The following is a 183075-nucleotide window of genomic DNA, read 5'->3' on the forward strand; positions in this document are numbered from 1 at the left end:
GGGTACGTCTGCCGTATCCCGTCGAGGGCACCTGTAACACCGTCAAGCTCCTGGTCAACGGCCACAGTTACGAGTTTCGGGTCCGGTCGAGTAACAGCAACGGTGAGGCGGGCTACTCCAACTCCGCCACCACCGTGGCAGGCTCCTAGCGCCCCAGGGACCTGCCGATCGACTACGAGGGAAGCCCTGGCGGCCACCGGAACCGAGCCTGCCTCTACGCCGACCCGTCAGCTCCCATCAGTCGAACAGGGCGCTGACGGATTCGCCGTTGTGGATGTGGCGGATGGCGTCGGCGAGCGCCGGGGCGACGGACAGCACGGTGAGCTTGGAGAACTGGTCGGCCGCCGGCACGGGGACCGTGTTGGTGCAGACGATCTCCGTGACGTCGGGTTGGTCGCCGATGCGCTTGAGCGCGCCGTTCGCGAAGAGACCGTGCGTGCAGGCGACCCGGATGGACCCGACGCCGATCTCGCGCAGGCGCTCCAGCAGTTCGAGCACGGTGCTGCCCTGGGCGATCTCGTCGTCCAGGATGATGATGTCGCGGCCCGCGACGTCGCCGATGACGGCGCTGATCGCGACGCGGTCGTCGGCGAAGCGCTGCTTGGCGCCGGCCGCGACCGGCACGCCGAGGCGCCGGGCGAACCGCGCCGCCTCCTTGGCGTTGCCGAGGTCGGGGGAGACGACGGTCGTGTTCGACAGGTCGTTTCGCTGGAAGTGCTGGGCGAGCTCGCGCAGCGCGTGCAGGTGGTCGACCGGGACGCTGAAGAAGCCGTGCACCTGCGGTGAGTGCAGGGTCATCGCGAGGATGCGGCTGGCGCCGGCGGTGACCAGCAGGTCGGCGACGAGCCGGCCGCCGATCGAGATCCGCGGTGTGTCCTTCTTGTCGGACCGCGCGTAGGAGTAGTGCGGCATGACGACGGTGATCCGGGCGGCGGAGGCGCCGCGGGCCGCGTCGAGCATGAGCAGCAGCTCGACCAGGTTCTCCTGAACGGGCTTGATCAGCGGCTGGATGATGAAGATGTCCCGCTCACGGCAGTTCGCCTGCAGCTGTACTTCGAGGCAGTCGTTGGCGAAACGGTCGACGCGGACCGGCGAGAGCGGAACATCGAGATGGCCGCAGACTTCCTCCGCGAGCTGGTGGTGCGCACTTCCGCTGAACACGGCGATCTCTCGCACAGGGCACTCCCGTCGGCTCCGGCTACGGCGGATCTTCGCTGCCGGCGTCATCCTATGAGGGCGATCCCGGCGACCTGATCCGCCGCGGGCCTGCGGGCCTGCGTGCCCGTGTGCCCGCGGGCTCCGGTTCCACCGCCGGCCCACCGCATGTGCGGCCCACCACTGGTGGCTTCAGCTGGTGAGGCCGGATTCGTACGCGAAGATCACCAGCTGGGTGCGGTCCCGCGAGCTGGTCTTGGCCAGCAGGTTGGTCATATGGGTCTTGATCGTGCTGGTGGCCAGGACCAGGTCGGCGGCTATCTCGGCGTTGGACATTCCCCTGGCGACCCGGGTGAGGACGTCCCGTTCGCGATCGGTGAGCGTGTTCAGGAGCAGACGGGACGGGCTGGGCTCGGGGGCGTTCCCGTCGGCCGGGGGCGTGGCGGTGAACCGGTCGATGAGACGGCGGGTGGCCGCCGGGCTGAGCAGGGCGTCGCCGGCCGCCACAACGCGGATCGCGGTCAGCAGGTCCTCGGGCGGGGCGTCCTTCAGGAGGAAGCCGCTGGCACCCGCCCGCAGCCCGGCGAAGACGTACTCGTCCAGGTCGAACGAGGTCAGGATGATGACGCGGGTCGCCGGCCGCGCGGTGATCCTGCGGGTGGCGTCGATGCCGTTGACCCCGGGCATGCGGACGTCCATGAGGACGACGTCGGGATGGATCTCGGCGGCCATGCGCACGGCCTCGGCGCCGTTGCTCGCGGCGCCGACGACCTGCATCCCCGGTTCCGTGTTCAGCAGCGCCGCCAGCGACACCCGTAGAAGGGCCTGGTCGTCGGCGAGCATGACCCGGATCATCGACGGGACCCGCCTGGCACGGCCGGATAGGGGAGCCAGGCTTCCACCCGCCAGGTGTCCTGGGGCTCGGGCCGGGCCGTCAGCGTGCCGCCGTGGAGGTGCGCCCGATCTCGCATGCCGGGAATGCCCTGGCCTTCGGCGCCCGCGCCGTCGGCGGCGGCGGGGCCCGGATTGGTGACGCGCATGCGGACACCGTCGGCCTCGTGGGCGATCTCGACGGTTGCCGATCTCGTGGCGGCGTGCTTGACCGCGTTCGTCAGCGCTTCCTGGACGATGCGGTAGGCAGCCACGTCGGCACCTGCGGCGAGCGCGACCGGGGACCCGTGGATCATCAGCTCGGTGCGCAGGCCGGCGGCCGAGGCGGCGGCCACCAGATCACCCAGGTCGGCCAGGCCGGGCTGAGGTGCCAGACCGTCGGTGTCGTCCCCGCGCAGGACGCTCATCAGGCGACGCATCTCCTCGAGAGAGAGGCGGCCGGTCTGCTCGATCGTGTTCATCACCTCGTGCAGGGGATCGTCGGGCGCTGACCGGAGGCGGGCTATGCCGGCCTGGACGGTCATCAGGGTCACCCCGTGGGCGACGACGTCGTGGAGCTCGCGGGCGATGGTGAGGCGTTCGGCGACGAGCCGGCCCTCGGCCTCGGCTTCCGCCCGACGGCGTTGCTGCTCGGCGAAGGCGGTCATCCACACCCGGCGCTGGCGGACGGTCTCGGCGAGCACACACGGCGGCACCGCGACGATCAGCGGGACCGCCACGAGCTGGAGCGGGGTCATGCCGTCCTGGGTGAGCACGATCGCCTGGGCGAGCAGCCAGGTGGCGAACCCGGTGACGACGGCCGCGCGCCTCGACCGGACGGCTGCCGAATACGAGGCCAGCATCCAGGCGGCGGCCTGCATGGTGGTGTCCAGTTCGAGCACGTACAGGTAGGTGACGGCGTTCGTCCAGATCAGGACGGGTACCGGGTACCTGCGGCGCAGCAGAATCGGCGCCGTGACCAGGAGCAGGGCCGGGATCAGAGCGGGCTCGTGGTCGCCATCGGCAGCGATCACCGCGAGCAGCACGATGGCGACCGCGTCCAGGGCCACCCAGTGCCACGGCCGCAGCTCGATCACACCGCGACGGTAGCTGCTCCGAGCGCGGAACACCTCCTACCACGGTCGGAACCGTGATCGGCACCGTGGGCGGAAGCGGGCCGGGTGCCGGATCGGCGACCGTGCTGGCAAGGAGGTAGAACATGATCGAAGTAACCGGACTGGTGAAGCGCTACGGCGCGGTCGCGGCCGTCGACGGGCTCACCTTCACCGTCCAGCCAGGTCGCGTCACCGGGTTCCTCGGGCCGAACGGCGCGGGCAAGTCCACCACGTTGCGTCTGATCCTCGGCCTCGACCGGGCCACCGCGGGCCGGGCACTGATCGCCGGCCTGCCGCTGCGCGAGCTCGCGCGGCCGATCACCCGGGTCGGCGTTCTGCTGGATGCCTCGGCGGTGCACGCGGGTCGTTCGGCCCGATCGCACCTGCGGGCGATCGCGGCGGCGGGCGGCATCGGTGATCGCAGGGTCGACGCCTGCCTGGAGCTGGCGGGCCTGAGCGCGGTGGCCGGCCGCCGGATTCGCGGGTTCAGCCTGGGCATGCGACAGCGACTCGGCATCGCCGCGGCCCTGCTCGGGGATCCCGACGTGCTGCTGTTCGACGAGCCGGTCAACGGGCTCGACGCGGAGGGCGTCCAGTGGGCGCGCACGCTGATGCGCGACCTGGCCGCGCAGGGGCGGACGGTCTTCGTCTCGTCTCATCTGATGGCCGAGATGCAGAACACCGCCGATCACCTCGTCGTGATCGGCCGTGGCCGGCTGCTCGCCGACGTTCCCATCGGCGAGCTGATCGCCACGGGCCTGCTCGAACTGCGCGTGCCCGAGCCGGACACCGGCACGGTGGTGGGCCTGCTCGCCGAAGCCGGCGGTGACGTCGCCGCCGACCAGAGCGGGCTGGTCGTCCGGGGCCTCGACGCCGATCAGGCGGGTGAGCTGCTGCGTGCGGCCGGTGTCCGGGTCACGCATCTGGCCCAGCGCCGGTCCTCCCTGGAGGAGGCCTACCTGGCACTCACCGGTGAGTCCGTCGACTACCGCGCGCCTCGTGCGCGGGAGGAGGCTCGATCGTGATCAGGTTCGTGCTGCGATCAGAGTGGATCAAGCTGGTGTCGGTGCGGTCGACCTGGTGGTGCCTCGGTGCCGCGGCGCTGCTGGTGCCGGTGTTCGGGCTGCTGACGGCGATGGCGACCGACCCGGCCGACGCCGCGGCGAGGCCCAGGGCCTGGCAGGTTGCCGAGGGCGGCTTCGATCCGCTCCAGCCGCTGAGCGGTGTGCTGCTGGCCCAGTTCGCCTTCGGCGTGCTGGGGGCGCTGACGATCACTTCGGAGTACTCGACCGGTCAGATCCGCGGCTCCCTCGTGACCGTCCCGCACCGGCGCCGTCTGCTGGCGGCGAAGCTCGCCGTCCTGCTCGCGGTGGTCGTGACCGTGGCCATGGTGCTCACCGTCGGAACGTTCTTCCTGACCCAGGCTGCCTACCCGGACGGGCTCTCGATCGGGCTGGGTGACGGCGGCGCCTGGAAGGCTCTGCTCGGCATCGTCGCCTACACGACGTTCATCTCGGTGTTCGGTTTCGCGGTCGGCGCAGCGGTACGCAGGACGGGGGCGGCGATCTCGGTGTTCATGTTCGTGACCTTCGTGGTGATGAGCGCGCTGCCCGCGGTGTTCCCGAGCTCGCTGCGGGAGGACGCCGGCCGCTACACCTTCCTCGGCCTGGCCGACTCGTTGACGACCCTGCAGCCGGATCCCCATCCGGGAATGCTCGCCTCCGCCGTGCTCCTCGCCGGTTACGCCACGGTCGCGCTGGCCCCGGCCCTGCTCCTGGCAGAGCGCCGGGACGCCTGACGCCGGAGCCGGACCGGCTCTTGCAGGCTGGCGCTGTCGTCGCCAGGACAGGCCTGGGTTCATCGCCCTGGGAGATACTTCCGCGTGGGTCATCCCTACGATCGCGGATGTCGGTCCAGATTCTCCGGAGGGCGTGCGGGTGGCGCGCCGAGACGAGGAGGCGCAGGGTGGCCCTCGGCGCGCGTCTGGACCGTGCGCAGCAGAGCCGGCCGAGTGTCGCGTTCCCGCTCGCGGTCGTCTACAAGTTCACCGAGGACCAGGGTGGGTACCTGGCCGCGCTGATCGCCTTCTACGGCTTCCTCTCCCTGTTCCCGCTGCTCCTGCTGCTCACCACCTGCCTCGGTTTCGTGCTGGCGGGGCACCCGGACCTGCAGGAGCAGGTGGTCAGCTCCGCGCTCAGCCAGTTCCCGATCATCGGTGACCAGCTGCGCAACGACGTCCACGCGCTGCGGGGGAGTGCCGCCGCGGTGGCGATCGGCGTCTTCGGCAGCATCTGGGGCAGCCTCGGTGTGGCCCGTGCGGTCGGCAACGCGCTGGACACGGTGTGGGCGGTCCCGCGCCGGTCCCGACCGAACCCGTTCTTCGCACGGGTGCGCAGCTTCGGCCTGATCGGTCTGCTCGGCCTCGGTGTGCTTCTGACGACCGTGCTCTCGGCGATCACGACTCGGGCGAGCGACCTGGGGACCGGCCTCGGGGTCGGCCTGCAGGTGCTGGCCGTGGTGCTCGGTCTCATCGGGAACACGGGCCTGGTCCTCGTGGCGTTTCAGCTGCTCACCGTCAAGGATGTGTCGTTCCGCCAGGTCCTGCCGGGGGCGGCGATCGCCGCCGTGGGCTGGCAGCTGCTCCAGTCTGCCGGTACCTATCTCCTGCAGTACCAGCTGCAGGGCCGGACCCAGGTGTACGGGCTGTTCGCCCTGGTGCTCGGCCTGGTGACCTGGCTGTACCTGCTCGCCGTGGTGATCGTGTTCGCGATGGAGATCAACACCGTGCGGGTCGGGCGGCTGTACCCGCGCGCGCTGCTGACGCCGTTCACGGACGACGTCGTCCTGACCGACTCGGACCGGCGCGTCTACACCGCGTACGCGCAGGCCGAGCAGTTCAAGAGCTTCCAGAAGGTGGACGTCTCCTTCGACCAGGATCCGCCCATGGAGCTGACCCACGCGATGCGCACCACGGGGACCTGCCGCCGATTCCGGCCGGACCCGGTGCCTGACGACGTCCTGGTCGAGGCGTTCGACGCGGCCCGGTTCGGGCCGCAGGGCGGGAACCGGCAGCCGGTGCGGTTCGTCGTCGTGCGCGATCCGGAGCGCCGCGCGGCGCTGGCGGGCCTGTACCGGGCCCGCTGGCAGCTCTACCTGGCGGCGTTGCGGGAGCGTGGGCTCACCCCGCCGCCCGACACGGATCACTTCGTGCAACACCTCGGCGAGGTGCCGGTGCTCATCGTGGTCTGCGTGGAGCTGGCGGCGCTGCATCCGACCGACACCGACCTCGGCCGGCTCAGCATCGTCGGCGGGGCGTCGGTCTACCCGATCGTGCAGAACCTCTGCCTCGCGCTGCGCGGCCAGGGTGTCGCCAGCGCCCTGACCACGCTGTTGGTCGCGGACGAGCCCGCGGTGGCCGAGCTGCTCGCGATCCCGCCCGGGTACGTCACCGCGGCGCACCTGGCGGTCGGCTACCCGGAGGCGGACTTCCCGCGCCGGCTGAGCCGCCGCCCCGTCGCCGAGCTGGTCTTCGAGGACACCTTCGGACACCCGATGGGCGACAGCCAGTAGCCCGACGGGCGACGGTCAGTGGTCTGAGTGACACTCGGGAAATGACGGCACGAGAGCATGTCAGGGTCGACGTGACCGGAATCGTGCAGGGGGTCGGCTTCCGTCCCTTTCGTTCACGGGCTGGCCACCCGGCTGGGGCTGCGCGGCGAGGTCGGTAACGACAGCGAGGGCGTCCACATCGAGCTGGACGGTGACGGCGCCGACGTCGCCGCGTTCCTGACCGCGCTGCGGGAGGAGGCCCCGCCGCTCGCGGAGATCGAAACCGTGGACGTCACGGAGTGCGTCGACCACACCGACCACCACCTCGGCGGCTCGGCCGGCCCCGGTTCCGCGGAACCGGGGGGTGGCTTCCGCATCGTCGCCAGCGATCCGGCGCGCGACGGGGGCGGGCCGCGGACGCAGGTCTGCGCCGACAGCGCCACCTGCGCGGACTGCCTGCGCGAGCTGGCCGACCCGGCCGACCGGCGCTACCAGTACCCGTTCATCAACTGCACGAACTGCGGGCCGCGTTTCACGATCATCGTGGACGTCCCCTACGACCGGCCCGCCACGACGATGGCGCCGTTCCGGATGTGTTACCGCTGCCGGGCCGAGTACGAGGACCCGGCCGATCGGCGTTTCCACGCCCAGCCGGTGTGCTGCCCGGACTGCGGGCCCTCGCTGGAGTTCCGGCCGGCGCACGGCTTCTGGCTGACCCCCGACTTCCGCCTCGGGCCGGGGTTCCGCCTCGGGGCCGGGATCCGTCCCACCACCCGCCCGGGCCAGGGGCCGTCCGACAACGCCCTGAACCAGGCAGCGGCGCTGCTGCGGGCCGGCGGGATCCTGGCGGTCAAAGGCCTCGGCGGGTACCACCTGGCCGTGCTCGCCGCCGACGAGGCGGCGGTCGCCCAGCTGCGCCGCCGCAAGCGCCGCGACGGCAAGCCGTTCGCCCTGATGGCCCGGGATCTGGCCGATGTGGAGCGGCTCTGCGTCGTCGACGAGACCGCCCGCCGGCTGCTCACCGGCCGGCGCCGCCCGATCGTGCTGCTCGACCGCCGGCCCGCACCGCCCAACGCACCCGACGGTGCCGGGACGTCCTCGTGCGTCGCGCCGTCGGTGGCCCCCGGGGTCCGGACGCTCGGGATCATGCTGCCCTACACGCCGCTGCACCACCTGCTGCTCGGGCGCCTGCCCGGTCCGATCGTGCTCACCAGCGGCAACATCTCCGACGAGCCGATCCTGTTCCGTGACGACGAGGCCCTCGCCGGGCTCGGCCGGGTCGCGGACGGATTCCTCCTGCACGACCGGGCCATCCACACCCGCCTGGACGACTCGGTCACCCGGTCGGTCCGCGGCCGCGAGGCGGTGGTGCGCAGGTCCCGCGGCTATGCGCCGGAGCCGGTGCCGCTGGCCTGGGACGTCGCCCGGCCCGTGCTCGCGTGCGGAGCGGAGCTGAAGAACACCGTCTGCCTGGCGGCGGGGCGGCGCGCGTACCTGTCCGGGCACCTCGGTGACCTGGAGAACCCGGCGACCCTGCGGTCGTTCGCCGGTGCCATCGAGCATCTGGGCAGGCTGTTCGACATCCGGCCGGAGCTGGTGGCGCACGACCTGCATCCGGAGTACCTGTCCACCAAGTGGGCGCTGGAGCAGGAACTGCCCGTCGTCGGCGTCCAGCACCACCATGCGCACATCGCCTCCTGCCTGGCCGACAACGGGCAGCGGGGGCCCGTGCTGGGGGTGGCGTTCGACGGTCTGGGCTTCGGCCTCGACGGCACCCTGTGGGGTGGGGAGTTCCTGTGGGCCGACCTCACCGGCTTCACCCGGGTGGCCCACTTCGAGCCGGTGGCGCTGCCCGGCGGGGCGGCGGCGATCCGCGCACCCTGGCGGATGGCGGCTGCCTACCTGCAGGCCGCCGGGGTGGACGACGCGGAGCGGCTCGGGGTGGCGCGGCGCAACGAGGCGTGGTGGGACGCGGTGACCAGCCTGGCCCGCGCGTGCTCGGCCACCTCGCCGGCGACGCCGTCGACGCTGGCAACGCCGGACACACCGCCCACGCCGACTCCGCTGGCGCCGCGGACCAGCAGCGTGGGGCGGCTGTTCGACGCGGTCGCCGCGCTGGTCGGCGTCCGCGACACGATCCGCTACGAGGGGCAGGCCGCCATCGAGCTGGAACAGCTGGCCGCACCCGGTGACCACGGCGCCTACCCGTCCGGGGCAGGCCGGGGAGCACTGGCCCGGGGCGCACGAGTCGGGGGAGCACCGGGCACCGACGCCCTGATCCTGTCGGGTGCCGGGCTGGTCCGGGACGTCGTGGCGGACCTGCGCGCCGGGACCACCTCGGAGGTCATCGCGGCGCGTTTCCACACCACCCTGGCCAGGCTCACCGTCGACACCTGTGTGGCGCTGCGGGAGCGGCTGTTCGGAACGGAGCCCGGCACCGTGGCCCTGTCGGGCGGCGTGTTCGCCAACGTGCGGCTCGCCGGGGAGATCGAGGACGGCCTGGCCCGATCGGGCTTCACCGTGCTGACCCATGCGCGGGTGCCCTGCAACGACGGCGGGATCAGCCTCGGTCAGGCGGCCGTCGCCAGTGCGCGCAGCCAGGAGAACCAGTCGGAAAGCCCGGCCCCGTCGTTCGCGGACACCGCCAGCACCCGGACGGACGGGTTGACCTGCCGCACCGCGTCGGTGAACTGATCCCCGTCGAAGGCCAGCCAGGGCAGCAGATCGACCTTGGTCAGCAGGATCAGATCCGCGGCCCGGTACATGTGCGGGTACTTGGTCGGTTTGTCCTCGCCCTCGGTGACCGAGGTGAGCACCACCCGGGCCGTCTCACCGAGATCGAACAGTCCGGGGCAGACCAGGTTCCCCACGTTCTCGATGAGCACCACGGAGCCCCGGTGCGGATCGAGGGCGCCGCGCCGCGGGTCGAGACGGCCGGGGCCGGGCAGCGGGTCGAGCTCGCGCAGCGCCCGGCCGACGGAAGCGGCGTCCAGATGGCAGCCGGTGCCCGTGTTCACCTGGACCGCCGGCGCTCCGGTCGCGCGGATGCGCTCGGCGTCCAGCCGTGTCTCCTGGTCGCCTTCGATCACCGCGCACTCGACGGCCCCGGTGAGACCGGGGATCGTGTGCTCCAGCAGCGTCGTCTTCCCCGAGCCCGGAGAGCTCATCAGGTTGACGGCGGCTGTCCGCCGCGCCGCCAGCCAGGCCCGGTTCTCCCGGGCGGTCTCGTCGTTTCGGGCCAGCACGTCCAGCTCCAGCCGCAGCATCCGCGTCGCGGCGCCGGCGCCGGGGCCGGTCTCGTGTGCCGACTCGTCGGTGCGGTCACACCCGCAGGTGCCACACATCAGCCCACCTCCTCATCGGCCACCTCGACCTCATCGGCCACCTCGACCTCATCGGCCGCCTCGACGTCCGCCACCTCGACCGCGACGATCCGGACCTGCTCACCGCCGGTCAGGTCGATCTCGTGGCTGCCGCACCGGCACGGCGTGAGCAGGTCGGGCAGGTCGACGTCGCGCCCGCATCGTCGGCAGTGACCCCGCCCGACCGGCTCGGTGAGCTCCAGCCGCGCGCCGGCCAGCGGTGTGCCGGCGGCGACCAGATCGAAGCAGAACCGCACCGGCTCGGTCATCACCCCGGACAATCGGCCGATCTCCAGCGCCACCCTGGTGACCCGGACGTCCGCGGGCAGCCGGTCGACGACCATGTCGACCAGGCCGACGGTGACGGAGAGCTCGTGCACCGCGCGACCGCCCGGTCAGCAGATCCGCGGCAGCGGGTCGCCCACCAGCAGGTCGACGATGCGGGTGCCGCCGAACGCCGTGTTGAGCAGCACCGTTCCCGGCGGGTCGTCGACGATCCGGCCGATCACCGTGCTCTGCGCGCCGAGCGGGTCCGCACGCAGGGCCGCGAGCGCGGCGTCGACCGCCTCCGGGGCGACGATCACCACCATCCTGCCCTCGCACGCGACGTACAGCGGGTCGAGCCCGAGCAGCTCGCAGGCACCGCGCACCTCGGTGCGGACGGGCACCGCGGCCTCGTCGACGACGACCCCGACACCGGACGCCTTCGCGACCTCGTTGAGGATCGTCGCGACGCCACCGCGGGTCGCGTCCCGCATCGCCCGCACGCCGCCACCTGCTGCGCCGCCACCTGCTGCGCCGCCGCCCGGTGCGCCGCCACCGTCCCGCGTGCCGTCACCGCCCTGCGCGTTGACGGCTGCCAGCAGGCGTGCGGTGAGGGCTGACAGCGGGGCGGTGTCGGAGCGGAGGTCGGCGCTGAGGTCAAGCTCCCCGCGGGCCAGCAGCACCGTGATCCCGTGGTCGCCGATCGGCCCCGTGACCACGACGACATCCCCCGGCCGGGCCAGTGACGCCCCGAGGTGCAGCCCCGGATCGACCAGTCCGACGCCCGTTGTGGTGATGTAGCAGCCGTCGGCCCGGCCACGCTGGACGACCTTCGTGTCCCCGGTGACGATCGACACGCCCGCGCGCGTCGCCGCCTCGGCCATCGACGCCACGATCCGGCGCAGGTCCGCGATGTCCATGCCCTCCTCGAGGATGACCGCGCAGGCCAGGTGCAACGGGCGGGCCCCGGCCACCGCCAGGTCGTTGACCGTGCCGTTCACCGCGAGATCCCCGATGTTGCCGCCGGGGAAGAACAGCGGCGTGACGACGAACGAGTCCGTCGTCAGGGCGAGGCGCTCGGTGCCGGCGGCGAACACCGCCGCGTCCTCCAGCGGTTCGAGCAGCGGGTTGCGCAGTGCCTCAAGGAAGACCGCGTCGACCAGGGTCGCCGTGGCCTTGCCGCCGGCGCCGTGCGCCGAGGTGATGTGGGTGTCGCGCAGCTTGGGGCGCCGGCGCCGAGCGGCCTCGACCCGGTCGAGGACTCCGGACGCGCCCCGGTCTACCGCCGTCATACCCGGGCCACCGCCTTCCTGGGGTCATCCTTCCTGGGGTGATCGGAGCCGACGTCATCCCCACACTGGGGGGTGGTGCCGCGGTGGCGCAGGCGCCCGAAGTTGTAGTAGGCCGCGCAGGCCCCTTCGGGGGAGACCATGCATGCCCCGATCGGGGTCTCCGGGGTGCAGCCGGTGCCGAAGACCCGGCATTCCCACGGCTTGATCACACCGGTCAGGACCTCGCCGCACTGGCAGGCCTTCGGGTCGGCGACCCGGGCACCTGGTGGCGCGAAGATCCGCTCGGCGTCGAAGGCCGCGAACCGCTCCCGTACCTGCATGGCCGACCAGGGAATGCGTCCCAGCCCGCGCCACTCGAAGTCCGGCCGCGGTTCGAGGACCTCGTCGATGGCGGCGAGCGCCACCGGGTTGCCCTCGGCCGCGACCACCCGGGTGTACTGGTTCTCGACCTCGCACCGACCGTCGCGGAGCTGACGGAGCAGCTGGTAGATGGACTGCAGGATGTCCAGCGGCTCGAAGCCGGAGACGACCAGCGGCTTGCCGTAGTCGCGCGGGATGAACTCGTACGGCCGGCAGCCGATGACCGTCGAGACGTGCCCGGGGCCGACGAATCCGTCCAGGCGCACGTCGGGGGAGTCGAGGATCGCCCGCAGAGCCGGCACGATCGTGATGTGGTTGCAGAAGACGGAGAAGTTCTCCAGGCCTTCCGCGGCCGCCCGCAGCACCGTCAGCGCGGTGGACGGTGTCGTCGTCTCGAAGCCGATCGCCATGAACACGACCCGCCGGTCCGGGTTCGCCCGCGCGATCTTCAGCGAGTCGAGCGGGGAGTAGACCATCCGGATGTCGGTGCCCTCGGCGTTCGCGTCGAAGAACGAGCCGTGACTGCCCGGAACCCGCATCATGTCGCCGAACGACGTCATGATGACGCCGTCCTGACGGGCGATGTGCATGGCATCGTCGACCCGGCCCATCGGGATGACACACACCGGGCAGCCCGGGCCATGCACCAGGCTGACCTCCGGCGGGAGATGGTCCTCCAGACCGTGTTTGTAGATCGTGTGGGTATGCCCGCCGCACACCTCCATGAAGGCGTAGGCCTGCCCGGGCTCGCACAGGTCGGCCATCCGGGCCGACAGCGCCCGCGCGGTGTCGGCGTCTCGGTACTCGTCGACGAAGCGCATCAGCTTCCCCTCCTTCCTCGCTGGTCGGCCGACGTTCAGTGCGCCTGAGAAGGCTCAGTCGATGGCCGATGCGCGCAGCGCCGCCAGCTCGTCGTCGTAGGCCCGCCCGATGCCGGTGAGGAACTCCAGCGCCGCCCGGGCCTCGGCCTCGTCGATCAGGGACAACGCGAAGCCGACATGGATGAGGACCCAGTCACCCGGCCGGGGCGGGGTGGCGTCGAGCAGGCCGATGTTGATCGCCCGCCGCACGCCGCTGACATCCACCGTCGCGATGTCCGGGCGGTCCGGGCGGATCTCCACGACCTCGCCTGGGATGCCAAGGCACATGCCGGATCACATCCGGCTGAAATCTAGGTAGCGCCGCAGGTCAGGGGTCACTGTGACGGCCACGGCGCCGAGGCCGGCCGTCGCGGCGGCGAGCAGTATCCAGTGCGACATGATCAGCTCCTTCGCGAGTTCGAGTTCGAGTTCGAGTGCGAGTACGAATGCGCGGGTGTTTCCGGGGCCTCCTCCGACGCCGCCACATCCTCGACCACGGAGCGGACGAGCCGGGCCGCGGGCTCCACGGCGGCTGCCACCTGCGCGGACAGCCCGATCTGGGGATGCACGATGGCCGGTTCGCAGCCGACCAACAGGGCGCGGTCGAGGTGGCCGCCGAGCGTGGCGACCAGGTCGAGGACGGCGTCCGGCCGCATCCCGTGCGCGTCGAAGCCGACCGGTTCCCGCGCGCCGCCCAGATCCAGCAGCGAGACCGTCCCCGGCGGGTGCCCGCGCCCGAGCGCGTCGACGAGCACCACAGCTCCGTACCCGGAACACAGGTCGAGGGCGAGCTGCATGCCGCTGATCCCGTAGTCGGCGACCGTGACGCCCGGCGGTGGGCCGACGTCGAGCAGACGGCGCACCACCTCGACGCCGAAACCGTCATCGGCGAGCAGGACGTTGCCCACTCCGGCGACCAGCGTGGGCGGGTTCATCTCGGTTCCAGTTCGTCCGGGCTGAAATACAGGAAGCGGCCGAACTCCCGGCGCAGGTCGGCGCCCGGATCCTCGTCCAGGGTGACCGCGATGTGGGTTCGTCCGTCGAGGTCGTGCAGCACCGCGGCGACGGTGGCGGCGGCGCCGTCGACGAACATGTCCTGCGCGTCGGTCCGCCCGCGGCGGGGCCGGACCCACACCGCGGCGCCCTCCACCAGCTGCGGGGACGGGGCCCGCGGCGGGGACGGGGTGGCACGAGCCGGGTCGGAGCCGGCGATCCGGGTGCGGCCGTGGAGTTTCTCGACCATCGCCGGCGCAAGCTCCGCGACGGCGTCCAGGAGCTCGGCCGCCCGCGGGTCACCCGCCCGGGCGTCGCGTTGCTCGGTCTCGGTCAGGGTCGCCGTGCGCAGGGCGAGCATCTCGTCGATCTCGGTGGCGTCGCAGAAGGAGGTCGGGCTCTCCGCGGCGAGATGAGGGTCGTCCGGGAGGATGATCGGTGCCGCCAGCAGCGTGTCGCTGCGGCCGGGCCGGCCCAGCAGAGCGGGCCACAGCCGCTCGTTGGCACAGTCAGCCGCGGCCCGCGCCGCCCATTCGGGCGGGTCCGCCAGCGACAGGAACTCCCCCGGGGCGACGTGGGCCACCAGCTGCAGCCCGATGAACGCGGCCCCCAACGCCGCGTCCCGCGCTCCGGCGGCGGCGTCCGGCGCGCCCGGCGGCTCGCCGGCGGAGATGTTGCGGACGGTCGCGCGGATTCGGAACCCCCCGTAGGGGCCAGGAAGCCGCTGGGCGTCCAGCAGCAGCTCGCCGCGCGCCGCGGGCGTCGACGGCGTCGGCTGCGGTGGCGTGTAGGTGAGTTCTCGGCGTGCCGGCTCATCAAGCATGTCGGCGAGGCGCATCCGCAGGGCGGTGGCCGCCTCGCCGCGGGCTCCGTCGTGCTCCCACAGCCATCGGATCGCGACTGTCAGCCGGGCGTCCGGGCCGCCGTCGAGGAGGAACTCGGTGTGCGCGTTGCTGTGCTCGCCGCTGCCGGCGCCGGCGCCGGCGAACGACGGGGGCATCAGCACCCCGAACTGCCAGTGCTGCTGGTTCTTCAGCGCATCGGCCCGGTAGGGGTAGAGCAGGTAGCCCTCGTACAGGACGGTGTCCGACAGCGCCCGCGCCGCGGCGGACAGGAAGCCGAGCGCATCATCGTCGCCGGGCACGGGTGCGGACGTCCCACCACCGGCATGGTCACTGATGGCCGCATCGGTGCTGGTCCGGTCCGGCGGTCTCATCGGTCCTCCCCGGCCAGCAGCGAGATGATCGCGGCGTCGGCGGTCGCGATGGCATGGTCGCGGCGGTAGCGCGCGAGCGCGTCGACGGTGCTGCGATCCAGGCGAAGCCAGCCCGAGCCGGGGAAGTAGGCGTCGATCAGCTCGCGCCAGGTGGCCACCGGCAGGCGGCAGGTGGTCTCCAGACGCCAGGGCACCTGCTCAACGCGCAGCCCGTGCGGGCCCACCCCGAAGACGGTTCCGCTGAACATCAGACGCAGCGGGATCACCCCGCCTCGCAGCGACTGGAAGTAGTTGCCGGAGGCGACCTCAAGATCGTAGCTGCAGGGCACGGCGAGCTCGACGTCCGCGCTCCCGGTGAAGCCGGGAACCATCGTGGACACCATCGCGAACTGGATCGGATGCGGCGGGCCGGCTCCGAACAGCCCGGTCAGCGCCTGCGCCTCCGCGTCGTCGTAGCGACGCGCGCCGGGCTCGATGCGGATCTGGCAGCGGAGCGCCAGCGCGTGCATCCGCTCACCGCTGTGCTCCTCGACCCGCAGGACGAACCGGAGCGTCGGCGCCGCGGCATGCCGCAGCGGCGTGACCTCGACACAGGTGAAGGTCAGGTCGGCCATCGTGCGCCTCCCACAGCCGAAGTCATGGGAGCAGCCGCAGCGCTGGCCGCATCCGCAGCGCTGGCCGCAGCTGCGGGCGCGGCCCCGGCCCGGTGCCGGGCGTCGGCGAGGAAGGCCGCGAGGTGGGCGCGGGCGTCGGCGCCGCCGTCGAATCCCCGCCAGTGCAGCCGCAGGTCGCCGACGAGCCGGTAGCAGGCGTCGATCGGCAGCAGGTACCCCGCCTGGCCGTCGCGGGTGACGTGGACGAGTACCGCCTCGACCTCGGGCTCAGGCCGCCACACCGGTCCGCCTGTTGCGCGGTCGGTGCCGGTGCCGGGGCCGCCGGGGTCGTCGAGGTTGAGGTCCTGTGGTGTCAGGGTGGCGGGCAGCTCGCAGTGCGTCGCCCCCGCGGGGCTCGGGTAGAAGGCGTTGACCGTTCCGTCGTGGATCACGAAGAACGCCAGCCCCACCGGGATCCCCGCCGCGGCCAGCAGCCGCGGGCCGGCAGCGAAACTGGGGGCGAAGTGGTATCGGGTCGGTATCGCGCGGTAGCGCCCGCCGCCGGCTCCGGTGGGGGTGAACAGCAGCCGGCAGCCGGGGCAGGCGCACAGGATGGACCTGGAGGCCAGATCCGCGACGTGACCGTGACCGTGTTCGTCGGTGACCGCCTCACCGCAGAACTCGCACCGGGTCATGGCGCGGCCCAGGTTCCCGGCGAGGAAGCGGCGCAGGGTGCGGGCCGTCATGGCGTGCCCGCCCGACCCGCCCTGCTGGCACGGTCAGCCGTGCCCGCCGCGCTCACGCCGACGACGGGCAGCAGGGGACGTCCTGCGGCGAGGTCGCCGGCGAGATGCTCCCCCTCGACGGCGACGCCGACCTCGGGTGCGAGCGCGGCGACGGCGCCTTCGACGGCGGCGATCACCGTGGGGCTGGTCGGCTGACCGTCGGCCCGGACGGTGACCACTCGGTCGTCGGCCGGGCCGGTCACCGCCAGCACGGGGGTCCGGTCGCCGAGCCGCGCCCGGATCTGGTCGAGCGCCTGCTCCACCCGGTCGTTGGTGCTGACGGGGTGCAGGCCGTGCATCGCCAGCATGGGACCCAGATGAGGGTCCGCCGCGAGCCGCCGGACGGTGTCCGCGTCGGCGATCCGGGTGACGCGGGCGAGGCCGGCGCCGTAGAACTCCATCAGTGCTCTGACGATCTCTTCCGCGAGCACCCGCGTCCGGCTGTCTCCCAGCTGCTCCATCCTGGCGAGCAGAGCGTCGACACGGGCCGCGGTGTCACGCGGGTCCGTGCTGTCGTGCGGGTTCAGGTCGTGCGGGTTCACGGGGTCGCGAGGGTCCGCGGTGGTCGCTGTCGCTGTCATCACGTGCTCATCCGGCCGGGGTGAAGGCGTGCGGGGTGTGCAGCACCTCCAGGGTTCGTCCGGTGCCGGTGTGCATGTGCACACCGCATGGCAGGCACGGGTCGAAGCTGCGGACCGTGCGCATGATGTCGATCCCCTTGAACGACTCCGGCGGGTTCTTCTCGAAGATCGGCGTGTTCTGCACCGCGTCCTCGTACGGGCCGGGGGTGCCGAACACGTCGCGCACGCTGGCGTTCCACGGCGTCGGCGGGTACGGGTGGTAGTTCGCGATGCGCCCGTCCCGGATGACCATGTGATGGGAGAGCACCCCGCGCACTGCCTCGGTGAAACCGCAGCTCACGGCGTCCTGCGGGACGTCGAACGGCTCCCAGGTCCGGGTGTGGCCCGCGCGGACCTCGGCGAGGGCCTGCTCGACGAAGTAGACCGCGCAGGCCGCCGCGTAGGCCTGGAAGTAGGTGCGTGCCCGGTTGCGTTCCAGGGCGTTGCTCCACCGGGGGATCATCCACTCGAAGGTCCGCTCACCGACCGTCGCCGACTTCGGCAGGGTGATCTGGACGCTGCTGCCGGTGGCCCGTACGTAGCCGATGTCGACCAGCCCGGACAGCGCCGTGCTCCACAGCCGGGCGATCGGGCCACCGCCGGTGTCGAGGGGGAGGTGGTCCATACCGTCGAACCAGCGCGGCGACATGACCCACGAGTACTTGTCGTCGAAGTCGCGCCGGCCCGGATGGGGGATGGTGTGCTGGTTCCAGGGGTGGTGGCGGTCCACCGGGTTTCCCAGCGGGTCGTTGGTGACGAACATCGGCTGGTCGGCCCAGTCGTCGTAGTACGAGCTGCCCAGCAGGATGCGGATGCCGAGGTTGATGTCGACCAGGTCGTTGGTGACCAGCCTGCCGTCGACGATCACGCCCGGGGTGACGAACATGTGCCGGCCCCAGTCGGCCATGTTCCGGTAGGTGAAGTCGCAGTGTGCCGGGTCGTTGAACGAGCCCCAGCAGCCGAGCAGCACCCGCCGCCGGCCGACCTCCTCATAGCCCGGCAGGGCCTTGTAGAAGAAGTCGAACAGGTCGTCGTGCATGGGGACGACGCGCTTGAGGAACTCGATATAGCGCATCAGCCGGGTGAGGTAGTCGGTGAACAGCTGCACGGACGCGACGGTTCCCACCCCGCCCGGATAAAGCGTGGACGGGTGAACATGGCGCCCCTCCATCAGGCAGAACATCTCCCGGGTCACCCGGCTCATCGCCAGGGCCTCCCGGTAGAACTCGCCCTCGATGGGATTGAGCGCGTGCATGATGTCGCCGATGGTGCGGTACCCGTGCTGGTCCGCGTTGGGTGACTCGGTGCGCCGGGCCTGTTCCAGAACCTCGGGATTCGTCTCGCCGACCATCTTCTCGCAGTAGTCCACACCGACCAGGTTCTCCTGGTAGATGTTGTGGTCGAACATGTACTCGGCGGCCTCGCCGAGATTGATGATCCATTCTCCGAGGTGTGGTGGCTTCACTCCGTAGGCCATGTTCTGTGCGTAAACGGAGCAGGTGGCGTGGTTGTCACCGCAGATACCGCAGATCCGGCTGGTGATGAAGTGCGCGTCCCGTGGGTCCTTGTCCTTCATGAAGATGCTGTAGCCGCGGAAGATCGATGACGTGCTGTGGCATTCGACGACCCGCCGGGCCGGCCAGTCGATCTTCGTGTAGACGCCGAGGCTCCCCACGATGCGGGTGATCGGGTCCCATGACATCTCCAGCAGATGGGAGTCAGAGCCTCGGGCTTCGGTTTCCCTGTGCTCCGAGGTGGTTGTCATGCCAGCACCTTCTCCCGCGAGTCCTCGGCGTGCTGGGGCGCGTGGCCATCCCGGCGCCGCCAGTGCGGTTCGATGTCGGCCTTGCGCGCCGTGATGGCGCGGAGCCTGCGGATGACCGCGCCGTACACGCTGCTGGCCGCTGCCGACACATGGGCGCCGGGTGGTTCGTCCATGAACGGCATGAAACGGTCGGGGAAACCGGGCATGGTGCAGGCGATGCAGATGCCGCCGACGTTCGGGCAGCCGCCCACCCCGTTGATCCAGCCCCGCTTCGGGACGTTGCACTTCACCACCGGCCCCCAGCAGCCGAGCTTCACCAGGCACTGCGGGGTTCCGTATTCGGTGGTGAACTGGCCCTCCTCGTAGTAGCCGGCGCGGTCACAACCCTGGTGCACGGTCGCCTCGAACAGCCAGCGTGGTCGGAGCTGCTCGTCCAGCGGAATCATCGGAGCCTGGCCGCTGGCCTGGTAAAGCAGATAGGTGATCGTCTCCGAGAGGTTGTCCGGCTGCACCGGGCAGCCCGGTACGCACACGATCGGAATCTGCGCCTTCGATTTCCAGTCCCAGCCCAGATAGTCCGGGACCCCCATCGCGCCGGTCGGATTCCCCGCCATGGCGTGGATGCCGCCGTAGGTCGCGCAGGTTCCCGCCGCGAGCACGGCGAGTGCCTTGGGCGCAAGGCGGTCCAGCCAGGTGCTGGTGGGTACCGGCTGGTGGGTCTGCGGATCGTTGCCGAAACCGCACCAGTAGCCCTCGCCGGTGATGAGGTCCTCGTTCGGGATGGAGCCCTCGACCACCAGCACGAACGGGTCCAGCTCGCCGTGATCGGCCTTGCGGAACCATTCGATGAAGGTGTCGGCGCCCTGCTCGGGTCCGGATTCGAAGTCGATGAGCGGCCAGTGCACGCTGACCTTCGGCAGACCCGGCAGGGCGCCGAGCACGATGTCCTCGATGCTCGGCTGCGTCGCCGCGGTGAGCGAGACGGAGTCCCCGTCGCAGCTCAGACCGGCGTTGATCCAGAGTATGTGGATCGGTTCCTCGACTGTGGACACGAATCTCCACCCCTTCCGTCGTCGACCGATCACTGATCTCAGACGACGGCGATCGCCTCCCCGGCGTGCACCAGGACGGTGTCGCCCGCCTGCGCCTCGACCAGCGCGATGCTGATCTCCTCCACCCCCGCAGAGGCCCTCGCGACGGCCAGTCCGCCCTCCTCCAGTCGGACGATCTCCATCTCGATCGCGTCGTCCGAACAGGTGATGCAGTGGCCCGTCTCGCCGGTGAGTTCGCCGGCGGGGTGGCAGGGTGGAGCGCTTGGGCCAGCTATATCGGCATGGTCCTTGCGGTGCGTGTTCACGGCCTAACGGTACGTCTGTGATGTGAGCGGCACCACCCGACACGTGACGACCTGCGCCGCGGCGGGACGGTGGCGCCGTGGTGAGCATGACCACCCAGACCGGGCCTGATGTCCGCCCGGCGCGCCCTACGCTCGGAGACATGGCCTTCGCCTCCTTGCGGGATCTCGTCGCGGCCGGCGGCGTCGCCGTGCTCACCGGCGCGGGGATCTCGACGGGTTCCGGCATCCCGGACTACCGCGGCCCGAACGGGTCGCTGCGCCGGCACACCCCGATGACCTACCAGCAGTTCACCGGGGACGCCGAGTCCCGGCGCCGGTACTGGGCCCGCAGCCACGTCGGCTGGCGGCACGTCGCGCTGGCCCGCCCCAACCCGGGCCATCACGCCGTCGCGGCGCTGGAGGGGGCCGGACTGGTGGACGGCGTCATCACCCAGAACGTCGACGGCCTGCACAGCGCCGCCGGCTCACGGCGGGTGATCGACCTGCACGGCAGCCTCGCGCGGGTCCGCTGCCGCGGCTGCGGGGTCCTCAGCGACCGGGCCGATCTCGACCGCCGACTGCGGCTGCGCAACCCCGGTTTCGGCAACCACGGTTTCGACAGCAGAGCCGTCGCGGGCTCGCCGTTGGGCGCCGAGGTCAACCCGGACGGCGACGCCACGCTCGCCGAGGCCGAGATCGACGGTTTCGCCGTGGTCGGCTGCGCTGACTGCGACGGTGACCTCGAGCCCGACGTCGTGTTCTTCGGCGCGACCGTGCCGCCGGCCCGGCTCGCCGCGGCTGTCGACCTGCTCACGCAGTCCCGTGCGCTGCTGGTGCTCGGATCCTCGCTGGCGGTCATGTCGGGCTACCGGTTCGTGCTGCGGGCCGGGGAGCTGGGCATCCCGGTCGGAATCGTGAACCAGGGCCCCACCCGCGGCGACGCCCGGGCGGCTTTCACACTGGACGCGCAGCTCAGCACGGTCCTGCCGCGGCTGGCCACCGAGCTCGCCGGCGCGGCGGCACGATGACCGCCGCCGGTGATATCACCGTGCGTGTCGCCGACAGCCAGGACGCGGCCGCGCTGGTCGAGCTGATCGAGTCGGCGTATCGCGGCGAGGGCAGCCGGGTCGGCTGGACCACCGAAGCCGACCTTCTCGACGGCCAGCGCACGGATCTGGAGATGGTTCTGGCGGCGATCGCGCGGCCGGATCTGCGGCTGCTGGCCGCGGTCGACCCGGCGGGCACCATCGTCGCGTGCTGTGAGCTGGAACGCCGACCCGACGGCGCGTACTTCGGGATGTTCGCCGTGCGCCCGGATCTGCAGGGCAGGGGCGTCGGCGACCGGCTGCTCGCCACCGCCGAGGAGTTCGCACGCCGGCAGTGGCATGCGGCCCGGATGGAGATGCTCGTGATCTCACTGCGGGACGAGCTGATCGCCTGGTATGAGCGGCGTGGCTATCGGCGCACCTCCCGCCGGGAGCCGTTCCCCTACGGGGACGAGCGGTTCGGCCTGCCACGCCGGACGGATCTCGTCTTCGTCGTCCTCGACAAGGATCTCGCGCGCGGCGCCTGAGCTCGTGTGGGCCCGGCCTGCCGGCGACGGTGCTGCCGGCGACGGTGCTGCGGGTGGCGGTGCTGCGGGTGACGGCGAGATGGGCGGTGATGCCCGATCGGTACTGGATCTGTCGGCCAGTCGGATTCTCCGTGAACTGGGAGTGTCTGTGTACTGATCGGGATACTGATCAGGTGTCGCCAGAGGCTGCCCGAGGCGGTGATACAACCCGCCTCACGACGAGCGGCCGTTCAATGGAGAATGAGGACGTGAGCGTTGCTGATGATCCTCATCTGTCGATGATCCGGCCGGTTGTACCGACAACACCAGATGGCTGCACCGAGTGTCTGCGGGTCGGCTCGTCCTGGGTGCATCTGAGGCTGTGTCTCACCTGTGGCAATGTGGGTTGTTGTGACTCCTCGCCGCTGCGCCATGCCCGCGCACACGCGCATACGGAGGGCCATCCGGTCGTTCGTTCGTTCCAGCCCGGCGAGCACTGGCGTTGGTGCTACGTGGACGAGGCCTATGTATAGCTGTGTCCGATAGCGTGCCCAAAAGCAGGGCGTCCGATGTTTGGGCATCCGAAATGAGCCGGCGGGTGTCCGGTGGTTCGTGGAGCCTCCGCCGGGTCGCCGTGGGCCGAGGTGCGTGTGCCGCCCCGGGGCCGCGGGCACCGGTGGGTGCCGTCGGCCCCGGGGCGGGTCGCCGTGCTGGCCACGCAGCACCTCGCGTGGCCTGGCGGGGCGGCCTAGTGGTGCGCGGTGTAGCGGTCACGGTCGCCGCGTGCGTGCGCCTTGGCGCGGTTGGCCCACAGCGGGGCGGCGACGGCGACCAGGGCGACCGCGACGCCGATCTGAAGAACATGGCGAATCCAGTCGATACCCGACGTGTTGCGCACCCCGATCGCGCTCGCTATGACATTTCCGACGAGGGCGCCGACGATACCGATGGCCACGGTGAGCCAGAGCGGGATGTCGTACCGGCCGTGCCCGGCCGCGCGTGCGATGAAGCGCGCGATGAGCCCGATGACGAGACCTGCCACTACTATCCACAGAATTTGAAACACGACGGATGGCCCCCTGGGTCGGGTGATGGATACCCCGGGTTTCCCCTCCGTTCCAGCGTCGTAAACGAGTCGTCGACCAGACGGGATGAATACGGATGTCGTTGATGGCGGAACGCGGTGAGAACGCAACGCCGTTTGACGAGGGCGTTCGGCTGCTGGCACCGGACGGGTCGCTCGTCGATGATCCGCGGTTCGCGGTGCGCGCGGATTCTCGCCAGACGGAGTCGTTTTACCGGGAGATGGTGCGGGCCCGGCGGCTGGACGAGGAGGCGACAGCCCTGCAGCGGCAGGGGGAGCTGGTCCTGTGGATTCCGCTGCGTGGCCAGGAGGCCGCGCAGGTGGGCTCGGCCGCGGCCGCCCGCCTGGGCGACTTCCTGTTCCCCAGCTACCGGGAACACGCGGTGGCCTGGCATCGGGGTATCCCGCCGGTGGAGGTCCTGCGGCTACTGCGTGGCGTGACGCACGGCGGCTGGGATCCGGAGCTGTACAAGGTGGCCAACTACGTGCTGGTGCTGGCCTCGCAGACGTTGCACGCGGTCGGCTACGGCCTCGGCGTGCGAATCGACGAAGGCGCCGCTCGAGATGGCGACCCGCAGGTGGTGATGGTCTATCTCGGCGACGGTGCGATGAGTCAGGGCGACGCCAACGAGGCCTTCGTCTGGGCGGCCAGTTTCGCGGCACCCGTGGTGTTCTTCTGCCAGAACAACCAGTGGGCGATCTCCACGCCGAGCCGTCGCCAGTCGCCCGTGCCCCTCGCGCGGCGCGCGGAGGGGTTCGGCTTTCCCGGGGTCCGGGTCGACGGCAACGATGTGCTCGCCGTGCATGCGGTGACCGGCTGGGCGCTTGAGCACGCCCGTTCCGGCCAGGGCCCCGTGCTCGTCGAGGCCAACACCTACCGGATGGCACCGCACACGACGTCCGACGACGCGACCAGGTACCAGGAGCCGGCCGAGGTCGCCTGGTGGGGCGCGCGGGACCCGATCGACCGGCTGGAGCGGCTGCTGGCACACACCCACGAGCCGGCCTGGTTCGCGCAGGTGCGTGCCGAGGCCGACGCCGACGCCGCGGCGCTGCGCCGACAGTGCCTGGCGCTGCCGGATCCGAGCCCGTGGTCGCTGGTCGATCACGTGCTTGTTGGTGGCTCCTCACTACTGCGGGAGCAGCGAGGGCAGATCTGGGAGGGTTGACGCCGTGATAGATGTCGAAATCCACGCCGGATCCGAATCGTCCGCCGACGCCGAGAGTCCCGCCGGAACCGGCCACAAGATCGCGATTGTGCGCATCGACCGGCCGGATCGGCGCAACGCCCTGGACATCGACCACTGCCAGGGCCTGCGCGACGGCGTGGGGCAGGCGGTGGACGCCGGCGCGCGCGCCATCGTCCTCACCGGTGTCGGCACCAGCTTCTGCGCCGGCGCGGACCTCGACCAGGTGTACGGCGAGGCGTTCACCGAGGCGCTCTACGCGGCACTGCACGCCATCACCGATGCCGCCGTTCCGGTGATCGCGGCCGTCAACGGCCCGGCGATCGGCGCCGGTCTGCAGCTCGCCCTCGCCGCCGACCTGCGGGTGGCCGCCGAACGCGCCTCGTTCGCGATTCCGACGGCCCGGCTGGGCCTCGCGGTCGACCCGTGGACGCTCAGTCGCCTCGCCGCGCTCGCCGGTGGCGGGACGGCACGCGCGGTCGTGATCGGCTGCGAGACCGTGGCGGCGCAGCGGGCGATCGACCTCGGCCTGGTGCAGCGCTCCGGTGAGCTCGACGTCGCCGTCGCCTGGGCCCAGGAGCTGGCCGGGCTCGCGCCGTTGACGCTCGCGTACTCGAAGCGGGCGTTCAACGAGGCCGTCGACGCGGCCGCCCGACCGTCGGCGGCCGTGACCGCCGCCTATGAGGCATGCTGGGCCAGCGACGACGCCCAGGAAGGCCGCCGGGCGCGAGCTGAGAAGCGCCCCCCGATCTTCCAGGGCAAATAGGGCCCGCGGCCCGACGGCGAGGCGGGTGCGTCCGGACGCAGGGGACATCGGACGCGGGGACGAAGGCGGAACGTCATGGCAGCGCAGGCAGCGGAAGCGAAGTTCGAGTCACGTAACCCGGCGACCGACGAGGTCGTCGGAACCTTCGCGGTGATGTCCGCCGACGAGGTGGCCGCCGCCGTGCGGTCGGCGCGGTCCGCGCGGTCCGCGTGGCAGGCGGCCGGCTTCGCCGGCCGGCGGGCCGCCCTGCTGCGCTGGGCGGCCTGGCTGGCCGCCCATGAGCATGAGATCGTCGACCTCGTCCACGCCGAGAACGGCAAGCCGGCGATCGCCGCCCGCCTCGAGCTCCTGCTGACCTGCGAACACATCCGCTGGGCGGCGCGCAACGCCCGCCCGGTGCTGCGCGAGCGCCGGGTCCGCACCACCGCGTTGATGATCGACTACGCCGCGCGGGTCGGCTACCTGCCCTACGGCGTGGTCGGGGTGATCGGGCCGTGGAACTACCCGCTGCTGACCCCGACCGGTTCCCTCGCCTACGCGCTCGCCGCGGGCAACACGGTCGTGTTCAAGCCCAGTGAGCTGACCTCCGCGCTTGGCCTGCTCCTCGTCGAGGGCTTCACCGCGGCGAACCCGGAGCTGCCCGACGGCGTCCTCGTCGGGGTGACCGGTGGTGGCGAGACCGGGACGGCCCTGTGCCGGGCGGGTGTTGACAAGATCGCCTTCACCGGGTCGGGCGCGACAGCCAGGAAGGTGCTCGCGACCTGCGCTGCCACGCTCACCCCGGTGGTCGCCGAGTGCGGAGGCAAGGACGCGGCGATCGTCGCCGAGGACGCCGACATCGCCGCCGCGGCGAGGATGGTGGCCTGGGGTGCGGCCTCGAACGCCGGTCAGACCTGCGCCGGGGTCGAACGCGTCTACGTCGTGGCCGGTGTGCGCGACGCCTTCCTCACCGAGCTGGGCCGCCAGCTCGCCGACGTCCGGCCCGGGTCTGATCCGCAGGCCGCCTACGGCCCGATGACGATGCCGGGCCAGGCCGACGTCGTCCGCCGCCATGTCGCGGATGCGCTCGCCCGCGGCGGGTCGGCCCTGCTCGGCGGGCCGCAGGCGGTGCGCGGCCGGTTCGTCGATCCGATCGTGCTGGTCGACGTGCCAGAGGACAGCGCGGCGGTCCAGGAGGAGACGTTCGGCCCGACCATGACCGTGCGGACCGTCGCCGACGTCGACGAGGCGGTTGCCCTGGCCAACGACAGCCGCTACGGACTGGGCGCGGCCGTCTTCTCCCGGGCCCGGGGCGGGGAGATCGCCGGGCGCCTCGATGCGGGCATGGTGTCGGTGAACTCGGTGTTGTCCTTCGCCGCGATCCCCGCCCTCCCGTTCGGCGGGCGCGGGGAGAGCGGGTTCGGGCGGATCCACGGGGCTGACGGCCTGCGCGAGTTCGCCCGGCCCCGATCGGTCGCCGCCCGACGCCCGGGCGTCCGGGGCCTCGACGTCACCCGGTTCGACCCGTATCCGGGGACGTCCGCCGTGCTGAGGGCGGCATTGCGGGTGCGTCACCGCGGCGCGCCCACGACCGGCAGCACTACAGGGACGACGATGGACGGTGCGACCGGGACCACGGCCGGAAGCGTGACCGGGACTACGGCCGGAAGCCCGGCTGGGACGATGGCCGGCGGTGCGGCGGGCCGGCTGCTCAGGCGGGTGCGAGCAGCCAGGCGATGAGCTCGGCGGCGACCGGGCCCGCGGTGCCGCCGAGGGCGGGCGGGAACCCGAGCGTGCCGCGCAGCCCCGCCAGGATCGGCTCGCTGACCGCCTTCCCCTGCACCGCGAGCACCAGCGCGGCGCGCTGACGGTCATCCAGCACGGCGAGCGCCGGTGCGACACCGGGCCGGCTCAGCAGTTGGCGGGCCACGTCGTTGTCGACGACCACCTCGCCTGCCGACAGCCGCGTCAGCACCGACCGCAGCTGGTCGCGGTCCGTGATCGTCGACTTCAGGACGTAGCCGACGCCGCCTGGTGAGTCGCGCAGCAGGTCTGCCGCGTACGGCGCCTCGTCGTCGGCGGAGAAGACCAGGACCGCCGTGGCCGGGCGCAGCGCCTTGATCTGCCGCGCGGCACGCAGGCCCTCGTCGGTGAGGGTCGGCGGCATCCGCATGTCGACCAGGGCGACATCCACCGGCTCGGTGACGGGGGCGTCCGTGACGACGTCGACGAGGTCGTGACCGCGGCCGACGACCGCGACGACCTGCGCGCCGACACTGGCCACGAGCGCACGCAGCCCCGCGCGCAGATGTGGGCTGTCATCCGCGATCGCTACCCGCATCGGTCAGGTGTACCGGACTCGTCCCGGTGCGGCTACCGGCCCTACCCGGGAACGTCCGGGGGTTATCCCGGTGTGATCGGGACAGTGAGCCTCTTCCATCTCACGGTGCACCGTCGGGGTGCCGCAGGTCGGAGTCGACGATGGAAAAGGCTCAGTGAGCACCGGCGTGAGAAGATCCGGTGTGCGTGTTGCGATCGCGGAGGACAGTGGGCTCATCAGAGAGGCACTCGGTGTTCTGCTCACGACGATCGGCGTCCAGGTCACGGCGTCGGTGCCGACCGGCACCGAACTGCTCGCGGCCGTGCGCGAGGCTCCTCCCGACGTCGCGATCGTGGACATGCGGATGCCGCCCACCCGGACCAACGAGGGGCTGCTGACCGCCCGCGCGTTGCGCGACGCGCACCCGTCGATGGGCATTCTCGTCGTCACCGCCCACGACGACGACCCGTTCGCGGCCGACCTTTTCGCCGGCGGTGCCGACGGGATCGGCTACATGCGCAAGGACAACATCACCAACCGGCAGGCGCTGCGGGACGCGCTTGAGCGACTGCGGGACGGGCAGCCCGTCATCGACTCGCACATCGCCGCGCGCCTGCTCGCCGGCTACCCGCAGTCGCACCGCCTGCTCGGGCTGTCCGACCGCGAACGGCGAATCCTCGAACTGATGGCGCAGGGGCTGTCGAACAGCGGGATCTCCCAACAGGTGCACCTGAGCCCGAAGACGGTCGAGTCCCACATCGCCAGCATCTTCGCCAAGCTCGGCCTGCGGATGGAGCCCACCGAGAACAGGCGCGTGCTCGCGGTGCTCGCCTGGCTGGAGGCCGCACGGCACAGCTGAGCGGCACAGCTGGGTGCGGCACCCGGCCGGGTGCCGGCCGCACCCGGCTGTGGTTGCCTGGGGTCAAGTAGCGTCTGTCTGGCGCCGGATGGCGTCCGGGTGGTGGCGAGCAGCGCCCGGGCGGCGTCTGGCCTGCGCCGGGGAGCGCCTGCCGGGCACCTTGTCACGACAATGTGATGGTGTTCGGAACGCCCCGGCTCGACGGGCCCGACGGCTTACACTTCAGATGATCTTCTGTTTGCCGTGTCAGCGGGGAGGTGCTGTGAGCGGTTCGGAAGCCTTGAGTCGCGTCATCACGTTCTGTGGCAAGTGCAGCTGTGGCTGCCCGGAGCTCTACATCGATCATGAGGCTGAGGCCACCCGGCGGGTTGTGCTCACGGACGACTTCGGCCAGCGGATCCAGATGAGCATCGAGCAGCTCGAAGTCATCGTCGACGAGGCCCGCGCGGGCCGGATCACCTCCCTGGTGGCGGCCGAAATCGCCGCTGGAGGGTGACCGGTCATCCTCATTCCGTAGCGGCCGAGCTCGGTCCGCTACCGGGGCCGGTCACCGCCGTGGCTGCCGCGGCGGCCGCGGTGGTGGCGGCGGTTCACCTCGTGCGGCTGTACGGGCTGCTTCGCTCCACCCCGGCCGGGCGCCTGACGCTCGGTCATCCGGTGGCCGGTCATCCGGCGGAGGGCCATCCGGTGGCCGGTCATACGGTCGCCGATGGCTGGATCGAGGTCGCCCACGTGCTGGTCGCGGCGGGGATGGCGGTGATGTTCGTCGGCCCGCCGCGGCTCATCGGAGCGTGGCCGTTCTTCGCCGTGTACCTGGCACTCGCGCTCGTCATGCTGGCGATGGTGGTGCTGCATCCACACTGTGGGACGCCCGGAGTCTGGTCATGCTGCGCCATGGTCGTCGTCGAGTCGGCGGCGATGGCGTGCATGTCGGGCGCGGTCGGTTTCGCGGGCTGGCCGCTGCGCACCGACGGCGCCCTCGGCGCCTGGTGCGTCGCCGTCTTCGCCGGAGCCTGCCTGGTGGCCCTGGTGGGCCTGCCCGCCCGCTGGGCGGCGCGGACATCCGCCCGCAGGATCACCGCCTGGCTGGTCAGGGCGTTTCCGGATCCGGTCGTTCCGCGGGGCACCAGGCTGGTCATGTCGGGCGGGATGGTGCTGATGTTTCTCGGGCACGTCTGACCGCGATGTTCTGATCCGCGCTGTTCCGATAGCGCGCGAATCGCCTTCCTGGCGGGCGGAGCGCGCCACGGGCGCCTATGGTCACCCGGTTGGCGGAAACGAGGCCAAGGGGGCGACCCATGCGGCGCATCGTGCTCATCTTCGTGCTGACCTTCACCGCAGTGCTGACCGTGACGGCTTCGGCGAGTTTCGCCGCACCGGCGAGCACACCGGCTGTCACACCAGGCACCGCGACACCTGCGGCCCCGGCCGGTGCGTTGACACCCGCGCAGGCGGTGCAACTGGTGCGGGAACGCGGCTACACGCCGATGGGGAGCAGCAGCTACGAACCCGCCTGGGCGCTGAGCGCGATCGTGGGGCGGTTGACGTCATCCGTGGACGGACATCCGCAGCAGGCGTTCTTCTTCAACCACGGCCGGTTCGTCGGAACCGACAGCGTCGCGAGTGCGAACGTGCGGTGGGTGTGGTCCACGAGTGACACCGTGGCGCTTCAGTACGACCTGTACCGCCCTGATGATCCGATGTGCTGCCCGTCGGCGGGGGCGGCCACGGTGCGCTTCCGGTGGAACGGCACCGCGGTGCAGGCGCTCGACCCGATCCCGACCAACGACTGGTCGGCTCCGACGAGCCGCCGCTGAACCGGCCATGTTCTACGTCCTGTAGAAAAGACGTCATGGGCGTGGTCTACAACATCGTTGTTGTGTTTCACCTGGTCGGGATGGCCATGATTGTCGGAGGGTGGCTCGCGCAGATCCGCTCGCCGCATCCGGTCATCACGCCCGGCATCCTGCACGGCGCCCTCGTCCAGATCGTCACGGGCATGATCCTGGTGGGGCTTGCGTCCAGCGGGGCCGTGGACCGGGACGTGGACAACGCCAAGATCGCGGTCAAGCTCGTCGTCGCGGCGGCAGTCGCCGGCGTCGCCGTCGTGGGCAACGCCCGCGGCCGCGAGGCGCCGGCGGCCCTGGCTCACGCCGCAGGTGGGCTCGGGGTGGCCAACGTGGCGATCGCGGTGCTGTGGTGACGATGGCAGCCGGGTGGGCCTTCACGGCCCACGGGTGATCGCGGGCTGCGGGCTGCGGGCTGGGGACTGCGGGCTGTGGGGCACCGGGCGTCGGCGGGATGGCCGACGCCCGGTGCCTTGTGTGGGAGCCGGTGCGGGGGCGCCGAGTCAGTGCCCTTCCGGTGCCTCGACCAGCTCGGTGAGCACACCGCCGACACCCTTCGGGTGCATGAAGGCGATGCGGCTGCCGGCCGTGCCATGCACGGGCGTCTTGTTGACCAGGTCGAAGCCGGCGACGGTGAGCGCGGCCAGCGCGGAGTCGATGTCACCCACGCCGTAGGCGATGTGGTGGATGCCCGGCCCCTTCTTGGCCAGGAACTTGCCGACCGGGGTGTCCTCGCGGATCGGCTCCAGCAGCTGGACGTAGGAACCGCCGGTGTCGCCCTTGTGGACCAGCAGCATGGCCTCGCGCACGCCCTGCGCCTCGTTGGTCTCCTGATGCGCGACCGTCAGGCCGAATGCGGCCTCGTAGCGAGGAATGGCCTCCTCCAGCGAGGCCACGGCGATCCCGACATGGTCGATCCTGGTCAGCACAACATCGCTCCTGGTCGTAGGACGGTCGGCCCGTGGCGGCGTCCGGCCCGGGCCCAGCCTCCGAGAGTGCCCGGATACGGCGTTGCGGTCCACTGAATCCAGTACGCCGTGTCCCGGTCACCACCGACCTGTGGCGCGCGTCACCCCGGGCTTCGTCGAAGTTTCATCACGAGTGGTGCGGGAAGGGTCCCAGTCACCGCAGTCGGTATGAAATCCCCGCTCGGATCCACAAGAAGATCCGCGTTGCCTGTAGTGATTAATGGAAGGCGTGTAACGGTGCCTGGAGCTCGGCTTGATCGCATTTCTGCCGAGTCTATGCCGGGGGTGCGGGTTATCACCGGAAAACGCGGCGTCCCCGCCGTGACGCCTCTGGATGTCCAGGGGCCCGCGGCGGGGACGGTGCGTCGAGTCGATCGGTGATTCCGATCAGCTGACCAGGGTCAGCTGATCGACCGGTCGCTCGCTCAGGTATTCGGTTGTGCGGCCGATCAGCCGAACAGGGCCTTGTGGGTGAGCGGGCCGATGACGCCGTCGGGCACCAGGCCGTGCTTCTTCTGGAAGTCGATGACCATGTGGTTGGTCTGCGGTCCGAAGTAGCCGTCGACGACGATCGGGTAGCCGAGCTTACGCAGCTGGTCCTGCACCAGGGAGACATCCCAGCGGGGGCCGGACACGCCCAGCCGCATGTAGCCCGAGTCGACGGCGCGGTTGGCGCTGGCGGACGGCGCGGTGGACACCGTGGTGCTCACCGAGTTGCCCACGGCCGCGGCTGCCGCGGCTCCACGAGCCAGGTACTTCGTGTGCATGCCGTTGGTGTAGGCGCTCCACGCGGTGATGCCCTGGCTCTGGCAGACCTGCCGTGCGGCCCAGGCGTTGACGTTCGGGTCGTAGAGGTCGCGGTTTCCGACCCAGCTGGCATGCGCGCGCATGTTGATCTGCCACAGGCCGCGGGAGTCCTCACCGACGGTCGCGTGGGCGGTGGTGTTGCCGCCCGACTCGGCGAGCGCGACGGCGACCCAGGTGCTCAGCGGAATTCCGCGGCAGGAGTTCAGGCCGGCGTTCTTCGCCGCCTGCGCGATGCTGGTGTCCGAGATTACCGCCGCGCTGGCGGGGCTCGCGGTGAGGAACAGGCCGGCGGATGCCCCGATAACGCTTGCCGCGGCAACAGCAGCGGAGCGACCACGGCCTCGGCGGCGGACGCTGGGGGACTTGCGGTGCTTTCCGGTCGACATCAAGATATCTCGTTTCTACGTTGAAGAGCAGGCGGGTAGGGCGTCTTCAGGCGCCAACGATCCGTACACGGATCAATGAGTCGCGACGAAATTGGGTCGCGAAAGGCGCGCGAATGGACGCGCGTTCTGCTATCGGCGTGAAATTTGTCCGGGCCCGAGCGGGCCCCAGATCTCCGGTGTCAACCCCGGGTTACGGGCGCGGCATTACCGCGGCGGCGTTCCGAGGGACGGATGCAGTCCCGGCTGCTATTCGAAGCATGCGTACACGCAGATCCTTCCCGTACGCCTGCGAGGTTAGCTGTCGGGTTCGGGCCGGGAAGCCCGGTCGGCGCGCGTTGCGCGGCGACTTCACCCCGAGGACGGCCGCCCTGGGTGCGGTGGCCATCCGGAGGAACCTGGTTCCCCCGCTTCTGCCCTGGTGGTCACTAGGAGGGGACGACGGGCCTAGGGCAGAACTCGGCGTACGACCCGTCGCTTGTTTGGTGCCAGCACACCGTAACGAACTACTAAGGGTAGTCGCAAGTACTAGTTTTTGCCCTTTTGTGGCGCTACCTGGTCACGATGCGTACAACAGGTTGGTGTATGCGCACTGTACGCGACGAAGGGGGGAGAGGGTCCGCCGAGTACCGCCGGTGCCGCCGATGTGGTGTATGCGGCGTTCTGTCGGCTGCTTGAGCTGCGTGTGGTGACCGGGTCGTCCGGGAGAGTGGTGACCGATCCGCAGTGATCTCTGGCGGGCCTGTCGGCTCACGATCGCCGAGTCGGCTGTGATGTGCGTAGCATCTCCGGCGACAGTGGAATACCGGACCCCTGCCCCGTACCCGTGGGCCCTCGCCGACGTCCTACGGTGACTGGCGGGGCGGTTCCGCGGAACCGCCCCATACGTCGCGGGCAAGCTGGCGGTGTGGGCGCTCTCCCGTCGACCGCGCCGTCGTCAGGAACAGGCTCGCCCGGCCAGTGGACCGGGCGAGCCCGAGCGGATATGCGATGTGATCAGACCCAGCCGGACATCGGGTAGGCCGTCATCAGGTCTCGCACCTCGCCGGCGATGCGGCTGATGGTGGTCTCGTCGTCGTCGCCCGCGGCCTTCACGGCCTCGTCGATCCAGCCCGCCAGCGTCGGCATCTGCTCCGGCTGCAGTCCGCGGGTGGTGATCGCGGCCGTTCCCAGCCGGACGCCGGACGGGTCGAACGGCTTGCGCGGATCGAACGGAACGGTGTTGTAGTTGAGCTCGATACCGGCCCGGTCCAGCGCCTTCGCGGCCGGCTTGCCGGCGACGCCACGGCTGGTCAGGTCGATCAGGATCAGATGGTTGTCGGTGCCGCCGGTGACGAGGTCGAAACCGCGGGCGGACAGCGCCTCGGCGAGCGCCTTCGCGTTCGCGACGACGCGGTGGGCGTACTCGCGGAAGTCCGGGGTGGTGGCTTCGCGCAGCGCGACCGCGATGGCGGCGGTCGTGTGGTTGTGCGGGCCGCCCTGCAGGCCTGGGAACACCGCCTTGTCGAGGGCGGACGCGTGCGCCGCGTCCGACATGATCATCGCGCCGCGGGGCCCGCGCAGGGTCTTGTGCGTGGTGGTGGTGATGACCGGTGCGTGGCCCACGGGCGAGGGGTGGGCGCCACCGGCGATCAGGCCGGCGATGTGGGAGATGTCCGCCACGAGCACGGCGTCGATCTCGCCCGCGATCGCCGCGAAGGCGGGGAAGTCGATGGTGCGGGGGATCGCGGTCCCACCACAGAAGATCACCTTTGGCCGGTGCTGGAGCGCGAGGTCACGCACCTCGTCGAGGTCGACCCGCCCGGTGTCCTGGCGTACTCCGTACCGGACCCCCTGGAACCAGCGGCCGGTGGCCGACACCGTCCAGCCGTGGGTCAGGTGGCCACCCGAGGGCAGGCCCATGCCCATCACGGCGTCGCCCGGCTGCAGGAACGCCAGGTAGACGGCCAGGTTGGCGGGCGAGCCCGAATACGGCTGGACGTTCGCGTGCTCGACGCCGAACACCGCCTTCGCCCGGTCGATCGCCAGGGTCTCGACCGGGTCGATGAACTGCTGGCCCTCGTAGTAGCGCTTGCCGGCGTAGCCCTCGGAGTACTTGTTCGTCAGGACGGAGCCGGAGGCCTCGAGGACGGCGGTGGAGACGTAGTTCTCGGAGGCGATCAGCCGGATCTTCTCGAACTGGCGCTGGGCCTCGGACTCGACCAGGCCGGCGATCTCGGGGTCGCTGGCCGCCAGGTGCGTCATCGCGGGCTCGTGCATGTGGACCTCCAACGGGCATGCGGCGGACGTCGGAGTGCCCAGGCGCGCGGCACCGCCAGCAGATTCGTCGCTCCCCGGTGGTCACTTCCACCCGAGCACGCCAGTCACGACTGTTGCTCTGCATCGTAGTGGGCACGGCCCTGACGCCCCGGAGGCCTGGACAGTGGACCGCCGTCACCAGGCGCCCGAGGCTCGTCGTGCTCCGCGGCGCACTGACCGCTCAGCGCCTGTCGGGCCTGGTCAGGTCGAAGCGGTGGCTCGGGCAGCGGGTGGGCGGCCTCGGCGCGCAGGCCGTCCAGCATGATCGCGAGATGGCGTCGCCAGGCGCGGGGCGCGACGGCCGCGGTCGCCTCGACGGTGCGCGCGTGGCCCCACAGGACGAAGGCCATGTCCTCCAGGGTGATGTCCGCGCGCAGGACCGCGGCCTCCTGGGCCCGCACGATGACCTGCCGCATCAGCTCATAGCCGCGGGCCCGGGCCTGCTCGGCGGCGCCGCGCAGCGGCAGTGCCCGGGAGACGACGTCGTTGTAGCCGAGGTCGGCGGCCTGCAGCTCGCAGGTCTGTTCGAGCAGGAGGACGAGCGCCTGCCACGGGTCGTCCATGTCGAGCGCCGCTTCGGCGATGCGCACACTCGCCGCGACCCGGTCGGCGAACACGGCGTCGACGAGGTGGCCACGGGTCGGGAACCGGTTGTACAGCGTGCCGATGCTCACCCGGGCGCGGCGGGCGATCTCCTCCAGGGGGACGTCGACGCCGCGCTCGGCGAACAGCTCGCGCGCGGCGGTGATCAGCTGCTCGCGGTTGCGGCGTGCGTCTCTGCGCAGGCCGGGCTCGTCTTCTGTCGGGGTCAATGTCCTCACCTGGGGAAGTTGACGGTGCCCTCAAGTTACCCTAGCCTCGGCCGAACTTGAGGGTCTCCTCAAGTTCAGGGCGACGGGGCGCCGGCCGCAGGGGAGAGATCGGTGGACGTGGGCAGATTCGTCATCTCGGGGGGAACTGACGGCATCGGGCGGGCCCTGGCCCTGCACTACCTGCGGGCAGGTGCCGACGTCGTGGTCATCGGCCGCAGCGAGGAGAAGTTCCGCCGCCTGGTCGCCGAGGCCGGCGGCGGCGTCAGTGGCGTCAGTGGCGCCGGGGTGGCCCATTTCGTCGAGGCGGACCTGGCGCTCGCCGCGGAGAACCGCCGTGTCGTCGTCGAGGTCGCCGAGAGGTTCCCCGAGATCGACGCACTCATCCTCTGCGCGGCCTACCTGCGCACCACCCGCACCGTCACGGCGGAGGGTCTCGAGCACACCTTCGCCCTCTACTACCTGAGCCGCTACCTGCTCAGTCACGGCCTGGCCGACCGCCTTGAGGCCGCCGACCGGCCGGTGGTTCTGAACACCTCGGTGCCAGGTGCGTCCCGCGACGCGGTGAGGTGGGGAGACCTGCAGCTTGACCGCCGGTTCACCGCCCGGCGCGCCAACCAGCAGAGCCGGCGCGCCAACGAGCTGCTCGGCCTGATGTTGCGTGCGCGCCCGGCGGGTCGAATCCGTCACGTGCTCTACAACCCCGGCTTCGTGCGCACCAGCCATGCGGGCGCGCTGAGCCGGCCGGCACGGGCGCTGGTGTCGGCGCTGGCCGCGGTCGCCGCCACCCCGGTCGACCGGGCGGTCGAACCGATCGTCGAGCTGATCGATCAGCCTCCGGAGTGCCAGGTGTCGGCCTACCGGCGCCGGCATCGGCTGCGGCTGAGCGCGGCAGCCGCCGACATCGCCGAGGCGGAGCGCTTGCGGAGCGTAACCGGTCGACTGTGATTACTCCCCGTCGCGTATAGAGATTCTCTGTTGGTTGTTGTGACTGCCTGTCGACAGGGTTGACAAGGTTTCAGCGGCAGATCTCTACGGTGCGTGGTGAGATGGATGCGTACGGGTGGCTCGGAGCTTGTGAAATAGATCGCTCAGTTGTAGTGATTGACGTTTTACCTGGTCATCGGGCATTCTTCACCTATGCGGTGGACATACACCGGCGTGGCGCGCCGCTACGTCGACCTCGTGCGGATCGCCAGCGCCCTCTGTCGCTAGTCGTCGACGGCGTCCGGTGCCACGCTCCGTGGCACCCCGCCAGGTGTGCCTGGTCCTCTCCACCGGGTCCGGGTTGATGTAGGTAGCCACCGTCCGTCACCGGTGGACAGGTCGGGCACCCGCGCCCGTGCCAGCTGTACAGCCGGTCCCGAGATGCCTGCTGCCGGCATTTCGTATGCCGCTGGCATTGTCGTCCGCCTCCCGTCGGTGGACGTCGCTCCACCGCCCCCGTTCCGTGTTCCTCGTCCGCCGCGGCGTCATCAGACGCCTGCGCGGCCCTGCCCGCGCCCTGCCTGAGAACGTCCCGTGCCCTGCCACCGCCGGGTCGTGTCTTCGGCGCGCCCGTAACCGACCGGCATCCGTGCCGGTCGGCACCCTGCCATGCCTGACTTCCGCCTGACTTCTTCGCCGCACGCCTGACGTTTCTCATGCCTGAGAGGACCAACCCGTGAGTACCCCGAGGACGACCTTCCTGAGTTCCGCCTCGTCACCTGAGCCGGCGGCGCCGGTGATGGGGCGACGTGGGTTCCTGCGCCTGGGGGCGCTGGCCGGAGGCTCGATCCTGCTGGCGGCGTGCGGGGGCGGCGGTGACTCGGCCTCGGGTGGCAGCACCAGCGGGGGCACCCTGCGCTGGGGATGGGCGCTGGTCACCTCCTGGGACCCGATCACGTCGTCGGCCGGGTGGGACGTCCACGCCCTCTCGCTGGTCTACGCGGGCCTGACGAAGCTGGACGAGAAGGCGAACCCGGTGCCCGCGCTCGCCAGCTCCTGGGAGTACAGCGCTGACGGCACGTCGGTCACCTTCCACCTGCGTTCCGGGCTCACGTTCAGCGACGGCACCGCGGTGGACGCCGCCGCCGTCAAGAAGAGCCTCGAGCGTGGCCGGGACGCGAAGAACTCGTTGGTGGCCGCCCAGCTCGCCAGCCTCAAGGAGGTCGTGGCGGTCGACGCGACGACCGTCCGCATCGACCTGAAGAACACCGACTACCAGCTGCCCGCCATTCTCGCCGGCAAGACCGGGATGATCGTCAGCCCGAAGGCCATCGACACCGACGAGAAGGGGCTGGCGACCAGGCCGGTCGGCGCCGGGCCGTTCCAGCTGAACTCCTACGTGCCCAACGACAGCGCGAAGCTGACGCGCTTCGCCGGCTACTGGGACGCCGCCAACATCAAGCCGGACAACTTCGAGCTCTACCCGGCGCCCGAGGCCGCCACCGCCCTCGCGTCGCTCCAGTCGGGCCGCCTCGACGTCGCCATGATCCCCGCGTCGCAGCTCACCGCGGTCAAGGCCGCCGGGTTCGAGGTGCAGGTCATCTCATCGCTGGTCATCAGCGTGCTCGACGTCAACAACACGGTGGCTCCGTTCGACAACCCCAAGGTCGTCCAGGCGATCAAGCACGCGGTCGACCGGAAGGCACTGGTGGACACCGTCAACTTCGGTGTCGGCGAGGTCAACTACCAGCCGTTCCCGAAGGGGCACGCCGGGCACAACGCCGCCCTGGAGAACGCCTACCCGTACGACGTGGCCAAGGCCAAGAAGCTGCTCGCCGAGGCCGGGCACCCGGACGGCATCGACGTCACGCTCACCACCACGGTCGCCGAGGGGCTGCCCGAGCAGGTCCAGGCGCAGCTCGCCAAGGCCGGGATCCGGGTCAAGCTGGAGGTCATCCCGCAGGCCCAGGCGACCCAGCAGGTCTACATCCAGCGGGCGAAGCCGTTCTTCACCGACCAGTTCGCCGGGCGGGAGAGCCCCGTGCAGGCGTTCCAGGTGCTCTTCGGCGACCAGGGCCTGATGAACCCGGGCCGGACCAACCCGCCGGCGCTCAAGGAGGCGGTCGCGAAGATCACCGCGACGCCGCTGGACGACCCGAACTACGCGTCCGTCGTGCAGGCGGCGACGAAGGTCGCCGTGGAGAACATGCCCAACGTCTTCCTCTTCAGCAACCCGCGGATCCTGGCCCGTCGCTCGAACGTGTCGCCGGTCGGCAGCTACCTGATGGCGCAGCGGTTCGAGGGCGTCACCGTGACCGGGAACAGCTGACCATGACCACCCTCGACGTCGTCGGCTCCGGAGGACGGGGCCAACCGGAGCCGTCGCAGCCGTCGCAGCCGTCGCGGCCGTCGCGGCTTCCGGGGGGCGCGGGCCTGCTGCGCCGCTGGCGCCCATCGGGCCTGTCCGGGCTGGCCCGTGGCCTCGGGCAACTGCTGGCGGTGGGGGTGCCGGTGACACTGCTGGCCACCTTCATCACCTACGGCATGACCGCACTCACCGACAGCAACCCGGCTGCGACCGTGCTCGGGGATCTCGCCACGCCGCAGGACATCGAGCGGATGAACCACCAGTTCGGGCTGGACCGGCCGTTCCTCGTCCAGTACGTGAGCTGGCTCGGCAACGCGCTCACCGGGGATCTCGGCTACTCCTACTTCACCACCCTGCCGGTGCGGGACAGCGTCGCGCAGGCCCTGCCGGTCGACCTGTCGATCACGCTGGTGGCCGCGGTGGTCGCCATCCTCGTCGGCGGGGTGACCGGGATCGCGGCGGCGCTGAACAACGGCGGGCGGCTCGACCGCGCGGTCACGGCGGTGTGCGCAGTGGCGTCGACCATCCCGCCGTTCGTCGTCGGGATCGGTCTGATCATCCTGTTCGCGGTGACGGTGCCCGTGCTGCCCTCCGGCGGCTACGTGCCGTTCACCGAGGACCCCGGTCAGTGGCTGAAGTTCGTGATCCTGCCGGGGATCGCCCTCAGCGTGGAGTTCGGTGCGGAGCTCACGCGCCAGATCCGCACCTCCCTGGTGGGCACCCTGCGGGAGAACTTCGTGACCGGTGCCACCGTGCGGGGGCTGTCGGTGCGCAGGGTCGTGTTCGGCCATGCGCTGCGCAACGCCGTCGGACCGGCGCTGACCGTTGTCGGCCTGTACGTGCCGCGGCTGATCGGCGGTGCGGTTGTCGCCGAGGCGGTCTTCAACCTGCCCGGTCTGGGGCAGCAGGCGCTGCAGGCCGCCGAGCGCGGTGACATTCCCGTCATCCAGGGCGTTCTCGTCACCTCGATCGCACTGGTTCTGGTCTGCAACGTCGCGGTCAACGTGGCGCTGGTGCGGCTCCGCCCCGCCGCGGAGCGGCGATCATGAGCGTGCTGCGCCGGATGATCCGGCTGCGTTCGGTGCGCCTCGCCCTGCTGGTCCTCGCCGTCGTCGCCGTCCTCGCGGTCGCCGGCGGCTCGCTCGCGCCGCAGGACCCGATCGCCCAGGACCCGAAGGCGATCCTGCAGAACCCGAGCGGCGCCCACTGGCTGGGCACCGACTACCTGGGCCGCGACGTGCTGAGCCGGCTGATGGACGCCACCGGCCGCTCGGTGGTCGGCGCGGCCGAGGCGGTCGGCGTCGGGCTCCTGCTCGGTGCGCCCGCGGGGCTGGCGTCGGTGGTGTTCGGCCGGGCCTTCGAATGGCTCGCGCTGCGGATCAGCGACGCGCTGCTCACCCTGCCCTACATCATCTTCGCGATCGCGGTCACCGGGATCATCGGCAACGGCATCCACCAGGCGATGCTCGCGATCGGCCTGGTGCTCGCCCCGAACTACTTCCGGATCACCCGGGCCGCGACGCTCGGCCTGGCCTCCTCCCAGTACGTCGAGATCGCCGAGCTGGTCGGGGCGTCCCGCTGGTGGATCCTGCGGACGCACATCTGGAACAAGGTGCTGCCCACCATCGTGGTGACCGCGGCGAGCGGGGCGGCGGCGTCGCTGCTGGTGGTCTCGTCGCTGTCGTTCCTCGGCATCGGGACGAAGCCTCCCGCGCCCACCTGGGGCGGAATGCTCTCGTCGGACCTGAACTACCTCGCCCAGCGGCCCTGGGCACCGCTCGCGCCCTCACTGGTGATCATCATCACGGTGGCTGCGCTGAACGCGCTCGCGGACGCGCTCCGTGACACCACCGGCATCGTCACCGGCGATCCCGGTGGCAGCGGCCGTGCCCGCGGCGGCGACTCCGCCGACACAGCCCAGACCAGCTCCGCCGCGACGGCCACGGCCACCGGGCCCGTCGAGACCACCGCGGTGGCGACGTCCTCCATACCCCGGCAGAACCGGGAGGTGCGCGATGCCTGACGACCTGCTTCGGGTCGAGGACCTGAACATCACCGTCGGCGGCGCGCCGTTCGGGCGGCGCCGGCGCGCCCGCGACGTCGGCGGAGTCCCCGCAGTGCAGGGAGTCTCGTTCACCGTCCGGCGCGGCGAGGCGGTGGGGTTCGTCGGCGAGTCCGGCAGCGGCAAGACCCTGACCTGCCGGGCCGCCCTCGGCGTTCTCGCGCCCGGCTGCACGGTCAGCTCCGGTGAGATCGACTTCGACGGGACGTCTCTCGTCGACCTGCCCCGGCGCCGCTGGGACGGGCTGCGCGGCACCCGCATCGGTGCGGTCTTCCAGGATCCCGGCTCGTACCTCAACCCATCCCACACGGTGGGCCGCCAGCTCGCCGAGCAGTTCCGGATCAAGGTCGGGCATCGCCGCCGCGAAGCCCGCCAGGCCGCGATCGCGCTGCTCGGCACGCTCGGCCTGCACCAGCCCGAGCTGGTCTACCACCAGTACCCGCACGAGCTGTCCGGCGGCATGCTGCAACGGGTCGTGCTCGCGATCGCCGTCGCCGGTGAGCCGGACCTGCTCGTCGCCGACGAGGCGACGACCGCGCTCGACGTCACCGTGCAGGCGGAGGTGCTGGAGGCGCTGGACCTGCTGCGCGCCGAGCGCGGCCTGGCGATCCTCGCCGTCTCCCACGACCTTGCCGTGATCGCGCAGCTCTGCGACCGGATCCTGGTCTTCTACGCCGGCGAGATCGTCGAGGCCGGGCCCACGGCGGACGTCCTGGCGAACCCGCGCCACCCCTACACGGCGGCGCTGCTGCGAGTCGCCTCCGTCGGTGACTGGCGGCGCCGTGAGCTGGACGTCATCGACGGTGCCGCGCCACCGGTGGGCGCGCGGATCACCGGCTGCCGGTTCGCCGACCGCTGCGCCTTCGTCACCGACGCCTGCCGCGCGGCGCCGGTGGAGCTGCGGGCGGTGCCGGACGCGCCGGCCGGTACGCCCGGGGGAGAGCGGTTCGCGCGGTGCGCCCGGCTGGGCGAGATCGAACTGACGCCCCGTGTCCCCGAGCGAGCAGGAGCACCCGCATGAACGCCACCAGGACCGCCGTTGTCACGGAGCCGTTCCCGGATGGTTCCGCGGAACCGCATCCGGACGGTTCCGCGGAACCGGTTCCGGTGGCTGCCGCGGCGCCGCTGCTGGACGTCCGTGGCCTGACCGTCTCCTTCCGGGCCCGTAGCGGGCCGGGACGGCGCACGACCGTCCTGCGGGACGTCTCGCTGGCCGTCCGTCCCGGCGAGATCGTCGGCGTCATCGGCGAGACCGGATCGGGCAAGACCACCCTCGCCCGCGCAATCGCCGGTCTGACCCGGACCGACGCCGGTGAGGTCGAGGTCGACGGCCGGGACGTCCGCGGCCTGCGCCGCCGTGCCCGCCGGGACTTCCGCCGCAGCGGTGCCATCCGCTTCGTCTTCCAGGACCCGCTACGCGCCCTCGATCCCGATCTCACGATCGGCACCAGCATCGCCGAGGGGCTGGCCGTCGCCGGCCGCGGCAGCCGCGACGACCGCCGCGCGGCCGTCTCCGACGCGCTGCGCAGGGTCGGCCTCGACCCCGCGGTGGCGGACCGCCTGCCCGGGGCGATCTCCGGGGGCCAGCGGCAGCGGGCGTCCATCGCCCGCGCGATCGTCGACGACCCGCGGCTGCTCATCTGTGACGAGCCCGTCAGCGCGCTGGACGGATCGAACCGCAACCTCATCCTTCGGCTGCTGGACGGGCTGCGCCGTCAGCCCGCCGATCTCGCCCATCCTGCCGTTTCCGCCGGCGTAGCCGATGCGGACCCTGGCCGTGGCCGGCTGGGGATCATCATCATCTCGCACGACCTGAGCTCGCTCGCCGGCATCGCGGACCGGGTCGTCGTCCTCTACCGCGGCCGCGTAGTCGAGGACGGCCCGATCGCCGAGGTGTTCGACCGGCCGCGGCATCCCTACACCGCGCTGCTGATCGCCTCGGCACCGAGCATCCGCGACGAGGACGGCCCGACCCCGCCGCAGCTGCGGCGGCCCGCCGGCGGACCGGGTGCCGAGCGGCGGCCCGCCGACGCCTGCGGCTTCGCGCACCGGTGCCCCTTCGCCACCGACGCCTGCGACCACACCCCTGCCGCGCTGCCCGCCGCGGCGGGCTGGACCGTCGCCTGCCATCACACCGAGACCTGGCGGTCCTCGCTACCAGCAGCATCGCTGCCGGTGACATCGCCACCGGCGGTCGCGCCACCGGCGGCCTCGCTGCTGGCGGCGCGACCGCCGGCGGCTTCACTGCCGGCGGACCTCGACCTGCCGGTCCGGCGCCGCGACGCCGCCAGGCCGTCGATCTCCGCCGCCGCGGGGCCGGGAGCGACTGCCACTTCCACCGCACCTGCCAGCGCACCCGCCGCGGCATCCTCCACCGCACCTGCCCCCGCGCGCGCCGCGGTCGACGCGGTCGACGCGGGTGCGGCGCTGACCGCCCTGTCCACAAAGGAGTGAACAACGATGTCCGTTGAGTTCATCGGGATGGTTTCCACCTCGGCCGGGAGCGAGTCCCAGGGCTCGACCGGCCCCGTTGTCGACCCGGACTACCTGGACGGGTTCGTCCGCGCCCATGAGGAAGCCGGCTTCGACCGGGTGCTGGTCGCGCACGCCTCCTTCATGCCGGACGGTTTCGTCGTCGCCGACCAGATCCTCGCCCGCTCGAAGAAGCTCGGCGTCCTGCTCGCGCACCGGCCCGGTTTCGTCGCCCCGACCATCGCCGCGCGCAAGTACGCCACCATCGACGCGTTCAACCCCGGCCGCATCGCCCTGCACGTCATCACCGGTGGGGACGACGCCGACCAGGCCCGCGACGGCGACCTCACCGACAAGGCCACCCGCTACCGGCGCACCGACGAGTTCCTCGACATCCTGCGGCGCGAGTGGGAGTCGGCCGCCCCGTTCGACTACGACGGCGACTTCTACCAGATCCGCGGCGCCTGGTCGGCGGTGCGCCCGCCCGCCGGACGCATCCCGATCTACTTCGGTGGCGCCTCCGACGACGCGGTACGGGTCGGCGGGAAGCACGCCGACGTCTACGCGTTCTGGGGCGAGCCGCTGGCCGGGATCGTCGAGCGCATCCGGCAGGTCCGGGCCGCCGCCGCCCCGTACGGGCGTGACCCGCGGTTCAGTGTCAGCCTGCGGCCCATCCCCGCCGACACCGAGCAGGCCGCCTGGGACCGTGCCGCCGAGATCCTGGAGCTCACCCGGGAACGCAGCGCCGACATCCAGAAGTTCCTGAAGGGCTCCGAGCAGGTCGGCAGCCAGCGGCTGCTGAAGTACGCCGACGAGGGCGACGTCCACGACAAGCGGCTGTGGACCGCCATCGCCAAGGTGACCGGCGCCGTCGGCAACTCCACCGCGCTGGTCGGCAGCTACGAGCAGGTCGCAGAGGCGCTCGTCGACTACGTGAACGTCGGCGTCTCAACGCTGCTCATCCGCGGCTTCGACCCGGTCGCCGACGCCCGGGACTACGGCAGCCTGGTGAAGCTCGTCCACGAGCGGACCGCCGACCGTGACCCCGTCACCGGCTCCGGCTCCGGCACACCGGCTGTGACCGCGCCCGCCGCGGCCCCGGCGTCCGTCTGACCTGAATCTCACTGGAAGCCGACGAAGGCGAGCAGGAGCTGACATGGCCATCGAGATCCTCGGCATGGTGGGAACCAAGGAGGTGTCGGAGACCCGCGGCTCGTACTTCGACGGCCCCGCGGTCGACGCCGCCTACCTGACCCGGTTCGCGCAGGCGCATGACGAGGCCGGCTTCGACCGTGTCCTCATCGGCTACGGGGCGACGGCACCCGACGGGTTCGCCGTCGCCGGCCACGTGCTGGCGCACACCCGGCGCCTCGGCGTGCTCATCGCGCACCGGCCCGGCTTCGTCGCGCCGACCCTGGCCGCCCGCAAGCTCGCCACCCTCGACCAGCTCAGCGGTGGTGGACGGGTCGCCATCCACCACATCTCCGGCGGCAACGACGCCGACCAGCGCCGCGACGGCGACTTCGCCGACCACGACACCCGCTACGCGCGCACCGCGGAGTTCATGGACGTCCTGCGGCGCACGCTCACCTCCGACGCGCCGTTCGACCACGAGGGGCCGTTCTACCGGTTCGAAGGCGCCTACAGCTCGGTGAAGCCGGCGACCGCCGCCGGCATCCCGCTGTTCTTCGGCGGGCAGTCCGAGGCGGCCGTCGAGGTGGGTGCCCGGCACGCGGACGTCTACATGCTGTTCGGTGAGCCGCTCGAACAGACCGCGGAGCGCATCGCCCTGCTGCGCGCCCAGGCGGCGAAGCACGGCCGCACGCTGCGCTTCAGCCTCTCCACCCGGCCGATCGTCGCCGCGACGGAGGAAGCCGCCTGGGCCCGTGCCGAGACGATCGCCGCCGAGACCCGCCGCCGCGCCGAGGCCGCGCGGGTGAGCGCGGCACTGGTCGCCGGGCCAGCCGGGTCATCGGGGCCAGCGGGGTCGGCGGGGTCGGCTGCGGCGGGCAGGGCGCTGTTCGCGACGTCCGGCTCTGTGGCGTCCGCCCGGCTGCAGGAGGTGGCGGCCCGCCAGCAGGTGTACGACGAGCGCCTCTGGTTCGGCGTCACCGCGCTGACCGGCCCCGGCGGCAACTCCTCCGGCCATGTCGGCACCCCACAGCAGGTCGCCGACGCGCTGCTGCGCTACCACGAGATCGGCGTCGACACGTTCCTCATCCGCGGCTTCGACCCCTACGACGACGTCGTCGACTGGGGCAGGGAGCTGATTCCCGCCCTGCGGGCCGGCGCCTCCCGCGCACGCGAGGTGGTCCACTCCTGACTGGGGTCGATGACACGGCAGGCGGCTGACCTCCTGAACGCGCAAGCGCAGGTCAGCCCGCCTCCGCCTCCGTAACCACCGGCCGATGTGGCTGACAGCTGACGATCGAGCCTCGTGGGGCCCCGTCGCGATGGCTATTCCTCGTCGAGCACCGTGATGCCCAGGGCGCCGGCCAGGGAGTAGGCCAGCGCCACCATGTCGCGGCTGGCGACCCCGGCGCCGGCCATGCTCGTCACCCCGTTCACCCCCACCAGCACACAGTCGAGGAGCCGGGCGCCGTCCATCTTCGCGCCGGAGAACTGCGCGCTGGTCAGGTCGCAGTCCTCGAACGTCACGCCACGCAGGTCGGCATCCTGAAAATCGGCCTGCTTCAGATTGCAACCCTCAAACAGCACGTTCGCCGCGGTGGTCGACCGGAAACGGGTGAGATCAAGCCGGCAGTCCCGGAAGATGACATCGCGCAGCCGCCCATTCGTCCAGGCAACCCCCGTCATCCTGTTCGTCGTCACTGCAACCCGGATCAGCGACGAGTTCATCGCCCGGAGATTCGACAGGTTCGATCGCTCGATGACGGTGTTCGTCACCATGGCTCGGGTGAGCCGTGTGCCACTCAGGTCGACACCCGTAAGACGGCAGGTGTCGATTTCCACCGCCTCAGCCCTCTGGTCGGCCAGATCGGAACCGTCGAAAAGAAAGTTCGTGTAGACGCCGTCGTCGGTAATCGCCGAGTCCGTGGCCGTGAGTGAAGCCGGAACGGCGGGTGCGGCAGGTCGCCGCTCGGATGCCCCGCGTGGAACTCTGCTGGGAGGCGTGTAAGGCATGAGGCGCAGTGTATTCCCGGCGCGCCCGATCCTCGTGGGCAGGATCCGCGGTGGATCACGCTGTGTTCGACCGCTATCGAATTCCGCCTGCCGGGTCTCCGTTCGGTGGAATCGGATCCCTCGGGTGCGTGCGTGGCGCTAGCATTGAGCCTGCACCACAGTGGATGCGGACACTGCACGCGACCGCGTCGGTACGCCAGCCATCCTGCGCGGTCCCCATCCGCCGGTCATCGGACAGCAGGCAGGGCCAAAAGGGGGAAAGGGTGGCTGGCCTACCAGTGCAACCTCACGGTGCCCGCCTGATCCGCCTGGCCCGTCCATGTCGCTGCTGCCGTTTTCGCCGAGCAAGAAGTATGGATTGTAACTGCCGGGGAGCCGGTCACGGATTGGTGCCGATCAAGATCGATAGTCGGTGGGCGGGGAGGTTCGCCCCCCATGAACGTGGCCCGACTTCCGGGAGCCCGGCAGCCCGGCAGCCCGGTAGCCCGGTTTGGCGAGTCGCAAAAGTGAAGAATTTTGGTTGTTCCCGCGACCGAAATCCTTCTTTCTTGCGACTCGCCAGGCAATTCTGCAGCCTCTTTTGCCCCTTTTGGGGTGAACTGCTGGTGCTGTGCGGCGGTGCGGGCACCTCGATGGAGATGGTTGGCGGTGCGGGTGCGGTTCGCCTTCCGTCGGCACGGGCCGCGGATCCGCGACTTCTCGGGATTTCGCTACACGTGCTCTCGGGCGACCGCAATCCTCAGGTTCTCGCCCGATGGGGGCAGGGAAGCGGGCGGGCTCGCGTTCCGATTCCGGTCAGCACTCCGTGCCAGGGGTGCCATGGGTGCCGGGCGTGCCCGGGGCGTCGAGGCGGACCTCGGACCAGCCGAGGTCGCCGAGGTTGACGACGATCGCCTCCTGGGTGGTGCGGGCGATGACGACGACCGCCTCGGCGTCGGGGTCGGGGTTCTCCTCGCGGTGCGGCACATAGGGCGGGACGAAGATGTAGTCGCCGGGGGAGGTCTCGACGCGGGTCTCGACCGGTTCGTCGCCGTCGACGTCGAGGAACACGAAGGCCGGGTTGCCGGAGACGATGTAGATCGCGGTCTCCGACGCGCCGTGGTGGTGGTTGCCGGACGCCGTCGACGCCGGGACGTGTGTCTGCCCCATCCAGAGGCTGCGGGCGCCGACGGTCTTGCCGCTGACCGCTTCCAGCCGCCGCATGCCCGAGGTCTGCGTGGTGTCGCCGACGAGGGCTGAGGGGGCGATGTGGAACAGGCGGCGGTGGAACGGGTCGATGTCGGCGGGCAGCATGACGCCGCTGGGCGTGCGGACGAACTCCCCGCCGGTGCTGCCGGCGGGGACGTGGATGGCGGGCATCAGACTCCCTTGCTGGTGCTGGGTTCGAGGTGCGCATCCACCGGTGCGGCCAGGGGTGCGGGCGGCAGGTCCGAGGGTGCGAGGTCCGCGGGTGCCAGGAGCAGCTGACACAACGCCTCGGCGACGCGCCGTGAGATCTCGGTGGGCAGGCTCTGCCGGGCCCACAGCGCGATCGGCAGGGGGGCCGGCTGGGGCAGGTCGTCGCGGGCGACGAGTCCTTCCGGGGTCTGGCCCAGGGTAGCCATCAGCCCGACGCCGAGGCCGGCCCGGACGGCGGCCTGCACACCGGCGAGCTGGACGGCCTCCGCTCCGATCACGGTCGGGATCGCGTGGAAGGACAGCGCCTCCAGCGCGCGGTTGCGCAGCGAGCAGGGCTGGTCGAAGACGACCAGCGGGACGGGCTGGGACAGGGACGGCCGTTCCCAGGTGGGTGCGGAGTACCAGGTCAGTTCGAGCTGGCCGACCGGCCAGGCGCGGGGGTCGTCGGCCGGCCCGAGCAGCAGGGCCAGGTCCACCTGGCCGGTGTCGAGGCCTTCCCGCAGCCGGTTGCCCCGGTCGATGCGGAAGCGCATGACCTGGTCGGGCAGCTCCTGCTCCAGGACCCCGTTGAGGGGCGGCAACAGCTGCGCCGCGGCGTGTTCCGTCGACCCGATGATCACCGGTTCCGCGGCCTGGGGGACGAAGCTGTGCAGGGTTTCGTCGTGCAGGCGGAGGATCCGCCGGGCCTGGCGGAGGAGGTGCTCGCCGTCGCGGGTGAGCCGGGAGCCGCGCCCCTGCCGTTCGACCAGGATGCGGCCCGTCGCGGCCTCCAGGCGGCGCACATGCTGGCTGACCGCCGCCTGGCTGAGGTGCAGTGCGGACGCCGCGCGCTGGAAGCCGCCGCAGTCCGCGACAGCGACGAAGCTGCGCAGCGGGGCGATGTCCAGGGTGCGTCCCACCAGGTCAGGCTACCTAGCGGCCACACTATCTACACCGAAATGGTAAAAATAATCGCGGAACGCTATAGATCATCATTGCGAAGCGTAGTTGGACACCGCCGGCCAAACGGACGCATGCTGGGCCCATGAACCGGTCGGAGATCGTAGCGGCGGGCGTCGGCTGGCATCTGATCGACCTCACCTGTCGCGGTGCCGCCGTGTGTCGCGGTGCCGCAGTGCGCTGCCGCTGACTGTGTCCCGCCCGCTGTCAGCCCTCTGATCAGGCGTTCTGCCGGCCGGGCTGCACCGGTTCGCCGCGCGGTCGGTCCAGGGGCCGGTCGCCGCACTGAGTACATGGCCCGCTCGGGCCGCTGAGGTCGCTGGTCCGCCCGGCTGTGGATCGTCGCCGATTCGGGGTGTCGGTCCGGCATGCCCGGCGCAAGATCGTCACTTTGGGTGTTGGATCACCCGGCCTGAGGGCGGTCCAGCGCGTGTTGCCGACCAGGAAAGGTCCACCGATGTCTGCTCGCACGCTGAAGCCTCGCACGTTGAAGCTCGGTGCCGTCCTGTTCGGGGTCGGCGGGCCAGGGCAGCACAACACCTGGCTCAGCCCTGAGATCCCGGGCGATGCCAGTGTGGACGTCCACTGGTACATCGCCCGCGCGCAGGCCGCCGAGGCCGCGAAGTTCGACCTCGTCTTCATCGTGGACAGCCAGTTCATCACCCCGGACTCGCCGCACCACTACCTCAGCCGGCTCGAGCCGCTCACGCTGCTGTCCGCGATCGCCGTGCACACCAGCCACATCGGCCTGGTGGGGACGATCACGACGTCCTACAACGAGCCGTTCAACGTCGCGCGCCGGCTGGCGTCCCTCGACCACATCAGCGGTGGGCGGGCCGGCTGGAACGTGGTCACCAGCGGCGACGCGGGCACAGCGGGCAACTACAGCCGGGACGAGCACTACGACTACGCGACCCGCTACGGCCGGGCGCTGGAGCACGTCCAGGTCGCGCGGGCGCTGTGGGACTCCTACGAGGCCGGCGCCTTCCCCCGGGACAAGGAACGCGGCGTGTTCTTCGACCGCGACCGCCAGCATGCGCTGAACCACCGCGGCGAGTACTTCTCGGTGGTCGGCCCGCTCAACCTGGAGCGCACCCCCCAGGGGCAGCCGGTGATCTTCCAGGCGGGGGACTCCGAGGAGGGCCGTGACCTCGGCGCCAGCGTCGCCGAGGCGATCTTCACCCACGCCGAGACGCTGGAGCAGGCACAGGCGTTCCGCACCGAGCTGCGGGCACGGGCGGCCGCCAAGGGGCGCGACCCCGACCAGGTGCTCGTGTTCCCGGGCATCTCGCCGATCATCGCCGACACCGACGAGCAGGCCCGCGAGATCCAGCGGGCGACCCTGGGCGCGAAGAGCTTCGCCCGGGCACTGGCCGAGCTCGGCCGGCCGTTCGGCTGGCACGACTTCTCGCAGTACGACCTGGACGCACCGTTCCCCGAGGTCGGTGACGCCGGTGCGCTCAGCTTCCGGACCCAGGCGGAGGCGATCAAGAAGCATGCCCGGGAGAACGACCTCACCCTGCGCCAGGTCGTCGAGCACCAGCTCAGCGCGCAGTACGCACCCTTCGTCGGCTCGGCGCGCACCGTGGCCGACGAGATCGAGCGCTGGTTCCGCGCCGGCGCGTTCGACGGCATCAACATCATCGTGACGGTGCCCAGCGAGTTCGCGCGTTTCGTCGACGAGGTCCTGCCGATCCTGCGCGAGCGCGGCGTCGTGCGGGACGAGTACGAGTCCACGACGCTGCGCGGCAACCTCGGGCTGCCCATCCCCGAGAACCGCCACACGGCGGCCCGCCAGCAGACGCTGCAGCCCGCCGGTGTGTGACCTGACCTATCACCTCACACTCATCACCCAGTTTCCTGCCGTGGCGGCGCACCGTCGTACCGCGGCCCACCGCACAGCCCGAACCGGCGGGAGCCCGACACCATGACCGACCACCTCGACCACCTCGACTTCGAAGCCACCGGCGGCCTGCGCACCCGCGGGACCGTTCTGATCGTGCCGGGCCGCGGTGAGAGCCCGGCCGTCTACCGCCGCTTCGGCGCCCGCGTGGCGTCGGACACCTATCGGGTGCGGGTGACCGAAGCACCGGTGCTCGATCCGGCCGACCCGGTAGCCTCCCTCGAGGTGATCGCGAAGCAGCTGGCCGAAGCCGCCGCCGGCGTGGGAGACGAGCCGACCCGGCCGCTCGTCGCGGTCGGTTCGGACACCGGCTCGGTGGCGCTGGCAGCGCTCGCCGCGCTCGCCGCCGGTGGTCAGCGCGGCGTCTCCGACGTCTGGCGGCCGGACGCCCTCGTCCTCGCCGGGCTGCCCGGCTACGGCGCCCACGCCACCGGCGGGTGGGACGACGAGCTGAACGCCCGCACCCACTGCCCGGTGCATCGTGGTGTGCTCAGCGACGACCCGGCTGTACAGCGGGGCAGCCTCGGTGACGTCGTCCCCGACGCGCTGCTCGACCTCGCCTACGGCAGCACCGCCGCGCTGCCGCAGCTGCTGCTCGTCGGCGACATCGACCCCGTCGCGGACCGTGAGGCGCTCAGCCGCGCAGCGAAGGCGCTGCCGAACGCGCGGCTGACCGTGGTCCGCGGCGCGCACCACGACGTGCTCAACGACGTCCACCACCGGTCGGTCTCCGCCGAGGTCGTCACGTTCCTGGAGGCGCTGCGCAACGAGCCCTCACTGAGCCCGATCATCGTCACGGAGGCGAGCAGATGGTGACAGCCCTGCCGGCGCTCGACCCCAGGCGGCTGCGGCACGTCTTCGGTGCCTTCCCGTCCGGGGTCGCCGCGGTGGCCGCCCTGGTCGACGGCGCACCCGTGGGAATCGCGGCGAGCTCCTTCACCTCCGTCTCCCTCGAGCCGCCGCTGGTGTCGCTGTGCGTCGCGCACACGTCCAACACCTGGCCGGTGCTGCGCAGCGCGGCCCGCATCGGGGTGAGCATTCTCAGTGCGGACCAGGACCGGGCGGCCCGCCAGCTCGCGGGGCGCGGTGGTGACCGCTTCGCCGAGCTTCGCTGGCGCGTGAGCGAGCACGGCGCCGTCCTGCTCGACGGGGCGAGCGGCTGGATCGAGACCAGCATCGAGCAGGAGGTGCGCGCGGGTGACCACGACGTCATCCTGCTGCGGGTGCACGACCTCGACGCCGACCACGGCATCAGCCCACTGGTGTTCCACGCCAGCCAGTTCCGCCGCCTCGAGCCCTGACCGCCGCGCGGCGCCGCTCAGGGTGGCGATGCGATCAGCTATCAGATCAGCGATCAGCGTCCAGCGCCGTCCGCGGCACTGGACGCGGGGTGGAGCTGTGAGCGCAGCTCGTGGGCGCCGTCGGGGCGGGCGATCTCGTAGTACGTCCGGTAGCCGCCGCCGGGCAGCTCGACCACGGAGAGGTAACGCAGCGCGTGATCGGCATCCAGTGACTGGGCGGCCGGTTCCACCCCGACCGCCTCGAAGTGGCCGGGGCCCGTGCCGAACGCGACACCGGTGCGCTCGGCCCAGTTCTCGGCGGCGCTGGCCCGGCCGTCGTAGAACGCCACCGCCCGGTCACCGTCGAGAAGGACCGAACTGATCCGGACCCCGCGGGCGTCCCAGTGCCCCGGGCGCGGCGCCAGCGCGACGCCGTGCCAGGTCCAGGTCAGACCGTCCGGGCTGGTGGCGTAACGGCTGTCCATCCGGTCGGTGGCGGTGTCGTCCTCCAGCGGGTGGCACGACGCCCACAGATGCCAGCGGCTGCCGTCGTACCTGATCACCGGGTCCTTCACCGCGGTGCGCGCGTCGCCGGGCAGCACGGTCTGGCGGCGGGTGGCGTCGAAGCCGGCGGGGGAGTCGGCCTCCAGGACGTCGACCCACCAGTGGTAGCTGTCGGGGGTGGCGCAGCTGACGTAGAGCCGCCAGGTGCCCTGCGGGGTGACGGCCAGCGCCGCGCGTTCGAGGGACTCGGCGCCGAACGGGCCGCGGGTGATCGTGGCCAGCTGGGTGAAGTTCTCGCCGTCGGTGGACGAGGCGACGATCACCGCGTAGCCGCGCCCGCGCCCGATGGGCCGGCGCAGCCGATAGGTGAGGTAGTAGACGCCGTCCACCAGGATCGCGCTGGGCGCGCCGGCCCAGTAGCCCGGGCCGTCGCCGGGTGGGCCCACCACGATCGTCCCTGTGTCGGGCAGGGGGAGGGGAAGGTGCTCGGCCCGTTCGGCGTGTCCGGTTGTCACGAGGCAATCCTACTTAGCCGGTAAACATGGTCGGAGATGCGGGGGGCTCACCGGCGTTCCGCCGGTGTCGGGTTGTCGCCGTGCGGCCTCGCTCACCTCGGACTCCTTTCCACTATTTCTATCGAACTTATCGGTTATGCTCCGGATGACGACGCGGCGCCGGGTCGTCACCTGCCGTTACGGCAGATTCTGTGTCGTGTCGCCCCACCAGGAGCGTGTCGAGATGCCCCTGCCCGACTTCCTCGTCATCGGCGTCCCCAAGGCCGGTACGACCGCCATCCACGCGGCACTCAGTCGGCACCCGCAACTGTTCCTGTCCCAGGTCAAGGAGCCGAAGTACTTCCTCTCGGACGGGCCGCCGCCCGCCTGGCGCGGGCCCGGTGACGTCCAGACCAGCCAGGAACACGTGTGGCGGCCCGCGGACTACGAGGCGCTGTTCGACCAGGCGCCACCCGGAGCGCTGCGCGGCGAGGCGACCCCGTTCTATCTCTACGACCTCGACGCGCAGAACCGGATCCGTCGGCTGCTGCCGAAGGCGCGGCTGGTGGTGCTGCTGCGCAACCCGGTCGACCGGGCCCACTCGAACTGGACGCATCTGTGGGCCGCCGGGCTCGAGCCGGAGCGGGACTTCGTCCGCGCCTGCGCGCTGGAGGAGAGCCGTCGAGCCGCCGGCTGGGCACATTTCTGGCATTACGTCTCGCAGGGCCTCTACGGGGAACAGCTCGCCCACCTATTCGAGCTGTTCCCGCGCGAGCAGGTGCTCCTGCTGCGCTACCGCGACCTGCGCGACGATCCGGTGGCCACCCTCGACCGGGTCTGCGAGTTCCTCGAGGTCGAGACCGGGCTGCTGGACGTCGTGCCCGCACAGAACGTCACCCCGTTCGTGGCGGACACCCGGCCGAACGCCGTGCTGCGGGCGGTGCTGCGCACGGGCGGGCGGTTCGGCCAGCACTTCCCGGTGCCGGCGCGCCGGGCTGTGCGGGGTCCGCTGCTCACGCTTCTGCAGCGTGAGCGGGGCGGGCGCGCGAAGCTGACCCCGGCCGAGCGGGCCGCGGTGCTGCCGTACTTCACCTCCGACATCGCCCGCCTGGAGGAGGTGACCGGTCTGTCCTACGCGGACTGGCTCACCGTCGGCCTCGAACCGGACGTGATCGACTAGCGCGGCGTGTGCCCCGAGGCCGCTGCTGGAAGATCATGGGATTTTGGTTGTCCTGGCGACCGCGATCCTCAACTCTTGTCTGGCAGCAATGGGTTCTTGGGGTGTGCCCCGAGGCCGCGCCAGTCGCGCCAGTCGCGCCAGTCGCGGCCCGGCGCCGGGCCGCGACTCGAAGAGCTCTGGGCCCCGGGGGCTCCGGAGTCTGAGGTGCTGCGCTAGACGGCTGCGGCACCTGGGGCCGCTGCGGTGTCTGCGGTGGCCGCGGCGCCTTCGGGAGCTGCGCCGTTCACCACGCCCGCGGTGTCCGCGATGCTCGTTGCATCCGTGATGTCTGTGATGGCCGCCGGGTCTGGCAGTACCTTGCCCCGGTTGAGGATTCCGCGCGGGTCGAAGACAGCGCGAAGCCGCCGCTGCAGGTCGACGGAGCCGTCGCCGAGCTCGGCCGCCACCCAGCGGCGTTTGAGCAGGCCGACGCCATGCTCACCGGTGAGCGTGCCGCCCATCTCCAACGCCGTGGTGAACACTTCGTCGGCGGCGCGCCACACCGCCTCGGGTACCTGCGGTGCGCCCGGGTCCAGAGCGGCCCCACCCAGCTCTGCCCCACCCTGGCCGGCTCCGGCACCGGCACCGGCGGCCTCGGCAGGGTCGACGACGAAGATCGGGTGGAGGTTGCCGTCGGCGGCGTGGGCGAGGGTGGCGACCACCACGTTGTGCCGCTCGCCGATGCGGGCGATCGCCTCGACCATTTCGGCGAGGCGTGAGCGGGGCACGGCGACGTCCTCGATCAGGGGCCGGCCGAGACGTTCGATCGCCGGCAGCGCCAGCCGGCGGGCGGCGAGCAGCTCGTCGGCGCTCGCCGGATCGGTGCTGATCTCCACGACGGTGGCGTGCTCGCGTATCGCGGCCGCCAGCCGGTCGGCGTCCGCCTCGGCGCCCGAGCCGTCGGTCTGCGCGAGCAGCAGGGCCTGCCCGCGTGCCCGCAGGTCCGTCCCGCGCCAGGCGTCGAGCGCGGCGAGGAAACGGGCGTCGAGCAGTTCCAGCAGCGCCGGCGTCACACCGGCGGCGAGGACGGCGCCGGCGGCGGCCGCGGCGGCGTGCGCGTCGCGGAAGTAGGCCGCGACGGTGGCCGGCTGGCCGGGCGGAATCGGCTGCAGCCGCAGCGCGGCCGCGACGACCACGCCGAGGGTGCCTTCCGAGCCGACGAGCAGCGCGGTGAGGTCGTAGCCGGTGACGCCCTTGACGGTGCGCCGGCCGGTGCGCAGCAGCTCCCCGCCCGGCAGCACCACGTCGAGCCCCAGCACGGCCTCGCGGGTGACGCCGTACTTCGCGCAGCGCAGGCCACCGGCGTTGGTCGCGATGTTCCCGCCGAGGGTGGAGATGTCGTGGCTGGCCGGGTCGGGTGCGTAGCGCAGGCCGTGCGCGGCCGCGGCCTGGTCCAGCTCGGCGGCCCGCACGCCCGGCTCGACGACGGCGATCATGTCGGCGGGGGAGAGCTCGCGGATGCGGTTCATCCGCTCCAGGCTCAGGACCAGCTCGCCGGGGCCGGCGACCGCGCCGCCGGCGAGCCCCGTCCCGGCGCCGCGTGGCACGACCGGGACGCGGTACTCGTGCGCCAGGCGCAGCACCGCGCGCACGTCGTCGACGCCGACGGCCCGGACGACGACCGCCGGCGGTGCCGGTGACGGCCATCCGGACCGGTCTGCCCGGGCCGCGGTCAGGTCTGCGGGGTCCTGGCTGACGCTGCCGGCGCTGGTGGCGGCCCGCAACGCGGGCAGAAAGCCTTCCGGCAGGCCGGCTCCGCCACCGGCACCACCGGCGCCACCACCGCTGGCGCCGGTGGCGGCAGCAGTGGCGGCGTTCGACGGCGTCAGGCTGACCTGCCCGCGGCGGCGCGCAGCTCCTCCACGCGGTTGGTGCGCTCCCAGGTGAAGTTCGGCTCGTCGCGGCCGAAGTGGCCGTAGGCGGCGGTCGGGCGGTAGATCGGCCGAAGCAGGTCGAGGTCGCGGATGATCGCGGCCGGCCGCAGGTCGAAGACCTCGGTCACGGCGTGCTCGATCCGGGTGACCGGCACCGTCTCGGTACCGAACGTCTCCACGAACAGCCCGACCGGCTCGGCCTTCCCGATCGCATACGCGACCTGCAGCTCCGCCCGGTGCGCCAGCCCGGCCGCGACCACGTTCTTGGCCGCCCACCGCAGGGCGTACGCGGCGGACCGGTCAACCTTGGACGGGTCCTTGCCCGAGAACGCGCCACCGCCGTGGCGTGCCGACCCGCCGTAGGTGTCGATGATGATCTTTCGTCCGGTCAGGCCGGCGTCACCCTGCGGCCCGCCGACCTCGAACCGGCCGGTGGGGTTGACCAGCAGCCGGTAGCCGTCGACCTCCAGGTTGAGGTTCTCCTCGGCGAGCCGCTTGAGTTCCGGCTCGACGACCTGGGCGCGGATGTCGGCGCTGAGCGTGAGGTCGAGGTCGACCCCGGGCGCGTGGTGCGCGGAGACCACGACGGTGTCGAGCCGGACCGGACCGTGCTCGTCGTACTCGATCGTGACCTGGGTCTTGCCGTCCGGGCGCAGGTAGTCCAGCAGGCCGTCGTGACGTACCCGGGCGAGGCGGGCGGACAGCCGGTGCGCCAGGGTGATCGGCAAAGGCAGCAGGGCCGGGGTCTCGTCGGTGGCGTAGCCGAACATGATGCCCTGGTCGCCGGCACCCTGCTGGGCCAGCGCGTCGTCGGCACCCTCGACCCGGGCCTCGTGGGCGCGGTCGACACCCTGGGCGATGTCGGGCGACTGCGATCCGATCGAGACCAGCACACCGACGGTGGCGCCGTCGAAGCCCGTCGCGGCGTCGTACCCGATCTCGGTCAGGGTGCGGCGGACGACGCTGGTGACGTCGACGTGGGCCGCGGTGGTGACCTCCCCGGCGACGTGCACATGCCCGGTGGTCAGCAAGGTCTCCACGGCCACCCGCGAGCGCGGGTCGCCGGCCAGGAAGGCGTCGAGCAGCGCGTCGCTGATCTGGTCGGCGAGCTTGTCGGGATGCCCTTCGGTGACTGATTCGGAGGTGAACAGGCGACGCGGCATTGGCATGACCTCGATGTCGTGACGGCGCTCCCGCGGCGACGGGTGCGCATACGGCGAAGACGGAGGAAACCGGGAGGAACGATGCGGGACAGGGAGGTGGGACCTCAGCCGGGCTGCGCCCCGGTGGCGGCGGGCCGGGCGGGGTCGGCGGACCATTCGGACCAGGAACCCGGGTAGAGCACCGCCTCCACGCCGACCGTGGCCAGGGCGGCGGCGAGGAAGGACGCCGTGACACCGGAGCCGCAGTACACGCCGACGGCGGGCGCGTCCTCGCCTGGCCCGGGCTGCGTGACGCCCACTGCCGCCAGCGCGGCGTTCAGCTCCGCCGGCGGCAGGACGCGACCGGCGGCCCCGAGCAGCGAGGCCGCGGGCAGGCTGCGCGCACCTGGGATGTGGCCGGCGCGCGGGTCAATCGGTTCGGTCTCGCCACGGTAACGCTCGCCTGCCCGGGCGTCGAGCAGCACGCCGTCGCGCGCGAGCCGGGCGGCTTCGTCCGCATCGAGCGCCGGTAGCTGGCCGGGGGAGAGCACCACGTCACCCACAGGTGCGGTCACCTCACCGGTCTGCACCGGCAGCCCGGCCTCGAGCCAGGCGGCGAGGCCGCCGTCGAGCAGCCGCACCTGCCGGTGGCCGGCCCAGCGCAGCAACCACCAGGCCCGGGCGGCGGCGAGACCGCCACTGTTGTCGTAGACGACGACCTCGTCGCCGGCACGCAGGCCCCACCGCCGGGCTGCGGCCTGCAGGCGTTCGGCTGCGGGCAGCGGATGGCGGCCGGTGCCCGGGCCGGGCTTGTCGGAAAGCTCGGTCTCGAGATCGACGAACACCGCGCCGGGGAGATGACCGGCCAGGTAGTGCTCGTGGCCGTGGTCGTCGCCGAGGGCCCAGCGCACGTCGAGCAGGACGATGCGTTCGCCTGCGTCCAGCCGGCCGGCGAGGTCGGTCGGGTCGACGACGCCGACCGCCGCCGGGTGGGCCTGGTCGCTCCCGGGGAGGCCGGGAGTCTTGGTGCCGCTCACAGGGCGACCTTCCGTCGGATGAATACGCGGATTCGCGGAGACAGGTGGATACGAGGGGACAGCTGTGAAGCGCGCAGGCGCCGGGGCGCGGCGGTGCGTGGGCCCGCAGGTCCGCGAGCCCGCAGGCTCACGGGATTGCGGGATTGCGGGATCAGGCGGCCGGGCGGCTGCCGTTGAGCGGGGCGGTCGGTGGTGCCAGTGCCGTCAGGACTGCGCGCAGCACCCGCAGGTGAGCGCTGAGCCAGCGCTCGCCATGTGCCTCGACCTCGCCGAGGGCAGCCTCCACCAGGGTGAACGAACGAACCGGCAGCGCCGCGCCCAGTTCGGCGAGCACCGCGCGCAGCGCGACGTCGGTCGTGACGCGGTGTTCCGGTGCGTTCGCCACGACCACCGGCACCACCAGCGTGCCGGCGAGCGCTCCCGGGGGGAGCAGATCCAGGAACGCCTTGAGCAGGCCGGTGTACTGGCCCTTGTAGGCCGGTGTCGCCACGACGAGGACCTCGGCGTCACGCACCTCGGCCAGCCTGGCCCGGACCAGGCCGTGGGTGTCGGTGAACAGGTCGCCGGCGAGCCGGGCCAGCTCCACCGTGCCGCTGCCCGCGCCCGATGTTCCCGAAGTGCCGGGCGGGCCGAGTCCTTCGGCCGCGGCGGTGCCCTCCGGGCCGAAGGCGGCCGGTGGGCGCGCGGGCAGCGACGTCGCCAGCCGGTGCGCCAGGAACCGCGCGACCGTCAGCGTGCGGGACGCCGGCTGCGGACTTCCGTCCAGAACGACCAGTGAGGGTCGCGGCGCGAGAGTGCCGCGGGGGCCGGGCGGGGCGCTCATCGTTGGCTCGCTCTCTGGAGTCGCGGTCTGCCTGGTGGCCATGGCCACGGCCACAGGACCGGACCGCCGGGACCCGCCGCGGGCTCGCCCCGGCCGGTCAGGCGGGTGACAAGCCCGACCTGCGGTGGGGTGGCTGCGCCGGGCGCGCCGGTCCGTGCCTGCCCGCGGACGTCAGGCGACCGCGGTGACCAGGTGCCGACACGGCGCGGCATAGCCTGCCGTGCACGGCCACGGTCGCGCTGCCGGCCCGGCGAGACGGGGCCGTCGTCCATCGCGATGCTGTCGTCCATCGCGATCACCAGGTGGCTCCACCTTCGCTGACCGACATTGTTCAGTCAAGTGATGAACAAGTGGCCCACGTCACGTCAGGACCGCAGGGTGTGCAGCAGTGCGAGTGCCTCGTCCGCGACGGAGATGCCAGCCGCGCCCGGCGCGGCCAGGGCGTCGGAAGCGCCCGCCAGGGCGCCGGGAGCGCCGGCGAGGGCCCGGCTGCGCGGCCCGCCGAACGTGCCGAGCCGCGGCGCCTGCAGATACAGCTGGATGGCGGTCACCCCGGGCTGGACGTACTCGGCGATCCGGCGGCGGCATTCCTCCGGCGTGCCGTGGACGAACAGGCCGTCGACGACCTCGTCGGGCAGCTCCCGCTCGGCGCCGGCCGCGTCCCCGGCCAGGTAGCGCTGGTAGCTGGCGGCGAGAAGATCACCGTTGCCGAGCCATTCGTGGAACGCGTGATAGGGCTCCTGGTTGAGGATCCAGGCGAGGAACGGCCGGGTCAGCCGCCGAGCCAGCACCGGATCCTCGACCGGGCAGACGAACACCTTGACCACCAGCTCCTTGCCGGCCGGCTGGGGACCCACCGCCCCGAGCACAGTGGGGACGTCTCGGGCGAACAGCATGTTCGTCACCACGCCATCCCCCTCGGCGAAGCCCAGGCGCAGCATCCGCGGGCGCAGTGCGCCAAGGATGACCTTCGGGCGGATCCTGGGCGCGTCGCGAAGCGCGAACCCCCGGATGGCGAACGTGTCGAACGCGCCGCTGACGACCTCGCCGTCGAACACCCGGGTCAGGAAACGCAGGACGTCCCTGGTCCGCTTGAACGGCTCGGTGAACTCGATGCCGTTGATGTCGGTGACATGCGCGGCCACCGAGGATCCGATGCCGAGCACCAGCCCCCCGGAGGTCAGGTCGGCGAGCGTCGCCGCGGTCTGGGCGATGACGGCCGGACCGCGGGTGTGGACCGGCACGATCGCGCTGGCCAGCCGCAGCTGCGGGGCCCAGGCGGCAGCGACCGCCAGCGGGGTGAAGGCATCGAGGCCACCGCCCTCGGCGGTCCAGACGTCGGTGTAGCCGGCCGCGGCCAGACCGGTCACGATCGGCTGGTGCTCACGCAGCGGCACCCCCGCCAACGGCAGCGTGATCCCCCAGCGCACCGGCACCGGCACCGCCGGCGCGGACGGAGCCGCCAACCCGGCGCGAACGGCGGCCCCGGGGTCGTGACGGTCGGGAACGGGAAGCGGATGCGAGGCGTCGTGGCTCATGGTTCCTCTCGCGGTGGGCTCCGGCGCAGGGATGCGCCATCCTCACGGGACGGGGCGCGATGATCGACCGGGCGCGGGAGCGCGAGGGCGCTGAAACGAGGTGCTGGTCCGACGTTGAGTCAGAGCCCGCACGCGTCAACGCGGCGCCCGACCAGCCGAAACAGCACAGACGCTGCCGTGAAGCCGGACGAAGTCGAGCCACCGACGGCGCGTCAACGCCGGCGCGGGCGGCGCCCCGGTCTGGCTTGCAGCGAACACGGACCCATGGTGGCATTCCTGTCACCCCGACGGGTGGAGTTTCGGAGGCCGTCCGTCCGATCGCGACGACCATCATTTCTTCTCAGCCTCGTCGGGCCGTCGAGATGCCGGATGGGTCATCGACATGGGGATCGACACCCGCGGCCCAGATGCACCGGTGGGTGCAGGCCATCTCGGCTGGCATGCGCGGGACGGACCGCTGGGGCAGCAGGAGATCCTTCATCGTCACGCGCGACCGAGCATCGTGACATCGATCGCGCAGGCGCGGTTGCCACAGGACTTGCCTGAGCGGGAACAGGCGAGCCTCCGGCATACCACTTTTCAGCCGCACCGGCGCCCGCCAGTCGACTCCCGTGATGCGCGAAACAAGTCCGCAGGAAAGTCGTTGTGGGAGCGCGAGATACCGGTTAACCTCTGGGCAGGATTCGGTGAACGGGGGCGGGTTGCGGGCGGACCACATCACTCAGGTCATCTTTCCGAACTTCGTCAACGGCATTATCTTGTCGCGCCCGATCGCGAGCCTTGGTAACTCCCTGAATGCCGCATCCCTGCGGATGGGATGGTATGCCCGGCCGGGGGACACCATCATCCTGCCGACGAAGATGCCGCAGGCGTTCTGGTCTTACGTCTCTTCGTTGATGGAAATCCGACCGGAATCGGTCGAGATAATCGAAGCCCCCAGTGACGGGTTGACGGAACTTTCGCGTGCGGTGGACGACCACCGTCTGATGGGCAGGATACGGCAGGTTCTGCGGCGGTCATCGGATGTAAAACTGCTGCCGTACGCGCTGGATGAGTCCGCCTTGCAGTTTTCTGCGACGATCGGTGCCGGGATCTCTCCCTATCAAGGTCGAGTGCCTCCTGGAGCTCTGGACGTCGCGCGCAGGTTGAACACGAAGAACGGCTATCGCGAAGTTGCGGATCGACTGCATATTCCCATGGCAGATGGCGTCGTCTGTGAGTCATGGGAAGAACTTGAAGAAGCGGTGGTCGATGTTGTGGCACGGGCCGGTGGAGCTGTGGTCAAGCCGACGCGCTCCTGTCTCGGTCATGGCCTCACCTTCGTCACGCGCCGCGATCTGCGGAGCATGCCGAACTTTCTCGCAGAGTATCGAGACGGGTCGTATCATCCTGACGGCTGGGTTGTCGAAGAGAAAGTGGCCTTCACCGAGGTTGTGACAGCGGAGATGGTGGTCGAGGCGGACGGTCCCCGGGTTGCCCATCTTGGCGAGATGAGAACTCCAGGAGGTATCTTCAACGGCCAGGTTACTCCGATGAGGCGTAGCTCCGCCCATGCGCCCCAGCTGGAATCCATTGCTCTGAGGCTGGGTGACTATCTCGCCGAGAGCGGGTACCGGGGACCGTTCGACATAGATGGAGGGATCTCGCCCGATGGCCATCTTCTGACGACGGAGTGTAACATCAGGCAGACCGGTGCGACGTATGCCGATTTCATCATCCGACACTTTTTCGGCCCCGAGGCCTCGGGTATGTCGTGGGTCCTGGGTGCGGAAAAGGGGCTCGCTGTCGGTTTTGCCGCCGGACTGGACCGACTTGTTGACGCGGGCATCGCCTGGCGGCCGGGCGATGAAGAGGGCGTAATCCTGGTCAACGACACATTAGCGTACGACCGGACCTGGCGGTATCTCGTGGTCGCGCGCTCCGACGATCGTGCGGACGAAATCGAGTCTGCGGTCGCTCGTACTCTCAAATTCACCTCGGTGATTTCTCGAAAGTAGAAGACCCAGAGATCCAGCTGGCGGCAAAAATGCTTGCGTCAGAGGCTCCCTCCGCGTGGCCGAGCTGAAATTCGGGGAGACGATGCACGAACCTGTCCTCGGAGTCAACGCCCCCGAGCGGGCGAAGACGACGATCTGTCAGCCTTACGAGTATTCTCGGCGAGAATTGGTCGAACCGGACTGGCGACGCTTCCCCGGCTGGCAGAACGTCACCAGAACGGAATGGCGTGACCCGGCGTGGCAGCGTGCACGCAGCGTCAGGAACCTGCGCCAACTGCGAGAAGTCTGCGGTGGCGGTCTCAGTGAGGAGTTCTTCGCCGATCTGGCAGCGGACCAGGAGCGGTATGCCACAATGCCGCTCCGGTTGACTCCTCAACTGATGAACACTATCAGTCCACGGGTGGAGCCCAGCACAGCCGGCTGGTACATGGATCCAGTGCGACGCTATATGCTCCCGGCGGCGTCGGACCGGCAGTCGGAATGGCCGAGCCACCCGCTCGCCACTCGCGATTCACTTGGCGAGCGTGCGATGTGGATGGTCGAAGGGCTGGTGCACCGTTACCCTACGAAGGTGCTGGTCGAGTTAACTTCGACCTGCCCCCAGTACTGCGGACATTGTACACGGATGGATCTGGTCGGTACCTCGGTTCCCGGGTTCACGAAGAATCGATTCAGTATGCGTACCGCCGATCGGGCGGACGCCATGGTGGAATACCTGAGGGGCAGGCCCGTGGTCCGGGACGTGGTGGTTTCCGGCGGCGATGTGGCGAACGTTCCATGGCCGCGACTCCAAATGTTTGTTGAGCAACTCCTGGAGATCGGTTCCATTCGGGATATCCGGCTGGCCACCAAGGGGCTGATCGGTCTGCCGCAACACTGGCTTGCGTACGAGGTCCGTAAGGGAATGGCCGAACTGGCGAACGTGGCCTCTGCGCGCAATGTAAACTTTTCGGTGCACACGCACGTGAACGCGGTTCAACAGCTGACTCCGCTGGTCGCCGAGGCCTCCCGGGGACTGCTGGAGGCCGGGGTTGGCGAGCTACGCAACCAGAGTGTGCTACTGGAGGGGGTGAACGCGACGGTAAACGATATTCTCGATCTCTGTTTTGCGCTGCGCGATGAGACAAGTATACTGCCGTATTATTTCTATCTCTGCGATATGGTGCCGGGGGTTGAGCACTGGCGGATTCCGCTCGGGCGAGCCCAGACTCTTCAGGATTCCATCATGGGCTACCTGCCAGGATTCGCAACGCCCCGGATCGTATGTGACGTCCCATTCGTCGGAAAGCGCTGGGTCCATCAGGCGGTAGCATATGATCGAGAAAAGGGGATCTCCTCATGGCGTAAGAACTATAGGACTCCGCTCGACCGTGACGATTCGGAAAGCCTTACGGACCTGCATAGTTACTATGATCCGATAAACACCTTGCCGGAGGCCGGTCGGCAGTGGTGGAGGGAAATGGGCAGGTCTCCTGCGTGACCGGTATTCGTTCCGAAGGTGTCGGCTCGGAGTCCCTGTTGCCCGTACAGCGCCCAGGTGACGTAGGCCGCGATGGCCGGGCGTTCGCCCCGCCCCGGCACCCGCGGAGACCCGGCCTCCCGCCGCTCCGGAGCCGACCTCGGCACCTGCCACCACGAACCCGGTAGCGCCGCGACAGCTCGCGGTCTGATCGGCGGCACCGCGGAGCCGACGTCCGCGCTGACCGGCCGGTCATGTGCGGCCAGTTGCCACCGCCGCGGCTGCGGCGAGAGAGCTGGCGAACACGTGGATCCGACGCGAGTTCAGATCTCGCCGAGGGACTGCGGTGCCCAACCGGCCCGGGCGGCGCCTCGGCCGAGCTCGCGACGTGAGCGGACACCAGCCGAAGGTCGCATTCTCTCCCGGTGTTGGACAGACCGCGCGCGAGTGCGTCGAGACATGCGAGTGGCGCCGAGAACGGACCCGGGACCGGAAGCGCGTGCCGCCGGTTGCGGACGAGAAGCAGTTCTCGGCGCGGCCTCCCACGTCGACCGTGAGATCTGTATCATACCGGATACCAAATATATTGGATGTAAGGGGCTGGTGATGGCGGCCGCGGTTGCAGGTGCCCGGTTCTCCGGCTCAGACCGGCGGGCGTGGGCGTGGGGGTGTGACCGGGTGCGGTCGCCACATGCCGAGTTTGGCGAGGTGGTTGATCAGGCGGTCGGCGCCGTCGGTGAAGTGGCGGACGGTGATGGCGCGGGCTTCTTCGGTGTTCTTGTTCTCGAGTGCGGTGAGCAGGGCGTCGTGGCGTTGGAGCATGTCTGCCCGCCAGGCCTCGTCGGTGGAGTAGAAGCGTCCCGGCGTGTAGCGGTTGGCGGTGTGGAGGAACCAGGAGAGCTTGCGGGCGTGGGCGAGCCGGTTGATGACCCGGTGGAACTCGAACTCCAGCCTTTTCACCTGGTCGATGTCCTCGGCGTGTACGGCGTTGCGGAGCGATTGTTGGATGTCGCGGAGCAGGGTGAGGTGCGGGCGGTCGATGGTGCTGGCCGCGCGGGCGGCGAGTTCGCCGGCGACGTGGCCCTGGAGGTCGAACAGGTCACGGACGTCCTGTTGGGACAGGGCGTTGACGACGTAGCCGCGGCGGGGTTCGAGTTCGACCATGTCCTCGCTGCGCAGGCGTACGAGGGCCTCGCGCACGGGGGTGACGCTGACGCCGAGTTCGCGGGCGACGTCGTCGAGGCGGATGTACTGGCCGGGCCAGATCTCGCCGGACATGATGAGGTCGCGCAGATGTGCGGCGACCTCGTCGGCGAGCTGGGGCGCCCGGGTCAGTGGGGTGCCACGGGCGCGTCGTGTTCCGGCTGGCCTGGTCATGTGCCGCCTTTCCGGGGTGTCTGCCGTGAGGTGCCCAAGCGGCCGGTCAGGCTGACCGTAGCTCTGGCGGGTGGTCATGGCCAAAGTCGCCTATCAAATATATGAAATGGATGGCGGTGGGCGTGGGATCTCGCGGATGCTCGGCCCGCACGGCGGCGCGAGCGGCGCCGCAGGCGCGGCGCCCCGTGCAGTCGGGCCAGCCGGGCGGTGTAGGCGACGGGACGGATGGGAGGCAGGCGGCAGGGACGCGCTGACGCGGGCCCGCGGGCCCACGGGTTCCCAGGTTCTCGGGGGCGGCGTGGACCGGGACGGGACCGGTCGAAGGGAAGTCGCCGTATGACCACGGCGATCCGAAGGACGGCATGAGGTGGGCTGAATGTTTACCGACCGCGACAGGTGGAAGCGCCGGATTCTCGAGCTCGATCCGGTGGCCGACCATCACGAGATCTACGTGATCTCCTCTGGCCACGAGTTTCCATGGGACTATCGCCGGGCGCTCGAGTTCGCATTGTTCCGGACCTACTGCGTCCCCACGATCTCGGCCCTGCTCGAGGCGACGGGCGAGTTCCGGGACCGGCCACAGAAGCGCTATGACGACACCGCCGTGTTGATGGGGGAGCTCACCGCCGTCGGCTACGACTCGCCGCGAGGCCGCGAGGCCCTGCAGGTGATCAACCGGATGCACGGGCGTTACGCGATCGACAACGACGACATGCTCTACGTGCTGACCACGTTCATCTACGAGCCGATCGACTGGATCAACGCCCACGGCTGGCGCCGGCTGACCGAGCACGAGACCCTCGCCGCTTTCCACTTCTACCGCGAGGTCGGGATCCGGATGGGAATTCGCGACATTCCCACCGGCTTCGACGAGTTCCTGAGCTTCAAGCGGGCCTACGAGCGCGAGACCTTCCGCTTCGCCGAGAGCAACCGCAAGATCGGTACGTACACGACGGAGATGTTCGCCAACTGGTTCCCCGGGCCGCTGCGGCCGGCGGTCCGGCTCGGGGTGCGTGCGCTGCTCGACGAGACGATGCTGACGGCCTTCGGTTTCGATCCGGCACCGGCGTGGATGAGCCGGGCTGCGGGCTGCTCGCTGCGTGCCCGCTCGGCTGTGGTGCGTCAGCTGCCGCCGCGGAAGAAGGTCAAGTTCGCCTGGAATCCCAGGGTCCGGACCTATCCCGGCTACCCGGAGGGCTACCAGCCGCGGGACCTTGGCGCCCCGCCGCCGGAGAACCTCGACGAGAGGTGGCGGAACCCCTCACGCACGCGCGCGTAGCACGCCACGGCCCCCGGGCCGGTCGGGCCGGGGCGATCCGGTGGCCGGCCGCCGGCGGCACTAATATCAGTGCGAATCGTCGCCACCGAGTTCCTGCTCCACATCGGTTTTCGTTCCTCGCGCTGACACGTCGGCGAACATCAATAGTCCCGCGGAAGACCTTGCGTGCGGCCGGGAAAATGCCTGCGAATACCTGCTTTGGCGCATTGGAATGGCTGGCGTATAGTCGTATCTCGGCAACCTGGTGTCGCCCAGCGTGTGCGGGAGGTGTGGGTCGTGGGCTCGTCATCGGTTCTCAATGTTCATCCGGACCCCGCGGAGGGCGTGAGTGATGGCCTGCGTGACCCATCGGGCACTCCGCGCATTCAGTTGGCTCCGGTGCGGGGTTCCGCGGTGTGGCGTTACTTCGGTGATGCGAGAAACTCGCTTATGGGGCCGCAGCTGCTCGTGCTCCAGGTGGCGCACCCGGTTGTCGGGGCGGGTGTTCTGGAGCATTCGAGCTTCCGGGAGGATCCCTGGGGTCGCCTGCTGCGTACCCTGCTCTCCTTGTCCACCGTGATCTACGGCGGCGAGCGCGGCGCCGCGCTGGAGGGCGAGCGTCTGTTCGAGCTTCACAAGGCCATCGGTGGGGTCGACGAAAAAGGGCGGCGTTATCACGCGCTGAACCCCGAGGCATATGCCTGGGTGCATGCCACCCTCGTCCAGGGCGCTCTCGACGGCCATCGTGTCTTCGGCCCGGGCCTGCCGGCCGCCGAGCTGGACGGCTACTACCAGGGGATGCGTGACGTCGGCCGGATGCTCGGAATACCCGAGCAGCACCTGCCCGTGGACTATCCGAGCTTTCGGACCTACTACGAGGAGAAGATCGCTGCCAGGCTCGAGGCCAACCAGGCGGTCTGGGATGTCCTCGAGAGCATGCGGGTACCGAAGAAGCCGTTTCGGCTCATCCCCGCCCGGCTGTGGCGGCCCGCCGGAGCCGGCCTGGGCCGGCTCTTTTACCTCGTCACCGTGGGGACCCTGCCCCCGATGCTGCGTGAGCGGCTGGGCCTGACCTGGTCGAAACGCCAGCAGCGCTGGCTGGGGCGGTTCGCCCGGCTGGTGCGTGTGCTGATGATGTTCCTGATCCCGCCGCTGCGGATCGTCGGCGGTATCGTCGCCGCGACCTGGAACGTGCGGCAGCTGGAGGCCGCCCGCCCGGCGTCCGCCCGGCGAGACGGTGCCTGTTGAACGCTGCGGTACGGTAGAGGCCTCATGATCTTTGCTGGAGATCCCCGCCCTCAGGCAGGGGGCCGCTCTCCCGGAGAAGCACTGCCGGCCGAAGGCCCGCGGTCTGGCGGGGAACCATTGTTGGAACGCGCGCTCGGGGCCTCCCTCGACGGTGCTGGCTCCGGTGACGAGATACGTGACCGTGTGCTCGACGCCGCGGCCGAGCTTTTCGGGCGGTCCGGAATCCGGCGCACGAGCATCGAGGACGTGGCGCGCCGTGCCGGCGTCTCCCGCATCACCGTGTATCGCCGGTTCCCGACGAAGAACGTGCTCGTCGAGGAGGTTCTGCTACGTGACCTGCGTGCCTTCCTCGTCAGCTTCCGGGCTGTCGTGGGCAGGGCCGAGTCCGCCGCTGAAAGGCTGGTCGAGGGATTCTGCCTGGCGCTGCGGACCGCTCGCGTGAACCCGCTCTTCGGCGGCCTCATCGAGGTCGAGCCCGAGGTCATCCTGCCCTTCCTCACGACGGATGGAGGTGCTTTTCTGCGGGCTGTGTCCGACTTCATCGCGATGCAGCTTCGCCGTGAGCAGGAGGCCGGGGAGATATCGGGGGAGGTTGATATAAACATCGTCGCCGAGGTGCTCGCCCGCATGACGCTGTCCTTCTGCCTGACTCCCGAAAGTCAGCTGGATCTCGACGACCCGGAGCAGGCCCGTACCTTTGCGCGCTGTTTTCTCGCGCCACTGGTCACCGGCGTGGGGTCCGCCGGTGACCAGTGAGTCTTTTCCGTCTCACGTTTGTCGAGCGCCGTAACCGCAGGCCGGAGCCGATGACGGAAGAGGTTCGGTGAGCCTCCTCCGCTGGCCGGGAGATGTCAGGAGTAGAGGTCGTCGATCTCGGTGGCGTACTTCTCGTTGATGATCCGGCGGCGCAGCTTGAGCGTCGGGGTGAGCTCGCCGCTCTCCGGTGTCCAGCCGACGGGTAGTACCCGGAACTTCTTCACCTGCTCGGCCCGGGCGAGCCGGCTGTTCGCCGCGTCGACCGCGCCCTGAAGCTCCGCCAGGACAGCGGGGTGAGCGGCGAGCCGAGCCGAGGCGCCCGAGGCGCCCGAGGCGTCCGGGGCGTCCGCGTCGAGGCCGGCAGCCTTGGCCCAGGCCGGTGCGACCTCGTCGTCGAGTACGAGCAACGCCGTCACATACGGGCGCCGGTCGCCGATCGCGACGGCCTGACCGATCAGTGGATGTGCCCGAAGCAGGTTCTCGATCTGCGCCGGCGCGACGTTCTTGCCGGTCGAGGTGATGATGAGTTCCTTCTTGCGGTCGGTGATCGTGAGGTACCCGGCGTCGTCCAGGGTGCCGATGTCGCCGGTGGCGAGCCAGCCGTCGGCATCGGTGATCGTCTCGATCGTCCCGTCGGCCCGCAGATAGCCCAGGCACACCAGCGGCCCGCGGATGAGGATCTCCCCGTCGTCGGCCAGCCGCAGCCGCATGCCGAGGTGCGGTCGGCCCACCGTGCCGGTGCGGAAGACGTCCAGGGTGTTGATCGTCGCGGTGCCGGTGGTCTCGCTCAGGCCCCAGACCTCGCGAACCTCGATGCCCAGGCCGGCCAGTGTGCGCAGCACCGCCGCCGGGATCGGGGCGGCGCCGCTGCACGCCCAGATCATCCTGTCCAGCCCGAGCGTGCCGAGCAGCGGCCGCAGCACCGACAGCTGCGCGTCGTCGAAGTGCCGGGCAAGCTCCTCGGGGACCGGGGCGTGGGCCTCCGTCAGGTTGTGCACCTCCAACGCGACGGCCTGCGCGGCGGCAAGGGCGCCGCGGCGTTCGTCGTCCGCCAGGGCGATCATGGTCTGCAGGCCGGCGGCGAGCTTCTCCCACACCCGCGGAACGCCGAAGAACGACAGGGGGTGGATCGCGGCGAGCGCGCTGACGACCGCGGCGGTGTCCGCGCAGATATGCACATGGCCGGCGCGGTAGATCGGCGCGTAGATGCCCAGGACCCGCTCGGCGATGTGGGCGAGCGGAAGGTAGGCGACCGTCACCGGATGCGCGGGAAGGTCGACCTGCGCCTCCAGGGCGACGGACTGGTACAGGACGTTGTGATGGCTGAGCACCACACCCTTGGGGGTGCCGGTGGTGCCGGAGGTGTAAAGGAGGGCGACGGGCTGGTGGGGACGCACCGCGCGCCACAGCCGGTCGACGACGCCCGGGTCCGCGATGTGCCGGGCGGCGCCGTCACGCTCGACCTCGGCGAGGGTGTGGAAGCGGGGGCGGAGGCGGGCCTCGTCGGCGGAGAGCGGGCCGGCCGGGAGCGCGTCGGCGTCCACGATGACGACCGAGTGGATGGACGTCTGCCCGGCGAGGACCGGTGCCCACCGTTCCAGCTGCTCGGCGCCCTCCAGGATCAGCACCTGTGCCTGGCTGTGCTCGGCCGCGTACTGCAGCTGTGGAGTGCTGAGCGTGGCGTAGACGGTGGAGGGGATCGCGCCGAGGTGCACGGCGCCGAGGTCGACCAGCCAGTGCTCAGGCCGGCTCGACATCGCGATCAGCATCCGTTCGCCTGGCCGCAGGCCCAGCTCGTACAGACCCCGGGCGAGGGCGAGGGAGCGCGTGCGCACTGTCGCCCAGGTCAGTGGAGCGTCCTCGGAACCGATCACGCTGATGGCGGGAAGATCGCCGAACTCGAGCGCGTTGCGCTCCAGCAGCGCGGGCACTGTCAGGTCGGCGGCGCGGCGAGCGCACTCGGCCTCAAGCTCGGTGAGCGGATGGTTGGCCGCGGCGGCGGAGCTGTCGCCGGAGACGGCTGTGACGGCGGGGCTGGTCATGATTCGCGCCGCTGCCTGTTCAGGCCGCCGCGGGGGCGCGGAAGCCGGCCTGCTGCGGCCTGGCGTACCGGTCGGCGGCTAAGAGGGCTCGCATCGGTACCACACGACGGATCACGGCCGGCTCGTCGAACAGTCCCTCGCTCATGGCCGGAACTGTAGAACCATCGTTAACTTCTGTGCAAGGTCTTCCGCTCGGATGTGCTTCGCTATCCCGAGCTTCGGGCTCCCGCTCCCGCTCTCGCCGCTGTGGCTGTGGCTGTTTCCGAGCAAGAGGAAATGCTAGCGCCGTGTAGCGCTGCGAGATCGTCGATGGGCCGCCAGGAGGTGGGTGGACGCGGACCGCCAGGTCGATATCGGTGCCTCGGAGCCGCCACTTCTTGCGGTTCGCCACATGTCCTCTCGGTGTTGCGAACGACCGTTAACTTGAGGTAGGTTCGTGGGGATGTCCGGTCGGCCGGCCCGAAGTGGCCGAGGTGTCCGGGGCGCGTGCTCCGTCCAGTAGCAGGCCACAGTGTGGCGTGATCGGGTTGACATCCTCCCCGGCCTTGAAGGCCCGGGATTCCCGCCCTCGCGGGCAGGTTTTCCTGCTTCGCCGACAGACGCCTCCCCGTTCTAGGAACGGGATGGTCTCACTCCGTCTTCACAGGCTGACACCGTGAGCCCCACGGCCAGAAGGTTCCGCGCCGTGTTCACATCCCGGTCGTGCACCACACCGCAGCGGCAGGCCCACTCCCGGACGTTCAACGGCAGAACCTCGACCCGCGCCCCGCAGGACGAACAGGTCTTCGAGCTTGGATACCAGCGGTCGACGGCGATGACTTCCCGGCCGTACCAGTCGGCCTTGTACTCCAGCATTCGCCGCAGCTCCGACCACGACGCGTCCGAGATCGCCCGGGCCAGCGAACGGTTCCGGACCATGTTCCGGACCGCCAGGTCCTCGATGACCACCGTTTGGTTCTCGCGGATGATCCTCGTGGACAGCTTGTGCAGATGATCCCGACGCCGGTCGGCGATCCGCCCATGGACCCGGGCAACCCGCAGCCGGGCCTTCGCCCGGTTCGCCGAGCCCTTCGCCTTGCGGGACAGCGTCCGCTGCGCCCGGGCGAGCCGTTCCCGATCCCGCCTCTCGTGCCCCGGGTTGGCCACCTTCTCCCCGGTCGACAACGTGACCAGCGACGTCACGCCGGCGTCGACACCCACCCGCCCCGCCGACGCCGGCAGGGCGGAGACCGACTCCTCGACCAGGATCGACACGTGGTACTGGCCACGGCTGTTCCGGGACACCGTGACCTGCGACGGCACCGCACCAGCCGGCAACGGACGAGACCACACGATGTCCAACGGGCTGGTCTGCTTCGCCAACGCGATCTGACCATCCCGGAAGGTGAAACAGCCCCGGAAGTAGGTCGCCGAGTCGGTGGTCTTCCCTTTTCTCTTGAATGTCGGGTAGCCGGCCCGTTTCGCCCAGAAGTTCACATACGCGGTCTGCAGGTGCCGAAGCGTTGCCTGCAGTGGCCCCTTCGACGGTTCGGCGAGCCACCGCGCATCCGGCTCGCGTTTCCACGCCGTGAGCATCCTGTCGGTCTCGGCATGACCGACCCGGCGCTTTTCCTGGGTCCAGACGCGGTGTCTTTCGGCCAGCGCACGACTGTACACATAGCGCACACATCCAAAAGTTCTCGCGAGATTATCCACCTGTTCCGGATTCGGATAGAAACGGTACCTGTATGCCCGCTTGCTCACCCGACTCCCCATAACCGGGAGAATACAACACGCGATTGTCATCTTTACGGCCGAGTTGATGCGCCGACACCGCCCTGAAGGACGGGGCCTGCGCGCTGTCTCTTTTGGTCACGTGGGAAGGCTTCGGCTCGATCGTGCGGGCCGGTGATGCGGCCTGGCGGCGCTGGCCGGTCGGCGCCGGTCAGGGCACGAGCATGCGCAGGGCGAGGAACCGCACCAGCTGTTCCGACCCGTCGGACCGGTTGAAGCTGGTGGTCCGCCCCAGATCCATGACCAGGTTCAACGCGGCATGTGCCAGCAGCCGGGCTTCGCTCGCGGCGAGCTCCGGCCGGATCGTGACCAGCAGCCGGACCCACTCCTCGACATGCTCCCGCTGAAGGCGGCGCAGCTCGTGCCGGTCTGGGGTCGGCAGGTTGTTGTTCTCGGCCAGGTAGACCGAGACCAGATCGTTGTGTGCGAACGTCAGGTCCACATAGGCGTCGATCAGCCGCCGCAGCGCGTCCGCCGGGCTGCTCGCGGTGGCCAGCGCGCTGGTCGTGCTCGTGCTCAGGCGCTCGGCGGCACGGTAGTACACGGCCGCGAGCAGATCGGCCTTGCCGGGGAAGTACCGGTAGACCCCGGAGGCGTTGATACCCGCGGCCCGCCCGATGTCGTCGATGCTGACGGCGTGGTACCCGAGGCGGTCGAACAGACGGACGGCCTCGGTCAGCAGCGCCTCCCGCCGGGAGCCAGGCCGCATCGACGCGGAACCACCGCCGGCGGGTTCGCTGCCACCGGCCGTCGCGTGCCGCACCGCCGCGGGCAGGTCCGTCGTCAGCAGGGTCCACGCGGCGGAGCGCAGGATCTGCTCGGCGCGGCTGTCGGCGATCGCGGCGCGGTGCGTCGAGATGCTGCCGATCGCGCTGAGCGCCGCCCGGCTGAGCAGCACGGCGGATGGCGGCGGCAGATCGGGGCGGAGCTCCAGGAGCAGATCGCTGATCCGACGCACCAGAGCGGTCAGCCCGGCCCGGACCTCGCCCTGGTGCGCCGGCTCCAGGTACCGGGCCTGCCACTGGTAGAGCGCGCCCACCCGGCGACGCTGGACGCTCACCCGCGCCGTCGCCGCGAGCAGCCTGGCCATCTGCTCGGCGGGTTCTTCCGGTACCGCCAGTGCCTCGTCGGCCGCGGTGACCAGCGTGTCGATCAGCTCCCGGGATGCGTGCAGGAGGATCGCGTACTTGTTCGGAAAGTGCCGGTAGACGGCCGGGCCGCTGATGCCGACCACGGCGGCGATCTCGTCGATGCCGACCCCGTGGTAGCCGCGCTCGCAGAACAGCTCCGCCGCGGCGAGGGCGATCTGTGCCTTTCGGTTCCTCGGCCGCCGCCGCCCCGGCGTGGTCTGAGCTGTCGACGTCGCCTGCACCTACGTCCCCTCGCCGCCGCACGGCTCCGCTCGTCGCCGACCGGGCCGGCCGGCTCGCCCAGCCCGCCCACCCCCATCGGTCGCGGGTCCGTCCCATGGTGACATCACCGAGGCGGGTGCCGGTGCGCTCCAGTCCGCCCCGGCCGAGGAACGTCTCGCTTTCAGACCCGTTGCCGCAGGTAGATGGCGATCATTGCGGTGAGTTCCTCGACGATTTCCGCCCGCGGGATGGGCGGCTGATCGAGGACGTAGCGAACTGTCACGTGCTCGACCGTGCGCACCAGGATCCAGGCGACGGTTCCCACGGTGCGGGCACTGCCGTCCGCTGCGACGTCCCTGCCTGTCTCAGGCGTCCCGGCGGGCTCGGGCGTCCCGGCTACCTCGGATGTCCCGGCTGTTCCGCGGGTGGGTTCTGGGGCGGCACCCTCGCCGGGCAGGCGCGGCAGCAGCGTCGCCAGTGTCGCCGTCACCAGCTCGTCGATGTGCCGCTCGAAGCCGGCCCGCTGGACGTCGACCGTCTCGGGTAGCTGGTACAGGACCCGGAGCAGCCCGGAGTCCTCCTCGAGGGCGTCGAGCAGTGCGACGATGTTCGCGCGGACCATCTCGGGCACCGAGGTGCCGAGGTTCGCGACGAAGGCGTGTGAAATGCGAGCACGCAGCTGCTCGGCGTAAACCTCGACGACCCGGTCGAGAATCGACTCCTTGTTCGGGAAGTACTGGTAGAGCGATCCGGGGCTGATGCCGGCGCGGGCGGCGATGCGGCTCGTGCTGGTGCGCTCGTAGCCGCGTTCCAGCAGGATCTCGCGCCCGGCGGTGACGATGCGTTCGACCATGGCGCGGGACCGGTCCTGGCGTGGTGCCCGGCGCATCGGCTCCTTGCGGGTGGGCACCCACGGCTTGCCGGTCACTGGGTGACGCCGGCCCGCGGGCCGGTCCGTGGCGGTGAGGGGGAGGGCACGGACGCGAATTGAACACGAATAGTTAGTCGTGTCAACATCCGTCCATGATCCCTCGCGCGACCGCGTGCAACACCGCCGTCCTGCCCGCGGCGCAGGCCACCACACCGCAGGCTGTCGTCGTCGCGGTGCCGGGCACGACAGCGCGGACACCCACCCAGACCACGACCGCGACCGAGATGTCGCCATCGGGCAGCGTGCCGGGCGACTACCCGGCACGCTTCCGGTCCGCACCCGAGCGGTCGCGCCGCATCGCGCGCCCGCTGCGGAGGGTGGCCCGGGTGAAGACGGACGACGAGGAGCTCCTGCACGAGATCGGCCGGCGCCTGCGCACCCGGGACGAGCTGGGGGCGCAGCTCGCCGGGGCGATGCGCATCCGGGACCGGGACGATCCGGAGCGGGTGACCTTCGCCCAGCTGCGCCAGGCCCTGAACCACGGGATCGGGGCCGTCGACGACCCGCCGCCCGCACTGGCCCGCTTCTTCGCCGTGGTCGACGCGGTACCGGAGTGGGTCGACTTCGACCAGGTCGAGCGCGGTGCACGGATCATGCGGGAGATGGGGCGCTCGGTCGACGACGTGATGCTGCAACTGGCGCTGATCGGCGGCTACCGGTTCGGCGGGCCCCCCGACCTGTTGGTCGCCACCGGCGGACTGGTCGGCGCGACGGCCATGCGCCGGCTCGGGGAGACCCAGAAATGGGCGCTGTCGGTGCTGGAGCCGAACGGGATGCGCCGCACGGGGGCGGGCTTCGTGGCCACCGTCCACGTGCGGGTCATGCATGCGCTGGTGAACCACGAGTTCGAGACGAACGGCCGCTGGGACGTCGACCGCTGGGGCCTGCCCATCAACCAGACCGACGCGTCGGCGACTCTCGGGCTGTTCAACAGCACACTGCTGCTCGGAATCCGGGCGCTCGGCTGGATCGTGACCGCGGACCAGTCGCGTGCGGTCATGCACCTGTGGAAGTACGTGGGCTGGTTGATGGGCGTCGACGAGGACTGGCTGTTCGACACCGAACAGGAGCAGAACCGGCACAACTACCACCTTGTGCTGGTGCAGGCCGAGCCCACCTCGGCAGGCCCGGCGTTGGCCCGCGCGCTCGTCGAAGGCCAGCTCACCCGCGACCGGGGCAGACTGACGGCACTGCGCAACCGCTATGAGCGGGCCCGTCTGCTCAGCATGCTGCGGTATTTCCTCGGCGCGCAGGGGCTGCGTGATCTCGGCCTGCCCTCGGCCGTGCCCTGGGCGGTGCCGCCGATCGTCGCCGCGAACCTGGTGCGCTCCGGTCTGCTGGTGCGCGCCGCCGCCGGGCGGCGGTACCTCGAACGGGCCAGCGGCCGATTCGCGCGCCGAAACCAGCGGGCGATGTTCGGCGCGGCCACGCCGGAGGTCGGCGCCCTGCCGTCATGAGTGGGTTTCTGGGCGACCGTCATGAGTGTTGGCCAGACGCCGTTCCCGCTGTCTGGCCAACACTCATGACGTCTTTTTCTCAGGTCACGGCCATGGCCGGGAGAAACGGTTTCCTGGGAAGAAGTGGTCGGGTTCTCAGGTCTCCGGGCGGAGCATGCGCGCGCGGCGTGCCGCGGGCATAAGGGGCGTCTGGATATACGCGTTGCCGACCGGCAGCTGCTCCAGCTCCTCCGAGAGGTCCTTGCCGGTACGGGTGCGCAGGAATCCGGCGGCCTTGCGGGACTGCGGGTAGTTGACCCGGTAGAGAACCTTGGTACCCGCGTTGGCGAGGACGTCCGGGTGGAAGTCGTCGAGGCCCTGGCTCGCCACGACGACGACGACGCCGAACTTCCGGCCCTCCTTCATCAGCTTGGGCAGGGTCGCGTCCTTCGCGAGGCGATGCGCCTCGTCCAGGACGATGGCGAGCCGCAGCTGCCCGGTCTGCTCCCAGGAGAACATGTCCTTGTAGACCTTGCGGAGCAGGAACGCGCCCGCGGCGACCTGCGCCTGCTCGACCTCCGCGAAGCCGTGCAGGTCGACGACCAGACCTTCGCGGATCAGATCCTGCACGCTCGTCCCGGTGCTGTCGGTGAACAGCCCGTACTCCAGCAGCGGTCGGCACCGGGCCAGCACGTTCGCTACCCCGCGCTCCTTCTCCAGGGCGGCGATCTGCTCCCGGACCTCGTCCAGGGTCGGAATTCCGCGCGGTGGGGTGAGCTGGCCCCAGCCGTGCGCCTCATAGCGGTTGATCAGTGCCTGGTACACGACGTCGCGTTGGATGTCGCCCAGCCCGCAGACGTAGGCGAAGATCTCCGAGATCGACAGCGCGTTCATCTTGTACGCATGCCGGCCGCCGTCCGCGGCGAGCTCGAAGGGGGAAAACGGCAAACCGGCGGCCGCGTCGTGCACGCGCAGCGACGCCGGGCGGCGCGGATCGGAACCGAACTGGCCGTGGAAGTCGATGACCAGCGCGGGCAGGCCTTCACCGACGGCGCCCTGAAGCAGCCGGATCGTCGTCTCCGACTTGCCCTGGCCGGGGATTCCCAGAATGAACAGGTGCGGGCTGCCGGTCGTGCTGGCCTCCCAGAGCACCGCCTCCTCCGGCGGAAGCGTCGTCCCGAGCCGCACCCGCACGACCTCCAACGCGCCCGTCGAGCCGTGGGACGCCGCCGAGTCGTCGGGCTCGGCCGAGTCGTCGAAACGGTCCGTAGCCGGGGCAGCGGAGGTGCCGGACACGCCGGAGGTGCCGGTGGCGGCGGTGGCAGTCGGGTCACCCGACGCCGCAGGGACCTCCGCGTTGGCCGAGGAGGCTGAACTCACTGGGCTCTCAGCTGCCGGGGCGTCCGCCCGCGGCAGGGGAGCGACGGGGACGTCCGGTGGGAGCGCAGGCACCCGTGGTGCCCCGGTCGGCGACGCCTGCGGCACAGCGGCTGGCGCCGGCGGCTGTTCGGCCACGGGTAGGTGTGGGCGCACCGACGGGTGCCCGGCCTGGTCCAACCTGTCGGGCGTGCTGTCGGTCCCCGGACCGGTGCCGGGGGCGAAGCGGTCGCCGTCCGCCGCCGTGGCCGTCAGCGTGCGGATGCGGGTCTCGCCCATGACGAACTCGTCCACACCGTCTCCCTGCTGGACGACGATGTAGCCGCTGCGCCCGTAGGTCACCGACGGCTCGACGGTGTCGAGCCGGTCGATGCCCTCCTGCATCCGGCTGAACGTCACCGCGTCGGTGATCAGCCCGCGCCGGGCCGCGCGCCGCAGGTAGTAGCGCAGCAGGGTGGCGAGCCGGGCCCGCTGCAGTGGCTGGTCGATCCGGGCTGGGTCGGCGAAGAAGAGCCGTTGGACGACCCCGATGGTCGCCTTGACCTGATCGTCGATCCCGCGGGCGAGATCCTCGCTTTCCAGCAGCCCGCGCGACTTCACCTCGACCGCCTCGATGTGCAGCCGACGTCCTGGGAAGCGCACCAGCAGCAGGTCACATCGCCGGGCCTTCTTGCCCGGCGAGAGACCACGGCGGGCCCGTGGCCCGAACAGGTCGAGATGCGCGTCGACTGGAATCACGATCGTGTTGGCGAGCTCGCCGCGCCGACGGAGCTCGGAGACGACCGCGGCGAGCGCGACGGCCTCCTTGGCGCGCTTGTCGTTGCCGGTCGCGGCGAGAATCAGCCGACCGGAGACGAGTAGCAGCTCCTCCACCACCGACGAGACCGATTCGCCGGGCCGCTCGAATCCGAGCTCGCTCATCGCCTGCAGGAACATCTTCTCGACGTCGGCACGGTGGGCGGTCGTGATGGCCATCTGATGGCCGAGGCCGTCGAGGAACTCGGGCGCGTAGTCGAGGATGTAGCGCCGCCCGCCGGCGGGCCGCCGGGCCGGGTCGTCGAACAGGTCCAGGCCCAGGAAGCGGTCCAGGACGACGACCCAGTCGCACCGGTCGTGGGCGAGGTCGAGCACCCGCCTGGTGTCGCTGTCGACCCGGATTCGGATACGGGCCACCCCCGCGGCACCAGTGACGTCCGCGGCATCGGTCGCGAACACGCTGGAGACGCCCTCGGCGAACCGGCGATGCAGGTCGGTGACCGGCGCGGAGTCCGTCCCGCGAGTGGCGGGGAACTCGATGCCCGAATACCAGACCGGTCGGTCCGGGTCCGGCCTGGTGACCAGCTGGGTGATGAGCCCACGGAAGGAGACGCTGGCGCCGCCGGCCTCGGCGCCATCCAAGTGAAGCTCGGGGTGGCTGACGTCGGCGAGCACCGCCAGGTGCGCGGCGCGGGCTGTCTCGATCGCGTCCAGCGGCGCGGCGGAGATCTCCAATGCCGGGTCCAGGAAGCCGCGGCCGGGCCGGGACCGGTTGTCGCTTATGTCGTGCTGCAGCTCGCGCAGCCCGGGCAGCGGGTTCGTCTCCGACGCTCCCTCGCCGAACGCCTCGATCCAGACATGCGGCGCCGCATCCTCGTCCTCGCCCAGCTCACGGCCGCTTCCGCCGAGGTCGGCGCCGGCGCCGGCCTCGGGGTCGGCGGTGACGGCCCGTAGGGCCCCGCCGAGGAACGCGCCGCTGCCCGGGTTCGTCGCCAGGATGCGCAGGCGCTCCGGCCAGCGGTGGGTCTCCCGGTAGAGCCGGATGCGGTCCGCGAGCCGCGCCGGTGGTACCTCCCCGACGCTGACGTCCGCGCCGGGCAGCCCGAGCGCGTTCACCGCCTCGCTGGCCGCCGTCGCCGGGTCGGACTCGTGGACGGGCAGGTACAGCCCGTACAGCAGCCGCAGGTTCTGCGCGAACACGTACGGAGTGCCGTCGGGGCCGGCGAGCAGGAAGGGCACCCGCGCGGGGGAGAGCCGGGCGAGCAGATCGACGTCGATCTCGTCGCGGCGATCCTTGGGGGGCACCGCCCGCAGGTTGGTGCGCCATGTCTCCAGCTCGGCGTGGTAGCCGAGGTACCAGGCGACCCGCAGCGGATGCGTGGGCAGGAGGACCAGCGCGTCCACCGGGTGCCGCCGCCCCAGGTGGATCCGCAGCCGGAGGGTGTCGATCGAGGTGAGTGCACGCAGGTCGGCGGTACCGGAGTCACGGCGCAGGATCCGCCCGTAGGCGGCGGTGTACTTCGCGCCCAGCGCGGCCAGCTCCTCGGTGACGGTGGCGACCTCTAGCAGGCCGCGGCCCGGCTGGTTGCGGACCGCTTCGAAGAACTCCCGCCGGGCGGCGAGGAAGGCCCGGCCCGCACCGGAGGGCCAGGCTGACCCGGCCACGGTGGCGGCGCCCGCCGCGAAGGACGCCCCGGCGCCCACCTCGGCCTCGTACCGACCGAGGTTGTCCAGCTCGGTCAGCGCGCGAGCGGAAAGCTCCCGCAGCGGGGCACTGACCCCGAGCCGTGTGACGTGGGTCCGGCCACCCCGGCCGAAGCGCAGCTGGAGATAGGCCAGGTCGGCGCTCTGCCAGCCCTCGGAGGTCTCCACGTCCGAGTCCGCGCCCGCCTGCTCGGCGGCGAGGCGCGCAAGCGGCAGGGAGACGGCGGTGTCCCGCCGTACGGCGGTGCTCTCCGGCGGCGGCGCGTCGTCCTCGAGCGCGAACTCCTTGCTCGTCGCCTGGGCGAGGGAGCCGTCGCGCAGGCGCAGCACCTGGCTGTTGCGGTCCAGCGCGCTGACCCGGACAGCCACCACGGTCGGGATCCGCTCGGCGCCCTCGAGGTCGAGGTTCACCGTCAGCCGGTGACTGTGCCGGCTGCCCGCGACCTTCGCGGAGGGCAGGGTCACGTCGAATTCGGTCTCGTCGCCGTAGTACTCCTCCGACGGGACGATCTCCACCTGCCAGCGTGCGACATCCTTGGGCCTGGTTGGCTCCGTCGACCAGCTGACCTTCACGAAGCCACCGCGGGACGAACAGGTCGGCAGCGCGCCGTCCGCACCCAGACGCAGGCCGGTGCTGGCGGCGATGATGCCCGCCTCGTTGGCGAACGGCTCGACCTGCAGTGTCACCAGATCGCTGTCGACCGGAAGGTCCAGCGGCCAGCGGTTGAACGCCAGGTCCGTGGTGTCGTCGGCCAGGTCGCGCAGCCAGCCGCGCTCGGACAGTCGTGGCACCGCGACGAGGAACCGTTCGATCGCCCGGTACCGCTCGTCGTCCTTGCGTAGCGGGCATTCGGCGAGCCGGCTGCGCGCGTCCGTCTGCGAGCGGCCCGGCTTGACCAGTTCGCCGACGCATTGGGCGTTCGCGTCGAGCCGGGCCGCGAACGAGGCGCCGCCGCTGTCCGGGATCAGGCCGAGCAGGTGCAGGTGCGTGCCGGCGGCGTGGGTCGCGGCCGTGGCCCCGCCCGCGACCGGGTCGGCCGCGGCGGCGCCGACCGCGAGCAGGTACTCGGCGCGGGCCTGCCGCGAGCGCGGGAACGCGCCGCGGCGCACCGTCGCCTGAACCTGGCTGACCAGGTCGCGCAACGGCCGGTCCAGCCGGTACAGGGCGTCCCGGGCGATGCGGGCGAACAGGTCCTGGATGTCGATCGACTCGAACGAGTTCTCCAGGCTGCTCGCCGCGGGGCTGTCGACGCCCGCGGGCACGAGCAGCAGCAACGCGGCTGACTTGCGGTTGCGCAGCTCGATGGCGCGTTCCGGCGGGATGATCGCGTCGCTGTCGTCGCTGTCGTCGCTGTCGTCGCTGTCGTCGCTGTCGTGGCTGCCACTGCGGCCTGCGCCGTCCCGGCTGGCGGCGCCGAGAACCGCGACAACGACGGAGCCGCCCGCCGTGGTCTCGGCGAGCGTACTGGTCACCGCGTCGCGTACCGCGTGGCAGTCGCGGGTGCCCAGATGGTCGAGCCGCAGGCAGCGGCCCGGCGCGGCCGTGCGCAGGTAGTCGGCCACCAGCCGGTCGGCGACCCGGGTGGCGAGCAGGGGGCTCAGATCAGTCATCGCCGCGCTCCGGCAAGAGGGTTGATCACATACTGGGCGTTGAAGTCGTCGGCGAGGTCCGCGAAGAACCCCATCTGATGCAGGCGGCCGGTAAACGCGGCGAGGTTCCCGCTCGCGACCGCGCGGGACGATGCGTCGTCCCGCGCGCCCGGCGGGCGGTGGACCAGCAGGCCCCAGCGATGCTCCAGCACGTCGAGCAGGTCGGCGAGCCGCATCCGCGGCGCCGGGGCTCCCTTCGCCGGGTCCATCAGGGTGGCCAGCAGCAGGGTGGTGAGCAGCTCGTCGGTCATCGCGTAGCGCCAAGCCCGCCGGCCTCGCAGGTTCCCGCGCAGCAGCCCGGCCTGTTTGCGCAGGCCGCCGGTGTTCCAGAGCCAGCTTCCGGCGCTGGTCACGGCCTTGGACGCCTGCGACTGGCGGATCGCCGCGAGGACGAGGTCGAGCTGCGAGCCGTCGGGCGCCAGTGCGGCGAGCTCGGCCCTGGCGTCGGCCTCGGGCACCCGCAGCTCGGTGCTGGTGGTCTCGACGATCCGGCCCAGGTCGAGGCCGGCCCGCCATTCGACGTACTCCAGCCCGCGGATGCCGACCAGCGCGGCGAGCCAGTCCGGGCCCGACTTGCCCTCCACGTACGTCCGCAGCCGCTGCTCGTTGACCGCGTATCGGTCAAGGGTCTTGAGCAGGATCATGTTCTCGAAGTAGGCCGGCAGCCGCTCCAGGTCACGCGCGACGCACTCGCCGGCGAGCCGGTCGGAGTCGCCGCCCGTCTGCCGGGTGAAGTCGACGTAGAGCTCGGTGCGGGCGGGATGCAGGTCGCGACTGAGGTCGACTGGCGGCGGCTGCCCCACGCCACCCCGGCACAGCTCGCCGACCACGGTGAACAGCCGCAGGGTCATGGTGAACAGACCGATGTTCAGCAACGCCGCGAGATGCCGTGCCAGGGCGATCGTGGGCAGCCGGGTGCGGTAGACGGTCAGGAAGTCGAGCAGCAGGTCACCGAGGGCGATCATCACCCCGGGCATGACGGGGCTCCAGTCCAGGTCGGCCCGGGTCGCCATGACCTTCCCCGGCTGGAAGCCCTCCAGGTAGTAGAGGCTGAGCAGCACGTTCGCGTCGAGGTCGTCGGTCTTCCCGTCGAAGGCAGGGACGCCGAACGCGTCGATGGCGACACCGCGGCCGAACGCCTCCCGGAACAGCCGTTGCAGTGTCTGCTCCGGGTTGGGCGCGCCCCGGCGCAGCAGCGCCTCCTTCAGCAGCCGGTACACGACCACGTGGACCTTGCGGTGGCGGGCGCCCTCGGTCGGCAGGCCGGCTCGGTACGCACCGATGTGGATCGGCTGCACCGCGGCGAGCTGGACGTCCCGATGACCGCGGCCGCTGTGGCCGAGCCGGACGACGCTGCTGTTGACCCACTGCTCGAGCACCGCCAGGCCATGCTCGTCGTCGAACCCGCGCAGCTGCGGATGGGCGGCGAGCGTCTCGACGTAGCGGCGAGGGTTCGCCGGGTCGGCGTTCGAGCGCGAGAGCCGGCGGCCCTTCGTCTCCACCATCTCGAACAGCACGGGCAGGAACCGGTCGACGTCGAAGTCGTTCAGCTCCAGGCCGGTCAACTTCTCGAACTGGTAGGAGCGCAGCTCTTTGGGCAGGCGTAGCGTCATCGGGCATCCCGCAGCAGTTCGATGGTCGTGCCGGTCACGTTGATGATGTTCCGCCGCCCGTTGGGTTCGATGATGATCACTCGGCTCGCGGGCTGGAGGGTGAGACCGGCCCGGAACAGGCCCAGTTCCTCGCGCAGCGGCGCTACCTCGGGGTTGGTGGGCAGGAAGCCGGCGTTCGCACGCATCAGCAGCTCGAACAGGTCGACGTCGACGGGCAGGTCTACCTGGCCGGAGCGGTGCCGCAGCATGACGACGTCCGGCGCTGTCTCCACGAACCGGTCGTCCACGGGCTCCACGACGACCTCGAACTCGTCGAGCGGCAGTACCTTGACGACCTCGCCGCCGTTCTCCGTCGGCTCGCCCACCGAGACCGCGACCCCGTCGCCGTCGTAGCCGACCGGCCCGACACAGCGGGAAAGACCGCGCAGCAACCTGGGCACCATCGCATCGGCCACACCGTCGGGTGCGGCGCCGTTCGCGGAGTGGGTGCCGGCGAGCAGCGCGCGGAACTCGTCGAGGTGCCGGTACGGGCCGAGATGGTCGACGGCGGCGAGCTCCGCGTCGGTCGCGGTGAAGTAACGCAGCCGCTTGGCGCGGACGACCTCCGCCGCCGACCGGGTGCCGGGCGCGAGCGAACGCTCCACCTGAGGTGCCGGCACCGCCGCCGGGTCGAGGGCGCGCCACTCGTCGAGCAGCCGGTCGTGCCCGGCCGCCGCGTCGAACGCAGCCATGCTGAAGTGCCGTTCCGGCCGGGCCGGGTTCCCGAGGCCGTCGCCGAACTCGGCGTGGATCTCGGCGCAGCCCAGGTCCACGGTCACCAGGTAGGCGAGCGCGGAGCGCAGGTCGCGGATCGTGGGGCGCCGGCCGCGGCGCAGGTGCGAGGTGAGGACCAGCCGGTGCAGCCGGTCCTGGGCGCGCTCGTCGCCCAGGCCGCGGGCGTTCGCCCGGATCGGGCAGCGCTGCTCGACCGCGCAGCTCCCGCACGGTGCCCACAGGTCGTCGGTGAGCAGCCCGTTGAGCATCCGCACCGTCAGCGACCCGGTGGCCTGGCCCGCCGACGCCATCGAGCGGCCCTTGAGGTCGATACGCAGCACCCCGGCGGTGTCGGTACCCGGGCCGGCGACGCCGTCCCCCAGCACCGCCGCGATCTGCGGGTAGCGGTGGGCCTCGTGGTCGAGGAAGTCGAGTAGGCGACCGTCGTTGGCGGCGATCAGCGCGGTGTAACGACCGGCCCTGGAAGTCTCGTTCAGCGGGTCGAGCGCCCGGCGTAGCAGCTCGTCCGCGGACACGCCCTCATGTGACTCGCTGGCGTCGTAGACCGACGCGAACTCGTGCCCGTCGAGGGCCATCCGCCAGCCTGCGGCATCACTTTCCAGGACGTGTGCGCCGCGTTCGCGCAGCGCGACGCCGAGCCGTTCCAGGAACGCCGTCTTGCCGTCGCCTGGGTTGCCGCTGAAGACGACCAGCGTGGGCCGGCCGTCGATGATGCGTGGCGCCAGCCGCTCGTCGAGCCGGGTCTCGATGTAGGTCTGGTCGGCGAACTCCGAGTCCAGGCCGCGGTTGCCGCGGTTGCCGAGCCTGCTGTTGCGGAACAGCTGGCGGATCTCGTCGACCGCGGGATTGACCACGAGGCCACGCGGGACCGGGTTGGCGGGCGGCTTCGGCCGCGGTGCCGGATCAGGCCGCATGACGACGATCGGGTCCACCACCGGTGGGTCTGGTGGGGGCGGCGGAGGTGCGAACACGACGTCGATCGCGTCGCGGAGTTCGGCGGCGGACGGGAAGCGGTTCGCCGGGTCCGGGTCGCTGGCCCTGGCCAGCACCTCGAGGAACCTGGTCCCGCCGACGCCCGCCTCCGTCGCTTCCTGGGGCGTCGGCGGGACGAGCTGGAACTTGTTGCGCTGCTGGCCGTCGACCGCGTACGGCGGGCGGCCGACCAGCGCCTCGAAGACCAGGACCGCCAGCGAGTACAGGTCCGCGGCCGGCGACCAGGCGCCGTCGGCGACGATTTCCGGTGCCAGGTAGGGCAGGGTGCCGACCATGCTGTGCGCATCGGTGTCGGCCCGAGACGCCACCCCGAAGTCGATCAGCGTCGCGCGGTCGTCCTCGTCGACGATGATGTTGCCCGGGGACAGGTCGCGGTGCAGGACGCCGTGCCCGTGGGCGTACTCGAGGGCGTCGAGGATGTCGGCGAGAATCCGTCGCGCCGCGGCCGGGTTGCCGCGCAGCCGCTCCGCGAGCTGGCCGACGGTCCTGCCCTCGACGTACTCGGAGATCAGCGCCGGCCCGGGCGGCTCGAGTAGGTAGTCGTGGATCCGGACGATCCGGTCGTGCTTGAGCTTGTGCAGCAGAGTGAACTCGCCGCGCAGGTTGTCCATCAGCTCGGCCGACTTCATGATCTTGAGCGTGTGCTGCACGTCGAAGGCGCGGTCGATCATGAGCCAGGTGGTGGCGGTGGCGCCGTCGCCCAGCTGGCGCACCAGCTCGTACTTGCCGACCCGCACACCCGGTGCCAGGCGTACCGCACGCTTGCGCTCCTCGGCCAGGTGCGCCCCCAGCCGGTCGGCGACCTCGCGGGCCGACGGGCGGTCCTGGGGCGCCGACGCGAAGCAGGCGTCGAGCACGTCACGGACCCGGTCCGGCAGCGACGGCGGTGCCTGCGGCTCGCGCGGCGGGTCCGCCTGGCGCAGCTCCCACCAGTCGAGCAGGCAGAGCGCCAGCGAGTAGACGTCCGACGGGTTGATCGCCAGGTGCGCGGTGCGGCGGCATTCCGGCGCCCGGTAGGGGCCGCCGTCGTGATCGACCTCGTCGGCGTCATGCACCGTCCGCGCATCCGCGATCTTCGCGATCAGGAAGTCGGAGAACATCACCCCGTTCGTCTCCGGTGTCACCCAGACGCGGCTCGGGTGCAGCGCACGATGGGTGATGCCCTCGTCATGGATGTCCGCGAGCCCGGCGAAGGCGTCCGCGGCGACCGCGGCGAAGGTGGCCGCCGACGGCTGCCTGCCGGCCCGGATCCGCCTGCGCAGCGTCTCCTGCCGCGGGCCGGGCGGGTGCATCGGGGCGACCCACATCTGGTCGTCGTTGACCCCGAAGTACGGGTCGACGGCGAACACCCGGCGCAGGTGCGCCAGGCGCTGCAGCGCGTCGAACTCCCGCAGGATCAGCTGGTCGCTCGCCTTGAGCTCGGCCTCGGTGAGGCCCTGGCGCTCATAGGTGAGCAGCACCCGCACCGCGCCGGCGGAGTGCCGGCCGACATAACGTCGGCCGCGTGGGGTCGGCTCGATGTTGCCGATGATCGTATAGGCGCCGAGCGTCGTGGGTGTCTGTGGCCGCGGCCGCAGGCCGGTGACAGCGGACAGCACCGCGGCGCGGAAAGGGGCGAGGTCGAAACGCGCGCCGACCGCACGGTCGATCTCCAGCAGGCGCTGCTCGCAGCCGGCCAGCCGCACGACGTGGCTCGCCGCCCGCGGGTCCTCGATCTGGAAGGTGACCTCGGGGGAGGACAGCACGACCAGCGGGTGGACGAGATGAAGCTGCTTCTGACCGGGGGGTGCGGCGTGGCGCAGCGCCGAGGCGAGCGGCTTGTTGAACCGGGTGAGGCTGCCAGCGAGGATCCGCGCGACGCCGACCGCCTGGTTGATCGGGTTACCGCGTTCCAGCCCGGTCCTACGCTCGTACCAGCGCTCCTCGGTACCGATCAGGTCGACCCGCCAGGACTTCTCCTCCACGACGATGACGCTGTTCGGCCCGACCAGGATGAAGTCGGAGTCGCGGGTGCCCGAGCCGGCGACGAGCTGACGGCCGCAGACGAGCGTCCACCCGTCGTCCAGGTGGTCTCGCAGGTAGACGGCGGTCTCCTGCTCACCCGGGCCACTCCACGGACCATGGACAACGATCTTCGCCACCATCGTCCCCCGCGCTCCTTCCGCCTGTACGCGACGTCCCGCAAGCCAGGGCGGAAGCGGAGGCGGAGGCGGGGCGGCGGCGACCCCTGCCGCCCAGGCATGGCTCACCCCGACGACGCCTCGGCGTCGTCGTCCCCCGCGTCGCCCCGTCGTCCCCCCGACAGGCAACAGCCCTCGGAACTCTATGCGAAGGGTGGGAAAAACCTCACAGCTGGTAGGGAATGTCGCGAACGCGCAGGTAATGAGGCGTGAGGGGGCGTGGCGGGTCGGAACGCGCTGGAGGGTGTCCGGTTGTGAGCGTGGTCCTTGCCGGGTTCGTCGCTGGGCTTGTGCTGGCGACGCTCACCGCTCCGGTCGGTGTCTCGGGCGCGATGTTCCTCCTGCCGGTGCAGCTTGATCTGCTGTCCGTGCCGAACCCGGCCGTCACGCCCACGAACCTGCTGTTCAACGTCATCGCGACGCCGGGATCGCTGCTTCGCTATCGGCAGCAGAAGCAGCTCGGTGGTCCGCTGACCCGCCGGCTCGTCGCGGGCACCCTGCCCGCGGTGGTGCTCGGGGCTGTCGTACGGGTCGTCTTCGCCCCGGGGGCGGCGGTGTTCCGCCTGCTGCTCGCCTGCCTGCTGCTGCCGCTCGGGACCTGGCTGTGCGTGCGCACCCTGCGCCCGCCCCGACCCCGCGGCGCGCACGCCGCCGCGCCGGGACTGCGCGCGGTCAGGCCACTCGCGGCCGTCGTCGGTTTCGTCGGCGGCCTCTACGGCATCGGCGGCGGCTCCATCCTCGGACCGATCCTCGTCGGGCGCGGCCTACCGATCGCGCAGGTCGCTCCCGCCACGCTCGCCTCCACGCTCCTCACCTCGATCGCCGGCGCGGTGACGTACGCGCTGCTGGCCCTGGCCGCGCCCGGCAGCATCGCCCCGCACTGGGCACTCGGCTTCGCCTGCGGCTTCGGCGGCCTGCTCGGCGGCTATCTCGGGGCCCGGCTGCAGCCGCGGCTTCCCAACACCGCCCTGCGGCTGCTCCTCGGCGCCCTGGCGATCATGCTGGCGATCCTCTACTTCGCCCGGGCAACCTGACTGGCGGAGGTCCGGGCCGCGTCGACGCCCAGTAGGCAGTGAGCCCGTCGACGGCGCGGTTCACGATCTCGTCCACTGGGAGTGACCCGTCGACGGCCATGCCCGCCTCGCCGGGGCGCAGCGGTTCCAGCGCGGCGAACTGGGAGTCGACGAGGGATACCGGCATGAAGTGGTCCCGCCGGCCGGAGACGCGCGCGACGATCAGCTCGCGGGGCGTGTCCAGGTGCAGGAACCACGTGCCCGGGCCGCCCTGGCCGAGAACGTCGCGGTAGCGGGCCCGCAGCGCCGAGCAGGACGCGACGCCGCCGTCGCCGGCGGCCAGCCGGTCGGTGATCCACACGGCGATGGAGGCGAGCCAGGGCAGCCGGTCCTCGTCGTTCAGTGGCTGCCCCGAGCTCATCTTGGCGATGTTCTCCGGCGGATGGAACGCGTCCGCCTCCGCGTAGTCGACACCGAGCCGCTCCGCGAGCAGCTGGCCGACCGTGGTCTTGCCACTGCCGCTCACCCCCATCACCACGACGATGGTCCTTCGCGCGCGTCCAGACAGGGTCACGTCTCTCCTCACCGGCGGAACTCGTTGCGCCAAGGGGCCCGGTCCCGGTGGCCAGTGCGACAGTCTGCCGTCCGCACGGGTCGGCGAGGAGGGGCGAGTTCCGGATTCACCCCGCCTCGATCGCTCCTGATCATCCCGGGTGATGGTCGGATGCGCCCGCTGGGCCCCCGTCAGACGCCGATCATCGGGCGGGCCGCGTCGACGTCGGCGGGAAGGTGGGTCAGCTCGTCGCGCAGCCGCTCCAGCGTCTGGCGCATGGCGACGGGCGTGCTGACGTCCCGGCCGCTGAGCCGTTCGAAACGCAGCACCAGCGCGGAGGGCGACAGCTCGAAGGTCTGGGTGAGGTGGGTTCCGCCGTCATGCGCGCGGAGCTGGAAGCGCCAGAGCGTGCTGTCGGGCTTGCTCCTGGTCCGCCGGGTGCGGTAGGCGAACTCCCGCCCCGGTTCGGCGGTCACCACCTCGCATTCGCGTGACCAGCGCATCCCGCGTGAACGGTTCCAGCCGCGGAAGCGGGCGCCGACGGCGGGCCCGGACGCGCCGTCGAGCCAGACGCACCGGTAGCACTCGGGGCTGTGGTGGGCCATGCCCACGACGTCGGCCACCGCCGCGTACACCTGGTCGGTCGGCGCGGGCACGAAGATCTCGGCGGAGCCGCGCAGAAGCACCGGGCCCGGGTCGACCACGAGGTCTCCGTAGGCGGTGGCCAGGCGGCGCTGGTAGCCGGAACGGCTCGCGGCGAGCAGGAGCGGCAGGACGGGCCCGAGACCGGCGGCGACGTCCGCCGCGCGCTGGGGGTTCGCCGCGGCGAGCCACGGCAGCACGAACGACAGCCGCATCTTCGCGCCCCGGCTCACCCGCTTCTCGAGCTGGGTCAGTTCGTCGTCGGAGACCCGGTCCTCGATGGCCGGCACGACCAGTGCCTCCTCGGTGGCGAGGTGCTCGGCCATGAGGTTGTGCAGGCTGGCGGTCACCGCGGCGAGAGCCGACACGCTCGAACCGTCGTTCCCGTCGTTCCCGTTGTTTCCGTCGTTCCCGGTGGGGCCGGCGGGTCGGTTGGGTCTGGCACGTCCGGTGCTCTCGGCCGGCCCGGCGAGGTCGGCCAGTGTCGCGCGCAGGCGCTGGATCAGCAGATCGAGCCGGTCGTGGTCGGCGCTGAGGGCATCGAGGGTATCGAGGTCGCCGGAGCCGAGGCCGCGCTGGCGCAGCAGGGGCCACAGGTGGTCGTCCTCGGCGACGTGATGGTGGTGGAGGGCGTCGAGGGCCTCGTCCACGTGGGCCCGCAGCGCGGTGAGCTGCGCCGGGCCGGCGACGCGGCGGCCGGCGGCGAGCGATGCAGCGAAGTCGGCGATGCGACGCAGCTCCAGGCGGATGCCGTCGTGCATCAGAAGATAGGCGTTCGGATTGGCCATGGGAACGTCCTCCCTGAGATCGTTGTAGGGTGACGGTATTGAACCCAGGTCGACTGGAGTGAAATTGGTCGTGAAGCCGACCCGCGCCTACCGCTCGCCGCACCGCGCCGCGCAGGCCCAGGCCACCCGCGCCGCGATCCTCGACGCCGCCGTCGAGCTCTTCTGCGCCGACGGCTATGCCCGCACGACGATGCAGGCGATCGCCGCGAAGGCGGGTGTGGCCGTCGAGTCCGTCTACGGGCTGGCGCCCAAGGCCAGGCTGCTGGAGCTGGCGCTGGAGCGGACCGTCGTCGCGGGTGAGAACACCCCACTGGCCCAGGAGGAGTCCTTCCGCGCCGCGCTCGACGCCGAGGACCAGCGCGACCAGTTGCGACTGTTCGGCGTCATGGCCGGGCGCCGGGCGAGGAGCTACGCCGCCATCAGCCGCGCCTACGTCCAGGCCGCGGCCCAGGACGAGGCCATCGCGGCCGCCTGGCACGAGCAGGAGCGGCGCCGGCTGCAGGACATGCGCCTGTTCGTCGAGGCGGTGGCAGCGCGCGGTGATCTACGCCCCGAGCTCACGGTCGAGTGCGCGGCCACCCGCCTGTGGGCCGCGTGTAACTGGTACACGGCCTGGCTGCTGTACGAGGCGGAACCCGACCGCGACGAGGCCTCGGTCGCCGGGTGGTTCGAGGTGACGGCCGCCGCGCTGCTGTTGCCGTGAGCCCAGGCCCACAGCACCCGATCGGCACCCGATCGGCACCCGATCGGCACCCGATCTGTATCTGATCGGCGGTGCGCCGCGGCTCCCCGGGTGGTCCCGGGTCAGGCCGCCTTCACCTGGTTACGCCCGCCGTTCTTCGCCCGGTACAGGGCGGCATCCGCGGCGTTGGTCAGGGTGGCCACGCCGTCGCCTGGTGTCTCGCCATCGTCGTCGGCGGGGGTTGCCGCGGTGACCCCGATGCTGACGGTGATGATCGACTCGGCCGTCAGCGGGTGTGGTTCGGCGAGGTCCTCCACCGCGTGGCAGAGGCGCCGGCCGAGACGAGCCGCGGTGACCAGGTCGGTGTCGGGCATCACGACGGTGAACTCCTCCCCGCCGTAGCGCGCGGTGAGCAGCGCGTCGCCGACGTTCCTCTCGAGGCAGGCGGCGACGCGCTGCAGGCATCGGTCACCGGCGGCGTGCCCGAAGTGGTCGTTGTAGAGCTTGAAGTGGTCGATGTCGATCATCGCCAGCGCGATGGGTGTGCCGTGTTGCCGGGCGCGCTGCCATTCGGCCTTCAGGACCTCCCCGAGGCGCCGCCGGTTGGCGAGCCCGGTCAGCGGGTCGGTGACCGACAGTTGTTCCAGCTGGCGGTTCGCGGCGGCGAGCTGCCTGTTCGTCGCGGCCAGCTCCTTGGTCCGGTCGGCCACCTTGCGTTCCATCGACGCGTAGACCCGGGCGTTGTCGAGCGAGACCGCGAGCTGCCCGGCGATGAGCATGATGCCCTCGAGGCGCTCGGCGGAGAACGCACCACGGATCATCCGGTTCTCCAGCAGCAGCATCGCCCGCAGGGTGCGTCGGATGGTGATCGGAATGGTGAGCAGCGAGCAGTGCTCGAGGCCGGCGAAATAGGCGTCACGCTGAAAGCGGTCGTCCCGTGCGGCGTTGGCGACGACGACGGGCTCGTGGGTACGGGCCGCGTAGCGGACGACGGAGGACGGCAGCACGCGCCGCCGGCCGGCCTCGCAGAGCGTGACGGTGTCGCCGGAGTCGGTCGGCACCAGCCATGTGTCCTGCTCCTGGTCGTACAGCAGCAGATGGACGCTGGTGGCGCCGGTCATCTCGGAGAGAATTCCCGCGACCTTCGTCTGGAGACCGGCGACGCTGGTCTCGGAGCTGAGGGCCTGGGAGGCGGCGACGACGGCGAGCAGGTCCACGGTGCCGATCGCCACCGCCGAGCGGCGGCCGGGCCGCTCCGCCGCCAAGGCGACGGTCGGCTCCTGGGTCGCGGGCGTGATCCCGGCCAGGGTGCTGCTCCGCAGCCCCGGGTAGGCCCAGTCGAGCTGGCTGACCTTCGCGGTCGCGCCCCACTCGAGGTACTGGCGGCGGGCGGTCGCCAGGAGCGCATGGCCGGCCTCCTCCATGGCATGTGCCAGGTAGAAGCGTGCGGCGCGTTCCAGGACGAGGGCCCGGTGCCACGGGCGCGTCCGGACGGAGACCTCCCTGAGCGCCACGTCAAACGCGTACGCCGCCTCATGGAAGTTCCCGACGGCCCACGCCCGCTCCGCCTCCACCAGGCGCAGCAGAGGCAGGAAGTTGGATGGTGCGTCGGCCGCGCGCGCGGCCAGCCATTCGATCGACGTGTCGAGTTCGCGCAGCGGGGTGTCGTGCTGCTCCGCATCCTGCGCACCCGCATCCTGCGCACCTGCATCCTGCGCACCCGCGGCCCGTACCTGGGCCGCCAGCGCGATCGCGAGCGTCAGCCGCGCGACCGCCGCGGAATAGTTCGTCTCGATCGCGAACCTGCAGGGCACCACGGCCGCGGCGTGGCGTGCCGCGTCGGCCGGGCGGTCCAGAATCGTGGCCAGGAGAGCCCGGGCCCCATGCAGGTTGGCCACGGAGAACGGGTCGTCGGCCAACAGGCTCAGCTCGGCCGCCTCGTCACCGGCCGATTCGGTGGCCTCGCCGCGCAGCGCCTGTACCAGCCGCAGGTATTCCCGGAACGCTCCCTCGGCGTGTCTGTTGCCGGTGCGCGCGGCGAACGCTAGCGCCTCGTCGACCGCCGCGGCGACGACATCCAGTGATGGCGCGCTGTCCAACAGCGCACCGATCAGGGCCTGGTGGACCCAGCACGCGTTCTGCAGGTCGCCGCCCCGCACGAGGCCCTCCAGCGCCTGACGGCCCTGGGGCGGAATGTCCTCCAGCGGCGCGAACCAGTGGCTGCTGGTGATCACATAGATGAACTGTGCCTGCCAGATCTCGGGCTTATAGCCCAGGGTTTTCCCGACAGCAAGTATCCGTTGCAGGATGCGGTGCCCGGTGCGGTAGTCACCTCTGCGGACAATGGACACGATGGAGAGGTGGCTGACCGGGCCGATCAGGGTGCGATCCGGGCCGCGCTGCGCCCAGATCTCGAGCATCTTGATGCTCAGCCAGGCCATCAGCGTCTGGTCGCAGAAGAACGTCGCGACCATGAGCCGGTTGACGAGCCGGATGACAGCGAGCTCGTTCTGGTCGGTGACACCCGGCTTGCGAAGGTCATCTGCCTCGCTGGTCGTGTCGAGCCACCGCGGGAGCTCGTCGAGGCCCCGGTCGGTCTCGGCGCTGACCGCGCCCTCGCCCGGGACGGAGACGCCGAGGCGCCGCAGCTGGCCGAGGCCGAGCCGCGTCGCCTCGCTGGCGCGTCCCCGGTTGGTGAGACTGATGACCTGCACCACCGTGGCGGAGGTGAGCTGCGTCGGCCGGGTGCACAGCCGACAGATGGTCCGGTAGGTGTCGTCTGCGTCCTCCAGCCGGCCGAGGCTGTACAGCGCGGCCTGCCGCTCGGTGAGGACCGCGATCAGGTGGTCGGTGTCGGCGGGGTCGACGAGTTCGACCGCCGCCGCCAGGAACCGCTCCACCAGCGGGTAGTTGCTCAGCAGCTTCGCCTGCTCGGCGGCGCGGAGGAAGAGCGCGCCCACCGCCCGTCGTTCCTCGGTTCCCTGTACGGCGTCGACCACCGGCAGGTACTGCTCGGCTGCCGCGGCGAAGAGCTCCGGCCGGGCCGCCAGCCGACGCGCCAGGCGCAGCCGCCGCGTGGCCTGTTCCCGCGCGGGACGGCCGCCCAGCACGGACTCCCGCGTCCGGTCATGGTGAAAACGGACGCTCGGATGGCCGTCGGACTCCCGCACCAGCAGACCGTCGGCCAGCGCGGGCGTGAGCAGCCGCTCGACCTCCTCCGCTGGCAGCCCCGCCGCGGCCGCCAGGACGTCCAGTTCCACCTGGCCCCCCAGGCACGCCATCGCCGCCAGGAGCTCGGCGGTGTCCGGTGGCAGCGTCGCGACCCGGGCGGCCAGCAGCGCGGTCACCTCCACCCGGTCGAGGCGGCGGCGCAGTACCGCCGCATCCCATCGCCATCCGCCCGGACCCGGAGTCACGATGCCGTCGCGCCGCAACGAGTTGAGCAGCTCCACGACGTCGTACGGATTGCCGCCGGTCGACGGCGCGACCGCCCGGGCAAGCCGCGCGGCGGGTTCCGGAGCCAGGTGCAGCATGTCGGCGACCATGGACGTCTGGTCCGCGGGCGACAGGGCGCGCAGTCGCAGGCGCTGCGGGCCGGTCCGCTGGCCGCACCAGCGGGCGAGCATCGGCGCCAGGGGATGAGCGGCGTCGATGTCACTCTCCCGGTACGCGGCGACCAGCAACAGCCCGGCGATCCGCTCCTCACCGCTGAACACCAGGTCGATGAAGCTCAGCGGCGTACGCTCGGCCCACTGCAGGTCGTCGATGAAGAACACCACCGGCCGCGTGGCTGAGACGACGGCGCGCAGCACCTCGACCGGCGTACGAGACAGCCGCACCGGCGCCGTCATCGGGTCCCCGGGTTCGGGGGGAACCCTCAGCAGCGCTGCCAGCTCCGGCACGGTGGCCGTGATCAGGCCGGCGTTGGAACCCAACCCCCGCAGCATCCGCTCCCGCACCTGCGCCAGGAAGTCCTCGGGCTCGGCCAGCAACAGCCGGCCCAGCGCGCGCAGCCCCTGCCGGACCCCGTCGTAGTCCTGGCCACGGCGGTACTGGTCGAACTTGCCCGCCACGAACCAGCCGTTGTCGCCGGCCACGATCGGTCGCAGCGCATTGACCAGGGACGTCTTGCCGACGCCCGGCGCGCCTGTGACGAGGACCCCGTGCGAGCCCCCGGTGATGGCCTTGGCGAACGCCGCGTCCAGCTCGTCGACCTCCCGGTCGCGGCCGACCAGCCGGGAGGGCGCCAGCGGGCGCATCGGGAGATCGTGCTCGCCGGGGCGCACCGCCATCGCGCCGTGACGCACCAGCGCGAGATCGTGCGCGAGCCCGTCGGCCGACTGGTAGCGGTCGTCGGGTTCCTTCTCCAGCAGGTGCATGATGATGACGGAAAGGCCGGCGGGCACGGACGGATTGACTGTTCCCGGCCGCGTCGGGACCCGAGTGAGATGATCATGAATGATCCGGAACGGGTTCCCGGTGCCGAACGGCGGTGCCCCGGTGGCCAGCTCGTACAGGGTGGCCCCGAGCGCGTACAGGTCGGCTCGCTGGTCGACCGGGCGGCCGGTCCGCCCGATCAGCTCCGGTGCCAGGTAGGGCAGGGTCCCGACGGTCGCGCCGTGGTAGCCGGACTCCGGGCGGACCACCGGGCACGTCGTGGCGAGCGCGAAGTCGATCAGGTAGGGCGCCCCGCTTTCCGCGGCCACCACGATGTTTGCCGGGCAGATATCCCGATGCATCACACCCCGGTGGTGCATCCCCGCGACCGCGTGGGCCAGCGATTCGGCGAGAGCGATCAGCGGGTCCGGCTCCAGCGGGGTGTCCTGTGGGCACAGCGCGGTGCCGTCGACATCGGCCAGCAGGATCGATCCCGTGTACTCCGCCGGCCCGGCGGCGAGCTGAACGACACCCTCGACTCCCGCCAGCCGTTCGAGGATCTCTGTTTCGTGACGCAACCGCTGCTGTGCATCCGGGCCCAGCGGCTCCTTCTGGATCACTGGTCCCTTCGGCAGCACGACCCGGCTGATCCGGGTCCGGTCCGAGGCGTGCAACAGCACTGATCGCGCCGTCACCGTCGGCGGATCCCTGCCCGGGGTCATCCGCCTGGCAGCCATGTGTTCGCCCTTACGCCGCACCACGACCAGCTCACCTGTCTAACCTGCCCGCAAACACAACGGAACCAACGGGCGCGGTCGCCGGCCAGCGCCGGGGGTGTGGGTCGGGGGGTGTGCGTCGGGGCGTGTGTCGCTTCAGGCGCAGGTGATGCGGGCCCGGCGGGGATCTCCCGCCGGATCCTCGCCGAGGCTGCGCGCTGGGCTCAGCTCATGCCGAGGTGGCCTGGGTCGAGGCCGGTGATGTCCCGCGCTCGGGGAGCCCGAGTGACCGCTCCCAGATCTTGTTGATCGTGTCGAGCAGGATCTCGCGGTCGTAGTCGGCGCCCTCGTAGGTCCAGGCCATGACCATCCGCTCGACCATGAGGGTCAGCGCATGCGCGGTGTGTCGTGGATCCAGGTCGGGATAGGCCAGCCCGGCCGCCTGCCATCTGCTGATCGCCCTGGTCACCCTGCCCTGGAAGTGCTCGGCGACCTCGTGCCACTGGGCCTTGAGCCGGTCGTCGTCATCCCGGGCCTGGTAGACCGCGCGCAGCACGTGGACGTTGCGCTGGAAGGCGTCGATGTAGGCCCGGTTGACCTCCTCGACGCTGCCGGCCGGGTCCAGCTGGGTGCTGACGTGATCGGGCGCCAGGGTGGTCAGCTCGGCGGAGACGTCCTTCATGACCTCGTGCAACAGGTCGTGCTTGGACCGGTAGTAGTTGTACAGCGTTCCGGAGGCCACCTTCGCCTCGGCGCTGATGTCGGAAAGCCGGGCGTTGTAGAACCCGTCCCGCTCGAAGACGACCCGCGCCGCCTCGGCGAGCCGCCGAGGCGTGGTCTCGCGCCGAGGGTCGTTGCGGGTTCGCCGGGGGCTCTCCGGAGTGTTCCCACGTTTCCGGCCAGCGGTAGGCGTCGGCACAACCACTCCTCGTTCGTCGTCATGGATCTGGCGCGGGCGGGTCTCCACGCCTCCGCAAGCTGCAGCGATGGTACGAGCCCGGATGTCGCGGCGGGGCAGCCCGCCCAGTCAAGCGTGTTCGGCCGCTCCCAATCAAGAGGTTGACGTCATCCTCAGTTTTGGTCTAACTTCCTGGCCGGTGACGCGCTTCACACCGAGGGGCCGAGGGTGGGGCCGGGTGCGGGGGCGCCGCGTCACACGAGCTGGCATCGAGAAGCGGGGCACTTCATGCGATTAATCGCGCGGAAGCGATCAAGGGTTGCCGTCGGTCTGGCACTGGGCCTCGTGCTCACGGTGACAGCGGCCTGCGGCGGCGATTCGAAGGATTCGGACGAGGCGTCGACGGGCCAGAACACCGCGACCGGCACACCGATCAAGGTGGGTTTCTTCAGCCCGGAAGGCGGTGTGAACACACTCCCCGGCGCCGTCGCTGGCATGAAGGCCGGTGTCTCGTATGTCAACACCGAGCTCGGCGGGGTCGACGGTCACCCGCTTGAGGTCGTCAGCTGCCCGATCGACGGCACGCCCGAGAAGACGATCTCGTGTGCCAACAAGTTCGTGCAGGACAAGGTCGTCGCGGCGTTCGACGGCTTCAACTACAGCTCGAGCGCGGGTGTCGACATTCTCGTCGACGCCAAGATTCCGCTGGTCGGCCAGATCGCGTTCGACCAGATCACGGGCAGCAAGGCCGACGGCCGGGTCTTCTTCGGCGCGCCGCAGGCCTCGTTCCTCGTGGGCGCGCTGCAGGGCTTCAAGGCCCAGGGCATGACCGCGGTGACCATGACCCTGGTGGACACGCCGTCCGGTCACAACACCGTGGACAACCAGCTCAAGCCGCTGGCGACCGCCCTGGGGCTGAAGGCGGAGGGGGTCTACTTCTCGGCCACCAACCCGAACTTCAGCGCGCTGGCCTCGACGATCGTCTCGACCAAGCCTGACGTCGCCGGGCTCGTCGCCTCGCCCAACGAGTCGGTCTGCACCCAGCTGGTCAGGAACCTGCGGTCGCTCGGGTACAAGGGCGGGGTCTTCCTCGCGGCCTGCACCGGCTTCATCGACGCGGCGCCCAAGGACGCTCCTGGCGCGATGATGTACGCCCCCGGATGGCTGCCGGGCTCGGAGAAGTACGCCCCGGCGGAGGCCGGCAAGCAGCTGGAGACGGCGGCGAAGGAAATCAAGGCGGCCGGCGGGTCGAAGGACTTCTTCGCCTACGGCCAGTTCGCGACCGTGGTGGACTTCGCCACGGGCCTCGCGACCGCGCCGTCAGCCGACGGGCTCACCGGTGAGGGCGTGCTGACCACGCTCAAGGGCCTGAAGGACTTCCCGACCTTCCTCGGTTCGCCGGCCACCTGCGGCAAGCCGACCAGCCCGAACTGCACCACCCAGATGCTGCTGTTCAGCGTTCAGGACGACCTGACGCTGAAGCCGGTGGGCGATACCTGGATCGTTCCGTCCCCGCAGATCCTCTCCGCGATTCCGGGCGCGAGCTGAAGCTGAACGGAAGGAGCAAGACGTCCGCACCGCACCGGAAAGTGCGGTGCGGACGTCGGTTCGGCCGATGACCATTGTGACGCCGCATTCATGAGCGACATCCTGCAGTTCGCCGTTCTCGGGTTCTCGACCGGCGCCGTCTACGCGGTGCTCGGGTCCTCGCTGGTCAGCATCTACGTCGCGACCGGCATCATCAACTTCGCGCAGGGCTCGCTCGCGCTGTGGGGCGTCTGGCAGACGGCGGCCCTGCAGGCCAACGGGACGCTGGTCCTGCCCATCGGGAGTTTCAAGCTCACCGACGGCCCGACGGACACCGTGCCCGCCCTCCTGATCGGCGCGGCCAGCTGCCTGGTCTGGGCGGTTCTCGCGCACTTCCTGGTGTTCCGCCCGCTGCGCCGGGCGCCCGTCCTCGGGCAGGTGGTCGCGTCGGTGGGCATGATGCTGCTCCTGCAGGCACTGGTGACCCTGCGGTTCGACGCCGACACCCTGGGGCTCGACCCGACCGTCCTGATCCCGATGCCGATCCTGCCGTCCGACACCTTCACCCTCGCCGGTGCCACCATCGCGGTGAGCAACCTGATTCTCGCCGGCATCGCCATCGCGATCGCCGCGGGCATGTGGGCCTACCTGCGGTTCACGAAGATCGGGACGGCAACCCGGGCCGGTGCCGAGGACGAGCGCGCGCTGCGCCTGCTGGGCTACTCACCGGACCGCCTCGCCGCGCTCGTGTGGGGCGCGACCGGGTTCGTCTCCGGGCTGATCGTGGTGCTCGCGGCGCCGGCCATCGGCGGCCTGGACCCGACAAGCTACATGTTCTACGTCGTCCCGGCGCTGTCAGTCGCCCTCGTGGGCCGCCTCACCTCCATCGGCACCGTCTGCGCGGCGGGCCTGGGCCTCGGCGCGCTCCAGCAGATCCTGCTGTTCGCAACCACCAAGGACTGGTGGCCGTCCTGGGCGCAGGCCGGGGTCGGCGACGCCATTCCGTTCGTCATCGTCGTCATCGCCCTCTTCGCGCTCGGCCGCAGCATCCCCGAGCGCGGCAGCGCCGGCGTGGGGCGCCTGCCCCGGGTTTCGGTGCCGCGGCTGCGGCCCCTGCCGGTGACAGGGGCCGTCGTGGCCGCGGGGCTGGTCATCGCGCTGACGTCCGGCACCTGGCGGTTCAGCCTGGTGATGTCGGCGATCTTCGCCCTGATCGCGGTCTCCGTGGTGCTGCTGACCGGGTACCTCGGCCAGATCTCACTGGCCACGATGGCCTTCGCCGGTGCCGCCGGGTTCGCGCTGTCGAAACTGACGACGAACGCGGGGGTGCCGTTCCCGTTCTCGCTGTTCCTCGCGGCGGTCGTGTCGACCCTGCTGGGGGTCGTCGTCGGTGTTCCCGCGCTGCGGATCCGCGGCGCGCAGCTCGCCGTCGCCACCGTCGCGGCGGCGCTCGCCATCGAGGCCTTCGTCTTCAACAACCCGTCGCTCACCCCGTACTCGGGCGCGCTGATCAAGGATCCGTCCCTGTTCGGCTACTCGCTGGCGGTGCGCGAGGGGACGAACATCATCACGCTGCGCTTCTCCTACCTGGTGCTCGCGGTCGTGGTGCTGCTGCTGATCGCGGTGGCACGGCTGTTCGGCGGAGCCACCGGGCGGGCCTTCCTGGCCGTGCGCTCCAACGAACGGGCGGCTTCTAGCGCCGGCGTCGACGTGGCCGCGACGAAGCTGCTCGGGTTCGCGATCGCGTCGTTCCTCGCCGGCATCGGTGGTGGGCTGATCGGTTACAGCAGCGGTCAGCTGTCCGCGGCGTCGTTCACCGTGCTGGTCGGGCTCACCGTGCTGGCGATGACGTACGTCGGCGGGATCACCACCATCACCGGCGCCGTCATCGCCGGGCTCGCCGGGCCGCTCGGCGTCCTCTATCTCTTCCTGAACCAGAGTCTCGACCTCAGCAAGTACTACACACTCATCGCCGCGCTCGGCATGCTGCTGCGCGCGGTGGTGTTCCCGCCGGACGGCGGCCCCCTCCAGGAATGGCTCGCCGCCAGGCTCCCACGCCGAACGCCTGCCCTGGCCACCGGCGCCGGCTCGGTCACCGCGGGCTCGGTCACGGCTGGCACCGCCGCCACCTCGGCTGGTGCGGCCGCCGCCAGCACTGCGGCCGCGACCAGCACCGCCTCCACCGCCTCCACCGCCTCCACCGCCTCCGCCGGCCCCGCCGGCCCCGACAACTCCACCGACTCCGACACCGTGACGGCGGGCGACGCGGCGCCGTCCATAGCATCGAGGTCCGCCGATGCCCGCTGAACCCGAATCGAAGCAGCGCCTGCTCGCGACCGCGGGTGTCTCGGTCCACTACGGCGGCGTGCGGGCCAACGACGAGATCACACTCGCCGTGGACGCCGGGGAGATCGTCGGCCTCATCGGGCCGAACGGCGCCGGCAAGACGACCTTCGTCGACGCCATCACCGGCTTCACCCGGTACACGGGCACCGTCGAGCTGGGCGGCACCAGCCTGGATGACGCCGGCCCGCACCGGCGCCGCCGGGCCGGCCTGGCCCGTACCTGGCAGGCCGGGGAGCTCTTCGGCGATCTCACCGTCGCCGAGAACCTGATCGTCGCGGTCGAGGGTGGCGGTGTCCGCGGCGCGCTCACCGACGTGTTCGGCCGCCGTCGGCGCACCGACCAGGCGGTGTGGAACGCGCTGGAGCTGGTCGGGCTCTCGGAGCTGGCGGAGCACCGGCCCGACCAGCTCACGCTGGGCCAGCAGAAGCTGGTCGGGGTGGCCCGCGCGATCGTCGGAGCCACCCAGATCCTGCTGCTGGACGAACCGGCGGCGGGCCTGGACACCGAGGAGAGCGTGGCGTTCGGCGGCGAGCTGCGCCGGCTGTCCGCGAGCGGCCTCGGCGTGCTGCTCATCGACCACGACATGACCCTCGTTCTGGACGTCTGCGACCGCGTCTACGTCATGGACTTCGGCCGGATCATCGCGACGGGGACACCCGCCGAGGTCAGCGCCGACGAGCGCGTCGTGGCCGCCTACCTCGGGAGCGCGGTGACCTCATGACCACCCCTACCCCGGCCGACACCGAGACCTCGGTGGAGACCGCGACCGCAACCGTGACAGCAGCGGCCACAGCCACCGGCACGGCAGCCGAGCCGGCGCTGGTGATCGAGAACCTCATTGCCGGCTACCGCGGCGTGCCCGCCATCCGCGGGGTGAACCTGCGGGTCGACCCGGGCAACATCCTGGCGCTGCTCGGCCCGAACGGCGCCGGCAAGACGACCACCCTGCTCGCCGCCGCCGGCCTGCTGACCCCGCTGAGCGGCACCGTCACCGCGCTCGGGGCCCCTGTCAGCGGCCGGGTCGAACGGACCGCGCGGGCCGGTGTCAGCCTGATCCCCGACGACCGGGGCCTGTTCCACCGCCTGACCGTGACCGAGAACCTCCGTCTCGCCGGCGGCCGCGACGAGCTGGACCAGGCGCTCGAGCGGTTCCCGCAGCTGCGGCCGCTGCTCAGGCGCCGGTGCGGCCTGCTGTCGGGCGGTGAGCAGCAGAGCCTGGCGATCGCGCGCACGCTCATGCGCAAGCCCCGGGTGCTGCTCATCGACGAGCTGAGCATGGGTCTCTCCCCGATCGCGATCCAGGCGATCCTGCCCACGCTGCGCCAGCTCGCCGACGAGACGAACCTGGCGATCGTGCTGGTCGAGCAGCACATCGACCAGGCGCTGTCGATCGCGGACAGCGCGGTGGTCCTCCACCACGGGTCGGTCGCCCTGAGCGGCCCGGCGGCGGCGCTGCGCGAGGACCGTCAACAGATCCAGCGCGCCTACTTCGGCCGCTGACGCCGCCGGCCGACGACACCAATGACACCTCCGGGACCGGGCCAATGACACTGAGACCCAGACAGCGCGCAGCGCTCGCCGCCATCTGCGACACGTTCGCGCCCGGCGACGGCGCGGGCCTCCCGTCGGCCAGCGCCCTCGGTGCGGTCGACATCGCCGAGGCGGTGGCGGCAGGCCTGCCCCGGGCCGCGGGCCGTCGGCAGCTCGCGACGCTGCTGTCGGTGTGGGACACCCGCCTCGGTGGCCTCCTGCTCGGCGCGGGGCCGAGGCGGTTCTCCACCCTCGACCCCGCCGCCCGGCAGGACGTCCTGCTGCGGCTGGGGGAGTCGCCGGCGGAGCAGAAGCGGGTGCTGTTCCAGGCCCTGCGGATGCTCGCCACCTCGTCGTACTACTTCGCTCCGGGGCCGACCGGTTCGTCGCCGGCGTGGGAGGCGATCGGCTACCCCGGCCCGCTGGGCCCGCGCGACGGTGCCCCGCGCCCCCCGCTGGCGCCGCTGGCGCCCACCGCGGACACCACCCTCGACTGTGACGTGGTGGTCGTCGGGTCGGGCGCGGGCGGCGGCACCGCGGCCGGGGTGCTCGCCGGTGCCGGCCTCGACGTCGTCGTCCTCGAACGCGGCGGGTACTACGACGACGCGGATTTCGACGGCGGTGAGCTGTCGGGCCTGAGCCGGATGTACGCGGCGGGGCCGGCGACGACGGCGGAGGGCCAGGTCGCCCTGGTCGCGGGTTCCTGCCTGGGCGGGGGAACGGTCGTCAACTGGTCCACGTCGCTGCCGACCCCGCCGCGCATCCGTGCCGAATGGGCGGGGCTGGGCGCCAAGCAGTTCGACGAGGACGAGTTCACGCAGGCGCTGGACGCGGTGAACCAGCGGCTGTCGGTCAACACCGACCACAGCATCCCCTCGGCGCGGGACGCGGTGCTCGAACGCGGGCTCACCGCGCTCGGCTGGCACGTCGACGCGCTGCCGCGCAACGTCACCGGCTGTGACATGGCCGTCGAATGCGGGCGGTGTGGCCTCGGCTGTCGCCTCGGTGCCAAGCAGTCGGTCACGAAGACCTGGCTCGCGGACGCGCAGGCGCACGGTGCCCGCCTGGTCGTCAACGTCGACGTCCGCCGTATCGACGTGCGGGGCGGCCGCGCCGTCGGTGTCGAGGGCGTCACCTCGGACGGCCACGCGGTGAAGGTGCGGGCCCGGGCGGTCGTCGCCGCCGCCGGCGCCATCCAGACACCGGCGCTGCTGCGCCGGTCGGGCCTGTCCAACCCGAACATCGGCCGGTACCTGCGGCTGCACCCGGCGACCGCCGTCTGGGGCGTGTTCGACGAGCCGATCCGCCCCTGGGAGGGCGGTATGCAGACGCGCTACTCCCTGGAGCATGGCGACCTCGACGGCGACGGGTACGGCGTGATCTACGAGACGGGCCCGGGTAACCCGGGCGCCCTGCAGGGCTTCATGAACTGGCGGGGCGGCGGGGCACACCTCGCCGCGATGAAGGACCTCGCGCACACCGCGGGAGTCGGCGTCATCACCCGTGACCGCGATCCCGGTGAGGTCCGGGTCGGGCGGGACGGTGAACCCGTGCCGCACTATCGGCTTTCGGCCCACGACACCGCGCACGTGAAGGCGGGAATCGAGGGCGCCGCCCGCATTCTGGAGGCCGCGGGAGCACGCCGGATATACTCGGCTCATCAGGCCGGTCCATCCTATGAACCGGGCCGGCGCGGATCACACGGTGAATTCGTTGCCGCCTGCCACAATGCGGGTTATGGTCCGGGTGAATGCTCGATCGCGGCGTTGCACATCATGGGTACGGCGCGAATGGGTGACGCCCCGGACATGAGCGCGACCAACCCGGATGGCTGCATCTGGGAGCTGCCGAATGTCGTGGTGGCGGATGCGTCCTGTTTTCCCACCTCGCCTGGAGTGAATCCCATGGTCTCCATCGAGGCGATCGCCTACATGAATGCCCGACGACTGGCCGCCAGGCTTGCGTGACGGGCGGCACTGCCTGACGGACCCGCGTCTTCATCTCAGATCATCGGTGCTGGGTAAGGGCAAGGGGCCGGAACGAGTCCGTGATTGGTGGCCTTACCGGCGGCCGATGGATCCCAGGAGGAGCGAAGAGATGACCGACATCGCGTTACAGCGCGCAGCGATCGACGCCGAGATCGAAGGCCTGACCCTCGTCGGGGTCCTCGAACGCACGGTGCGCGAGCGCGGCACCGAGCCCGCCTACTCCGACCGGCGCCTCGCCGAGGGGGCGGATGACGGCCGCGGCTGGCGGACCGTCACCTGGGCCGAGCTGGTCGACCGTGCCCGTGAGCTGGCCGCGGGCTTCCTGGACGCGGGCCTCGCACCCGGCGAGGCGGTGGCCGTCATGGCCTCCAACCGGATCGAGCACGTCGTGGCGGACATCGCCACCGTGCTCGCCGGCGGCATCCCCGTGTCGGTCTACAACACGCTCTCGCCCGAACAGGTCGCCTACGTCGCCGGGCATGTCGAGCCGCGGATCGTCGTGCTCGAGACCGCCGACCACGCCGCTCGCTGGTCCGCGGTGCTCGCGGAGAAGTCCACGGTGAGCCAGGTCATCGCGTTCGGCACCGCCTTCGACGCACTGACCGCGAGCGACGCCGACGCCGAGGCCGCCGCCGATGCCGCCGCCGCGGACGCCGACGACGCCAGGTCCGTGGCGGTGGCCGCCGACGTGCGGGTCGTCACCTGGGACCAGGCGGCGGCCGACGGTGCGATGGCGCTGACGCGCCGAGACGCGGAGCTGGCGATCCGAGGCGAGGCCATCAAGCCGGACGACCCGATCACGATCCTGTACACGTCCGGTACGACGGGCCGGCCCAAGGGCGTCGTCCTCACCCATCGCAACATCTGGTTCGAGGCGGCCGTCTCGGCCCGCAAGGCGCACCTGGACGGGCCGGGCATCTCGGTGTCCTACCTGCCTTTCGCGCACATCGCCGAACGAATCCTCGGCCTGTACATCCCGCAGCTGCAGGGCGGTCACGTCCACCTCATCGACGATCCGGCGGCGCTCGCCCCCGCCCTCGCCGAGATCCGTCCCACCCGTTTCTTCGGGGTTCCGCGGGTCTGGGAGAAGATCCGAGCGGGGATCGGGGCGAAGCTCGCGGCCGAGCCGAACGCGGCGAAGCGCGAGGCCGTCGCGCAGGCCCTCGCCATCGGGCAGGCCTATGTCGAGTCCACGCAGACGGGCCGGACGACGCCGCCGGAGCTGCGGGCGCGGTTCGAGGCGGTCGACGGGCCGATCCTGCGGCCGTTGCGCGCCGCCCTCGGCCTCGACCGGATCGAGTGGGCGTCCAGTGCCGCCGCGCCGATGCCGGTGGAGATCGCCCGGTTCCTGGCCGGCCTGGGCCTGAGCGTCTACGACGTGTACGGCATGACCGAGACGACCGCCTCGGCGACGGCCGGCGGCCCGGACGCGTTCCGGCTCGGCACTGTCGGCACCGCCCAGGACGGCATCGAGGTACGCATCGCCGACGACGGCGAGATCCTGGTACGCGGGCCGATCACGACACCCGGCTACCACAAGGAGCCCACGGCGACCGCCGAGCTGATCGACCCCGACGGCTGGGTGCACACCGGGGACGTGGGCGAGCTCGACGCGGACGGCTTCCTGCGGGTGGTCGACCGCAAGAAGGACATCATCATCACCTCGTCGGGCAAGAACATCGCCCCGTCCAACATCGAGAACGCGCTCAAGGAGAGCCCGCTGATCGGGCAGGCGCTGGTGGTCGGTGAAGGCCGCCCGTACCTCGTGGCGATCCTGACCCTCGACGGCGAGACGGCGCCGATCATCGCGCGGCGGCTCGGCGTCGAGGGAACGACGGTGGCCGAGCTCGCGGTCGACCCGGCGATCCTGGACGCGGTCGCCGCGGTCGTCGCGGCGACGAACGCGCGGCTGTCACGGCCCGAGCAGATCAAGGCCTACGAGCTGCTCACCGAGGAGTGGACCATCGGCGGCGAGCAGCTCACACCCACGCTGAAGCTGAAGCGCAAGGTCGTGATCAGCCGATACGAGGACGTCATCGCCGACCTCTACCAGAGCGGGCGCATGGCATGACCGATCTTTCCCAGACCGACCCGGCGGAGCGGACCGACCCCGCTGCGCGGACCGAACTGGTCCGGCGCTGGACGGCGCTGCGGCAGTCCGCCGGGCCGATCGAGCCCACCGAGCTGGACGACCTGTGGGCCGCGCTCGCCCCCGTCGACGCGGGCGGCATCCTGGGCCAGTGGCGTGGCTTCGCCTTCCCCACCGGGCATCGGATGGGCAGGCTGCTGGTCCGCAGCCGCTGGTACGGCAAGCGGTTCGTCGCCCTGGACGACGCGGTGCCGCTGCTGTGCGTCGGCCCGGACGGCGAGCTGTTCTCCGACGTCGAGTCCGGCAAGGGCCTGGCGAGCCTGTGGAACGTGGAGTTCCGTGGCGAGGTGACAGCGACGATGGTCTACGACGGAATGGCCGTTCTCGACCATTTCAAGAAGGTCGACGACCGCACCCTGATGGGCATCATGAACGGCAGGCCAGGCCTGGTGCTGGACAACGGCCGGCATTTCTATTTCGGGTTGGAACGGGACTGAGTCGTCCGCGGCCCGGACCACGAGACGACATCGCTGAACGGAGAATTCGATGAGTGGCGTCTACGCGACCCGTCGCCCCCTGTACGAGGACGAGCACGAGGAGTTCCGCTCCACTGTCCGTGCTTTTGTCGACAAGTACGCCAGGCCGAACGCCGAGCGCTGGCAGGCGGAGGGCAAGGTCGACCGCTGGCTGTTCCAGGAGGCCGGGAACGCGGGCGTCCTCGGGTTCAACATCCCGGAGGAGTACGGCGGCGGCGGGACAAAGGACTTCCGCTTCAACGCGATCGTCGCCGAGGAGCTCGGCCGCAACCCGGTCTCCGACGGCATGGCCGGAGTCGGCCTGTCCAACGACATCGTCATCCCGTACTTCATCGACCTCACCAACGACGAGCAGAAGGCCCGCTGGCTGCCCGGCATCGCGAAGGGCGACCTGATCGTCGCCGTCGCCATGACCGAGCCGGGCACCGGCAGCGACCTCGCCGGCATCCGCACCAGCGCGGTGCGCGACGGCGACCACTACATCGTCAACGGCAGCAAGACGTTCATCTCGAACGGGCAGAACGCCGACCTGGTCGTCACGGCGGTGCGTACCAGCGATGACCCGCACAAGGGCCTGAGCCTGATGGTCATCGAGGCGGACAGCCCCGGCTTCGGGCGGGGGCGCAACCTGGAGAAGATCGGCCTGCACGCGCAGGACACCAGCGAGCTGTTCTTCAGCGACGTGCGGGTGCCGGCGGAGAACCTGCTCGGCGCGGAGGGCAGCGGTTTCCTCGGGCTGATGAAGAACCTCCCGCAGGAACGCCTCTCGATCGCGGCCGGTGCCATCGCGGCGACCGAGGGCGTGCTCGAGCGCACGCTGTCCTACGTCACCGACCGCAAGGCGTTCGGCCAGCCCATCGGCACCTTCCAGAACACCCGGTTCCAGCTCGCGGAGATGGTGACCGCGGCCCGGGTCAGCCGTATCTACATCGACGACCTGATCACCCGGCACACGGCCGGCGAGGTGACCGCGGTGGAGGCCGCCGCCGCGAAGTTCTGGACCACCGAGCAGCTCGTCGACATCGTCGGGCGCTGCCTGCAGCTGCACGGCGGCTACGGCTACATGCTCGAGTACCGCATCGCGCAGGACTACCTCGACTCGCGCATCACCACCATCTACGGCGGCACGACGGAGATCATGAAGGAGATCGTCGGCCGCGACCTCGGTCTGTGACGCGATAGACCTGCTGAGAAAGGAAACCTCGTGTCCGAGGCGTTCATCTACGATGCCGTGCGCACCCCCCGCGGAAAGAACCGCGGCGGGGCGCTGCACGGCACCAAGCCGGTCGACCTCGTGGTGGGCCTGATCCAGGCGCTGCTCGAGCGCAACCCCGGCCTGGACCCCACCCAGATCGACGACATCGTCCTCGGCGTCGTCTCCCCGGTCGGCGAGCAGGGCGGCGACATCGCCCGCACCGCGGTGCTGGTCTCGGGCCTGCCCGAGGTCGTCGCCGGCGTACAGGTCAACCGGTTCTGCGCGTCCGGCCTGGAGGCGGTCAACCTGGCGGCGCAGAAGGTCGGCTCCGGCTTCGAGAGCCTGGTGCTCGCCGGCGGCGTCGAGTCGATGTCGCGGGTGCCGCTGGGATCCGACGGCGGTGCCTACGTGCAGGACCCGACCACGGCGTACGACTCGTACTTCGTCCCGCAGGGTGTCAGCGCCGACCTCATCGCGACCCTGGAGGGCTTCACCCGCGAGGACGTCGACGCGTTCGCCGTCCGCTCCCAGGAACGCGCCGACGCCGCCTGGCGTGAGGGGCGTTTCGCCCGGTCGATCGTTCCCGTCACCGACCTCAACGGCGTGCTCCTGCTCGACACCGACGAGCACCGCCGGGCCGGCACCACCGTCGAGAGCCTCGGCAAGCTCAGGCCGTCCTTCGCCGCCCTCGGCGACCAGGCCGGCTTCGACGCGGTCGCGCTGCAGAAATACCACCAGCTCGAGCGGATCGAGCATGTGCACCACGCGGGCAACAGCTCCGGCATCGTCGACGGCGCGTCGCTGGTCGTCATCGGTGACGCGGCGGTCGGTGAGCGCCTGGGTCTGACCCCGCGCGCCCGCATCGTCGCGACGGCCGTCACCGGCTCCGAGCCGACGATCATGCTCACCGGGCCGACCCCGGCGACCGAGAAGGTGCTCGTCAAGGCCGGCCTCACCGTCGACGACATCGACCTGTTCGAGCTCAACGAGGCCTTCGCCGCCGTCGTCCTGAAGTGGCAGCGGGACCTCAAGATCCCGGCCGAGAAGGTCAACGTCAACGGCGGCGCCATCGCGCTCGGCCATCCCCTCGGCGCGACCGGCGCCATGATCCTCGGCACCGTGCTCGACGAGCTCGAACGCACCGGCGGCCGCCGGGGCCTGGCGACGCTGTGCGTCGGCGCGGGCATGGGCATCGCCACCGTCATCGAGCGCGTCTAAGCGCGTCCCAGCGCGGATCAGCGGGTCTAGGAGAGACACAGATGGTCAGCTCAGGCATCAGGTACAGCCATGGCGCGGACGGCATCGTGACCCTGACGATGGACGATCCCGACGCGCCGGTGAACACCATGAACGACAACTTCATGCTCGGGCTGCGTGAGGCGGTCGACCGCCTCGAGTCCACCCGCGAGGACGTCGTCGGCGTGCTGCTCACCTCGGCGAAGAAGAGCTTCTTCGCGGGCGGCGACCTCAACCGGCTGCGCGCGGGCTCCGCGGAGCAGGCCGCCGAGGAGACCGACTACATCAACAGCATGAAGGCCGACATGCGCCGGCTGGAGAAGCTCGGCAGGCCGGTCGTCGCGCTCATCGGCGGCGCCGCGCTCGGCGGCGGGCTCGAGGTCGCGCTCTGCGCCCACCACCGGATCGCCGCGGACGTCCCCGCCACCCTGATCGGCCTGCCCGAGGTCTCCCTCGGGCTGCTCCCCGGCGGGGGCGGGATCTCCCGCACCGTGCGGATGATGGGCCTGCTCAAGGCGCTGCAGAAGGTGATCCTGCCGGCCACGAAGTTCGGCCCGATCGCGGCCGCCGAGGTCGGGCTCGTCGACGAGGTCGTCGCCGACCCGTCGGAGCTGGAGCCCCGCGCCCGCGCCTGGATCGCCGCGAACCCGGCGCCGGTCAAGCCGTGGGACGTCAAGGGCTTCACGCTGCCCGGCGGCGACGTCCGCAGCCCGCAGGTCGCCACGACGCTGCAGACGCTCGCCTCCCTGCTGCGCAGGCAGTCGCGGGGAGCGCCGGCCCCGGCGCCGCGGGCGGCGCTGGCGGCGGCGGTCGAAGGCGCGTACGTCGACTTCGACACCTCGTCCCTCATCGAGACGCGCTACCTGGTCCACCTCACCACCGGTCAGATCGCCAAGAACATGATCAAGGCGTTCTTCTTCGACCTGCAGCACATCAACTCCGGGGGCAGCCGGCCCGCGGGCCACCCGAAGTACACGACCCGCAAGGTCGGCGTCGTCGGTGCCGGCATGATGGGCGCCGGCATCGCGTACGTGAGCGCCAAGGCCGGCATCGAGGTCGTCCTCAAGGACGTCACCGTGGACGCGGCCGAGAAGGGCAAGGACTACGCCCGCGGCCTGGAGGCCAAGGCGCTGGCCCGCGGGCGGACCAGCCAGGAGAAGTCGGACGCCCTGCTGGCGCGGATCACGACCACCGACAGCCCGGCCGACTTCGCCGGCGTCGACCTCGTCATCGAGGCGGTCTTCGAGTCGATGCCGCTCAAGCAGGAGGTGTTCCGCGAGATCCAGGAGATCGTGGAGCCCGACGCGGTGCTCGGCTCGAACACCTCCACCCTGCCGATCACCCTCATCGCCGGCGGGGTCAAGCGCGAGAACGCGTTCATCGGCATCCACTTCTTCAGCCCCGTCGACAAGATGCCGCTCGTCGAGATCGTCCGCGGTGAGCAGACCAGCGACGAGACGCTCGCCCGGGTCTTCGACTACGTGCGGCAGATCCGCAAGACGCCCATCGTGGTCAACGACTCGCGGGGCTTCTTCACCTCACGGGTGATCGGCAAGTTCATCGCCGAGGCCATCGCCGCCGTCGGCGAGGGTGTCGACCCGGCGAGCATCGAGCAGGCGGCCACCCAGGCCGGCTACCCGGTCGGCGCGCTGCAGCTGCAGGACGAGCTGACCCTCACCCTCACCCAGAAGATCCGCATCGAGACCCGTGAGGCGGAGGAGGCCGCGGGCCGCGTCTGGGACCTGCATCCGTCCGAGCCGGTCATCGACTGGATGGTCGAGCAGGGGCGGGCCGGGCGCCGCCAGGGCTCCGGCTGGTACGACTACGACGACTCCGGACGGCGCCTGGGCATCTGGGCCGGCGTGCGCCAGCAGTTCGGCTCCGGCCGGACCGTCCTGCCACTGAAGGACCTGCAGGAGCGGATGCTGTTCGCCGAAGCGCTCGACACGATCGACTGCCTCGACAACGGCGTGCTCACCAGCGTCCCCGACGCCAACATCGGTTCCCTCTACGGCATCGGGTTCCCCGCCTGGACCGGCGGTGTGCTGCAGTACGTCAACCAGTACGACGGCGGGCTGGCCGGCTTCGTCGCCCGGGCCCGCGAGCTCGCCGCCGCCTACGGCGACCGCTTCGAACCGCCGGCGTCGCTGGTCGAGCGGGCCGAGCGCGGGGACGAGTACCGGTGACCGCGGTGCCCGCACCGGTGAAGGCGATGCCGCTGCCGGTGCCCGGAACGCCGGAGTCGGTGGCCCCGACGCCCCGGCTGCGCACCCGCATCACGGAGCTGCTCTGCATCGAGCATCCCGTGGTGCAGGGCGGGATGATGTGGGTCGGCCGGGCCGAGCTCGCCGCGGCCGTGTCCGAGGCCGGTGGCCTCGGCATCGTCACCGCGCTCACCCAGCCGACGCCGGCCGATCTCGCCGCCGAGATCGCGCGGACCCGCAGGCTCACCGACAAGCCGTTCGGCGTCAACCTGACGATCCTGCCGTCGATCAACCCGCCGCCCTACGACGAGTACCGGCGCGCGATCGTCGACTCCGGCGTCACGATCGTCGAGACGGCGGGGTCCAGCCCCGAGCCGCACATGGACTTCTTCCACGAGCACGGCGTCCGGGTGATCCACAAGTGCACCAGCGTGCGGCACGCGGTGAAGGCCGAGCGGGTCGGTGTCGCCGCGGTGTCGATCGACGGCTTCGAATGCGCCGGCCACCCGGGCGAGGACGACATCCCCGGCCTCATCCTGGTGCCGGCCGCCGCCGACGCGCTGACCATCCCGTTCCTCGCCTCCGGCGGATTCGCCGACGGGCGGGGGCTCGCCGCCGCGCTGGCCCTCGGCGCCGACGGCATCAACATGGGCACCAGGTTCATGTGCAGCGAGGAGTCGCCCATCGCCGAGGCGGTCAAGCGCCGCATCGTCGAGGCGACCGAGCTCGACACCGAGCTGATCTTCCGCTCGCTGCGCAACACCGCGCGGGTCGCCCGCAACTCGGTCAGCGTCGAGGTCGTGCGGATCCTCGCCGACGGCGGGACGTTCCCGGATGTCCAGGGGCTCGTCGCGGGCTCCCGTGGCCGCAGGGTGTTCGACGACGGGGACCTGGAGGCCGGCATCTGGACCGCCGGCCTCGTCCAGGGCCTCATCCACGACGTGCCACCGGCGGGGGAGATCGTCACCCGCATCGTCCGTGAGGCGTACGAGACCCTCCACGCGACCGTGGCGAAGTTCCGCGCCTGACCGGCCCGTCACCGGCTGCCCGCGAACCGCGGGGCTCCGCGGGGATCCGCCACCCGCGGAGCCCCGCACCCTCGCGCGGACGCGCGCTCATCCAGTTACAGAAGGGAACCTGCCGATGCGTGCGGCGGTGCTTCGTGACGCGGGCCGGCTCGAGGTCGAGGATCTCGACGTCCCCGAGCCCGGGCCGGGCGAGGTCCGGGTCCAGGTCCGGGCCACCGGGGTCTGCCACACCGACCTCACGGTCGTCGAGGGGAAGATGCCCGTCCCGCGGCCGGTCGTGCTCGGCCACGAGGGCGCCGGGGTGGTCGACGCCGTCGGCCCGGGTGTCGCCGACCTCAGCGTCGGTGACCACGTCGTCCTGACGATCACGCCTGGGTGCGGGGTGTGCCGGCAGTGCCAGCTCGGTGCGCTCGGCCTGTGCGAGGTCGCCGCCCCGCACATGATCGACGGCCGGCTGTCGCACGGCCAGCAACGGCTCACCAAGGGCGCCGAGCGGATCAACCACTTCGCGCTGCAGTCGTCGTTCGCGGAATACGCGGTCGTCGACCGCCGGGCCGCGGTGAAGGTGCCCGACGACGTGCCGTTCGACATCGCCTGCCTCACCGCCTGTGGCGTCTCCACCGGCTTCGGCGCGGCGGTGGTGCGGGCCGGCGTCGAGGCCGGCGAGACGGTGCTGGTCATCGGCGCCGGCGGGGTGGGCCTGGCCACCGTGCTCGGCGCGGTCACCGCCGGCGCCGGCCGGGTGATCGTGGCCGACCGCAGCGCGGCGGCCTGCCAGCTCGCCGAGGACCTCGGCGCCACGGACAGCATCGTGGTGGAGGAGGACACCAACCTCGTCTCCCGGGTCCGCGCGCTTACCCGCGGCGGCGGTGGCGTCGGCAGTGGTGGCGGCGGTGGCGTCGACGTCGCGATCGACGCCGTGGGCACCGGGAGGACCGCCGCGGCGGCGTTCAACGCGCTGCGCCGGGGCGGACGGGCGGTCGTCGTCGGCGTCGCGGATCCCCGGGCGACGGTGTCCGTCCCGCTGTACCACCTGATCGACCAGCGGGTGCTCACCGGAAGCACGAACGGAAGCATTCGCCCGCAGGTCGACATCCCGCGGATCCTCGACCTCTACCGGGCCGGCCGGCTGCCCCTCGACCGCCTCGTCACCCGCCGCTACCCCCTGGAGGACATCGGCCAGGCGATGGCCGAGCTCGGCGTGAAACCCGGCCGGGCGGTGATCACCTTCTGAACGGCGCCCCGAAAAGTGGAAGGTCGGCGGTTCGACCCCGCCCCTGCCCACCACCTCTGATCAGGGGTTTCTCTTCGCAACTCGGCTCCTAGCGGTAATGATCCTCCGGTCAGTTGAAGTCCTCCCCGCGCGAGCACGGGGGATACCGACCAGTAGACGTACTGCCCGGTTCGCAGGCGTGGGTACGCCTGTTGCTATCGACGTGCCACCGCCACCCGGTTACGGCCGCGGTGCTTGGCCTTGTAGAGCGCGGCGTCGGCGACCTCGAAGAACGCATTGAGATCGCCGTCCACGGGGGGAACGGCCGCCGCGACGCCGATGCTCACGGTGACGACTCCCCTTTCGACCAGCGGGTGCGGTTCGGCCAGCTCCTCGACCGCCGAACGGCTCCGATGAGCGAGCCGGGCGGCCGCTCCCAGACCTGTCCTTGGCATGACTACGGCGAACTCCTCGCCGCCATAGCGAGCGACCAGATGGGTGTCACGGATGTTCTTGGCGAGGCATGCGGCGACCTTTTTGAGACACTGGTCGCCCGCGCTGTGCCCAAAATGGTCGTTGTAAAGCTTGAAATAGTCGATGTCGACTATCGTGAGCGCGATAGGCGTAGAATTGCGTCCCGCGCGGTTCCATTCCACATCGAGGACCTCGCTGAGACGCCGGCGGTTGGCCAGCCCGGTCAGCGGATCAGTCGTCGACAGCTGTAGCAGCCGGCGGTTCACGACGGAGAGCTGCTGGGTTCGTTCGGCGACCTTGCGTTCCAGCGACGCATAGACCTGGGCGTTGTCGAGTGAGACGGCCAGCTGTCCGGCGACCAGCATTATTCCTTCCAGGCGTTCAATAGTAAACGCGCTACGGATCATCCGGTTCTCGAGGAGAAGCATTGCGCCCTGCGTGCCGCGTATTGTGATAGGCAGGGCAAGCAGGGAGCAACGGTCGAGGTCGGCGAAGTACAGATCGCGGCGAAACCGCTCGTCGTGGGTCGCGTCGTCGATAGCAAGGGGTTGGTGGGTGCGATCGACATACCAGATGACCGAAGCCGGCAGCATGCGCCGCCGACCGGCTTCGTCGAGTGAGATGGTGTCGCCGTCGCCTACCGGCACGGACCAGCCAACTTCATTCTGCTCATGCAGCAACAGGTGGACGCTGGTGGCGCCAGTCATTTCCGACAGGATTCCCGCGACCCTTGCTCGTAGACCGTCGATGGTGGTCTCGGAGCCGAGCGCCTGAGACGCGGCCGCGATACCGAACAGGTCAATGGTCCGGGTCGTGGCGGCGGGCTTGCACCCGGCGGGCTCCGCCAGCCGGCGCGCATCCGGCTCCATGGCCGTGAACTCGATGCCCTGCACCGGGTGAACCCAGTCGAGCTGGCTGACCTTCGCCGTCGCGCCCCAGGCCAGATACTGACGGCGGGCAGCCGCGAGCGGAGCGTTTCCAGCCTCCAACATGCCGTGGGAGAGGTAGAACCGGGCGGTGCGTTCGAGGATCAGCGCTCGGTGCCATGGGCGATCCCGCGTGGACGCCTCGCGCTGCGCGACGTCGAACATGTACGCCGCCTTGTGGAAATCACCGACAGCCCAGGCCTGTTCCGCCTCCACCAGACGCAGCAGGTGGAGGAAGTTGACCGGCGCGTCGGCCGCACGCGCGGACAACCATGCGACCAACTCGTCCAGCTCAGCCAGCGAGGCTTCACGCTGACTCGCTTCGGTGGCCCGTGCCTGCGCGGCGAGCGACATGGCCCGCAGCAGTCGTGCCGTCGTCGTCACATACATCGGCTCGATCACCGGCAGCAGCCGCATCGACGCCGCGGTGTGGCGGGCCAGCCTGGCCGGATGATCGAAGATCGCCGCGGCGAGCGCCAAGGCGATGTGCAGATGGGCGCGGGCGATCGGATTGGCCGCGAGTCTGCTCAGGGCAGACACCTCGTCGGCTTCCGATTCGACGGTCTCGCCACGCAGAATCCTGATCAGCTGGCGGCACGGCTGGACGTTCTCCACAAGATGCGCATTACCGGTGCCTGCCCCGGCCGCGAGCGCCGCGTCGACCTCAGGGGCAAGGGCGTCAAGAGTTGGTGCACAGTCCAGCAGATTGTGCACCAACATGTAGCGTGTATACGACGCATTCTGCAGGTCACCGCTGCGGACAAGCACCTCCAGCGCGCGACGGGCCCCCGAAATATTCTCCTCGAGGGAATCGAACCAGTGCCCGACACCAGCCGCGTAAAGGTACTGAGCACGACCGATCTCAAGGTCATAACCGAGTGACCTGCTCACCGAGAGGAGCCGCTGCACCACGCGGTACCCGGTGCGATAGTCGCCGCGGCTGCCGATAGTCCACGCGGCACCGGCGGCCGGGCCGAGAAAGGTGGCATGCGGGCCGTTCTGCACCCACATCTCCAGTACCTTCACGGTCAGCCAGCCCAGCATCGGCTGATCGCAGAAGTAGGCCGCGGGCAGGAGCCGGTCGATGATCCTGCAGGCGTCGAGTCGGGAGTGGTCGATGCCGCCTGCCAACCGAAGATCATCTGACTCATCGGTCCGATCGATCCACTGGCGGACCTCCTTCAGCCCGCGGTCGATGTCCGAGTCCAGATGATCCCGGTCCGGGACGGCGAAACCCAGGTGCCTCAGCTGGTCGAGGCCGAGCCGCATCGCCTCCCGAGCCAGGCCCCGGTTGGTCAGGCTGACAACCTGCGCCTCGACAGCCGCGGTGCGTTGAGTCGGGTGCGTGCAAAGCCGACAGACGGTTTCGTAGGCCTCATCGGCCTCCTCCAGCAGGCCAAGCCGGTGAAGGGCGGCGTGCCGCTCGGTGCCGACCGCGATCAGCTGGTCGGTGTCAGCCGGATCGATGAGCGGCATCGCCGCGGTCAGGAACCGTTCTTCCAGCGGGTAGTTGCTGAGTATCCGGGCCTGGCCGGCGGCCCGCCGGAAGAGCGCCGCCATGAGCTGCCGTTCCTGCGTGGCGTGAACCGCGTCGGCGACCAGCAGATACTGCTCCGCGGCGACAGCGAAGTACTCGTCCCGTTCGGACAGACACCGGGCCAGCCGCAGCCGAACAGCGCGCTGTTCGGTCGCTGTGATCCTGTCCAGGAGAGACTTCTGCGTCCGGTCGTGGTGGAACCGGATCGTCGACCGGTCGTCGAGCTCCCGCACCAGCAAGGCGGCCGCGTAGGCGGGCGCCAGCCGTCGCTCGACCTCCTGCGCCGCGAGCCCGGTCGCCGTGGCCAGGAGATCCAGCTCCACCCGCCCCGCCAGGCAGGCCATCGCCATGAGCACTTCTCGCGTGCCCGAAGGCAACGACGCCACGCGCGCGGCCAGCAGCTTCTTGATGTCCAGGCCGGCCAGCCGGCGACGCAGCGCGGACTGATCCACGTGCCAACGGCTCTCACCGGGAGCGATCAGACCCTCGTGACGCAGCGCATTGAACAGTTCCACCGTGTCGTACGGACTGCCCTCGGTGATGGACTCGATCATCCGTGCCAACTCGCTGGCCGACTGAGGGGCGATATGCAGGATGTCAGCGACCAGGCTGGCCTGCCCCGCGGGCACGAGGTTACCCAACCGCTGGTGGTGAGGTCCGGTCGGCTGGCGACTCCAGCGGTCGAGCATCGGCGCCAGCGGGTGAGCGATATCCACGTCGCTGTCCCGGTAGGCGCCGACCAGGAGCAGTCCCTCGGTCTGCTCCTCACTACCGAGGATCAGGTCGATGAAACCGAGCGGTGTCCGTCCAGCCCACTGCAGGTCGTCGACGACGAAAACAAGCGGCCTTCGCCAGGACGTAATGGTGCGCAGTACCGCGACTGAAGCGTGCTGTAGTCGTACCCGGGCCGTCATCGGATCGCCCGGATCGGGAGCGACCTTCAACAGCGCGGCGAGCTCCGGGAGGGCGGCGGCGACGAGTTCGGCGTTGGGCCCCAAAGCATCCAGAAGCTGCTCCCTGACCTTGGCCAGCCGGCCTTCCGGCTCGGCCAGCAACAACCGACCCAGCGCACGGAACGCCTGCCGGACTCCGTCATACTCCTCGTCTCGGCGAAACTGGTCGAACTTGCCGGTGACGAACCAGCCGTTGCGACCGGCCACCATCGGCCGGAGCTCGTTGACCAGGGATGTCTTGCCCACTCCCGCCGCACCGCTGACGAGGAGACCGCGGCAGTGGCCCGCCATCGCCTCCGCGAACGCCGCGCCCAGGTCCCGGATCTCCTCGTCCCGCCCGGCCAGCCGGGACGGTGCAAGGGGTCGCAGCGGCGAGTCGTGTGCGCCGGGATCACTTATCCGCGCGCCGCGGCGAAGCAGAACGAGATCACGCACCAGTCCATCGGCGGTCTGGTAGCGATCGTCCGGCTCCTTCTTCAACAGATGCATGATGATCGCCGAGAGCTCCGCCGGCAGTAGCGGGTTCACCGCGGCAGGTGGCACCGGAATCCTCACCAGGTGATCCTGGATGATCCGTGCCGGGTCGCTCGAACCGAAGGGCGGCGCGCCGGTTGCCAGCTCGTACAAGGTGGCCCCGAGCGCGTACAGGTCGGCCCGCTGGTCGACCAGGCGCGCGGTCCGGCCAGTCTGCTCGGGCGCCAGGTAAGGCACCGTTCCCACGATCTCCCTGTGATGGAGGAATCCCGGCCGGAGATCGGCGATGCTGGCGGCCAGCGCGAAATCGACCAGATACGGGATGTTTCGGTTCCCGCCCACCACGATGTTCGCGGGATTGATGTTCTGGTGCGCCACGCCCCGGCGGTGCATCTCCGCTACCGCGCGCGCAAGCGACTCAGCCAGCTCGACCAGGGTCACCGGAGCCAACGGCATGGCGAGCTCGCACAGAGCGATACCTCCGACATCGGCCAGCAGGATCGATCCCGGGCAGGACGGACTGCCATCCGCCAGCTGTGCCACACCATCAACACCGGACAACCGCTTCAGAATCTCGGTCTCATGAAGTAGCCGCCAATCCGCGCCAGGTCCCAGCGGTTCCTTCCGGATCAGGCTCCCGGCCGCGGACATAATGCGGGTAACCCGAGTCCGTTCTGTCTCATGCAGCACGTCCACCCGCACCGCGGTTGGCAGATCTCGACTCGGCTCCGTCCCCTCCGATCCATCCACACCCCCGCACCTCACGCTCTGTCTCGACTCACGTTCAGCTCATCTATCCAGTCTGCCGCCGGTCAGATCGATGGCAACAGTGCTGTCTCATAGGTGAATGTTTACGGCGGTTCCGGCGGCTTGGTGATTGGATAGCGGGATTTTTCGATCACTGTTCGATTCCGAACGGGAGTGCCCGACGTTCATCGGACACTCCCGTTCGTGTCCGGGCAGCTGCCACGTGCGGCGGCCTGCCCGTTGCACCCCTTGTCCTTCCGGGTTATCGGGTCGGGATCGCCACGATCACGCTCGTGCCGGTGTGCTGCACCGTCGGCTGTACCTGCGGTCCGGGCGCGGACTGGCGCAGACCGACGAAGTAGGTGACAACGCCCTCGAAGTCGCCACCCGACCGCACCTGGACAACATTGGTGGTCGCGCGGATCGGGAACAGGTTGCGCGGAGCCGTGGCCCTGCCCTGCTCGTCATGGGCCGCCGCATTGTGGAAGACCACCTTGACGAAGGACCGGCCCCGCACGGCGACGGGAAGGCCGGAGCCGTCCTGTATCAGTTCCGAGGTCGGCACGTACCGGGCGGTGACCTCGGAGGGGGCTGCCAGCTGGAAGTGGAACCGGACGAGGTCCGCGCGGGCACTGGCCGCATGTGCCGCGCTGATGCCCGTCAGGACCGGCGTGACGGGCATGACGGGCGCGGCCGGAGACACCGGTGTAACCGGAGTTGCCGTTGGCCCTCCGGCTCGCGCCGGAACCGCCATGAACAGCAGGCCCAGGACCAGTGGGACTATCGCACCAGAAATCCCGTGCGCCTTCCTCATGATGCACCACCCATTCCTTTCTCCCGGAGAAGGGAGTCCGGCGTGCGGACGTGCTGACTGGATTCCGGGCCGCCGGCTGATCCTGATTGCCGCGAGAATGCCCCTGGCGACAAGGCCGGTCGGATCGGACGAAGTCGGTGTCAGCTCGCTGGTCGGAAGTCGGATGGATGGTGAGTGGTGATGGATGTCGACATGGGCCCACCCCCATTCGTTGTCGGCCAAGCCTGTGCGAGCGCCGGGTGGCCCGCCACCGTGCGCATCGCTCCGAATACCCCGGAGTCGAGCGTCCACAACATGCCCTTCGAGGAGAGACGCTCGTGGGATGGCGAAGGAGCGACCAGGCTGTGATCCTCACCCGCCAGGCCACCGCGGCGCCAGGCAGGACGAGCCGGGCCGGCGAGGGCGCACCCTGGCCGTCAGTGCACCGCCGGCTGGACCGTCCTCGGCGCCGGGCAGGTCCAGCGAGAACACCCCGACCGCGTCGCTGCTGTCCGACGACCCCGAATGCGTCGTATGGCATGCCCCTACGGACACCGGGCGGCAGGCGCCGGCTGAGCAGGTTCCGGCTACTTCGAATTGCCCGATGTCCAGTCGGCGGGAACTGGCGCTCGTAGAGGTGATTTTGCGTCATCAGGTGCAGATCGATCCCGATTACCTCGGTGCTGTACCCGACGCCTGCCGACCGGAGCGACGCTGGTCGAACTCGCCGGGAGCGACCTGAACGACTACCGTGACCATGCCGGAGAGGCGTTAGGTGGATTCGCGGCGATGGCAGAAGACCGCGGGGCGCTCTACGCGTTCTGGAGGTCGGCGGCTCACGGCGGCCTGGCCTGCCGGCATTGGTGGGGAACCCCGGCATGGCCCACGCTGGTCGACCGCTTCATCCAAGCTCTCGACACACCGGATCATCCGCACTGGTCGTCCGGCGGGGAAGGGCAGGCGGCAGCGGAGACGGCGCCACACCAGGCCACCGGGCGTGCCGGTCTCCGTCGGCTGCTGATGAGCCGGCCATGGGATCTCGATTCCGATACGGCGCAATGGGTAGTCGATGCGGCCGGAACCGCTCCACCGACCCCGCGACGCGCTACCGGGATGTCTGATCATCACGGGGAGGACGAGCCGTGCCGCCGGCGTCGCCGACGCGCCCCCCGGGCGCCTGCCTCTGCGCAGGCCTGTCGGCGCCGGGCCTGTCGCGCTCCCCGGGGCCGGGCTCGTCGCAGGGGTCAGGCTTGTCGCGCCATTCACCAGCGGCGTCGCGCGCCGCCTGATCGGTGAGCTCCCGAGCGGTACGCGCGCCGGGGTCCGCCTCGTCGGGCGAGGAACACGCCTCGCCCGACAGGAGCCGGTTGACCTGGCCCGCCAACCGCCGTGCGCGTTGCTCGCCCGCACGGCGGCCGCCCTTGTCAGCTTTCGCTTCGTCGTCCGTTGCCATTTCTTCCCTGCTCGTTACCGCTCCATCAGCTTCCGGCTGATGTACTCGTCGAGGAACTTCGCGCGCTTTGCCGAGATCTGGTCGCTGGACTGCTTGGTCGTGACCGCTTCCTGCAGCCTCGGTGTGCCGGAATCGAGATTCGACTGGCGCTGGATCTCGGCGTACTCGCGGCGGGTGTTGGCGTCGATCGCCTCGCGGATGCTCCGGCCGTCCCGAGTGAACTTTCCAAGATCTCGGAGCTCCAGCTTCGGGCCGAAGAACGTGTGCTGGTACCAGTGGTCGTCATCGGGGTTGTGCCAGCTCAGATAGCCGCCCTCGCGTACCTGGCGCGGCTCGGTGATCGCGCCGGTGAAGCTGTACTGGACGCCGCTGGCCGCGACCGGGTCGAAGTATCTCGACGTGTAGAAGTCCGACACCACGATGTCGTTCACGGTGTAGGACCACCGAATGTCCTCGGACGGATCGGCGATCTCGACCAGGAACTGGACCCGCCCCTGGCTGGCCACCGGCGACTGGCCCGCGACGAGGCGGTTCCCGAAGGGGTCCGCGAGCATCTCCAGCACCTCGTGGCTGGCGGTCAGCGACCAACTGCTGCCGACCTCGACCAGTGAGAACGGCTGGCCGTCCTCGTCAAGGTGAACGCCGGCGGCCCCGCGTACGTCCTCCACCAGCAGCACCGGCCAGTAGCCCAGTGGGACATCGGAGAGCTTGGCGAAGGCGTCCACGGTTGCCGAAACACCCCAGATCGGGGCGAAGTCGCGCGTCACCTGCTTCTGCAGCGCCGCCGTGACCTCCATCACCTGGTGATGCCTCAGGTTGTCGAACTCGACGTTCTCCCCGCTCTCGCCGTCCGGGTCGTAGGGCACAAGCGCAATCTCACGTACCAGCATGAAACCTCCCGAAAGACTGACTTGACGATGCTCCGGCCGGGTCGTCTCAGGGTCCGCACGCCAGGCATCACGGCGGCGCGCCCGACATCACGGCAGCACGCCGGACATCGCGGCGCTGGAAGCATTCCGCAGCGGGAGAGCCTGTGCCCTCACCGTCTCCGCCGCACCAGTTCGCTGCCCGCCCCGGTGCCGATAAATCGCGGGTCCGGCCCATTCCGCACCAGCTCGACGGAAACGACTGCGCATCCGGGACGAGCCGCGGCCGAGATCGGAATCTCTATGATCCGGGGGTCAGCGCCGAGAAGCCACCACCGCGAACGGAGCGAGCCGATGAGCCGTCACGTCCAGGTCACATTCGACGCGCACGATCCGCGGGCGTTGTCGATCTTCTGGCGCGAGGTGCTGGGCTACGTCCACCCGGGCCCGCCGGGGGCCGACCTGCCGGCGGGCGCGGATCCGCTGGCCGCGTGGGACGAGTTCCTCGCGCGGATCGGCGTACCTGCGGAGCAGCGTAACTCCCGGTCGGCCATCGAGGACCCGGCCGGGCACGGCCCACGGCTGTTCTTCCAGCGGGTGCCGGAGGGCAAGGTCGCCAAGAACCGTGTGCACCTCGACGTCCGGGCCGCTCCCGGGCTGTCGGGCGAGGAGCGGATGGCGGCACTGGAGGCCGAGTGCGATCGGCTGGTCGTGCTGGGTGCGTCGCGGGTGCGTCGCCACGAGCCGGCACCTCCGATGGAGAACGGCTTCATCGTGATGGCGGATCCCGAAGGCAACGAGTTCTGCCTGGACTGACGGGGTTCGGAGGGGGCGGGCCCGAACGCGGTGCGCGCTTCCACTGGACGAGCCGGCACTTCGCTTCTAATCTTCACTAATCAGATGAACAAAGTGGCGTTGCATGCCTTGTCACCCGCGGTGATCGAAGGGGCGGTGGCCCGTTGTCCTCACCTGGAGCTGTTCCACTTTCCGTGCTGGATCTTGCGCCGGTTACAGCCGGGTCGTCCGCGGCCGACGCGCTTCGCAACACGATCGACCTGGCCCGCCGGGCCGAGAGCTTCGGCTACAGCCGGTACTGGCTCGCCGAGCACCATCTGACCCCGGGGGTCGCCTCCGCCGCACCGGCGGTGCTGATCGGGCTGGTGGCCTCGGCGACGGAACGGATCAGGGTCGGCTCGGGAGCGGTGCAGACCGGTCACCACACCGCGGTCGTCATCGCCGAGGAGTTCGGCACCCTCGCGCACCTGCATCCCGGCCGGATCGACCTCGGCCTCGGCCGGTCCAGCGTCGGGCGACTGCTCGAGCGGGCTGGTCAGGCCCCCGCACCCCCCGCACCGGTTGCAGCCGCCGCACCGGCGCCGGTTCCGGTGCCCACACCGGAACCGGCGCGGGCCTCGTCGTCGCCGGTGGCGTCCTCGCGGGTGGTCGGCGGCCTGCTGGTCCCGGCGCAGCCGGCGCTCAGCTTCGACCTGCAGCGGCTCGGCCGGCTGCTTCGGCTCGTCGGCTTCCGGGACGATCCCGACGACGACTACGCTGGGCTCGTCCGCGACATCCAGGCGCTGTTCGCCGGAACGCTGCGGGCCGAGGACGGCACCGAACTGTCCGCGCCCGCCGCGCAGGGGGCGGACGCCCAGATCTGGATCCTGGCGTCGACCGCGGGCGAGAGCGCCCGGACGGCGGGGGAGCTCGGGCTGCCGCTGGCGGCGAACTACCACATCACCCCGGCGGGGGTGCTCGACACGATCGACGCCTACCGGGCGTCGTTCCGCCCGGGCGTGCTCACGCGGCCCCGGGTGATGGTCTCCGCGGATGTCGTCGTGGCCCCCGACGACGAGACCGCACGGCACCTCGCCAGCGGCTACGGGCCGTGGGTGGCGAGCATCCGGGCGGGCGGGGGAGCGATCCCGTACCCGAGCCCACCGGAGGCGGCGCAGGCCGCGGCGGCCCTGAGTGACGAGCAGCGTGCGCTGATCGCGGACCGCCTCGACACCCAGTTCGTCGGCTCGCCGCAGACCGTGGTGCGCGGCCTGCAGGTGCTGCGGGACGTCACCGGAGCCGACGAACTGCTCATCACCACCATCACCCACTCCCACGCCGACCGGGTGCGCTCCTACCAACTGCTCGCCGACGCCTGGAACAACCAGTGACCGCGCCTGGGACGACGCCGCGTTCGGCGCCTGGGACGACGCCGCGTCCGACGCCGCAGCCGGCGGAACAGCGGGAGCCGGTACCCGGCGGGCGTGGGCTGGGCCTGGCCGTGGCGCTGGACGGCTGCGGATGGCATCCCGCCGCCTGGCGTGAGGCCGAGGCCCGGCCGGGGGAGCTGTTCTCCGGCCGTTACTGGACGGACCTCGCCCAGGAGGCCGAGCACGGCCGGCTCGATTTCGTGACGATCGAGGACACCCTCGCGCTGCAGTCGTCCCGGTTCGACGGGCCCGACGAGCGCGTCGACGAGGTGCGGGGCCGGCTCGACGCGGTCCTCGTCGCGGCACGGGTGGCCCCGCGCACCCGCGGGATCGGCATCGTGCCGACGGCCGTGGTCACGCACACCGAGCCGTTCCACCTCTCGAAGGCCATCGCCACCCTCGACCATGTCAGCTCCGGGCGGGCCGGGGTTCGGGTGCGGGTCGCCGGGTCACCGGCCGACGCCGCCCATTTCGGCCGGCGTGACGTCCCCGTCCCGCCGGCTTCCCCGGGGGCGTGGCCGGCGGAGTTCGTCGCCGACCTGTTCGACGAGGCCGGCGACTACGTGGAGGTGGTGCGCCGGCTGTGGGACAGCTGGGAGGACGACGCGGAGATCCGCGACGTGGCCACCGGCCGGTTCATCGACCGGGAGAAGCTGCACCACATCGACTTCGAGGGCCGCTGGTTCAGCGTGCGCGGCCCGTCGATCGTCCCGCGACCGCCGCAGGGGCAGCCGCTGGTCACCGCGCTGGCGCATGCGGACCTGCCGTACCGGTTCGCCGCCCGGTCGGCCGACCTCGTCCATGTGACCCCGCGTGACGCGGCGGACGCCGCACGGATCGTCGCCGAGGTGCGGGCCGCCTGGCAGGCCGCCGGGCGCCCGGCCGCCGACGTCAGGGTGTTCGCCGATCTCGTGGTGTTTCTCGACGACGCCCCCGGCCGGGCCGTGGCGCGCCGGGAGCGCCTCGACGAGCGCTCCGGCCGGGGGCGGCCCTACCGTTCGGACGCGCGGATCTTCGTCGGCTCGCCGGCGGGCCTGGCCGACCTGATCGAGCAGTGGAGCGGCCTCGGCATCGACGGTTTCCAGCTGCGCCCGGCGGTGCTGCCCACCGACCTCGTCGCGATCACCCGCGGGCTGGCACCGGAGCTGCGCCGCCGCGGCCTGTTCCGGGCCGAGTACGGCGCCGGCACACTGCGCGGGACGCTGGGCCTGGGCCTGCCGGCCAACCGCTACGCGGAAGCGGCCACGTGACGGGCCACGTGAGCGGCCAGCCGAGCGGTCCGGCGCGCGGCCAGCCCAGGCAGGTCCATCTCGCGGCGCACTTCCCGGGGGTCAACAACACCACCGTCTGGTCCGATCCCAGATCGGGCAGTCATATCGACTTCGCGTCGTTCGTCCACTTCGCGCGCACCGCGGAGCGTGCCCGGTTCGACTTCCTCTTCCTCGCCGAAGGCCTGCGGCTGCGCGAGCAACGGGGACGGATCCACGACCTCGACGTGGTCGGGCGCCCCGACACCTTCACCGTGCTGGCCGCCCTGGCCGCGGTGACCGACCGGCTGGGGCTGGCCGGCACGATCAACTCGACGTTCAACGAGCCGTTCGAGGTGGCCCGCCAGTTCGCCAGCCTCGACCATCTCTCGGACGGCCGCGCCGCGTGGAACGTCGTCACGTCCTGGGACGCGTTCACCGGTGAGAACTTCCGCCGCGGCGGGTTCCTGCCGGAGGCACAGCGCTACGAACGTGCCGAGACGTTCCTGCGGACGGCTCTGGAGCTGTTCGACTCCTGGGCGCCCGGCGACATCCTGGCGGACAAGGAGTCGGGTGTATTCCTGCGGGATCCCGCCGCGGGCTCGTTCAAGCACACCGACGCCCACTTCGACATCCGCGGGCGTTTCACCGTGCCCCGCTCGCCGCAGGGCCGGCCGGTGATCTTCCAGGCGGGTGACTCGGACGCGGGCCGGGAGTTCGCCGCCTCGTCCGCGGACGCCATCTTCAGCCGGCACGGCGAGTTCCACGCCGGGCGGGCGTTCTACGCGGACGTCAAACGCCGCCTCGCCCGGTACGGACGGGCGCCGCAGGACCTGCTGGTGCTGCCGGCGGCGACGTTCGTCCTCGGGGACACCGACGCGCAGGCCCGGGAACGGGCTGCGGAGGTCCGCCGCCAGCAGGTCAGCGGTGCCACCGCGATCGGACTGCTCGAGCAGCTGTGGAACCGGGACCTGAGCGGCCACGACCCGGACGGGCCGCTGCCCACCGAGGATCCGCTGCCCGGGGAGCACACGATCGCCCGGGGGCGGGCCAGCGTGCGGATGTTCGACGACCGGCTGGCCACCGCCCGGCGGTGGCGGGAGCTGGCCGAGCAGCACAAGCTCACCACCCGGGAGGTCATCATCGAGGTGACCGCGCGGCAGACCTTCGTCGGCAGCCCGGCGACGGTCGCCGAGACGATCAACCGCTTCGTGCAGGAGCAGGCGGCGGACGGGTTCATCCTCGCCCCGCACATCACCCCTGCCGGCCTGGACGAGTTCGCCGACACGGTCGTCCCGCTGCTGCAGGAGCGCGGCGTGTTCCGCACCGACTACGAGGGCACCACGTTGCGTGAGCATCTGGGGATCGGCCAGCCGGTCGCCTGACTCCGGGGGAGGACATCCAGGGCATGGCCGCCGGCTTCGGGGCTGTGCCCATGGGTTCTGCCGGGGCAGCCCAGGAGGCGGAGCACTTCGGTGCCCCCCTACCCGTTGGTGACCGGTGTGTCTGCCCGCCTGTCGGCTTCTTCTCCCTCCGGACCGGTGCGGCGGGCGGCTGTGCGCAGGCCGTGCCGGACTGTCGTTGCGGGTAGGCGGCACGGCTGCCGGGGCCGACCGCGGCCGATGGCCGGTACCGGTACTTCTACACCGTGCGAAGCGCCGCCGGTTCAATCGCCCGGCGTGGTGGTCACCTCCTTTCCGGGACGGCCGTGGCCTGGGCGGTGACTTGTACAGTGCTGGCACTCAGCTAGGTCGAGTGCCAGCCGCCGATGTGACGGGTGCCCCCTGGGCGCGACCCCTCGTCTTTGTTCTTCATGGCGGGTTTCCCGCCATGCACCCGCGTCGGCGCCGGGCACTGCTTCCTGCAGCTTCGCCCCAGGAGGATTCACCACGCATGTCGAAGATGATCGCGTTTGACGAGGCGGCGCGGCGCGGCCTGGAGCGCGGCATGAACCAGCTGGCCGACGCGGTGAAGGTCACGCTCGGCCCCAAGGGGCGCAACGTCGTCCTGGACAACAAGTTCGGCGTTCCCACCGTCACGAACGACGGTGTGAGTATCGCCCGTGAGATCGAGCTCGAGAACCCGTACGAGAAGATCGGCGCGGAGCTCGTCAAGGAAGTGGCGAAGAAGACCAACGACGTCGCGGGTGACGGCACCACCACCGCGACGATCCTGGCGCAGGCGCTGGTGCGCGAGGGTCTGCGCAACGTCGCGGCCGGCGCGAACCCGCTCGCGCTGAAGAAGGGCATCGAGGCCGCCGCCGAGTGCGTGGCTCAGGAGCTCGGGCGCATGGCGAAGGACGTCGAGACCAAGGAGCAGATCGCCTCCACCGCCTCCATCTCCGCCGGTGACCCGGCCATCGGCAGCATGATCGCCGAGGCGATGGACAAGGTCGGCAAGGAAGGCGTCATCACCGTCGAGGAGAGCAACACCTTCGGCCTGGAGCTTGAGCTCACCGAGGGCATGCGCTTCGACAAGGGCTACATCTCGCCGTACTTCGTCACGGACACCGACCGCATGGAGACCGTCTACGACGACCCGTACATCCTGCTCACCAGCGCCCGGATCGCGGCGGTCAAGGAGCTGCTGCCGATCCTGGAGAAGGTCTCACAGGCCGGCCGGCCGCTGGTCATCATCGCCGACGACGTCGAGGGCGAGGCGCTGGCGACCCTGGTCGTGAACAAGATCCGCGGCACGTTCAAGAGCGTCGCGGTGAAGGCGCCGGGCTTCGCCGAGCGCCGCAAGGCCCAGGTGGCGGACATCGCGATCCTCACCGGCGGTCAGGTCGTCACCGAGGACCTCGGCCTGAAGCTGGAGAGTGCCACGCTGGACGTGCTGGGCCGGGCCCGCCGGGTCGTCGTCACCGCCGACGAGACCACCATCGTGGACGGAGCCGGCGACCCGGAGCAGATCGCGGGGCGGGTCAACCAGATCCGCAACGAGATCGAGCTGGCCGACCGCGACTTCGACCGGGAGAAGCTGCAGGAGCGGCTGGCGAAGCTCGCCGGCGGTGTCGCGGTCATCAAGGTCGGCGCGGCCACCGAGGTCGAGCTCAAGGAGAAGAAGCACCGCATCGAGGACGCCGTCTCGAACGCGAAGGCCGCGGTCGAGGAGGGCATCGTCGCCGGCGGTGGCGTCGCTCTCCTGCAGGCGTCCACCAGCGCCTTCGAGAAGCTCGAGCTCACCGGCGACGAGGCGACCGGGGCGGGCATCGTCCGGCTCGCGCTGGAGGCGCCGATCAAGCAGATCGCGTTCAACAGCGGCTTCGAGGGTGGCGTCGTGGTCGAGAAGGTGCGCAACCTCCCGACCGGCCACGGGCTGAACGCGGCCACCGGCGACTACGTCGACATGGTCGCCGCCGGCATCATCGACCCGGTCAAGGTCACCCGCTCGGCGCTGCAGAACGCCGCGTCGATCACGGGCCTTTTCCTCACCGTCGAGGTCGTCGTGGCGATCACTCCGGAGGACGCGGCGGCCGACGCGGCCGCCGTCGACGCGGCCGCCATGGGCCAGATGGGCGGGATGGGCTTCTGAGCCCACGGCTGCTGGCAGCCGACGTCATCTGCTGAGGGGAACCACCGAGCCGTGCGGGCCCGGTGGTTCCCCTCAGTCGTTACCGCGTCGGTCGCGGATGGGTCAGTCGCGGGTGAGCGGGTGGGTCAGTCGCGGGTGAGGTGGAAGAAGAAGTCGGTGGGGCGGCCCTTGGTGTCCGTGACGCCCAGCACCACGTTCTCGGAGATCTTCCGGAAGACATCGATCATCGGCTGGTCGTCGTAGATCATCGCCGCGGAGACCTTGCCGCGGAAGCTCAGTTCCCGCAGGCGGGCCAGGCCCAGCCCGGCGAACGAGTAGAGGGTGCCGTCGCTGCGGCGGCATAACAGCGGGTCGGCGTGCTCCGCGTCAGTGAAATGTCGGCCGTACCACTTCATCCGGGTAAGCAGTACGCCCAGCTCGCGATCCGCGGTGAGCAGGCCGCCGCGCCAGCGGCCATACATGAACGTCGCTGGTACCGGATCGAGTTCGTCGAACAACGCCAGCAGCGGTTCCGCCGACTCGTTCGCGCCTGTCCTGATGAGCTCCAGGATGGCTGCCGCACTGCTCGTCAGTTTCATCTCATTCTCCCGGCACGGTGGCTGTGACTGTCGACGTCTCCCGGCCGCGCGAATTCGTGGGATCAGTGCGTGCTGCCGTCTCCCGCGTTGGCCTCATGGCCTGTATCGTGCCGGATACCAAATATATTGGATGTCTGCCCAGGGGTGTTGACGATGACCACCACGGCCGATCAGCCTGCTGTCTTAGTGACGCATCATCCGGCCACCGGTGCGGATGCCGCGTCCTATCCGGTCGCGGCGCCCGCCGACGTGCGCGCCGCGGTGGAGGCCGCCCGCGGCGCGGGCGAATGGTGGCGTTCCATCGGCTGGAAGCGCCGCCGCGCGCACCTGTCGGCGCTGCGCCTGGCGATGGTCCGTGAGGTCGACACCCTGGCCGGGATCATCCGCGCCGAGACCGGCAAGCCGTTCGACGACGCGGTGCTCGAGATCATGCTGGCCGTCGAGCACCTGGACTGGGCCGCCCGCAACGCCCGCGCGGTGCTGCGTCCCCGCAAGGTGCGCACGGGGCTGCTGGCCGCCAACCAGAAGGCCATCCTCGAATACGCGCCGTTCGGGGTCGTCGGGGTCATCGGTCCCTGGAACTACCCGCTCTACACGCCGATGGGCTCGATCTCCTACGCCCTGGCGGCGGGTAACGCGGTGGTCTTCAAGCCCAGCGAGTACACCCCGGGTGTCGGGCGCTGGCTCGCCGACACGTGGGCGAAGCTGCTGCCCGCGCAGCCGGTGCTGCAGGTTGTCACCGGGTTCGGCGAGACGGGCGCCGCGCTGTGCGAGGCCGGCGTCGACAAGATCGCCTTCACCGGCTCGACGGCCACCGGCAAGCGGGTCATGGCCGCCTGCGCGCGCACCCTCACCCCGGTGGTGATCGAGGCGGGCGGCAAGGACGCGCTGATCGTCGCGGCCGACGCCGACCTCGACGCCGCGGCGAAGGCGGCGATCTTCGGCGGGATGGGCAACTCCGGCCAGACCTGCGCCGGAGTCGAGCGGGTCTTCGTCGTCGACACCGTGTACGACGACTTCGTCTCCCGGGTCACCGCCCTCGCCTCCCGGGTGCGCCCCGGCGACGGCGAGGGTGACCACTACGGACCGATCACGATGCCCGCCCAGGTGGACATCATCCGCTCCCACATCTCCGACGCGCTGGGGCGCGGGGGGCGGGCCCTGGTCGGCGGGCTGGACGCGGTGAACGCGCCGTTCGTGGCGCCGGTGGTGCTTGTCGACGTGCCGTCCGACAGCCTCGCCGCGCGGGAGGAGACGTTCGGGCCGACCCTGGTCATCGACAAGGTCGCGGACCTCGACGAGGCCGTCCGCCGGGCGAACGACTCCCGCTTCGGGCTTGCCGCCTCGGTGTTCACCCGCAACCGCCGCAGTGGGCTCGACGTGGCGCGCCGGCTGCGCACCGGGGCCGCCTCCGTCAACAGCGTGCTCGGGTTCGCCTCGATCCCGGCGCTGCCCTTCGGTGGTGTCGGCGACTCCGGGTTCGGCCGCATCCACGGTGCGGACGGCCTGCGGGAGTTCAGCCGGCCGAAGGCGATCACGAGCGTTCGCTTCGCGAGCCCCGTGGATCTGATGACACTGGAGCGTTCACCGAAGGCGGTGCCGAGCGCGCTGCGGATGTTCCGGCTGCGGCACGGGCGCCGGTGAACGGGCAGCGGGCCCGCTCCAGCGAGCGGGCACGGCTCCGGGCCCGGGCTCGGGCTCGTGGCCGGGCGCCCGTGCGGTTATCACCGTCACCACATGCCGAGTTTGGCGAGGTGGTTGATGAGGCGGTCGGCGCCGTCGGTGAAGTGGCGGACGGTGATGGCGCGGGCTTCTTCGGTGTTCTTGTTCTCGAGTGCGGTGAGCAGGGCGTCGTGGCGTTGGAGCATGTCGGCGCGCCAGGCCTGGTCGGTGGAGTAGAAGCGGGCGGGTGTGTAGCGGTTGGCGGTGTGGAGGAACCAGGAGAGTTTGCGGGCGTGGGCGAGCCGGTTGATGACGCGGTGGAACTCGAACTCGAGTTGTTCTATCTGGTCGACGTTCTCGGTTTCCACGGCGTTGCGGAGTGCTTGTTGGATGTCGCGGAGCTGGGTGAGGTGTGGGGGGTCGATGGTGGTGGCCGCGCGGGCGGCGAGTTCGCCGGCGATGTGGCCCTGGAGGTTGAACAGGTCGCGGACGTCCTGTTGGGACAGGGGGGTGACGACGTAGCCGCGGCGGGGTTCGAGTTCGACCATGTCCTCGCTGCGCAGGCGTACGAGGGCTTCGCGGACGGGGGTGACGCTGACGCCGAGTTCGCGGGCGACGTCGTCGAGGCGGATGTACTGGCCGGGCCAGATCTCGCCGGACATGATGAGGTCGCGCAGGTGGGCGGCGACCTCGTCGGCGAGTTGGGGTGCTCGCGGCAGCGGGGTGCCGCGGCGGGTGCGTGGTGTTCCGGCTGGCCTGGTCATGTGCCGCCCTTCCTGGTCGCCCGCCGCGGGATGTGTGAGCGGCCGGTCGCAGCGCTGCCTATCAAACATATGAGATATGAGACGGGTTGTGGTGGAACTGGGCGCCCACCTGCCGCGCGGCGCGATCATCACTGCCACCACGAGGGCCGAGCTCGGCCGCGGGCGCTGGCCAAGCCACTCGGGAGAACCAGGATTTCCGAGTCGACCAGGCCGTCTGAGCCGACCGGGCTTCGCGGGACCGCCGGCCCGGCCGGGCCGACCCGGTCGGCCGCGCACATGTCGCGAACCGAGAGGGGGCCGGGTGTCGGCAGACCGGTGAGGGCTGATTCGGGTGACCTTTTCAGGCGGATGCGATGAGCCTTTTCTGTCCCGCGCTGCCAGGTAGGGGATGTCGCGATCCTGAGGTGACGGTGGAAAGGGCTCGGTGTTCACTGATTGCCATGGAAGGTGATGGAATGCGTTAGGTAATGTTCGCCTTCGTTGAAAATGGGCCTGAACCTCTGGCGTCTGCCGTGGTGGCGTACTAGATTCGCCTGGGATCCCAGAACCAGCTCCGACCGCCAGCCCAATGGAAATCGGCCGTGGCGCCGCGGTACCACGGTACGAAAGGCCGCCGGCTGACCGGTCTCGGAAGCGCTCATCCTCACCTGACCAGTGTCTTCTTCTGCCTGGCCGGGCGGGAACGCGCTTTTCGGATTCGATTCATCGACCATGCCCGCCGCCATCCCCGGTAAGTTCTGTCGCGCACGAAAACCCGTCCAGAAACAAGCCTTGCGCAATGCCCGGAACGTCGAATAACGTACTGGCAGTCGCCGCTCGTCAAACGAGTGGCCCTCCCCATTTGTTGGCGTGCTGCGTCGCTGTGATGCAGCAGGATTCCCTCGTGCTGTCGCTCTCGGGAAGCAGGTAAAAAATGAGCAATCTCCATCGGCGAGGTGTCCTGACCTTAGGCGCCGCGCTCGGTCTGGTCGGCGTCGCGGACGTGCTTCCGGCCTGGAGCGCCGTCGGCGGCGCGACCAGTTCCGGCACTCCTGCCAACTGGGTCTGGGACCCCGAGATCGACCAGATCATGGCCAACGTGTTCGACAACGGCCAGGTGGCCGCGGTCAACACGGCCATCCGTCCGTGGGTGGACAACAACGACCCACTGCCGACCGGTCTGCCGGCGCCCCTCGCCACCTGGCTGCAGAACCACAACAAGCTGCCGGCGTGGGCCGACATGACCAAGCTGAAGCGGGCCGCCGACTTCAACCGGCGCAAGGACACCTACCTGTTCATGCTGTACGGGCTCGGCAGCGGCATCATGAGCACGGTCATCCCGCGCGAGGCGAAGTCGGTGTACTGGTCCAAGGGCGGCGCCGACATGAAGGACCGCGCGGCGAAGACCTTCACCTTCGGGTACGACCTGAGCCAGCTGGCCGCGTTCGAACCGAGCGGCCAGTTCATCGTCACCGCCAACAAGACGCGGCTGGTGCACGCCACCGTCCGTCACATCCTGCCGACGCTGCCGAACTGGCTGGCGGTGGCTGACGAGCCGAACAAGATCCCGATCAGCAACGCGGACATCCTCGTCACCTTCCACAGCCTGGGCACCTTCGTGCACTCCAAGCTGAAGGAGTGGAAGGTCCCGATGTCGGCCGCCGACGAGGAGGCCTTCCTCCACTCGTGGCAGGTCGCCATCTCGTTGCTCGGCGTGCGGGACGAGTACATCCCGGCGACGTGGAACGACGCGCACGCCCAGGCTGCGCAGGTGCTCACGCCGATCCTCACGCACACCTTCGAGGGCCAGGAGCTCGCCGAGGTTCTGCTCGGTCTCGTCTCCGAGGTCGACCTGGGCCTCACCCGCGGCTTCCTCAACGAGTTCACCCGTTACGTGCTCGGCGACCAGATCGCCAACTGGCTCAGCCTGCCCCGCGACTACATCTCGGCCGGCATCATCAAGATCGGCTGGCCGTCGTACATCGCCTTCCGTGAGGGGCTGCTGCCGCTCATGCCGGCCAACTTCTACCTGTTCGACCAGCTCATCCGCGCCATCGCCATGGCGTTCCTCAACGGGGGCACCTCGACCCAGACCACTCCGATCGAGATCCCCGACATGAACCGCCCGACCTCCTGACCTCAGGCACCGATTCACGGCAGATGCCCCGCAGCCCGGCGCCGCGGGGCATCTGCGCTGTCGGCAACAGCCGACGCGGCGACATCCAGCCTGACTCGCACTATGGTCGAGGATCATGCGGAACGCGTATTGCTCCCACTGCGGTACGAAATACCAGGCCGACGCGGGCTGGCCACGGCTGTGCGCCGACTGCGGTGAGACCACGTGGCGCAACCCGTCTCCGGTCGGGGTGGCGCTGGTGCCCGTCGTCGAGCCTGACGGCGGGCACGGCCTGGTGGTGATCCGCCGTGACATCGACCCGGGTCGCGGCGAGCTGGCGCTGCCCGGCGGCTTCATGGATGTCGGCGAGAGCTGGCAGGAGGCTGTCGTACGGGAGCTCCGTGAGGAGACGGGAATCCTCGCGGACGCCGCAGACGTCAGCCTGTTCGACGCGCACAGCGCCACCGACGGCTCGGTGCTGCTGCTCTTCGGCCTCCTGCCCGAGCGGCCCTGGGCCGACCTGCCGCCGGTGACGGCGACGGATGAGACGACGGAGTGGCTGGTCGTCACCCAGCCGCAGCCGCTGGTGTTCCCGACCCACACCGACGCGCTGGCGTCCTACTTCGCCCGCCTCGCCGGCCAGGTGTCAGCCTCCACCACCTGACCGGCGAATCCGGGGGACCCGCGGGCTGCGTCAGCTGTCCGCTGTCAGCTGTCGGAGGCGGGCCCGCGGCCCTGCGCGGCCTCGCGCTCGTAGTTGCGCCACCGGCCCAGGATGTCGCTCTGCGCGAGCTCCTCCAGCCGGCCGGCCTCCGCCGGGTTGGCCCGGCTGAGGCGGGTGAACCGGGACTCGGCCGCCGCGAACTCGCTGAACGGGATCGACGGCGCCCGGGAGTCCAGCGAGAACGGCTGCTCCTCCTCGCGCGGGTCGAACCGGTACAGCGGCCAGTACCCGGACCGCACCGCCCGCTTCTGGTGCTCCATCCCGGCGGTCATGTTGATGCCGTGGGCGATGCAGTGGCTGTAGGCGATGATCAACGACGGGCCGTTCCAGCTCGCCGCGTCGTTGAACGCCTTCACGGTGTGCGCGTCGTTGGCGCCGAGGGCCACCTGCGCGACGTACACGTCGCCGTAGGCCGCCGCGACCAGGCCGAGGTCCTTCTTGCGGGTCCGCTTGCCGCCGACCGCGAACTTCGCGACCGCTGCCCGCGGCGTCGACTTCGACGCCTGCCCGCCGGTGTTCGAATACCCCTCGGTGTCGAGGACGAGCACGTTGACGTCACGCCCGGAGGCGAGCACGTGGTCGAGGCCGCCGAAGCCGATGTCGTACGCCCACCCGTCGCCGCCGACGATCCACACGCTCTTCTCGACCAGGTCGTCGAGCAGGGCGTCCAGCCGCCCGGCGTGCTCCATGCCCGCCAGCCGGCGCCGCAGCTCGGCCACCCGGGCGCGCTGGTCGGCGATGCCGGCCTCGGTCGACTGGTCGGCGTCCAGGATCGCCCCGATGAGCTGGTCGCCGACCAGGGCGCCCTCGGCGCGCAGCAGCCGGCGGGCCTCCCGGGCCCGGGCGTCGAGCGCGAGCCGCATCCCCAATCCGAACTCGGCGTTATCTTCAAACAAGGAGTTAGCCCATGCCGGCCCTCGGCCCTCGGCGTTGGTCGTCCACGGTGTCGTCGGCAGGTTGCCGCCGTAGATCGACGAGCAGCCGGTGGCGTTCGCGACCATGATGCGGTCACCGAACAGCTGGGTGAGCAGCTTCAGGTAGGGCGACTCGCCGCAGCCGGCGCAGGCCCCGGAGAACTCGAACAGCGGCTCCCGCAGCTGCGACCCGCGCACGGTCGTCGCCGAAGCCAGCGCCGGCTCCACTGCGGGCAGCGTCTCGTGGAACGCCCAGCTGGCCCGCTCCTCGACGAAGCGTGACGCCGCGTCGACCATGTCGAGGGCACGATGGTCGGGCATCTCGCGGCTCTTCGCCGGGCACGCCTCGACGCAGACCCCGCAGCCGGTGCAGTCGTCCGGCGCGACCTGGATGGTGAGGCGGTAGTCGCCCAGGCGCGGGTCCTTCGGCCGGGTGTGGCGGAACGTCGCCGGCGCGTCGGCGAGCCGTGCCGGGTCGAACAGCGTCATCCGGATCGCCGCGTGCGGGCAGACGATCGCGCACTTGCCGCAGCTGACGCACAGCTCGGCGTCCCACACCGGCAGTTCCCGGGCGATACCGCGCTTCTCGTACCGGGCCGTCCCCACCGGGAAGGTGCCGTCGGCGGGCAGCGCGCTGACCGGCAGCTGGTCGCCCTCACCGGCCATGATCCGCGCGGTGACCGTCCGGACGAACTCGGGCACGTTCCCGGTCAGCCGCGGGCGCGGCTGCCCGCTGACCACGCGGCCGCGCAGATCCACCTCGTGCAGCGCGCCCAGCGCACCGTCGATCGCCGCCATGTTGCGCCGCAGGACGTCCTCACCCCGCTTGTACTGCGCGGCGCGCACGCCCTCCTTGACCGCCTCGACCGCCGCCTCGGCCTCGAACAGCCCGGACAGCCGCAGGTAGCAGGTCTGCAGCACCGGGCTGACGATGCCGGGAATGCCCGCCGCCGCCGCCACCTGGTCGGCGTCGACGACGAACAGCCGCGCATCCTTCTCCAGCAGATGCCGCTGCGCCTCGGCGGGCAGCCGGTCCCACACCCGGTCCGGCGGGTAGGCGGTGTTGAGCAGCACCGTGGCACCGCGCCCGGCCACCGTCAGGACGTCGACCCGTTCCAGCAACGACGACTGATGGCAGGCGACGTACTGGGCGTCGCGGATCAGCCAGGGCGCGTCCACCGGCCGCGGCGCCAGCCGCAGGTGCGACACCGTCATCGAACCGGACTTCTTCGAGTCGAAGACGAAGTACGCCTGCGCGTGCAGCGGCGTGTGGTCGCCGACGATGCCGGCCGTGGTCCGGGTCGCGCCGACGGTGCCGTCGCTGCCCAGTCCGTAGAAGACGGCGCGCAGGACGTCGTCGGCCTCCGCCGGGAAGCCGGCCTCGTCCACCGGCAGCGAAAGATGGGTGACGTCGTCGTCGATGCCGACCGTCGCCTCGCGCCGCGGGTTCTCCCGGGTCAGCTCGTCGAACACGGCCGCCGCCATCGCGGGCGTGAACTCCTTGGAGGCGAGCCCGTAGCGGGCGCCGATGACCCGCGGCATCCGCTCCGGCCGCTCCGCGAGGGCCGCGATGACATCGAGGCGCAGCGGCTCGCCGGCGGCACCCGGCTCCTTCGTCCGGTCGAGGACGGCGATCGTGCGCACCGTCGGCGGCAGGCAGGCGAGGAACGCCCCGGTGTCGAACGGCCGGTACAGCCGGACCTGGACGAACCCGACCCGCTCACCGCGGTCGACCAGCCGGCTGACGGCGTCCCGCACCGCCGACCGGCCCGAACCCATGATCACCACGACCCGCTCGGCCTGCGGGTGCCCGTGGTACTCGAACAGCCGGTAGGCCCGGCCGGTTGCCGCGGCCAGCTGGTCCATGGCCTGCTGGACCGCGCCCGGGACCGCGGCGTAGTACGCGTTCGCCGCCTCCCGGGACTGGAAGAACGTGTCCGGGTCCTGGGTGGTGCCGCGGATCACCGGCCGGTCCGGGGACAGCGCCCGGAGCCGGTGCGCCTCGACGTGCCCGTCGGCCAGCAGCCCGGCCAGTGTCGGGTCGTCGATCAGCGTGACCTCGTTCAGCTCGTGCGAGGTACGGAAACCGTCGAAGAAGTGCAGGAACGGAACACGGGTCTGCATGGTCGCGGCATGCGCGACCGCGGCGAGGTCGTGCGCCTCCTGCGGGGAGGCCGACGACAGCATGGCGAAGCCGGTCGACCGGGCCGCCATCACGTCGCTGTGGTCGCCGAAGATCGACAGTGCCTGTGTGGCCAGCGTCCGGGCGGCGACATGCAGAACCATCGGCGTCAGCTCGCCGGCGATCTTGAACATGTTCGGCAGCATCAGCAGGAGCCCCTGCGACGCGGTGAAGGTGGTGGACAGCGCACCCGCCTGCAGCGCACCGTGCACGGCGCCGGCGGCACCACCCTCACTCTGCAGCTGCACCACCTCGGGCACCCCGCCCCACAGGTTCGGGCGTCCCGCCGCGGCCCACACGTCGGCGAGCTCGCCCATCCCCGAGGCCGGAGTGATCGGGTAGATGGCGATGACCTCGCTCGCCCGGTAGGCAACGGACGTGGCCGCCTCGTTGCCGTCGATCGTCTTCTGCCCCATGGAGCCAGAGTGCATGGACCGGGGCCGCGTCAGCCGAGGACATCGGCCCTCATTCCCGGGACTGATCTCCCAGGGCCCGCCCGACGGACCGCGCTCCGCGCCGGGACGGAGATCACGGCTCGTCACCTGCCGGATGGCCTCGCGTCCTGCTCAGGCCCGCTCACCGTCCTGCTCGGCCCGGCTCGGTGTACCGCCGCGTCCGCCGGAATCCGCCAGCGCATCTGCACAGGAATATGCGAAAGCATCGTATGGTGATCCGGATAAGGGGATCTGGCCGGCGAGGAGAAGACGAACCGGGAGAACTCCGAATTTCTGGTCGGGTAGGTGGTCCGTATCGGTCGGGCAGCGAGGTATGCGGACCCCTATAAGGTCCCTGTAGGGGCACCGGACCCGCCGGTCGGCCCGGTGGGGTGTCGGATTGGCCAGGTGGGCGGGGGGTTTCCGGGCAGGATGGTCCGGATGTCGATCTAGGCCCTCTGATTAGGGGTCGTCGGTCGCCGCAGGGGTGCGTCGGTTTAGGGGTTCCGAGCGGTCGACGACGATTCCTATCGTCTGCCGGGTGACGACACGCGTGCCCGGCCGGGGCGGGTTATCGGGATCGGAGAACCCCTTGGCCGGGCCCCGTCGCTCATCCGCCGACGGCTCCGGTGTCGCTGCCGCCGTCCCTGACCGTCCCGGTGTCGGTGGCGCGGATGTCGGCGGCGGCGCGGGGGCGACGCCTGGTTCGGGCGTGCCGGCGGACCGGGCGCTCCCGAGGAACCCATGGATTCATCGCGGCCGCGTCACGGGTGCGCGGATACGGCTGTACTGCTTTCCCTTCGCGGGTGGCAGCGCCGCGTCCTATCTCGGCTGGCAGGCGGAACTCGGTGCGCAGGTGCAGGTCTGCGCGGTGGAACCGCCCGGCCGTCGGCAGCGCCGCCGGGAGCCGGCGATCCGCCGGATGGACGCCATGGTGGACGCGGTTGTCGCCGGCCTGCGGCCCGGCCTGGACGAGCCGTTCGCCTTCTTCGGCCACAGCCTGGGGGCGCTCGTCGCCTACGAGGTCGCCCGTCGGCTGCGAGCCGAGGGCGGGCCCGAACCGGCCCTGCTCTTCCTCAGCGCCGCCGCCGCGCCGCACCTGCCCCGTCGGCGCAGGGAGATCGCGGCCCTGCCCGACACCGAGTTCATCGACGAACTGCGGGGCCACGGGGGTACGCCGGAGCTCCTGCTGGCCGACCACGAGACAATGCGCCTCTTTCTGCCGGCACTGCGGGCAGATTTCGAGCTTTTCGAGACGTATCGACATCGCCCGGGAGATCCTCCGGGATGCCCCGTCCATATCTACGGCGGTCGGACGGACACCAGCGTTAATACCACGCAGCTGCGGGCCTGGCGGGCTCTGCTGCCCACGACCGTCGAGGTCCGTACCTTTCCCGGTGACCATTTTTACCTGAATGCTGACCGGCCGGCACTGCTCGCCGCGGTGGCCGAGTGCCTGGCCGGCAGGTGGGAGTGACCGTGGTGTCCAGTTCGCCCAGGGGAATACCCGGTTCGTCCATGGGAAGGTTCGGCTCGCCCAGGAGAAACGGGACCCGCGATGGCGCGCTGCCGCCGGACGGCATCGCCGTGATCGGCGTGGCCTGCCGGCTTCCTGGCGCGGCGACGCCGGACGCCTTCTGGCGACTGCTGCGCGACGGTGTCAGCGGCGTCGGTGAGATGCCGGCGTGGCGTTGGGCCGGAACCAGCCCCGACGATCGGGCTGGGGCTGGGGCTGGGGCTGGGGTTGGGGCCGGCTCCGACGGGCAGTTCCTGCCGCCCGCGGGCAGCCCGCTGCGTCACGGGGCGTTCCTGACCGATGTCGACCGCTTCGACGCGTCCTTCTTCGGGATCTCCCCGCGCGAGGCCGCTGTGCTGGATCCGCAACAGCGGCTGGCCCTGGAGCTGGCGTGGGAGGCCATCGAGGACGCCGCCATCGTGCCCGCCACGCTGCGCGGAAGCGCGACCTGCGTGCTCGCCGGGGCGGTCGGCGCCGACTTCGCCTGGACACTGGCCGCCCACGGACCAGAGGGGATCACCCCACACACCTTCACCGGCGTGCAGCCGGCCGTCATCGCCAACCGGGTCTCCTACCTGCTGGGCCTGCGCGGGCCGAGCCTCACCGTGGACGCGGCGCAGGCATCGTCCCTGGTGGCCGTGCACATGGCTGCCGAGAACCTGCGCCGTGGCGAGTCCACCTGTGCGCTCGTCCTCGGGGTGCATCTCAACCTCGCGCGGGAGCGTGCACTGGCCACCGCCGCGTTCGGCGGCCTGTCGCCGACCGGTCGCTGCCAGGTCTTCGACGCCGGCGCCGACGGCTTCGTGCGCGGCGAGGGCGGGGTGGCCGTCCTGCTCAAACCCCTGGCCCAGGCGATGGCCGACGGCGATCCGATCCGCGGCGTGATCCTGGGCAGTGCCGTCAACAACGACGGTGGCGGGCCGTCGCTGGCGCACCCGAGCGCCGCGGCGCAGGCGGAGCTGCTGCGCGGGGCCTACCAGCAGGCGGCGGTGGACCCGGCGGACGTCCAGTACGTCGAGTTGCACGGGACGGGCACCCCGGCGGGCGACCCGGTGGAGGCCGCAGCGCTCGGCGCCGCGTTCGGATCGTCGCCGCGTCCCGGCCGACCGCTGCTCGTCGGTTCGGCCAAGACCAACGTCGGCCACCTGGAGGGCGCGGCCGGTCTCGTCGGCCTGCTGAAGGTGATCCTGAGTATCGAAGCGCGGCAGCTGCCGCCAAGCCTGAACCACCGCAGCCCCCATCCGCGGATCCCGCTCGACGAGCTGAACCTGCGGGTACACACCGAGCTCGGACGGTGGCCCCGCCCCCAGGAACCGCTGCTGGCCGGGGTGAGCTCGTTCGGGGTGGGTGGCACGAACTGCCACGTCGTGGTGGGCGAGGCGCCCGTCGCCCCGCCCGATCAGTACGACGGGCTCGAGGACGACTCCGAGATCATCGAGCTGGGGAGCGCCCGCGACGCCCGCGACGCTGCCGCGGCCGGCGTGGAACTCGCGGAGGATACGGAACACGCGGACGGGTCGGAAGACGCGGAGGGCGCCGCGGACCGTCCGATGCCCTGGGTGCTGTCGGCCCGGGATGAGGCGGCGTTGGCGGCGCAGGCCACCCGGCTGCGGGAGCACCTCGCGGGCCAGCCGGACTGGTCGATGCGGGATGTCGGTCATTCCCTGGCCACCACTCGGTCGTTGTTCGAGTACCGGGCGGTCCTGCTCGGTGGCGGCCGTGCCCAGCTGCTGCGCGAGCTCGACGCGCTGGCACGACACGACCCTGGGCCCGCGACCGTCGTCGGGCGGGCGACCGCCGTCCGGCAGCCGGGCGAGGCCCGGCCGTCGGACGGCGTCGCGTGGGCGGGCGGGGACGCCGGTGGGGAGCCGTCCGGGACGTCCGGCGGGACCGTGTTCGTCTTTCCCGGGCAGGGCTCGCAGTGGGCCGGGATGCTCGCCGGCCTGCTGGACACGTCCGAGGTCTTCCGCCGTCAGCTGGCCGCGTGCGGCGACGCGCTCGAACCGCATCTCGACTGGCTGCCCGCGCGGGTCCTCCGTGGCCGGGACGAGCTCCCCGACCTGGAACGGGTCGATGTCGTCCAGCCGCTGCTGTTCGCCGTGATGGTTTCCCTGGCCCAGGTGTGGCGGTCCTACGGGGTGCGCCCCGCCGCTGTCGTCGGGCACTCCCAGGGCGAGATCGCCGCGGCCTGCGTTGCCGGCGTGCTCTCCCTGCGGCAGGCCGCGCGGATCGTGGCGGTGCGCGCCCGTGCCCTGCGTGCGCTGACCGGCCGGGGCGGGATGGTCGCGGTCGCGCTGGGCTCCGAGGCCGTCGAGGCCTGGCTGGCCGAAGCGCGGTCCGGCGGCCTGGCCGGAGAGTTCGACGGCCTGCACGTCGCCGCCGCGAACGGTGCCGCGTCAAGTGTGGTCGCGGGGGAGCCCGTGGCGCTCACCCGGCTCGTCGCGGCCTGCGAGGCCGACGGCATCCGCGCGCAGCGGCTGCCGGTGACCTACGCCTCGCACTCTCCGCAGGTCGAGCAGCTGCGGGACCGCCTCCTCGCCGATCTCGGCGATCTCGGTGCGGCCCGTCCCACCGGGCGTGCGGGGCGCGTCGCGTTCTACTCGTCGGTGAGCGGCGGCCGGCTCGACGCCGCCGGCATCACGACCGCCTACTGGTACCGAAACCTGCGCGAGCCCGTTCGCTTCGAGGCCGCCACACGGGCGTTGCTCGCCGCGGGGCATCGCGTGTTCATCGAGGTCAGCCCGCATCCGGTGCTGGCCGCCAGCGTGCGGGACACCGCCGACGACGAGGCGGAGCGCTCCGAACTCGGTCCGGTGACGGTCATCGGGTCGCTCCGCCGGGACGACGGTGGCCCCCGGCGGATGCTGACCTCGGTGGCCGAGGCGCTGGTCGCGGGGGTGGATGTCGATCTGGGTGGCTGCTTCGGCCCGGGCACCGCGCGGCGGGTCGCCCTGCCGACCTATCCGTTCCAGCGCACGCGTCACTGGCCCGGCGTGGCCGCCTCCGCCTCCCGGAATGTGCCGGGGGCAGCGGACCGCTCGGATCCAGTGGGCGTCCAGGATCTTTCCGCGGGCCCGGTCCTGCCGCATGCCGCGGACGCACCGGATGTTTCCGGGTCGCCGGCCGTCCCTGCTGTCCCTGCTGTTTCGGGTGTCCCGGCTGTTCCAAATGCGCGGGGTGCCGGGCCGGGGACGGGAGCCGAGGCGCTTCGCGACCGGCTGGGCGGCCTCACCCCCTCGGCGGCGGACGCGGCCCTCCTCGATCTGGTGCGGGAGCAGACAGCGCGGGTCCTCGGGCACGCCGATCCGTCCACCGTCGACCCGGACCGCCCGTTCGACGACCTGGGCCTCGACTCGCTGACGGCCGTCCGCCTGCGTGATCGGCTGGCTGCCGCCACCGGCCTGAGGCTGCCGAGCGGGCTGCTGTTCAACCAGCCCACGGCGCGCCGGCTCGCCCGTCACCTGAGGTTGACGCTGCGTCCTGAGTCGACGTCGCGCCGGGCACCGGGCGCTGCGGGCGACGGGGCCCACCGACCTGAGATCACGTACCGGGACGAGACGGCGGGTCGCGACGAGGGCCGGCGCCGGAACGAGGACGAGAACGAGACGCTGTCGCGCGATCCGATCGCCATCGTGTCGATGGGTTGCCGCTACCCCGGGGGTGTCCGCTCGCCCGAGGACCTGTGGCGCCTGGTCGTCGACCGCGTGGACGCCACCGGGGAGGTCCCGCGGGTCCGCGGCTGGGACGGGCTCGACTGGTATCACCCCGGGCCCGAGCCGCGGCCGGGCAGGTCCTACACCCGGCGCGGCGGGTTCCTCGCCGACGCGGACATGTTCGACCCCGAGTTCTTCGGCATCAGTCCACGGGAGGCGCTGGCGCTTGACCCGCAGCAGCGGGTGCTGCTGGAGGTCGCCTGGGAGACCCTGGAACGAGCGGCGATCGTGCCCGCCAGTCTGCGTGGCTCGGCGACCGGGGTGTTCGTCGGTGCCATGGCGGCCGACTACGGCCCACGTCTGCATGAGGCCCGCGGGGACGTCGCCGGCTACGTCCTGACCGGGACGACGGGCAGTGTCGTGTCCGGCCGGCTGGCGTATGTGCTGGGCCTCGAGGGGCCGGCGGTGACCGTGGACACCGCCTGCTCGTCGTCGCTGGTCGCGATGCATCAGGCCTGCGCGGCGCTGCGGGCCGGTGAATGTGATCTGGCGCTTGCCGGCGGGGTGGCCGTCCTGGCCACCCCGGGCCTGCTCATCGAGTTCAGCCGGCACCGTGGGCTGTCGCCCGCCGGCCGCGTCCGGCCGTTCGCGGCCGCCGCCGACGGCACGGCCTGGGCGGAAGGCGCGGGCCTGCTGCTGCTGGAGCGGCTGAGCGATGCCCGCCGCAACGGTCGCACGGTGCTGGCCGTCCTGCGGGGCAGCGCGATGAACCAGGACGGCGCGAGCAACGGGCTGACCGCCCCGAACGGCCCGTCGCAGGAGCGGGTGATCCGTCGCGCCCTGGGCGACGCCGGGCTCGCCCCGGCGGATGTCGACGCGGTGGAGGCGCACGGCACGGGGACGACGCTCGGGGACCCGATCGAGGCCGACGCGATCATCGCGACCTACGGTGCGCGAGACGGTGGACGTCCGCTGTGGCTGGGGTCGCTCAAGTCGAACCTCGGCCACCCGCAGGCCGCGGCGGGTGTCGGCGGGGTCATCAAGATGGTGCAGGCGCTGCGCCATGAGCTGCTGCCGGCAACGTTGGGCGTGGACGAGCCGACCCCGCACGTCGACTGGTCCGCGGGCACGGTCCGGCTGCTGACGGAACCAGTCGCCTGGCCGGTGCGGGCCGGTCGCCCCCGGCGCGCCGGTGTGTCGTCGTTCGGCATCAGCGGCACGAACGCGCATGTCATCGTGGAACAGGGCGATCCGCTCCCGGACGTGGCCGCGCAGCCAGCCGGCGCCGCCGGGGCCGGGGCCGGAGCGGCCGGGGCCGGGGCCGGGGCTGTTGGTTCGTCCGCCGTGACCACGGCGATGCCGTTCGTGCTCTCCGCGGCCCGTCCGGATGATCTGGCCGGCCAGGCTGCCCGCCTCGTCGACCAGCTGCGCCGGGAGGAACAGACGCCGCTGGCGGCGCTCGCTCATGCGCTGGTCACGACCCGCACGGCGCACCCCAGCCGGGCCGCGGTCGTCGCCCGCACCCGGGAGGAGCTCCTCGCCGGGCTGGCGGGGCTCGTGCCCGCGGACCTGGCGGACGTGTCGGACGTGTCGGGCGGGGCGTCGGGCGATGGCTCCAGCGATGCGGTCACCGAGATCTCCGGCCGGCTGCCGCGGGTCGTGCGAGGTCAGGCGCTGGCGGGCCGGATCGCGTTCGTCTTCCCCGGGCAGGGTGCGCAGTGGGAGGGCATGGCCGCGGGGCTGCTCGACTCCTCGGCGGTCTTCCGTGACCGGATGCGGGCCTGTGACGACGCGCTGCGGCCGCATGTTGGCTGGAACCTGCTCGACGTGATCACCGGTTCGGCGGACGCGCCACCGCTGGACCGGGCGGAGGTGCTACAGCCCGCGCTGTTCGCGGTGATGACGTCGCTCGCGGCCCTGTGGCGGGCGCACGGGGTCGAGCCGGACGCGGTGGTGGGGCACTCCCAGGGCGAGATCGCCGCCGCGGCCGTCGCCGACGTGCTGAGCCTCGCCGACGCGGCGCGCGTCGTCGCGCTGCGGGCCTGGGTGCTGGGCCGGCTGCGCGGCCGGGGCGGCATGGTCGCTCTGCAGGTCGGGGCGGCACGAACCACCGAGCTGCTCGCGGACTGGCCGGACCGGCTGTCGATCGCCGCGGTCAACGGCCCGGACAGCACCGTCGTCTCCGGTGCCGACGAGGCGCTCGACGCGCTGCTCGCCGCCTGCGAGCGGGCGAAGGTGCACGCGCGCCGGGTGCCGGTCGACTACCCCTCGCACAGCCCGTACGTGGCGGAGGTCCGCGCCGAGCTGCTCGCCGCGCTGGAAGGCCTCACACCGTCCACCGGTTCGGTGCCCTTCTACTCCACGCTGACCGGGGCGCGTGCGGACGGCCGCGGGCTCGACGCCGAGTACTGGTATCGCAACCTGCGCGAACCGGTGCGGTACGAGCAGGCCTGCCGCGCGCTGCTCGACGCCGGGCACCGGTTGCTCATCGAGATCAGCCCGCACCCGGTCCTGACCGTCAGCAGCACACAGACGTCCGAGGCGCACGGGGTCACCGCGGCGGCCGTCGGAACCCTGCGCCGGGGCGAGGGCGACCTCGACCGGTTCATGGTCTCCCTCGCCGAGGCCCACACCCACGGTGTCATGCCCGACTGGTCGGCGGTGCTGCCCCGGCCGTCCGGGCGCGCGACGCCGCTGCCGACCTACGCGTTCGCCCGGACGTCCTACTGGCTGCCGCCGGTCGCTCCCGCCGCGGTGGCCGTGGCCGACAGCGGGCTCGACGCGGCCGGGCATGGGCTGCTCACCGCGGTGGTGCGCCTCCCCGACGGTCGGCGGATCCTGACCGGCCGCCTCTCGCCGGCCGCCCAGCCCTGGCTCGGGGAGCACCAGGTGCACGGCACGGTGGTGCTGCCCGCGGCTGCGGTCCTCGACCTCGCCCTGCACGCGGGGCGAGCCGCCGGCACACCGTGGCTGGACGAACTGACGCTGACCGCACCCCTGACCCTGCCAGCTCCGGCGCCCGGTGGATCCGGCGTCGCCGTCCAGCTGCATCTGGCGGCGGCGGACGAGTCCGGGCGGCGCGGCTTCGCCTTCTACTCCCACCCGGGCGGCGCTGACGCCGCCGTGGCCGGCGGGCTCGGCGCCACCGGGACCGCCCCGGCGAACGGCGCGGGGGACGAGCCGGACGGCGAGGGCGGGTGGGTGTGCCACGCCACCGGCTGGCTGGCCCGCGAACCCGCCGACGCGCTGTCGGTGGACGTCGCGGGGGACTGGCCGCCGGCCGGGGCGGTGCCGGTCGACATCGCCGACGGATACGAACTGCTGGCCGACCGGGGCCACGGCTATGGCCCGTCCTTCCGGGGGCTCACCGCGCTGTGGGCGGACGGCGACGAACTGTACGCCGAGGTGGAGCTGCCCCCGGGGGATGAGCGGGGCACTCCCGAACCATCGGGAGCGGGGTTCGCGCTGCACCCGGTGCTGCTGGACGCCGCCCTGCACCCGTTGTTGCTCGCGGCGTTCGGCGCCGCATCCGGCCCCGGCGACGCGCCGGCGGCTCCTGGTCCCGCGGAGCCCGGCCCTGGTCCCACGGGGCCCGGCCCTGGTTCCGCGGTGCCGTCGGCCGCGCCGACGGCGGCTGACGGCCCGCTGCTCCCGTTCTCCTGGCGAGGCGTGGGCCTGCACGCCGTCGGCGTGACCAGGCTGCGGGTACGGCTGACTCGAACCGGCCCCCATCGAGCCGAGCTGCGGCTCCACGATGCCGACGGCCGGCTGGTGCTGCGGGTCGGCGAACTCAGCCTGCGCCCCGCACCCGCCCAGCCGGGATCCGCAGGCCCGGGCTCCTACCGGCTCGGCTGGGTCCGCGGCCGGGAGCGGCCCGGCTCCCCGGCCGCGGCCGCGGACTGGGCTCTGGTCGGCGACCTGCCGCCGTCCTTCGCCGAGCGGGCGGACGGCATCGTGCGTGGCACGGGGCACGCGGGCGCGGACGACGGTGGCGCCGTCCCCCGCTATCGCGACCTGACCGAGCTACGCGCGGCTGTGGCGGCCGGCGCCGGTGCGCCGAGCGTGGTGTTCCACCCCGCGCCGGTCGCGGAGCCGGACCGCGTACCGGATCCGGCGGCGCCGGTGGAAGCGGTCCACCGTGCCACCGGCGCCGCCGTCGATCTGCTCCAGCAGTGGTTGCTGGACGAGACCTTCGCGGACAGCCGGCTGGTACTGGTCACCCGGGGCGCCGTCCAGGCCGGTGACGCCGACCGGCCCGCCAGCCTGGCCGGCGCGGCGGTGTGGGGGCTCGTCCGGTCGGCGCAGACGGAGAACCCGCGCCGGCTCGCCCTGCTCGACCTGGATGTCGGTGACCGGCCTCCGCCCGCGGAGGCGTTGACCGCCGCTGGTGGCGGGGCCGAGCCACAGCTGGCCGTCCGGGCCGGCGAGATGGTCGTCCCCCGCCTGGCCGGGCCGACCGCCAACGGTTCCGTCGGCAACGGTTCCGTCGGCAACGGTTCCTCCGGCGGTGCGCCGGAGGCTGGCGGGTCTGCTGACGGCTGGTCTGCGGGCGGCGGGCTCGTGCTGCCGCCCGGGGACGGCTGGCGGGTGGATCTGACCAGCCGGGGAAGCCTGGACAACCTGTCCGTGGTCGCCGGTCACGCGGACCGCCGGCCGCTCGCGGCCGGGGAGGTGCGCATCGCGGTGCGCGCCGCCGGCGTCAACTTCCACGACCTGGTCCTCGCGCTGGCCATGGTGGACGACCCGGGCGGAATCGGGCTGGAAGGCGCCGGTGTCGTGACGCAGGTCGGCTCCGGCGTACCGGGAATCCGCCCGGGTGACCGCGTGATGGGCCTCTTCCCGGACGCGTTCGGGCCGGTGGCGGTGGCGGATCACCGGCTGCTGACGGCGGTGCCGGACTCGTGGACCTTCACCGAGGCGGCCACCGTGCCGGCCGCCTTCCTCACCGCCTACTACGGGCTGCGGGAACTCGCCGGGCTGCGCGCCGGGCAGCGGGTGCTCATCCACGCCGCCACCGGCGGGGTCGGCCTGGCGGCGATGCAGCTGGCACGCCTGGCCGGCGCCGAGGTCTTCGCCACGGCGAGCCGGGCGAAGTGGGATGTCCTGCACGCGGCGGGCCTCGACGAACGGCATGTGGCGGACTCCCGCGGTACCGACTTCGACCAGCAGGTGCTCGCGGCGACCGACGGGCAGGGCGTCGACGTCGTACTGAACTCGCTGGCCCGGCAGCGGGTCGACGCGGGCCTGCGCCTGCTGCCGCGCGGTGGCTGGTTCGTGGAGCTCGGCAAGACCGACCTGCGGGATCCCGCCCAGATCGCGCGGGAGTACCCCGGTGTCTCCTACCAGGCCTTCGACGTCACCACCGACCCGGGCCCGGACCACACGGCGCGCATGCTCGCCGCACTGGCGGCCTCGTTCGCGGACGGATCGTTGCGGCCGCTGGCGCTGACCGCCTATCCGATGTCGCGTGCCGGCGAGGCCTTCCGAACGCTCTCGCTGGCCCGGCATGTCGGCAAGCTCGTCCTCGTCCCGCCCCGCCGGCTGGACCCCGACGGCACCGTGCTGATCACGGGCGGCACCGGGCGACTGGGCGGCCTGGTCGCGCGTCGCCTCGTCACCGGGCACGGCGCGCGGCACCTGCTGCTGGCGAGCCGCCGCGGAACGACGAGCGCCGACGGCGTGACGGGTGTGGACGGCGTGACGGGTGTGGACGGTGCGACGCTCGCCGACGGTGCGGCCGGGACGGGCGGTCTGGTCGACGAGCTGCGCGGGTTGGGCGCCCAGGTGACGGTGGTCGCCGCGGACGTCTCCGACCGGGCCGGCGTGGCCGCCGTCCTGTCGGCGATCCCGCCCGAGCGGCCACTCACAGCCGTGGTGCACGCCGCGGGGGTGCTGTCGGACGCACCCGTGTCGGCACTCACCTCGGAGCAGCTCGAGGCGGTGCTGCGCCCGAAGATCGACGCCGCCTGGCACCTGCACGAACTCACCCGCGACCGTGACCCGGCGGCCTTCGTGCTCTTCTCCTCGATCGCCGGCCTGCTCGGCAACGCCGGCCAGGGCAACTACGCCGCGGCCAACGCCGCGCTCGACGCGCTGGCCGGGAACCGGCGACATGCTGGCCTGCCGGCTGTCTCCCTCGCCTGGGGGCTGTGGGAGACGTCCAGCGGCATGACCGGGCAGCTACGCCAGGCCGACCTGGACCGGATGGCGCGCACCGGCCTGGTGCCCCTGCCGACGGACCAGGCGCTGCGCCTGTTCGACGAGGCCCTGACCACCGACCGCGCCGTCGTCGTCCCGGCACGGCTGGACCAGGCGGCCCTGCGCCGCACCACCGCCGCGGCCCTGCCCGCGGTGCTGCGCGACCTCGCCCGCGTGACGGAGCCGCCGCGCGTCGTGGCAGACCAGGCCGCGGCTGGTGGTGCCGGCGCCCGCGGTGGGCCCGATGGGCCCGGCAGCCTGGGCGGTTCGCGGGACTCGATCCGCGGGCGGCTGGCTGCCCTGCCCGAACCACTGCGCAGGCGGCAGCTGCTTGATCTGGTGCGTACCCACGGAGCCGCGATTCTCAGCCTGCCTGGTCCTGGTGCGATCGGGTCCGACCGCACCTTCCGGGAGCTCGGCGTGGACTCGCTCACGGCGGTGGAGCTGCGAAACCGGATGTCGGAAGCCATCGGGCTGCCGCTGCCGGCGACGCTCGTCTTCGACCATCCGACGCCGGCCGCGCTGGCGGACCGCCTGCTCGCGGACCTGTTCCCCCCGTCGGACCGATCCCCGCGACCCGCCGACCCGGCCCCTGACCCGGCCGACCAGGCAGACCGAGCAGACCAGGCCGACCCGGCAGACCTGGCGCTCCCCGTGGACCCGGACATCGGCGGCGTGGACCCCACGGCGCCGGACGCGGAGGACGTCGAGCGGCGCCTGGCACTCGCCTCCGCCGAGGAGCTGTTCTCCATCATCGACCAGGAACTGCGCGTGCCCGGAGGGTGACGACCGCGGCCTGGCGCCGCCCCCCACGTTCCCCGTCGAGACGTCCGGATCGTCGGACGTCGCACACCCTCGAGACCTTCGAATCCGTCGAGCACAGTGCGGTGAGGCCCCGGTATGGAAACGCAGGAGCGCACACGACTGCTGGACTACCTCCGTCGGGTGACGACGGAGCTGCACAACACCCGTGCCCGGCTGGAGCGGGCCGAGTCCGGCCTGCGGGAGCCGGTCGCCGTGGTCGGAATCGGCTGCCGCTACCCCGGTGGCGTCCGCTCCCCGCAGGACCTGTGGCGGATCGCGGCGCAGGGGCGCGACGTCGTCTCCGAGATCCCCGCCGACCGCGGCTGGGACCTGACTCAGCTCGGTTCCGCGCGGCCGGGCGGGAGCGGGAGCTGTCCGGAGACGGGCGGGTTCCTCGACGGAGTCGCCGACTTCGACGCGGAGTTCTTCGGCATCAGCCCGCGTGAGGCGGCCGCCATGGATCCCCAGCAGCGGCTGGTGCTGGAGACCGTGTGGGAGGCGGTGGAACGTGCCGGAACGGACCCGACCTCGCTGCGCGGCACGTCCACCGGGGTCGTTCTCGGCGTCATCCACCAGGGCTTCGACAGCCGGGTCACCGACGCCGGAGCCGGCGGCGAGCTGGCGGGATACGTGCTCACCGGCAGCACGCTGAGCGTCGCCTCCGGTCGGGTCGCCTACACCCTCGGTCTTGAGGGGCCGGCGATCACCGTCGACACGGCGTGCTCGTCCTCGCTGGTGGCCCTGCACCTGGCCTGCCAGTCACTGCGGCGCGGTGAGAGCGACCTGATGCTGGCCGGTGGGGCGCTGGTGATGGCGACGCCGACCTCGTTCGTGGAGTTCAGCCGGCAGCAGGCACTGTCGCCCGACGGCCGCTGCCGCGCGTTCGGCGCCGCGGCCGACGGGTTCGGGCTCGGTGAGGGTGTCGGCGTCCTGGTTCTGGAGCGGTTGTCGGACGCACGCCGCAACAACCATCAGGTGCTGGCGCTCATCCGGGGCAGCGCGGTCAACCAGGACGGCGCGAGCAACGGCCTGACCGCGCCGAGCGCCCCGGCCCAGGAACGGGTGATCCGCCAGGCCCTGGCGGACGCCGGGCTGAGCCCCGGTGACGTCGACGCCGTCGAGGCGCACGGAACCGGCACGGCGCTCGGCGATCCGATCGAGGCCCAGGCGCTGCTGGCTGCCTACGGCCGGGACCGGCCGGCCGACCAGCCGCTCTGGCTTGGCTCACTCAAGTCGAACATCGGGCACGCGCAGGCGGCCGCGGGGGTCGCCGGCGTCATAAAGATGATCATGTCGATGCGGTCGGGGGTGTTGGCGCCGACCCTGCACGCCGACCCGCCGAGCCCGCACATCGACTGGGCCAGCGGTCCGCTGGCTCTGCTCACCGACAGCACGCCCTGGCCACGGCGCCCCGACCAGCCCAGGCGGGCCGGAGTGTCCTCCTTCGGGATCAGCGGCACCAACGCCCACCTGATTCTGGAACAGGCACCCGAGCCGGAGCCGGTGATCACCGGCGAGGCACCCGTGCCCGGCGACGCACCCGTGCCCGGCGGCATGCCCGCGCCCGGGGTCGTTCCCTGGCTGCTGTCGGCACGCTCGCCGGCGGCCCTGCGTGACCAGGCCGCCCGGCTCGCCGACCACCTGGACACCGGTGTGGGGGCGTCGGCCAGCCCGGGCGCGATCGCGCACGCACTGGCCGTCAGCCGCGCGCCGCTGGAGCATCGCGCGGTCGTGCTCGGCCGGGACGCGACCGAGCTCCGCGAGGGCCTCGACGCGCTCGCCGCGGGTCACCCCGCACCCGGCCTCGTGACGGGCCCGGCGGGGACGGGAACCGGTACGGGGGCGACCAGCCTGGCCGGCTCCGGCGGGGCGGCGGGTGTGGTGACGTCCCGGGCCGGCACGGTGTTCGTCTTCCCCGGGCAGGGGACACAGTGGGCCGGCATGGCCGGCGGGCTGCTCGGCGTCTCGGAACCGTTCACCCGGCGGATCGAGCAGTGCGCCGCCGCACTCGCGCCGCACACCGGATGGGAGCTGCTCGACGTCCTGCGCGGCCGGCCGCAGGCGCCCGACCTGGATCGGGTGGACGTCGTCCAGCCCGCTCTGTTCGCGGTCATGGTCGCCCTCGCCGAGGTGTGGCGGGCCCACGGGGTCACACCGGACGCCGTCGTCGGCCACAGCCAGGGCGAGATCGCCGCCGCCTGTGTCGCGGGGGTCCTCAGCCTGGAGGACGCGGCGCGGGTGGTGGCGTGCCGGGCCCGCGCGTTGTCGGCGCTGTCCGGGCAGGGTGGCATGCTCTCGATCGCCGCGCCGCGCGAGGACGTCGAACGCCTCCTCGCGCCCTGGGCGGACGAGCTGGCGGTGGCGGCCGTCAACGGGCCCGCGGCCACCGTCGTGTCGGGCGGGTCCGAGGCGCTCGCACGGCTGGCCGCCGCCTGCGACGGGCGGGACGTCCGCAACCGCCTGCTGCCCGTGGACTACGCCTCGCATTCGCCGCAGGTCGAGCGGATCCGCGCGCGGCTGCTCACCGACCTGGCGGGGCTTCGCCCGCAGTCGGGCGAGATCCCCGTCTACTCCACGGTCACGGGCCAGCCGTGCGACGGGACGGAGATGGACGCCGGGTACTGGTTCCGCAACCTGCGCGGCCTGGTCGACCTGCACGGGGCGACCAGGCGGCTGCTTGCCGACGGCCACGACGTGTTCGTCGAGGTGAGCCCGCATCCGGTGCTCACCGCCGGGCTCGCGGCGACGGGCGAGGCCGAGGGCTACCAGGACCAGGTGGTGCTGGCCACCCTGTGGCGGGACGACGGCGGGCCGCACCGCCTGGCGCGCTCCCTGGCCGAGGCGCATGTCAGCGGCGTCCCGGTGAGCTGGCCGCCGTTCGTTCCCGCGGGTGCCGAGCCGCCGGTCGAGCTGCCGACCTACGCCTTCCAACACCGCCGCTACTGGCCTGCGCCGCAGGCGCGCCGGACGGTTCCCGACCCGGCCGGGCCGTCGCGGGCACCCCGGTCCCGGCGGGACGACGTGTTCTGGTCGGTGGTCGAGTCCGGCGACACCGAGGCCTTCGCCGAGCTGCTCGGCGAGGAGGAACCGGGCGCGCTCGAGCTGCCCGGCGGCGCCGGTGCGGTCGACGAGGCCGGGTCGCAGCGCCTCGCGGAGACCCTTGCCGCGATCGCCGGCTGGCGGCGGCGCGCCGACGATCGCGCCGTCGTCGACGGCTGGCGCTACCGCGTCGTCTGGGAATCGCACACCGTTCCCACCGCCCCGCCGCCCACCGCCCCGCTCCGCGCGGGCCGTCGGACGGGCGGCGGAACCTGGCTGCTGGTGACTGACACGGCCGGCGTGGCCGACACGGCCGGCCTGAACGGTGCGGCCGGCCTGGACGGTGGCGACGGTGCGGACGGCGGCTCGTTGGCCGGCTGGTGCGAACGCGCGCTGGCCGGCGCGGGCGCCGAGGTGGTGAGGCTGCCGGTGGCGGTCCGATCCGCCGACCAGCGCGACCTGGTCAGGGCGCTGGGGGAGGCCTGCGCCGCCGCGCCGGTCGGGGTCGTGTCACTGCTGGCGGCCGACCCGGCGCCGGTGCCGGTCAACGGGGTGCCCGACGGCCTCGGCGCCACGTCGTCGCTCGTCCGGGCGCTGGGCGAGCTGGGCTGGGCGGCACCGCTGTGGTGCCTGACCCGGGGAGCGGTCACCACCGGGCGCCTGGACCGTCCCGCGGACCCGGCCCAGGCGACGATCTGGGGCTTCGGACGCGTGGTGGCCCTTGAGCAGCCGCGCCGCTGGGGTGGCCTGGTCGACCTGCCCGAGGTGCCGGACGAGCGCACCGCGGCCCAGCTCCGCGCCGTCCTGGCGGCTGCCGCCGCTGTTCGTGCCGGCGATGGTGCCGACGGCGACGCCGACGGTGCCGGCGGGCGGTACGAGGACCAGGTGGCGCTGCGTCCGTCCGGCGTGCTGGTGCGTCGCCTGGTGCGCCACCCGGCACGGGGCGGGTGGCGCCCGGGCCCGCCACCGGAATGCGCCCTCGTCACCGGCGGCACCGGCGCGCTCGGCCGCCGGGTCGCCGAGCACCTGGCCCGGCGCGGGGTGCGGCGCCTGGTGCTGGCCAGCCGGGCCGGAACGGCGGCGGCCGGAACAGGGGACCTGGTCGAGCGGCTGCGGGGGCTGGGCGCCGAGGCGCGTGTCGTTGCCGTGGACCTGCGGGACCGCGCCGCGGTCACCCGCCTGCTGGAACAGGCCGGACCCGTCGACGCGGTCTACCACACCGCCGGTGCGGCGGAGGCCACCGAGGTCGGGCAGCTGGGACCGCACGACCTGGCGCACGCCGGCGCGGCCAAGCTGGGCGGCGCGGTGGCGCTGGACGACCTGTTCGGCGCCGACAGCGGCCTGACGGAGTTCGTCCTGTTCTCCTCGGGTGCCGGCATCTGGGGGTCCGGGGGCCAGGCCGCCTACGCGGCCGCGAACGCGGGCCTTGACGCGCTCGCCGCGAATCGCAGGGCCCGCGGGCTGCCCGCCACCTCCGTCGCCTGGGGGCTGTGGGACGAGGAGGGCATGGGCGGCGGCGAGACGGGCCGCTGGCTGCGCCGGCACGGCATGGTCGCGATGGACCCGGCGCGGGCCCTGCTGGCACTGGACGCGGCCCTGAACGACACGTGCCCGGACCTCGTCGTCGCCGACATCGACTGGAGCGCCTTCACCGCCGGCTTCACCGCCACCCGGCAGAGCACCCTGCTGGCCGCGATCGAGGCCGAGCTGGCGACCGGCGAGCAGGACGTCCCGCACATCGCCGACGGTCACGGCGGTGGTGTCAGCGGGCACGGCGTCAGCGGCCGGGACGGCGCCGGCGCCGGCGCCGGCGCGCTGGCAGCGCGGCTGGCGGCCCTGCCGGTCGGTGAGCGGGAGCCGGAGGTCCTCGATCTCGTCCGTGCCCTGGTGGCCGACGTGCTCGGGCATCGCGCCGCGGAGGCCGTGCCGGCGGCCAGAGCGCTGCGGGAGACAGGCGTCGACTCGCTGACCGCCGTGGAGATCCGCAACCGGCTGGCGGCGGCGACCGGGCTGCGCCTGCCGACGACGCTCGTCTTCGATCACCCCACGCCACGAGCACTCGCGGCGCACCTGACCGCACTCGTGACCGGCGGCCCGTCCGTGTCCGGCGGCCTGCCTGTGGACGGCGCGACCGGGTCATCGGTGGACGTCCCGCCCGGTCGCGGCGGGGACGGTGGGGACGCCGGGGATGAGCCGATCGCCATCGTGGCCATGGGGTGCCGCTTCCCGGGCGAGGTGGAAACCCCGGACGCCCTGTGGGAGCTGATCACGTCGGGTCGGGATCCGATGACGGAGGTGCCGGCCGACCGTGGCTGGGACTCGGCGCTGGCGGAGCTCCGGGCGCTCCGGCCGGACGCGGATGCCGTGATGGGCGGCTTCCTCGCGGGGGCGGGCGACTTCGACGCGGCCTTCTTCGGGATCAGCCCGCGCGAGGCCGCGACCATCGACCCACAGCAGCGCCTTCTGCTGGAGACGTCGTGGGAGGCGGTCGAACGCGCCGGTGTCGATCCGTCCTCGCTGCGCGGAACCCCCACCGGCGTGTTCGTCGGACTGGTCTCCCAGGACTACGGCGAGCGGCTGGCCGACGCCGCTGAGGAGTACCAGGGATATCGGCTGACCAGCGGCTCACCGGCGGTCGCCGCCGGGCGGGTGGCCTACTGCCTCGGCCTGGCCGGTCCGGCGATGACGATCGACACCGCGTGTTCGTCCTCGCTGGTCGCGCTGCATCTGGCCTGTCAGTCGCTGCGCCGCGCCGAGTGCACGCTGGCGCTGGCCGGCGGGGCGACTGTCATGGCCACGCCGACCCCGTTCGTCGAGTTCGCCCGGCAGGGCGGGCTGTCCTCGGACGGGCGCTGTCACGCGTTCGCCGCCTCCGCGGACGGCACCGGCTGGGGCGAGGGCGTCGGCATGGTGCTGCTCGAACGGCTGTCCGACGCGGTGGCACACGGGCATCCGGTACTCGCGGTCATCCGCGGCTCGGCAGTCAACCAGGACGGCGCCAGCAACGGCCTGACCGCGCCGCACGGACCGTCGCAGGAAGGGGTGATCCGAGCCGCACTGGCCGACGCCCGGCTTGGCCCAACCGACGTGGACGTGGTCGAGGCGCACGGGACCGCCACCACCCTCGGGGACCCGATCGAGGCGCACGCCCTGCTGGCCACCTACGGCCAGGGCCGACCGCCCGGGCATCCGCTGTGGCTGGGAACGCTCAAGTCGAACATCGGGCACACCCAGGCCGCGGCCGGTGTGGCCGGGGTGATCAAAATGGTGCTCTCGCTGGGGCGGGACGTGCTGCCGGCGACCTGCCACGTGGATGCCGAGACCCCCCATGTCGACTGGTCGGCCGGCGACGTGCGGCTGCTCACGGGCCCGGTGCCCTGGCCGGCCCACGACCGGCCCCGCCGCGCGGGTGTCTCCGCGTTCGGGATCAGCGGCACGAACGCCCACGTCATCCTCGAACAGGCCCCGGCGATAGCGGAACACGCGCCCTCGCTCCCGGAACTCGCACCTTCGCTCCTGGAACAGGCGCCGTCGATCCCGGAACAGGCGCCGGCCGGACCGGGCCGGCCGGTGGTCGTCCCGCTGTCCGGCCGGGGAGCCGCCGCGCTCCGTGCCCAGGCCGAGAGGCTGGGTGCGCACCTGGCCGACCGGGTCGACGGCCCGGCGCTCGCCGACGTGGCGCACACCCTGGCGGCGGGCCGTGCCCAGCTGTCCCACCGGGCCGCCGTGGTGGCCGAGAACCACGAGCGGCTGCTGGCCGGGCTCGCCGCCGTGGCGGCCGGCGGACCACCGCCGGTCGGTGCGGCCGGAGTCGCCCGCACCGAGCCGGTGGTCGCCTTCCTGTTCACCGGCCAGGGCAGCCAGCGTGCCGGCGCGGGCGGTGGGCTGTACGCCACCGAGCCCGTCTTCGCCCAGGCGCTGGACCGGGTCTGTGCGGCCTTCGCCCCGCACCTGGACCATCCCCTGCACGACGTCCTGCTCGCAGCGCCGGATTCGTCCGCGGCCGCCGCGCTGGAGCGCACCGAGTACGCGCAGCCGGCGCTGTTCGCGCTGGAGGTGGCGTTGCACGACCTGATGACGTCCCGCGGCGTGCGGCCCCGCCACCTCATCGGCCACTCCGTCGGCGAGCTGACGGCCGCCCATGTGGCCGGAATGCTGTCGCTGCCGGACGCGGCCCGCCTGGTCGCGGCGCGGGGACGGCTCATGCAGGCGCTGCCGGCGACGGGCGCGATGGCCGCGATCGAGGCGTCGGAGGACGAGATCGGCCTGGAGCTGGCGGGCCGGGAGCACCAGGTGGCCCTCGCCGCGGTGAACGGGCCGTCGGCCGTCGTGGTCTCGGGTGACGCGGACGCCGTGGCCGAGATCGTGGCCGGATGGGCGGCCCGGGGGCGCCGAACCCGCCGGCTCGCGGTCAGCCACGCCTTCCATTCCCCGCACATGGACGGGATGCTCACCGCGTTCACCCGCGTCGCCGCGGAATGCACCTGGTCCCCGCCTCGGGTGCCGATCGTCTCGGGGGTGACCGGCGCCCCGCTGGAGGCTGTTCCTCCGCCCGAGTACTGGGCGCGGCACGCCCGGGCGGCGGTCCGTTTCGGCGACGGTGTCCGATGGCTCGCCGAGCGCGGTGTCACCGCCTATGTCGAGCTGGGGCCGGACGGGGTTCTCACCTCGATGGTCGACTCGTGTCTGGACGCCCTCGAGAGTGATCCCGGCGGCACCGGTGCGTCGGGCCGCGGCGCCGCCCCGCTCGGTTCCGCGGCACCGTTGCGCCTCTCGGCGCTGCGCCCGCCCTGGCCCGAGCCTCGGGCGCTGGCGGCGACCCTCGCCGCGCTGCATGTGCACGGGGTACCGGTCGAGCTGAGCGACGTTCTGGCCGCCGGGCGGCGGCCGGTGGAGCTGCCCACCTACCCGTTCCAGCGCCAGCGTCACTGGCTGCCCGCCGGTGGTCGGCCCGGCCCTCGCGGGCTGCGCGCGGGTGGGCGGGAGAGTGCCTTGACCGTGGGGTCGGATGCCGGCGGCGCGCGGCGGCTCGACCATCCCGTGCTCGAGACCGCGACCCTCATCGGCGCGTCCGGCGGCTGGCTGTTCACCGGCCGGTACTCGCTGGCCGAGCATCCGTGGCTGGCTGACCACGCCGTGCGGGGCACCATCGTGGTGCCCGGACTCGCGTTCGTCGAGCTGGTACTGCGGGCCGGCCGGGAGGTCGGCGCCGGCGGGGTCGAGGAGCTGACCTTCCAGAACCCGGTGGTGCTCGGGGACGTCCAGGCGGTGCGGGTCCAGGTCTGGATCGATCCGCCGGACGCCCACGGCCGGCGCGGGGTGCGGGTGCACACCCGCCCCGACCCGGCGGGCGCCGAGGCCGAGATCTGGACGCCCAACGCGGTCGGCGTCCTCGCCTCCGCGGCGGGCGCGGACGGCTGGCCGGCCGTGCGAGACGACGGGGAGGCCTCCGGGGAGGCGTCCTGGCCGCCGCCGGGGGCCAGGCCCGTCGACGTGGACCAGCTGTACGGCCGGCTGCGTGAGCGCGGGTACACCTTCGGCCCGGCCTTCCGCAGCATGCGCGCGGCCTGGCAGCGCGGCGACGAGTGGTTCACCGAGGTGCGGCTGCCCGACGAGCACGGCCCGACGGCGGACCGCTACGACATCCACCCGGCTCTGCTGGACTCCTCGGGCCATGTCCAGCTCGAGGCGTTCGGTGCCGGTGCCGGTGCCGGTGGTGCTGGTGCCGGCGGCGGTGGCGGTGGCGCCGGCGGAGCGTCGGGCGACGCGGTCCCGGTCCTGTTCGCGGTGGCCGGCGTGCGGGTGCGAACCGTCGGTGTGCCGCTCCTGCGGGCCCGGCTGACCGCGGCCGGTGCCGACGGCATCCGCATGGAGCTGGCCGACAGCGCCGGGCGCCCGGCCGCGCTCGTGACGTCCCTGACGGTCCGGGCGATCCGCCCGGACGCCCTGCGCGGCGCGGCCGGTCCGCTGCACGCACTCGACTGGGATCCCGTCGATGGGGCGCCCACGCCGGGCGCGGTGGTGGCGCCCGCCGTGGCGTTCGCCCCCGACACGGGCACGTTCGCCGACGATCCGGAACTGCTGCGGGCGGCGGGCCATCGGCTCGCCGGCTGGGCGTGGGACAGGGCCCGCCGGTGGTTGGACGACGAGCGGCACGAGGGTTCCCGGCTGGCGATCGTGACCTCACGGGCGTGCGCCGTCGCCGTCGGCGATGATCCTCCCGACCCCGCCCAGGCCGTGGTCTGGGGTTTCCTGCGCGCCGTCCAGCTGGAGCATCCAGACCGGTTCGTCCTCGTCGATCTCGATGGGGACCCGGCCAGCCGGGCGCTGCTGCCGGATGCCCTGGCCTCGGGCGAGCCGCAGCTCGCGGTCCGTGCGGGCCGAATGCTGGCACCGCGGCTGGCGCCCGTCCCCGGTGCCGAGGTGGGCCCGGCGCCGGCGCTGGCCCCCCAGGGCACGGTCCTGATCACCGGGGGGACCGGTGCGCTCGGGGCCGCGCTGGCACGGCACCTGGTCATCCGCCACGGGGTCCGGCATCTGCTGCTGGTCAGCCGGCGGGCGGACCGCGCGCCAGGCGTCGAGGCCCTGCGGGCCGAGCTCGCCGGCCTCGGCGCCACGGCACGGCTGGTCGGCTGTGATGTCACGGACCGTCAGCAGCTCGCGGCCGTGCTCGCCACCGTCGACCCGGCGCACCCGCTCACCGGTGTGGTGCACGCCGCCGGAGTCGTGGACGACGCGCTGCTCACCGGCCTGACCGCCGACCAGCTGCGCAGGGTGCTGGCGGTCAAGGCCGACGCGGCCGTCCACCTCGACGAGCTGACCCGCGGCGTCGAGCTGGCCGAGTTCACCCTGTTCTCGTCGGCGGCGGCGACCATCGGCAGCCCCGGTCAGGCGGCCTACGGCGCGGCCAACGCGTTCCTCGACGCCCTGGCCGCGCGGCGCCGGGCCGCGGGCCGACCGGTCCGGTCACTGGCCTGGGGTCCCTGGGCGGCGGCCGGGATGGCGGGTGCCCTCGCCGAGAGCGACCTGAGGCGGATGCGGCGCCTGGGGGCGGCACCGCTGCGCACGGACGAGGGTCTGGCCCTGTACGACCTGGCCCGACGGGTCGACCGGGCCGTGGTGGTGCCGATCCGCCTCGACGACACGGCGCTCATCGGTCCGCTCGGCCGGCCGGCGGTGCTGCGGGGCCGGCCGTCCCGCGCGGTCACGCCGGTACCCGCACGGGTGGGCGACGGCCCCGGCCCGACCTCCCACACCGTGCCCTCCCCGCGGTCCGGCGCGGCGCCCCGCCCGGTGCCGGGCGTGCCGTCCGACACCGTGCCGTCCGACATCGTGGCGGGCCCCATGGCCGGTGCCGGGACCGACGGCTCGGCGGGGGCGGGCGGCGGACAGGCCGCGGCCGGGTTCGGGCGCCTTGCCACGCTCTCGCCGGCGCAGCGCCTCGCCGCCGCGACCGACCTGGTGCGCGGCACGGTCGCCGCTGTTCTCGGACATGACTCCAGCGGCGCGGTCGACCCCGACGCACCGCTGCTGGAACTGGGCCTCACCTCCCTGATGGCGGTGGAGCTGCGCAACCACCTCACCGCCGTCACCGGGCTGCGGCTGCCCGCGACGCTCGTCTTCGAGTGCCCCACCGCCGACGCGTTGGCCCGCCGCCTGATCGCGGACCTTCCGACCGTCGATCCTCCCGCCGTCGCGGGGGAGTCGCCTCAACTTCAGCTGGAGCCGCTGTGATGCCAGAAGCACCAGCCCGGACGGACGCGCCAGCCGGGACGGATACCGGTGCGGCGGCGGGCCCCTCCGCCGTGACGCCGGGGATCGCCGACGTCCAGACGCTGCTCCGGGCGGGCGACCCGGTGCTGCGTGACCATCGGCGCCACGGTGTCCCGACGCTGGCCGCCGCCGCCTACCTGGACGCGATCTACCGCTCGGCGCTTGCCAGCGGGCGGCGGACGGCGCAGGTCGAGCTGCGGGACGTCCGGTTCGCCGAACTGCTGTCCGGGACGGACGACATGGACCACCGGCTGCTGCTGCGCTGCCGCCCGGACGGCGGTGGGCAGCGGATGCGGATCACGAGCCGGGCTGATGCCGCGCCAGGCGGTGCCGCGCCAGGCGGTGCGGTGCCGGGCGGTGCGGTGCCGGGCGGTGCGGTGCCGGGCGGTGCCGAGACGCTGCGGGTGGTCTGCGCCGTGCTACCGGCCGATTCCGGCGCGCGGCCGGGGCCGCTGGCGCTCGACGAGGTCCGCCGGGCGCTGGCCGGCGCCGACAGCGTCGCCCTCGACACCGTCTACGACCGGCTCGCGGGCGCCGGCGTCGACTACGAGGGCTTCATGCGGGCGGGCGGGGCCTGTGCGTGGGTCGGCGAACGGGTGCTGGCCGAGGTCCGGCTCGGCGCGGCCGCGCTGGGCCGTTCGGACGGGTTCCTGCTGCATCCGGCCCTGCTGGAGGCGGCCATCGCGGTCACCTTCGCCGGTTCCGCCGGGTTCGGCGAGCCCGCTGCGACCGCCGCTGGCGGCGGGGTCCAGCCCGGTCTGACGCGGCTCGCCGGCATCGACCGGGTGCGGATCTGGGTGGCGGCCGGCGCGGACCGCCCGGACGCCCTCACCACGCTGTACGTCGACGCCCGTCCCGCCGGTGGCCGTGGTGGGCAGGCCCGGCTGACCCTCTACGACACGGCCGGGACACCCGTCGCCAGCGTGGAAGGCCTCGCGTTCGGCTCCCCGGACGGTTGCGCCCACCTGGCCGGGGCACCGGAGCGCAACGGGACGGCGCCCCGGCGTGATCCGTCCGATCAGGGCGGGGCGTGGCGCGCTCAGCCGCCGCAGTGGCCGAGTCAGCCCAGCCAGCCGGGCCCGACCGGGTCGGGCTGGCAGCAGGCCCCGTCGGAGCGGCCCGGGCGGGCTCGTGCGGGCGGGTTCGAGATCGCCGTCGTCGGAATGAGCGGCCGATACCCGGACGCGGCTGACCTGGACGAGTTCTGGCGCAACCTCGAACGCGGCCACCATGCCAGCGGTGCGGTGCCGCCATCCCGATGGCGCGTCGGCGACTACCCGACCGCCGTCGCCGGATCGTCACCACACGGCGCCGGGGCGTTCCTCACCGACGCCGAGGCCTTCGACCCGCGGTTCTTCCGCATCCCCCCGAGCACGGCGACCGCCATGGACCCGCAGGAACGCCTGTTCCTGCAGACCGCCTACGCCGCCGTGGAGCACGCCGGGCACGTGCCCGCCGACCTCGCCGCCCCGCGCGGCACCACCGGGGTGTTCGTCGGCGCGAGCTGGACGGACTACCGGCTGCGCGGCGTCGAGGCGACCCTGCGCGGCGCTCCCCAGACGGTCACCTCGGGACTGTCGTCCATCGCCAACCGTGTCTCCTACGCCCTCGGCCTCACCGGGCCGAGCCTGACGGTCGACACGGCCTGCTCGTCCTCGCTGGCCGCACTGCACCTGGCCTGCCAGGCACTCCTGCTCGGGGAGTGCGACGCCGCCCTGGTCGGCGGGGTGAACCTCGTGCTGCACCCGGACAAGTTCGCCCTGCTCGAGCGGATGAACCTGCCCTCCTCGGACGGCAGGTGCCGCTCGTTCGGCGCCGGTGGCGACGGCTACCAGCCTGGTGAGGGGGTCGGCGCGCTGCTGCTGCGTCCGCTGTCCGCGGCGCTCGCGGACCGCGACACCGTCTACGGGATCATCCGCGGAACCGCGGTCGGCCACGGCGGCACCGGCGCCGGCTACCTCGTGCCGCAGCCGGCCGCGCAGGCCGACGTCATCCGCCGGGCGTGGGAGCGGGCCGAGGTGGATCCGGCCACCGCCGGGTACGTCGAGGCGCACGGCACCGGCACCGCGCTGGGTGACCCGGTCGAGGTCGCCGGCCTGCGCCTGGTGCTCGACGCGGCCGGTCCCCGGGCGGCACCGTGCGCTCTCGGCTCGGTGAAGTCGAACATCGGCCACCTTGAGCCCGCTGCCGGGATGGCGGCCCTGACGAAGACCCTCCTGCAGCTGCGCCACGGCGTGATCGTGCCGTCGTTGCACTCGGACGTGCTGAACCCGGACATGGACCTCGGCACGGTGCTGGAGGTCCCCCAACAGCGCCTGGCCTGGCCGCGCCTTCGTGACGCGGACGGCGAGCTGCCCCGCCGGGCCGGGGTGAGCTCCTTCGGAGCGGGTGGCACGAACGCGCACGCCGTGCTGGAGGAGTACCCGGAGCGACCGGATCCCGGTGCTCCGACCGTGCTGCCCGGTGGCACCGCGTCTGATGCGGCCGCATCTGGTGTGGCGGGGCCTGGTGTGGCGGGGCCGGGTGTGGCCGGGCCGGCGGGCCCGGAGGTCGTCGTGCTTTCCGCCGCCACCGAGGAGCGGCTGCGGGTGCACGCCGCCCGTATCGCCGATCATCTCCGGCAGGTGGCGGCGGGATCCGTGCCCTTCGCTGATCTCGCCCGCACCCTGCAGGTCGGACGTCCCGCGTTGCCCGCCCGGCTGGCCCTTGTCGCGTCCGGGCCGGCCGAGGCGGCCGAGCGGCTGTCCGCCTTCCTCGCGGGCGCGGATGGCGCGGGTGGAGCGGGCGATGGGGGCGAGGTGTTCACCGGCCGAGCGGGTGAGCCCACCGCCGATGGCGGCGAAACGGACGTGATCGCCGACAGCTACCGCCGCGGCGACCTGACGGACGTCGCGCGGCGCTGGGCCGGCGGGGGCACCGTCGACTGGGCGGCGGTCAACGGCGGGCCGGGTCGGCGCCGCGCGCTGCCCGGCTACCCGTTCGAGACCTCTCGGTTCTGGATCGACCTCGGTGCGCGCACCGGCCCCCCTGACCCGCCCGTGCTGGAGCACAGCGCCCCGGAGAACAACGCCCCGGAGAACAACGCCCCGGAGAACAACGCCCCGGAGAACAGCACCCCGGAGAACAGCGTGCCGGAGCACGCGCCGGAGCAAAGGAGGAGACCCGCGGTGATGACGTTCCTCGACGCCGCCTGTGAGCCGTTCGAGGCCGGCCTCGCGCCCGTGGCGGAGGAGCTGGAAGCGGCCTATCCGATGCTCGGCGCCCACGCGGCCGGCGCCGTACTCCGTCGGCTGCGGGGCATGGGCCTGCCCGCCGACGGCGCGACCGCGCCTGAGCTGCGCCGGCTGCTCGGCGTCACGGACCGGTTCGAGCGGTTCCTGGACGTCTGCCTGCGGGTGCTGCGCCGGCACGGCCTGTTGTACGAGCGCGACGGTCTGCTTCATCCCGCCGGGCCGGCCGACGACGTCGACCTCCGGCGAGCCGAGCTGATGGCGCGCCATCCCCAGGTAGCCCCGTTCCTCCGGCTGCTCGACGTCTGCCTCGACGCCTACCCCGACGTCCTGCGCGGGATCCGGCCGGCCACCGAGGTGCTGTTCCCCGGCGCCAGCATGGATCTGATGGCGGGGATCTACCGCGGCAACCGGGTCTACGACTTCTACAGCTCCCTGGTGGCCCGGTTCGTCGCCGCCGCGGCCCGCGCCAGGACGGCGGATTCCGGGCCAGTGGCCGGCTCCGGTTCCGGGGGCCGTCGACTCGTGCGCATCCTGGAGATCGGCGCGGGCACCGGCGGAACCTCGCATCAGGTGCTGGCCGCGCTGGCGCCGCTCGCCGCCTCCGGCGTGGAGCTGGAGTACCACTACACCGACATCGGTGGCAGCTTCGTCGCGCACGGCCGGCGAACCTTCGGCGCTGAGCACCCCTTCGCCCGGTTCCGCGTCCTGGACATCGAGAACGACCCGGCCGCCCAGGGCTTCGAGCTCGGTGGCTTCGACGTCGTGCTGGCGGTCGGAGCCCTGCACGCGGTCGCCGACATCGACGCGGCGATGCGCCGGGTCCGTGCGCTGCTCGCCGACGACGGCCTGCTCGTTCTCGGCGAGGCGGTCGAGAACCACGACATCATGGCCTGCACCATCGGCCTGTTGGACGGCTGGCATCTGTACCGGGACCCCCAGCACCGGCTGCCCGACTCGCCGCTGCTCTCCGTCGACGGCTGGCGGGCGAGCGCGCTGCGCACCGGGTTCGGTGAGCTCCGCGCCTACGGCGAGGGGCTCACCGCCGATCCGTCCAGCAGCCATCGTCTTCTCGTCATACCGGCCGGCGAGGTGACCGGGCGGGCCCCGTCGCCGGGGCGCGGAGCGCGGGATGTTCAGGCACAGCCGGACTCCGACGCCGTGGAGCGGGCGGTCGCCGAGATCGTCGCGGACGAGCTCGGCGTGCCGGTGACCGAGGTGCGCCCGACCGCGTCGTTCGCCGAGTACGGGGTGGACTCGATCCTCGCGGTGCGGATCGTCGAGCGGATCAATTCCAGCCTGGCCGTCGACATCAACGCCACGGTCATCTTCGACCATCCGTCGGTGCGTGCCCTGGCGGCGTTCGCGCTCGCCCAGGGGGGACGTCCCGAGCCCGCGGCCGCCGAGCCCGTCACGGCTCGTCCCGCGCCCCCGCCCGTTCCGGCGTTCCCGCCGGTTCCCCCCCCCCCTCCGGTTCCAGAGCCCCCGCCGGTTGCAACGCACCCGACCACCGCGGTTCCCGCGCCATCGCCGGCAGCGGCGGCCGGACCGCGCGCCTCGGTGGCGGCGTCCGGCACGTCGGTGGCGGCGGGCCGCGGTGGTGACACGGACGTCGTCGACATCGCGGTGATCGGCCTGTCGGCGCGGTACCCGGGCGCGGCCGACTACCGCGAGTTCTGGCGGAACCTGGTCACCGGCCACGACGCGATCACCGAGATCCCGCCCGGCCGCTGGAACCTCGCCGACCATTTCCAGCCGTGGCCGCCGGCGCCGGGCCGGACCTACTCGCGCTGGGGCGGCCAGATAGCCGACGTCGACCGGTTCGACCCGCTGTTCTTCGGGATCGTCCCCGCCGAGGCCGAGCTCATGGACCCGCAGCAGCGGGTGTTCCTGCAGGAGAGCTGGAACGCGATCGAGGACGCCGGCCTGGACGCCCGTCAGCTTCGCCGGTCGCGGACCGGGGTGTTCGTCGGAGCTCCGCCGTCCGACTACCTGCAGCTCATCCGCGACCGCGGCCACTTCGGCTCGCCCCACGTGTTCACCGGGAACTCGCCGGCGATCCTGCCGGCCCGGGTCGCCTACCACCTCGATCTCACCGGCCCGACCGTCGGCGTCGACACCGCCTGTTCGTCCTCGCTGGTGGCCCTGCATCAGGCGTGCCAGAGCCTGGCGGCCGGTGAGTGCGAACTCGCCCTGGCCGGCGGGGTGACGGTCTTCGCCACGATCGAGCACCACCTGCTCACCTCGTCGATCGGCATGCTGTCGCCGACCGGCCGCTGCCGACCGTTCGACACCGCCGCCGACGGCATCGTGATGAGCGAGGGCGTCGGCGTCATGGTGCTCAAGCCGCTGGCTCGGGCGCTCGCCGACGGCGATCCGATCCACGGCGTGATCAAGGGCACGGGAGTCAACCAGGACGGCCGCACCAACGGCATCACCGCGCCGAGCTCGCGGTCCCAGACCGAGCTGTTGGTCGAGGTGTACCGCCGGTTCGGGATCGATCCGGCGACCATCGGCTACGTCGAGACGCACGGCACCGGTACCCGCCTCGGCGACCCGATCGAGATCGAGGCGCTCAACGCCGCCTTCAGGACCGCTGGGGGCGGCCGGCTCGGTGGCGCCTCCGAGCCCCCGCCAGGTGTCGCGACGGTGCCGATCGGATCCGTCAAGTCGAACATCGGCCACACGTCCCACGCGGCCGGTGTGGCTGGGGTGATCAAGGTTCTGCTGGCGCTGAGCGAGCGGCGTATTCCGCCCTCGCTGCACTTCGACCAGGCCAACGAGCTGATCGACTTCTCGGCGACGCCGTTCTTCGTCAACACGGAGCTGCTGCCGTGGGAGGCGCCGCAGCCGCGCCGCGGGGTCGTCAGCTCCTTCGGCTTCAGCGGGACGAACGCGCACGTCGTCCTGGAGGAGCATCGCGAGACCCGGCCGCCGACCCGCGCGCCGTTCGCGCGGCCGTCCGACCCGGCCCTGGTCCTGCTCTCGGCGGCTACCGAGGACAGCCTCCGGGACGGTGCTCGGCAGCTGCTGCGATTCCTGGACGGAACGCCCTCGGTCGCCCTCGCGGACCTGGCCGCGACCACCCAGCTCGGGCGGGCCTCGCACGAGCACCGCCTCGCCGTCCGGGCCGGGTCCGTCGCCCGGCTGCGGGCGGAGCTCGAGCAGGCGGCGCGTGGGAGCACCGGCCCTGACAGTGTGCGGGGCCGGGTCGACCCCGACCGCCCGGTACCGCCGGCCGAGCGGCTGACCTCCGGGGCTGATCCGGCTGTCGTCGCCGCGGCCTGGACCGACGGCGCCGAATACGACTTCGCCGGGCTGTACCAGGGATCATCGCCGCGTCGGACGCACCTGCCGGGGTACGCCTTCGCCCGCGAACGGTGCTGGATTCCGTCCGCCGACGACCCGAATCATCCGGCACCGGGCCTGCGGCCCCAGCCGGCGGAGCCGGCACCCGGGCCGGTACCGGCAGCAGCCTCGGCGCCGGTGGGCGGGGTGCCGTCCGAGCTGGTCTGGCCGGCGGTGCTGGATCTGGCCGGGACCGAGCTGGGGCTTGCCGGTGACCAGCTCGACCGGGAGGCCTCGTCGGCGGATCTCGGGTTCGACGGCCCCGGCCGGGCCCGGCTCGCCGGCCGCCTCGGCGAGGCACTGGGGCTGGATCTCCCGCCCGGTGTGCTCACCGTGCGGACGTCGCTGCGCCAGCTGGTGGACACCGTCGTGTCCGGCGAGTGGAACCGCACCGTTCCCGTTCCCGTTCCCGTTCCGCTTCCCGCATCCGCATCCGTGCCTGCTCCCGCAGCCGCAGCCGCAGCCGCAGCCGCCGACGTTCCGGCGTCCATGCGCGGGCCTGTGCCGCCGCGGGACCTCACCGCGCTCGCCGAGCGGTTCCTGCTCGACATGCTGGCAGCCGAGGCCCGCATTCCCGCCGATCGAATCCGGCCGAAGGCTCCCCTGCAGGACTACGGCATCGAGTCGGTTCTCATCGCGCGGCTGATGTCCCGGCTGGAGGCGGTGCTCGGACCGTTGCCGTCCACCCTGTTCTTCGAGCACCAGACCATCAGCGCCCTCGCCGCCCATCTCGCGACCACTCGCGCCGACCAGCTCGTCGCGGCGTTCGTCCCACCGGAGCCGGGCCTGCCGGGCCCCGACGCCCGAGCGGGCGCCGCGCCGACCGGGAACGCTGTGCCGACCGGGACCGCTGTGGCGGCCCCGGTCATGCCGACGCCCGTCGCGACGGTGGCGCGGCGCCCGGAGCCGGTGTGGTCGGCCGTGGCGGCGCACCCCGCACGGCCGACGATCGTGGACCGGCCGGATGACATCGCCGTCGTCGGCATGGCCGGGCGTTACCCCGGCGCCGCCGACAACCAGGCGTTCTGGGCGAACCTGCTGGCCGGGCGCGACTGCATCACCGAGGTTCCACCGCAGCGCTGGGACCATTCCCGTTATCTCAGCACCAACCAGGATGAACCCGGCGCAACCTACGCCCGCTGGGGCGGGTTCCTCGACGACGTCGACCGCTTCGACGCCAGGTTCTTCGGCATCGCTCCCCGCGATGCCGACCTGATGGATCCCCAGCAACGGCTGTTTCTAGAAGTCGCCTGGGCCGCGATGGAGGACGCCGGCAGCCCGCCCGCGCGGATCCGCCGTGCCGCCCGCCGCCGCGGCCAGCGCGACGCGGCCGTCTTCGTCGGGGTCACCTACGGGGAGTACCAGGCGGTCGCGGGAGCACCCGTCGCCCCGTACTGGGCGGTGGCGAACCGGGTCTCCTACCACTGCGGATTCGACGGGCCGTCGATGGCCGTCGACACCGCCTGCTCGTCCTCGCTCACCGCGCTGCACCTGGCGTGCGAGAGCCTGCGCCGGGGCGAGAGCGCCTACGCGCTGGCCGGCGGGGTGAACGTCACGATCCATCCGGGCAAGTACCTGCTGCTGGGGTCCGGGCGATGGGCGTCGACCGACGGCCGGTGCCGCACCTTCGGCGCCGGCGGAGACGGCTACGTGCCCGGGGAGGGCGTCGTGGCACTGCTGCTTCGTCCGCTCGCCGACGCCCGCGAGGACGGGGACCGTGTCTACGGCGTGATCCGCGCCACGGCGGTCAACCAGGACGGCCGGACCAACGGGTTCACCGTGCCCAACCCGGTCGCCCAGGCGGCCCTCGTCCGCGACGCGCTGGCGAAGGCGGACGTCGACCCGCGGGCGCTCAGCTACGTGGAGGCGCACGGCACCGGCACGGCACTCGGCGATCCGATCGAGGTCAGCGCCCTGACCGCGGCCTTCCGGGACGGAACCGACGACCGCGGCTACTGCGCGATCGGCTCCGTCAAGTCCGCGATCGGTCACCTGGAGGCGGCCGCCGGTCTGGCCGGGGTGGCGAAGACGCTGCTGCAGCTGCATAACGAGACCATCGCGCCGACGCTGCACGCCGACCCGCCGAATCCCCACATCGACTTCGCCGGCAGCCCGTTCACCGTGGCGCGGGACGCACGGCCGTGGCCGCGTGCCGCCACCGGGCAGCCGCGCCTCGCCGCGGTCAGCTCGTTCGGGGCCGGCGGCTCCAACGCGCATGTCATCCTCGGCGATCCCGTGACCGGCCCCGACGGCCTCGGGAGCGGCCAGCACCCGGCCGCCGCCGGCTCGCCGTGGACGGGGCCGACGCCGGTGCTGCTGTCCGCGCGAGACCCGCAGCGGCTGCGTGAACAGGCCACGAGGCTGGCCGCGTTCCTCGGCTCCCCGGAGGGCCGGCGGCTTCCTCTCGTCGACATCGCCTGGACACTGATGGTCGGTCGGGAAGCCTTCGAGCACCGGCTGGCGCTCGTCGCGGGCACGCATCAGGAGGCGGCCGAGGTGATCGAGGCCTTCCTGGCCGGCACGCCGGACGGCCGGGTGCGCACCGGAGTCGTCGCGGCGCACGTCGACCACGGCGGCGACAGCGAGCCCGACCGGGCCTACCTTCGGTCGCTGCGGGAGGCGGGGCACACCCACCGGCTGGCCGACCTGTGGACGCAGGGCTGGGCCATCGACTGGGAGCAGATCTGGGCGCCGCTGCGAGGACGCGTCGTCAGCCTGCCGACCTACCCGTTCGCGGCCGACCGGCACTGGGTCGAGGGCGACGAGTTCCGCCGCTCCGGAACCCCGGTCCAGGCCTCAGCCCCGGCCCGGCCTCCGGCCCCGGGCCAGATCCCGGCTCCGGCCCGGATCCCGGCCCAGCCCCACTCCCAGCCCCAGGCCCAGAGTCCGATGCGTAACCCGGCCCCGCCCCTGACCGAGGCGCCGACGCCGACGCCGACGCCGACGCCGACGCCGACGCCGACGCCGACGCCGACGCCGATCGTCGGTCGTGGCGACGACGAGGTCCGGCAGGACCTGGTCGCCCAGGTCAAGGCGATCTTCGCGGACCTGACGCGCTATCCGGTCGACGAGCTCACCGAGGACACGAACTTCCTCGACTACGGCTTCGACTCGGTGGTGGTCGTCCGGATGCTCAACCGGGTGATGAAGCACTACGGCGTGCGCATACCCGGAACACTGATCGAGGAGTGCACGACCATCGGCTCCTTCGTGGACCACGTCGTCGCCGGCGGCTACATCGCCGGCAACGACGCGGGCGGGGCAGCTGCCGACGAGATGACCAGGATCCTCACCGCACCGGCGCTGCGCCCGGCGAAGGTCGTTCGGGCTGAGCCGTTTCCCGTCGAGTCGGTCTTCGTCACCGGGGTCACCGGAGTGCTCGGCGGACGGCTGCTGTACGACCTGCTCACCGAGACCTCGGCGCGGATCACCTGCCTGGTGCGCGGCCGGGACGAACAGGCCGCGCGGGAGCGCGTCCAGTACTTCCTGCAGGTCTACGACCAGGAGCAGCTGCTGGTCGACGAGTTCGCGCACCGCGTCTCGGTCGTCCTGGGCGACGTCAGCCAGGACAACCTCGGCCTGAGCGCCGCGGCCCTCGACGAGCTCGCCGCGCACGTGGACGTCACCATCCACGTGGCGGCGCGGACCACACTGGTCACCTTCTACGACTCCCTGAGCGCGGTGAACGTCGACGGTGTCCAGCGGATCATCGACTTCAGCCTGCGGACCCGGCACCGCTATCTCGTCCACGTGTCCAGCTTCAGTGCGCTGGGCGACTGGCAGCTCGACGCGAACCGGCCGTTCACCGAGGATGACCTGGAACTCGGCCAGGGCTACGACCACCTGCCGTACCAGGAGACGAAGTACCACGCGGAGAAACTGATCCGGGCTGCCTCGGAGCGGGGCCTGATGTGGAACATCTTCCGGCCGGGCAACATCATGGGCACCGGCGACACCGGGCGCTATCCGTTCAGCGAGGTGACGGTCAAGGGCGTCTACTACGACCTGATCAGGACGGCCGTCGACACCGGCTACTACCTGGACGCGTCGACGTACTGGGACATCTCGCCGGTGGACTACGTCAGCACCGGCCTGGTGCACCTGGCGCTGCGCCGGCCCAGCTACCGCGAGACCTACCACCTGACGAACCCGGACATCTGCAGTCTGGGCGAGGTCTACCGGATGATCCGCGAGCACGGGTACGACATCGCGCCGTTGAGCGTGGACGAGTACCACCGGCATGCCGTCGAGGCGCTCTTCCGACCCGGTGCCGGCACGATCGGCTCCGCGAACGGGATCGCGAAGGGTTCCGCGAACGGGACCGCCGAACCCTATGCCAGCCAGATGATCGAGATGGTGAAGTACGGCGTCGAGACCTGGGGGCCCGAGCACTACGACCGCAGCACCTACGCCGACTCCACCTACACCCGGAACCTGCTGGGCGCGGCGGGCATCAACTGCCCCACTATCGGTGACCTGGTCACCCGCTATCTGGAGCACTGCGCGGACGTCGGCTACATCCCGCCGCCGAATCGTCCCGCCCCGGCCCGTCGCCCCGCCCTGGCGGAGGAGGGGCGTTGACCGGCCAGACCTGGCCACCCCTGTCGCGGGCGGACGTCGTCGTCTTCCCCGGGCAGGGCTCGCAGCGCCAGGGCATGGGCCAGGACTTCCACCAGCGCTTTCCCGCCGCCCGGGCGGCGTTCGAGGAGGCCTCGGACGCCATCGGGATCGACATCGGCGCGATCTGCTTCACCGACGACCCGCGCCTGCATGTCACCGAGTTCACGCAGCCCTGCCTGCTCACCATGGAGATCGCCGTCTTCCGGGTGCTGGCGGCCGAGTTCGGTCTGGCCCCGCGGTTCTTCGGCGGGCACAGCCTCGGCGAGCTCACCGCGCTGGTGGCCGCGGGGGCGCTGCCGTTCGCGCCCGCCGTGCGGCTGGTACGTGCCCGGGGTGGCGCCATGCAGGAGGCGGTGCCGGCGGACCAGGGTGCGATGGCCGCGCTGATCCTCGACGACATCGCCGAGTCGGGCGCGCTCGACCTGGTGACGGCGGCCGGGGTGGAGGTCGCCAACCACAACTCGCCGAAGCAGGTGGTGATCAGCGGGCTGGCCGGCCGGGTGGCGGGCCTGCGCCCGGTGCTCGCGGACGCGCACCCGGACCTCACCTTCATCCCGCTGCGGATCAGCGTGCCGGCGCACTCCCAGCTGATGCGTCCGGCGGGGGAGCGGTTCTCGGCGCGACTGGCCGAGGTGGCCGGCGACCTCGATGCGCTGCGGGCGGCGTCGGTGGTCTCCAACGCGACCGGCGAGTTCCACGACCCCCGGCGGTTCGCCGCCGACCTCGCCCGCCAGATCACGAGCCCGGTGCGATGGCTGGACGACATGCGCACGCTGGCCGCCGCGGCCGGACCCGGCGGCCACATCGTCGAGGTCGGCCCGCGCGCGGCGTTGGCCTCGTTCTTCCGTGCCGTGGGCGTCGAGACCAGGACGATCACCACGGTCGACGAGGCCTTCGGGCTCGGCTCCGAGCCGGTCCCGCGCGGGGAGCCGGCGGCCCCGGCGGCCCAGCCCGCTCCGGTGGCTCAGCCCGGCCCGGTGGCTCAGCCCGGTTCGTTGGCCCAGGCGCTCCAGCCTGCCCCGATTGCCATGGCGGCCCCGGTGGCGCACGATCCGGAGTTCCCGGGCTCGGCGGCCTGGTGCCGCGCGCACCGGGCACGGATCGCCTATGCGGCAGGGGGCATGGGAGCCGGCGTCGGGTCGGCCCGCCTCGTGCTGCGCATGGCCGGCACCGGGCTGCTCGGCTATCTCGGAACCTCCGACGTTCCCCTGGAGCGGGTCGCGGCCGAGTTGGCACGGCTGCGGGCGGCCCTGCCCGCGCACGCGCCGTGGGGGGCGAACATCACCCGGGCACCCTGGCATCCTCGGCGCGACGAGGACCTCGTCGACCTGCTGGTGCGCGGCGAGGTGCCGGATGTGGAGGTTGCCGGCTTCACCGAGCCCACGGCGGCGCTGGTGCGGCTGCGCCTCGCCGGCCTGCGGCCCGGCCCGGACGGACGTCCCCGCCCGGCGCGGCTGATGCTGGTCAAGGTGGCACATCCGGACGCGGCGGCCCGCTTCCTGGCCCCGCCCCCACCTGCCGTCGCCGCGGACCTGCGGGCACGCGGGCTGCTCACCGCCGAGGAGGTGCGGCTGGGCGCGAACCTCCCGATGGCCGACGACCTGTGCGTCGAGCCCTGGGCAGGTGGTGGTCCTGGGCTGCTGGAGCTGCTGCCGGCTGTGCGCGCGGTGCGCGACCGGGCAGGCGCCGGCGCGGACGCCGCCGCGGGTGGCGGTGTGGATGTGCACCAGGCCGCCGGGCAGGTACGGGTGGGTGCCGCCGGGGGTCTGGGCTCCCCGCGGGCCGTCGCCGCGGCCTTCGCGCTCGGCGCCGAGTTCGTCCTGACCGGATCGGTCAACCAGTGCACCGTCGAGGCGGACACCAGTGACCTTGTGAAGGACCTCCTGGCGAGTGCGGGAGTCGCCGACTTCACCACCGCCCCCGACGTCGACTCCTTCGAGCTGGGTGGCCGGGTGCCGGTGCTGCGGCGCGGCGGCCTGTTCGCGGCGCGTGCCGACCGGCTCGACGAGCTGTATCGCCGGCATGGCGAACTGGCGGCGCTGTGCGCCGAGGACCGCCAGCGGCTGGAGAAGGATCTCTTCCGTTGCAATCTGGACGACCTCTGGCAGGAGTTGTCGGCCGATCCGGACCGCTGGTCGGCCGCCGTGCTCGCCGGCGCCCGTGAGGATGTCCGCCAGCGCATGCTGCTGGTGGTGCGCTGGTATCTCGCGGAGAGCACGCGTCGGGCCCGGGCCGGCGATCCCGCCGAGACGTTGAACTTCCAGGTCCGCGGCGGGCCGGCGCTCGGTGCGTTCAACGACGTCGTCCGCGGCACCCGACTGGCGGGCTGGCGTGACCGGCATGTGGATGAGCTCGCCGGGTTCCTGATGCGCGGCGCCGCCGAGGTGCTCGCCGGCCGCGGCTGACGGGACCGGGCGGGGCTGACGGGACCGGGGCGGGCTGTCCCGGTCCCGTCAGCTCCCGTCGGCCTCGCGGTGCCGGCCGGGCTCGGCTGATCGGCCAGATCCGGTCGGCGTTGAGATGCGGACGGCGGTGAGGACACGGCGTCCGACTCCGTGCTGATCATGACGCGCCTCCTGCTTCCGGTGCCGGTCGTCGCCGTTATCGATCTTCGCGACCCGCGGCGGCTGCTGAAAACCCCTAACCGCCGGTGTCGGGGTTGTCCCCGACACCGGTCCGCTGAGCTGGGGCGCCGGTCGAAATCGGTGACATTCCGGACCGTCGGGCGAACGATGTCTGGGGTCGCTAGGGGTTGGAGCATCGCGGCGGACTTCCGTAGGTTCGGCGCCATTCGCTCCGGGGCCGAGAAAAAGTAGACGGTTCTCAGCCGCCCGTCGTGCGCAACCAGGAGATCCGATGCCAGCCGATGTCTCTCGTCGAAAACTTCTCGCCTCCGCCGGAATTCTCGGCGCGGCGGGTGTGTCCGCGGAGGTTCTCGCCGCCGACCAGGCGGCGGTCGCCGCTCCCGCCACGGAACCGGCCTACGGCGGCGCGACCGTCAGGTCGGGCGATGCGCGTTATCAGGACCTGGTCCGCAGCTGGAACGGCCGTTTCGCCGGCAGTCCGGAGTACGTGCGGATGGTCGGCACGACGGCGCAGGTGGAACAGGCCGTGGCCGAGGCCGTCCGGGCCGGGAAGCGCATCGCGGTGCGCAGCGGCGGGCACTGCATCGAGAACTTCGTCGCGAACTCGAGCGTGCAGGTCCAGATCGACATGGCCCAGATGAACGCCATCTACTACGACCCGGCCCGCACCGCGTTCGCGATCGAGCCCGGGGCGACACTGCGGGAGGTCTACAAGACGCTGTTCACCGGCTGGGGAGTCACCCTCCCCGGCGGAACGTGCCCTGCGGTCGGGGTCGGTGGGCACTTCGCCGGTGGTGGCTACGGCGCCCTCGCCCGCCGGGCGGGAATCGTCCCCGACCACCTGTACGCGGTCGAGGTCGTCACCGTCGACCGTTCGGGAAGCCCGCGCACGGTGGTCGCCACCCGCGAACCGGGTGATCCCAACCGGGAGCTGTGGTGGGCTCACACGGGCGGCGGCGGCGGCAACTTCGGCGTGGTCACGAAGTACTGGATGCGCAGCACCGGCGCGACCGGCACCAATCCGTCAAAGCTGCTGCCGACACCGCCGGCGCGGGCGCGTCTCATCGACTTCGCCTGGCCGTGGAGCGGCCTGGATGTCGCCACGTTCAGCCAGCTGGTCCGGGGCTACCTCACCTGGCATGCGGAGAACAGCGCACCGGACGCCGCAGCCACCCGGCTGAGCGCCAACCTGACCTGCGCCCATGTCAGCTCCAGCCCCGTCGTCGGGATACAGGTCCTGGTGAACCCGGACGAGGCGGACTCCGAGGCGCTGCTCGCGGGCTTCCGCGCCGCGGTCGTCGACCCGGTGCGGGCGGCCCTGACAGTCCGTGAGCGGACCCTCCCCTGGCTGCAGGCCACCAACTACACGGGCTATCCCGACACCGGGGCGGTGGTCGGGCGCCGCAACAAGTCCAAGGGCTCCTACCTGCGGGCGAGCTACACGGACGCCCAGCTCGCCACGACCCACCGCTATCTGACCGCGCCCGGCCTCACCGCGCCCCTGGCCGGCGTCCTGTTCGCGTCCTACGGCGGTCGGGCCAACGCGGTCGCGCCGGACGCCACGGCGACCCCGCAGCGTGACTCGGTCCTGAAGGTGCTGCACACCGTGCACTGGGACGCGGCGACCGACGACGACCGGAACCTCTCCTGGCTGCGCGAGTTCTACCGCGACGTGCATGCCGACACCGGTGGTGTCCCGGCCCTCGGCGGTGTCACCGACGGTTCCTACATCAACTACGCCGACGTCGATCTGGCGGATCCGGCCTGGAACACCTCCGGCATTCCGTGGACGGAGCTGTACTACAAGGGCAGCTATCGCCGGCTGCAGCAGGTCAAGGCGCGCTGGGACCCGCGGAACGTCTTCCGGCACGCGCTGTCCATCGCCCTGCCGTCCTGACGGCCACGGTGGTGCCGGCGGCCACGGCGGTGACGCCGTGGCCGCCGGGGTGACAGCGCTGCCGACAGCGGGCGCGGGCTACCAGGGCACGGACCCCGTCTCGCTGAAGATCCCACCGGTGGGTCCGTCCGGGCCCAGGGTGGCGAGCCGGACGGCGACCGTCGCGCCCTCGGCCGCCGTGCGCGGCGAGGGGAAGCCGACACCGCGGATCAGGTCGGTGTCGCAGCGGCCGGGGTCCGCGGCATTGACCAGGACGTTGTCCTTGCGGAGCTCTTTCGCGTACTGGACCGTGATGGCGTTCAGCGCGGTTTTGGACGGCGCGTACCCGGCCGAGGCGGGAACGTTGGCGAAGGGGCCGGCGGGATCGCCCATGATGGACAACGAACCCACGCTGCTGGAAAGGTTGACGATCCGCGGCGCCGTCGAGCGGAGCAACCACGGGAGTACCGCGTTCGTCACCCTGATCACGCCGAAGACATTCGTGTCGAAGACCGCGCGAACCGAGTCCGGATTCGCCGTGCTCGGGATGAGGGTGTCGATTCCACCTGAGATTCCGGCATTGTTCACCAGGACGTCGAGCCGGCCGAACCGCTCGCCGATGAAATCGGCGGCGATACGGACCGAATCGTCGTCGGTGACGTCGAGTCGCACGAATTGGGCGTCCCCGCCGGCGGCGGAGATCTCGTCGGCGGCGGCGGCGCCGAGCGCGGCGTCACGCGCGCCCACGAGCACGGTGAAGCCTTGCTCGGCGAGCTGCGCGGCGACCTCCCGGCCGATGCCCTTGTTGGCGCCGGTGACGAGTGCTATGCCTGACTTTGTTGTCTCTTCGGCCATGGACCAAGCTCACCATCAGCCTGTCGACGGTTTCAAATACCGTCCAGGTAAGAACCGATACCCTGCGGGTATGGAACGACTCGAGACGCGGGAGCTCTCGTATTTCGTCACGGTGGCCGAGGAGCTGCACTTCGGGCGGGCCGCGCAGCGCCTCAGGATGGCGCAGCCACCGCTGTCGCGAGCGATCCGCCAGCTTGAGCGGCGGATCGGGGTCACCCTGCTGGACCGGACCAGCCGTCGGGTGTCGCTGACCCCCGCCGGCCGGGTCCTGTTGGAGGAGGGCCGCCACGTGCTGGACGCGGTCGCCGCCGCCGAGCGGCGCACCCGGCGCGCGGCCAGCCCGGAACCGGCGATCGTGCTGGCGATGAAGTCCGGCGGCGACGGGGGGCTGCTGCCCGGCATCCTGGCCGCCTACGCCGAGGATCCCGTCGCCGTCGCCGTCGACGTCGTGTTCACGAACGGCCAGCGCGCGGCCATGGTCCGTGACGGGCGGGCCGACGTCGCCATCCTGCACTGCCCGCCGGACGACCCGACCGGCCTCGACTGCGAGGAACTGACGGTGGAGGGGCAGGTGGCGCTGCTGCCCGCCAGCCATCCCCTCGCGGCCCGGGAGACCCTTCGGGTCGCTGACCTGGCCGGCGAGGTCCAGCCCCGGTGGCCCTCGGACCGCACGGACCCGGCGGGCCTGCCGGGCGGGTCCGATCCGTCCGCGCGGACCGGCCTCACCACCTCCGGCGATCCGCCGGTGCCGCTGGCCGGGCCGGTGGTGAGCGACGGCATCCAGCTGATGCAGCTGGTCGCGCTGGGCCGGGTGGTCGCGGTGGTGCCCGAGTCGGTCCGCGGCCACATCCGCCACGACATCGCCTGCGTGCCGGTAGTGGACGCACCGCCGGTGCACGTACTCATCGCCCGGTCGGAACAGAGTCGTTCCAACGCCATCGCGGCGCTGCTGCGGGTCGCCGCGACGGTCGCCGAGCGGCACCAGTCGAGCGGCACTAGCCGATCGGCATGCGGGCGGTCGTGAACAGGTGTGCCAGGTCCTTGCGCCCTGCCACCCGCAGTTTCCGGTAGGTCCGGGTGAGGTGCTGCTCCACCGTGCTGACCGTGATGAACAACCCTGCCGCGATCTCCCGGTTCGTCTGCCCACGGGCCGCTCGCGCGGCGACCTTCTGCTCGGCCTCGCTCAGGGAGGCCATCCGGTCCACTGAGGTCAGGACCCTCGATGACGCCCCGGCGCCGGCGTGACCGCGTCCGGTGCCAGGGCCCAGCTCGGTGTCACGGCGCCGTCTTCCGGCGGGATGCCTGCTGGCGGCAGCGTCGCTGGCCGCGGCGCCCGCGGTCGTACCGGTGTCCCGGGTGCTGGTGGCCCGCCGGCCTGTGGGCGGCACGTTCTCGGCGAGCAGCCGCCGGGCATGCGCCGGCTCCCCGAGCCCGAGCAGCGCCTCCGCCGCGTGGTCGCGCCACGGCACCATCGTCGGGACGTCCGTTCCCCAGCTGCGCATCAGGTCGCCGCACAGCCGGAAGTCGTCGAGCGCCGCGCGGTGCAGCCCGATCGCGATCCGGTGCCGGCCACGAGCCTCCAGATAGTGCAGCCCGAAGCCGGTCTGGAACATGTTCGCCGGGATCGGGTGATCAAGCAGCTCGGAAGCCTCGTCGTGGCGGCCCAGCACGGTCGTCGCCCGTACCAGGACGCCGAGGGGCAGCCCGATGCCGACGCCCCAGTCAGCCACCGTGAACGCGGACAGCGCGCCCCGGGCGAGCCGCCCGGCGGTGTCGGCCTGGCCGAGGCGCATCGCGGCCTCGGCCCGCAGCGCCAGCAGCTTCGCCCCCCAGGTCGGCGACGACTGGACGGAGTCGTTGCGCAGCAGGTTCTCGAACCACCGCCGGGCGCCCTCGGCGTGGCCCGCGTACAGCAGCGCGAGGGCGGCGACGGACGCCGCGGAGATCGTCTCGGGTGGGGACCCGGTCTGCGCCGTACGCCGGATGATCTGCTCGGCCCGCAGCGGCAGCGCGGGATCCGGCCGGCCGCTCAGGACCCGGGCCAGCTGAGTCGCCGCCTCCAGCCGAGGATGGAAGATCGCCGGCAGGCCCCGGGCCCGCTCGTCGACCCAGCGCGGCGACCTGTGCACCAGCTGCCGCGCGACCTCCGGGTAGAGGGACCGCAGCCACAGGTCCATGAAGCGGATCTCGATCCGCGTCGAGGTGTCCGGGTGTTCGTCCTGCCCGACGAGATCGGCGAGTAACGTGGTCGCCTCGTCGAACCGGCCGTGCCAGAGCAGGAACTGCGCTGCCGTGGTGGCCTCGGCGGCGGACAGCCGCCCCACGCGCGCGGCGTTGACCAGGAAGGACAGATGCCGGACAGAGTCCCGCGGGCTCTGCCACCAGTCGAGCGCCGCGAGTTCGGCGGTCAGCGAATCGCGCTGTGGTCCGTCCGCTGCCCGCAGGGCCAGGCGCAGGAAGGCCGCCGCGAGCGTCGGGTCGCCGTCGTTGCAGGCCTCGCGGGCCGCGTTCTCCAGCACCGGCACGGCCCACGGTTCCAGCTCGCTGTCGGCGTCGAGCAGATGCTGGGCGACGACGGTGGCGGAGCAGCCCTCCGCGTTCAGCAGGACGGCCGCCCGCGAGTTCAACCGGCGCCGTTCGGCGGCGTCCGTGCTCGCGAGCACCGCGTCCTGCGCCGCCGGATGCCGGAACAGGCCGCGGGCGGTCAGTATGCCGGCGGTGTGCAGCGCGCGGAGCGCCCGGACCACCCCGGGCTGGCCCAGGCCGGTCAGCTGGTCGAGCAGGCGGGGGGTGGCTGACCGGCCCAGCACCGCGACCGAGCGGGCGAGTGGGGTGGTGAGACCGCCGATCCGATCGAGTGTGGTGAGCACGGCGAGCCGGAAATGCTCGCCACCCGCGGGCGCCGCGCGCTCACCGGTCCGCGGGTTGTCAGGCCCAGGGCCGCAGGCCTGGCTGTCGTCAGCCGACCGGCCGTTGATCTGCTGGTCGTCGATGAGCGCGTGGACGAGTAACGGACTCCCGCCGGTCACCTGATGCCAGGTGGGCGCGAGACGGAGGCCGGCGATCGGGCCGAGCTGGTGGCCTACCACCGTGGCGACGCCGTGATCGGTCAGCGGTGCGAGCCGGAGCACGTCACCGTCCTGGCGGCGCCGTACCTCGTCCAGCGCCGCGGGGTCGGCGGGGGCGGCATCGGCGCAGACCGTGAACAGCATCGCTATCCGGGCCGCTCGCGACCTGCGGAGCAGGTGGACCAGGATCGTGAGTGACTCCCGGTCGGCATGGTGCGCGTCGTCGACGATAAGGAGTATCGGCGTCGAGGCGCTGGCGCGGACCAGGTGCGCGCACCAGGTGTGGGTGACGTACCACAGAGCACGGTCGACGTCCCTGGCGTCGGGCTCCCGGTCGGCCAGGGTGGCCGTGATGGCCGCGCCCAGCGCGGCGCCGGGCGGTCCACTGTCACCGGGAAGCAGTTGACTGACTATCCCGAAGGGAAGAGCGCGCTCGCGGTGTGCCCCGTCGGCCGTGAGGACGCGGAAGCCGCGGGCCTCGGCCTGGCGGGCGAGGCCCGCGGCCAGAACGGATTTTCCGTGGCCAGCCGCGCCCTCGATGACCGCGACCCTGATCGGCGAGTACCGGTCGAACGTGAGCAGTGCGCTGAGCCTGGCGTTCTCGCGGTCTCTTTCGACCAGTGTGTATCCGGTTGTCAGGTCGTGGTGGGGGGCGTCCGGTCGGGGCACAGCTCGGTCGTCCTCCTGCATCAGTGCGCGTTCCGCGGGTGACTTCGGTCCGGTCGAGCCCTTTACCTACGAGACATGCGGAGTTCGTCTACGCGGGCGATCTCACGCAAATTACGGCATAACGTTCTGACCTTACCGCAGGAACACCGTCGCTACTGCCAAAGAATAAGGAAGTGGCCGGCTGCGGATACGCGACTCTTTCTTGACGGCGGGTCCGGACGGTGTTAGCCGCTCCGCTGTCGTCGGTGGCGGGTCCCCGGTGATCGACACGGCGCCTGCCCTGGTGGGTGGACTGCCCGTGCGGGTGAATGTCCCCTGCCGTGGCCACTGCGGCCCCCGGGGGTCGGTGCTGGATCTCCGGCGGCGTCGGCAGGAGCTTTCCCGGTGTGTGCGCTGAGACATTAATCTCAGCGCCCTGGTCGGGGAAGGGGTTTTCGCTGATTGTCATTTCTGTCGGCTTCCTATCCGGGGTGTGTACCATGCTCGTGCCGTCCGGTGCTGTTCGCGAAGCAAGCGTGGCGGATTCCGGGCCGACTTCCGCGGCGGGCGCACTTCGCGCGCGGTGGCGAGTCGGCGACCCGGGGTGGGGGTGGTTCACGGTGGCCGGGACGGGCTCGGCTCGGGCGCAGGAGTCGCCGCCGCGAGGCCGGCTTGGGCCGGTGTGGGCGGTTGTAGGTACGGATTAAGCTTGCGTCACAAAAGATCTAAATAATTAGTGTTAGGGTCGATTCGTGGCCGATCTGACGACGAATACTGACGCGCTCCGCCCCGCGGAGGCCGTTCCGGCGGGCGACAACGTGGACGGGCTCGGCACCGAGGCGGCGCGACGTCGCGCCGACCGGCGCTGGCTCGGCCTCGAGCTTCTCGACGTGGCCGACTCCGGTCCGGCGGCGGCCGGTGATTCGGCGGCGTTCCTGACGACGCGGGCCGAGGTCACGATGGAGGAGCGTCACCTCACGCAGCTTCAGCGCATGTACGGCGGGATGGGCCTCGCTCTCGTCGGCGCGCTCGTCGAGGAGACGGCCGCGCGTCCGCTGCGATGGGCGACGACCCAGTTCGTGGGCTCGCCCAGGCACGGTGAGCGTCTCGATCTCGTCGCGGAGGTCCTCGCGGCGGGCCGCCGGACCTCGCAGGTGCGAGTAACCGGCACTGTCGCCGGGCGGGTCGTGCTCACCGGTCTCGGTGCGGCGGCCGAGGCCAACCCGGAGATCCCGGGCGGGACACTCCCGGTGATGCCCGCCTTCCCCCCGCCCGAGGACTGCGAACCGGTCAGGCTGCGGTTTCCCCCGTCCACCCCACCCGGCTTCTTCGGCCGCGTCGAGATACGCCAGCCCGCCGGTGCGGCAGAACCGCGGCTACGGTTCTGGATGCGCTTCGGTGGCCGCCCGGCGACCCGTCCGGCGATGCTGGCACTGGTCGCCGACTCGGTGCCGACGATGGTGATGGGCGCACTCGGCAATCCCGGATCCGGGTCGAGCCTGGACAACACGATCCGGGTCGGCTCCGCCCCGGACAGCGAGTGGGTGCTGGTCGACGGCATTCCCGATCAGGCGGCCGACGGCTACGGACACGGCTCGGTACGTCTGTGGTCGCCCGACGGCTCCCTCGCCGGTGTCGGCAGCCAGACCGCGGCGCTGTGGTTCTACCGGAAGGGATGACCACGGGCACCGCGGGAGAACATCCTGGCGGCCCAGCCCAGCCCAGCCCAGCCCAGTCCGAGCCGGGCCGGAACCTCACGGTTCGGGGATCTCGAAGTGTTCGTCGCGGAGTTCGAAGGCGCGTTTGACGCCGTGTTGGGCGCGGACTTTGACGAAGTTGTATTCGTTGTCTTCGAAGGTGAGGTTGGTGCCGTAGGCGTGGAAGAGGTAGCTGAGGACTTCTTCGCCTTGGTAGCCCTGGAGTTGTTCGACGAGGCGGAAGGCTTC

116 protein-coding genes, 4 pseudogenes and 2 riboswitches are annotated in these 183075 nt (G+C 71.7%); of the genes and pseudogenes, 65 read left to right on the plus strand and 55 right to left on the minus strand.

From position 1 onward, the window contains the following. Positions 1 to 237: 237 nt before the first annotated feature. The 3 genes from AWX74_RS22345 to AWX74_RS22355 all read right to left on the minus strand — a co-directional run bounded on the left by AWX74_RS22345 (position 238) and on the right by AWX74_RS22355 (position 3155). Complete coding sequence (locus AWX74_RS22345) at positions 238 to 1176, minus strand: ribose-phosphate diphosphokinase (RefSeq protein ID WP_091280309.1); 939 nt, start codon at positions 1174 to 1176, stop codon at positions 238 to 240. Positions 1177 to 1347: 171 nt separating this feature from the next. Further along, entirely contained in the window at positions 1348 to 2010 is a 663-nt protein-coding gene (locus AWX74_RS22350; RefSeq protein WP_091280312.1) for a response regulator, read from the minus strand. After that, entirely contained in the window at positions 2007 to 3155 is a 1149-nt protein-coding gene (locus tag AWX74_RS22355) for a sensor histidine kinase (protein WP_165615733.1), read from the minus strand. Before AWX74_RS22355 ends, AWX74_RS22350 begins: the two co-directional genes overlap by 4 nt. An 89-nt stretch (positions 3156 to 3244) precedes the next feature. Here AWX74_RS22355 and AWX74_RS22360 point away from each other — a divergent pair, with 89 nt between their 5' ends. The 4 genes from AWX74_RS22360 (at position 3245) to hypF (ending at position 9383) form a co-directional block, all read left to right on the plus strand. Then, the gene (locus AWX74_RS22360) at positions 3245 to 4165 is read left to right on the plus strand and encodes an ABC transporter ATP-binding protein (RefSeq protein WP_091280321.1); all 921 of its coding nucleotides are present in this window, start codon (positions 3245 to 3247) and stop codon (positions 4163 to 4165) included. Continuing rightward, positions 4162 to 4938 carry an ABC transporter permease gene (locus tag AWX74_RS22365; protein ID WP_114476409.1) on the plus strand — a complete coding sequence of 259 codons (777 nt, stop codon included), beginning with the start codon at positions 4162 to 4164 and terminating at the stop codon, positions 4936 to 4938. Before AWX74_RS22360 ends, AWX74_RS22365 begins: the two co-directional genes overlap by 4 nt. Before the next feature lie 167 nt (positions 4939 to 5105). After that, positions 5106 to 6710: a YhjD/YihY/BrkB family envelope integrity protein gene (locus AWX74_RS22370; protein ID WP_091280329.1), complete on the plus strand. Its 1605-nt coding sequence runs from the start codon at positions 5106 to 5108 to the stop codon at positions 6708 to 6710. Positions 6711 to 6848: 138 nt separating this feature from the next. Further along, positions 6849 to 9383 (plus strand): carbamoyltransferase HypF, encoded by a 2535-nt coding sequence (gene hypF, locus AWX74_RS22375; RefSeq protein WP_397312995.1) that lies wholly within the window; start codon positions 6849 to 6851, stop codon positions 9381 to 9383. On the opposite strand, the pseudogene hypB reads toward hypF, so the two are convergent. The 14 genes and pseudogenes from hypB to AWX74_RS22440 all read right to left on the minus strand — a co-directional run. Further along, a pseudogene (gene hypB, locus AWX74_RS22380) lies at positions 9338 to 10033 on the minus strand (hydrogenase nickel incorporation protein HypB); the annotation flags it as partial. The gene hypF and the pseudogene hypB sit on opposite strands and share 46 nt — an antisense overlap. Next, complete coding sequence (locus AWX74_RS22385; protein ID WP_091280337.1) at positions 10033 to 10431, minus strand: hydrogenase maturation nickel metallochaperone HypA/HybF; 399 nt, start codon at positions 10429 to 10431, stop codon at positions 10033 to 10035. The gene AWX74_RS22385 and the pseudogene hypB, both read right to left, overlap by 1 nt. A gap of 15 nt (positions 10432 to 10446) precedes the next feature. Beyond that, complete coding sequence (hypE, locus tag AWX74_RS22390; protein WP_091280340.1) at positions 10447 to 11607, minus strand: hydrogenase expression/formation protein HypE; 1161 nt, start codon at positions 11605 to 11607, stop codon at positions 10447 to 10449. Next, positions 11604 to 12788 (minus strand): hydrogenase formation protein HypD, encoded by a 1185-nt coding sequence (hypD, locus tag AWX74_RS22395; protein WP_091280344.1) that lies wholly within the window; start codon positions 12786 to 12788, stop codon positions 11604 to 11606. Before hypD ends, hypE begins: the two co-directional genes overlap by 4 nt. Positions 12789 to 12842: 54 nt before the next feature. After that, on the minus strand, positions 12843 to 13115 hold the full coding sequence (locus AWX74_RS22400; protein WP_006538162.1) for a HypC/HybG/HupF family hydrogenase formation chaperone: 273 nt from the start codon (positions 13113 to 13115) through the stop codon (positions 12843 to 12845). 6 nt (positions 13116 to 13121) lie between these two features. Continuing rightward, positions 13122 to 13226 carry a DUF6893 family small protein gene (locus tag AWX74_RS42580; protein ID WP_397311275.1) on the minus strand — a complete coding sequence of 35 codons (105 nt, stop codon included), beginning with the start codon at positions 13224 to 13226 and terminating at the stop codon, positions 13122 to 13124. A gap of 2 nt (positions 13227 to 13228) precedes the next feature. Continuing rightward, the gene (locus AWX74_RS22405; protein ID WP_091280348.1) at positions 13229 to 13762 is read right to left on the minus strand and encodes a hydrogenase maturation protease; all 534 of its coding nucleotides are present in this window, start codon (positions 13760 to 13762) and stop codon (positions 13229 to 13231) included. Next, positions 13759 to 15036: a hypothetical protein gene (locus tag AWX74_RS22410; RefSeq protein ID WP_091280351.1), complete on the minus strand. Its 1278-nt coding sequence runs from the start codon at positions 15034 to 15036 to the stop codon at positions 13759 to 13761. Before AWX74_RS22410 ends, AWX74_RS22405 begins: the two co-directional genes overlap by 4 nt. Beyond that, positions 15033 to 15650, minus strand: coding sequence for a DUF6084 family protein (locus AWX74_RS22415; RefSeq protein WP_091280354.1), 618 nt, complete (start codon positions 15648 to 15650; stop codon positions 15033 to 15035). Before AWX74_RS22415 ends, AWX74_RS22410 begins: the two co-directional genes overlap by 4 nt. After that, the gene (locus tag AWX74_RS22420) at positions 15638 to 16375 is read right to left on the minus strand and encodes a DUF5947 family protein (protein ID WP_091280357.1); all 738 of its coding nucleotides are present in this window, start codon (positions 16373 to 16375) and stop codon (positions 15638 to 15640) included. The genes AWX74_RS22415 and AWX74_RS22420 overlap by 13 nt, the downstream gene beginning before the upstream one ends. Next, positions 16372 to 16995, minus strand: a complete 624-nt coding sequence (locus tag AWX74_RS22425; protein ID WP_226930751.1) for a hypothetical protein — start codon at positions 16993 to 16995, stop codon at positions 16372 to 16374. Before AWX74_RS22425 ends, AWX74_RS22420 begins: the two co-directional genes overlap by 4 nt. Positions 16996 to 17002: 7 nt before the next feature. Next, positions 17003 to 18799, minus strand: a complete 1797-nt coding sequence (locus AWX74_RS22430) for a nickel-dependent hydrogenase large subunit (RefSeq protein ID WP_091280360.1) — start codon at positions 18797 to 18799, stop codon at positions 17003 to 17005. Beyond that, positions 18796 to 19851, minus strand: coding sequence for an NADH-quinone oxidoreductase subunit B family protein (locus AWX74_RS22435; protein WP_091280362.1), 1056 nt, complete (start codon positions 19849 to 19851; stop codon positions 18796 to 18798). Before AWX74_RS22435 ends, AWX74_RS22430 begins: the two co-directional genes overlap by 4 nt. Before the next feature lie 38 nt (positions 19852 to 19889). Continuing rightward, positions 19890 to 20156: a HypC/HybG/HupF family hydrogenase formation chaperone gene (locus AWX74_RS22440; RefSeq protein ID WP_091280365.1), complete on the minus strand. Its 267-nt coding sequence runs from the start codon at positions 20154 to 20156 to the stop codon at positions 19890 to 19892. 140 nt (positions 20157 to 20296) lie between these two features. Between AWX74_RS22440 and AWX74_RS22445 the strand changes: the two genes are divergently transcribed. From AWX74_RS22445 to AWX74_RS22455, 3 genes are all read left to right on the plus strand, one after another. Continuing rightward, the gene (locus AWX74_RS22445; protein ID WP_091280368.1) at positions 20297 to 21163 is read left to right on the plus strand and encodes a Sir2 family NAD-dependent protein deacetylase; all 867 of its coding nucleotides are present in this window, start codon (positions 20297 to 20299) and stop codon (positions 21161 to 21163) included. After that, on the plus strand, positions 21160 to 21708 hold the full coding sequence (locus AWX74_RS22450; RefSeq protein ID WP_091280371.1) for a GNAT family N-acetyltransferase: 549 nt from the start codon (positions 21160 to 21162) through the stop codon (positions 21706 to 21708). The genes AWX74_RS22445 and AWX74_RS22450 overlap by 4 nt, the downstream gene beginning before the upstream one ends. A gap of 233 nt (positions 21709 to 21941) precedes the next feature. Next, positions 21942 to 22220 carry a UBP-type zinc finger domain-containing protein gene (locus AWX74_RS22455; protein WP_076832686.1) on the plus strand — a complete coding sequence of 93 codons (279 nt, stop codon included), beginning with the start codon at positions 21942 to 21944 and terminating at the stop codon, positions 22218 to 22220. Between the two features lie 215 nt (positions 22221 to 22435). Here AWX74_RS22455 and AWX74_RS22460 read toward each other — a convergent pair whose 3' ends face one another. Next, a complete protein-coding gene (locus tag AWX74_RS22460; RefSeq protein WP_091280375.1) occupies positions 22436 to 22753 on the minus strand; it encodes a GlsB/YeaQ/YmgE family stress response membrane protein in 318 nt (105 codons plus the stop codon). 104 nt (positions 22754 to 22857) lie between these two features. Here AWX74_RS22460 and AWX74_RS22465 point away from each other — a divergent pair, with 104 nt between their 5' ends. The 3 genes from AWX74_RS22465 to AWX74_RS22475 all read left to right on the plus strand — a co-directional run bounded on the left by AWX74_RS22465 (position 22858) and on the right by AWX74_RS22475 (position 26443). Beyond that, positions 22858 to 23940: a thiamine pyrophosphate-dependent enzyme gene (locus AWX74_RS22465; protein WP_091280600.1), complete on the plus strand. Its 1083-nt coding sequence runs from the start codon at positions 22858 to 22860 to the stop codon at positions 23938 to 23940. A gap of 4 nt (positions 23941 to 23944) precedes the next feature. Further along, positions 23945 to 24724, plus strand: a complete 780-nt coding sequence (locus tag AWX74_RS22470) for an enoyl-CoA hydratase (protein ID WP_091280378.1) — start codon at positions 23945 to 23947, stop codon at positions 24722 to 24724. 75 nt (positions 24725 to 24799) lie between these two features. Continuing rightward, positions 24800 to 26443 (plus strand): aldehyde dehydrogenase family protein, encoded by a 1644-nt coding sequence (locus AWX74_RS22475; protein WP_091280380.1) that lies wholly within the window; start codon positions 24800 to 24802, stop codon positions 26441 to 26443. Here the strand turns inward: AWX74_RS22475 and AWX74_RS22480 are convergent. Beyond that, on the minus strand, positions 26415 to 27044 hold the full coding sequence (locus AWX74_RS22480; RefSeq protein ID WP_091280384.1) for a response regulator: 630 nt from the start codon (positions 27042 to 27044) through the stop codon (positions 26415 to 26417). The genes AWX74_RS22475 and AWX74_RS22480 overlap by 29 nt on opposite strands. A gap of 181 nt (positions 27045 to 27225) precedes the next feature. Between AWX74_RS22480 and AWX74_RS22485 the strand changes: the two genes are divergently transcribed. From AWX74_RS22485 to AWX74_RS22505, 5 genes are all read left to right on the plus strand, one after another. Continuing rightward, positions 27226 to 27882 carry a response regulator transcription factor gene (locus tag AWX74_RS22485; protein WP_091280603.1) on the plus strand — a complete coding sequence of 219 codons (657 nt, stop codon included), beginning with the start codon at positions 27226 to 27228 and terminating at the stop codon, positions 27880 to 27882. A 262-nt stretch (positions 27883 to 28144) separates the two neighbouring features. After that, the gene (locus AWX74_RS22490) at positions 28145 to 28378 is read left to right on the plus strand and encodes a hypothetical protein (RefSeq protein WP_006543191.1); all 234 of its coding nucleotides are present in this window, start codon (positions 28145 to 28147) and stop codon (positions 28376 to 28378) included. Positions 28379 to 28437: 59 nt separating this feature from the next. After that, positions 28438 to 29061, plus strand: coding sequence for a DUF5134 domain-containing protein (locus tag AWX74_RS22495; RefSeq protein WP_242666357.1), 624 nt, complete (start codon positions 28438 to 28440; stop codon positions 29059 to 29061). 119 nt (positions 29062 to 29180) lie between these two features. Further along, positions 29181 to 29699, plus strand: a complete 519-nt coding sequence (locus AWX74_RS22500) for an LppP/LprE family lipoprotein (RefSeq protein WP_091280390.1) — start codon at positions 29181 to 29183, stop codon at positions 29697 to 29699. A 35-nt stretch (positions 29700 to 29734) separates the two neighbouring features. After that, positions 29735 to 30085: a hypothetical protein gene (locus AWX74_RS22505; protein ID WP_006543188.1), complete on the plus strand. Its 351-nt coding sequence runs from the start codon at positions 29735 to 29737 to the stop codon at positions 30083 to 30085. A 147-nt stretch (positions 30086 to 30232) separates the two neighbouring features. Here AWX74_RS22505 and mce read toward each other — a convergent pair whose 3' ends face one another. The 4 genes from mce to AWX74_RS22525 all read right to left on the minus strand — a co-directional run bounded on the left by mce (position 30233) and on the right by AWX74_RS22525 (position 34997). After that, on the minus strand, positions 30233 to 30658 hold the full coding sequence (gene mce, locus AWX74_RS22510; RefSeq protein ID WP_006543187.1) for a methylmalonyl-CoA epimerase: 426 nt from the start codon (positions 30656 to 30658) through the stop codon (positions 30233 to 30235). Positions 30659 to 31146: 488 nt separating this feature from the next. Beyond that, positions 31147 to 31890, minus strand: coding sequence for a peptidoglycan-binding protein (locus tag AWX74_RS22515; RefSeq protein WP_091280393.1), 744 nt, complete (start codon positions 31888 to 31890; stop codon positions 31147 to 31149). 269 nt (positions 31891 to 32159) lie between these two features. Further along, a riboswitch (cyclic di-AMP (ydaO/yuaA leader) is annotated at positions 32160 to 32321 on the minus strand. A 562-nt stretch (positions 32322 to 32883) separates the two neighbouring features. After that, positions 32884 to 34146 carry a serine hydroxymethyltransferase gene (locus AWX74_RS22520; RefSeq protein ID WP_054571171.1) on the minus strand — a complete coding sequence of 421 codons (1263 nt, stop codon included), beginning with the start codon at positions 34144 to 34146 and terminating at the stop codon, positions 32884 to 32886. Positions 34147 to 34175: 29 nt separating this feature from the next. After that, positions 34176 to 34264, minus strand: a riboswitch (ZMP/ZTP riboswitch). After that, entirely contained in the window at positions 34251 to 34997 is a 747-nt protein-coding gene (locus tag AWX74_RS22525) for a TetR/AcrR family transcriptional regulator (RefSeq protein ID WP_207550388.1), read from the minus strand. It overlaps the preceding riboswitch by 14 nt. Positions 34998 to 35108: 111 nt before the next feature. Here AWX74_RS22525 and AWX74_RS22530 point away from each other — a divergent pair, with 111 nt between their 5' ends. From AWX74_RS22530 to AWX74_RS22565, 9 genes are all read left to right on the plus strand, one after another. Then, entirely contained in the window at positions 35109 to 35942 is an 834-nt protein-coding gene (locus AWX74_RS22530; RefSeq protein ID WP_091280395.1) for an SDR family NAD(P)-dependent oxidoreductase, read from the plus strand. Between the two features lie 192 nt (positions 35943 to 36134). Then, positions 36135 to 36209, plus strand: coding sequence for a putative leader peptide (locus AWX74_RS42585; protein ID WP_369809824.1), 75 nt, complete (start codon positions 36135 to 36137; stop codon positions 36207 to 36209). Positions 36210 to 36657: 448 nt separating this feature from the next. Continuing rightward, positions 36658 to 38250: an ABC transporter substrate-binding protein gene (locus AWX74_RS22535; protein WP_242666358.1), complete on the plus strand. Its 1593-nt coding sequence runs from the start codon at positions 36658 to 36660 to the stop codon at positions 38248 to 38250. Between the two features lie 2 nt (positions 38251 to 38252). Continuing rightward, positions 38253 to 39338, plus strand: a complete 1086-nt coding sequence (locus AWX74_RS22540; protein WP_091280401.1) for an ABC transporter permease — start codon at positions 38253 to 38255, stop codon at positions 39336 to 39338. Next, positions 39335 to 40312, plus strand: coding sequence for an ABC transporter permease (locus AWX74_RS22545; RefSeq protein WP_091280403.1), 978 nt, complete (start codon positions 39335 to 39337; stop codon positions 40310 to 40312). The genes AWX74_RS22540 and AWX74_RS22545 overlap by 4 nt, the downstream gene beginning before the upstream one ends. After that, entirely contained in the window at positions 40305 to 41372 is a 1068-nt protein-coding gene (locus tag AWX74_RS22550) for an ABC transporter ATP-binding protein (protein WP_091280405.1), read from the plus strand. Before AWX74_RS22545 ends, AWX74_RS22550 begins: the two co-directional genes overlap by 8 nt. After that, positions 41369 to 42805: an ABC transporter ATP-binding protein gene (locus AWX74_RS22555; RefSeq protein ID WP_226930753.1), complete on the plus strand. Its 1437-nt coding sequence runs from the start codon at positions 41369 to 41371 to the stop codon at positions 42803 to 42805. The genes AWX74_RS22550 and AWX74_RS22555 overlap by 4 nt, the downstream gene beginning before the upstream one ends. 6 nt (positions 42806 to 42811) lie before the next feature. Continuing rightward, complete coding sequence (locus tag AWX74_RS22560) at positions 42812 to 43936, plus strand: LLM class flavin-dependent oxidoreductase (RefSeq protein WP_091280408.1); 1125 nt, start codon at positions 42812 to 42814, stop codon at positions 43934 to 43936. 43 nt (positions 43937 to 43979) lie between these two features. Next, complete coding sequence (locus AWX74_RS22565; RefSeq protein WP_091280412.1) at positions 43980 to 45146, plus strand: LLM class flavin-dependent oxidoreductase; 1167 nt, start codon at positions 43980 to 43982, stop codon at positions 45144 to 45146. A 134-nt stretch (positions 45147 to 45280) separates the two neighbouring features. Here the strand turns inward: AWX74_RS22565 and AWX74_RS22570 are convergent, their stop codons facing one another. The 3 genes from AWX74_RS22570 to AWX74_RS22580 form a co-directional block, all read right to left on the minus strand. Beyond that, a complete protein-coding gene (locus AWX74_RS22570; protein WP_165615736.1) occupies positions 45281 to 45796 on the minus strand; it encodes a pentapeptide repeat-containing protein in 516 nt (171 codons plus the stop codon). Between the two features lie 966 nt (positions 45797 to 46762). Then, positions 46763 to 47326, minus strand: coding sequence for a cupin domain-containing protein (locus AWX74_RS22575; RefSeq protein WP_091280417.1), 564 nt, complete (start codon positions 47324 to 47326; stop codon positions 46763 to 46765). Beyond that, on the minus strand, positions 47326 to 48264 hold the full coding sequence (locus tag AWX74_RS22580; protein WP_091280420.1) for a LysR family transcriptional regulator: 939 nt from the start codon (positions 48262 to 48264) through the stop codon (positions 47326 to 47328). Before AWX74_RS22580 ends, AWX74_RS22575 begins: the two co-directional genes overlap by 1 nt. Positions 48265 to 48761: 497 nt before the next feature. Here AWX74_RS22580 and AWX74_RS22585 point away from each other — a divergent pair, with 497 nt between their 5' ends. The 3 genes from AWX74_RS22585 (at position 48762) to AWX74_RS22595 (ending at position 51508) form a co-directional block, all read left to right on the plus strand. Then, positions 48762 to 50129 (plus strand): NtaA/DmoA family FMN-dependent monooxygenase, encoded by a 1368-nt coding sequence (locus AWX74_RS22585; RefSeq protein ID WP_226930754.1) that lies wholly within the window; start codon positions 48762 to 48764, stop codon positions 50127 to 50129. Between the two features lie 102 nt (positions 50130 to 50231). Further along, positions 50232 to 51023 carry an alpha/beta hydrolase gene (locus tag AWX74_RS22590; protein WP_091280423.1) on the plus strand — a complete coding sequence of 264 codons (792 nt, stop codon included), beginning with the start codon at positions 50232 to 50234 and terminating at the stop codon, positions 51021 to 51023. Further along, a complete protein-coding gene (locus AWX74_RS22595; protein WP_091280426.1) occupies positions 51017 to 51508 on the plus strand; it encodes a flavin reductase family protein in 492 nt (163 codons plus the stop codon). The genes AWX74_RS22590 and AWX74_RS22595 overlap by 7 nt, the downstream gene beginning before the upstream one ends. A gap of 53 nt (positions 51509 to 51561) precedes the next feature. On the opposite strand, the gene AWX74_RS22600 is transcribed toward AWX74_RS22595, so the two are convergent. Beyond that, positions 51562 to 52506 (minus strand): glycoside hydrolase family protein, encoded by a 945-nt coding sequence (locus AWX74_RS22600; RefSeq protein WP_091280430.1) that lies wholly within the window; start codon positions 52504 to 52506, stop codon positions 51562 to 51564. Positions 52507 to 52729: 223 nt separating this feature from the next. Here AWX74_RS22600 and AWX74_RS22605 point away from each other — a divergent pair, with 223 nt between their 5' ends. Continuing rightward, a complete protein-coding gene (locus tag AWX74_RS22605; protein ID WP_091280611.1) occupies positions 52730 to 53665 on the plus strand; it encodes a sulfotransferase family protein in 936 nt (311 codons plus the stop codon). Between the two features lie 212 nt (positions 53666 to 53877). Here the strand turns inward: AWX74_RS22605 and AWX74_RS22610 are convergent, their stop codons facing one another. The 5 genes from AWX74_RS22610 to AWX74_RS22630 all read right to left on the minus strand — a co-directional run bounded on the left by AWX74_RS22610 (position 53878) and on the right by AWX74_RS22630 (position 60118). Next, complete coding sequence (locus tag AWX74_RS22610; RefSeq protein ID WP_226930755.1) at positions 53878 to 55428, minus strand: FAD-binding oxidoreductase; 1551 nt, start codon at positions 55426 to 55428, stop codon at positions 53878 to 53880. 101 nt (positions 55429 to 55529) lie between these two features. Then, positions 55530 to 56741, minus strand: a complete 1212-nt coding sequence (gene metK, locus AWX74_RS22615) for a methionine adenosyltransferase (RefSeq protein WP_091280433.1) — start codon at positions 56739 to 56741, stop codon at positions 55530 to 55532. Between the two features lie 104 nt (positions 56742 to 56845). Further along, positions 56846 to 57757, minus strand: a complete 912-nt coding sequence (locus AWX74_RS22620) for a sulfurtransferase (RefSeq protein ID WP_091280437.1) — start codon at positions 57755 to 57757, stop codon at positions 56846 to 56848. Between the two features lie 151 nt (positions 57758 to 57908). Continuing rightward, positions 57909 to 58580, minus strand: a complete 672-nt coding sequence (locus AWX74_RS22625) for an NADPH-dependent FMN reductase (protein WP_091280440.1) — start codon at positions 58578 to 58580, stop codon at positions 57909 to 57911. Positions 58581 to 58945: 365 nt separating this feature from the next. Next, positions 58946 to 60118: an LLM class F420-dependent oxidoreductase gene (locus AWX74_RS22630; RefSeq protein WP_091280442.1), complete on the minus strand. Its 1173-nt coding sequence runs from the start codon at positions 60116 to 60118 to the stop codon at positions 58946 to 58948. Between the two features lie 686 nt (positions 60119 to 60804). On the opposite strand from AWX74_RS22630, the gene AWX74_RS22635 reads away from it, so the two are divergent. Continuing rightward, positions 60805 to 62115 (plus strand): preATP grasp domain-containing protein, encoded by a 1311-nt coding sequence (locus AWX74_RS22635; RefSeq protein ID WP_091280444.1) that lies wholly within the window; start codon positions 60805 to 60807, stop codon positions 62113 to 62115. Positions 62116 to 62170: 55 nt separating this feature from the next. Next, positions 62171 to 63595, plus strand: coding sequence for a KamA family radical SAM protein (locus AWX74_RS22640; RefSeq protein ID WP_226930756.1), 1425 nt, complete (start codon positions 62171 to 62173; stop codon positions 63593 to 63595). Positions 63596 to 64216: 621 nt separating this feature from the next. Here the strand turns inward: AWX74_RS22640 and AWX74_RS22645 are convergent. After that, on the minus strand, positions 64217 to 64951 hold the full coding sequence (locus tag AWX74_RS22645; RefSeq protein ID WP_091280447.1) for a GntR family transcriptional regulator: 735 nt from the start codon (positions 64949 to 64951) through the stop codon (positions 64217 to 64219). A gap of 376 nt (positions 64952 to 65327) precedes the next feature. Here AWX74_RS22645 and AWX74_RS22650 point away from each other — a divergent pair, with 376 nt between their 5' ends. The 3 genes from AWX74_RS22650 (at position 65328) to AWX74_RS22660 (ending at position 68213) form a co-directional block, all read left to right on the plus strand. After that, positions 65328 to 66230, plus strand: a complete 903-nt coding sequence (locus AWX74_RS22650) for an oxygenase MpaB family protein (protein WP_091280449.1) — start codon at positions 65328 to 65330, stop codon at positions 66228 to 66230. Positions 66231 to 66554: 324 nt separating this feature from the next. Continuing rightward, positions 66555 to 67457 carry an oxygenase MpaB family protein gene (locus AWX74_RS22655; protein WP_278184649.1) on the plus strand — a complete coding sequence of 301 codons (903 nt, stop codon included), beginning with the start codon at positions 66555 to 66557 and terminating at the stop codon, positions 67455 to 67457. A 120-nt stretch (positions 67458 to 67577) separates the two neighbouring features. Further along, positions 67578 to 68213 (plus strand): TetR/AcrR family transcriptional regulator, encoded by a 636-nt coding sequence (locus AWX74_RS22660; RefSeq protein ID WP_226930757.1) that lies wholly within the window; start codon positions 67578 to 67580, stop codon positions 68211 to 68213. A 95-nt stretch (positions 68214 to 68308) separates the two neighbouring features. Here AWX74_RS22660 and AWX74_RS22665 read toward each other — a convergent pair whose 3' ends face one another. The 5 genes from AWX74_RS22665 to AWX74_RS22680 form a co-directional block, all read right to left on the minus strand. Then, complete coding sequence (locus AWX74_RS22665) at positions 68309 to 70255, minus strand: AMP-dependent synthetase/ligase (protein WP_091280458.1); 1947 nt, start codon at positions 70253 to 70255, stop codon at positions 68309 to 68311. Between the two features lie 19 nt (positions 70256 to 70274). Further along, the gene (locus AWX74_RS42100; protein WP_278184647.1) at positions 70275 to 70400 is read right to left on the minus strand and encodes a hypothetical protein; all 126 of its coding nucleotides are present in this window, start codon (positions 70398 to 70400) and stop codon (positions 70275 to 70277) included. A gap of 467 nt (positions 70401 to 70867) precedes the next feature. Next, on the minus strand, positions 70868 to 72010 hold the full coding sequence (locus AWX74_RS22670) for an RNA-guided endonuclease InsQ/TnpB family protein (RefSeq protein WP_091280461.1): 1143 nt from the start codon (positions 72008 to 72010) through the stop codon (positions 70868 to 70870). 169 nt (positions 72011 to 72179) lie between these two features. Continuing rightward, complete coding sequence (locus AWX74_RS41440; RefSeq protein ID WP_091280464.1) at positions 72180 to 73400, minus strand: TetR/AcrR family transcriptional regulator; 1221 nt, start codon at positions 73398 to 73400, stop codon at positions 72180 to 72182. Between the two features lie 161 nt (positions 73401 to 73561). Then, on the minus strand, positions 73562 to 74308 hold the full coding sequence (locus tag AWX74_RS22680) for a TetR/AcrR family transcriptional regulator (RefSeq protein ID WP_242666360.1): 747 nt from the start codon (positions 74306 to 74308) through the stop codon (positions 73562 to 73564). Between the two features lie 95 nt (positions 74309 to 74403). Between AWX74_RS22680 and AWX74_RS22685 the strand changes: the two genes are divergently transcribed. Then, complete coding sequence (locus tag AWX74_RS22685; protein WP_091280467.1) at positions 74404 to 75768, plus strand: oxygenase MpaB family protein; 1365 nt, start codon at positions 74404 to 74406, stop codon at positions 75766 to 75768. 135 nt (positions 75769 to 75903) lie between these two features. Here the strand turns inward: AWX74_RS22685 and AWX74_RS22690 are convergent, their stop codons facing one another. The 3 genes from AWX74_RS22690 to AWX74_RS22700 are packed head-to-tail and all read right to left on the minus strand — an operon-like array spanning position 75904 to position 86758. Continuing rightward, positions 75904 to 81195 (minus strand): ATP-binding protein, encoded by a 5292-nt coding sequence (locus AWX74_RS22690; protein ID WP_091280469.1) that lies wholly within the window; start codon positions 81193 to 81195, stop codon positions 75904 to 75906. Beyond that, positions 81192 to 82847, minus strand: a complete 1656-nt coding sequence (gene mads7, locus AWX74_RS22695) for a methylation-associated defense system protein MAD7 (RefSeq protein WP_091280471.1) — start codon at positions 82845 to 82847, stop codon at positions 81192 to 81194. The genes AWX74_RS22690 and mads7 overlap by 4 nt, the downstream gene beginning before the upstream one ends. Then, positions 82844 to 86758 carry a protein kinase domain-containing protein gene (locus AWX74_RS22700; protein WP_091280474.1) on the minus strand — a complete coding sequence of 1305 codons (3915 nt, stop codon included), beginning with the start codon at positions 86756 to 86758 and terminating at the stop codon, positions 82844 to 82846. The genes mads7 and AWX74_RS22700 overlap by 4 nt, the downstream gene beginning before the upstream one ends. A gap of 290 nt (positions 86759 to 87048) precedes the next feature. Here AWX74_RS22700 and AWX74_RS22705 point away from each other — a divergent pair, with 290 nt between their 5' ends. Beyond that, entirely contained in the window at positions 87049 to 87828 is a 780-nt protein-coding gene (locus AWX74_RS22705; RefSeq protein ID WP_091280478.1) for a TSUP family transporter, read from the plus strand. Here the strand turns inward: AWX74_RS22705 and AWX74_RS22710 are convergent. Both AWX74_RS22710 and AWX74_RS22715 read right to left on the minus strand, forming a co-directional pair. After that, positions 87791 to 88381 (minus strand): gluconokinase, encoded by a 591-nt coding sequence (locus AWX74_RS22710; RefSeq protein ID WP_242666361.1) that lies wholly within the window; start codon positions 88379 to 88381, stop codon positions 87791 to 87793. The genes AWX74_RS22705 and AWX74_RS22710 overlap by 38 nt on opposite strands. Positions 88382 to 88551: 170 nt before the next feature. After that, complete coding sequence (locus AWX74_RS22715; RefSeq protein ID WP_091280481.1) at positions 88552 to 89790, minus strand: hemerythrin domain-containing protein; 1239 nt, start codon at positions 89788 to 89790, stop codon at positions 88552 to 88554. A 70-nt stretch (positions 89791 to 89860) separates the two neighbouring features. On the opposite strand from AWX74_RS22715, the gene AWX74_RS22720 reads away from it, so the two are divergent. After that, positions 89861 to 90493: a TetR/AcrR family transcriptional regulator gene (locus AWX74_RS22720; protein ID WP_242666362.1), complete on the plus strand. Its 633-nt coding sequence runs from the start codon at positions 89861 to 89863 to the stop codon at positions 90491 to 90493. Positions 90494 to 90594: 101 nt separating this feature from the next. On the opposite strand, the gene AWX74_RS22725 is transcribed toward AWX74_RS22720, so the two are convergent. Both AWX74_RS22725 and AWX74_RS22730 read right to left on the minus strand, forming a co-directional pair. Then, positions 90595 to 95586, minus strand: a complete 4992-nt coding sequence (locus tag AWX74_RS22725) for a diguanylate cyclase (protein ID WP_091280487.1) — start codon at positions 95584 to 95586, stop codon at positions 90595 to 90597. A gap of 208 nt (positions 95587 to 95794) precedes the next feature. Then, a complete protein-coding gene (locus tag AWX74_RS22730) occupies positions 95795 to 96484 on the minus strand; it encodes a TetR/AcrR family transcriptional regulator (protein WP_091280623.1) in 690 nt (229 codons plus the stop codon). A gap of 207 nt (positions 96485 to 96691) precedes the next feature. On the opposite strand from AWX74_RS22730, the gene AWX74_RS22735 reads away from it, so the two are divergent. The 12 genes from AWX74_RS22735 to AWX74_RS22790 all read left to right on the plus strand — a co-directional run bounded on the left by AWX74_RS22735 (position 96692) and on the right by AWX74_RS22790 (position 113376). Further along, positions 96692 to 98011, plus strand: a complete 1320-nt coding sequence (locus tag AWX74_RS22735; protein WP_091280491.1) for an ABC transporter substrate-binding protein — start codon at positions 96692 to 96694, stop codon at positions 98009 to 98011. Between the two features lie 90 nt (positions 98012 to 98101). After that, a complete protein-coding gene (locus tag AWX74_RS22740; protein WP_091280494.1) occupies positions 98102 to 100297 on the plus strand; it encodes an ABC transporter permease in 2196 nt (731 codons plus the stop codon). Continuing rightward, positions 100287 to 101057, plus strand: a complete 771-nt coding sequence (locus AWX74_RS22745; protein WP_091280497.1) for an ABC transporter ATP-binding protein — start codon at positions 100287 to 100289, stop codon at positions 101055 to 101057. The genes AWX74_RS22740 and AWX74_RS22745 overlap by 11 nt, the downstream gene beginning before the upstream one ends. Further along, a complete protein-coding gene (locus AWX74_RS22750; protein WP_226930758.1) occupies positions 101054 to 101836 on the plus strand; it encodes an ABC transporter ATP-binding protein in 783 nt (260 codons plus the stop codon). The genes AWX74_RS22745 and AWX74_RS22750 overlap by 4 nt, the downstream gene beginning before the upstream one ends. Before the next feature lie 44 nt (positions 101837 to 101880). Next, the gene (locus AWX74_RS22755) at positions 101881 to 103833 is read left to right on the plus strand and encodes a GMC family oxidoreductase N-terminal domain-containing protein (protein WP_091280501.1); all 1953 of its coding nucleotides are present in this window, start codon (positions 101881 to 101883) and stop codon (positions 103831 to 103833) included. A 130-nt stretch (positions 103834 to 103963) separates the two neighbouring features. Then, entirely contained in the window at positions 103964 to 105925 is a 1962-nt protein-coding gene (locus AWX74_RS22760; protein ID WP_091280504.1) for an AMP-dependent synthetase/ligase, read from the plus strand. Then, positions 105922 to 106440 carry a DUF4334 domain-containing protein gene (locus AWX74_RS22765; protein ID WP_207550389.1) on the plus strand — a complete coding sequence of 173 codons (519 nt, stop codon included), beginning with the start codon at positions 105922 to 105924 and terminating at the stop codon, positions 106438 to 106440. Before AWX74_RS22760 ends, AWX74_RS22765 begins: the two co-directional genes overlap by 4 nt. A 49-nt stretch (positions 106441 to 106489) precedes the next feature. Next, positions 106490 to 107653, plus strand: coding sequence for an acyl-CoA dehydrogenase family protein (locus AWX74_RS22770; RefSeq protein ID WP_091280508.1), 1164 nt, complete (start codon positions 106490 to 106492; stop codon positions 107651 to 107653). A gap of 30 nt (positions 107654 to 107683) precedes the next feature. Then, the gene (locus AWX74_RS22775; protein WP_091280511.1) at positions 107684 to 108892 is read left to right on the plus strand and encodes an acetyl-CoA C-acetyltransferase; all 1209 of its coding nucleotides are present in this window, start codon (positions 107684 to 107686) and stop codon (positions 108890 to 108892) included. A gap of 41 nt (positions 108893 to 108933) precedes the next feature. After that, a complete protein-coding gene (locus AWX74_RS22780) occupies positions 108934 to 111096 on the plus strand; it encodes a 3-hydroxyacyl-CoA dehydrogenase NAD-binding domain-containing protein (protein WP_091280514.1) in 2163 nt (720 codons plus the stop codon). Then, positions 111093 to 112142 carry an NAD(P)H-dependent flavin oxidoreductase gene (locus tag AWX74_RS22785; RefSeq protein WP_278184648.1) on the plus strand — a complete coding sequence of 350 codons (1050 nt, stop codon included), beginning with the start codon at positions 111093 to 111095 and terminating at the stop codon, positions 112140 to 112142. Before AWX74_RS22780 ends, AWX74_RS22785 begins: the two co-directional genes overlap by 4 nt. A 115-nt stretch (positions 112143 to 112257) precedes the next feature. Then, on the plus strand, positions 112258 to 113376 hold the full coding sequence (locus tag AWX74_RS22790; RefSeq protein WP_091280520.1) for an alcohol dehydrogenase catalytic domain-containing protein: 1119 nt from the start codon (positions 112258 to 112260) through the stop codon (positions 113374 to 113376). A 194-nt stretch (positions 113377 to 113570) separates the two neighbouring features. On the opposite strand, the gene AWX74_RS22795 is transcribed toward AWX74_RS22790, so the two are convergent. From AWX74_RS22795 to AWX74_RS22810, 3 genes are all read right to left on the minus strand, one after another. Beyond that, positions 113571 to 118370, minus strand: a complete 4800-nt coding sequence (locus AWX74_RS22795) for a diguanylate cyclase (protein WP_091280524.1) — start codon at positions 118368 to 118370, stop codon at positions 113571 to 113573. Between the two features lie 358 nt (positions 118371 to 118728). Continuing rightward, entirely contained in the window at positions 118729 to 119280 is a 552-nt protein-coding gene (locus tag AWX74_RS22800; RefSeq protein WP_091280528.1) for an AMIN-like domain-containing (lipo)protein, read from the minus strand. A gap of 1446 nt (positions 119281 to 120726) precedes the next feature. Further along, positions 120727 to 121602, minus strand: coding sequence for a hypothetical protein (locus tag AWX74_RS22810; protein ID WP_091280535.1), 876 nt, complete (start codon positions 121600 to 121602; stop codon positions 120727 to 120729). 330 nt (positions 121603 to 121932) lie between these two features. On the opposite strand from AWX74_RS22810, the gene AWX74_RS22815 reads away from it, so the two are divergent. From AWX74_RS22815 to groL, 5 genes are all read left to right on the plus strand, one after another. Next, the gene (locus AWX74_RS22815) at positions 121933 to 122394 is read left to right on the plus strand and encodes a VOC family protein (protein ID WP_091280539.1); all 462 of its coding nucleotides are present in this window, start codon (positions 121933 to 121935) and stop codon (positions 122392 to 122394) included. A 173-nt stretch (positions 122395 to 122567) separates the two neighbouring features. Then, positions 122568 to 123743 (plus strand): LLM class flavin-dependent oxidoreductase, encoded by a 1176-nt coding sequence (locus AWX74_RS22820; protein ID WP_091280544.1) that lies wholly within the window; start codon positions 122568 to 122570, stop codon positions 123741 to 123743. Positions 123744 to 123841: 98 nt separating this feature from the next. Beyond that, on the plus strand, positions 123842 to 125032 hold the full coding sequence (locus AWX74_RS22825) for an LLM class flavin-dependent oxidoreductase (RefSeq protein WP_091280634.1): 1191 nt from the start codon (positions 123842 to 123844) through the stop codon (positions 125030 to 125032). Beyond that, entirely contained in the window at positions 125029 to 126414 is a 1386-nt protein-coding gene (locus AWX74_RS22830) for an NtaA/DmoA family FMN-dependent monooxygenase (protein WP_242666364.1), read from the plus strand. Before AWX74_RS22825 ends, AWX74_RS22830 begins: the two co-directional genes overlap by 4 nt. A 508-nt stretch (positions 126415 to 126922) precedes the next feature. After that, positions 126923 to 128563: a chaperonin GroEL gene (gene groL, locus AWX74_RS22835; RefSeq protein ID WP_091280547.1), complete on the plus strand. Its 1641-nt coding sequence runs from the start codon at positions 126923 to 126925 to the stop codon at positions 128561 to 128563. Between the two features lie 125 nt (positions 128564 to 128688). On the opposite strand, the gene AWX74_RS22840 is transcribed toward groL, so the two are convergent. Then, on the minus strand, positions 128689 to 129141 hold the full coding sequence (locus tag AWX74_RS22840; protein WP_054571224.1) for a DUF4334 domain-containing protein: 453 nt from the start codon (positions 129139 to 129141) through the stop codon (positions 128689 to 128691). A 153-nt stretch (positions 129142 to 129294) separates the two neighbouring features. On the opposite strand from AWX74_RS22840, the gene AWX74_RS22845 reads away from it, so the two are divergent. Continuing rightward, positions 129295 to 130785: an aldehyde dehydrogenase family protein gene (locus AWX74_RS22845; RefSeq protein ID WP_091280640.1), complete on the plus strand. Its 1491-nt coding sequence runs from the start codon at positions 129295 to 129297 to the stop codon at positions 130783 to 130785. A gap of 86 nt (positions 130786 to 130871) precedes the next feature. On the opposite strand, the gene AWX74_RS22850 is transcribed toward AWX74_RS22845, so the two are convergent. Next, positions 130872 to 131567 carry a GntR family transcriptional regulator gene (locus AWX74_RS22850; protein WP_091280551.1) on the minus strand — a complete coding sequence of 232 codons (696 nt, stop codon included), beginning with the start codon at positions 131565 to 131567 and terminating at the stop codon, positions 130872 to 130874. A 913-nt stretch (positions 131568 to 132480) separates the two neighbouring features. Between AWX74_RS22850 and AWX74_RS22855 the strand changes: the two genes are divergently transcribed. Both AWX74_RS22855 and AWX74_RS22860 read left to right on the plus strand, forming a co-directional pair. Beyond that, positions 132481 to 133683 (plus strand): oxygenase MpaB family protein, encoded by a 1203-nt coding sequence (locus AWX74_RS22855; protein WP_091280554.1) that lies wholly within the window; start codon positions 132481 to 132483, stop codon positions 133681 to 133683. A gap of 115 nt (positions 133684 to 133798) precedes the next feature. Then, the gene (locus tag AWX74_RS22860; RefSeq protein WP_091280560.1) at positions 133799 to 134326 is read left to right on the plus strand and encodes an NUDIX domain-containing protein; all 528 of its coding nucleotides are present in this window, start codon (positions 133799 to 133801) and stop codon (positions 134324 to 134326) included. A gap of 44 nt (positions 134327 to 134370) precedes the next feature. On the opposite strand, the gene nifJ is transcribed toward AWX74_RS22860, so the two are convergent. Then, a complete protein-coding gene (gene nifJ / locus AWX74_RS22865; protein WP_091280564.1) occupies positions 134371 to 137898 on the minus strand; it encodes a pyruvate:ferredoxin (flavodoxin) oxidoreductase in 3528 nt (1175 codons plus the stop codon). Positions 137899 to 138508: 610 nt separating this feature from the next. Between nifJ and AWX74_RS22870 the strand changes: the two genes are divergently transcribed. The 4 genes and pseudogenes from AWX74_RS22870 to AWX74_RS42590 all read left to right on the plus strand — a co-directional run. Further along, a complete protein-coding gene (locus AWX74_RS22870) occupies positions 138509 to 139393 on the plus strand; it encodes a thioesterase II family protein (protein WP_165615738.1) in 885 nt (294 codons plus the stop codon). Between the two features lie 41 nt (positions 139394 to 139434). After that, positions 139435 to 150069: a type I polyketide synthase gene (locus AWX74_RS42105; protein WP_091280571.1), complete on the plus strand. Its 10635-nt coding sequence runs from the start codon at positions 139435 to 139437 to the stop codon at positions 150067 to 150069. A gap of 114 nt (positions 150070 to 150183) precedes the next feature. Then, complete coding sequence (locus AWX74_RS42110) at positions 150184 to 160860, plus strand: type I polyketide synthase (RefSeq protein WP_091280573.1); 10677 nt, start codon at positions 150184 to 150186, stop codon at positions 160858 to 160860. 329 nt (positions 160861 to 161189) lie between these two features. Further along, positions 161190 to 163649, plus strand: a pseudogene (locus AWX74_RS42590) (beta-ketoacyl synthase N-terminal-like domain-containing protein); the annotation flags it as partial. Positions 163650 to 163979: 330 nt separating this feature from the next. Here the strand turns inward: AWX74_RS42590 and AWX74_RS42595 are convergent. Next, positions 163980 to 164399: pseudogene (locus AWX74_RS42595) on the minus strand (hypothetical protein); the annotation flags it as partial. Positions 164400 to 164516: 117 nt separating this feature from the next. Here AWX74_RS42595 and AWX74_RS42115 point away from each other — a divergent pair. The 3 genes from AWX74_RS42115 (at position 164517) to AWX74_RS22895 (ending at position 176579) form a co-directional block, all read left to right on the plus strand. Continuing rightward, entirely contained in the window at positions 164517 to 172058 is a 7542-nt protein-coding gene (locus AWX74_RS42115) for a beta-ketoacyl synthase N-terminal-like domain-containing protein (RefSeq protein WP_397313000.1), read from the plus strand. Further along, complete coding sequence (locus tag AWX74_RS22890; protein ID WP_091280579.1) at positions 172055 to 174502, plus strand: acyltransferase domain-containing protein; 2448 nt, start codon at positions 172055 to 172057, stop codon at positions 174500 to 174502. The genes AWX74_RS42115 and AWX74_RS22890 overlap by 4 nt, the downstream gene beginning before the upstream one ends. Positions 174503 to 174953: 451 nt before the next feature. Further along, entirely contained in the window at positions 174954 to 176579 is a 1626-nt protein-coding gene (locus AWX74_RS22895; protein ID WP_091280582.1) for an FAD-binding oxidoreductase, read from the plus strand. A gap of 78 nt (positions 176580 to 176657) precedes the next feature. On the opposite strand, the gene AWX74_RS22900 is transcribed toward AWX74_RS22895, so the two are convergent. Next, complete coding sequence (locus AWX74_RS22900; RefSeq protein WP_091280585.1) at positions 176658 to 177413, minus strand: SDR family NAD(P)-dependent oxidoreductase; 756 nt, start codon at positions 177411 to 177413, stop codon at positions 176658 to 176660. Between the two features lie 70 nt (positions 177414 to 177483). On the opposite strand from AWX74_RS22900, the gene AWX74_RS22905 reads away from it, so the two are divergent. Beyond that, the gene (locus AWX74_RS22905) at positions 177484 to 178437 is read left to right on the plus strand and encodes a LysR family transcriptional regulator (protein WP_091280589.1); all 954 of its coding nucleotides are present in this window, start codon (positions 177484 to 177486) and stop codon (positions 178435 to 178437) included. Here the strand turns inward: AWX74_RS22905 and AWX74_RS22910 are convergent. After that, positions 178409 to 181150 carry an AAA family ATPase gene (locus tag AWX74_RS22910; RefSeq protein WP_165615739.1) on the minus strand — a complete coding sequence of 914 codons (2742 nt, stop codon included), beginning with the start codon at positions 181148 to 181150 and terminating at the stop codon, positions 178409 to 178411. The two genes, AWX74_RS22905 and AWX74_RS22910, sit on opposite strands and share 29 nt — an antisense overlap. A gap of 731 nt (positions 181151 to 181881) precedes the next feature. On the opposite strand from AWX74_RS22910, the gene AWX74_RS22915 reads away from it, so the two are divergent. Next, positions 181882 to 182808, plus strand: coding sequence for an acyl-CoA thioesterase (locus tag AWX74_RS22915; RefSeq protein WP_091280594.1), 927 nt, complete (start codon positions 181882 to 181884; stop codon positions 182806 to 182808). 75 nt (positions 182809 to 182883) lie between these two features. Here AWX74_RS22915 and AWX74_RS22920 read toward each other — a convergent pair. Continuing rightward, positions 182884 to 183075, minus strand: a pseudogene (locus tag AWX74_RS22920) (enoyl-CoA hydratase/isomerase family protein); the annotation flags it as partial.

Source organism: Parafrankia irregularis, assembly GCF_001536285.1.
In the GTDB taxonomy this organism is placed as follows: domain Bacteria; phylum Actinomycetota; class Actinomycetes; order Frankiales; family Frankiaceae; genus Parafrankia; species Parafrankia irregularis.

What these genes read in the sequence shown, in the direction of transcription:
- AWX74_RS42100 (WP_278184647.1), bottom strand. Translation starts at nt 70,400, where the DNA reads ATGAGCGAGGGACTGTTCGACGAGCCGGCCGTGATCCGTCGTGTGGTA.
- AWX74_RS22745 (WP_091280497.1), top strand. Translation starts at nt 100,287, where the DNA reads ATGCCCGCTGAACCCGAATCGAAGCAGCGCCTGCTCGCGACCGCGGGT.
- AWX74_RS22605 (WP_091280611.1), top strand. Translation starts at nt 52,730, where the DNA reads ATGCCCCTGCCCGACTTCCTCGTCATCGGCGTCCCCAAGGCCGGTACG.
- AWX74_RS22420 (WP_091280357.1), bottom strand. Translation starts at nt 16,375, where the DNA reads ATGACGGCCCGCACCCTGCGCCGCTTCCTCGCCGGGAACCTGGGCCGC.
- AWX74_RS22560 (WP_091280408.1), top strand. Translation starts at nt 42,812, where the DNA reads ATGTCCGTTGAGTTCATCGGGATGGTTTCCACCTCGGCCGGGAGCGAG.
- metK (WP_091280433.1), bottom strand. Translation starts at nt 56,741, where the DNA reads ATGCCGCGTCGCCTGTTCACCTCCGAATCAGTCACCGAAGGGCATCCC.
- AWX74_RS22500 (WP_091280390.1), top strand. Translation starts at nt 29,181, where the DNA reads ATGCGGCGCATCGTGCTCATCTTCGTGCTGACCTTCACCGCAGTGCTG.
- AWX74_RS22905 (WP_091280589.1), top strand. Translation starts at nt 177,484, where the DNA reads ATGGAACGACTCGAGACGCGGGAGCTCTCGTATTTCGTCACGGTGGCC.
- AWX74_RS22595 (WP_091280426.1), top strand. Translation starts at nt 51,017, where the DNA reads ATGGTGACAGCCCTGCCGGCGCTCGACCCCAGGCGGCTGCGGCACGTC.
- hypD (WP_091280344.1), bottom strand. Translation starts at nt 12,788, where the DNA reads ATGCGCTTCGTCGACGAGTACCGAGACGCCGACACCGCGCGGGCGCTG.
- AWX74_RS22815 (WP_091280539.1), top strand. Translation starts at nt 121,933, where the DNA reads ATGAGCCGTCACGTCCAGGTCACATTCGACGCGCACGATCCGCGGGCG.
- AWX74_RS22860 (WP_091280560.1), top strand. Translation starts at nt 133,799, where the DNA reads ATGCGGAACGCGTATTGCTCCCACTGCGGTACGAAATACCAGGCCGAC.
- AWX74_RS22550 (WP_091280405.1), top strand. Translation starts at nt 40,305, where the DNA reads ATGCCTGACGACCTGCTTCGGGTCGAGGACCTGAACATCACCGTCGGC.
- AWX74_RS22540 (WP_091280401.1), top strand. Translation starts at nt 38,253, where the DNA reads ATGACCACCCTCGACGTCGTCGGCTCCGGAGGACGGGGCCAACCGGAG.
- AWX74_RS42105 (WP_091280571.1), top strand. Translation starts at nt 139,435, where the DNA reads ATGGGAAGGTTCGGCTCGCCCAGGAGAAACGGGACCCGCGATGGCGCG.
- AWX74_RS22555 (WP_226930753.1), top strand. Translation starts at nt 41,369, where the DNA reads ATGAACGCCACCAGGACCGCCGTTGTCACGGAGCCGTTCCCGGATGGT.
- groL (WP_091280547.1), top strand. Translation starts at nt 126,923, where the DNA reads ATGTCGAAGATGATCGCGTTTGACGAGGCGGCGCGGCGCGGCCTGGAG.
- AWX74_RS22585 (WP_226930754.1), top strand. Translation starts at nt 48,762, where the DNA reads ATGTCTGCTCGCACGCTGAAGCCTCGCACGTTGAAGCTCGGTGCCGTC.
- nifJ (WP_091280564.1), bottom strand. Translation starts at nt 137,898, where the DNA reads ATGGGGCAGAAGACGATCGACGGCAACGAGGCGGCCACGTCCGTTGCC.
- AWX74_RS22670 (WP_091280461.1), bottom strand. Translation starts at nt 72,010, where the DNA reads ATGGGGAGTCGGGTGAGCAAGCGGGCATACAGGTACCGTTTCTATCCG.
- AWX74_RS22850 (WP_091280551.1), bottom strand. Translation starts at nt 131,567, where the DNA reads ATGACCAGGCCAGCCGGAACACCACGCACCCGCCGCGGCACCCCGCTG.
- AWX74_RS22765 (WP_207550389.1), top strand. Translation starts at nt 105,922, where the DNA reads ATGACCGATCTTTCCCAGACCGACCCGGCGGAGCGGACCGACCCCGCT.
- AWX74_RS22515 (WP_091280393.1), bottom strand. Translation starts at nt 31,890, where the DNA reads ATGTCGACCGGAAAGCACCGCAAGTCCCCCAGCGTCCGCCGCCGAGGC.
- AWX74_RS22840 (WP_054571224.1), bottom strand. Translation starts at nt 129,141, where the DNA reads ATGAAACTGACGAGCAGTGCGGCAGCCATCCTGGAGCTCATCAGGACA.
- AWX74_RS22725 (WP_091280487.1), bottom strand. Translation starts at nt 95,586, where the DNA reads ATGGCTGCCAGGCGGATGACCCCGGGCAGGGATCCGCCGACGGTGACG.
- AWX74_RS22465 (WP_091280600.1), top strand. Translation starts at nt 22,858, where the DNA reads ATGGCGGAACGCGGTGAGAACGCAACGCCGTTTGACGAGGGCGTTCGG.
- AWX74_RS22505 (WP_006543188.1), top strand. Translation starts at nt 29,735, where the DNA reads ATGGGCGTGGTCTACAACATCGTTGTTGTGTTTCACCTGGTCGGGATG.
- AWX74_RS22740 (WP_091280494.1), top strand. Translation starts at nt 98,102, where the DNA reads ATGAGCGACATCCTGCAGTTCGCCGTTCTCGGGTTCTCGACCGGCGCC.
- AWX74_RS22625 (WP_091280440.1), bottom strand. Translation starts at nt 58,580, where the DNA reads ATGAGCGCCCCGCCCGGCCCCCGCGGCACTCTCGCGCCGCGACCCTCA.
- AWX74_RS22475 (WP_091280380.1), top strand. Translation starts at nt 24,800, where the DNA reads ATGGCAGCGCAGGCAGCGGAAGCGAAGTTCGAGTCACGTAACCCGGCG.
- AWX74_RS22545 (WP_091280403.1), top strand. Translation starts at nt 39,335, where the DNA reads ATGAGCGTGCTGCGCCGGATGATCCGGCTGCGTTCGGTGCGCCTCGCC.
- AWX74_RS42110 (WP_091280573.1), top strand. Translation starts at nt 150,184, where the DNA reads ATGGAAACGCAGGAGCGCACACGACTGCTGGACTACCTCCGTCGGGTG.
- AWX74_RS22690 (WP_091280469.1), bottom strand. Translation starts at nt 81,195, where the DNA reads ATGACTGATCTGAGCCCCCTGCTCGCCACCCGGGTCGCCGACCGGCTG.
- AWX74_RS22895 (WP_091280582.1), top strand. Translation starts at nt 174,954, where the DNA reads ATGCCAGCCGATGTCTCTCGTCGAAAACTTCTCGCCTCCGCCGGAATT.
- AWX74_RS22445 (WP_091280368.1), top strand. Translation starts at nt 20,297, where the DNA reads ATGGCCTTCGCCTCCTTGCGGGATCTCGTCGCGGCCGGCGGCGTCGCC.
- AWX74_RS22360 (WP_091280321.1), top strand. Translation starts at nt 3,245, where the DNA reads ATGATCGAAGTAACCGGACTGGTGAAGCGCTACGGCGCGGTCGCGGCC.
- mads7 (WP_091280471.1), bottom strand. Translation starts at nt 82,847, where the DNA reads ATGACGCTACGCCTGCCCAAAGAGCTGCGCTCCTACCAGTTCGAGAAG.
- AWX74_RS22450 (WP_091280371.1), top strand. Translation starts at nt 21,160, where the DNA reads ATGACCGCCGCCGGTGATATCACCGTGCGTGTCGCCGACAGCCAGGAC.
- AWX74_RS22780 (WP_091280514.1), top strand. Translation starts at nt 108,934, where the DNA reads ATGGTCAGCTCAGGCATCAGGTACAGCCATGGCGCGGACGGCATCGTG.
- AWX74_RS22350 (WP_091280312.1), bottom strand. Translation starts at nt 2,010, where the DNA reads ATGATCCGGGTCATGCTCGCCGACGACCAGGCCCTTCTACGGGTGTCG.
- AWX74_RS42115 (WP_397313000.1), top strand. Translation starts at nt 164,517, where the DNA reads ATGGCGGGGATCTACCGCGGCAACCGGGTCTACGACTTCTACAGCTCC.
- AWX74_RS22415 (WP_091280354.1), bottom strand. Translation starts at nt 15,650, where the DNA reads ATGGCCGACCTGACCTTCACCTGTGTCGAGGTCACGCCGCTGCGGCAT.
- AWX74_RS22590 (WP_091280423.1), top strand. Translation starts at nt 50,232, where the DNA reads ATGACCGACCACCTCGACCACCTCGACTTCGAAGCCACCGGCGGCCTG.
- AWX74_RS22845 (WP_091280640.1), top strand. Translation starts at nt 129,295, where the DNA reads ATGACCACCACGGCCGATCAGCCTGCTGTCTTAGTGACGCATCATCCG.
- AWX74_RS22645 (WP_091280447.1), bottom strand. Translation starts at nt 64,951, where the DNA reads ATGACCAGGCCAGCCGGAACACGACGCGCCCGTGGCACCCCACTGACC.
- hypE (WP_091280340.1), bottom strand. Translation starts at nt 11,607, where the DNA reads ATGACGGCGGTAGACCGGGGCGCGTCCGGAGTCCTCGACCGGGTCGAG.
- AWX74_RS22790 (WP_091280520.1), top strand. Translation starts at nt 112,258, where the DNA reads ATGCGTGCGGCGGTGCTTCGTGACGCGGGCCGGCTCGAGGTCGAGGAT.
- AWX74_RS22760 (WP_091280504.1), top strand. Translation starts at nt 103,964, where the DNA reads ATGACCGACATCGCGTTACAGCGCGCAGCGATCGACGCCGAGATCGAA.
- AWX74_RS22455 (WP_076832686.1), top strand. Translation starts at nt 21,942, where the DNA reads ATGGAGAATGAGGACGTGAGCGTTGCTGATGATCCTCATCTGTCGATG.
- AWX74_RS22700 (WP_091280474.1), bottom strand. Translation starts at nt 86,758, where the DNA reads ATGGTGGCGAAGATCGTTGTCCATGGTCCGTGGAGTGGCCCGGGTGAG.
- AWX74_RS22400 (WP_006538162.1), bottom strand. Translation starts at nt 13,115, where the DNA reads ATGTGCCTTGGCATCCCAGGCGAGGTCGTGGAGATCCGCCCGGACCGC.
- AWX74_RS42580 (WP_397311275.1), bottom strand. Translation starts at nt 13,226, where the DNA reads ATGTCGCACTGGATACTGCTCGCCGCCGCGACGGCCGGCCTCGGCGCC.
- AWX74_RS22685 (WP_091280467.1), top strand. Translation starts at nt 74,404, where the DNA reads ATGATCCCTCGCGCGACCGCGTGCAACACCGCCGTCCTGCCCGCGGCG.
- AWX74_RS22650 (WP_091280449.1), top strand. Translation starts at nt 65,328, where the DNA reads ATGTTTACCGACCGCGACAGGTGGAAGCGCCGGATTCTCGAGCTCGAT.
- AWX74_RS22770 (WP_091280508.1), top strand. Translation starts at nt 106,490, where the DNA reads ATGAGTGGCGTCTACGCGACCCGTCGCCCCCTGTACGAGGACGAGCAC.
- AWX74_RS22715 (WP_091280481.1), bottom strand. Translation starts at nt 89,790, where the DNA reads ATGGCCAATCCGAACGCCTATCTTCTGATGCACGACGGCATCCGCCTG.
- AWX74_RS22630 (WP_091280442.1), bottom strand. Translation starts at nt 60,118, where the DNA reads ATGAGCCACGACGCCTCGCATCCGCTTCCCGTTCCCGACCGTCACGAC.
- AWX74_RS22430 (WP_091280360.1), bottom strand. Translation starts at nt 18,799, where the DNA reads ATGACAACCACCTCGGAGCACAGGGAAACCGAAGCCCGAGGCTCTGAC.
- AWX74_RS22795 (WP_091280524.1), bottom strand. Translation starts at nt 118,370, where the DNA reads ATGTCCGCGGCCGGGAGCCTGATCCGGAAGGAACCGCTGGGACCTGGC.
- AWX74_RS22665 (WP_091280458.1), bottom strand. Translation starts at nt 70,255, where the DNA reads ATGACCAGCCCCGCCGTCACAGCCGTCTCCGGCGACAGCTCCGCCGCC.
- AWX74_RS22800 (WP_091280528.1), bottom strand. Translation starts at nt 119,280, where the DNA reads ATGAGGAAGGCGCACGGGATTTCTGGTGCGATAGTCCCACTGGTCCTG.
- AWX74_RS22480 (WP_091280384.1), bottom strand. Translation starts at nt 27,044, where the DNA reads ATGCGGGTAGCGATCGCGGATGACAGCCCACATCTGCGCGCGGGGCTG.
- AWX74_RS22565 (WP_091280412.1), top strand. Translation starts at nt 43,980, where the DNA reads ATGGCCATCGAGATCCTCGGCATGGTGGGAACCAAGGAGGTGTCGGAG.
- AWX74_RS22900 (WP_091280585.1), bottom strand. Translation starts at nt 177,413, where the DNA reads ATGGCCGAAGAGACAACAAAGTCAGGCATAGCACTCGTCACCGGCGCC.
- AWX74_RS22755 (WP_091280501.1), top strand. Translation starts at nt 101,881, where the DNA reads ATGACACTGAGACCCAGACAGCGCGCAGCGCTCGCCGCCATCTGCGAC.
- AWX74_RS22425 (WP_226930751.1), bottom strand. Translation starts at nt 16,995, where the DNA reads ATGACAGCGACAGCGACCACCGCGGACCCTCGCGACCCCGTGAACCCG.
- AWX74_RS22405 (WP_091280348.1), bottom strand. Translation starts at nt 13,762, where the DNA reads ATGAACCCGCCCACGCTGGTCGCCGGAGTGGGCAACGTCCTGCTCGCC.
- AWX74_RS22410 (WP_091280351.1), bottom strand. Translation starts at nt 15,036, where the DNA reads ATGAGACCGCCGGACCGGACCAGCACCGATGCGGCCATCAGTGACCAT.
- AWX74_RS22575 (WP_091280417.1), bottom strand. Translation starts at nt 47,326, where the DNA reads ATGCCCGCCATCCACGTCCCCGCCGGCAGCACCGGCGGGGAGTTCGTC.
- AWX74_RS22520 (WP_054571171.1), bottom strand. Translation starts at nt 34,146, where the DNA reads ATGCACGAGCCCGCGATGACGCACCTGGCGGCCAGCGACCCCGAGATC.
- AWX74_RS22810 (WP_091280535.1), bottom strand. Translation starts at nt 121,602, where the DNA reads ATGCTGGTACGTGAGATTGCGCTTGTGCCCTACGACCCGGACGGCGAG.
- AWX74_RS22750 (WP_226930758.1), top strand. Translation starts at nt 101,054, where the DNA reads ATGACCACCCCTACCCCGGCCGACACCGAGACCTCGGTGGAGACCGCG.
- AWX74_RS22855 (WP_091280554.1), top strand. Translation starts at nt 132,481, where the DNA reads ATGAGCAATCTCCATCGGCGAGGTGTCCTGACCTTAGGCGCCGCGCTC.